Genomic DNA, 227,458 nt, shown 5'->3' with positions numbered 1-227,458 from the left:
AGGATGTCGAGCGCGCCGCGCTGCGCCTGCCGGCGCTGGAGCGGTTCGGGGCGACCTGGCTGGAGGAGCCCTTCCTCGCCAGCGCCTATGAGGCCTATGGCGCGCTCAGCCCCCGCAGCGCGAAGGTAAGGCTCGCCGGCGGCGAGGGGGCGCATAATTTCCACATGGCGCGGCACCTCATCGACTATGGCGGCATCGGCTATGTGCAGATCGATTGCGGGCGCATCGGCGGCATCGGCCCGGCCAAGCGCGTGGCCGACTATGCGGCGCCGCGCGGGGTCACCTATGTGAACCACACCTTCACCTCGCATCTCGCGCTTTCCGCGTCGCTCCAGCCCTATGCGGGGCTGGAGGCGCACCGGATCTGCGAATATCCGGCCGCGCCGCGCGCGCTCTGCGTCGAGATGACGAGCAATCACCTGCGCCCGGACGCGAATGGTGCGATCATGCTGGGCGAGGCGCCCGGCCTCGGCGTCGGGATCGACCTCGCGGCCATCCGGCGTTACCTCGTGGATACGGAGATCAAGGTCGGTGGACAGACCCTCTACGCCACGCCGGCGCCCTGAGCCGGAGACGGCGGAGCCTTCGGAGGGAGCCGGCGAGCCGCGCGCGCCGCGCCGCTCGGGCTATCGCATCAGCGGCGTGCAGGGCGGCATCATCACCGAGCTCGGCCGCGCCATCGTCTCCGGCCGTTTCGCCCCGGGCGAGCTGCTGCCGCGCGAGCCGGCGCTGATCGCCGAGTTCGCCGCCAGCCGCCCCTCGCTGCGCGAGGCGCTCAAGGTGCTCGCCGCCAAGGGGCTGATCGAGATGCGCCAGAAGGTCGGCACGCGGGTGCGCCCGCGCGACCTGTGGAACATGTTCGACAGCGACGTGCTGGCCTGGCATTTCGGCGAGGGCCCGTCCGCCGGTCCGCAGCGCGACGCCATGCTGCGCGACCTGATCGAGCTTCGGCAGGTGATCGAGCCCTCGGCGGCGCGCTTCGCCGCCGGGCGGGCGTCGATGGACGACCTGCGGCGCCTGCGCCAGGGCGTGGAGGCGATGGAGGCGGCGGTGGGCGACCTGTCCGCCTATGCCCGCGCCGATGTCGAGTTCCACATGGCGGTGTTCGCCGCCGCGCACAACGCGCTGCTCGCCTCCTTCGCCCATCTGGTGGCGGACTTCCTTCAGCTCAGCTTCTCCATCCAGCAGGAGGCGCTGAACGAGGCCGACAACCGCATCGAGGACGACGTGCGCCAGCACCGCCTGGTGTTCGACGCCATCAACCGCGGCGATGGCGAGGCGGCGGCGCTCGCCATGCGCGACGTGATCCTGAACGGCAAGAACTCGCTCCTCGCGGCGCTGGAGTGATCCGCGTCGGCCCGCTTCCGTTAGGAGGCGAGCCGGCAGCGGGCTGCGTGCCCCCGGCATGGGCGTGATCGGAGCCGGAGCATTGTCGCCGCCGCTATTGGAGGTGCCGGGAGATCAGGCTGGTCCCTCGGCGCGCCGGGCGACACCCGTCGCGCGGTGAATTTACCGATCATCGCGGTGGCGCGCACCGTTGCCGGCGGCGGCACCAAGCGGGGAGCTGTTCAAGCCCGCCTTGGGGGCAGCGAGCAACGCTGACGTCCGGGGCTGCCGGCGCCATTACAGCAGGGTCGCTTCGAGGTGTCTCTAGGCGAGGCTTCAGCTCGAGCCGGCGCGGCACCTGTTCCCGCTGCCGCCCGCGCGTGGTGGTCGTGACGATGGCGGGGATTGGTTAGGATCGAGATCCTGCGAACGTCTGCGAGACGATCGTTCAGGAATGGCGCGCCCGAAAGGATTCGAACCTCTGACCCCCAGATTCGTAGTCTGGTGCTCTATCCAGCTGAGCTACGGGCGCCCTGCCCATCGCGAGGTATGGGCAAATCCCGCCGCCGGAGAGTGCCGTGCGGCGAGGGCCCGTCAGCTACCCCGTTTCGCCGAGCAATGCAACATCCCTGATACAGCTCCCTGTGCACAGCTCGTCGCGACGCCGACCGGCACGCGCCCGCACGGCCCCGGCCGCACCACCTCCGAGGGTCGAACCCGCAGCGCAGCTAGCGCAGTTCGAAGGGCAGGTTGGCGGTCGCGCCCGCGCCGCGGCCGTCGCGCAGCTCGACGAAAATCCGGTAGTGGCCGGGCGGCAGGGGGGTGATGGTCGCGCCGTCGAGGCCGCCGTCCTGTATCGCCTGCGGAAAGACGGGCGGAACGGCTTCCGCGTCGCCGCCGATGCCCCGCGCCGTGCTCTCGGCCATCACGCGCCAGGTGGCGGTGAGCGGGTCGCCATCCGGGTCTACGGCGTTCAGCCGCACGCTTCCCGGCGCGTCGGCCGGCCAGGAGGCGAAGGGGGCGCTCGGGTCGCCGTCGACGCGCAGCCAGGCGATGCGGGGCGCGTGGTTGCCGCCCGGCGTCTGCCCGCCCCAGGCGTCGGCCATCGCTTCGGAGGCTTCGAGCCATTCCCCGCCGGCGAGCCGCAGGCTGTGCCAGCTCGGCGTCACCTCCTGCTTCTGGCCCCACAGGAACAGGATGGTGCCCGCCTTCTGCTCGCCGAGCGCCTTGAGATAGCGGCGGATCTGGATCGCCTTCTGGGTCGAGCTCGGCTCGAAGGGCGCACCCCAGGGCGTGGTGGCGGCCTGCCACTGGCCGAGCGCGCCGAGCTCGGTGATGACGATCGGCCCCGTCCAGCCCTGGTCACGGGCGCGGGCCGGCGCCGTGTAGAGCGCGTCGCCATAGGAGTTGAGGCCGAGCACGTCGATGCTCGGCGCCTGCGCACGCAGCCGCGCGACCTTGTCGGTGCCGGTCTCGGCGAGCACGGCCATCGTCGGATGGGCGGGGTCGGTGCGCTTCACCATGGCGGCGACCTGCTCGATCGCCGGCCAGACGGCGCCATCCCCGCCCGCCGGCAGGTCGACCTCCACCTCGTTGCCGATGCCCCACATGAGAAGGGCGGGGTGGTCCCGGTACCGCTGGACGGTGGCGCGGAGCTCGTTGAGCTGGCGGGCGACGAAGGCGGGGTCGCCATAGTCCGCGCCCTTGCGCGGCTGGCCGACCCACAGGCCGACGATGACCTTGAGCCCGGCCGCCTCGGCGGCGTCGAGCACCGGGCCGGGATCGCCGCCATAGGTGCGCACCGTCGTGGCGCCGAGCGCGGCGAGTTCGCCGAGCGGCCCGTCGCCCGTCGCCCCGCGCACGGCGAAGGGTTTGCCGTCGACGAGGATCCGCTCGCCCGCCACCGTCACCTCACGCGCCGTTGCGGATTTTGCGGCTTCGGCAGCGCTGGCGGCGGTCATGGGTAGAGTGAGAGGAGCGGCGAGGAAGGCGATGAGCGCGAAGGCCGTGGTGCGGGCGATCCGCGCCCGGCGGGTGCCGTGGCGGCGCCTGGTTCCGCTCATCGTCTCAACCTTTCCGCTCAGCCATGCGAGCGCTGGGCGCGATGGGCCTCGAGGTCCACCGGCCGGTCGGGGATGCGGAGCTGGAAGGTGGCGCCGATGGTGCCGGGCACGAGCTGGATGTCGCCGCCATGCGCCTGCATCAGCTCGGCGGCGATGGCGAGGCCGAGCCCCGTGCCGCCGCGCCGGGCCGAGCCCTGGAACGGCTCGAACAGGTGCGCGCGGGCGCGCTGGGGCACGCCGGGGCCGGTGTCGGCCACCTCGATCACCACGGTGCCACCCTCGCGGCGCCCGGTGATGCGGATCTGGTCGCGCTTGGGGTCGTTGGGCGCGCGGGCGGACAGCGCCTCCATGGCGTTGCGGCAGAGATTGAGCAGGATGCGGAAGAGCTGGTCCGGGTCGGCATCGACCTTGAGCCCGTCCTCGATCGATTCGATCCAGCCGACGCCGTCCTCCTCGTTGGCGCCGAGGCCGAGCGTGTCGCGCACCTCGCCGATCAGCGTGGCGAGGGCGACCATGCGCCGCTGCGGCGTCGGCTCCACCGCCTTGCCGTAGGCCAGCGTGTGCTCGCAATAGGCGATGGCGCGGTCGAGCGCCGCTTCCAGCTTCGGGGTGAAGCGCTGGACCGCGGGGTCGTCGATGTCGGCGAGGCGGTCGGAGATGAGCTGCACCGAGGACAGCAGGTTGCGCAGGTCGTGGTTGATCTTCGACACGGCGAGCCCGAGCGCGGCAAGGTGGGTCTTCTGCTGCAGCGTGTCGGCGATCTGCTGCTGCATGGTGACGAATTCGCGCTCGGCCTGGCCGATCTCGTCCATGCGCTCCATCGGCTCCAGTTCCGGGCCCGGCAGCGAGGGGTTCTCGCGGAACGCCACCATGCGCCGGGTCAGGCGGCGCATCGGCCGCACGAACATCCAGGCGAGGCCGAGATAGACCAGCGCGCCGGTGAGCGCGGTGACGATGAACGAGATCAGCAGCACGTTGCGGGTGAAGCGCAGCATCGCCTTGCGCAGCGGGGTCTCGTCGATGACGATTTCGACGAAGCCACCGCCGCGCGGGGGCGTGCCGACCACGCGGATGGTGCGGCCATTATGCGCGAGCAGCGTGTCGACCGCGTCCGACACCGCCTGCCAGGCCCCGACATCGCGCAGGTCCGCATGATGGTCGACTTCCGGCGGCATGTCGGTGGAGGCGAGCAGGCGCCGCGTGTCGTCGCGCTTCAGCGCCACGGTGATGGCGCCGACGCTGCCCAGAAGCTCGCGCGTGAGCTGGGGCGGGATCATCCCCTCGGGCGCCGCGTCCAGCACCAGCGCGGCGGTGCGCGCCGCCGCCAGCCGGTCGGACAGCCAGTTGAGCCGGAAGGCCGAGACGGCGGGCACGATGATGAGCACCTCGGCCAGCATGACGAAGGCGAGGGTGAAGGCGAGCAGCTTGCCCGAGAGGCCGAGATGGCGCGCAAAACCCTTGCCGCCCGGGTCCGGCGGCGCGTCCGCCCGGGTCTGCGCGAACCCGACCCCCGCCGGCCCTTCCGGGGCCGGCACGGCAGGTTCGTCCTCGATTTTCACGCGCCTGTTCATCGCACCTCGTGATCGTGGCGCCTCGCGATCGTGCCTTGCCGGTCGCCCGGCGCGAGTCGCCGCCGCGCGGGCCGGTTCGGCCATCCGACCCGAGGATTGCGGCAAGGCAAGGACGGTTTCCCCGTGTGGGGCTCCCTCTCGTCGCGGGTCGGGCCCGCCTGATATAGTACGCTCGGACGCGCGCGACAGATATCGCCGAGTTCATATGCGCCTGCCGGCGCGATCCGAAGCGGCGCAGGCAAGCGGACAACCGGGGCCTTTCCGGGTTGCCGCAGCGTCGGGCGCGGTGGCGTGCCGCAGCCGGGCGCGAAGGCGTCCCGACGCGATTGACTTGCGGCGGCCGCGCCCCTATAAGCCGCCGCGAACCTTGGCTGCCCGGCGGTCGGGTCGTTCCCCTATTTGCGCTTCGGCACCGTGGCATGTCCCGCGGCCGGCCGGATACGGGGTAGATCCGAGCCGGAAGCCTGACCACCAAGCGGAGAATACACCGTGAAGCGCACCTACCAGCCGAGCAAGCTCGTGCGCGCCCGCCGGCACGGCTTTCGTGCGCGCATGGCGACCCGCAACGGCCGCAAGATCATCAATGCGCGCCGGAATCATGGCCGCAAGCGTCTGTCGGCCTGACGTCCGTCTTCGGCCCCATATGGCTGGGGCGCGCCGCCCTGCCGCCTGAGGATCGGCGCCCCCATGCACCGGCTCGTCAAGCGCAAGGATTTTCTGGCCGCAGCCGCGGGGCTGCGCGCCAATGCCGGGTCCCTGCTGTTGCAGGCCCGCGACCGCGCGGACGAAACGCCGCCGCGCATCGGCCTCACCGTTACCAAGAAGCAGGGCAACGCCGTGGAGCGTAATCGCATCCGCCGGCGCCTGCGTGCGGCCGTGAGCGATGTCCTGCCGCGTGCCGGGCGGACGGGTTTCGACTATGTGATCGTCGCCCGCCGCACCGCGCTTGCCGCGCCCTTCACCGATCTCATTAACGACATAGAGCGGGGCATCGCCCGCCTTCACTCAGGAAGCCGGCGCCGGCCACGGCCCGCGACGCCAGACATGGCGCCGCCGCCGATCCCGGCGTCGACGGAGAGAACTGCCCATGACCAGTGAAAACCGCAACATGATCATTGCCATCGTCCTGTCGATGGCAGTGCTGATCGCCTGGCAGTTCTTCTCCGGCATCCCGCAGATGGAAGCCCAGCGCCAGCAGCAGGCCCAGCAGACCGCGCAGCAGCAGGCCCAGCAGCCGGCGGCGGACGGGCAGGGCGCCGCGACCGGGCAGGACACGGCCGGTGGCGCGCAGGCGCCCGGCGCCGCGGGCACCACGGCGCCGACCCCGGCCGCCGCGCCGCCCAAGGCCATGACCCGCACCGAGGCGCTGGCCCTCGCCCCGCGCGTTCCCATCGAGACGCCGACCGTGGTCGGCTCGGTCAACCTCAAGGGCGGGCGCATCGACGACCTCTCGCTGAAGGACTATCGCGAGACGGTCGACCCCGACAGCCCGATCATCGTGTTGCTGTCGCCCACGGGAGCGCCCGATCCGTTCTACGCCGAGTTCGGCTGGGTCGCGGGTTCCGGCTCCACCGTGAAGCTGCCCGCCAGCGACACGGTGTGGACCGCTCCCGACGGCGCGAAGCTGACGCCCACCACCCCGCTGACGCTGAGCTGGGACAATGGCGAGGGCCAGGTGTTCCACCGCACCATCTCGATCGACGAGCACTACATGTTCCACGTCGTCGACGCGGTGGAGAACAACGGCACCGCGGCGGTGACGCTGCATCCCTATGCGCTGGTCTCGCGCCACGGCACGCCGCACACGCTCGGCTACTACATCCTGCATGAAGGCCTGATCGGCGTGACCAGCGAGGGCGGGCTGCACGAGGTCAAGTACAAGGACATCGCGGAGAAGAAGAGCGAGACCTTCTCCTCGGTCGGCGGCTGGCTCGGCATCACCGACAAGTACTGGGCCGCGACCGTCATCCCCGGCACCGACGAGAAGGTGCAGGCGCGCTTCTCCGCCGCCCAGACCGGCGCCGACCTGACCTACCAGACCGACTTCCTCGGCGAGCCGGTCACCATCGACCCCGGCCAGAACGTGCAGCGCGACGGGCGCCTGTTCGCCGGCGCCAAGGTGGTGCGCGTCGTCGACGGCTACCAGAAGCAGTACAACATCGACCGCTTCGAGCTACTGATCGACTGGGGCTGGTTCTACTTCATCACCAAGCCCATGTTCACGGTGATCGACTGGATCTACCACGTCGTGGGCAATTTCGGCGTCGCCATCCTCATCGTGACGGTGCTGGTGAAGCTGATCTTCTTCCCGCTCGCCAACAAGAGCTACGCCTCGATGGCGAAGATGAAGGCGGTGCAGCCGGAGATCCAGGGCCTCCGCGAGCGCTACGGCGACGACAAGGTCAAGCTCCAGCAGGCGATGATGGAGATCTACAAGAAGGAGAAGATCAATCCGGTGGCGGGCTGCCTGCCCATCGTCATCCAGATCCCGGTCTTCTTCTCCCTGTACAAGGTGCTGTTCGTCACCATCGAAATGCGCCACGCGCCGTTCTTCGGCTGGATCAAGGACCTGTCCGCGCCCGATCCGACGACGGTGTTCAACCTGTTCGGCCTGATCCCGTGGGATCCCTCGACCGTGCCGGTGATCGGCCACTTCCTGATGCTCGGCGTGTGGCCGATCATCATGGGCTGCACCATGTGGGCGCAGATGAAGCTGAACCCGGCCCCGCCGGACCCGACCCAGAAGGCGATCTTCGACTGGATGCCGCTGATCTTCACCTTCATGCTGGCGCGCTTCGCCTCGGGCCTCGTCATCTACTGGGCGTGGAACAACACGCTCTCGGTGATCCAGCAGTCGATCATCATGCGCCGCAACGGCGTGAAGGTCGAACTGTGGGACAACCTGAAGAGCACCTTCGTCCGCAAGAAGAAGCGGACGGCCGGATAGGCGCGCGCCCGGCGCGCCGCCACGGCACCCATGGACCCGGCGGCGGGGACGGCCTGAGCGGCGGTTCCCGCCGCCTTTCATTCGGGCGGGCGAACCGCCCCGCCCCCGCGCTGTGCCCTGACGCCTTGCGCGGCGGCGCCGGCCAGCCGATAAGCGCAGCATGAGCGAGACCGAGATTTCCGACGACCTGATCGAGGCGGGGCGCAAGCTGTTCGCGCGCGAATGGCAGTTCATCGCCGCCGCGCCCTCGATTCCGACCCTGCCGCCCATGCAGGGGATCGAGATCGCGCTCGCCGGGCGCTCCAATGTCGGCAAGTCGAGCCTCGTGAACGCGCTGACCGGGCGCAAGGCGCTGGCGCGCACCTCGGTGACGCCGGGACGCACGCAGGAGCTGATCTTCTTCCGCCTCGGCCCCGAGCTGACGCTCGTGGACATGCCCGGCTACGGCTTCGCCAAGGCGCCCAAGGACAAGGTCGACGCCTGGACGGCGCTGATCCATGCCTATCTGCGCGGGCGCGCCAACCTCGCCCGCGTCTTCGTGCTGATCGATTCCCGCCACGGGCTGAAGCCGATCGACCGCGAGGTGCTGGACGGGCTCGACAAGGCCGCGGTCTCCTACGCCGTCGTGCTGACCAAGGTGGACCAGCTCAAGCCGGCTGCGCTCGAGGCCCGCATCACCGAGACCGAGGCTGCGCTGGCGCGCCGGCCGGCGGCGTTCCCGACCGTCTTCGCCACCTCCAGCCGCGAGGGCGGCGGCATCGCCGAGCTGCGGGCCGCCGTGGTGCGGCTGATGGCCGAGCGCGGGGTCGGCTGACACCTTCCGGATCGGTCAGCTTCCGAGCCGGCCTTGACCCGTGTCATGGTCCCCACGTCCTTTCTCCCCATAGTGACGCTTCGTCAGTGTAAGGAGGACGTGATGGCGAAGATGAAGGCCGCGATTTTCGTCGACAAGGGACGGATCGTGCTCGACGAGAAGCCGATCCCCGATGTCGGCCCGCTCGATGCGCTGGTGAAGATCACCACCACCACCATCTGCGGCACCGACGTGCACATCCTCAAGGGTGAGTACCCGGTGGAGAAAGGCCTCACCATCGGCCACGAGCCGGTCGGCGTGATCGAGAAGCTCGGTTCCGCCGTGACCGGCTACTGGGAAGGCCAGCGCGTCATCGCCGGCGCCATCACCCCGAGCGGCCATTCCTATGCCTGCCTGTGCGGCTGCGGCTCGCAGGACGGGCCGGGCACCAGGCACGGCTTCAAGGCCATGGGCGGCTGGAAGTTCGGCAACACCATCGACGGTGCGCAGGCCGACTACATTCTTGTGCCCGACGCCCTTGCCAATCTCGCCCCCGTGCCCGACCACCTCACCGACGAGGAGGTGCTGATGTGCCCGGACATCATGTCCACCGGCTTCTCCGGCGCGGAGAGCGGGGCGGTTCGCATCGGCGACCATGTGGCGGTGTTCGCGCTCGGCCCGATCGGCCTGTGCGCGGTGGCCGGGGCGAAGCTGAAGGGTGCGACCCGGATTATCGGTGTCGACACCGTGCCCGAGCGCCTCGCCATCGCCCGCCAGCTCGGCTGCTCGGACGTGGTCGACTTCAAGGCCGGCGACCCGGTCGAGCAGATCATGGCGCTGACTGACGGGCGCGGCGTCGACGTCGCCATCGAGGCGCTGGGCACGCAGAACACGTTCGAATCGGCGCTGAAGGTGCTGCGCCCGGGCGGCACGCTGTCTTCGCTCGGCGTCTACTCGTCGGACCTCACCATCCCGCTCGGCGCCTTCTCGGCCGGGCTCGGCGACAACAGGATCGTCACCACGCTCTGCCCAGGCGGCAAGGAGCGCATGCGCCGGCTGATCGACGTCATCGCCTCCGGCCGGGTCGATCTGAAGCCGCTGGTGACGCACCGCTTCAAGCTCGACGACATCGAGGCGGCCTACGAGCTGTTCTCGCACCAGCGCGACGGGGTGCTGAAGGTGGCGATCACGCCGTGAGGGCGGAAAAGCCGGCCTAGCCCGCGCAGGGGCTCAGACGTCGTTCGCCGAGCTCAGCCGTTCGGCCGGGATGTAGCCGGCCTTCTGGCGCATGCGCAGGCCGGGCCCGCCGCCCGAGCTGGCCTCGCCGGCCTCGAGAAAGTCGATGTCGGCCTCCTCGAAGGCGCGGCGCAGGCGCTCCGCCTCGCCCGGATCGGCATCGCCCGCGCGCTCGCGGCCCTGCTCGAACGCCTCGAGCCAGTCGGCGGTCACATGGGCGCGCGCGGCGAGGTCCTCGAGGCTCCAGTTGAGCACGGCCCGCGCCGCCCGGCATTGCGAGGGCGCGAGGGCGAGATTGGCGGGCAGGGCGGTGTCGTCCATCACGGTCGTTCCTCGGCGGGTCGTCTCTTCGACCGCCTCGTGCCGGCGGCCGGTTCCGGGGCGGTCGCGCCCGCACCGCGCGGGCGTGATCCTCTTCAATTAGGGTGGATGTCCCGCCGCGCCAAGGCAAGCGGCCCCGCCAAGGCGGTACCCGCACCCAGTCCCGTGCCGGAATCCGCCTTCGGGCGGCGCGGGAGGGCCCGGCGTCAGGCGGCGTCGGTCGCCTGCTCTCCGGTGAGGATGGCGTAGATGGTGGCGGCATCGCGCGAGGCGCGCAGCTTCTTCGCCACTTCCGGATCGCGCAGCAGCCGGGCGATGCGCGCCAGCGCCTTGAGATGGTCGGCGCCCGCCGCCTCGGGGGCGAGCAGCAGGAAGATGAGGTCGACCGGCTCGCCGTCGAGCGCCTCGAAATCGATCGGCTTCTCCAGCCGGGCGAACATGCCGAACAGCCGGTCCATCTTGGCCAGCTTGCCGTGGGGAATGGCGATGCCGCTCCCCACGCCGGTGGAGCCGAGCCGCTCGCGCTGGTTCAGCGTCTCGAAGATCTCCCGCTCGTCCCGCTGAAGGATTCCGGCGGCGTGGGCCGCCAGGTCCTGGAGCGCCTGCTTCTTGCTCGCAACCCGCAAGGCCGGAAAGACGGCAGACACCGCCAGAATGTCGTTCAGCGCCATGGGAGAATCCGGATCGTGGCGGATCGCGGCGCGCGCGCGGTCCTGGCCGCGGAGACGCGCCGGTCGGCTGGGTGGCAGGTCAATGCACGTCATCCGCCTTGGCATGGGCCGGCGGATCGACCCAGCCGACGTGACCGTCGGCACGGCGATACACCACATTGATCCGGCCATGGCCGGCATGGCGGAACACCACCGCGCTGGCGCCGGAGAAATCGAGCTCGAGCACCGCGTCGCTGACCGAAAGCTGCGGTAGATCGGCATTCGCCTCGCACACAACGGTCGGGCTCCAACCGCTCAGGTCCAGCTCCTCGGCCTCGTCATGGTCGGGAACGGACAGCACGGTAAGCGGCATGATCTCCGCCGGCAGCGGCGCCTCCTCGCCGTTCACGGCGCGGCGCTTCACGCGGCTCTTGTAGCGGCGCAGGCGCGACTCGATGCGCCCCACTGCCGCGTCGGCGCTGGAATAGGGGTCCTGCGCATCGGCATGGGCCTGCAGGATGGTGCCGCTGTCGAGATGCAGCGCGCAGTCCGAGCGATAGCCCGACCCTTCCCGCGCGACGGTCACGTGGCCCGACCAGCCGCCGTCGAAGTATTTGTCCATGGCTCCGGCGACGCGATCCGAGACCCGCTGTCTCAGCGCCTCACCCACATCAAGATTTTTCCCAGAAACCCGCAGCGGCATCGTGACTAGTTCCTCTGCTGGAGCTGGCGGCGGTGGATATGACCTAACGTAGCCTCCGCAGCCTGCCCGAACCCCCTACTTGCCCGGCCGGTGCTTGAAAGTGGTAGGAGCCGCGAGGGAAAGTGTCAACGAGGACGGTGGATAGCTGCCGCAAAACCTTGTGCGGCAAGGGCTTTCCTCAGCCTGCGGAAAGGGCCGCCTGCTTCTCCCGGCGCCGCTGCACCGAGGAGGGAATGCGCATCGCCTCGCGATACTTGGCGACGGTGCGCCGGGCGATGTCGATGCCGGCCTCGCGCAGCCGCTGCACCAGCGTGTCGTCGGAGAGCACGTCGTCCGGCGATTCCGCGTCGATCATCTGTTTGATGCGGAAGCGTACCGATTCGGCGGAATGCGCCTCCCCCCCATCCGAGGAGGATATCGAGGACGAAAAGAAGTACTTCATCTCGAAGATGCCGCGCGGCGTCGCCATGTACTTGTTGGAGGTGACGCGCGAAACGGTGGATTCGTGCATGCCGATCGCGTCCGCCACCATGCGCAGGTTCAGCGGCCGCAGGTGCTGCACGCCGAGCGTGAGGAACGCGTCCTGCTGGCGCACGATCTCGGTCGCGACCTTGAGGATGGTGCGCGCGCGCTGGTCGAGCGAGCGGGTCAGCCAGGTCGCGGTCTGCATGCAGTCGGTCAGGAACGCCTTCTCGCGGTCGTTGCGCGTCGCCTTCTGCACCCGCGAGTAATAGGCCTGGTTCACCAGCACCCGCGGCAGCGTGTCGGAATTGAGCTCCACCAGCCAGTTGTCCGGCGTCCCGCGCACGAACACGTCCGGCACGATGGGCTGGATCACGCCGGAGCCGAAGGCGAGGCCGGGCTTCGGGTTGAGCCGGCGGATCTCGCCGACCATCTCCGCGAGATCCTCGTCGTCGACGGCGCAGACCCGCTTCAACATGGCGAATTCGCGCCGCGCCAGCAGCTCGAGATGGCCGAGCAGCGCCGCCATGGCGGGGTCGAAGCGGTTGCGCTCGCGCAATTGCAGGGCGAGGCATTCGGATAGCGAGCGGGCGCCGATGCCCGGCGGGTCGAAGGTCTGGATCGTCTCCAGCACCCGGTTCACCGTCTCGACCGGCGCGCCGAGCCGCTCGGCGACGCCCGAAAGGTCGGCCGAGAGATAGCCGGCCTCGTCGATGAGGTCGATGATGTTGAGCCCGATCAGCCGCTCGGCCGGGTCGGTGATGGCGAGCGAGAGCTGGCCCTCGAGATGCTCGGCGAGCGTCGTCTCGGCCGGCACGAAGGCTTCGAGGTTGTAACCCTCGTCGTCGCGCCCGCCGGTGCCGACTCCCGCCCATTCGGAATAGGCCGGGCCTTCGCCCATGGGCGTGGGCGGGCTCGCCGGCTCGCGGCCGTTGTCGTCGGGATAGATGTTGTCCAGCGTGGTGTCGAGCCGGTCCTCGATGGCGCTGCGGCTGGCGCCAAGCCGCTCCTCCAGCCAGTCGGTGACCTGGGAATCGCGCTCCTGCCCCAGCCCGTCGGCACGCCCGTCCGGGTCGTGCGGGTCGTGTGGGTCCTGGGAATCGTGCGCCTCGTTGCCATCGCGGCCCTCATGCCCGTCATGCCCGTCATGGGCCGAATGCGCGTCCGCGCCTTCGCGATTGCCGCCGTCCTCGCCCCCGCCTTCGCCTTCCGCGCTGCGCTCGCCATTGGGCTCGACCTGACGTTCCAGCAGCGGGTTGCGCTCCAGCTCCGCCTCGACATAGGCGACGAGGTCGAGATTGGAGAGCTGCAGCAGCTTGATCGCCTGCATGAGCTGCGGCGTCATCACCAGCGACTGCGTCTGGCGGAACTCGAGGCGCGGGCTCAGCGGCATGAAACGCGTTCTCCGGAGGCGTCGAGCGGGGCGAAGGGCGCGGCTGGCGTCATCAGAGCCGGAACTCCTCGCCGAGATAGAGCCGGCGCACGTCCTCGCTGGCGACGATGTCGTCGGGCGAGCCTTCCATGAGCACGGTTCCGGAATGAATGATGTAGGCGCGGTCGATCAGGCCGAGAGTCTCGCGCACATTGTGGTCGGTGATCAGCACGCCGATGCCGCGCTGGGTGAGGTGACGCACCAGCGTCTGGATGTCGCCCACCGCGATCGGGTCGATGCCGGCGAAGGGCTCGTCCAGCAGCATGAAGCTCGGGCGGGTGGCGAGGGCGCGGGCGATCTCGACGCGTCGCCGCTCGCCGCCGGACAGGGCGATGGAGGGCGACTTGCGCACATGGGTGACGCGGAACTCTTCCAGCAGCGCGTCGAGCTCGCGCTCGCGCCGCTTGCGGTTCGGCTCCACAACCTCGAGCACCGCGCGGATGTTGTCCTCGACCGAGAGGCCGCGGAAGATCGAGGCCTCCTGCGGCAGGTAGCCGACGCCGAGGCGGGCGCGGCGGTACATGGGCAGGTGGGTGACGTCGTGGCCGTCGAGCTCGATGCGCCCGGCATCGGCCTTAACGAGGCCGGTGATCATGTAGAAGATCGTTGTCTTGCCGGCGCCGTTCGGGCCGAGCAGGCCGACCGCCTCGCCGCTGCGCACGTGCAGGCTGGCCTCGCGCACCACCTTGCGCCCGCCATAGCTCTTGGCGAGGACGACGGCGCTGAGCACGCCCCGGCCCGAGACCGGCTGCTCGATATGGGAGGTCAATGTGGCCTGCGGCGGCGGGTCCGGCGGATAGTCGGACGGGGCAAACCCGGGGGAATGCCCGTCACCTTCATATGCGGATTCCATGCCCGTCTCGGCAGGCGTTCCGCGCCGGCCGCCTGAGCCGAATCCACGCGACGCCTTTTCCGCCGACGATACGCTGCCAGCCGGCGACGACCTGCCGCCGCGGACTCCGAGTCCGGACAAAAATCCCACGCGCACCTCCGTGGTGTAACCCACTCACGAAGGTGATAGACGCTCCGCGCCGCGCTGGCAAATGCCAGATGCAAAAAGCGGGCCGAAAGTGGGTTGGCGGGGCTTCGAGGGGCCTTGGCGGCGCCCCTTCAGCGGGCGGGGCGCGCCTTTCGCGGGGGCCTGGGGTGCCCCTGCGGCACCCGAGCGGGCACGGCGACCGGCGCACGCCGGATCAGGGCTTGGCGCCCGGCTTGCCCTGCTGCTTCATGCTGTTGGGCACGAGCAGGCTTTCCACGCGGCCACCCTCGAAGCGCGAGGTGCCGGTGGTGAGGTCGACGGTGAGCTTCTTGCCGCGAATGACGTTCGGCCCCTGGCTCAGCACCACCGGGTTGCCGGTCAGGGTGATGGTGTTGGCGGCGGATTCGAACACGCCCTGGTCACCGGTCGCGGTCTGCTCCTTGGTGGTGACCACGACCGAGCCGTTGATCTCCAGCCGCCGCACCGAGGAGGAGTTGATCGGGTTGCCGGAGGCCATCGCGCTGCTGCTGTCGCCGCCGCTGTCCTTGCCGCCATTGCCCGCCGCGCCGTTGCCGGCCGCGCCATTACCCTTGCCGTCGTAGAAAACGACCAGCTCCTTGCAGCGCATCGTCGTGTCGCCCTGCCGGACCACGACATTGCCGCTGAACACGGCCTGCTTCTGCTGGTCGCGCACTTCGAGGCTGTTGGCGTCGATGCGGATCGGCTCGTCGCGATTGGTGGCGAAGCCCTGCAGCGCGTTGGGCACGTTGTTGCTCACCTGCGCCTCTGCCGGCGCCACGGCGAGCATGCCGAAGGCCGCGAGCAGGGCGAGGCCCGGCACGCACAGGCGGAGGGAACGGGTGAGGCCGGGGCACGGGAACGGGTTCATGAACCCATGTCTACCCGCGCCCGCGCGCGCATTCAATGTCGTCACGGCACCTGCCCCGCATCGGCGCCCCGCAGCCGGGGCGCGGCGCTGCCCTGGTCGCCCGGCGCGCCGCCCTTATCCGTACCCTTGCCATTTTTCGAAGCCTTGCCGTCATCGGGCGGCGGCAGGCGGAAGTTGAGCTGCACATGGCCGGTGAGCAGGGCCCGGGAATCCTTCTGGGTCACTTCCATGCGATCGGCGGTCAGCTTGCCGTCGACATAGGTCAGTTCGACCGGGTGGTCGGAGACCATGCGCCCGTCCTTGACGTCGATCGACGCTTCCTTGAGCGTGCCGGCATAGCCCGCGGAGGTGTCGAAGTGCACGCCGCCGCCGAGCTGGAGCTGCTCGGTCTTGGTGTCGTAGCGCCCGGTGCTGGCGGTGAGCTTCGCCCAGCCCTTGTCGGCGAGCTCGAGCTTGGCCTTGATCGTGTTGAGGTCGATCTGGTCGGGCTGGGTTAGGTCCTGCGTCGCCGATTCCGCCGAGACGTCGTAGCCGCGATTGTCCGAGGTGAAGCCGTGCAGGCGCGGCAGCTCCATCATCACCCGCGTTCCCGACATCGAGACCCGCCCGAGGTCGAAGGGCAGGTCGACGCCAAGCCGGAACGGGTTGAGGTAGTTCGCCGCCAGGATGGCGCCGAGCACGAGAAGCACGCCGGCCGGCAGCGCCCAGCGGAAGAAGCGCACGAATCCGCTATGGCGCCGTGCCGCGCGGAAATGGTTGGCGTCCCGGCGCACTGGGGCATGACGAGCCTTCGGGCCCGTCGCCGCCGCGCCATGGCGCACAGGAGGTTCCACGTGTCGGTTCATGCGTGTCGGCGAATCCCGGGCTCGGCCGACCCCCAGCGCGGCCGGATTGAAGATGGCGGCTTAACACGTTGCGCGCAAGATACCGCTGGCGCCGTACGCGCACTGAACGCACCGTGCGGCCGGCCTTCTCGCGCGACAATGCGGCAGCCGTGAGGGCCGGGTGCGGCCGGGATCGGGAAGCCGATCAGGAATGCGCGAAGATGTCCTCTTCCGGCCAGCCCGCGAGGTCGAGCTTCGCCCGGGTCGGCAGGAACCCGAAGCAGGCCTCGGCCAGCCCGGTGCGGCCCTCGCGCTCCAGCATGGCCGCGAGCTTCGCCTGAAGCGCATGCAGGTGCAGCACGTCCGAGGCGGCGTAAAGGAGCTGCGCGTCGGTCAGTTCCTCGGCCGCCCAGTCCGAGCTCTGCTGCTGCTTCGACAGGTCGATGCCGAGCAGCTCGCGGGTGATCTCCTTCAGCCCGTGCCGGTCGGTATAGGTGCGGGTCAGGCGCGAGGCGATCTTGGTGCACCAGACCGGCGTGACCGTCAGGTCGAAGGTCTTGCCCAGCACCGCGATGTCGAAGCGCGCGAAGTGGAACAGCTTCACGATCGCGGGATCGGTGAGCAGCGCCTCGAGATGCGGCGCGCTGCCCGGGCCGGCGCCGGCCGGGATCTGCACGATGTCGGCGGTGCCGTCGCCCGGCGAGAGCTGGACGACGCACAGCCGGTCGCGGTGCGGGTTGAGACCGAGCGTCTCCGTGTCGATGGCGACGAAGGGCGTGGTCTCGGCGCGGTAGCGGGAGAGATCGACCAGGTCGCCGCGGTGCAGGCGGATGCTCATCGGGAGGCCATTTCTTGAGAACGCGCGGCTCCTTAGCACCCGCCGGGGCGGCGGGGCAACCGGAACCGGGCCTGCGGCGCGGTCTGGCGGGGTCAGGCGAGCAGCGCCGCGGCGGCGAGGCCGGCGAACAACAGCAGTCCCGCGTCGCGGTTCGAGCGGAACACGACGAGGCACAGCGCCGGGTCGTCGATGTCGAGGCGGCGGACCTGCCAGGCGAGGTGTAGCGCGAAGGCGGCAAGGCCGGCATAGGCGAGCGGTCCCGCCCCCGCCGCGACGAGCGCGGCCCCGATCAGCAGCGCCGCCCCGGCATAGAGGACGGCGAGCCACGGCCGGGTGGCGGAGCCCAGCAGCCGGGCCGAGGACTTCACCCCGACCTGCTCGTCATCCTCGCGGTCCTGATGAGCATAGATGGTGTCGTAGCCGACCACCCAGAGGATCGAGCCGGCATAGAGCAGGAAGGCGGCCGGCGGCAGCGCCTCGATCAGGGCGGCGAAGCCCATCAGCGCGCCCCAGGAGAAGGCGAGCCCCAGCACGAGCTGGGGAATCCAGATCACCCGCTTCATCAGGGGATAGACCGCCACCACGCCGAGCGAGGACAGCGCCGTGACGATGGCGAAGGGCGGCAGGCAGAGCAGGACGATGAGGCCGACCAGCGCCTGCAGGCCCAGGAACACGAAGGCGCCCAGCAGCCCGACCTGCCCCGAGGGCAGCGGGCGCAGGCGCGTGCGCTCCACCCGCCCGTCGATGTCGCGGTCGAGGATGTCGTTCCAGGTGCAGCCCGCCCCGCGCATCGCCACCGCGCCGATGGCGAACAGGAGCATCAGGCCAAACGCCTGGACCGGGCGCGGCGTGCCCTCGCCGGCGCTGATGCCGGCCGCGAGCGCGGTCGACCACAGGCAGGGGATCAGCAGCAGCCAGCTTCCGATCGGGCGATCGGCGCGGGCGAGGCGCAGGAATGGGCGCAGGAACGCGGGCGCGCGCCGGTCCACCCAGGTGGTGGTGGCGTCGGCGGGCGCGGAGAGGGGCGCGTTCATCGCCGGGCGTCAGTGCAGGGCGTCGCCGACGAGCGTGTCGAACACGCCGCCCTTTTCCTGGCTGCCGGAGGGCAGGCCACTGGAAAGCCCGAGGCCCGCCGACAGCGAGCCCTGCGGCGGCAGGCCAGGCGCGCCGCCGCCCTCGCTCTCGAGCTTGGCGACCTGACAAACCTTGTCGCGCACGCCGGAAACGCCGGAGGCGTTGGTCTTCAGCTCCTTCAGCGCCTCGTCGGGCACGTGGCACTTGGACTGGTTCTTGGTCAGGTAGGAGATGAATTTCTGCTGCGTCGACACGAAGTTGCGGAACATCGGGCACAGCTCGACCGGCGACGCCTTGCGCTTCGTGGCCTTCTGCAGCTCCTTGCCGCGGGTCTCGACCTCGCCGCGCAGCGTGTCGACCTGCGACTGGCATTCGGCGATGTTGGCGGCCTCGGCGGGGGAAGGGCCGTCGCCCGCACCCGGTGCGCCCATACCCGGCGCACCCATGCCTGGCGCCGCCATTCCCGGGGCGCCCATGCCCGGTGCGCTCATGCCCAGCCCGCCGGGTGCACCCATGCCGCCCATGCCGGTGCCCATCTCGGACTCCATCGGCGCCAGGCCCTGCGCACCGGTGCCGCCCGGCGCGATGCTGGTCGACACGTCGCCCGGAATGGTGGCGCTGGAGGACGGCGCGGCGCTCGACGAGGAGGAACCCGTGTCGCTCTGTCCGCCCGCGGCGCCGATCCACTGCGCTCCAGCCGGCGTGGCGAGGGTAAGACCGGCCAGCAGCACGCCGGCCGCGAGCGCGCTCGCTCCGGCACGCAGATGCGCCGTGCGTCTGGCGATGCGATCCGACTGCGACGATATCATGCTGTTTTCCGCCTCTTCAGCATTCTTGACCGAGGGTGATACAGAGGCATTAAAGATTGGGCAACATCGCGGCGAGTGCGCCGTTACGTCAATCTTTCCTATCGTCATTCCTTCGACACGGCCCCTGCCATGGCTCGCCCCGAGAACGACTCGCCCGACGAGCACTATGATTTCCGCGCCCAGCGCCTCTTCGTCACCGACGATCTCGGCCCGGATGCGGTCATCCGGCTCGATCGTGAACGCTCTCATTATGTCGGGGATGTGATCAGGCTCCCGGTCGGCGGGCATATTCATCTGTTCAACGGCCGCGACGGCGAGTGGCGGGCGGTGCGCGAAGCCGGCGGACGGCGAGAGGCGGTGCTGCGTTGCGAGGCGCGGCTGCGCAGCCAGACCGCGCGGCCCGATCTCGATTATGTGTTCGCCCCGCTCAAGCACGCCCGGCTCGACTACATGGTGCAGAAGGCGGTCGAGATGGGCGCGGGCCGGCTGGTGCCGGTGATGACGCACCACACCCAGCCGAACCGGGTGAACACCGACCGCATGCGCGCCAACGCCATCGAGGCGGCCGAGCAGTGCGGCATCCTGGCCCCGCCGCGGGTGGAGGAGCCCGTGACGCTGACGCGCTGGCTCGCCGATCTGGCGCCCGGACGCACGCTGGTGTTCTGCGACGAGGCCGCGCCCGAGGCCGACCCGCTCGCCGCGCTGCGCGAGGCGGTCGAGGGACCGCTCGCCGTGCTGATCGGCCCGGAGGGTGGGTTCGACGAGGCCGAGCGGCGCCAGATCGCGCGCCGGCCCGGCACCATCGTGCTCTCGCTGGGCCCGCGCATCCTGCGCGCCGACACCGCCGCCGTGGCCGCGCTCGCCCTGGTCGAGGCCGCCCGGCAGGCGAGGGGCTGACCCCGGCGCTTTTTTCCGAGGCCGTCGGAACCCGTCGCGCCGTTGCGCGTTATATGGCGCCGCACCATGCGGAACGGTGTCTCCCGCGCGCTTGGTAAAGTTGAATTCTACGCGCGAGCCCGGTCCAGCCTAAATTTCTTATAATAAAACTATGCCGTGCGCGCGCTAAAACCCGGTCATATTCCGGTCTCACTTCTTCATCATCTAGCACACCACGCAGAGCGCCCTTGATTCTGTGCTGGCTAAACTACACACGCCAGGGGCACGGGGACAGTTGGCGGAGGGGATACCATGGCGGAAGACTACCGAATCGGGATCGAGGAGGAGTATTTCATCGTCGACGGCGAGACCAAGAGCGCCCTCAAGCGCATGCCGCCGGCCTTCCTGGAAAAGGCGCGCGAGGTGCTCGGCCCGCGCGTCATGGGCGAGCTCCCGCAGTCCCAGCTCGAGGTGATGTCGACGCCGCACGGGGAAGCTGCGGCGGCGCGGGCGGAACTGCACGGGCTGCGCCGCACGCTCGGCGAGGTGGCCGGCGAGTTCGATCTCGCCTTCTTCGCCTCTGGCACCCATCCCACCGCCTCCTGGCAGAGCGGCAAGCGCGCCCCGACCCAGCGCAATGACGGGCTGATGCACGACCTGCAGATGCTGGGCGAGCGCAACATGCTGTGCGGGCTCCACGTGCATGTGGAGCTGCCGGACGCGGACCTGCGGATCGACGTGATGCGCCGCATCCTGCCCTACCTGCCGATGTTCGTCGCCCTGTCGACCTCCTCGCCGTTCTGGGAATCGCGGCGCACCGGGCTGATGGGCTACCGCCTCGCCGCCTATGACGAACTGCCGCGCACCGGCCTGCCCGAGCTGTTCGAGAGCGCGCGCGACTACCAGGCCTATGTCGACGCGCTGGTGGCGGCGCGGGCGATCCGCGATTCGAGCTACATCTGGTGGACGATCCGTCCCTCGCGCAAGAATCCGACACTGGAGCTGCGCGCGCCGGACAGCTGCACGAGGGTGGAGGATTCGGTCGCCATCGCCGCGCTCTACCGCGCGCTGGTGCGTCATTTGGTGCGCCATCCCGAGGTCAATGCCGGCATCGACGCGGTCGACCGCGCCATCGCCTCGGAGAACAAGTGGCGCGCCCAGCGCTACGGCATCCACGGCAGCATCGTCGACCGCCATGCGCGCGAGGCGGTGCCGGTGGCGCAGGCGGTCGAATCACTGATCGACATGGTGAGCGAGGACGCGCGCGAGCTCGGCGGGACGGCCGAGCTGGAGCATCTGCGCACCATTCTGGGCGGCGGCACCAGCGCCGACATCCAGATCGCCGTCTACCAGGAGGCGGAGCACCGCACCGGCAACCGCAACGAGGCGTTGCGGGCGGTGAAGACCTGGCTGACGCACGCCTCGGTGCAGTAGCGGCATACGAGCGCGACGGACCCTCACAAAGGGCCGTCGGGCGCCGATGAGGCCCGCACGAGGTCTGCCTTAACGGAAGATGCGGTCGGCATTTACGGCGATTTGCGCGGCGGCGCGGCCTGTGTATGGTCTCGCGCCGCAGCAAGCCGGCCGGAGTTTTCCATGGCGCGAGACCAGATCGATACGCAGCCCGTCGAAAGCCGCGACGATCTCGTCGCGTGGCTGGAAGCGGGGTGCAAGGCGCCGCAGAAATTCCGCATCGGCACCGAGCACGAGAAGATTCCCTTCACGCTGAAGGGGCACGAGCCGGTGCCCTATGAGGGCGAGAACGGCATCCGCGCCTTGCTCGAAGGCATGCACGCGCTGAACGACTGGGAGCCGATCATGGAGGGCGAGACCATCATCGGTCTCGCCGACACGATCGGCGGCGGGGCGATCTCGCTGGAGCCGGGCGGGCAGTTCGAGCTTTCCGGCGCGCCGCTCGCCTCGATCCACGAGACCTGCGCTGAGGTGAACTCGCACCTCGTCCAGGTGCGCGAGGTGGCGACGCCGCTCGGCTTCGGCTTCCTCGGCCTCGGCATGAGCCCGAAATGGACGCTCGCCCGGACCCCGCGCATGCCCAAGGGCCGCTACAACATCATGACCGCCTACATGCCGAAGGTCGGCACGCACGGCCTCGACATGATGTACCGGACCTGCACGGTGCAGGTGAATCTCGACTTCTCCAGCGAAGCCGACATGGTGAAGAAGCTGCGGGTCGGCCTCGCCTTGCAGCCGGTGGCGACCGCGCTGTTCGCCAACTCACCCTTCACCGAAGGGCGGCCGAACGGCTTCCTGTCCTTCCGCTCGGAGATCTGGCGCGACACCGACAATGCACGCGCCGGCATGCTGCCCTTCGCCTTCGAGGAGGGGATGGGCTTCGAGCGCTATGTCGACTACGCGCTCGACGTGCCGATGTATTTCGTCAAGCGCGGCGATCGCTACATCGACGTCGCCGGCTCCTCCTTCCGCGACCTGCTGGCCGGACGCCACCCTGCTTTGCCGGGCGAGCGGGCCACGGTCTCGGACTGGGCGAACCACCTCTCCACCATCTTCCCCGAGGTGCGGCTCAAGCGCTTCCTCGAGATGCGCGGCGCCGATGGCGGGCCGTGGGCGAATCTCTGCGCGCTGCCGGCGCTGTGGACCGGCCTGCTCTATGACGGCGCGAGCCTCGACGCGGCCTGGGAGCTGGTGCGCAGCTGGAGCGCGGCGGAGCGGCAGGCGCTGCGCGACGAGGTCCCCCGCCTCGCCTTCAACGCGGAGATCGCCGGCCGCCCGGTGCTGGAGTTGGCGCGCGACGTGGTCGCCATCGCCCGCGAGGGGCTGAAGCGGCGCGACGTGCGCGACAGCCAGGGCCGCGACGAGACCCGTTTCCTCGGCCCGCTGGAAGAGAGCCTCGAAGCCGGCCGCACGCCCGCCGAGGCGCTGCTCGAGCGCTACGAGACCGACTGGAACCGCTCGGTCGAGCCGATCTTCGACGAGTGCGCCTATTAGGCGATCCCGGGCGGTCGCCGTCGCGCCTCACTCGGCGGCGATAGAGACCTCGGAGATGTTGTCGAGCCCCTGGATGATGTGATTGGCGAGCGCCTCGGCGAGCTGCGAGGATTCGTGCCGATTGCGCAGCAGGCCGATGCGGCACGGCGCCAGAGCGGGAAAGCCCTCCGAGGGGCCGAGCACCCGCATGCCCGGGCGCAGGCCCGATTCCGGCAGCACCGATATGGCGAGCCCCGAGAGCACGGCCGCCGACACCGCGGTGCTGTTCGACGAGGTGTAGAGGATGCGGAACGGCCGGGCATTGGCCTGCAGCATGGAGATCGCCTCCTGCCGCCAGTTGCAGTTCTGCCGGCCGAGAGCCAGCGGCACCGGGTCCTCCAGATGAACCGAATGGCGCATCGAGCCGACCCAGAGGAGCTGCTCGCGGCGGATGATCTCCGGCTCGCGATTGATCATCTCGCAATCGGTGACGATGGCGAGGTCGAGGTCGCCGGTGTCGATGCGGTCGACGAGGTCCGTCGACGGGTCGCACACCACGGTCAGCTCGACATTGGGATGGGTGGCGGAAAAGCGCGCCATGATCTCGGGCAGGTAGCGGTCGGCATAGTCGTCCGGCACGCCGAGGCGTACCCGGCCCGACAGCTCGGCGCTGGCGAGGCTCGCCATCGCCTCCATGTTGAGCTGCACGATGCGCCGGGCGTAGTCGAGCAGCCGGTCGCCCTCGTCGGTGAGGCGCGAGGCGCGCCCGTCGCGCGCGAAGATCGGCCGTCCGACCCGCTCCTCCAACCGCTTCATCTGCATCGAGACCGCGGACTGGGTCTTGTGCACGACCTCGGACGCTTTCGTGAAACTGCCGGTTTCAGCGATAGCTATGAATGTTCTTAATTGATCAATATCGAGCAGCACGGACATGGCCGGCATCCTCCCGCGGTTCGTATCACTGGGAATGATAGGTCAAATCAGAAACATTCGCTAGTGTGATCAATGCCGCTGGGTCATAACGATTGCGCCGCGAACGGGTGGCGCTGATATCGGGTGGCTTCGGTCACCGCCGATATCGATAAACCCACCGTCACCGCTGCGTGGCCGACAGACGGATGGAGGTATCGATGTCGTATATTGGCGAAGTCCGGAGAACGGCGTTCTCCTCGTTTGGTGCCGCGGCCAGCGCCGCGCTCGTCGTTGTCGCCTCGGGGACGGTCCAGTTTCTCAAGGCGTTCGGCCGGCGCCGTCTCATCGCCCAGCTCGGCGAGTTCGACGACCACATGCTGCGCGACATCGGCCTGACCCGCGCCGACCTGCGCGACGCCTCGTCGGGGCCGCTGTGGAAGGACCCCACCTCGGTGCTGGTGGTGCGTGCCGTCGAGCGGCGCGCGGGTCGCCGCCTCATCGCGCGCGAGACGCAGCGCGAGGCCGGCGTCAAAGGGCGTAACGATTACCTGGCCTGCGAGTGATCATGCCAGGCGGTCCCGATCGAATTACCGGCGGTATTGACCCCCTCATGCCGCCAACTTGAAGCCCGCTGGATCCTTCCGGCGGGCTTTTTTTATGCCTCGGCCCCGGGCAGGACGGGCGAATTTGCAACGGCGAAAGACCGTCCTTGCAGCGGCACGGATGCGTGGGCGTGCGATGCGGTCCATATGAGCACCGCCGGCGCGCGGCCGGCGGATCAGGTGGACCCACAGGCATCCGATGGCACAGCATCTCGAACTCGGGCTCGACACCTTCGGCGACGTTACCGCCGACAGCGAAGGACGCGCGCTCCCGCACGCGCAGGTGATCCGCAACCTGGTCGAGGAAGCGGTGCTGGCGGACGAGGCGGGCGTCGATTTCATCGGCGTGGGCGAGCACCATCGCGACGATTTCGCGGTCTCCGCGCCCGAGGTCGTGCTGGCGGGGATGGCCACCCGCACGAGCCGAATCCGGCTCGGCTCGGCGGTCACCGTGCTCTCCTCGGACGACCCGATCCGGGTCTACCAGCGCTTTTCCACCGTCGACGCCCTGTCGAACGGGCGCGCCGAGGTGATCCTGGGGCGGGGTTCCTTCACCGAATCCTTCCCGCTGTTCGGCTTCGACCTGAAGGACTATGAGGCGCTGTTCTCCGAGAAGCTCGACCTGTTCGCCGCGCTGCTGCGCGACAATGCGACCAAGGACGGGGTGAGCTGGCGCGGCAGCCTGCGCCCGCCGCTCGACCATCAGCACGTGTTCCCGCCGGTCGAGAGCGGCACGCTGAAGACCTGGATCGGCGTCGGCGGCTCGCCCGAATCGGTGGTGCGCGCGGCGCGCTACGGGCTGCCGCTGATGCTCGCCATCATCGGCGGCAATCCGGGCCGCTTCGCGCCCTATGTCGACCTTTACCACAAGGCGATCGACCAGCTCGGCGGGACCGTGCAGCCGATCGGCGTGCATTCGCACGGCTATGTGGCGGAGAGCGACGAGGCCGCGCGCGAGGAGTTCTACGACGACTACAAGCGCATGCACGACCGCATCGGCGCCGAGCGCGGCTGGCCGCCCTATGGGCGCGAGGCGTTCGAGCGCGAGATATCGCACGGCTCGCTCTATCTCGGCGCACCCGAGACGGTGGCGGCGAAGATCGCGCGGACCGCGAAGACGCTCGGCCTGTCGCGCTTCGACATGAAGTACAGCGCCGGCCCGCTCGGCCACGACAAGGCCATGCGCTGCATCGAGCTTTACGGGCGCAGGGTCATCCCGCTGGTGCGCGAGATGCTGGCGGAGGGTTGAGGGGCGGAGGGTCGAGGGGCGGAGGGCCAAAGACCCTCCGCCGCGCTCACACGTTCAGCAGCAGATATTCGCGCTCCCAGGGCGAGATGACCTGCATGAAGATGTCGAACTCCGCCTGCTTCACGGCGGTGTAGGTCTTCACGAAAGACGGGCCGAGCACCGTCGCGATCTCCTCGGAGTACTGCATCGCCGCCACCGCATCGAGCAGGCCCCGCGGCAGCTCGAAATCGAGGAACTTGGCGTCGGCCTCCAGCGGCTCGGTCGGGCGCAGCCCCTCGATCATGCCGAGATAGCCGCAGGCGAGCGAGGCGGCCATGACGAGATAGGGGTTGGCGTCGGAGGAGGGCACCCGGTTCTCCACCCGGCGCGCCGCCGGCGGGGAGGGCGGCACGCGCAGGCCCGCCGTGCGGTTGTCATAGCCCCACTGGACGTTGATCGGCGCCATCGAATCGCGGGTGAGCCGGCGGTAGGAATTCACGTAGGGCGCGAAGATCGACATGACCGCCGGCATGTAGCGCTGCAGGCCGGCGATGAAGGAGAAGAATTCCGGCGTCGGGTCGCCCTTGGCGTCGGAGAAGATGTTCTTCCCCGTCTCGGCGTCGACGATCGACTGGTGGATGTGCATCGCCGAGCCGGGTTCCTCCGCGATCGGCTTGGCCATGAAGGTGGCGTAGATCTTGTGCGCCAGCGCCGCCTCGCGGATGGTGCGCTTGAACAGGAACACCTGGTCGGCGAGCATGATCGGGTCGCCGTGCAGCAGGTTGATCTCCATCTGCGCCGCGCCGTCCTCGTGGATCAGCGTGTCGATCTCGAGGCCCTGCGCCTCCGAATAGTCGTACATGTCCTCGAACAGGGCGTCGAACTCGTTCACCGCCTGGATCGAATAGGACTGGCGGCCGATCTCCGGCCGGCCGGAGCGCCCGATCGGCGGCTTCAGCGGATAGTCGGCATCGGAGTTGGGCTCGACCAGATAGAACTCGATCTCCGGCGCCACCACGGCCTTCCAGCCCTTGTGGGTGTAGAGGTCGACCACGCTCTTCAGCACCTGGCGCGGGGAAATCTCCACCGGCCGCCCGTCGCGGTGATAGGCGTCGTGGATGATCTGCGCGGTCGGGTCCTGCGCCCACGGCACCGAGCACAGTGTGGTGAAGTCGGGCTGAATCACGAGGTCGCTGTCCGCCACCACCGAATCGACCAGCCCCTCATAGGGTGGATAGTCGCCCGAGATGGTCTGCAGGAACACGGAGAGCGGCAGGTTCATCACCGGCCCGGAAAGGAATTTGGACGCCGGCATGATCTTGCCGCGACCGACGCCGGCAAGATCCGGCACCATGCACTCGATCTCGGTGATGCCGCGCGCGGCCATCCACGCCTTGGCTTCCTCCAGCGAGGTGACGCCGCGGATGGACTGAACCACGTCCTTTTCGGGACGCTTCTTCTTGGCCATGATAACTACCCTGATGCGCCTGTTGCGCCGCATGGAGGCAATCATGCCGCTGCGCGAGCCGTCAAGCGCTCGCCTCGTGCACATTTCCGGGCATGGTAAAATTGTTTGCATTGTGCCGTTGAGCCGCCGCGCGAACCCGGTTAGCGTCGGGTCAAGAACCGGGCATCCGGCCGCGGGCAACGGGGCACAGCATGAGCACAGGCGTCGCCGAAAAGACGCAGAAGACCATCGGCGGCATTCGCCGCAAGTTCTCCCCCTGGACTGACCCGACGGCGGTTCCGCTCATCCGCTACGAGAACGTCACCAAGCGCTTCGGCGAGTTCACCGCCGTCGACAGCCTGTCGCTCGACATCTACGAACGCGAATTCTTCGCGCTGCTCGGCCCGTCGGGCTGCGGCAAGACCACGCTGATGCGCATGCTGGCCGGCTTCGAGGAGCCGACCGAGGGCCGCATCACCCTCGCCGGCGAGGACCTGGTCGGCACCCCGCCCTACCGGCGGCCGGTCAACATGATGTTCCAGTCCTACGCGCTGTTCCCGCACATGAGCGTGTGGGACAACATCGCCTTCGGCCTGCGCCAGGACCGGGTCGAGAAGGGCGCCGTCGCCGCGCGGGTGGAGGAGATGCTCAAGCTGGTGAAGCTGGAGAGCTTCGCCAAGCGCAAGCCGCACCAGCTTTCCGGCGGCCAGCGCCAGCGCGTCGCCCTCGCCCGCTCGCTCGCCAAGCGCCCCAAGGTGCTGCTGCTCGACGAGCCGCTCGGCGCGCTCGACAAGAAGCTGCGCGAGGAGACCCAGTTCGAGCTCATGGACATCCAGATGGAGCTCGGCATGACCTTCCTGATCGTGACCCACGACCAGGAGGAGGCGATGACCGTGGCCGATCGCATCGCCGTGATGAACCACGGCAAGCTGGTGCAGGTCGCCCCGCCGGCCGAGATCTACGAGCAGCCCAACTGCCGCTACGTGGCCGACTTCGTGGGCGACGTGAACATCCTCGACGCCCGTGTGGAGAGCGTCGACGCGGGCGGGCTGACCTTGCGCGCCGAGGCGGCGCCCGACATGCCGATGCGCATCAGCCAGGGCGGCGAGGCGAAGCCCGGCGACAGCGTCTCGCTCGCGGTCCGGCCGGAGAAGCTGCGCGTCGACCTCGAGCCGCCGGCCGACGCCGGCCTGAACTGCCTGTCCGGCACGATCTGGGACATCGGCTATCTCGGCGACCTGTCGATCTACCATGTGGAGCTGCCCAACGGGGTGCGGGTGAAGGCGGCCAAGCCGAACCTCACCCGCATGGTCGAGCGGCCCATCACCTGGGACGACAAGGTCTATGTCTCCTTCACGCCGGATGCCGGCGTGGTGCTGACGCGCTAGGGAGGCTCGGATGGCGGCAAAGGCGAAGGGGCGCTGGCTGGTCGTCGCCCTTCCCTATCTGTGGCTGCTGGCGCTGTTCCTGGTGCCGTTCCTGATCGTCTTCAAGATCAGCCTGTCCCAGGACGCGATCGCCCAGCCCCCCTATTTCCCGACCTTCGCCCTCTCCGAGGGCTGGGCGGCGATCAAGGAGAGCCTCGGCGAGCTCTCCTTCGAGAATTACGGCTACGTGCTGAGCTGGGACAACGAGTTCATCGAGGCCTATGGCTCGAGCCTCGTGATCGCCGGCATCTCCACCGTGCTGCTGCTGCTCGTCGGCTATCCCATCGCCTACGCCATGGCGCGCTCGTCCAAGGCGCTGCGCCCGACGCTGCTGATGCTGGTGATCCTGCCGTTCTGGACCTCGTTCCTGATCCGCGTCTATGCGTGGATCGGCATCCTGTCGCCGGAAGGACTGCTGAACCAGTTCCTGTTCTTTCTCGGCGTCATCGACCACCCGCTGGAGATCCTGGCGACCGACACCGCGGTCTATATCGGCATCGTCTACTCCTACCTGCCCTTCATGATCCTGCCGCTCTATTCGGCGCTGGAGAAGATGGACGACACGCTGCTCGAGGCGGCGGCCGATCTCGGCTGCACGCCCTTCGCTGCGTTCTGGAAGATCACCTGGCCGCTCTCTTTGCCCGGCGTGTTCGCCGGGTGCCTGCTGTGCTTCATCCCCGCGGTCGGCGAGTTCGTCATCCCCGACCTGCTCGGCGGCTCGGACACGCTGATGATCGGCAAGGTGCTGTGGACCGAGTTCTCGGTGAACCGCTCCTGGACCGTCTCCTCGGCGGTGGCGGTGCTTCTGCTGCTGGTGCTGGTGGTGCCCATCGTGCTCTACCAGAACGTCCAGCAGCGCGAGGTGGAGGGGCGCTGATGGACCGCAAGCTCTCCTGGTTCAACGTCACCTCGCTGGTACTCGGCTTCGCCTTCCTGTACCTGCCGATCGTCCTCCTGGTGATCTACTCCTTCAACGCCTCGCGGCTGGTGACGGTGTGGGCCGGCTTCTCGACCCACTGGTACGGCGAATTGCTGCGCAACGAGCAGCTTCTCGACGCCGCCTGGGTGACGCTGCGCGTGGCCTTCATCACCGCCTGCGTCGCCACCGTGCTCGGCACCATGGCGGCGATCACCCTGACCCGCTACGGTCGCTTCTACGGCCGTACGCTGTTCTCCGGCATGATCTACGCCCCGCTGGTGATGCCGGACGTGATCACCGGCCTGTCGCTGCTGCTGCTGTTCGTTGCGGTGAACTTCGACCGCGGCTTCTGGACCATCACCCTCGCCCACATCACCTTCACCATGTGCTTCGTCTGCGTGGTGGTGCAGTCGCGCCTCGTCACCTTCGACCGCAGCCTGGAGGAGGCGGCGCTCGATCTCGGCTGCCCGCCGCTCAAGACCTTCTTCGTGGTCACGCTGCCGATCATCCTGCCGGCGGTGGTCTCGGGCTGGATGCTGGCCTTCACCCTGTCGCTGGACGACCTGGTCATCGCGAGCTTCACTACCGGCCCCGGTGCGACCACGCTGCCGATGCGGATCTACTCGCAGGTGCGCCTCGGCGTGACGCCGGAGATCAACGCCGTCTGCACCATCCTCATCGGCATCGTGACGGTGGTCGTCATCGGCGCCTCGATCATCACCAAACGTCAGGAAATCGAACGCCAGAAAGCCGAGCGGCTGGCCGCTGCGGGCTGATTGCCGCCACGATTTTGCGCGAAGGAACGACGGCGCCAAAATGCCCCGTTGCAATCACCGAGCCGCGCTGTAAAAAAGACCAGCCTACCGCCTGCTCTTCCGCATAACCGCCGTCAGACCAGACCGTCCCGCGAGCCTGAATCCATGAGCCTGTCCGACGTCTCGCCCGCACAGATCCCGCCGGCCGGACCCGTCTCCGGCGACGGCAAGGCCGCCCCGTCGATGGGGCGCTTCCGCCGCTTCCTGCGCGGCACCGGCTGGGGCCTCGGCGCGGCCGCGCTGCTGATCGGCGCCTATCTCATCGTCGAGCAGCTCGTCGGCAATTTCCACACCGTGATCCCCGGCGAGCTCTACCGCTCCGCCCAGATCAACGCGGACGAGCTTGAGGCGATCCAGAAGAAGTATGGCGTGCGCACGGTGATCAACCTGCGCGGCGCCTCCAAGGCGCCCTGGCACGTCGCCGAGATCGCCGAGAGCGAGCGGCTCGGCATCGAGCACATCGATTACGGCCTCTCGGCCGGCAAGGAGCTGACGCCGAAGCAGGTGGAGCAGCTCATCGCCATCATGCGCGACGCGCCCAAGCCGATCCTGGTGCATTGCAAGGGCGGGGCGGACCGCAGCGGCATCGCCTCCGCGCTCTATGTCGCCGCCATCGCCAAGGGCAGCGAGGAAGCGGCGGAATGGCAGCTTTCGCTGTTCTACGGCCATTTCCCCATCCCCTATTTCCCGGCCTGGGCGATGGACGAGACTTTCGAGCGCATCGAGCCCATGCTCGGCTATACCGGCTCCTGAGGGAGCCGCGCCCGTCGCCGGCGCTCAATTCTCCGGCGCTCAATTCTCCCGCACCCGATCTTCCGCGCCCGTCGCCGACGCGTGCGGGCGCGTGCGGCGGCGCGAGGGTGTAGGCTAGGGCGGTTCGAATCGCCGCCGTCCCGACAACGCTTCCCCGGTCCGCCATGCCGCTGCGCCTTCTCCCTTCCGCCCTGGTCGACCGCATCGCCGCGGGCGAGGTGGTCGAGCGGCCGGCTGCGGCGCTGAAGGAGATCGTGGAGAACGCGATCGACGCCGGCGCGCGGCGGATCGAGATCGTCATCGACGGCGGCGGCCGGCGCCTGCTGCGGGTCACCGACGACGGCGCCGGCATGGATGCGGACGAGCTCGCCCTCGCCGTCGAGCGCCACGCCACCTCCAAGCTCGACGACGAGGACCTGCTCGCCATCGCCACGCTCGGCTTCCGCGGCGAGGCGCTGGCCTCGATCGGCGCGGTGGCGCGGCTCTCCATCGCCAGCCGCCCGGCGGGCAGCGGCGAAGCCTACGAGATCCGCGTCGAGGGCGGGGTGAAGACGCCGGTGCGTCCGGCAGCGCTCGGCCCCGGCACGCGGGTGGAGGTGCGCGACCTGTTCTTCGCCACCCCGGCCCGGCTGAAATTCCTGAAGTCCGAGCGCGCCGAGACCATGGCGGCGGTCGACGCCGTGCGCCGTCTCGCCCTGGCGCGGCCCGACATCGGCTTCACCCTCGTCACCGACGACAAGGCGCCGGCGACATGGCCCGCGCGCGGGTCGGACGCCGCGGGCCGGCGCGCGCGCATCGCCGACGTGCTCGGCCATGAGGTGGCACGCAACGCGCTGGACATCGAGGGACTGCGCGAGGGGGCGCGGCTCACCGGCCTCGCCGGCCTGCCGACCTATTCGAAGGCCAACTCGCTGTCGCAATACCTGTTCGTCAACGGGCGCCCGGTGCGCGACAAGGTGCTGATCGGTGCCATCCGCGCCGCCTATTCGGACCTGCTGCCGTCCGACCGCCATCCGGTCACCGTGCTGTTCCTTGATCTCGACCCGCGCGAGGTCGATGTGAACGTGCATCCGGCCAAGACCGAGCTGCGGTTCCGCGACCCCGGCCTCATCCGCGCGCTGATCGTGCGCACGCTGACCGACGCGCTCACCGCCGGCGTGCCGCGCACCTCTTCCACCGGCGCCGACCGGCTGGCACAGCTCGCCCGCCCGGAAGGCTGGCGGCCGCAGGGCGCGCCCGACGGCCCGCGCGGCAGCTATGACTGGACGCGGTCCTGGGCCGCGCCCGGGGACGGCGCCGTCCCGCCGGGCGGCGTGCGCGAGGCACCGGCGCGGTTCGATTTCGGCTCGATCGCGGGCGAGGGCGCCATGGCGGGTGGCGTGGCGAGCCTCGCGCTCGGCCTCGCTCTGGCGCCGTCGGCGGATGCGCGCGCGGATGCCGCCCCCGCCGCGCCCGACCTCCTGGAGCGCCCGCTCGGCGCGGCGCGGGCGCAGCTCCACGAGACCTACATCATCGCCCAGACGCGCGACGGCGTGGTCGTGGTCGACCAGCACGCCGCCCATGAGCGCATCGTCTATGAGCGGCTCAAGGCGGCGATGGAGCGCGACGGGCTGGCGCGCCAGATGCTGCTGGTGCCGCTGGTGGTCGAGCTCGACCCGGCCGAGGCCGGGCGCCTTGCCGAGCGCGCCGAGGCGCTGGAGCGGTTCGGGCTGGTGATCGAGCCGTTCGGCCCGGGCGCGCTGCTGGTGCGCGAGGTGCCGGCGCTACTGGGCGAGGCGGACATTCCAGCCCTGGTGCGCGAACTCGCCGAGCACGCGGCCGAATGGGACGACGCGCTGCCGCTGGAGCGGCGCCTGCTGCACGTCGCCGCCACCATGGCGTGCCACGGCTCGGTGCGCGCCGGCCGCCGCCTTCGCGTGGAGGAGATGAACGCGCTGCTGCGCGAGATGGAGACCACCCCGAACGCGGGCCAGTGCAACCACGGCCGGCCGACCTTCATCACCCTGGCGCTGGCCGACATCGAGCGCCTGTTCGCGCGGCGCTGAGCTTTCCGCTAGATTGGCCGCGCAGGCAAGATTGACGAGCATGGCGTTCGACACCTCCCAGAGAACCGGCCACCCGGAAAGCTGGTACGCCGCCACGGCGCATCCCATGCCCGCCTTTCCGCCGCTGGCGGGAACCGTGCGGGCGGATGTGTGCGTCATCGGCGGCGGCTATACCGGGCTTTCCGCCGCGCTCCATCTCGCCGAGGCCGGGCTCGACGTGGCGCTGCTCGAGGCGGCGAAGCTCGGCTCGGGCGCCTCGGGCCGCAATGGCGGGCAGATCCATAGCGGCCAGCGCCGCGACCAGGACTGGATCGAGGAGCATATGGGCCTCGACGACGCCCGCGCGCTCTGGCGCATGGCGGAGGAGGCGAAGGCGTTCCTCTACGCGCTGATCGCACGCCACGCCATCGACTGCGACGTGCGCCCGGGGCTGGTCGTCGCCGACCACAAGCCGGCCTATGTCGCCCACAGCCACGCCTATGCGCGGAAGCTGAACGAGGTCTACGGCTACCCTCACGCCGCCCCGCTCTCGCGCGAGCAATTGCGGGCGATGGTCGGCTCGGACGCCTATTATGGCGGCATGATCGACCATGGCGGCGGGCATCTCCACCCGCTCAACCTGGCGCTGGGCCTCGCCCGGGCGGCGCAGGGCGCGGGCGCGCGGCTGTTCGAGCATTCGCGCGCCCTGTCGATCGACGAGGGCGGGGCGAAGGTGCGCGTGTCCACCGCGAGCGGCGTGGTGGAGGCCGACTGGGTGCTGGAATGCGGCGACGGACTGCAGGACGGGCTCGACCGCCGGGTCGACACCCATGTCATGCCGATCGCCAACTACATCGCCGCCACCGAGCCGCTGGGCGCTCGGGCGCGGGAGATCATCGCCAACGACGCGGCCGTCGCCGACAGCCGCTTCGTCGTGAACTATTATCGGCTCAGCTCGGACGGAAGGCTGCTGTTCGGCGGCGGGGAGAGCTACACCCGCGCCCTGAAGGCCGATCCCGGCGCCTTCGTGCGCCCCTACATGCTGAAGATCTTCCCCCAGCTCGCCGATGCACGCATCGACTATGGCTGGGGCGGCATCCTCGGCATCACCATGAGCCGCATGCCCTTCGTGCGCCGGCTCTCGCCGCGCGTCCTCGCCGCCGCCGGCTATTCCGGGCAGGGCGTGATGCTCGCGCCCTATTTCGGGCGGCTGCTGGCGGAGGTGATCCGCGGCCAGCTCGGCGAATTCGACCTGCTCGGCCGGCTGCCCGTGCCGCCCTTCCCCGGCGGCCCGCTCATGCGCTGGCCGCTGCTGGTCGCCGGCATGAGCTACTACGCGCTGCGCGACCGGCTCTAGCCATGTTCCCCGAGGTTCAGCACTGGGCGCAGGACGCACTTGGCTTCGTTCAGACCCATGCGCACTGGACGCCCTATATCGCCTTCCTGCTCGCCTTCGGCGAGTCGCTGGCGGTGGTCTCGCTGTTCGTGCCGGCGACCGTCATCCTCATCGGCATGGGGCCGATCATCGAGGCGGGCGGCATCGCGCTGCTCCCGGTGTGGGCCGGGGCGGCGGCGGGCGCGGCGCTCGGCGACGCGGTGTCCTACTGGGTGGGCTTCCGGCTGAAGGGGCGGGCGCGCTACATCTGGCCGTTCAGCCGCCACCCGCAGATCCTGGTGCGCGGCGAGCGCTTCTTCCACCGCCATGGCAGCTGGAGCGTGTTCATCGGCCGCTTCTTCGGGCCGATCCGGGCGGTGATCCCCCTGGTGGCCGGCATGTTCGCCATGCCGCAGTTCGTGTTCCAGATGGCCAACATCGCCTCGGCGATGCTGTGGGCGTTCCTGCTGCTCGCCCCCGGCGCGGCGGCGGTCAAGTTCTGGACCGGGGGATAGGCGGGGAGCGCTATTCGGCCGCTTCCTTCGGCGGCTTGCCGTGCTTCTTCTCGCGTCGGGCCTTGGCCGGGATGACGAGATCGAACTCGGCGAGTTCTTTTTCGGTGGGCAGGGACGAGTCCGGGTCGCTCTTCGCCGCTTCGATGATCTGAGCATCCGTCATCGCATCGACCTTCGACCAGTCGAAGTCATGCAAAAGCCGCTCAGCCTCCTCGAACTGCCTTCTCGAAGACACGTCGTTCGCTCCTGTGTGCGCGCCGGACCGAGATCAATCGGCGACGGTGCGCTCTCCATACGAAGACGCACAATATAACACGACCCTCGAGTTCGGCCATGGCCTCGGTCCGCGCCTCTCCGGCGACGAGCTTTGGCGACGGCCGTTCGAGGCGCGGCCGGCCATCGAAAACGAACATTCCGAAAAAGAGCGGCAAACCGTGCTTGGCAAGGTTCGCCGCATCCTTGTCGTCATCCCACTCGAAATCGTCCGTCTCGCCCATGATCACCTCAGCAACTGACCAACTGAGTTATAGCGAGCGGGCACTCCGACATGCGCAATTAACTGCAGGCGTGGTACAGCGCTTAGCCCACGCTGGCTCCGCCCTCAGTTCTTCGTCTTGTCGACCAGCTTGTTGGCGCCGATCCACGGCATCATGCCGCGCAGCTTCTCTCCGACCTGCTCGATCTGGTGTGCGTCGTTCATGCGGCGGATGCCCTTGAAGCGGGCGGCGCCGGCGCGGTACTCCTGCATCCAGTCCGAGGTGAACTTGCCGGTCTGGATGTCGTTCAGGACGCGCTTCATCTCCGCCTTGGTCTCGGCGGTGATGATGCGCGGGCCGGAGACGTACTCGCCCCACTCGGCGGTGTTGGAGATCGAGTAGTTCATGTTGGCGATGCCGCCCTCATAGATGAGGTCGACGATCAGCTTCACCTCGTGCAGGCACTCGAAATAGGCCATCTCCGGGGCGTAGCCGGCTTCCACCAGCGTCTCGAAGCCGGCGCGGATCAGCTCGACGAGGCCGCCGCACAGCACCACCTGCTCGCCGAACAGGTCGGTCTCGCACTCTTCCTTGAAGGTGGTCTCGATGATGCCCGAGCGGCCGCCGCCCACGCCCGAGGCGTAGGAGAGGCCGAGGTCGAGCGCATTGCCCGAGGCGTCCTGGTGCACGGCCACGAGGCAGGGCACGCCGCCGCCCTTCAGGTACTCGCCGCGCACGGTGTGGCCGGGGCCCTTGGGGGCGACCATCAGCACGTCGACCGACGCCTTCGGCTCGATCAGGCCGAAATGCACGTTGAGGCCGTGGGCGAAGGCGATCGCCGCGCCGTCGCGGATGTTGGGGGCGATCTCGTCGCGGTAGATGTCGGCCTGCAGCTCGTCCGGGGTGGCCATCATCATCAGGTCGGCCCACTTGGCCGCTTCGGCGACGGTGAGCACCTTGAGCCCGTCGGCCTCGACCTTCTTGGCGGTGGCCGAGCCCGGCTTCAGGCCGATGGAGATCTCCTTGACGCCGGATTCCTTGAGGTTCAGCGCGTGGGCGCGGCCCTGGCTGCCATAGCCGATGATGGCGACCTTCTTGCCCTTGATGAGGTTCAGGTCGGCATCGCGATCGTAGTAAACGCGCATGGGTGTCTCCTGTGTCACGCGTTGATCTTGTCCCGGCCCGGCGCGGTGCGCCCGGTGCCGTAGAGGGAGAGGAACTGGTCGGTGGCGCGCGCGGCGTCGCGCTCGATCTCCTCGGCGCGGAGCGAGAGCGCGTCGCCCAGCAGCAGCCGGATCTGCACGTCGCGCCCGACCAGGCCGAGGAAGGTGCGGAAGGCGATCTCGGTGTCGTCGAACGCCACCAGCCCCGCTTCGCGCCCCGCTTCGAGCACGGGCTTGAGCCGCTCGCCGATCGCGAAGCGCCCGTTGGCGAGCATGATCGCGCCGAGATTGCCACCGCGCGCGCCGGTCTCGCCAATGGCGAAGCGGTTCAGCGCGATCGAGGTCGGGCTGGAGATGACGGCGAGCCAGTTGGCGGCGAAGCGGATCAGGCTGTCGCGCAGCGCCAGCGCGTCGAGCCGCGTGCGGTCGTAATTGCCGGCGCGCACCTTGGAGGCCTGCCAGCGCACGGTGGCGGTCAGCAGCCCGTCCCGGTCGCCGAACCATTTGTAGAGGCTTTCCTTGGAACAGCTCGCCCGGCGCGCGACGGCGGTCATGGTGACGTCGCCGCCCCGCTCGACCATCAGCGCCAGCACGGCGTCGAGCACGGCGCGCTGGCGCGCCGTCAGCGTCTCGCCCGCTGTATCGGGATGGGTCATCAGTGCTGCCGTATCCGTACCGTACGTTACGGTTCTGCTATAGGAACGCCCGTGCCCGCGCAAGCCGGCGTTGGGCGGAATGGGCGGGAGGAGCAGGAAAGCGGCGGCGAGCAGGTCGGCGCCCCGGTCCAGATGACCGTCCGGCACCACCCCCGCCACCGGCTTCACATGGGCTCGGGACCGCGGCCGATCGCGGCGACGCCGGTGCGCGAGACCTCGACCAGGCCCAGCGGCTCCAGCAGCGAGACGAACTGGTCGATCTTGTCCGGCTTGCCGGTGATCTCGAACACGAAGCTCTCCAGCGTCGTGTCGACGGTACGGGCACGGAAGCTGTCGGCGATCAGCAGCGCCTCGCGCCTGAGCTCGCCCTTACCGCGCACCTTGATGAGGGCGAGCTCGCGCTCCAGCGCCCGCCCCTCCACGGTAAGGTCGACCACCCGGTGCACCGGCACCAGCCGGTCGAGCTGGCTCTTGATCTGCTCGATGATCATCGGCGCGCCGGTGGTGACGACCGTGATGCGCGAGCGCCGGGAATCGTGGCTCACCTCGGAGACGGTGAGGCTGTCGATGTTGTAGCCGCGGCCGGAGAACAGGCCGACGATGCGAGCGAGAACGCCCGGCTCGTTGTCGACCAGCAGGGAGAGGGTGTGGCGCTCGGCGGGTTCGCTGACGGGAGGCATGGCAAGCTACTCGAAGGGCTGGAATGGGTCGCGCGGTCTGCCTCTCCCCGGCGGGAAGAGGGACGGGTGAGGGATCTCCGGCGCCGCGCCCGCTCCTGCGCTCGCGGGTGGAGCGGTGGGGGCGTCAGGCGCGGGCGCCGGCCGTCGCCGGCCTCACACCAGCATCTTGCCTTCCTCGCTGATCGCGTCGTCCAGCGCCTCGGGATGATCAGGCAGGATCATCTCGTTATGCGGCTTGCCCGAGGGGATCATCGGCAGGCAGTTCTCCTTCTGGTCGACGATGCAGTCGAACAGCACCGGCCCGTCGGTGTTGAGCATCTCCTGGATCGCGCCGTCGAGCTTGGCCGGGTCGGCGCAGCGTATGCCCTTGCCGCCATAGGCTTCGGCGAGCTTCACGAAGTCGGGCAGCGATTCCGAATAGGAGTGCGAGTAGCGCCCGCCATGCAGCAGGTCCTGCCACTGGCGCACCATGCCCATATACTCGTTGTTCAGCACGAAGATCTTGACCGGCAGGTTGAACTGCAGCGCGGTCGAGAGCTCCTGCAGGCACATCTGGATCGAGGCCTCGCCCGCGATATCGATGACGAGGCTGCCGGGATGCGCCACCTGCACGCCGATCGCTGCCGGCAGGCCGTAGCCCATCGTGCCGAGGCCGCCCGAGGTCATCCAGCGGTTCGGCTCCTCGAAGTGGAAGTGCTGGGCCGCCCACATCTGGTGCTGGCCGACCTCGGTGGTGATGTAGACGTCCTTGTCCTTCACCGCGTTGTAGAGCGCCTTCACCGCCTGCTGCGGCTTGATGATGCGGTCGCCGGGCTGGAAGGAGAGCGAGCGGCGCGCGCGCCAGCCGTCGATCTGGCGCCACCAGCCGGCCAGCGCCTGCCGGTCCGGCTCGGCCTTCATCGAGCGCCACACGGTCAGCATGTCCTCGATCACATGCTTGACGTCGCCGATGATCGGGATGTCGATCTTGATGTTCTTGTTGATCGAGGAGGGGTCGATGTCGATGTGGATCTTGGTCGAGCCTGGCGAGAATGCGTCGACGCGGCCGGTGATGCGGTCGTCGAAGCGCGCCCCGACGCACACCATGACGTCGCAATCGTGCATCGCCATGTTGGCCTCGTAGGTGCCGTGCATGCCGAGCATGCCGAGCCACTGCCGATCCGAGGCCGGATAGGCGCCGAGGCCCATCAGCGTCGAGGTCACGGGATAGCCGGTGAGGCGCGCGAACTCGCGCAGCAGCCGGCTCGCCTCGGGCCCCGAATTGATGACGCCGCCGCCGGTGTAGAAGATCGGCCGCTTGGCGCCTGCCATCAGTTCCACCGCCTGGCGGATCTTCTCCGGGTCGCCCTTCAGACGCGGCTGGTAGGTGCGGTGCTGGATGTTCTCCGGCCCGACATACATGCCCTTGGCGAACTGGACGTCCTTCGGGATGTCGACCACGACCGGCCCCGGACGCCCGCTCTGGGCGACATAGAACGCCTCGTGCATGACGCGGGCGAGATCGTTCACGTCACGGACCAGGTAGTTGTGCTTGGTGCAGGGCCGGGTGATGCCGACCGTGTCGCATTCCTGGAACGCGTCCGAGCCGATGAGATGGGTCGGCACCTGGCCGGTGATGCACACGACCGGGATCGAATCCAGCAGCGCGTCGGTGAGGCCGGTCACCGCATTGGTGGCGCCGGGGCCGGAGGTGACGAGCACGACGCCGACCTTGCCCGAGGAGCGGGCATAGCCCTCGGCCATGTGCACCGCGCCCTGCTCGTGGCGCACGAGGACGTGGCGGACCTGGTTCTGGTGGAACATGGCGTCGTAGATCGGCAGCACCGCGCCGCCGGGATAGCCGAACATGTGTTCGACACCCTGATCGATCAGGGCCTGCATCACCATTTCGGCGCCGGTCATCTCGCGCATCATGGTCGTGTTCCTTATGACGTATCGGTCTCGTGGCGGATCGGAAGGGGTAGTCCAGAAAATCAAAAGGCCCCGTCAGGGGCCATTTTCGCGCGTCACCAATGGGCGGAGCGGCCGTCAGGCAAGCTCCGCGGCGACGCGCCGTCCTACGATAAGGATAACATTGTTGCGCATCCGGGCGCCCTTCCTTCGTAAAGTTGCGCGACCTGTACAGGGGCGAGGGGCGCGCGTCAAGCGTTCGACCAGTAAGCGCGCAGAATGGCGTCCAAACAAGCACTTTTCGTGACATTCGAACGCCGCTATACGCCATGCCATCGGTGGGAGAGCATTCATGACGCATATGCGGCTGGTGGTCGTCGGCGCCGGAGGGCGCATGGGGCGCGCCCTTATCCGCGCTATCGCTGAGGCGTCCGACCTGACGCTCGCCGGGGCTATCGAGCCGCCGGGGAGCGAGCTGATCGGCCGCGACGCGGGCGAGCTCGTCGGGCTGCCGGCGCTCGACGTGCGGGTCGGAACCGACGCGCTCGAGACCTTCGCCGCCGCCGACGGGGTGATCGACTTCACCGTCCCGGCCGCCAGCGTCGCCTTTGCCGCGCTCGCGGCCCAGGCGCGCATCGTCCATGTGATCGGCACGACCGGCTTTTCGCCCGAGGACGAGGAGAAGATCGCCGCTGCCGCCCGGCATGCCGCGATCGTGAAGTCGGGCAATATGAGTCTGGGCGTCAACCTTCTCGCCGCGCTGGTCCGGCGCGTCTCGCGCACGCTCGACGAGGATTACGACATCGAGATCGTCGAGATGCACCACAACCGCAAGATCGACGCGCCCTCGGGCACGGCGCTGCTGCTCGGGCAGGCGGCGGCGGAAGGGCGCGGCATCGACATCGGCACCCAAGGCGTCTTCGCCCGCCATGGCCACACCGGCGCGCGGCGCGCGGGCGACATCGGCTTCGCCACGCTGCGCGGCGGCACGGTGATCGGCGACCATACGGTGGTGTTCGCCGGCACCGGGGAGCGGATCGAGCTCGCCCACAAGGCCGAGAACCGGGAAATCTACACGCGCGGCGCGCTCGCCGCCGCCCGCTGGGCGCGCGGGCGCAAGCCCGGGCTCTACTCGATGGCCGACGTTCTCGGCCTGTCCGATTTCTGACCGATGGAGACCGATCCCATGTCCGAACGCCTTCTCGTCCTCGTCCGCCACGGCCAGAGTGAGTGGAACCTGAAGAACCTGTTCACGGGCTGGCGCGACCCCGACCTGACGCCGCTGGGCGTCGAGGAGGCGCACAAGGCGGGCCGTCGGCTCAAGGAGGAGGGCTACCAGTTCGACGTCGCCTTCACCTCCAAGCTCTCGCGCGCGCAGAAGACGCTGGAGCTGGCGCTGGGCGACCTCGGCCAGAGCGGGCTCGCCACGATCGAGGACCTTGCCCTCAACGAGCGCGACTATGGCGACCTGTCGGGCCTCAACAAGGACGACGCCCGCGCCAAATGGGGCGAGGAGCAGGTGCATGTCTGGCGCCGCTCCTACGACGTGCCCCCGCCCGGCGGCGAGAGCCTGAAGGACACCATCGCCCGCACCCTGCCCTACTACGTCACCGAGATCCTGCCCAAGGTGCTGCAGGGCCAGCGCACGCTGGTGGTGGCGCACGGCAACTCGCTGCGGGCGCTGATCATGGTGCTGGAGAAGCACACGCCCGAGACCATCATGAAGCGCGAGCTCGCCACCGGCGTGCCGGTGATCTACCGGCTGAAGCCGGATTCGACGGTCGAGAGCGTGGTCGACCTCGCCGACTGATGCCGGCGCCCGGTCGATGAGCGCGGGGCTGGTCTATCTGCTGCTGCTGGTCGCGATCGCCGCCGAGGTGGTCGCGACGACGGCGCTGGCGCGCTCGGACGGCTTCGCCCGCCTGGTGCCGACGCTGGTCGCGCTGGTCGGCTACGGCATCGCCTTCTGGTGCCTGTCGATCGTGCTGCGCACCATGCCGACCGGCATCGTCTACGCCATCTGGTCAGGCTTCGGCATCGTGCTGATCGCGCTGGTGGCGTGGCTGTTCCAGGGCCAGAAGCTGGACGTGCCGGCGATGGTCGGCCTCGGCCTCATCATCGCCGGCGTGCTGGTGGTGAACCTGTTCTCGAAATCGGTCACCCACTGAAGGGGGCGGCGGGGCTCAGGACGCGCCCCACTCCTTGCAGAGCTGGCCCGCCTCCCAGCCGAGGATCGCCCGCTTGCGGGTGAGGCCCCAGTGATAGCCGGTGAGGTCGCCGCTCTTGCCGATGACGCGGTGGCACGGCACGACGAAGGACATCGGGTTCTTGCCCACCGCCGCGCCGACCGCGCGGGCCGCCTTCGGCTTCTCGATCCGATCGGCGATGGTCGAATAGGTGGTTGCCTTGCCGAGCGGGATGCGCATCAGCGTCTCCCACACCCGCACCTCGAAATCGGTGCCGATGAACACGATCCGCAGCGGGTCGTCCGGATTCCAGGTGCTGCGGTCGAAGATGCGCGCCGCATAGGGCGCGGTGGCGTAGGGGTCCTCGATATAGGTCGCGTTCGGCCAGCGCCGGCGCATGTCGGCGAGCGCCTTATCCTCCTCGCCCTCGTCGGCGAAGGCGAGGCCGCACAGGCCGCGCGAGGTGGCCATGGCGAGCGCCGAGCCGAACTGCGAGGCGTGGAAGCCGTAGCGGATCACGAGGCCCGCACCGCCGGTCTTCCATTCGCCGGGCGACATGGATTCGTGCACCACGAACAGATCGTGCAGCCGGCCCGGCCCGGAGAAGCCGAGCTCATAGGCGGCGTCGAGCACATTGTCCGATTCGGTCAGCACCCGCCGCGCGGCGTCCAGCGTCACGGCCTGAAGGAAGTCCTTCGGCGTGAGGCCGCACCAGCGGCGGAACAGGTCGGTGAGCGCGCGGGGGCTGACCCCCGCGGCGAGGGCAATCTCCTCCACTTCCGGCTGGTCCCGGAAGCGCAGGTTCACATATTCGACCGCACGCCGCACGATCTCGTAGTCGGCGGCGGCGATCTCCAGCGGATGGGCGGCATCAAGATTGGGCGCGAGCACGGGCAATCTCCTCCTGCTGGAACGAGAGAACCACGGCGTCCTGCGCCGGGCCACCCGATTTCGACGGCGGCGGTCAGAGGGCGGAGCGTACCACACCGCGCTTGGCGGTGCTGAGGGCCGACCCGAGCCCGTCCGCCAGTTCCTCGCGCTGCGCCGTATGCAGGAAGCCGCCGACCTCGACGCCGTCGCCGCGCGAGCGCAGCATCAGCCGCTGGAGGCCGTAATCCTCGATCGATTCCTTGTCGAGCCGGGTCCAGAGCGGGTTCATCCGCGCCTCGGCGGCGCGGCCGGCAGGGTCGACCTTGAGCACGGTGATGAGGCTCGGCGTGACGGTGATCTCCTCGCGCGCCCGGGCGGAGCGGAAGTTCATGCGGAACGCCCACCAGATGGCGAGCACGTCGAGCCCGAACACGCCGAACACCGGCCAGGCGCCCATCAGCAGGAAGGTGGTGCCGCATACGAAGCTGATCGCCGCCACCACCAGCATGACGATGAGGAAGCCGCGCTCGTCGAGCGAGCGGTAGGGTTCGAGCCGCGCCACGTAAAGCGTCGGCTCGCCGTCGCCGGCGTCGATTGGGGGCGGGGCGATCTTGGCAGCGCTCATGGACACACATTATAGGTCGAAAATGGCTGAAAAGGACAGGGATTCGGCGCCGCGCCGCCCGCGCGCCGGCACGGCGGCAAAGGTCGCGCCGGCCGGCAGGACCCGCGTGGGCAAGGGCGGCGCGATCGAGGGTTCCGGCGCGACGAGCGCTGGCGCCAAGTCGTCAGCCGTCAAGCCTTCAGCGGCAAGGAAGACTGGCGCGGCCAAGAGTTCCGGCAAGGCCGGCCGCGCGTCGGCTTCCGCCAAGGCGGCGTTGGAGCAGCAGGCCGCGGCCCGCCCGGCCCGGAAGCGTGCCGTCGCCAATGCCGCGGCGGCGGCGCTCGGCGGCGCCTTCCGCCCCTGGAGCGCGGCCGAGGTCGAGACCGCCTTCTCCCGCTTCGAGGCCGCCGATCCCGAGCCGAAGGGCGAGCTCGACTATGTCGACCCCTTCACCCTGCTGGTCGCGGTGGTGCTCTCCGCGCAGGCGACCGACGCCGGCGTGAACAAGGCGACGCGCGGCCTGTTCAAGGCGGCGCCGACGCCCGAGGCCATGGTGGCGCTGGGAGAGGAAGGGGTGGCGCAGCATATCCGCACCCTCGGCCTCTATCGCGGCAAGGCGAAGAACGTGGTCGAGCTCTCGCGCCGCCTCATCGCCGAGCATGGCGGCACCGTGCCGGCCGACCGCGCGGAGCTGGAGAAGCTGCCCGGCGTCGGGCGCAAGACGGCGAATGTCGTGCTCAACATCGCCTTCCACCAGCCGACCATCGCGGTCGACACCCACCTGTTCCGGGTCGCCAACCGCACCGGCCTCGCGCCCGGCAAGACGCCGCTGGAGGTGGAGATGGGGCTCGAGCGAGCGATTCCGGCGCGGTTCATGCTCCACGCCCATCACTGGCTCATCCTGCACGGGCGCTATGTCTGCAAGGCGCTGAAGCCGGACTGCCCGCGCTGCCTCATTTCGGACCTGTGCCGTTGGCCGGAGAAGACCCCCGCCTAGCGGCGGCGTAGGAGCGCGAGCGCGTGAGCCGCTTGTGCAGCCGCACCATGAAGATGGTGGCGAAGATCGGCGTAATGAGGTTGAGGATCGGCACCGAGACCACCAGGGCGATGATCATGCCGGCGGCGAAGACCGCGAGCCCATGGTGGCGCCGCACCAGCGCCGCCTCGTCCTCGGTGCGGAAGCGCAGCGCCGCGAGCTGAAAATATTCACGCCCCAGGAGGTAGCCGTTGGCGACGTAGAACACGACGATGTTGACGCCGGGCACCAGCAGGAGCAGCAGCGCCACCAGGTTGACCGCGAGGGTGAGCCCGAAGAACCGCAGGCTGAGCACCAGCGCGCGGCCGGCGGGCAGCGCCCGGCCGACCTGTATGTCGTTGAACTCGTTGGCCTCGACCTGCTCGGCCACCTCGTCGACGAACAGGCCGGCGATCAGCGAGGTCACCGGCGGCACCAGGAACACCGCGCCGGCGAAGATCCCGACCGCCGCCAGTATGTCCAGCGTGACGTTCGCCCAGTCCCATTGCAGGGAGACGAAATAGGTCAGGGCGTAATAGCTGCCGATGCCCAGTGCCACGAGAAGTCCGACCGCGAGGATGATCGACCGCCAGAGAAAACGCCGGTACTCGCGCGAGAAGGTCTGGACGAAGGATCTTACGGCATCCTGGAGCATGGACGATTCACCTGTGATGTCCTCAGGTAAACCCTCGCCGCGCCGGTCTCAAGCCTCCTCGGGAGGCGGCCCGGACGGCGGGCGCGGTCCGCCCCGCCGCGGGCGAATTCGGATTCTCCGCTTGCATTGCGTGAATCGCCCCGGGAGTCCTGATTCGTTCCGGTGTGAACAAAGAGTGATTCCGATCAAGGACTTGGCCGGGGGCCGGGGGCCGGGGCCGGGGCCGGGGGCGCGGGCTTGGTGGCTGTGGCGCCGGCCTCAGAAGTGATAGGCGGCGCTGATGAACACGCCGTGCTGCGTTATGTCGTAGACGAAGCCGCCATCCTCGTAGTCGGTGTAGATCGCGCGGTAGCCGATCGCGGTGGAGAGGGAGTCGGTCCACATATAGCCGAGCGAGGCGAAGCCCTGCGCGGTCAGCTTGGAGGAGACGCCGAAGCCGCCGACGTCGCCGAGCGCGTTGAAGAACCACTTGTCATTGATCTTGTACTGCAGGAACAGGCCGACGGTGGGGTCGATCCAGTCCTGCGTGCCGCTGCTGGAGATCGCGAGCGGCACATAGGCGTTGGTGAAATTGAAGTCGCTGTCGAGGTGCTGGTAGCGGAAGCCGACCGTGCCGCTCAGCGTGGCGCCCTCGGGCAGGCCGACCGGCAGGGCGTAGCCGGCGAGTCCCTGCACGATGACCTGGGTGAGGCCGAGCCGCGCCGTGCTGCCGCCGAGGGGGCCGAAGGTCGCCTGCGAGGTGACGTCGGTATAGATGAGGTCGAACAGCAGGGTCCATCTGTCGTTCTGGGCCAGGAACGAGCCCATGAGGGCACCGTCGAGGTCCTCCAGCGCGTCCTTCGCCGATATGTCGACATTGGCGGGCGGCAGGCCGCGCACGCCGACATGGCCGTTGAGCCCGGTCAGCCAGCCATAGAATGTGAGCTGGTAGCGCCAGTCGGAGGAGGGAATCTCGACCGGCCCCGTGGCCACGGGCACCGAGGGCTCGAGGTCCGCCGCTGCGGCCGGCCGCGCGCTCCAGACGAGCGCGCCGCATGTGAGGGCGCCGCTGAGAACGGTGCCGCAGAGAAGACCAGCAACGATGCCGACGATGCGCATGGAAGCCCCCGTATGGCGCGCGCCTTCCCGCGGGCGCACGCATGACGCGAAATGATGGCGCAGGATCGCGCGGCCTGCTTTGCATTTTGCGTCACGCCGTGTCGGTTTACGTAACGCCATGCAGGTTTGCGTTACGCCATGGCGGTTGCGTCCTGCGCCGCGCCGCTAGCGCCCCTCGAGCTGGGCGGCGAGGCGGGCGATGTCGGCATTGTCGGGCTGCAGCGCGGCGAGCCGCCGGGCGAGGCCGCGTGCCCGCTCGACGTCGCGGGTGCGGAGCGCCTGCCCGAGCGCGAGGCTGATGAGGCCGGCATCGTTGGGATGGCGCGCCAGCGCCTCGACCACCACGCGCTGCGCCTGCGCCTGTTCTCCGCGCGATTGCAGCGCGACCGCGTAGACATAGGCGTAGCGCGGCGCGTCGGGCGCCAGCGCGCTCGCCCGGGCGAGTTCGGTGAGCGCCTCGTCGTAGCGCTTCTGCCGCACTAGGGCGAGGCCCAGCGCATGGTGCAGATCGGCCTCCTCATGCAGGGCGAGCCCCTCGCGCAGCACGCGCTCGGCTTCCTCTTCGCGGTGCTGGGCCCGGTACAGGTCGGAAAGGTTCAGCCGGAGCGTCGAGGCCAGCGGATGAAGCGCCAGCCCCTGCTTCAGCTCCTTCTCCGCGCCCGCGAGATCGCCCCGGCGCGAGAGGAAGAGGCCGAGATTGCCATGGCCCTCCGGCCGGTCGGCGGCGAGTTGCTGGGCCTCGACATAGGCGCGGAAGGCGGCTTCCAGCCGCACCCGGTCGGCGGGATCGAGCGCTGCGGGGTCCTGGTCGGCGAGCAGGCTTGCCGCCTCCAGCCGCACGAGGGGAGAGGGATCGTCGAGCAGCCGGCCGGCGCGGCGCCAGCGCTGGTCGAGAGGAAGCCCGGCCTGCGCGCGCAGCGCCGCGACGCGCACCATCGGGTCGGGATCGGAAAGCGCGCGCCGCGCCGCCTCGTCGCTGGCGACGGAGGGGAAGCGCTCGAGTTCGCCGATCGCCGTTGCCCGCACGATGCCCGGCACGGACGGCTCGCCGGCGAGCGCGATCAGCTCCTCGCGCGCCTCGGGCGCTCCGGCACGTGCGTCGTGGAAGGCCGGCCCCCAGCTCTGGAAGCCCTTGCGCTCGGGTCCGTGCCAGCGCTCGATCGCCGCCGCGGCCCAGCTCGGCGGCTTGTCGGTGTGGCAGGCATTGCACGTGTTCGGCGTGCCGAGCGTCATCGAGAGGTCCGGGCGCGGGATGCGGAAGGAATGATCGTGCCGGCGGTCGATCACCATGTAGGTGCGCGCGGGCATGTGGCAGGCGATGCAGTCCGGTGCGTTCGGGCCGGGCGCGTGGCCGGTATGGGCCTGAGTATCGAAGCGCTCGGGCATGTGGCACTGGCCGCAGACCTGCGCCCCGGGCGCGCGCAGTTGCGCCGTATGGGGATCGTGACAGTCGGTGCAGGTCACGCCCTTGGCATACATGCGGCTCTGCTTGAAGGCGTGGTCGTTGAACACCTCGTCGAGATTCTGGCCGTCGGCCTCGAACAGGCCCTCGCCCAGTAGCACCGGCACATGCGTGTCGGTCAGCGGCTGGCCGGGTTGCCAGTTCTCCGAGAAGACGCCGCGCCGGGCATGGCAGCGTGCGCAGGTCTCGACCACGTCGCCGGCAGGACGCGAGACGCCATGGGCAGGGCTTCCGGTCGCGGGGTCGATGGTCCAGTCGGCGGGCGGGCGCACCGCGGCGACGCTCGCGAAGCCCTTGTTCGGCGTCGCCGCGTCGCTTGTGCCCTTTTCCCGCGCCTGCCTGGCCCAGGCGATGTGGCCTTCCGCGGCGCCGTGGCAGCTCTCGCAGCCGACGCTGATTTCCGAGAACGTCGTGTGGAACGTGTCGGTGGCGGCCTCGTAATTCTTGCGCAGCGCCGTCGAGTGGCACTCCGCGCACATGAAGTTCCAGTTCTGCTGCGGTCCGGTCCAATGCAGCGGGTCGCCGGGCGCTGGCGGATCGTCGGCATAGAGGTGGAACCAGCGCTGCCCGCCCTCGGACTTTGGGCGCGTGTCATAGGCGAAGGGCAGCGCCTGCAGCCGCCCGTCGGGCATGGTGACCAGATATTGCTGCAGCGGATAAAGGCCGAAGGTGTGGGTGACGGTGAAGCGGGAGGGCGTGCCGTCCTTGCCTTCGATCTCGACCTCATAGCGCCCCCCGTCGCGGAAGAAGCGCGCGCTCGCTCCTTCCTTGCCCGCCCGCGCATCGTCGAAATCGCCGCGCACGGTCTCTGCCGTGGCGAGGCTCATGGCCTCGGCATGCTGGGAGGAAAGCCAGGCCTTCACTTCCGGGGCGTGGCAGCCCGCGCAGGCCGCCGAGCCGGCAAAGCCAGCCGGCGCACCGGGGGTGAGCGCACCGATGCCGCCCGCCGCCAGCTCGGCGGAATCGGCCACCGCCGGGGCGACGATCCCCGATTCGCGCGCGAGCGGAAGCAGCAGAAGGGCCAGCGCCGTCAATGTGCCGACCAGCATTGCGGCGAGCGGTGCCTTCAGTTCGTCCCTCGGTATCATGCACTCACATTCGAAGCGCGACGCTCCCAACACGCCGCAACGTCAGCAGCTTATCCGCTTCGCGGCGGATTGCGAGATGGCGGGAGGAATGGCGGTATGGGGGTGACGGTATGGAGATGGAGGTTCGGCCACCTCAGCGCGGCGTCTCCTCGGGCGCCGGCTCCCCGGCGGGAAGCGCGCCGATCCGCCGTCCCGCATTGCGCCGCTCGATCTCCAGCGCCATGGCGGCGATGTCGCATTCGCCGTGGCCGTCGCGCGACAGGGCGTCGAACATCGCCCGCGAGAGGGTGGCGACCGGCAGGTCGAGCTCGGCGCGCGTGGCGAGGTCGGCGGCGGCGTTGAGGTCCTTCAGGAAGGTGCGGACATGGCCACCCGGCTCGAAATGGCGCCCGATCATCCGCTCGCCATGCAGGCGCAGCACCTTGCTGTCGGCATAGCCGCCGAACAGCGCCTCGCGTGCGCGCTCCACCGCGACCCCGGTCTGCGAGAACAGCAGCAGCGCCTCGGCGACCGCCGCCAGCGCCGCGCCGGAGATGATCTGGCTGCCGAGCTTGGTGATCTGGCCCGAGCCGGAGGGCCCGACATGGATCGCGCGGCCGAGCCGGTTCAGCACCGGCTGCGCGCGCTCGAAGCCGCGAGGCTCGCCGCCCACCATGATCGCCAGCGTTCCGTCGACGGCGCCGGGAGGGCCGCCCGAAACCGGCGCGTCGAGATAGACGACGCCGTGCCCGGCGAGGCGCCGGGCGTTCTCGCGCGCGGCGTCGGGATGCAGCGAGGTGAGATCGACCACCACCGTGCCGGGGGCGAGCGCCTCGATCAGCGCGGGCGCGAACAGCACTTCCTCGATCGACGCCGCATGTTCGAGGATGATGCAGACGATTCCCGCGCCCTCGACCGCCGCGGCCGGAGTGGGCGCGATCGTGGCGCCGAGGGCTTCGAGCGGGCGGGCCTTCTCCGGCGTCCGGTTCCAGGCGGCGAGCGGCAAGCCGGCGGCGAGCAGGCGCTCGGCCATCGGTCGCCCCATCAGCCCGGTGCCAAGGAACCCGATACGCTCAGCCACGGCTGTCTCCCCTGTCGCTCGCGAGGCATCCATCTTAGGGTGCACCAAAGACATGTCTAGACAGGTTTGGAAAAACCCTCTGGAATCGGGCATCGGACCGTGCCATGGCTAGCTTTGCCCATGGATCGTCGTGGCCGAATCCCCAGGACTGGAGCGATGCGTCGCATGGCCGGGCTGGACGAAGGGCGACCGGCGGGCAGCGGGAAGGCAGGATGGACGGCGCAGTGACCATTTCCCTCGACCAGTTCCCGCAGGATCCGGCGCCGCTCTACGAGCGGGTCGAGCGCTTTATTCTCGGGAAGATCGAATCGGGCGAGTGGGGCGCCAGCCACCGGCTGCCGAGCGAGCCGGAATTCTCGCGCCTGCTCGGCATCTCGCGCATGACCATCAACCGGGCGATGCGCGAGCTGGCGCGCCGCAACGTGATCGATCGCATTCCCGGCGTCGGCACCTTCGTCGCCAGCGCCAAGCCGGCCTCGGCGGTGGTGGAGATCCACAACATCGCCGACCACATCCGCTCGCGTGGCGAGGTGCATTCGAGCCGGGTGATCGAGCTGCGCGCGGTGGTGCCGCCGCGCGAGGTCAGCCTCGGCATGGCGACACCGGAGAAGGCGAAGCTCTACCGCGCCCTCATCGTCCATGCGGCGAACGAGGTGCCGGTGCAGCTCGAGGACCGCTACGTGCTGCCCGCCTTTGCCCCCGACTTCCTGAAGCAGAACTACGAGACCGGCAGCACCACCGCCTATCTGTTCTCGATCACCCCGCCCACCGAGGCCGACCACCTGATCGAGGCGGTGGCCGGGCGGGAGGAATGGTGCGGGCATCTCGATATCGAGCCGGGCGAGCCGTGCCTCGTGGTCAAGCGCCGCACCTGGGTCGGGCCGACCGTCACCAACTACATGACCTTCGTCCATCCCGGCTCGCGCTACAGCCTCTCCGGCCGCACGACGACGCGGGACTGAGGCGGAAGCGCCGGGCGTAGCTCCCGTCTGCTGATCTAGACTTGTATAGATAGGGCGGCGGCGCTTAAGCTCGCTCGCCTCTCGACCGCCCGCCGCAGGAGATTTCAGTGGCCGGATCCAAGCCGCTCGCCGGCATTCGCGTGCTCGATTTTTCCCGCGTCCTCGCCGGCCCGTTCTGCACCGCGCTGCTGGCCGATGTCGGCGCCGAGGTGATCAAGGTCGAGCCGCCGCAAGGCGACGACTACCGCCATATCGGCCCGTTCGTCGGCGGCGAGGGCGGGTTGTTCCTGCTGATGAACCGCAACAAGCGCTCGATGGCACTCGACCTCAAGCAGGAAGAGGCGCGCGAGCTCGCCCACGAGCTGATCGCGAAGAGCGACGTGATCGTGGAGAATTTCCGCCCTGGCGTCGCCGACCGGCTCGGCATCGGCTTCGAGCAGGCGAAGGCGATCAACCCCGGCATCGTCTATCTCTCCATTTCCGGCTTCGGTCAGGAGGGCCCGCTCGCCAAGCGTCCCTCCTACGACATCGTCGCCCAGGCCATGGCCGGCATGATGAGCATGACCGGCGACCCCGAGGGCCCGCCGACCCGGGTGGGCGACGCGCTCGGCGACCTCTCCTCCGGCCTATACGGCGCCTGGGCGGTGGCGGTGGCGCTGGTCGGGCGGCTGCGCAGCGGCGAGGGGCGGCGGATCGACGTCGCCATGTTCGATTCCATCTTCTCGCTGCTGCCCACGCCGATGAGCCTCATGCTCTTCGCCGGCGCCAGCCCCACGCGCACCGGCAACCACCATGCGATCTCGACGCCTTTCGGCAGCTTCGCGGCCCGCGACGGGCAGGTCATCATCGCGGTGGCGAACAATGCGCTGTTCGCGCGCCTCGCCGCCGCCATGGGCCAGCCGGAGCTTGCGTACGATCCCCGCTTCGCCACCGACAGCAGCCGCACCGAACATGCCGAGGTGCTGCGGCCGGCGGTAGAGGCATGGACGCGCGCGCGTTCGGTCGAGGAGGTGGTCGCGATCCTCGACCGGGAAGGCATCCCGGTCTCGCCGATCTGGTCGGTGGAGCAGGCGGCGGCGAGCGCGCATGTCACCTTCCGCAGGCTCTTCGCCGAGGTCGACCATCCGGCCGCCGGCACGGTGCGGGTGATGGAGCAGCCGGTGCAGTTCTACGACGTCCCGCGCGGCCAGGTGACGCCGGCGCCGCTGCTCGGCGAGCATACCGATGCGATCCTCGAGGAGGTGCTCGGCATCCCGGCGGAGCGGCGCGAGGAATTGCGCCGGGCCGGGATCATCTAGCGGCCACGTAGCCGGCTATGATTTCCGCCGCCGCGCCCGCGCCTCGAGGAAATCGGCCATCGCCGTGCGCTGCCCCGGCGTGCCATAGAGCGGGGCGCCGATGCGCCCCTCGCGCCGCGTCGCCTCGCCGACGTCGAGGGCGGGTGACACGCGCAGCGCGGCCTTCATCGCCGCCAGCGCCGGGGCGCTGAATCCTGCGAGCTCGCGGGCCAGCGCGTCGAGACGGGCCTCGAACGCCTCCTCCGAGCAGACCTCGCTCACCAGCCCGGTGGCGAGGGCCCGTTCGGCCAGGATGATCTCGCCGGTGAGGCATATATGCGCCGCGCCGGGCGCCAGACGCTTCAGCCGCGTGATGCCGCCGCCGCCGGGCAGGATGCCGAGCTTGATCTCCGGCAGGCCGAAGCGCGCATTCTCGCTGGCGAGGCGGATATCGGCGGCGAGCGCCAGCTCCAGCCCGCCGCCGAGGCACCAGCCCCGGATGCCAGCGATCACCGGCACCGGCAGCGCCGCCAGCCGGTCGTGGAAGTCGGCGATGCGGTCGGAAAGCGCGACCGAGCCGGCCTCGTCGAGGTCGATCAGCTCCTCGATGTCGGCCCCGGCGACGAAGGCACGCTCGCCGGCGCCGCGCAGCACGATCACCCGGGTCTCCGACGCGGCGGCGGCGCACTCGACCGCACCGGCGAGCTCGGCGCGCAGCGCGTTGTTCAGCGCGTTGAGATGGGCCGGCCGGTCGATCGCGATGCGCGCGATGCCGTCCTCGATCTCGAGCGTGATGCGCCCGCGCGAATCCGCCGCTTCCGCCATCGTCGATCCCCTCCGCACGCCCGGCACATCCTTGCGTGCCATTGCGGCAGCGTCATTGCAGCCGTGCCTAAACTTTGACCGCGGCGGCATCTTCCGCCCCGTCGTCATCTATGTTTACCTGTATATACAGATCAGGCGGAGACGGAAACGGCTCGTGGGCGATGTCCTCTCGGGCGGCTTCCGGAAGCGGCGGAGTCTCGGGTGTACACCATCGACATCGACACCGGCGGCACCTTCACTGACGGCTATGTGGCGGGCCCCGACCGCAAGGTCGGCGTAAAGGTCGACACCACGCCCCACGACCTCACCCTGTGCTTCTGGAACTGCATCGAGAGCGGGGCGAAGGCGATCGGCCTGCCGACCAGCGACCTGCTGGCGCAGACCCGCGTGGTGCGCTTCTCCTCCACCATCGCCACCAATGCGGCGGTGCAGCTCTCCGGCCCCAAGCTCGGGGTGATCGTGACGCGCGGCGCCGAGGAAGCGCTTTACGGCGCGGGCGGCGCCAACCCGCTCTTCGCCTTCCTGCCGGCGCGGCTGGTGGTCGGGCTCGACGAGGAGGTGGACGCCGGCGGCGCAGTGGTCCGCGAGCCCTCGACCGACGAGATCGAGGCCAAGGCACGCGAGATCCTTGAGCAGGGCGCGCGCATGCTCGTCATCTGCCTCGCCAACGCCCATCTCAACCCGGCCAACGAGAAGAAGGTGCGCGCGGTGCTGGAGGCCTCCTATCCGCGCCATTATCTCGGCGCGGTGCCGATGCTGGCCTCGCACCAGATCTCGATGGTGCCGGACGACGCGCTTCGGGCCAACACCACGGTGATCAACGCCTATTTCCACCGTTCGCTGGCGCAGTCGCTTTACAAGGCCGAGGACCTGGTCCGCCGCAACCGCTACCGCCACCCGCTGATGATCGTGACGGCGGATTTCGGCTGCACCCGCGTCGCCAAGACGCGCGCCATCAATTCCTACCAGTCGGGGCCCGCCGCCTGCGTCCGCGGCGCCGGCGTCACCGCCGAGGCGCTCGGCCATGCGAAGGTGCTGGTGATCGACGTCGGCGGCACCACCTCGGACGTCGCCTATATCGAGAACGGCCGGCCGAACGGCGCCAGCCAGCGCCCGATCCGCGATGTCGACGTGCTCCAGCGCATCCCCGACATCATCTCCTACGGCGTCGGCGGCGGCTCGAAGATCCGCGCCGCGGACGGCACGCTGACCGTCGGCCCGGACAGCCAGGGCGCGGTGCCCGGCCCGGCCGGCTTCGGGCTCGGCGGCACCATGGCGACGCCCACCGACGTCTGGCTCGCGCTCGGCCTGATCGAGGCCGACGCTTATCTCGGCGGCCGCAAGAAGCTGAAGGGCGACCTCGCCCGCGCCGCGGTCGAGCGCGAGCTTGCCGGCCCGCTCGGCCTCGAGCCCGAGGCGGCGATGCTGGCCGCCAAGGAGGCGGTGGAGGCGCGGCTCGCCCGCTACATTTCCGAGGGCGGCTTCGTGCCGGAGAATGCCGGCTTCGGCGACGTCACGCTCTATGCGGTGGGCGGCGGGGGCGGGCTCCTCACCGTCGGCGTCGCCGAGAAGCTCGGCGCGGCGCGGGCCTATTTCCCGCTGACCGCGCCGGTGTTCTCCGCCTTCGGGGCGTCGACGCTCGACGTCACCCACCATTACGAGGCGATCCTGCCGGCTGGCGCGGGACCCGACGCCGTCGCCGGCAAGATCGCCGGCATGGAGGCGGAGGCGGCGCGCGACATGCGCGGCGAGGGCTTCCTGCCGGCCGAGGTCGACAGCACGCTCGAGGCGGCCGTGTTCGCCGGCCGCGCCAGCGCGGCGCGCATCGGCCCGCTGCCCGTGGGCGAGGAGGCGATGGCGGCGATCGGCGCGCTCGCCGCGCAGGCGGGCGATGCGGCGGGCGGCATGGGCGGCTATGTCGAGCTGCGCCTCACCGCCACCGGGCGCATTCCCCATCCGGTGCTGGCCGCGCTCGGCGAGCGGGCGGCGGATGCGGACGGCGCGCTCGCCGGCACGCGGGCGATCGTCACCGCCGAAGGCCGGGTCACTGCGCCGGTCTACCGTTTCGACCGGCTGCCGATCGGCGCGCGCATCGCCGGCCCGGCCATCGCCGAGACCGAGCACACCTCGATCCTGGTGCCGGCGGGCCGCACGCTCGAGATCGATCCGCATGGCGGCGGCGTGGTGGAGATCACATCATGAGCGGCAAGGTTGAGATCACCGAATATCTCGCCATCGACCTCGCGCGCGAGCGCTGGCAGTGCCGGCGCTGCGACCACGACCTCGGCCCGGCGCGCGCCAGCTACAAGGAAGGCTGCCTCGTCGCCGACCGCGACCCGCGCGAGGTGCACGAGCCGGTGGTGGAGGGCGAGTACACCTTCGCGCCCGACCCGGAATGGTGCCGGCTGGTCGAGTTCTACTGCCCGAACTGCGCCACGCTGATCGAGGTCGAGTACCTGCCGCCCGGCCATCCGATCACGCACGACATCGAACTCGACATCGACGCTCTCAAAGCCCGGCACGGGGCCTGACGTCCGGCTTCGCCTCCGCGGGGATTCACGCATGACCACCGCAATCGACATCGACATCGGCGGCACCTTCACCGACTGCTACATCGCCCGCGGCGAGGAGAGCGTGTGGTGCAAGGCGCGCACGACTGCCTACGACCTGTCGGTCTGCACGCTTCAGGCGATCGAGGAGGGGGCGGCAAAGCTCGACCTGTCGGTGGAGCAGCTGCTCGCCGAGACCGGCATCGTGCGCTACTCCTCGACCATCGCCATGAACAAGCTGATCCAGCGCAACGGCCCCAAGGTCGCGCTGATCACCACCCACGGCTTCGAGGACACGATCTTAATCGGCCGCTGCAGCCAGTGGGCCGACGGCCTGCCGTTCAAGACCACGCGCAACATCGCGCGCATGAAGCGTCCCGAGCCGCTGGTCGACCGGGAGATGGTGGTCGGCGTCGCCGAGCGCGTCGATTCCACCGGCGAGGTGATCTACCCGCTCGACGAGGCGCGCTTCCTCGAGCAGCTTCGCGGCCTCGTGGACCGCGGCGCACGCAGCTTCGTGGTCTCACTGCTGTGGTCGTTCATGAATCCGGTCCACGAGCAGCGCATCAAGGAGCTGATCCTCGAGGAATATGGCGACGCCTATCTCGGCTCGATGCCGGTGTTCCTCTCCAGCGAGGTGTCGCCGCGGATCTTCGAATATCCGCGCACCATGATGACGCTGCTGAACGGCTACCTGCACCAGGCGATGTATCACGAGCTGATGGGCATCGCCGAGGAGTTCCGCGAGCGCGCCTACCGCAAGCCGCTGATGATGGTGCACAACACCGGCGGCATGGCCTCGGTGCTGAAGACCTCGGCCGTGAACACCTTCAATGGCGGGCCGGTGGCGGGCGTGATGGGCAGCTACCACCTCGCCCCGCTCTACGGCTACAAGAACGTCATTTCCGCCGATATGGGCGGCACCAGCTTCGACATCGGCATGGTGGCGGAGGGCTCGACCCGCTTCTACCAGTTCCAGCCCGTCATCGACACCTGGACCGTCGACGCCACCATCCTCGACGTGCGCTCCATCGGCGCGGGCGGCGGCTCGATCATCCAGGTCAACCCGCTGCTCGGCAACCAGCTCACCGTCGGACCGGAGAGCGCGGGCTCGAATCCCGGCCCCGCCTGCTACGACCAGGGCGGCGACCTGCCGACCGTGACCGACGCCGACCTCGTGCTGGGCTATCTCAACCCCGACACCTTCCATGGCGGACGCCTGACGCTCGACTGCGACCTCGCCCGCAAGGCGGTGGCGGAAAAGGTCGCGGGTCCGCTCGGCGTGCCGGTGGAGGAGGCGGCGCTGCTCGCCAAGCGCGTCATCGACGGCACGATGGGCGGGGAGATCTACAAGGAGACCGTGCTCAAGGGCTTCGACCCGCGCGACTTCATCCTGTTCGCGCTGGGCGGCGCCGGCCCGGTCCACGCCACTGGCTTCGCCGAGGCGGCGCAGCTCGAGACCGTGGTGGTGTTTCCCTATTCCTCGACCTTCTGCGCCTTCGGCTCCTCGACCATGGACATCGTCCATCTCTACGAGAAGTCGCTCCACCTCCACCTGATCGACCTGAACGGGCGCACCTTCGACGATTTCGCCACCTTCAACGCCGTGGTCGACGCGCTGATCGAGCGCGGCCGGCAGGACTTCCGCGGCGAGGGCGTCGACCCCGACAAGGCCGAATGGCAGCTCGAGCTCGACATGAAGTTCGGCGGCCAGCTCAACACCAGCCGCACCATCTCGCCGGTGCTGCATCTCGACGGGGAAGGCGACGTCGCCGCGCTCTACAAGGCGTTCGAGGCCGACTACGCCGCCGCTTACAGCGCCATGGGCCTCACCCCCGAGGCCGGGGTGGAGATCGAGAACTTCGTCATCCGCGCTACCGTGCGCATGCCCAAGCCCGCGGCGAGGACGCGGCCGCTCGGCGATGCCGACCCGTCCGCCGCCCGCACCGGCACCCGCCCGGCCTACTGGCGCGACATCGGCTGGCACGAGACCGACATCTACGACCGCGAGCGCCTTGCGCCCGGCAACAGTTTCGAGGGCCCGGCGCTGATCGAGGCGTCGGACACCACCATCGTCGTCGAGCCGGGCTGGAGCTTCCTACTCGACGAATACGGCAACGGGCTGATCCGCCGCACCGGCGCGGGCGGGCGTTCCCCCGCGCAGCAGGGCTGAAGGAGCGCGCGATGTTCGACATGGAACTGGTGACCTCCGGCCTCAAGCCGACCGCGCCCAGCCCCGAGCAGCTCGCGGCGATGGAGGAGCTCGGCCCCGGCGACTACGAGATCTTCTCCGAGAAGCTCAACATGATCCTGGAGGAGGGCAAGCGGGTGATGACCCTGATGGGCATCTCCTCCATGCTCCATTCCGGCGACACCATGGCCGGCATCTACACCGCCGAGGGCGACCTCGTGACCACCGCCTGCGGCACCTATCTGCACTGCGTCACCGGCCAGATCCCGGTGAAGTTCATCCTGCGCTATTTCGAGCAGGACCCGAGCGTGGGCGTGCGCGAAGGCGACGTCTTCTACTGCAACGAGGCGATCTATGGCGGGATCCACAATCCCGACCAGTTCGCCATCATGCCGATCTTCCACGAGGGCGCGATCGTCTCCTGGGTGGTGGTCGGCGCGCACCAGTCGGAGACCGGCGGCAAGGAGCCGGGCGGCGAGATCACCACGGCGGTGAGCCGCCACGACGAGGGCATGAAGCTGACGCCGATCAAGATCGGCGAGAACTACCGCCTGAAGACCGACATCCTGATGATGATGGAGAACTTCATCTCCCGCGCCCCGCGCATGCAGGTGACGGACGTGAAGGCGCGCGTCGCCGCCTGCGACCGGATCCGGCTGCGGGTGCAGGAGGTCGCCGCCCGGCGCGGCGCGCGGTTCCTCTCCGGCCTGTTCCGCAAGATGATCAAGGAATCCGAGGACGGGGCGCGCAAGCGCATCTCCACCTGGAACGACGGCGTCTACCGCCACGTCGTGTTCATCGACACCACTGGCTCGGAGGCGAGCCTGCTGCGGGTGCCGATCGCGGTCCACAAGAAGGGCGACCGGCTGACCATCGACCTCACCGGAACCTCGCCCGAGCACGAGGGCTCGTTCCAGGCGCTGGCGCCCTCCGTGCGCGCGCACTGCGCGGTCAATCTCTACCAGTTCCCGTTCCACGACTTCCCGATCTCGGCGGGCACGATGGAGCCGGTGGACTTCGTGATCCCGCACGGCACGATCATGGACCCGGACCCGGAGGCGGCGATCTCCTGCTCGCCGATCACCGCCTCGGCGGTGTTCCCGCTGCTCGGTGTCGCCATCTCCAAGATGATGTATGACAGCCCGCAGCGCGACCTCGTCTGCGGCTTCTGCTCGTCCAATTCCTCGGCGCCGATGATCGCCTGCACCAATCAGCACGGCGCCAAGGTGGTCGACTTCATGGGCTTCCCGCTCAACGCCTGGGGCCTGTCGGCGCGCCACGACATGGACGGCATCGACGCCTTCGGCTTCCCGCACGGGCCGTGGGGCAAGGGGCCGGACGTGGAGGACATCGAGCGCGCCTTCCCGCTGCTGCATCTCTACCAGAAGAACATGCCCGATTCCGGCGGCTTCGGGCGCTGGCGCGGCGGCAACGGCGTGACCATCGCCTATGTGGTGCACAAGGTGCCCTATGCGGTGTTCACCGCGACCACCAAGGAATCCAAGTTCCCCACCCATACCGGCCTGTTCGGCGGCTATTCGGAGACCGTGGTGCCGGCGATCCGCGTGGTCGGCACCGACGCCGTCGCGGCGATGAAGGACGGCGCGCTGACGCTCGCCGACGGCGACGCCGACCTCGTGAAGGAGAACCCGTTCGGCGGCACGATCGTGATGGAGCATCAGGCACGCCCGGCGCGGGTGGTCCATCGCGGCGAGATCATCTGCTCCTCGACGCAGGGCGGGGGCGGCTATGGCGACGTGCTGGAGCGCCCCGCCGCCGAGGTCGCCGAGGACGTGCGCACCCGCGCCATCACGCCGGAGACGGCGCGGCGCGTCTACCATGTGGTGCTCGAGCCCGAGACGCTGCTGGTGGACGAGGAGGCGACCGAGGCCGCCCGCGCCGAGGCACGCCGTACCCGCCTCGCTCGGGCCAAGCCCTATGGCGAGTTCATGCGCGAATGGAGCGCCAGGCGCCCGCACCCGCAGGCGCTGAAGTTCTTCGGCTCGTGGCCCGACGCGAAGCCGAACCGCGAGGTGATCCGCATCTGAGGCGCTCGCCCGTGCGGGTGGCGCCCGCCCACGCGCCTCATGCCGTCTTGCGGATGAGCGCCACCGCGATGGCGGCGAACAGCAGCAGCGCGCCCATCGCCGCGAAGGTGTCGGAAAAGCCCATGATGAGCGCCTGCTGCGCCACCAGATTGCCGAGCAGCACCTCCGCCTGATGGTAGGCCCGCGCCGGGTCGGGCACGCCGTGGGTCATGAAATAGTGCTGCATGCGCGCCAGGAAGTCGCGCACCTGCTCGCCGAACGGCGTGACCGACTGGCCGATGATGTTCGAGTGGAACTGCTCGCGCTTGGAGATGATGGTCGCGAGGATCGCCGTGCCGACGGCCCCGCCGAGGCTGCGCATCATGTTGAACAGGCCGGACGCCTGCCCTGACAGCGCCGGCGGCGTGCCGATCATGGTGATGCTGGCGAGCGGCGAGATGACGATCGCCTGTCCGATCGCGCGCACGATGTTGGTGAGCATGAACTGCTGCCCGCCATCGTCGAAGCTCAGATGGCTGTTCATGAAGCAGCTCACCGCGAACACCACCAGTCCGACCCCGACCAGCAGGCGCGCGTCGATCCGCTTCATCAGGAACGGCATGAACGGGATGATGACGAGCTGCGGCAGACCGACCCAGGCCAGCACCGCACCGATCTGCTGCGCATTGTAGCCCTGCACCTCGTCGAGATAGGTCGGCAGCACGTAGACCGAGCCGAACAGGGCGAAGCCGACGATGGTGTTGGCGACCGTGCCGAGCGCGAAGTTGCGGCGCAGGAACAGCCGGAGCTGAACCGCGGGGCGCTCCACCGTCAGCTCGATGGCGATGAAGACGACAAGGCAGAGCGCCGCGACGAGGCTGAGCCGCACGATCAGCGGCGAGCCGAACCAGTCGTCCTTGTTGCCCTCGTCGAGCACCGTCTGAAGGCAGGCGAGCCCGATCGACATGAAGCCGATGCCCCACCAGTCGCCCTCGCGCAGCAGGTGGAGCTGCATCGCCGAGCGCTCCAGCGTCGGGTAGAGCAGGGCGAGCATCACCGAGCCGGGGATCAGGTTCACGAAGAAAATGGTGGGCCAGCCATACTGCTCCGTCAGGTAGCCGCCGATGGTCGGCCCGATCGACGGGCCGAAGGTGGCGGTGAGCGCGAAGATGGCGATGCCGACCGGCTGCTGGCGGCGCGGCAGCCGGGTCAGCACCATGGTGAAGGCGAGCGGGATCAGGCAGCCGGCGAAGAAGCCCTGGAAGCCGCGCATCACGATCATCTGGCTGAGATTGGTCGCGAAGGCGCAGCCCACCGAGAAGGCGAGGAACAGCACCACCGAGCCGAGGATGAAGCGGCGGAAGCCGAACACCCGGCTGAGATAGTCGGTCAGCGGGATCATGATGATCTCGCCGATCAGATAGGCGGTCGAGATCCAGGTGCCGTTATCGACCCCGGTGCCGATGCCGCCCTCGATCTCGGGCAGCGAGGCGTTGGTGATCTGGATGTCGAGCACGGCGATCAGGGCGCCGAGCATGCAGCCGAACACGGCGATCCAGGTGGTGAGGCTGGCCCCCGGCTCGGCCTCGGCCGGCACGAGGGGAGGCGATGCGGTCGTGTCCATGGCATCACCTCACGATCCGGCGGGAGTGGAAACGGCAGGGGCAGGCGTAGTCGGCGCGGCGGGCGAGCGCCGGTCGATATGGATGGTCGGGGTCACCGACATGCCCGGCCGCAGCCGCCCGGCGAGCGGGTCGGTCGGGTCGAGGTCGATCCGCACCGGGATGCGCTGGACGATCTTGGTGAAGTTGCCGGTGGCGTTGTCCGGCGGCAGCAGGGCGAATTCCTGTCCGCTGGCGGGGGCGAGGCTGGCGACGTAGCCGCGCACCGGGCGGTCGGGGAAGGTGTCGACCTCGATCGAGACCGCCTGCCCCGGCTCGACCTGCGACAGCTCCGTCTCCTTGTAGTTGGCGACCACGTAAGTCGCTTGCAGGGGCACCACCGCGAGCAGCGCCGTGCCCGGCTCGACATATTGCCCGACGCGCAGCGTGCGCGCGCCGACCACCCCGTCCACCGGCGCGCGCAGCACCGTGTAGCCGAGGTCGAGCTTGGCCTTGTCGAGCGCCGCCTGATTATGGGCGAGCGTCGCCTTCGCCTGCTCGAGCTGGGCGTCGAGCGTGGCGACCTGCTTCTGCGCGGCGTCGAGCGCGGCCTTGTCGCGGCTCACCTGCGCCTGCGCCTGCGTGATCTGGGCGCTCGCCTGCTGCGCGGTCTCGACCGAGCCGTAGCCGTCCTGCGCCAGCGTGCCGAAGCGCTTGTTGTTCTGCTCGGCGAAGGTCGCCTGCGCCTCGTCGGCGACGATCTGCGCCTTCGCCTCCTCGATCAGCGCCTGCTGCTCGGAAATCTGCGCCTGCCGGTCGTCGATGGTGGCCTTCGCCTCGGCGACGTCGGCCCCGGCCTGGTCGACCGCCGCCTGGTAGTCGCGCGGGTCGATGGTGGCGAGCACGTCGCCCTTCTTCACCGGCTGGTTGTCGGTGACGTTGACCGCGGTGAGATAGCCCGAGACCTGCGGGGCGATGGTGACGATGTCCGCCTGCACATAGGCGTCGTCGGTCGCCACCTCGAAGCGCCAGACCTTCCAGTATTCGGTGCCGGCGACGGCGAGGCCGCCGATCACGACGAGGGCGATCGCCGCCTCGATGGCGCGCCGGCGCCCGAGATGGGGCTTCGGCGGCGGAGGAACGGCCGGTTTCGCCCCGGGAATGGCGGGGCCGGGCGTGAGCGGCGCCGGCACGGGGCGGGCGTCGAGCTTGGCGGGATCCGTGGCCATGTTCATGTGCCCCTCCAGGGCTGGATGGAAGATGGCCGAGAGTGCGCGTGCCGGTGGGTCAGGTCTTTTCGCCCGCCACGCCTCTTTGCCGATTCGCACCGCGCCTCCGTTGTGTCGAGAAGCATTCCCAGCCGGAATGTAAGCTGAAGAAAAAATTATACTTAAGATCACGCCGGAAATGGCGGCTCTAGGTCCGCTGTCGCCTCGGAATACGTGACGGATATACGCAGGTATGATGCGCCATAGCCGAAAATATATTCGGGCAAACCCACGTAGAATGGAGCGGTCCGCGCCGTTCCTGTCCTCTGTTCCGAGCAATCGGCAGCCATCCGCGCCCGGTCGGGGCGCTGTCCGGCCAGAGGAGGATCCCATGGGGATCGTGAAAACCATCCGCCCCTATCACCAGCCGGCCGGCGGCTGGGGCGCGTTGAAGGCCATGGGGGAGGCGCTGGTGGAGCAGCACGTCGCCGTCTCCGGCATGGCGACGCTCGCGCATATGAACCAGCCCGGCGGCTTCGACTGCCCCGGCTGCGCCTGGCCCGACCCTCAGCACACCTCGCCGTTCGAATATTGCGAGAACGGCGCCAAGGCGGTGGCGTGGGAGGCGACGGCGAAGCGCTGCACGCCCGAATTCCTCGCCGCGCACACGGTGACGGACCTCGAGGAATGGAACGACTTCGAGCTCGAGATGGTCGGCCGCCTCACCCACCCGATGCGCTATGACGAGCGCAGCGACACCTATGTGCCGGTGAGCTGGGAGGAGGCCTTCGCCACCATCGCCCGCCACCTCAACGCGCTGCCCGACCCGAACATGGCCGAGTTCTACACCTCCGGCCGCACCTCGAACGAGGCCGCCTTCCTCTACCAGCTCTTCGCCCGCGAATACGGCACCAACAATTTCCCCGACTGCTCCAACATGTGCCACGAGGCGACCAGCGTCGGGCTGCCGCAGTCGATCGGCGTCGGCAAGGGCACGGTGCTGCTGGAGGATTTCGACAAGGCCGACGCGATCTTCATCTTCGGCCAGAACCCCGGCACCAACTCGCCGCGCATGATGACGAGCCTGCGCGACGCGGCCCGGCGCGGCGCAACGATCATGTCGTTCAATCCCTTCCGCGAGCGGGCGCTGGAGCGCTTCCAGGCGCCGCAGAACCCGGTGGAGATGGCGACCCTCACCTCGACGCCGATCTCCTCGCGCCTGTTCCAGGTCAGGGTCGGCGGCGACGTCGCGGTGATCAAGGGCATGATGAAGTGGCTGGTCGAGGCCGACCGCCTCGCCTTGCGCGAGGACGGCGCGCGGGTGCTGGACTGGGACTTCATCCGGGGCCACACGGCCGGCATCGAGGCGCTGGTCGCCGATCTCGACGCCACGCGCTGGGACGACATCGAGCGCAGGTCCGGCCTGTCGCGCGACGACATCGAATGCGCCGCCCGGGCCTATGCAAGCTCGGAGCGCGCCATCCTCGCCTTCGGCATGGGCCTCACCCAGCACCGGCACGGCGCGCAGAACGTCCAGCAACTGGCGAACCTAGCCCTGCTGCGCGGCAATATCGGTCGCGAGGGCGCCGGCATCTGCCCGGTGCGCGGTCATTCCAACGTGCAGGGTGATCGCACGGTTGGCATCACCGAGGTGCCGAGCCCGGCGCTGCTCGACGCCCTCGCCGCCCGCTTCGGCTTCGAGCCGCCGCGCGCGCACGGCCACAACGTCGTCACCGCGCTCGATGCCATGCTGCGCGGCGAGGCGCGGGTGTTCATCGGCATGGGCGGCAATTTCGCCGCCGCCATTCCCGACTGGGGCGCGACGCAGGCGGCGCTGCGCCGGCTGGACCTCACCGTCCAGGTCTCGACCAAGCTCAACCGCAGCCATCTCGTCCACGGCCGCGAGGCGCTGATCCTGCCGTGTCTCGGACGCACCGAGCTCGACCGGCAGGCGGGCGGCGCGCAGGCGGTCACGGTCGAGGATTCGATGTCCATGGTGCACGCCTCGAAGGGCATGAACCCGCCCGCCTCCGAGCATCTGATGAGCGAGCCGGCCATCGTCGCCGGCATAGCCCGCGCCACGCTCGGCGCGCGCTCGAAGGTCGGCTGGGAGCGGCTGGTCTGCGACTACGCGCTGATCCGCGACGACATCGAGGCGGTGTTCCCGATCTTCGAGGGCTACAATGCGCGCATCGCCCGGCCCGGCGGCTTCCACCTTGCCTCGCCGGCGCGCGAGCGCATATGGGCGACGCCGTCCGGCAAGGCCAACCTCCTCGTCTGCGAGGGCCTGTGCGAGGACCCGGCGATGACGGATCCCGAGGCGCTGTGGCTGACCAGCGTGCGCAGCCACGACCAGTACAACACCACACTCTACTCGCTCTCGGACCGCTATCGCGGCGTCTACGGCCAGCGCGACGTGCTGTTCCTCAACCCGGCGGAGATGGAGCGGCGCGGCCTCGCCGCCGACGACCGGGTCGACATCGTCACCGTCGCCGAGGACGGCGCCGAGCGCCGGGTGCGCGCCTTCCGCGTCGTGCCCCACGCCTTCCCGGACGGCGCCTGCGCCGCCTACTACCCGGAGATGAACCCGCTGGTCCCGCTGGCGGCGCACGACCCCCAGAGCTTCACGCCTTCCTACAAGGCGGTGCCGGTGCGGCTGGAGAAGCGCACCTCGGCCGGGGGAGGGCGCTGACCATGGACGCCGTCGACATCGCCCGCGCGCAGTTCGCCTTCACCGCCGCCTTCCACATATTGTGGCCGACCTTCACCATCGGCATCGCCTGGTTCGTCACCCTGCTCAGCCTGCTGTGGTGGCGGACGGGGAAAACGGTCTATCGCGACCTGATGCGCTTCTGGATGCGCATCTTCGCGCTCGGCTTCGGCATGGGCGTCATCACCGGCATTGTGATGAGTTACGAGATCGGCACCAACTGGGCCGGCTATTCGCGCGCCGTCGCCAACGTGCTCGGCCCCATGTTCATGTACGAGACGCTCACCGCCTTCTTCCTGGAGGCGGGCTTCGTCGGCATCATGCTGTTCGGCGAGGGCCGCGTGAGCCGGGGCGCGCACTTCTTCGCCTGCCTGATGGTGGCGAGCGGGGCGCTGTTCAGCGCCACCTGGATCATCGCCGCCAACAGCTGGATGCAGACCCCCGCCGGCGCGGTGGCCGATGCGAACGGCATCTTCCACGTCGTCGACTGGTGGCAGGCGGTGGTCTCGCCCTCCTTCCCCTATCGCCTGGCGCACATGGTCTGCGCGAGCTTCCTCACCGGCGCCTTCATCGTCGCCGGGGTCTCGGCCTGGCATCTGTGGCGCGGCCGGCACCTCGAGGCGTCCCGCGCGGCGTTCTCGCTGGCGATGTGGCTCGCCCTCGTCACCGCGCCGGCGCAGATCTTCCTCGGCGACCTGCAGGGGCGCAACACGCTGAAGGAGCAGCCGGTCAAGCTCGCCGCCATGGAGGGGCTGTGGGACACCACGCGCGGCCCGGCCATGACGCTCATCGCCTGGCCCGACCAGGAGGACCAGCGCAACTTCTACGCGCTCGACATCCCCCGCCTCGCCAGCCTCTACCTCACCCATAGCTGGGACGGCGAGGTGCAGGGTCTCAAGAGCGTGCCGCCCTCCGACCAGCCGGACGTGCCGATCGTCTTCTTCGCCTTCCGCATCATGGTCGGCATCGGCGTGCTGCTGCTGGCAACCGCCGCCGCCGGGCTGGCGCTGCGCCTGCGCGGACGGCTGTTCGAGGCGCGCTGGTTCCAGCTTCTGACCATGGCCACCACGCCGCTCGGCTTCGTCGCCGTGGTCGCCGGCTGGACCGTGACCGAGGCCGGGCGCCAGCCCTGGATCGTCTACGGGCACCTGCGCACGGCGCAGGCGATCTCGCCGGTGAGCGCCGGCGCGGTGACGGCGAGCTTCATCGGCTTCTTCGTCATCTACAACCTGCTGCTGCTCGCCTTCTTCTGGTTCGCCGCCCGCGTGGCGCTGAAGGGCCCGGACGCCGCCGCGCCCCCGACCCGCGAGCGCCCCGGCCTCGAGCGGCTCAACACCACAACCCTGGTCGACGGCGCCGCCGCGACGTCCGGTCCCATCGGAGGCTGATGCCATGATCGAGCTCATGCAGTCGGACGGCGTTCCGCTGATCTTCGGCGCCCTGGTAGCGTTCTGCGTCACCGTCTACGTGCTCGCCGACGGGCTGGACCTCGGCGTCGGCATCATCTTCCTCGTCGCGCCCCGCGAGGAGCAGCGCGACCTGATGATGGCGAGCATCGAGCCGGTGTGGGACGCCAACGAGACCTGGCTGGTGATGGGCGGCACGCTGCTCGTCGCCGCCTTCCCGGCCGGCTACTACGTGCTGCTGCCGGCCTTCTACCTGCCGGTCATGCTCATGCTGTTCGCCCTCATCTTCCGGGGCGTCGCCTTCGGCTTCCGCCTGCAGGCGACCCGCTTTCGCGACCTGTGGGACATCGCCTTCTCGGCCGGCTCGATCGTGGCGACGCTGTGCCAGGGGCTCATCCTCGGCGGGCTGATCGGCGGGGTGCCGGTGGAGCACGGCATGTTCGCGGGCGGCCCGTTCAGCTTCTTCAGCCTGCTCGGGCTGCTGTGCGGCGTCGGGCTGATCGGCGGCTACGCGCTGATGGGGGCCGGCTGGCTGATCTGGAAGACGGACGGATCGACCCAGGTCTTCGCCCGCGAGATCGGCCATTCGGCGCTGATCCTCACCGCCGTCATGATGGGGCTGGTGAGCCTGTGGAGCGCGTGGAGCGTGCCGGAGGTTGCCGCGCGCTGGTTCGCCTGGCCGAACCTCGCCCTGCTCGCCCCGGTGCCGCTGGTGACGCTCGCGGTGGTCGTCTTCACCTGGCGCGGGCTGTGGGAGGGCGCGGAACCGCGCACCTTCCTCTCGGCGCTGGCGCTGTTCGCGCTCGGCCTCGTCGGACTGGTGGTGAGCCTGTGGCCCTATGTGGTGCCGCGCGAGGTGACGGTGTGGGACGGGGCGTCGGACCCGCAGACGCTGGCCTTCATCGCCGTCGGGCTCATGATCGTGCTGCCGATCGTCCTCGCCTATCAGGCCCACGCCTACTGGGTGTTCCGCGGCAAGACCGCGCTGCACGAGGGCGCCTATGGCGGGCCGGGGTCGAAGGGCTGATCCGGCGGGTGCCTTCCCGGGTTCAGGCCGGCGAGTTGCCGCCGTGGAACCGGCCGAACAGGCGTGCGGAGACTACACCCATCAGCAGAACCCCGGCGCCGACGGCGGCGACGTCGCGCGTGGCGTGGAGATCGAAGCTGCCGACGCGGGCGATCAGCACATAGGCGACGACGAAGTTGGCGAACCCCCACACCACGTTCACCGTCGAGGACGACAGCCCCTCGCCGGAAGGACGGGCGAACGGGCTCTGGAACGCGCGTCCGCTCATCCCGCTGACGAAGTGCGGGACGGCGTTGGCGAGGAACGCGCCGCCGGCGAAATAGGACAGCTCGTGGAGCCAGTTCACCCTCAGGCGCTCCTCTCCAGCAGCGCGATGATCTCCTGCGTCGTGCCGGTCTCGCCGATGCGGGGGAAGACGTGCGCGATGCTGTAGGCGTGGGGATCGGCCTGCAGGTCGGTCATGGCGTCGGTCGCCAGCGTGACGTTGAAGCCGAGCTCATAGGCCTGCCGCGCCGTGGTCTCGACGCCGATGCTGGTGGCGATGCCGGCGACCACGACCTGCGTGACGCCGGCCGCCTTCAGCCAGGCGTCGAGATCGGTGTTGGTGAACGCGCCCAGCGTGTGCTTCGTCACCAGATGGTCCTGCGGCTGGCGGCCGAGTTCGGGAATGAGCTCGGCCCAGTCGGCCGCATAGTCCCGTCGCGGCCGTTGCTGCTCGGTGCGGCCCGGCGCGCCGCCGGCGACGTTGACCAGCACGACCGGCAGGCCCCGGCCGCGAAACGCATCCGCCAGTTTGCGCACCTGCTTCACCACGTCGCCCGCCGGATGCGCGGTCGGAAGCGAGACGATGCCTTTCTGCAGGTCGACGACGATGAGCGCCGACCTCGGGTCGAGGGTGGTCACGGTCACGGGTATTGTCCTTCTGATGTTGGGATGGCGGCTCCGGAACGGCCTCAGCCGTCGGGACCGTCCGTCCCGGCCTCGCTCAGGCGCCTCACCAAGGCGGCCGCCGCGATGAGCGTGCGCTGTTCGTCGGGATCGAGGGCGGCCATCGCCGACAGCAGCCATTTCTGCTTGGCGGCGCTGCGCTTGCGCTTGGCCTCGACGCCGGCGGCGGTGAGGGCGAACAGGACCTGCCGGCCGTCGGTCGGGTGCGGGCGGCGTTCGACCAGCCCCTCGCGCTCCATTTCGGCGAGCGTGGCGCCCATCGACTGCGGCTTCACCGACTCGGCGCGGGCGAGGTCCGCCGTTGTGGTCGGGCCGATCTCCTCCAGCCGGGCCAGCGCCACGGTCTGCGACCAGGTCAGCCCGTCGGGATTGGATTCGGCGCGCAACCGCCGCAGGAGCTGGCCGATCGCCAGCGAAAGCTCGGTCACGGCCGCTTCCAGCGGCATCGACGCATCGGCGGGAATGCTCATGCTCCGAACATAGGTGTCAACAGGAAAACTTGCAAGTTGTCCTGTCGATCTGGCGTCGGGACCGTGCCCGCCCGCTGCGGGAGGCCGGGCGGCCCGCCCCTATTTCCGCTCGGAATCGATGGACCGCGTGTCGCCGGTGGCGACAATGGTGCGGGTGGCCTCGACCGAGGCGTAGGTCCAGAAGATCCGCATCCGCTCCGTTTCCGAGGTGTTGATGAAGCGGTGCGGCAGGTTCGCCGGCACCCAGGTGGTGTCGCCCGCGCCCATGCGGTGCGCGATGCCGTCGATCTCGACGATCGCCTCGCCTTCCAGCACCATCACGCTCTCCTCGCAATTGTGGGTGTGGAGCGCGATTGCCGCGCCGGGCGCGAACTCGGTGATGCCGTTGAGCAGGCTGGTCGAGCCCGAGGCGCGCGTCACCAGCGGAATGGTGCGCGCCCCGTTGCCGCGATCATGCGGCGTGATCTCGCCCGGCCGCAGGATCGCGGCCTTCGCGCGCGGTTGCTCCGTCATGCGCTCGCTCCTCGGTTTGGGGGACATCGTGAGGGATCGCCTCATCAGGCCCGCGCGGGGCCGATCCACACCGTCTTCACATTGGTGAACTCGCGGATGCCGTGATAGCCGAGCTCGCGCCCGTAGCCCGAGCGCTTGATGCCGCCGAACGACAGGCGCGGGTCCGAGGCGACCATGCCGTTGACGAACACCGCGCCAGCCTCGATGCGCCGCGTCAGCCGGCGCGCCAGATCGAGGTCGCGCGTCCACAGCGCGGCGCCGAGCCCGTATTCGCTCTGGTTGGCGAGGCGGATCGCCTCCTCGGCATCGCCGGCGCGGATGATCGCCGCCACCGGCCCGAAGGTCTCCTCGGTGAAGGCGGCGGCGGCCGGCGTCACGTTGTCGAGCACGGTCGGCGGGTAGTAGAAGCCCGGCCCGTTGGCGAGCGCGCCGCCGCATCGCAGCGTGGCGCCGGCCGTGATCGAGCGCTCGACCTGGTCGTGCAGCGTGTCGCGCAGATTGGCCCGCGCCATCGGGCCGATCCTGGTGTCCATCTCCATCGGATCGCCGACCTTGAGCCCGGCCACGCCGGCGACGAAGGCGTCGGCGAAACGCTCCGCCACGCTCTGTTCGACGATGAAGCGCTTGGCGTTGACGCAGCTCTGGCCGACATTGACGTAGCGCGCCTTCACCGCCATGGCCGCCGCCTGCTCGATGTCGGCGTCGGCGAGCACGATGAAGGGGTCCGAGCCACCGAGCTCGAGCACCTGCTTCTTCAGCGCCTTGCCGGCCTGGGAGGCGACGATGGCGCCGACCTCGGTGGAGCCGGTCAGCGTCACCGCCGCGATCCGCTCGTCGGCGATCAGCGCGGCGACGTCGCGCGCGTCGATCAGCAGGGTGCGCACCAGCCCGGCCGGGGCCTGCGCCTCGCGCAGCACCTCCTCGCAGGCGAGGGCGCAGGCCGGCACGTTGTTGGCGTGCTTCAGAACCGAGCCGTTGCCGGCCGCGAGCGCGGGCGCGGCGAAGCGGAAGAACTGCCAGAACGGGTAGTTCCACGGCATGATGGCGAGCACCACGCCGAGCGGGTCATAGGCGATGAGGCTTTCCGAGGCGCTCGAGGCGACCGGCTCGTCGGCCAGGAACTCAGGCGCCTTCTCAGCGTAGAAATCGCAGTTCCAGGCGCACTTCTCGATCTCGGCGATCGATTCGGCGAGCGGCTTGCCCATCTCCTGCGTGATCAGCCGGGCGTAGCGGTCGGCGTTGCCGCGCAGCACCTGCGCCATGCGGGTGAGCAGGCGGACGCGCTCGGTGATCGGCACCTCGCGCCAGCGCGCCTGTGCCGCCACCGCGGCCGACAGCGCGGCGTCCACCTCGCCCGCCGTGTTGAATTCGTAGCGCGCGATCTCCGCGCCCGTGGCCGGATTGATCGATCGGATCATGATGTCACCTTCGCTTGTGGAACCGCGGCGCGAGGGAGCGTCACGCGTTCAGTAGGTCCTTCCACGCCGCCATCCAGGAGAGAGTAGCGTCCGTCGCGGCGGTTGGGATGTATTCGAAGCCGATCGCCCGCCCGTACCCCGCCGCGAGCAGCGCCCGCAGCACGGGCTCGAAGGCGAGGTTGCCGGTGCCCGGCTCGTGGCGGCCGGGATGGTCGGCGATGTGCACATGGCCGATGCGCGGCGCCTGCGCCCCGATGAAGGCGAGGAGGTCGGTGCCGTTCGCGGCGGCGTGGAAGGTGTCGGCGAGCAGGAGGATCTCGTCCGGCGCGATCTCGTCGGCCATGGCCACCGCCTGCTCGAGCCGCGACATGAAATAGCCGGGAACCGCCGCCTCGCTGATCGCCTCGACCAGGATGCGGACCGGCCGCCCGCGGCACTGCTCGACGGCATGGCGCAGATTGGCCCGGTAGGTGTCGGCGGCGCGCGCGGCATCGCCCTCGGCGACGCCGGCCATGGGATGGACCAGCGGGCAGCCGATCGCCTCGGCATAGTCGAGGCTGCGCGCCAGCGCGTCGCGGAAGTCGGCCTCGCGGCCGGGCAAGGCCGCGAGCCCCTTCTCGCCGCGGGCGCCGTCGCCGGTCGCCGCCGCCATCTGGGCGAAGGCCATGCCCTGCTCCTCGAGCCGCGCCCGCATCTCGCGCGCCGGGATCGCCATCGGGTTGGGATGCTCGACCGCCGAGAACCCCGCCCGCCGCGCCGCGTTCACGCGCTCGATCAGCGGGAATTCGCCGTAGAGATAGCCGATATGGGCCGAAAGGCGGGATGAAGACACGAAGCTGTACCTCTGCACGGCGGTATAGGGGTGGCGAGCGGGAAGGATGCCACGGCAGCCTCAGCCTCAGCCTCCGACTCAGCCGACGCTGATCCTGTACCGGAAGCGGCGGGCCTCGCCACGCGAGATGCGCCATTCGATCGGCTGGCCCGACGCGTTCTTGGCGATGCGCTCGATCGCCACCACGAGGTCGCCGTCCTTCAGGCCGAGCAGGGCGGCATCCTCGGGCGTGGCGTCGAGGATGGTGATCTCCTCCTCGATGAAGCAGACGAGCTGGCCGCACAGCCTCTCATAGGCCGGGTAGAGCAGCGGACCGATCTCCTCCGGCGAATGCTCGATCATCGGCCGGAAGCGCGCGGGCGGCAGGTAGATGTCCTCCAGCAGCCGCGCCGCGCCCTCCCAGTGGCGGTGGCGCACCATCCGGATCACGTCCTCGCCCTCCGCCATCCCGAGATGATGGGCGATGGTGGCGGGCGCCGGCACGATCTCGCGCGAGATGATGTGGCTCGCGGGCATGATCTCGCGGCCTTCCGGGTCGCGGTACAGCAGGAACCGGACCATCATGTTGTCGAAGTTCGGCCGGCGGATGAAGGTGCCGGAGCCGTGCCGCCGCTCGATCAGCCCGTCATCCACCAGCTCGTCGATTGCCTTGCGCACCGTGCCCGGCGCCACGCCGTAGAGGCGCGCAAGGTCGAGCTCGGCCGGCAGCGCGTCGCCCGGCCGCCAGTCGCCGCTGGTGATGCGCCCGGCGATGGTCTGGTACAGCCGCCGGTACAGCGGCAGGTGCGCGTCGCCCTCGAGCGGGGCGGGGGGATTGGAGCCGGTGCTTCGATTCGTCATGTCGCGTCCCCTCGATGCCCGTTGCCGCACGGGATTCCTAGAGAATCCTCTGGGTCCGCTCGGCGACCCAGGACAGCAAGGAGTTGATGACGATGTAGATGATCGCGACCAGCGTGTAGACCGGCAGCGAGTAGCTGCCCCCGAGAAACTCCACCGCCGTGCGGGCGTCGCGCAGAAGCTCGGTGTAGCCGATGATGAAGCCGAACGAGGTCTCCTTCACCACCACCACGAGCTGGCTGATGAGGGCGGGCAGCATGCGCCGGATCGACTGCGGCAGCAGGATGATGCGGAACACCTCGGCCTCGCTCAGCCCGATCGCGAGCCCCGCTTCGATCTGGCCGCGCGGGAGCGAGAGGATGCCGGCGCGGAAGATCTCGGCGATCACCGCCGTGTTGTAGAGCACGAGGCCGATCACCAGCGACCAGAAGGTGGGCACGTCGACGCCGATGGCCGGGCCGCCGAGGAAGATGAAGAAGATCAGCAGCAGCAGCGGCAGGCCGCGGAACAGCTCGACATAGCCGCGCAGCACGCCGACCAGCCAGTTCGAGCCCGACAGCAGGCCGGCGGCGAGCAGCGCGCCGAAGATCAGCGACAGCACCATGGACAGCAGCGCGACCTCGATGGTGGCGAGCAGTCCGCCGGCGAGCAGCGTCACGAGGTTCGGGTTGAGCAGTGCGGTCCACAGTTCCGGCGCCAGCAGGCCGGCCTGCGACAGGGAGTAGGCGATCCAGCCGAGCCCGACCGCCACCAGCAGCGCCGCCAGCCAGGTCAGCCGGCGGGAGAGCCGCCGCGCCTTCGGTCCGGGAACGTCGTAGAGGACGGAGCTCATCGGGAAAACGCCACCTTGCGTTCGATGTGGGTGGTCAGGAGGCCGAGCGGGATCGTGATCGCCAGATAGACGAGGCCGGTCGCGATCAGCACCGACAGCACCGCGGTGCTTTCGCGGTTGGCCAGCAGCTCCATGGTGCCGAGCGATTCGGTGACCCCGAACGCGGAGGCGACCGCGGTGTTCTTCACCAGCGCGATCATCACGTTCACCATCGGCGGGATGCTGCTGCGCAGCGCCTGCGGCAGGATGACGAAGCGCAGGCACTCGTGGAACGGCAGGCCGATCGAGCGGGCCGCCTCGGCCTGCCCGACCGGCACCGCATTGATGCCCGAGCGCACCGCCTCGCAGAAGAAGGAGGCATAGTAGGCGACGAGGGCAATGACCGCGAAGCCGAAATAGGAGAAGCGCACGCCGAGCTGCGGCAGCACGAAGGCGGAGAAGAAGAACACCACCGTGAGCGGGATGTTGCGCACGATCCCCACATAGACCGTGCCGACCATGCGGAAGCCTTCCACCGGCGACACCCGCATGACGGCGAGCAGGACGCCGAGCGGCAGGGCCACGGCGGTCGACGCCGCGGCCAGCGCGAGGGTGACCAGGACGCCGTCCCGGAACACCCCGATATTGTCGAGAAAGACATTCATGTCCGCGCGCTGCCCTGAGGGGATCTGCCGCCCGCCGTCCCGCGGCCGGTCACGGGCAGGGGTCCAGTTCCGGCAGCTTGCCCTCGCCGCCGAGATAGGGCTTCAGCTTGGCGTCGTAGAGCTTGGCGTAGGTGCCGTCCTTGTCGGCCTCGGTCAGCGACTTCTCGGCGAAGCGGCACAGGTCCGGTTCGGACTTCGGCATGCCGATGCCCCAGGGCTCGCGGGTGAAGGGCTTGCCGACCAGCTCGAGGTTCGAGGGGTCACGGCTGACGAGGCCGGCGAGGATGAAGTTGGTCGTGGCCACCGCGTCGACCGAGCCGTTCTTCAGCGCCTCGACGCATTTGGAGATCACGTCGAACGGCACCACGGTCGCGTCCTTGTAGTCGCGCACCAGCACCGCCTGGCCCTCGCTGCCGTTGATGACGCAGGCCTTGCGGCCGGCGAGGTCGGCCGGTCCCGTGATCTTGAGCGGGTTGCCCTTCTTCACCATCAGGTCCTGGCCGCCGACGATGTAGGGCCCGGCGAAGTTGATGACCTTCTTGCGCTTGTCGTTCATGGCGTAGGTGGCGACGATGTAGTCGACCTTGCCCTGCTCGAGGAACGGCTCGCGGTTGGCGGAGGAGGTCTCGACCCAGGTGATGCGCTCGGGCGGCACGCCGAGCTTGCCGGCGATGAGTTTGGCGATCTCGACGTCGAAGCCGACCGGCTTGCCGGACAGGTCGCGCAGCCCGAACAGCGGCTGGTCGAACTTCACCCCGACGCGCAGGGTCGGCGCCTTGGACAGGCGCTCCATGGTCGAGCCGGCCGGAAAGTTCGGCGCGTCCTGCGCGACCGCCGCCGTGGCGCCGGCGCATACGGCGCAGAGCAGCGCCATCGAAGCAAAGAGTTTCATCGTTTCCGTCCCTGTTGTTGTGGTGGAGAGCCGTCGCTCGCGACGGGGGTCAGTGCTGGAGAACCTTGGCGAGGAAGTCCCGCGCCCGCTCGCTCTTCGGCGCGGCGAAGAAGGCTTCGGGCTCGGCCTGCTCGACGATGCGTCCGCCATCCATGAACACGACCCGGTCGGCCGCCGAGCGGGCGAAGCCCATCTCATGGGTCACGACCACCATGGTCATGCCGCCCTCGGCGAGGGCGCGCATGACGTCGAGCACGTCGCTGACCATTTCCGGGTCGAGCGCCGAGGTCGGCTCGTCGAACAGCATCACCTCGGGGTCCATGGCGAGCGCGCGGGCGATCGCCACCCGCTGCTGCTGCCCGCCCGAGAGCTGGGCCGGCATCTTGTACGCATGCTCGTGCACGCCGACGCGCTCGAGCAGCTCGAGGGCGCGCTGGCGGGCGGCCTTCGCGCTCAGGCCGCGCACGCGCATCGGGCCGAGCGTGACGTTCTCGAGCACGGTGCGGTGGGCGAACAGGTTGAACGACTGAAACACCATGCCGACGCTGGCGCGAAGCTGCGCGAGCTCGCGCCCCTCGGCCGGCAGGGGCTGGCCATTGACCAGGATGCGGCCGCTGTCGACCGTCTCCAGCCGGTTGATGGTCCGGCACAGCGTCGACTTGCCCGAGCCCGACGGGCCGATGATGACCACCACCTCGCCCTTGGCGACGCTCAGTTCCACGTCGTCGAGCGCGCGGTGCGGGCCGTAGTGCTTGGTCACCTTGTCGATGACGATCGCCGGCGTGTCGGCCTCTTGGGCCCTCGCTTCGCTCATCGCCACGTCCGTCTCCTCCTGGCGCTTGCAAGACCTTGATGTCCTGCTTATAGCTCTAGTCTTATATAACTCTATTGGAGTCAATCAAGGTGGTTTGTCGAGAATGAGTCGGGATGCAGCATCGGCTTTCCAGGGCGGCTTCCGGCTTGCGGCAGACATGCCGGCCACGGTCGACACCCATGTCCATGTGTTCGAGCGCAGCCTCCCGCTCGCCGCGCGGCGGCGCTACCAGCCCGATTACGACGCGACCGCGGCGGACCTGCTCGGCGTGATGCGGCCGGCCGGCATCGCCCGCGCGATCCTTGTCCAACCGAGCTTCCTCGGCACGGATAACAGCTACGTGATCGAGCAGGTGCTGCGCTCGCGCGGCGCCTTCGCCGGTGTGGCGGTGATCGATCCCGGCATGGGCGCGGAGGACCTCGCCACGCTGCGCAGGGCCGGCATCGTCGGCATCCGGCTAAACTGCATCGGCGGGCCGGCGCCCGATTTCAGCCGCGGCGTCCACCGCGAGATGGCCGAGCGCCTCGCCGCCGCCGGCCTGGTGATCGAGATCCAGGCGGAGGGGGCGCAGTGGCGATCCATCGCCCCGTGCCTGCCGCAGCTTCCCGGGCCGGTGCTGGTGGACCATTTCGGCCGCACGCCCGCCGGCGACGCGAGCGGGGGCTTTGAGGCGCTGCTCGCCGCGGCGGCGGAGACGGAGAACCTCTGGTTCAAGTTCTCCGGTCCCTACCGCTTCGCCGACGGCGCCGCCGCCGGATGCGCCAGCGCGCTTCTCGCCGCCGTCGGCCCCGGCCGCGTGGTCTGGGGCAGCGACTGGCCATGGACCCAGTTCGAGGGCTGCTACCGCTACACCGACACGCTCGACTGGCTCGCCCGCTGGGTGCCGGACGCCGGCGCGCGCCGCGCGATCCTCACGACCAACCCTGCCCGCCTCTTCGGCCTCACCGCTTTCGCCGAACAATGACAAAGGCCCATCCGATGACATCGAACAGCACCGACGCGATCCCGGTCGCACTCCTTCCCGGGGACGGCATCGGTCCCGAGATCAGCGCCGCCGTCACCGAGATCGTCGACGCGGCCGGCGCCGGCATCGAATGGATTCCGTGCGCGGCGGGCGAGCGCGTGTTTCGCGGCGGCGACCCGACCGGCCTGCCGGCGGCGACGATCGACACCATCCGCCGCTGCGGGGTCGCGCTCAAGGCGCCGCTGGCGACGCCGCTGGGCGGCGGCGAGCGCAGCGCCAATGTCCGGCTGCGCGAGACCTTCGAGACCTTCGCCGCCATCCGTCCCGCCGCGGTGCTGCCCGGCCTCGAGGGGCATGCCCGCTTCCCGGGCGTCGACCTCGTCCTGATCCGCGAGAACCTCGAGGACCTCTATCTCGGCCTCGAATACGGGCTCGACCGGGGCGTCTCGGTGGCGCTGAAGGCGAACTCGCAAACCAATACGCGGAGGATCTGCCAGGCCGCGTTCGCGGTCGCGCAGGCGCTGGGCCGGCGCCGCGTCACCGGCATCTCGAAGTCGAACATCCTCAAGGTGACCGATGGCGGCTTCGACCGCATCTTCGACGAGGAGGCGGCGCGCTGGAAGGGCATCGAGGCCGATCGGATCCTGGTCGACGCGGCCGCCTGCCGCCTCGTGACCCGGCCGGAGAGCTTCGACGTCATCGTCACCAGCAATCTCTACGGCGACATCCTGAGCGACCTCACCGCCGGCCTCGTCGGCGGGCTCGGGGTCTGCGCCTCGATCAATCTCGGCCGCGAGGTCGCGCTGTTCGAGGCGGTGCACGGCACCGCGCCGGACATCGCCGGTCGCAACCTCGCCAATCCCACCGCGCTGCTGCGCGCGGCGGTGCTGCTGCTCGACCATGTCGGCCGGTTCGCCGCCGCGCGGCGGATCGAGCGGGCGCTGGCGCTGGTGCTGCGCGAGGGCAGCGCGCTCACCTCGGACCTCGCCGCCAACGGCGCCGGCGTGTCGACGAGCGACTTCACCCGCACCGTGATCGCCGCCATGTCGCGCGTGAGCGCGGAAGGCGGGACGCCGCAATGGCGCGCGCCCTCCTTCGACGCGATCGAGGGGCGGAGCTGGCCCTCGGGCGAACTGCGCGACTTCCTGCGCGGCGCCCTGCCGACGGCGATGAAGCAGGCTGCGGGACAAGCCGCGCGGGCCGGCTGATAGCCGGCGCGACGCGCCCCGGTTCTGGAGAGGGCGGGCCTGGCTCGTCCGCCCTCAGGCGACCAGCAATTCGATACCCTGCTCGCGGATGCCCTGGCACACGGTTTCGGCCAGCCCGGAATCGGAGATGATGGTGGTGAAGGCGCGCAGCGGCAGCGAGTGATAGGCGGCGAGCTTTCCGTACTTGCTCGAATCCGTCACCAGCACGCTGCGCACGGCGCATTCAACCGCCGATGTCTTCACCGCGATCTTGTCCTCGGACGGCGTGGAAATGCCGCGCATGCCCCATGACGAGGTCGAGATGAAGGCGATGTCGAAGTTGAACTGCTTCACCATGTCGGCGGCGCGGTTGCCGATGCAGGACTGGTTCTCGCGGTCCACGCGCCCGCCGGTGTGGCAGAGCTGGCAGTGCGCGGCCGCGGCCAGCGTGCTGCAGATGGTGAAGTCGTTGGTGACGACGGTGATGTCGGGCAGGTTGAGCAGCCGCTTGGCGATCTCGAGCGTGGTGGTGCCGGCGTCGAGATAGATCACGTCGTTGCTCTTCACCATGGAGGCGGCGAGCCGGCCGATCGCCACCTTCTCGGCGCGGTGCATCTGCCCCTTTATGGTGTGCGAAGGCTCGGAGAGGATGCGCTCGGGAAGCTGCACCCCGCCGGTGACGGACATCACCCGCCCGGCCCGCTCGAGCTGTTCGATGTCGCGGCGGACCGTCATCTGCGACACGCCGAGCACCTCGCTCAGCGCGGCGATGCTGAGCACGCCCATCTCGTCCAGCCGGTCGATGATGAAGTGCTGCCGTTCCGCCGGGATCATCGGCTGCCCGTCGCGGCTGGCCTTCAACCGCGCCGACGCCGAAGCACTCGCCAGTTTTGCCATGTGCCTCGCCGTTCTTCAGTTGTCCCGGGTGCCCGGGAGCTCGGAACCGACATAATTCATTATAACAGCACTGTCATCCAGCTTGCCGAAGCCCTGCTCGCTCGCCTTGGCGAACAGCTCGTAGGCCTTCCGCGCGAGCGGCAGCGGGAAGGAAAGACTGTCGCCGGTCGCGTTCACCAGGCCGAGATCCTTGACGAAGATATCGACCGCCGAACGCGGCGTGTAGTCCCCGTCGAGCACGTGCTGCATCCGGTCGGCGAACATCCAGGAATTGCCGGCGGAATGGGTGACGACATCGTACATCAGCTCGAGCGGAATGCCGGCCCGCGCGGCGAGCGCCATCGCCTCGGCGGCGACGGCGATGTGCACGCCGGCGAGGAGCTGGTGCACGGTCTTGACCATCGCCCCGTCGCCGATCTGCGTGCCGGTGCGGTACACCTTCTCGGCCATGGCATCGAGCAGCGGCGCGACGGCGTCGAAGGTCTCCGGCGCGCCCGCCGCCATCACCGTGAGCTGCCCCTTGCCGGCCTTGATCGAGCCGCCGGACACCGGCGCGTCCAGCATGGGCAGGCCCATCCCGGCGAGCCGCGCGCCGAGCCGGCGTGAGTCGGCCGGCGCGATGGTGGCGGAGATTACCACCGGCACGCCGGGGCGAAGCTTCGGCGCGATGCCGTCCTCGCCGAACAGCGCCTCCTCGCACTGCGTCGCCGAGACCACGAGCAGGATCACCGCGTCGAGCCGGCCGGCGAAGGCCGCCGGCGAGGTCGAGGCATCCGCCGCGCCCTCGGCGACCAGCCTGGCGCATACCTCCGGCCGGATGTCCGAGCCGTAGGTCTCGAGGCCCGCGGCGATGCAGGAGATCGCCACGCCGTAACCCATCGATCCCAATCCGATGACGCCGACGGAGTTCATTTTCGGGGTCATCGCGGCCGTATTCTCCGTTACGATTTGATCGGATTCTGTGATTTTATGTTTACATGGCTCCGGTCTATGTTACAAGGGCGCATCGTCTTCGCGGCGTGGAAAGCGGCGCGGCGCGCCACCTGAAATCCTTTCCGGGATAGGCACGCCAGGGATCAACGCGAGAGCCCCGGCGGCTCCTCCAACAGACGAGCGGGCAGAACGTGACGACCACCGAAAATGTGACCTGGGTCCGGGCCGCCTCGCTGGCCGAGCTCGACGAGGGAGCGATCCTGGGCGTCGCCATCGGCGACAAGTCGATCGCCCTCTACCGGCTCGAGGACGAGGGCGGCGTGTTCGCGACCGACAATATCTGCACCCATGCCCTCGCTTACCTGTCCGACGGCTGGCTCGACGGCGAGACCATCGAGTGCCCGCTGCATGGCGGCGCGTTCAACGTGAAGACCGGCAAGGGGGTCTGCGCGCCGGTCACCAAGGATCTGCAGACCTACGAGGTGCGGCTCGAGGACGGCGAGATCTACGTGGCGATGCCGCGCTGACCGCCGGTTCGGGACGGGCTCATGGGCACTGACATCAAGACCGGCATCCACACCGTCACCATAGCCGGCGGGCCGCTGGCCTTTCCCTGCGGCGAGGACGACACCATCCTCAGCGGCGGGCTGCGTGCGGGCATCGGCCTGCCGCATGAATGCCTCTCGGGCGGCTGCGGCAAGTGCTATTTCGACCTCGCCGCCGGCGCCGTCGAGGACATCTGGCCGGAGGCCAAGGGCCTGTCGCCGAGGGCCCGCGAGCGCGGGCGCCGGCTGGCCTGCCAGTCGCGCCCGCTCGGCGACTGCACCATCAAGCTGCGGCCCGATCCGGCGCTGGCGCCGCCGATCCGGCCGGCGCGGCGGCCGGCTCGGCTCGTCTCCCGCCGCATGCTGGCCCCGGGTATGGCCGAGTTCGCCTTCGCCGCCGAGGGCGCCGCCCGCTTCCTGCCCGGCCAGTTCGCGCTGCTGCAACTGCCCGGCGTCGCGGGGCGGCGCGCCTATTCCATGTCCAATCTCGCCAATGAGGACGGCCGCTGGGAGTTCGTGGTGCGCCGCGTGCCGGGCGGCGCGGGCACCGGGCGCCTGTTCGAGATGGAAGAGGGCGCGGCGCTCGAGCTCGACGGCCCTTATGGCAACGCCTATCTGCGCACCGATACCGGGCGCGACATCATCTGCATCGCCGGCGGCTCCGGCCTGTCGCCGATCATCTCCATCGCGCGCGCGGCGGTGGCCGACGACGAACTGCTGGAGCACCGCAGGATCACGGTGTTCTATGGCGGGCGCGGCCCGGACGACCTGTGCACGACGACCTTCTGGCAGGAGAACCACCGCCTGCACACCCATGCCGAATGCCATGTGGCGATCTCCGATCCGACCGCCGCGGGCGCGGCCGACTGGACCGGGCATCGCGGCTTCATCCACGAGATCGTGCAGAAGGTGCTGGCGAGCGCCGACATGCCGAACTTCGACTATTATCTGTGCGGCCCGGCGCCGATGGTGGAGGCGCTGGTCGAACTGCTGGAGACCGGCGCCTCGGTGCCGCGCGGCCAGATCCACTACGACAGCTTCTTCTGACAGCACGCGCCCCCCCCTGGGCGGAGCGCTCAGAGATAGATGACGATGTAGCTGTCCTCGACATGGACCGGGAAGCTCTCGGCCACATAGGGGCCCTTCGCCAGGCTCTCCCCCGGCTCGATCTTCACGTCGTAGTTCTTGATCCGGGTGTCCTTGGGATCGCACCAGGACTGCCCGGTCCTGATCTCGAACTCCCAGCCGTGCCACGGGCAGCGCAGGAACTCGCCCTGGCGGGTATAGGAGAAGCGGCCGGGCTCGTCGGATTCGAGCAGCCCCACCCGAGCGCCGCACAGCAGCTTCGCCCCCTCGTGCGGGCAGCGGTTGAGCAGCGCGGCGTACTCGTCGTCGACGTTCAGCAGCAGGATCTCGCGGCCCTTCACCCGGACCACCTTCTGCTCGCCGCGCGGAATCTCGCCGACCTTCGCCACCACGAAACGCGCCATCGTCACTGCAGCCCGAACGCGGTGCGCGCATTGTCGCGGAAGAACATCTGCTGCTCGGCCGGGGTCATGGCGAACTTCACCGCATATTTCGGGTCGTCGAAATCCCAGTGCGGGTAGTCGGTCGCGAACAGGATGCGGTCCCAGCCGACCCAGTCGAAGACCTCGCGCAGATGCTCCGGCTTTTCGGGCTCGTCGATCGGCTGGCTGGAGAACCAGAAATTGCTGCGCAGATAGCTGGAGGGCGGCTTGCGCACCTGAGGTATCTCGCCGCCCATGCGCTCCCAGCAATGGTCGAGCCGCCAGGAGAGGGCGGGCACCCAACCGATGCCGCCGGCCTCGACCGTGATCACCCGCAGCCGCGGGAAGCGCTCGATCACGCCTTCGAGGATCAGGCTGGTGAGCACGGCCTCGGCCGCCGGGACGTGCGATTCCCGCTGCTCGAAGAAGAAGGAGGGGTGGCCCGCCGGCGTGACCGGAAAGCCGTTCTCGCCGCCAACATGCAGCGTGACGCTGATGCCGAGCGCCTCGGCGGCCTCGTAGATCGGCCAGTAGCGCGGGCGCCCCAGCGGCTCCTCGCTGCGGGGGCTGATCATGATCTGCCGGAACAGGGGCGACCTGCCGAGCCGCTCGATCTCGCGGATCGCGGCGCTGGTGTCCTCCTGCGGCACGATGATGGAGCCCTTCAGCCGGGGCTCCGGCTCGGCCCAGGCCAGCGCCTGCCAGTCGTTGATCGCCGAGCACATGGCGGCCGCGAAGCCGGGATGGCGCAGCTTGTTGCCGACCGGATCGAGCACCTGCAACACGCCGCACTCGATGTTGTAAGGATCGAGATGCTGCTCGCGCATGAAGTTGAGGTCCGAGCCCGGCAGGCCTCCGCCGGGCGGCCACGAATCGCGCCGCGACAGCGCCCGGACCGCGCGCGGATAGGAATTGGCGTTGGCGAACGGCTTGCGCTGGAACTCGCGGTAATGGTCGAAATGCCCGTGCCAGTCCGGCGCGAGATAGCTGCGGATCTCGGTGCCGCTCTTCGGCACCGGGTGGATGTCGGCATCGAACAGTCCGAGCTTCTGCGCGGAAGCGACGGCGACCTCGCGTTCGGCGGTATCGCTCATTGCAGCGTCTCCATTAGCCGGCTATAGGTCTCGAGCGGATTGTCGAGCCGGATCTTCCGGTGCAGCGCGGCGGGCAAGCCGGGGGGCATCGCGTCGCCTCCGTCGAAATGCCAGTGCGGATAGTCGGTGGAGAACAGCAGCATGTGGTCGCCGCCGATATGGTCGAGCATGCGCCGCACCTGCTCCTCGCCCTTCGGCGCGTTCAGCGGCTGGATCGTCATGCGCAGGCTGCGCCGCAGGATCTCGGCCGGCGCCTCCTTGATCCACGGCACCTCGATGCGGACGCCGCGCCACGTCTTGTTCAGGCGCCAGAGGAAGCTGGTCAGCCAGGCGACGCCGGATTCCACCAGCACCACCTTCAGCTCGGGGAACTTGGTCAGCACCCCCTCGGTCATCAGGCTCAGCACCTGGGTCTGGAAGCCGCCGGTCTGCGCCGCGTAGTCCTCGACATAGGTGGAGGGCCAGCCGATCCCGGTCGGCGGGTTGCGGTACCCGGTCCCGGCATGGATCGCGATCGGCAGGCCGGCACGTGCCGCCGCGCGGTAGATTGGCCAGTAGTGCCGGCGCCCGAGCGGCGCCTCGGTCATCGCCAGCAGTAGCACCTGCACGAAGCGCCGGTCCCGCGCCCGGTGCTCGATCTCCTCGGCCGCGAGCTCCGGGCTCTCGAACGGCACCAGCATCGAGGCGCGCAGGCGCGGGTCGCGGTCGAGCCAGGTCGCGGCGATCCAGTCATTGGCCGCGTGGCAGAGCGCGAACGCCATGTCGTCCGCATAAACCACCGGCCCGCCCCATAGCGGGTTGAGGATGCCGATCGAGGCGCCGAACGCGTCGAGCGCCTGTTCCAGCACCTGGGAAGGGTCGCCGCCCGGCTTGCCGGTGGGCGGGCGCCAGTCGGGCCGGCAGGAAAACGGATTGCGGTAGGCGTTGTAAGTCAGTTCGACGTCATCGATCCCCCGGAACGAGAGATGATCGCGCCAATGCTCCTCCAGATAGGGCATCAGCGCCTTGGTGCCGGGAATCGAGGGGTGAATGTCGCAGTCGATCGAATGTATGCCAGCGTCCATCGACTTCTAACCCTTGCACTCCTCCGCGGATGGACCGCGAACGGCATCCGGCATTCTTGTTCCCGCGCTCGTGTCAGCAGCGTCAGGACTGCCGGCCGGCCGAGGATTATTGATCGGCTACTATAGACCGCTCTATCTCGGGCGCAAGAATGGATGTACGGTTTTTGTGCGGATCTGTTAGGAAACGGAATATGGGCGCGCTCGCTCTCCGTTCCGGGAGGTCGCTATTCACATAAAATAACAAATTCGAGGACACGCCGCCTATGCATATCCGTTCCATCGAGGCCTTTCCCCTGTCGGCCCGCCTGCCCGAGAATGCCCGCGTCACTCTCGGCATCGGCACCACGGTGAAGCGCGACACGGTGCTGGTGAAGGTCACCACCGACGACGGGCTCACCGGCTATGGGGAGGCCCATCACGGGCGCGCGCCGGGCGCCATCGCCAACCTCGTCAACAGCACGCTGCGCGAGCTCGTCACCGGCCATGACGTGAACGACGTCGTCGGCATCTGGCAGCGCATCTATCTGCTGCAGCTCGCCAGCCATGGCATGGGCGCGGCCGCCGCGATCGCCATGAGCGGCATCGACATGGCGCTGTGGGACATACGCGGCAAGGCGGTCGGCCTGCCGCTCCATGCCCTGCTCGGCGGCGCACGGCGTCCGGCCAAGGCCTATGCGGGCGGCATCGCGCTCGGCTACCAACCGCCGGAGAGCCTCGCCGACGAGGCGCAGGCGCTGGTGGCGCGGGGCTATCGGGCGATGAAGCTGCGCATCGGCGACACGCCGGCGAACGACATGGCGCGGGTGACGGCGGTGCGCGAGCGCGTCGGGCCGGAGGTCGACATCCTCACCGACGCCAATGCCAACGCCACGGTCGAGCATGTGAGGGCGATCATGCCGTGCCTCGACGCCAACCGCGTCGGCTGGCTGGAGGAACCCTTCGCCCCGCACGACTACCGCCGTTACCGGACCGCGGCGGGCTTCGGCTCGACCCCGCTCGCGGCCGGCGAGAACCACTACACCCGCTTCGAGTTCGTGCGGCTGATCGAGGACGGGGCGGTGACCTATCTCCAGCCCGACCTCTCCAAGGCCGGCGGAATCACCGAGGCGCTGCGCATCGCCGGGCTCGCCTCGGCGTGGAAGCTGTCGATCAACCCGCACTGCTCGGCCACCAGCCTCAACATGGCGGCGACGCTGCATTTCCTCGGCGCGATCGACAATCCGGGCTATTTCGAAGCCGAGGTCGCGGAGTTCAACCCGTTCCGCGACACGCTCTGCAGCAGCCCCTACGTCTTCGCGGACGGCATGGCCCGCGCGCCCGAAGGGCCGGGTCTCGGGGTGGAGGTCGACGAGAGCTGCATCGCCCGCTTCCCGCTCATCGACGGGCCCGGCTACGTGAAGTAGCACGCAAGGGCGGGCATCCTCACGATGCCCGCCCTTCCCGTTTCCCCCATGCGCTCCGGTGAGCTCCTCGCGGCCAAAGGGCGTCATTCGCCCTTCACGCCGCCCTCCGACAGGCCGACCACCAGCCGGCGCTGCACCAGCAGGTAGAACAGCACGACCGGGATGGTGACGAGCACCGCTCCCGCGAGCAGCATGCCCCAGGAATAGATGTTGTCCTGCCCGATCCAGGTCGCGAGGCCGAGCGACAGCACCTTCTTGGTTTCCGACGAGGTGAAGACCAGCGCGAACAGGAACTCGTTCCAGGCGTGGTTGAAGCTGAACACGCCGACCGAGACGAGGCCCGGCAGGGCGAGCGGCAGCGTCACCTTCCGCATTGCCTGGAAGCGCGAGCAGCCGTCGATCATCGCGCTCTCTTCCAGGCTCGCCGGGATGGCGTTGAAGTAGGAGCGCATGAACCACATGGTCAGCGGCAGGGTGAAGGCGGTGTTGGCGATGATCAGCGAGATCAGCGTGTCCGCCATGCCGAGATCCACCACGAACAGGTAGAGCGGGATCACCAGCAGCACTTCCGGCAGCATGTAGCACAGCAGCGTCAGCATCGAGACCGTACGCATGCCGGCGAACTTGAACCGGCTGAGGCTGTAGGCGCCGAGCCCGCCGACGATGAGCGAGAGCAGCGTCGCCCCGCCGGCGACGACGAGGCTGTTGACGAAGTAGATCGGGAAGTTGGTCTGGATGAACAGGTCCCGGTAGTTCGTCAGCGTCCAGTCGTGCGGCAGGAAGGCGGGCGGGAACTGGTAGAGCTCGGTCGAGGTCTTGAACGAGCAGATCACCATCCAGAACAGCGGGAAGCCGATCACGCTGACCGCGGTGAAGGCCAGCAGATAGACCATCACGCGCGAGGTCACATAGTGCAGGTCCGCCGCCTGCCGGTTGTAGCGGCCGAGGCCGCCCGGCTGCGAGCCGGCGAGGGAAAGCTCCGTCGTGCTCATTGGCGGGCCTCCGCGCGCTTCATCAGGTGGAGATAGACGGCGAGCAGCACGCCGAGGATGGCGAAGGTGATGATCGCCGTCGCCGCCGCGCGCCCAAGCGCGAAGTCGACGAAGCCCTGCTGGTAGACGAGGACCGGCAGCGTGGTGGTGGCGTCGATCGGCCCGCCGCCCGTCATCAGGTAGATGATGTCGAACTTGTGGAAGGTCCAGATCGTCCGCAGCAGGGCGGTGAGCAGGAACACCGGCATGATGTGCGGCAGGGTGATGCGCCAGAACTTCTGCAGCGCGCTCGCCCCGTCGATATCGGCGGCCTCGTACTGCTCCTGCGGGATCGCCTGCAGGATCCCCATCAGCGCGATGACGACGAAGGGGAAGAACTTCCAGACCCCGACCAGGATCACCGAGAACATCGCCATCGAGGTGCTGTTGAGCCACAGCAGCGGCTGGCTGATGAGACCGACCGCCATCAGCAGGTAGTTCAGCACGCCGATGATGTCGTTGAACATGTAGTGCCAGGTCAGCACGGCGACGACGGTGGGGATCAGGTAGGGCGTCAGGATCACGGCCCGGGCGATGCCGCGCATCCTGAAGTCGATGTTCAGCAGCAGCGCGATGCCGAGGCCGAGCGCCATCTCGATGGCGACGCTGCCGAACACCCAGACGAAGGTGTTGCCCAGCGCGTTGAGGAAGGCGGGGTCGGCCAGCACGCGCTCGAAATTGCGCAGGCCGACGAAGGGTCCGCTCAGTTCGCCGAGGCTGATGTGCTGCATGCTCATGGCGAACACCGTGACCATCGGCACGGCGACCAGCAGGATCAGGATGGCGATGCTGGGGGACAGGGCGAGATAGGCGAGCAGCCGGTCGCCGGGCAGGTCGGTGTTGGGTTCAGCCATTGACCACCAGCCGTGCTTCGTGACGCCGGGACTGTTCCACGGCCTTTCCTTCGCCGTCGAAATAACGGATGTCGGACAGGCGCATGGCGAACTTCGCCGTGGTGCCGACCTCCGGCAGGGTGCCGATGGTGGCCGGCAGGCGGGCGATGGCCTTGCTCGAGGGCAGGCTTGCGCCGACCATGCCGTAGAGGATCCGGTCGCCGCCGAGATATTCGATGCGCTGCACCGTGAACTCGGTGCGGTAGAGCGCCTCGCTCGGGTCGAACGCGGATTCCGGCAGGAACATCTCCGGCCGGAATCCGATGGTGCGCCCCTCGTCGGAGATCAGGTTCATCGGCGGCGAGCCGATGAAGCTGGCGACGAAGGTGTCGGCAGGGTTCAGGTAGATTTCCTCGGGCGTGCCCAGCTGGCGCACCACCCCGCCCTGCATGACGCAGATGCGGTCGCCGAGGCCCATCGCCTCGACCTGGTCGTGCGTCACGTAGATCGAGGTCACGCCGATGCGCTCCTGGAACTGGCGCAGCTCCTCGCGCGCCGAATGGCGCAGCTTGGCGTCGAGATTGGAGAGCGGCTCGTCGAGCAGGAACACCGAAGGGTCGCGCACCAGCGAGCGCGCGAGGGCGGTGCGCTGGCGTTCGCCGCCCGACATCTGGCGCGGCTTGCGCTCGAGCAGGTGTTCGATGCCGACCAGCGAGGTCGCCCATTTCACCTTCTTGTCGATGTCGCCGGAAAAGCCCCGCACCCGCAGCGGGAAGGCGACGTTCTCGTAGATGGTGAGGTGGGGGTAGAGCGCGTAGTTCTGGAACACCATGGCGATGTTCCGGTCCTTGGGATGAAGCCGCGTGGCGACCTTGCCGCCGATGACGATGTCGCCATAGGTGGGCAGCTCCAGCCCCGCGATCATCCGCAGCAGCGTGGTCTTTCCGCAGCCGGACGGGCCGAGCAGGATGAGGAACTTGCCGTCCTGCGCCGTCAGGCTGACGTTGCTGATGGCGGAATAGGCTCCGAACTTCTTTGTGATCTGTTTTACTTCAACAAGCGCCATGAGCGTCGTGCCTCCAGAGATCTTCCGAGAGGGGCGGGACGGCTCGCATCCCGACCGAGGCCCGAACGGGACCGCCCGGTTGGCGGACGGTCCCGGGGCGCCGGGGCGGTGCCCCGGATGCCGGCATCGAGGTCAGTTGCTCTTCAGATCGTCCACGATCTGCTGCATCTGCTTGGCGCCCCAGGCCGCGGCCGCGGCGGGGTCCTCGCCCTGCAGCACCACGCGCTGGACCACCACGGCGGGAATGTCGCGCGCGATGATCGGCCCGATATAGGGGTTGCGCACGCCCGACAGCGTTACCTTGCCGTCCTTGAACGTCGCCCCGGCCTCGATGTCGAAGTCGAGCGCGTTGGTGGTGTTGAACGCCTGCTCGGCGAACTCGGTGCGGTTGTCGAGCTGCACCGAGCCGTCCTTGATCAGCTCGGCCTGCACGCTCTTCAGCGGCGGGATGAGATGGGGGAAGGCGGTCATCGAGAAGTCCTTCAGCCGTTCGCCGGTGATGATGAACTTCAGGAACTTCTGCGCGGCCTCCGGGCTCTTGGAGCCGGCGGCCGGCGTGGTCAGCGCAAAGCTGTCCGGGCTGACGTAATGGACGGCGAGACCGGCGGGCCCGACCGGCATCGGCGCCGCCTCGGTCTTGGCGAACAGGTCGGGCGTGTTCGCGGCCGCGTTGGCCGGCAGCCGCGAGGCATAGATGTCGAGCGCCACGGTGCCGGTCATGTAGGAGTTGATCATGTCGTTATAGGAGTACGACGCGATGCCGGGCGGGGCGTAGGCCTTCATGTCCTTCATAAACTGGAGCGCCTTGACGGTGCCCGGGTTGTTGAAGGTGACGTTCAGGTCCTTGTCGAAATAGGTGCCGCCGGCGGACCACATGAGCGAGCTGAAGAAGATGCTGGTCATGCGGTTCTTGCCGGCCGGGAAGACGAAGCCGTAGACCCCGTTGCCGGTGAGCGCCTTGGCCGCCGCCTTCAGCTCGTCCCAGTTCTTCGGGACGGCGATGCCCTTCGCGTCGAGCAGGTCCTTGCGGTAGAACAGGACGCTGAAATTGCCCATCGTGTAAGGCACGCTGTAGGCCGCGCCGTCGACCGTGGCGATCGAGCCGGCGACGAAGTCGTCGCGCCCGATCTGGTCGACGAAATCGTCCAGCTTCATGATGTAGCCGCGCTTGGCGAACTCGGGCACTTCCTCCGGAAGGATCTTGAAGACTTCCGGCATGGTCTTGGCCGAGATCGTCGCCATCACCTTCTGCAGGCGCGCGTCGGTTCCCACGGCCTCCATCTGGATCTCGATGCCAGGATTTTCCTTTTCGAATTCGGCGATCGCCTTGTTGTAGAATTCGATGCTCGGCGGATCGGTCTCGTTGTGCAGGAAACGCACCACCTGCTGCTGGGCCATCGCCGGCAGACTGCAGAACAGCGTGCACAGGGTTATTGTCGCCGCGCGAGTGGGCACACGGGCCCATGTCGAACTAGGCATCACTCACATCCTCCCCAGGTATTATGATGACGCGGATTGTCCCGGAGGCCTTCGGCTCTTTGCCGGGAATCGTTTTGACGGAGATCGCGTCACCGAAGTCGGAGCCCGGAAGGGGGAGGGTTCTGCAGCACCGAGGGTGCAGTCCTGTCCCGAAACGCGGCTTCGCTTCCTTCGACAGCGATATCCCTCTTGTAACACAATCGGCCAAAGTGTAATCATATTTTCACAGAAAATGTCAAAAGTCTCACAGAGTTCATACAGCAGGATGGTGGGAAAGCGCGCGCCGGCGCGTGCTCGACGCTATTCCCCGCGAGCGTGGACGGAGGCCGTGCGGCGGGGTCGACGACAATGCATGTGATGATCATCGGCGCGGCCGGAATGCTGGGCCGCAAGCTCGCGTCCCGGCTCGTCGCGAGGGGCGAGGTCGCCGGCCGTCCGATCGACCTGCTGACGCTGGCGGACGTGATCGAGCCGTCCCAGCGCGGGCCCGGCATCCGCACCCTGACCGCCGACGTCTCCTCGCCCGGCGATGCGGGCGAGCTTGTCGCCGGGCGGCCGGACGTGATCTTCCACCTCGCCGCGATCGTCTCGGGCGAGGCCGAGGCGGATTTCGAGAAGGGCTACCGGATCAATCTGGACGGTACGCGCCATCTGCTGGAGGCGATCCGCAGCGCCGGCGCGCAACAGCGCTATTGCCCGCGGCTGGTGTTCTCCTCCTCGCTCGCCGTGTTCGGGGCGCCGTTCCCGGAGGAGATACCCGACGAGTTCTTCGCCACGCCCTCCACCAGCTACGGCACCCAGAAGGCCATCGGCGAGCTGCTGCTGGCCGATTACAGCCGGCGCGGCTTCATCGACGGCATCGCCATTCGCCTGCCGACGATCTGCATCCGTCCGGGCAAGCCGAACAAGGCCGCTTCCGGCTTCTTTTCGAGTATCCTGCGCGAGCCGCTGGTCGGCGAGGAGGCGGTGCTGCCGGTTCCCGAATCGGTGCGGCACTGGTTCGCCTCGCCCCGCGCGGCGGTGGGCTTCCTCGAGCACGCGGCCGGGATCGACCTTTTCGGCCTCGGCGCGCGGCGCAGCCTCACCATGCCCGGCGTGTCGGCGACGGTGGGCGAGGAGATCGAGGCGCTGCGCCGCTTCGGCGGCGAGAGGGCGGTGCGCCTGATACGGCGCCAGCCGGACGAGACCATCGCGCGGATCGTGCTCGGCTGGCCGCAGCGCTTCGACCCGAAGGCCGCTCTCGCGCTCGGCTTCCGGGCGGAACCGGATTTCGACGCGATCGTGCGCGTCCACATCGAAGACGAACTCGCGGCCGCGACGGGCCCGGCCTGACGGGAGACGACCATGCTGCTCGGCTGCATAGCGGACGATTTCACCGGCGCCAGCGACCTCGCCAACACGCTGGCCAAGGGCGGGATGCGCACGACCCAGTTCGTCGGCATCCCGGAAGGGGACGGGCGGCTCGACTGCGAGGCCGGCGTGGTGGCGCTCAAGTCGCGCTCCATCGCCCCGGCGGAGGCGGTGCGCCAGTCGCTCGACGCGCTGGAATGGCTGCGCGGGCAGGGCTGCACGCAGATCCTGTTCAAATACTGCTCGACCTTCGATTCGACGCCGCAAGGCAATATAGGCCCGGTGGCCGAGTCGCTGCTCGACGCCCTCGACGCGCCGGTCGCGGTCGTCTGCCCGGCCTTCCCGCTCGCCGGGCGCATGATCTTCGCCGGCCACCTGTTCGTCGGCGGGCGCCTGCTGAACGAATCCGGCATGCAGAACCACCCGCTGACGCCGATGACCGATGCGGACCTGTGCCGCTGGCTGCGGCACCAGACGCGGGGCGAGGTGGGGCTGGTGCCGTTCGACGTGGTGCGGCGCGGCAGCGAGCCGATCCGCGCCGCGCTCGACGCACAGGCCGCCGCCGGCAACCGCCTCGTCGTCGTCGACGCGCTGGGCGACGAGGACCTGATGGCGATCGGCGCCGCGATCGCCGGGCACCGGCTCGTCACCGGCGGCTCGGGCATCGCGCTGGGGCTGCCGGAGAATTTCCGCCGGCAGGGCCTCCTCGCCGCCGCCGCCCCGCAGCAGGCCCGCGCCACCGGGCCGGGCGTCGCGCTCTCGGGCTCCTGCTCGGTGGCGACGCGCGAGCAGGTGGCCGTTCATTTGCATGCCCATCCCGGGCTGCGCGTCGAGGCCGAGGCGCTCATCTCCAGCCGGATCACGGTTGCCGATGCACTGGCCTTCGTGAGCGAGCATCTGGACCAGAGTCCCTTGATCTATTCGACCGCCGATCCCGACAAGGTCGCCGCCGCGCAGTCCCGCTACGGGCGCGAGGCGGTCGCGCAGTCCTTCGAGGTCTTCTTCGCCGATCTCGCTCGGAGCCTGCCCGCGCTCGGCGTCGCGCGCCTGGCGGTCGGCGGCGGGGAGACGGCGGGCGCGGTGGTGACGGCGCTCGGCATCTCGCAGCTGCGCGTCGGCGGTGAGATCGACCCCGGAGTCCCGGCGCTGGTCGCCAACGGCCGAACGCCGCTGCATCTGGCGCTCAAGAGCGGCAACTTCGGTGGACGGGATTTCTACGATCGTGCCTTGCGCGCTTTGGAGGCGGTATGACGGACGAACACGAGCTGAGGGCGGCCATCGTCAAATGGGGCGCATCCCTCTTCCAGCGCGGCCTGACCTCGGGTTCGACCGGCAACATCTCGGTGCGGCTCGACGACGGCTTCCTGACGACGCCGACCAATTCCTGCCTCGGCTTCCTCCAGGCCGAGCGGCTGTCCAAGGTCGACGAGACCGGCCATCCGGTCTCCGGCGACAAGCCGACCAAGGAGCTGCCGCTGCATCTGGGCTTCTACCGCAGCCGGCCGAAGGCGCGCGCCGTGGTGCACCTGCACTCGACCTACGCCACCGCGCTGTCCTGCCTCGCCGATGTCGACCCGCGCGACGCGATCCCGCCGATCACGCCCTATGTGGTGATGCGCGTCGGCAAGGTCCCGGTGCTGCCCTATGTGAAGCCCGGCGCCCCGCTCGGCCCGCAATTCGAGATCAAGGCCCGCGACCACGCCGCGATGCTGATCGCCAATCACGGGCCGGTGGTGTCGGGCAAGTCGCTGGAGGACGCGGTCTTCGCGGCGGAGGAACTCGAGGAGACGGCGAAGCTCGTGCTGCTCACCCGGCACCTCAAGGTGCGGCGGCTGGACGAGGGCGACGTCGACGACCTCACCGTTTCCTTCGCGCTCAGATAGGCCCCGTGCGCCCGCCGGCGCACGGGTTTTCCATTTTCTGGGCGCGGATCGGGATCATCGATTGACGGTGCCGCACAGGTCTGTATACAGGTTGGCATCCAAGGAGCGACGATGAGCGAAGAAGCGTTCAGTGCCTCGGAGGCAACCCGCCGCAGCGACCTCGTCTACGAGCGGCTGACCCAATCCCTGATTGCTCTGGAAATCCCGCCGGGAACGGCGCTTTCCGAGAATAAGCTGGCCAAGGAGATGGGCGTCAGCCGCACGCCGGTGCGCGCCGCGCTCCGCCAATTGGAGCTCGAGGGCCTGCTGGAGCAGCCGAGCGGCAGTTCCTACGTCGTGCGCGGGCTGACGCCGCGCGACGTCAACGAGATCTGCGACCTGCTCGAGGTGCTGGACTGCTACATCGTCACCCGCGCGATCCAGCATTGCCCGCCGGAGACGTTCGACGCGCTGATCGGCTACACGGCCGAGATGAAGGCGGCGGCGCAGGCGCAGGACATCGAGCGCTGGGGCCTCGCCGACCGCGAGTTCCACAAGCTGATCGAGGCCGGCGCGGACAACGAGCTCATCACCTCGCTGGCGGTGAAGACGCGCCGCCGGATCCATCGCTTCTGGGCGACCTCGGTGCGGCCGGAGCGGCTTCAGGAATGCTCCGCCGAGCACGAGCGGATCGCCCGGGCCATGCGCGACGGCGACGTCGAGAGCGTCGTGTCGATGGTCAAGGAGCACATCGCACATATGCGGCTGAGTCTGACCGACCTGCTGATGCGCGCCGCAGCCTTCCTGCCGCGCGGCACGTCGGGCGGACCGACAGGTAGAAGGGCCAGGTGAACGATGCGAACCCAAAGCGCAGCCCAGGTGCTGGACAGGCCCGCCGCGGCCGGCCCGTCCGCCGGGGCGGCGGCCGCCAGCGGTGGTGCCGCCTATATCCGCTCGATGGTCGCCCACGAGCTGGAGCGCGCCGTCGGACCGGCGCATGTCAGCGATGACCCGAAGGTCCTGCAGGCGCAGGCGGCCGACTGGTCCTGGTTCTCGCAATATCTGAAGTACCGCAACCTTCCCCTGCCCAGCGCCGACCTCGCCGTCTCGCCGGCGTCGACGGCCGAGGTTGCCGAGGTCGTGCGCATCGCCGATCATTTCCGGGTGCCGGTGATCGTGCGCGGCGGCGGCTCGGGCACGCAGGGCGGCACGCTCGCGCCCTATGGCGGCATTGCGCTCGACCTCAGCCGCATGAACCGCATCCTCGACATCGACGAGCAGAGCCTGATCCTGTCCGTCGAGGCCGGCATGAACGGCTGGGAGCTGGAGCAGAAGCTCAACGAGCGCGGCCTCACCCTGCCGCACTATCCCGGCTCCATGCATCACGGCGCCACCGCGGGCGGCTATGTGGCGGCGCGCGGCTCGGGCGTGGTCTCGACCAAGTACGGCAAGGCGGAAGACCTCGTGCTGCAGGTGAAGGCGGTGATGCCACCCGGCCGCATCGTCGAGACCCTGCCGGTACGCAACCACGCCGCCGGGCCGGACCTGCTGCAGGTGCTGGTCGGCTCCGAGGGCACGCTCGGCGCCATCACCGAGCTCAAGTTCCAGCTCGAGCACCTGCCCGAGCGCCGCGACTTCGTGACCTTCCGCTTCGACACCGCCGTCGCCGGCATCGAGGCGGCGCGCCAGATCATGACCAAGCGGTGGAAGCCCGCGGTCATCCGTCTCTACGATCCCGCCGATGCGGGCAAGCTCGGCAAGGTCATCGGCCGCGACATCTCCGGCTCGGTGATGGTCATCTGCTGCGAGGGCAACGCGCCCCTCGTCGAGGTCGAGGTCGACGCGGTGGCCGCGATCTGCACCGCGGCCGGCGGCGAGGATCTGGGCCCCGAGCTCGCCTCGGTCTGGTGGGAGAACAAGTACCAGCCCTTCGCTTCCGGCCACGCCCCGGCGCCGCCGCAGATCTTCGGCACCACCGACAGCGTGACGACCTTCGACAAGCTGCCGGAGCTCTACCTCGCCAAGAAGCGCGCGATCGAGGAAGGCTTCGCCCATCTCGGCGCCCGCTACACCGCGCATTTCTCGCACTGGTACCCCTGGGGCGGGATGATCTACGACCGCTTCTACGTCGACGAGGCGCCGGACGACCCGGACGAGGCGGTGGCGCTGCACGACCGGCTGTGGGACGCGGCGATCGCCGTCTCGCTCAAATATGGCGGAGTCATCAACGAGCATCACGGCATCGGCCTCAAGCTCGGGCGCTTCATGCGCGACCAGTATGGCGAGGCCTGGCACCTGATCACCTCGCTCAAGGACGCGTGGGACCCCAACAACATCATGAATCCGGGCAAGCTCGGCTTCGGACCGCCGCGGTGGTCGGGCCTGCGCTGAACCGGCTGCGAATGCGGGAGGAAGATATGCCGGCCAGTCCATCCAGGCTGCCCGTGGTGGCGATCACGCTCGGCGATCCGGCCGGCGTCGGCCCTGAAGTGGCGCTGAAGGGCGCGATCGAGGCGGGCGTGCGCGCCGAGTGCCGGCCGATCCTGGTCGGCGCCGCGAGCGTCGTCGAGCGCACGCTCTCGACCTGGGACCCGGCGAAGCGCCCGGACGTCGTCGCGATCAAGGACGCGTCGGAGATCGACGGCATCAACTCCAACGCCGTCGTGGTGCTCGACACCCACAATATCGACGATGCGGAGTGGGAGATCGGCAAGCTCTCCAGGGCCGGCGGCACCGCCGCGGCCGAGGACACCGAGACCGCGGTCCGCATCGCGCTGGAGGGCAAGGTCGACGCCATCGTCTCCGGCCCGGTCAACAAGCAGGGCCTGCAGCTCGCCGGGCGCGACTATCCCGGCCAGACCGAATTCATCCAGGCCCTGTCCAAAGGCCCGAAGCCGCTCAAGATCCTCGTCGGCGGCAAGCTGCGCGTGGCGCAGATGACGAGCCACATGTCGCTGGCGGCGGCGGTCGGTAAGGTGACGAAGGAGAACGTGCTCGACATCGCGACCCGCTTCTCCGACGCGCTGAAGAACGCCTGGGGCATCGAGAAGCCGCGGATCGCGGTCTCGGCGCTGAACCCGCATGCCGGCGACAACGGGCTGCTCGGCAAGGAGGAGATCGACGAGATCGAGCCCGCCATCCGCGAGGCGGTCAGCCGCGGCTACGACATCGTCGGCCCCGTGCCGGCGGACGTCTCGTTCATGCAGGGCGAGGAGGGGCGCTATGACGGCGTGGTCTCGCTCTATCACGACCAGGGGACGATCCCGCTGAAGCGGCTGAAATTCGCCTCGGTCGCCTATGGCCTGCCGGTCATCCGCACCACGCCCGGCCACGGCACCGCCTACGACATCGCCGGCAAGGGCACGGCCGACGCGACCGCCATGATCGGCGCGCTTCAGCTTGCCGCGCGGCTCGCCCGGCAGCGGCTCGAAAAGGGCGCCTGAAGGGGCGCCTGAGCCAGGGTGAGCCTGCGCCCGGGGCGGCATTGCCGCTCCCGCGCGTCGCGTCTGGCTTCGAGTGTTCCACGCGAAAAATCCGCCGGATCGGGATCCGGCGGAGGGCTTGAAGCGAGGCCCGCAGGTCGGGCGCGCGGGGGGGCGTCCCCGGCCTACAGCTCGACGACGACGTAGTCGTCCTCGACCTTCACCGGCACCGTCTCGGCCACATAGGGCCCTTCCATCAGGTGGCGGCCGTCCTCCACGCTGACCGGGAAGTTGCGGGCGCGGATCTTCTCCGGGTCGCAATAGGACTTGCCGGTGCGGATATCGAACTCCCAGCCGTGCCAGGGGCAGCGCACGATCTCGCCTTCGCGGACGAAGCTGTATTCGCCCGGCATCTTGGACTGGATCAGCCCGGTCAGCGCGCCGCGGCACAGGCTGCCGCCGAGATGCGGGCAGCGGTCGAACAGGCCGAAATACTCGCCCTTGATGTTGAAGATGGCGATCGGCCGGCCCTTCACGTGAACGAGCGTGCGGCTGCCCTCGGGAATGTCCTTGGTGGACCCGACAACATACTTCTTCATCGCCGTCACGCCGCTCCCTGCGCCATGGTGGGGCCGGCATGCGCCCGCGCTGGCCTGGCTCCGTACTTCGCCCGGCCGTGATAGAGGGCGAGCCCGCTGTCGACGTCGAACAGGTGCAGGTGGTCGAGCGACAGGTCGAGCGAGACCTTGTCGCCGGGCTCGAAATCGAACCGGTCGGCGACCTGCGCGACCAGCGCCCTGCCGTCGGCGTCGAGATGCAGGATGGCGTCCGATCCCGTCGGCTCCATCAGCGTGACGACGGCGGGCAAGCGCCCCTCGACATGGCCGTCATGGACCGTGATGTCCTTGGGCCGGATGCCGACCAGCGCGGCGCTCACGTCGGTCGGCCCGAGCCATTCGCTTCCCCCGCGCGGCAGGCTGGCCGACCAGCCTTCGATGTGCACGGCGGTGTGCGCCTCGCCGTGCAGCAGCGTGGCGGGGATGATGTTCATGGTCGGCGAGCCGATGAAGGTCGCGACGAACAGGTTGGCCGGCTGCTGGAACACCACCGAGGGTGCCGCGAACTGCTGCAGCACGCCCTTGTTCATGATCGCGATGCGGTCCGACAGGGTGAGCGCCTCGAGCTGGTCGTGGGTCACGTAGATCATGGTGTGGCCGACCCGCTGGTGAAGCTGCTTCAGCTCCGCCCGGGTCTGGTCGCGCAGCTTGGCGTCGAGATTGCTGAGCGGCTCGTCGAGCAGGATGATGTCCGGGTTGCGCGCGAAGGCCCGCGCCACGGCGACGCGCTGGCGCTGGCCGCCGGAGAGTTGCCGCGGGTAGCGGTCGAGCAGGTTCTCGATGTCGACGAGGCGCGCCACCTCGCGCACCCGCTTCTCCTGGTCGGCGCGCGCCATACCGGCGATCTTCAGCCCGTAGCCGATGTTCTGGCGCACGGTCATGTGCGGGAAGATCGCGTAGTTCTGGAACACCATGGAGAGGCCGCGCGACTGGGGCGGCACCGCGGTAACGTCGCGCCCGTCGACGAAGATCCGCCCCCGGTCCGGGCTCTCCAGCCCTGCGATCATCCGCAGCGTGGTGCTCTTGCCGCAGCCGCTCGGGCCGACCAGGCTGATGAATTCGCCGTTGGCGACGTCGAGGTTCAGCCCGTCCACCGCGAGGTGCGTCTCGCGGCCCGAGGTGAACTCCTTGTAGATTCCGCTCAGTACGATGTTCGCCATGTTCCTCCCGGCCTCCCGGTTTCTCTGTTGTCTTGCCGCGCCGGCCACGGGCGCGGATGGGAGCTGTCGTCAGCCCTTCAGTCCGCCGGAGGTGAAGCCGGCCACCAGGTATTTCTGCAGGAACGAGATCAGCAGGAAGGCGGGGACGGCCATGGTGATGCCGGCCGCCATGATCATGTTCCACACCACGTAGTCGCGCGTGACGAACTGCGTCATGCCGATCGGCAGCGTCTTGGACGCTTCCGAGGTGATCAGCACGAAGGCGAATTCGTATTCCTCCCAGGACAGCGCGAAGGCGAAGATGGCGACCGCGATCAGGCCGGAGCGCGCGAGCGGCAGCTCGACCTCGAGGAAGGTGCGGAACCGCCCGGCCCCCAGCAGCGCCGCGTTCTCGCGGAAGGCCGAGGGGATGGTCTGGAAGTACTGCCACATCAGCCAGATGCCGAACGGCAGCGACAGGGTGACATGGGTCAGCATCAGCCCGAACAGCGTGTTGCCGAGCCGGATGCTGTAGAAGATGTTGAACAGCGGGATCGACAGCGCCAGCGACGGGAACATGTAGCAGAACAGCACGCCCCGGCTCATCGCTGCCTTGCCGGGGAACTTGAAGCGGGCGAGCCCGTAGCCCGCCAGCACCGCGCAGGTCGTCGAGACGATGGTGGAGGCGATCGCCACCGTGGCGCTGTTGAAGAAGTACTGCCGGAACGAGGCCTGGCCGATGAGCTCGCGGAAGGCTTCCGACGAGATCGAGCCGGGCAGCAGATGCGCACTCAGCAGCTCAGGCGCCGTCTCCAGCGAGCCCTTCAGCATCCAGTACATCGGGAAAACGAAGAACAGGCACACCGCGGCGAGGGCGAGATAGTTCAATCCCGTCGACAGGAACCGTGTCGCAGCCATCTCACTCCACCTCGATCTCTTTTTCCGGCTTCACGATGCTCGTGTAGATGCTGGCGAAGATGAACAGCATCGCGAACATGACGACACAGAGCGCGGCGCCGAGCCCCTGCTGGTTCTGCAGGAAGGTCACCTTGTAGGCGTAGATCGGAAGATTGGTGGTCTCGCTGCCGGGGCCGCCCTTGGTCAGCAGGTAGGGCACCTCGAACTTGTTGAACATCCAGATGCAGCGCAGCATCACGATCAGCAGCAGCGTGCTGCGCAGCGAGGGCAGGGTGACGTCGCGAAAGCGCTGGAACGCGTTAGCGCCTTCGACCTTGGCGCATTCGTAGAGCGAGACCTCGATCGTCTGCAGGCGGGCGAGGATCACGATGACAACGAAGGGCGTCCACTTCCAGGTCGACGCGACCAGCGTCGCCGGCAGCGCCCATGCATGCGAGCCGAGGAAGGGTATCGGCTCGTCGATGAGGCCGAGCGAGACCAGTATGTGGTCGAACACGCCGTAGATGTCGCTCATCATCAGCGCGAAGACGAGCGCCATGGCGGCGGTCGGCACCATGTAGGGCAGCAGCACGATGCCGCGCGCGAGGCCACGCCCGCGCAGGTTCTGGTGCAGCAGCAGCGCCACCGGCACGCCGACGGCGAGTTGCACCACCACCGACAGCACTGCGAACCACACGCCGAAGCCCGCCGCCGACCAGAACTCGGCGCTCTGCAGCAAAGTCTCGTAATTGCCGAGGCCGACCCAGTCCCAGGTGAAGGAGAAGGCGTCCTTCTCGTAGAGGCTGAGCCAGATCGCGTAGAGCATCGGCCCGATCTGGACCAGGCCGATGATCAGCAGGGCCGGAAGGAGCCACGGCGCGACGATAGCGGTGCCGATGATGCTCCGGAGAGCCTTGCCCCGGCCGCCGGCCTGATCTCTCAGGCCGGGAGTGTTCTGGCCGGGGTAGGACTCGCGTGCGCTGTGAAGAGCCATGCCGTTACGTCTTCAGCTTGTCCATCGCGGTCTGCATCGACTTGGCGATGGCGCCAAGGGTCTGCTCGGCCGACGTGCCGTCGAGGATCGGGCTGCCGATCAGGCTCGCATAGACGCCGGCGCGGAACACGCTGCTGGCGGCCGGATTGAGGTCCGGGCCCTTGGTCGCGACCGGCCCGGTGACGGCGCTGTAGCCGCTCGGATAGGCCGCATCGATGGTCGCCAGCAGGTCCGGATGGGCCTTGAAGAACTCGTGCTCGCGCCACTTGCCGAGGAACAGCGCCTTGTTGGTCGGCACCAGATGGCCCGGCACGGTCCAGAGCCATTCGAGATAGAGCGGGCTCTCCACCATGCTGCGCACCAGCGCCTTGGCGGCGGCGGGATCGCGCCCCTGCTTCTTGAAGATGCACAGGCCGCCATTGGAGAGCTTCACCGCCGGCTTCTTGTTCGCCGGCACCGGCGCCACGCCCGTCACCTTCTCGATGTCGGGGAAGTCGGAATGCAGGTAGTTCAGCGTGCGCGCGCCCGGGTACTCGATCATGGCGACGTTGCCGGCCGCGAACGCCTGGTTCACCTGCGCATAGGCGTAGTTGGCGGAGACCGGCGAGAAGGCGGTGCGCTTCTTGAACCACTCGATGGTCTGGGTCAGCTCGTCCTTGTGCTGGTCGACCACGACCTGCCACTTGCCGTCGATCCAGTCGAAGAACAGGCCGCCATTGGACCACGCCTGGTTGAGCGCGACATTGGTGGTGTAGCCCGAGCTCGGATTGGTCACCAGCAGGTCGCCATAGCGCCGCTGCGACTTGTCGGTCAGAGTCTCGGCCGCCTTCAGGTAGTCGTCCCAGCCCTTGGGCGCCTGCAGGCTCGCCTTGTCGAACCAGTCCTTCCGATAGAACATCATCGGGATGCCGATGTCGGAGGGGACGAAATAGTCCTCGCCTTTGTAGCGCAGCCGCGCGCCTTCCGGCACGCCGATCGCCTCGACGATGTCGGTCACCGGCTCGAGCATGCCGTTATAGGCGAGGGCGGTCAGCTCGACGTCGTCGAACTTGCCGACATCCGGCGCCTGCCCGGTGTTGAGCAGGATCGACAGGCGCGACAGCGCCTCGTCGGGGTTGAGATATTCGGGCACCACGGCGCTCACCGACTTGTTCTTGTCGGTGAACTCCTTGAACATCTTGGCCCAGACCGCCTGCGTGTCCTTGCCGTCCTCGCCGGTGAGGAAGGTGAGTTCCTGCGTGCCCTGCGCCAGCGCCGGGGCCTTGCCCATCAGGAACAGGCCGCCCGCCGCGCCGGCGGCCTTCATGGCGGTTCGTCGTGAAATTCCCTTGCCGTCGGACGTCATCGGTTTCCTCCTGGTTGTTCTTGATCGGCGGGGCCGGGCGAGCTTCTTTCGGCTCCTTCCCGACACCCCGGAACGGCCCGGCAACGCGAGGCGCCGGGCTTCACGCGGGGCCGCGTTCGGCGTGCCCCGGTTCGGCGCCAGGGGTCACTGCACCCCCGTAGGGCGGGGTCACTGCACCCCGTAGAGCGCCTTGGCGTTGGTCAGCAGGAACTGCTGGCGCAGCTCGAGCGGGATATCGATCGGGAAGGCGACCGCCGGATCGTCGAAATCCCAGTGCGGATAGTCGGAGGCGAACAGCAGCCGGTCCCAGCCGATCCAGTCGATGACGTCGACCAGATGCCTGCGCGGCTCGGGCTCCTCGATCGGCTGGGTAGTGATCCACACCTGCTGGCGGATGTATTCGGAGGGCGGGCGCTTGACGTGGGGCACCTCGCTGCGCAGCCGCTCCCAGTGCTTGTCGAGGCGCCAGGTGAAGGCGGGCAGCCACGCGCAGCCGGCCTCGATCAGCACCAGCTTGAAGTTCGGGTAGCGCTCGAACACGCCCTCGAAGATCATGCTGGCGAGCAGCGCCTGGCACGAGGGCGAATGGCCGAACATCTCCTCGATGTAGTAGGAGGGCCAGCCCGAGCCGGTGACCGGCGCGCCCCCATAGCCGAAGGCGTGCACGCCGACCGGCAGGTTGGCGGCGGCAGCGGCCTCGAAGATCGGCCAGTAGTTGCGCTTGCCGAGCGGCTCGGCGGTGCGGCTCAGCAGCAGCACCTGCACGAAGTCGTCCTCGGCCGCGCAGCGCTCGATCTCCCGCGCCGCGGCCGGCCCGTCCTCGTAGGGGACCACGATCGACGCCTTCAGCCGCGGGTCGCGCCGGGTGAAGTCGTTCTTCTGCCACTCGTTCGCGGCGGTCGCGAGCGCGGCGCTGAGGTCGGAGTTGAGCAGGCCGTAGCCGCAGAAGGTGAGCGGGTTGAGCACGCCCAGTTCGACATTGTTGGCGTCGAGATGCTGGGTCTGCAGCAGGCGCAGGTCGCTTCCCGCGAGCCCGCCGCCTTCCGGCCACGCGTCGCGGCGCTTGGCGTCGGGCTGGCCCTTCGGGTAGGCGGCGCCGCGCTGGTAGCCGTGGCGCACCTTGGCGCCGTAGGTCTGGAGATGGGTCTGCCAGCGCTTCTCGAGATAGGGGTAGAGATCGCGATAGCCGTTCACCGTGGGATGGATATCGCAATCGGCAACCGCCAGACGGTTTCCGACGCCCTTGCCCTTGGTGGCGTCAATCTTGCCGACAACGTTCATTGTGCACGCTCCGTCAATCGTGAGTAGGTTGCACGCGGATTGTCGTACTGGATCTTGCGCAGCAGCGAGGGACTCAGCCCCGGCGGCACCACCTCGTCCCGGTCGAACTGCCAGTGCGGGTAGTCGCTGGAAAAGAGGAGCATGTCCTCCGATTCCATGTGCGTCATGAAGCGGTTGAGAAGCTCGGGATCGGGCGGCGCGTCGACGGGCTGGAGCGTGAGCCGGATATGCTCGCGGGCGATCTCGGAGGGCGAGCGGTCGACCCAGGGCACCTCCATGCGCAGGCCCTGCCAGTACTTGTTCAGGCGCCACAGCGCCGAGGGCATCCAGGTGAAGCCCGATTCGATGAAGACCACCTTCAGCTCGGGGAACTTCACGAAGGTGCCTTCGCAGATCAGGCTGGCGAGCTGCGAGTGGAAGCCCTGCGACTGCGCCACGTAGTCCTCGACGTAGTAGGACGGCCAGCCCGAGGGCGTGACGGGGTTGCGGTAGGTGCTGCCCGCATGGATGCCGACCGGCAGCCCGTGGCGCGCGGCGGCCTCGAAGATCGGCCAGTAGTAGCGGTTGCCAAGCGGCATGTCGGCGAACACCGGCAGCAGCACCTGCACGAAACGCTTGTCGCCGGCCCAGCGGTCGATCTCCTCGGCGGCGAGCTGCGGCGACTGCAACGGCACGATGATGGAGCTGCGCAGCCGCGGGTCGCGGTCGAGCCATTCGGCGGCGATCCAGGCGTTGAGCCCGTGCGAGAAGGCGGCCGCCATGTCGGCGCTGAACACCGGCCACACGCCGTAGACGCAGTTGCAGATCGCCGCGCTCAGGCCCCAGCGGTCAAGCGCGTGGGCCTGCAGCAGCGTCAGGTCGGCGCCCGGCCGCGCATGGTCCGAGCGCCAGTCCGGGCGGCTGGCGAGCGGCGTCGACTGGGGGTAGCTCGCGCTGTCGAGATCGGTGATGCCGCGCTGGACCACGACCTCGGCCCAGTGGCCGGGCAGGTACGGCAGCAAAGCCTCCGACGAAGGTACGATGGGATGAATATCGCAGTCGATCGGGCCATCCAGAGTCATCTCGCTCCCCAATTCGTGCCATTCGGCACGTTTTTCAGGATTTTCTTATTTGGTTACATCCAGTTGCGGCATGCACGACATCTTGTGGGTTCGGGTTTTGACGTGTCCACGGTGATGCGACATTGATGAGTTGCTTCGGCCCTCGGGCCAAGAAGCGCGTCCGGGCGTCCCCGCGGCACCTGCATTGCTGGCGGCGCCGGCACCATCCCGCAGCGTCGTTTCTAGCATGGCCCTCCCGAATGTAAACATTTTCTCACAGGATTTTTCAAAACCGCACAAAATGCGCTAACCATCCCTTGCAGGCGAGTTGACACCAAGAACGCGCGACATGCAAGGATACAAACCGGTATACCGTTCGGTGCTCGGGTTATACTCGAAGGGAAACGGCGGGAGGAAATCATGAAAGCGCGAGCGGCCCGGCTGCCTTGCCGGCTATGCATCGCTCCTGCCGGCCGCCGGGCTTCGTCTGCGCGGGGTGCGTCGCGAGGGGGGTGGTGATGATGTGGAAACGGATCGGCGTCGTCGGTGACGACCTGACCGGCGCGGCCGCGGTGTCGGGGGCGTTCGCCCAGCGCGGATTCCGCTGCGTCCTCGAGACCGCTGACGCGACCGCGCGTGCCCCGGATCACAGTGCCGGCCAGGGCGCCCCGGCCGATCTGCTCGCGCTTATGACGGAGAGCCGCCATATGCCCGCTTCCGAGGCGCGCCGCGTGGTGGCGTCGGCGACCCGCCATCTCGTCGCGGCGGGCTGCACGCTGTTCTACAAGAAGATCGATTCCCTACTGCGCGGCCAGGTTGGGCTCGAACTGCAGGCAATGCTCGACGCGATGCCGGGCCGCACGATCATGGTGGTGCCGGCGACGCCGAGCAACGGCCGGATCACGCGCGACGGCGTGCAGACGCGGCTCGCGGACGCCGATTCCGGCGGCGTCGACGCCGGCGCCTTCATCCGCGCCCGGCCGGAATCGGCGCATATCCCCACCCTGCTACGCGCGGCGATGGACGCGCAGATCGCCACCGTCGCGCTCGACAAACTCGCCGATTCCGCCGCACTCGTGCGCACGCTCGAGGATGCGCAGGGGCGCGTGATCGTGTGCGACGCCGAGCGCGCCGAGCATCTGCACGTCCTCGCGCGTGCGGGCCTCCGTGTGGGCATCACCATCTTCGCCGGCACTTCCGACTTCGCCGCCGCGGTGGCCGAGGTTCTCGCCGCGCAGCGCGTGGATGAGGGGCAGGTGCTGGTGGTGGCGGGCTCCGCGAGCGCCACCTCGCACGCCCAGCTCGCCACGCTCGAAGAGGCCGGCCTCTGCCGCGTGGCGTGGCTCGGCGAGGCAGCGCTGCGGGCGGGCGACCATGAAGGGCTGGTGCGCGACGCGCTCGAGGCCGCGCAGGGGCGCCCGGCCATCGTCGTCGCCAGCGCCGCGCCTGTGGAGGGAGGCGATCCCGCCGATGCTGCCGCCGCCGTCGCCGGCCTGCTCGCCGCCGCCGCCGCCGACATCATCGCCAGCCGACCGGTTCGCGGGATCATCGCCACCGGGGGCGACACCACCATCGCCCTGCTGCACCGCCTCTGCGTCGACAGGATCGAGCCGCAGACGCTGCTGGAGCCGGGCATCGCGCTCTGCGCCGTCCGCGGCACCCCGCTCGACGGCATGACCCTCGTCACCAAGCCCGGCGCCCATGGCGATGCCGGCTGCCTGGTGCGCCTCGTGACCGCGCTCGCCGCCCGGTCCCGCAACAATGCCGGCAGCGCCTCCCGCCCCTGCGCGGGCCCGGTCGCGTCGCCCGCCTAGGAGAGGAAACGGAATGACGACCAAGATTGCGCTGGTTGGATGCGGCCTGGTGGGGCGGTCATGGGCGATCGTCTTCGCCCGCGCCGGGCTCGACGTCGCCATGTACGACCCGACGCCCGCCTCGCTCGATACGGCGCTGGATTTCGTGCGCGGCGCGCTGCCCCCGCTGGCCGAGCTTGGCCTGCTGAACGGCCACGAGCCCGCCGAGGTGATGGCGCGCCTCAGGCCCGCCGGCTCGCTGGCCGAGGCGCTGGACGGCGCGGCCTATGTGCAGGAGAGCGGGCCGGAGCGGCTGCCGGTGAAGGTCGAGCTCTACCGGGAGCTCGGCCGGCTGGCAGGGCCGGACACCGTGCTCGCCAGCTCGACCTCGGGGCTGCCCGCCTCCTCCTTCTCCGAGGGTATGGAGGGGCGCCAGCGCTGCCTCGTCGCCCACCCGATCAACCCGCCGCACCTCGTGCCGCTGGTCGAGATCGTCCCGGCGCCCTGGACCGACCCCGACGTCGTTGCCCGCACCGAGGCGGTGATGGCGCAGGCCGGGCAGGTGACGATCCGGCTGAACCGCGAGATCGCCGGCTTCGTCGTCAACCGCATCCAGAGCGCGGTCCTCGGCGAAGCGTTCCGGCTGGTGGAGGACGGCATCGTCTCGGCCGCCGACGTCGACCTCGCCATGGCCGAAGGGCTGGGCATGCGCTGGTTCTTCATGGGCCCGTTCGAGACCATCGACCTGAACGCGCAGGGTGGCATCTACGATTATTGCGAGAAGCTGGGGCCGATGTATCACGACCTCGCCCGCGAGCAGGCCGATCCGCGCAAATGGCATGCCGGGCTCGTGTCCGAGGTCGAGCGCCAGCGCCGCGCCGCGACGCCGATGGAAGGGCTCGACGAGCGCAAGGCGTGGCGCGACCGCTATCTCGCCCGGCTGGCGCAGGCCAAGCGGGCCCTGTCCGAGACCTGAAGGGCTGCCGCCGGCTCGGGCGCGGAACGGCGGCGCGCCGCCCGCGCCCGCGCTGCCGGCATGGCGGTCCGCACGCGAGTGCTCGTCCGCACGGACGACCTTCGGGGCGAGCGCGGCGCCGTCGTTCTGTCGGCCTCGCGCAGGAACCGGCCGGCCAACTGGTCTGAGAGGACGGCTATCTCGCGCCTCTCCATGCCGGGGGACGGCCGCGAAGCTGCGGCGACGGCCGGCGCGACGCTCGTCGTCCGCCGCTGTGCCCATTTCAGCGGATCCAACACCAAAGCTATCGCCGCCGCATTATCGAGTTTCGTCTGCCGAGGGGCCCGCTGCCTCTGCCCGAGCGGGCACGGGCTGCCCTTAACTCCCAACGGCTTGCGCGATGGCAGAGCCCGCTCACGGGCAACGCGCTACCCAAGCGCTAGCGTCCCCCGGCCATCGCCTCGCCATCGGCGCGGCCGCCGCCTCTCCACATGACCTCCGCTCCGGCCGGTTGACAGGGTGCGCCCGCTGGCGCTTATAATTGGTCCGACCATCGGATGAGCTTATGACCGATCTTCCAATCAATCAGCTCGAAGGCTTCCAGCCCATCTCCCGCCGCCAGGTATCGGGGGAGGTGGCGCGGCAGATCCAGCACCTCATCGCCACGCGGCGCATGAAGGCCGGCGACCGGCTGCCGACCGAGCGCGAACTCGCCGCCGCGCTCGGCGTCGGGCGCGGCGCGGTGCGCGAGGGCGTGAAGCTGCTCGCCGGGCTGGGCATCGTCGAGGTGCGGCAGGGCTCGGGCACCTATGTGCGGGAATCGCAGCGCATCGTGCTGCTCGACCCCTCGCTCGTCGGGTCGAGCGAAGGGCTGCGCCTGCTCAAGCAGGCGACCGCCGTGCGCCGCCTGATCGACTGCGCCGCGGTCGAGCTCGCCGCCACCGCCGCCCGTCCCGAGGACCTCGCCGAGATCGGCGCCTATCTGGAGCGGGCCGAGAGCGAGCCGCTGCGCACCAAACTCGCCCACGCCATCGACCTCACCTTCGAGGCGATGATCGGCCGCGCGGGCGGCAACCCCTATCTCGAGGCTGTGCAGGCGGAGGCCCACCGCTACTTCCGCGCCGCCTGGGAACAGCAGGGCTTCATGCCCCGCCCCGCGGCCGACCGCAGCGCCCAGCACTGGGCGATCCTGCACGCGCTGGAGCGGCGCGATCCGCAGGAGGCGCGAGCGCGGATGGAAGAGCATTTCGATCTGCAGGCGCTCGACAGGGACGAGACCGCCTGAGCCGGCCGGCGCACCGCGCCGGGACTGACAAAAAGAAAATCATCAGATGTTTTTTGGAGGAAACAGCAATGTTCTGGAGACACGCGCTCGCGGCCCACGCGCTCGCGGCGACGGCGGCCGCGCTCGCCTTCACCACCGCGATCCCCGCTGCCGAGGCCCGCACCGTCACCGTCGCCACCGTCTACGGTGCGCGCGACGTGAGCACGCAGGCGATGGAAAAATGGGGTGAGCTGCTCGCCAAGAAGACCGATGGCCGGCTAACCATCAACATCATTCCCGGCGGCACGCTGGGCGGCGACCGCGAGCTGCTCCAGCAGCTCTCCTCGGGCGAGATCGACGTCGACCTCTCCTCGCCGGTGGTGATGCAGTACGTGGCGCCGCAATATCAGTGCCTTGAGGCCGAATACATCTACGAGAACGAGAACCAGGGCTTCAAGGTCTGGCGCGGCGAGATCGGCAAGGAAGCCTCCGCCGCCATGCAGAAGCAGTACGGCATCGAGATCGCCGCCGTCGGTCGCCGCGGCGGGCGCGTGGTCACCGCGAACAAGAAGATCGTCGAGCCGCAGGACATGACGGGGCTCAAGTTCCGTGTCACCAACGACCTGCGCGCGCAGGTGTTCGCCGCCTATGGCGCCCAGCCCGCGCCGCTGCCGCTCTCCGAGCTCTACGGGGCGCTGCGCCAGGGCGTGTTCGACGGCGAGGAGAACCCGCTCTCGACCATCTACAGCCTGCGCTTCCACGAGGTGCAGCCCTTCATCAGCCTCACCTACCACGTGTGGACCTACAATCTGGTGCTGGTGAACAGCGCCTTCTATGACGGCCTCGGCGACGACCGGAAGGCGTTCGACGAGACCCTCTCGCAGGCGCTCGACTGGCTCTACGACGCGGTGGCGAAGGACGATGCGCGCATCATCGCCGAGATCAAGAAGAGCGGGAAGACCGAGATCGTCGAGCCCGACGTCGCCGCCTTCCGCGCCAAGGCGCGCCCGGTGCTGAAGGCGTATGCGGACAAGAACTGCAAGCCGGGCCTGATCGATCAGGTCGATCAGATCTCGAGCGCGAACTGATCATCATGCGCCGCCTCGCAAACGGTATCGGCACGGCCTGGTTGGCCGTGTCGGTGGGCCTCATCGTCGTCACCATCGTGACGGTGCTCTGTCAGGTTGCCTTCCGCTACGTGCTCGCCTTCCCGCTGGCCTGGACCGAGGAGGTCTCGCGGCTGGCGCTGGTCTGCGCGGTCTATGCGGGCCTGCCGCCGGCCTATCTGCGGGGCGAGCACATCGTCGTCGACTTCTTCGTCGGGCTGCTGCCGAAGGTGATCTTCGTTCCCTACGTGATCCTGATGAAGCTCATCTGCGCCGTGGTGATCGCCTATCTCGCCCTCGGCGCGGGGCTGCAGGCCGAGGCGACCCGCCACATGACGCTCATCGCCATACCGAGCGTCTCGATCGCAGTGGTCTACGCCCTTCAGGCGGCCTCGCTCGCTTCCTTCGCCGTCATCATCCTCCTCACTCTCGGCGCTCCGGAGACCTACGTCTCGCACGAGCAGGAAATGGACGTCTGATGCTGCCCGTTATCCTGACGCTGGCGCTCATCGGCCTGATCATGTCCGGCCTGATGATCGCCGTCGCCGCCGGCCTCGCCTCGATCGTCGGCGGGCTGGCCCTGTTCGGCGATCCGCTGGGCGCGCGCGTGCCGATGATGATCAGCCGCTTCTCCATCGACCGGATCGACAACTTCCTGCTGCTGGCGATCCCGTTCTTCATCCTCGCGGGGCGGCTCATGAACACCGGCGGCGTCACCGTCCGCCTGTTCGACTTCGTCGCCGCGCTGGTGCAGCCGCTGCGCGGCGGGCTCGGTCATGCCAACGTGCTGGCGAGCTTCGTCTTCGCCGGCATGTCGGGATCGGCGACCGCCGACGTGGTCGGCCTCGGCGCGGTCGAGATGAAGGCGATGCGGGCGAAGAACTACCCCGACGCCTTCAGCGCCGGCGTCACCGCCGCCTCCTCGCTGCTCGGGCCCGTCATCCCGCCCTCGATCGTGCTGATCGCCTATGCGGTGCAGGCCGAGCAGTCGGTGGCGACGCTGTTCCTCGCCGCCATCGTGCCGGGCATCCTGCTGGCGCTCGCCTTCATGTCGTGGGTCGCCTACCAGGCCCATGTGCAGAAGATGCCCGAGGGGAGCTGGCCGTCCGCCTCCGAGGTGGGCCGCAAGGCGGTCCACGCCCTGCTGCCGATGCTCACGCCGGGGATCATCCTCACCGGCATCTATGGTGGCGTGTTCACGCCGACCGAGGCCGCCGCGGTGGCGGTGCTCTATGCCCTCCTGCTCACCACGCTGGTCTATCGCGAGCTCACCTGGCGCGATCTCCTCGAGCAGCTCAAGGGCACGGCGCTCGATACCGCGACGCTGATGTTCATCATCGCCATGACCTCGGCCTTCGGCGTCATCATGCTGCGGCTCGGGCTGCCGCAGGCGCTGGTCGGCCTCGTCGTCGGCATCTCCTCCAACCCGACGATCGTCATGTTCCTGCTGCTGATCGTCTGGCTGCTGGTCGGCTGCTTCATGGCGCAGACGCCGGCCATCATCATCCTCACCCCGATCCTCATGCCGATCGCCTCGCAGATCGGGCTCGACATGGTCCATTTCGGGGTGGTGATGGCGCTCGCCCTCACCGTCGGCCTGCTGACGCCGCCGGTGGGCATGGTGCTCTACGCGCTGAAGAAGGTGGCCGACGTCCCGCTCGGCACGCTGTTCCGGGTCAGCGTCCCCTATGTCGTCATCGCCGTCGCCGTGCTGTGCCTGCTGATCCTCGTTCCCGGGCTCGTGACGGCGCTGCCGTACGCGTTCGGTCTGCACTGAAGCTGGAGTTCCCACAATGAAGATTAAGCGCGCGCGCCCCCGCCGGGTCGGCCAGTTTCTCTTTGTCGAGATAATGACCGACAACGACATCGTCGGCTTCGGCGAGAGCGGGGCCTGGGGACATCTGGAAGCCTCCGAGGCGGCGCTCGCCAAGTATTGCGACTATCTGGTCGGCGAGGACCCGCGGCGCATCGAGCGCCACTGGCAGATCATGCACCGCTTTGCGCATTTCAACGGCACGGCGGTCGGCGGCGCCATCTCGGCGGTGGACATCGCGCTCTGGGACATCAAGGCCCAGTCCTACGGCGTGCCGCTCTACGAACTGTTCGGCGGCTCGGTGCGCGACAAGCTGCGCCTCTATGCCCACGTCTATTCCAAGACCGTCGACGAAGTGGTGAGCTTCGCCACCGACAAGGCGCGCGAGGGCTACACCGCGATCGGCCATTTCAACCCGTTCCTCGACGAGCCCGAGGACCAGCCCTACTTCCTCGGCCATGCCGGCCTTGTGCGCATGGGCATCAACACTGTGGCGCGGGTGCGCGAGGCGGTCGGGCCGGATGTCGACCTGCTGCTGGAGCTGCATCGCCGCCTCACCCCCGCGGAGGCGATCAGCTTCGCGCAGGCGGCGGCGGAGTATCATCCCGGCTGGCTCGAAGACCCGATCCGCCCGGAAAACATCGACGCCATGGCGGAAGTCGCCAGCAAGTCGCCGGTGCCGATCGCCACCGGCGAGCGCTATCACAGCATCTACCAGTTCAAGATGGCGATCGAGCGCCGCGCGCTCTCCTTCGCCCGCGTCTCGGTCGGCATCTGCGGCGGCCTGACCGCGGCGCTCAAGATCGCCGCCATCGCCGAGGCGAACGACGTGCAGGTCGCCCCGCACAACCCGATCTCGCCGATCGGCGTCGCCGCCTGCGCTGCGCTTGGCTTCTCGCGCTCCTGCGTCGCGATCCAGGAATACCCCACCGGCTATGACGGCTACGTGCTGGAGAGCACGCCGCAGCTGCTGGGCCGCAACGTGGTCGACGGCGACCTTACGGTGGAGAAGGGCTTCCTGCTGCGCTCCGAGGCGCCGGGGCTGGGCGTGCGTCTGCGCGATGACGCCGAGGTCCTGCGCCCGCCGATCAGCCGCAAGGTGTCGATGCGCCGGCACCTCGACGGCGGCGTGGTCGACCAGTAGAGCGGCGATCCGCATCCGGGCCGCGGCGCCCGCGGCCCGCGCCATGATCCTGCGGGTCCCGCTTCCTCCACGGTAAGGGGTGGTGGCGGAAGGCCTGGCCGTGGGTTAATCATGGGTCAGGCTCCCGGGTTGTCCATGAGCGCGGTACGCTTCGAGCGAGCGTACCGGGAGGATCGAGATGCGCACGGAGGTTGCCAGAAGAGCGCGCGTGGCCGATCCGGAATTCGGACCGTGGCTGGCGCAGGCCTCGATCCTCGTGGTCGACGACGAGCCGGGCATGCGCAACTTCCTGTCGCGCACGCTCGGCCCGCGCTGCAAGCGGCTGGAAGAGGCGGCGAATGCCGATGAGGCGTCGCGGCTGCTCGACGAGCAGCATTTCGACATCGTCATCCTCGACAACATCATGCCCGGCAAGAACGGGGTCGACTGGCTGACCGAGCAGCTCGCGCTCGGCTTCTTCGCCGACGCCATCCTGATGACGGCCTATGCCGACCTCGAGACCGCGATCCAGGCCCTGCGCGCCGGGGCGGTCGACTTCCTGCTGAAGCCCTTCCGCTCCAACCAGCTTCTCAACGCGGTGGCGCGCTGCCTCGACCGGGTGCGGCTGCAGCGCGAGAACCTCGTGCTGCGTCACGAGCTCCGCTCCTCCTCCAACCACATCCTGCTGCGCGACAAGCTGGTCGGCGACTCGGACGCGATCCGGCAGGTGCGCGAGACCATCTCGCGCGTCGCCCGGCTGCCGACGCCGGTGCTGTTCACCGGCCAGTCGGGGACCGGCAAGGAGGTGGCCTCGCGCTCGCTGCACCTGCTGTCGGACCGCGCCGACAAGCCGTTCGTGCCGGTCAATTGCAGCGCCATCCCGCCGGAGATCATCGAGAGCGAGCTGTTCGGCCACCTCAAGGGCGCCTTCACCGGCGCCGACCGGGCCCGCGAGGGCCTGTTCATGCACGCGCAGGGCGGGACCCTGTTCCTCGACGAGATCGGCGAGCTGCCGCTGTCCCTGCAGAGCAAGCTGCTGCGCGTGCTGGAGGATCTTCGCGTGCGCCCGGTCGGCTCGGAGCGGGAGATCCCGGTCGACCTGCGCTTCGTCTTCGCCACCAACGCCGATCTGCGCGAGAGCGTGAGGAAGGGCCTGTTCCGCTCCGACCTGTTCTTCCGCATCAACGTGATGCAGATCCACCTGCCCCCGCTGAAGGACCGTGGCAACGACGTGCTCGACCTCGCCGCGCTGTACATGCGCAAGCTCTCACAGCAGCTCGGCATGTCCCCGGTGCCGATCGACGACGCGGTGCGCGCCAGCCTGCTGCGCTACGACTGGCCGGGCAATATCCGCGAGCTGCGCAACCTGATCGAACGGACCCTGATCCTCGGCCAGTTCCCGGACGAGTTCAGGGAAGACGCGCATGTCGATGCCAGCGAGGCGAGCGACAGCCTCGCCGAGGTGGAGCGCCGGCATATCCTGTCCGTGCTGCGCGAGGTGCACGACAACCGCGAGGAAGCGGCCCGGCGCCTCGGCATTTCGCGCAAGACCATCGACCGCAAATGCGCGTCCTGGAATATCTGAGGGCGGCGAGGGGAGCCGGCGCGCCGCGGCAAGGGCGCTCGATCCGCTTCCGGCTGCTGGCGATCGCGCTGTTCCCGACGCTGGTGATCCTGCCGCTGTTCCTCGGCATCACCATCATCCGCTGGAACGACAAGTTCAATTCGCTGCTGGCCACCAAGGTCAACAGCGACCTGACGATCGCGCACCAGTACTTCTCGCGGCTGGTCGACAATACGGGCGAGCATCTTCAGGCGCTGCGCGCCTCGGCGCGCTTCCGCGACGCCATCGACGCGGGCGAGGGTGCCGACCTCTCGGCGCTGCTGGAGAAGAACCGCGTCGCGCTCAAGCTGGACTTCCTGATGATCGTCGACGCCGATGGGCATGTCGTCGCCGCGGCGCCCCCGCTCTCGGGCGTTCCCGCGGCGACGCACTGGCCGGTGGTGCGCGCGGCCTTGTCCGGCGCGCCGGCGACGGCGATCGACGTCTTCTCCGGGCGCCAGTTGAGCGCCATCTCGCCCGCGCTTGCCCGCAAGGCCGAGCTCGAGCTCATTCCCACCCCCGCCGCCGCGCCGACCACCCGCACCGTCGAGACGCCCGGCATGGTCGTCCACGCCGCCTGCCCGGTCACGCTCGCCTCCGGCGGGCACGGCGCGCTGGTCGGCGGCATCCTGCTCAACCGCAACCTCGCCTTCATCGACGCGATCAACGACCTCGTCTATCGCAAGGCCAGCCTGCCGGAGGGCAGCGAGGGCACCGCGACGCTGTTTCTGGAGGATGTGCGGATCAGCACCAATGTCCGCCTGTTCCAGGACACGCGTGCGCTGGGGACGCGGGTATCGGGCGCGGTCCGCTCGGCGGTGCTCGACCAGGGGCGCACCTGGCTCGACAGCGCCTTCGTCGTCAACGACTGGTACATGTCCGCCTATGAGCCGATCGTCGATTCCTTCGGCAAGAGGGTGGGCATGCTCTATGTCGGCTTCTTGCTCGCGCCCTTCACCCAGGCGAAATACAACACACTCATCACCATCATCGTCGCCTTCCTCGCTGTCGCGGCCATCAGCGTGCCGGTTTTCCTGCGCTGGGCGCGCGGCATCTTCGAGCCGCTGGAGCGCATGACCGGCACCATCGCCCGGGTCGAGAGCGGCGACCTCGGCGCGCGCACCGGGCCGACCGCCACGGGCGACGAGATCGGCCGGGTCGCCGACCATCTCGACGGGCTTCTCGACCAGCTTCAGCAGCGCGACCGCGAGCTGCGGAGCTGGAACGAGGAGCTGAACCGGCGCGTCGCCGAGCGCACGCGCGAGCTCGAAGGTGCCAACCGCCAGCTCGAGGCGACCACGCGCCAGCTCATCGTCGCCGAGAAGCTGGCGGCGATCGGCGAGATCACGGCCGGCGTGGCGCACGAGATCAACAACCCGATCGCCGTGATGCAGGGAAATCTCGAAGTCGTCCGCAGCATCATGGGCGAGCGGGCGGCCGAGGCGCAGACCGAGTTCCGCCTGCTCGACGAGCAGATCCACCGGATCACCCAGATCGTCACCCGCCTGCTCCAGTTCGCCAAGCCGGAGGAATATGCCGGCTATGTGGAGCTCCATACGCCCGGCGACGTGATTTCCGACTGCCTGCCGCTGGTCGAGCACCTGCTCGGCAAGTCCCATATCGAGGTGCGCCGGGACGACCGGGCGACCCGCTTCGTGTCGATGAACAAGACCGAGCTGCAGCAGGTGCTGGTCAACCTCATCGTCAACGCCATCCACGCCATGCCCGAGGGCGGGGCGCTGACGCTCGCGAGCCGCGACGAGGATGTGCGCGGCCGCTCGGGCGTCGTCATCGAGGTGAGCGATACCGGGATCGGCATGTCGGAGGACGTGCTGCGCAAGATCTTCGATCCCTTCTTCACCACCAAGCGCGACTCCGGCACCGGGCTCGGCCTGTCCATCTCGCAGACGCTGATCTCGCGCCAGGACGGCACGCTGACCGCGAGCAGCGTGCCCGGCCGCGGCACCACCTTCCTGGTCTGGCTGCCCGAGGCCTCCTGACCCTCTCGCGCGGGCGTCCTCAGGCCCGCCCAAGGCCGATCCCCTTCCGCACAGACATTTTGTCCGGGAAGGCGCGACTTGACCTGGACATTTTGTCCGGCCCGCCTCGGCTCGCCTCACTTAACTGGCTGATTTTGAACGGTTTGTTCGAGTGGCACGCCACTTGATTACCGCCCGGACCGTCGCGCGCGAAGGACGGCGCCCCGGCGCTTCGGGAAGGGGCCGGTTCTTCCTCGCGACATCTTTGCTGCCGCGTTCAACGAAAGATCAACCGGGAGGAATATCGGACATGAGACAGCAAACGACCCTTGCGTGCAGGACGCCTCGCGCCGTCCACGACGGGCTCTTCTTCAGCGGTCGGGAGGCGATGTGATGGTTTCGACCTATGCCGAAGCGCCCACCGGCGCCAGATTGCTCGACCGCGACCGCACTATTGCCGGTCCGAATTTCAATCGCTGGTTCGTGCCGCCCGCGGCGCTGTGCATCCATCTGTGCATCGGCATGGCCTACGGCTTCTCGGTGTTCTGGCTGCCGATGACCAAGCTGGTGGCCAATCCGGACGCCTCCTGCGCGCAGCAGGGCTTCGTCGCGGCGCTCTTCACCACGAGCTGCAACTGGACCGTGCCGAGCGTCACGCCGATCTTCGAAATCTTCATCGCCGTGCTCGGCATTTCCGCCGCCATCTGGGGCGGCTGGCTGGAGCATGCCGGGCCGCGCAAGGCCGGCTTCATCGCCGCCCTGTGCTGGGGCGGCGGGCTGGTGCTGGCGGGTGTCGCCGTCATGGTCCACCAGCTCTGGCTGCTTTACGTCATCGCCGTCATCTGCGGCGTCGGCCAGGGGCTGGGCTACATCACGCCGGTCTCCACCCTGATCAAGTGGTTCCCCGACCGGCGAGGGCTGGCGACCGGCCTCGCGATCATGGGTTATGGCGGCGGCGCGATGATCGGCGCCCCGCTCGCGGTGTGGCTGATGGCCCGCTTCGCGACCGACGGCATGCAGAATGCCGCCATGGCGCTCATCATCCTCGGCGTCGTCTACTTCGTCGTCATGTCGGTCGGCGCCTTCGGGTTCCGGGTCGCGCCCACGGGCTGGAAGCCCACCGGCTGGACGCCGCCCCTCGACGACGGCAAGGCGATGATCACCACCGGCCACGTCCATCTCAATCGCGTGCTGAAGACCCCGCAGTTCTGGCTGATCTGGATGGTGCTGTTCCTGAACGTGACGGCCGGCATCAGCGTCATCTCGATGGCGAGCCCGATGCTGCAGGACATGTTCGGCACGCATCTGCTCTCCGGTGACGGCGCCGGCATGGACCCGGCGGCGCAGAAGGCGGCCATCGTCGCCGCCGCGGCCGGCCTCGTCGGCCTCATCAGTCTGTTCAACAGCCTGGGTCGCATCTTCTGGGCCTCGCTGTCGGACAGGATCGGCCGCAAGAACACCTATTACTGCTTCTTCGTGCTCGGCATCGTGCTCTACGTCCTGCTGCCGACATGGGGCCAATTGGTGATCCCCGGCCTGTTCGTGCTGTCGATCTGCGTGATCCTGTCGATGTATGGCGGCGGCTTCGCCACCGTGCCGGCCTATCTCGCCGACATTTTCGGCACCCAGATGGTGGGGGCGATCCATGGCCGCCTGATCACCGCCTGGTCGGCGGCCGGCGTGATCGGGCCGTCGCTGATCGCCTATATGCGCCAGTACCAGCTCGACCATGGCGTCGCGCAGGCGCTGGTCTACAACCGCACGCTTTACATCATGGCCGGGCTGCTGTTCGTCGGCCTGATCTGCAACTTCCTCGTCCGTCCCATCGCGGACCATCACCTGATGTCGGACGAGGAGCTGGCGAGCGAGCGGGCCCTGCAGCGCGAGACGCTCTCCAAGGCCGACGCGGCGGGCGCCGCGCGTGGCTCGTTCGGCATCGGCGGCGCGCTCGCCTGGCTGGGCGTCGGTGTGCCGTTCCTGATCGGCGTCTGGATCGCGATCGCCAAGGGCGCCGCGCTGTTCTAGGCGGTACGACCGGAAGCGACGGCCCGGCAACGACGCCCGGGCCGTCGCATAGAATTGCAGGGATCGCCGGCGGCTAGCGGCCTTCCAGCTTGCGCTCGGTCTCGGCGGTGCTCGCCTCGCCGGCGATCGCCCTGGCCACGGAATCGGCGACCAGCGGCGCCAGCTTGAAGCCGTGCCCCGAGCAGGCGCTCACCGCCCAGCCCTGCGTCCCGATCGCGCGCACCAGGAAGTTCTCGTCGTCGGTGACGGTGTAGTAGCAGGCCTTCTGCTCCAGCACGCCGTAGCGATCGATGTCGCGGTAGCATTTCCGGAGGCCATGCCACAGGCTTTCGACGTCGGCCTCGGTGGCGAGCCGGTCCTCGTCGGCGTCGCCGATGCGCGAGAAGCGATGGTCGCCGATCTTCAGCCGCGTGCCGTTGCGCGGCGGCAGCGTGTAGAGGCCCGCCTCGTCGTCCTTGACCACGATGACCGGCGCCGAGGCCCACAGCCCCGCAAGGTCCGGCGGAGGCGCGAGGAAAAGCACCGCCTGGCGGGAGGGAACGGCCCGTCCCCTGAAGCTTGGCACCAGCCGGTCGATCCAGGCTCCCGCGGCGACCACCACCATGTCGGCCGTGTGGACCTTGCCGCCCGCCGTCACCTCTCCCCGCTCCGGGTCGACCTCGGTGACCGGGGACATGGCGTGGAACCGGACGCCGCGCGCCGCGAGGTGGACGACGAGGTCAGTGAGGATCCGGTTCGGGTAGAGCAGCCCCGACCCGCCTACATAGACCGCGCGCAGCACGCCCTCGGGCTCGATCATCGGGACGAGACGCTCGAGCTGGTCGAGCGGGATGTCGTGATAGTCGACGCCGACCTCGTCGAGCGAGGCGGCCGTGGTCTCGTACCAGTCGTCATCCGTGCGCAGGACGTAGATGCCGCCCGTGCTCTCATAGTGGCGCACGCCGAGATCGCTCCACATCGCATCCCACAGGCGGAAGGATTCCGGCATTAGCCGCGCATAGCCCTGCAGGCGGCCATAGGCGTGGCGGTTGATGCGGTGCTCGTCGAAGGACGAGCTCTTCGGATTGGGGATCGAGCCCTGCTCGAACAGGTCGACCTCGATGCCGCGCCGCGCCAGCGACCAGGCGATCGAAAGCCCGGCGATGCCGGCGCCGACGACGATCACGCGGCGCACGCCGCTCTTCGCCGGCACCGCAGCGTCGGCGTTCGAATGAGTCGCTTGCATGGTCTCAGACCTTGTCTTTGTCAGGCGGTCGGTCGGCCTGCGGGTAGTGGGACCGAAGGAAGTCTTGGGTGAACTTGCCGGAGAGGAGGTCGCGCGCGAGGTCGCTCCCGGCGCGTTCGGCCGGCGGCCCGTAGCCGCCCGCGCCGGCGGTCTCGACGACCAGAGCCTGGTCGGGGCGGACCTCGGTGGCGCCCGGCTTGGTGGGCAGCGCGCGTTCCGTACCGTCCGCCTCGCGCATGCGAAAGCCGCCGGTGCCGCCGGGTTCGCCGCCGAACACGCCCCAGGGTGGGTTGATGAAGCGCTCGCCCTGTCCGGTGAAGGTCGTGACGTGGTCGACCGGGCGGATGACGCGGCGCAGACCGAGCCCTCCGCGCCGCCTCCCGGCGCCACCGGAATCGGCGACGAAGCCGTAGCTCTCCACGAGCAGCGGGTACTCGCTCTCGATCGCCTCGACCGGCAGGTTCGAGGTGTTGATCAGGTGCACCTGCACCCCGTCCGTGCCGTCCTTGACGGCACGCCCTCCGAAGCCGCCGCCCACGGTCTCGAGATAGACATAGCCGCCGCCCGTACGCGGGTCGGTGCCCGAGAAGATGACGGCGGTGTTGGCGCCGTTCGCGGCGCCGACCGCCTCGGTGGGGAGTGCCGGGGCGAGAGCGCCGATGACGACGTCGATGATGCGCTGGCAGGTATTGGCCCGGCCGGCGACCGCCGCCGGAAAGGCCGCGTTGAGCAGCGAACCTTCCGGCGCGACGATCTCGATCGCGTCGAGCATGCCCTGGTTGCTCGGCACGTCGGGATCGAGCATCGCCCGCAGCGCGTAGACCACCGAGGACTGGGTGGCGCGGAACGGAACGTTGATGTTGCCGCGCACGGCCGGCGCGCTGCCGGTGAAGTCGCAGCGTATGCGCCCCTCGGTCGCGGGATCGCCCACGGTGATGGCGAGGCGGATGGGGATGTCGAGCGCCCCCCAGCCGTCGTCGTCCATCACGTCCTCGAACGTGTAGCGGCCCGCCGGGATGCGGGCGATGGCGCGCTTGCTGCGCTCGTAGGTCCGCTCGATCAGCGCGTCGAAGGCGAGGGTGAGCTGCGGCGCGCCATAGGTCGCGACGAGGTCGAGCATGCGCCGCTCGCCGAGCCGGCAGGCGGCGATCTGGGCGACATAGTCGCCGCGCCGCTCGTCGGGCACGCGCGCATTGAGCAGGAACAGGTCGAGCATGTCGGTATTGAGCTCGCCCCGCGAGAACAGGCGGACGGGAGGGATCCGCAGACCCTCCTGATAGATCTCGGTCCCGCCCGACATGCTGCCCGGCGACATGCCGCCGATGTCGGCGTGATGGGCGATGTTGCAGGCGAAGCAGATGAGCCTCCCGTCGGCGAAGACCGGCATGGAGAGGTTCACGTCCGGCAGGTGCGAGCCGCCGGCGGCATAGGGGTCGTTGGCCGCGAAGATGTCGCCGGGCGCGATGTCCTCGATCCGGTACTTGGCGAGCAGCGCGTTGGTCAGCCCGAGCATGGAGCTGAGATGTATGGGCTGCGAGCGCTCGCACAGCGCGATCATCCGCCCGCGGGGATCGATGAGCGCGGTGGAATGGTCGTTGCGCTCCTTGATGTTGGTCGAATAGGCGCTGCGCATCAGCGCGATATAGGTCTCGTCGGTGACCGACCTCAGCGCGTTGAGGACGAGCTCGAGCGTGATCGGATCGAGCATGGGGCCGGGCGCTGTCATGCCTGCACCGTGATCAGGAGGTTGAAGCCGTCGTCGACCAGCGCCTGGTCGCCAGGAAACAGCACCGTCGTCGTATCGAGCTGCTCGATGATCGCCGGGCCGGCGACGACGTCGCCGGGCACGAGATGGGCGCGGTCGTGGAGGAGCGCCTCGGCGGGCGCGTCGGCCGCGTACCAGACCGGGCGGAGACGCGCCGGCTCGCGGTCGCGCCCCTGCTCGCGGGCGCGCGCGATCCGGCTGCGCGGACGCCGCCCGACCGCCGCCAGCCGCACGCTGACCACCTCCACCGGCGCCTGCGGGTTCATGAAGCCGTAGGCGAGGGCATGGGCCTCGTGGAAGCGCTCGGCCAGCTCGTCGCGGCCGACCGTGGCCGGGTCGTCCGCGACGGCGACGCCGAGCTCGAAATTCTGCCCGACATAGCGCATGTCGAGGCGCATCTCGGTCGCCTGGTCCTCCGGCGCCACCTGCTCCGCGGCGAACCAGTCGCGGGCGAGTTCGCGCAGCTCGGCCGCCGCCTGGCCGAGGCGGGCGAGGTCGCCCCTGGCCAGCGCGACCGGCGCGGTGCGCACGAAGTCCTCCCGCCGGTCAGCGACGATCAGCCCCTGGGCGCAGAGCAGGCCCGGCTCCGGCGGAACGACGATGTGCGATATGCCGAGCTGGCGGGCGACTGCGCTCGCATGCAGCGGTCCGGCGCCGCCAAAGGCGAACAGGCTGAACTCCGCCGGATTGTGGCCGCGCTCGATCGATACCGATCGTATGCCGCGGGCCATGTTGGCGACCGCCACGTCGATGATGCCGAGCGCGGTGCGCTCGATCGGCAGGCCGAGCTCGTCGGCCAGCCGACCGACGACACGTTCCGCCGCTGCGCGGTCGAGCGGCATCGCTCCGCCCAGAAGACCCCGGTCGGACAGGCGGCCGAGCACCATGTTGGCGTCGCTCACCGTGGGCTGGTCGCCGCCGCGGCCGTAGCAGGCCGGGCCGGGATAGGCCCCTGCGCTGCGCGGCCCGACCTTGAGCAGGCCGTCGGCATCGATCCAGGCGATGGACCCGCCGCCCGCGCCGACGGCGTTGATGTCGACGCTGGCGAGGCGGGCGGGATAACCCTCGATCCACCGCTCGTGGATCATCGCCGCACGGGCACCGCGGATCAGCGCGATGTCGGAACTGGTGCCGCCGATGTCGAGCGTGATGAGGTCGCGCCGGGCGAGGTGCGAGGCGATGTCGATCGTCCCCGCCACCCCGGCCGCCGGACCCGACAGCGCGGTGCGGATGGGGAACATGCGCGCCCGCCCGCCGGAGATGAGGCCGCCGCTCGACTGGTTGATGCCGAGCCGGACGCCGGGCGAGAGGCGCTCCGCCTCGCGTTCGAGACGGGCGAGGTAGGAGGTCATCACGGGCTGGAGATAGGCGTTGAGCACCGTGGTGGAGAGCCGCTCATACTCGCGGAATTCGGGCTGCACCTCGCTCGACAGCGAGAGGTGCAGATCCGGCATCGCGGCGCGCAACGCGTCGGCGATGCGGCGCTCGTGGTCCGGCTCGGCGAAGGAGAACAGCAGGCAGATGGCGCAGGAATCCGCTCCCGCGGCCTGCACGGCCGCGACCAGCCGGGCGATTTCGCCGTCATCGAGCGGCGTGATGATCCGCCCGCCGACCGTGATCCGCTCGCGCGCCTCGAAGCGCAGATGGCGCGGCACCAGCGGCTCGGGGTGGTCGGTCTGGAAGTCGTAGATCTTCGGGCGCGTCTGGCGGCCGATCTCGAGCAGGTCGCGGAAGCCCTCGGTGACGATCAGGGCGACCGTGCCGCCCCGCTTCTCGATCAGCGCGTTGGTGGCGACCGTGGTGCCGTGGGACAGCGATGCGATGGTGCGCGGATCGATGTCGGCGAGCGCACACAGCTCGGAGAGGCCGGAAAGGATGGCCTCCGCCGGATCGTGCGGCGTCGAGGGGCGCTTGTGGCGCACGAAACGTCCGCTGTTTTCCTCGCGGGCGACGAGGTCGGTGAAGGTGCCGCCGACATCCACGCCGACGGACCAGGACAAGGCCGTGCTCATGCCGCCACTCTCCCGACCAGGCGGTCGTAGCTCGCCCGGTCGACCGGGCCCTCTGTGGCAATGACGGCGACGCGGCTCGACGGCTCGAGCCCGATCGCCTGCCGCACTCCCTCGTCGGCGCAGGCGGCCGCGAGGCCGGCAAGCCCGGCGACGCCGCTGTCGCCGACCTCGATCGGCGCGTCGCCATAGGCGCCGGTCGCGAGCAGGCGCATCATCGTCACCGCGTCCGCGTCGCCGACGGTCATGAAGGCATCGGTGCCGCGATCGAGCACCGGCCAGGCGAGGGCGGACACCTCGCCGACCGACAGGCCGCTCATCACCGTGTCGAGATCACCGCCGATCGCGACCGGGCGGCCGGCGCGGGCCGAAGCGTAGAGGCAGTCGGCCTTGTCCGGCTCGACCACGACGAAGCGGAAGGGCGCGCCGCCGGGTGGGCGCTGGCGCAGCAGGCCGCACACTGCCGCGGCGAGGCCGCCGCAGCCGCCCTGGACGAAGTAGTGGGTCGGTTCCTCGCCCGGCGCGAAGGCGTCGTACATCTCGCGCACCATGGTGCCGTAGCCGGCCATGACCCGGACCGGCTGCGGGTCGTAGGAAGACGCCGTGTCGGGCACCAGCCGCCAGCCCTTCGCACTCGCCTCGGCGAGCGCCATGTGCACCGAGTCGTCATAGGTGCCGTCGACCCGCACCACCTCCGCGTCCATGTCGCGGATCAGCCGTTCGCGGCCCTCGCTCACATGCCGGTGCAGGAAGACGACGCAGCGGGCTCCGACCTCGCGTGCGCCCCAGGCGACGGAGAGGCCGTGATTGCCGTCCGACGCGGTCGTGAAGACGGGCATCGACGCGGCTTCGCGGGCCGCCAGCCGGACCGCATAGGCGCCGCCGAGCGCCTTGAAGCTGCCGATGCCGAAACGGCCGCCTTCATATTTGCAGAGGATCGAGCGCAGGCCGAGGTGACGGGCTATGCCGTCCAGCACCACCAGAGGGGTGGGCGCATAGCCCGGCCATGCGCTGATCTCGGCGCGGGCTTGCTCGGCCAGCGCCCAGCTCACGAACCGTTCGAGGTGCTCGGGATAGCCGCTCGCGCGCCGGGGATTGGGGAAGAACGACAATTCGGTGGGCGCGGGTAGCATGGAGCATCCTTGATGGGCTCCATTGCTTAGCACCGTGATTTCCTGATGGGAATAAATTTCTTACAAGAAATTTTGTTTCTAATATCCTATAGCCGCACCGTCGCGCCGCGGATCCGAGGCGCCGATCAGTACGCCGCGCGCCCGGTCGAGCCGGATAGCCTGGCCGCCGCCATGCGGGCGCGCCGGGTAGGACAGCCGATGCCCCTTGGCGGCGAGCGCCCGCGCGACCTCGTCGGGAATGCCCCGCTCGAGCTTGAGCAGGCCCTCATGGGCGAACACGCGGGGCAGATCGAGCGCGGCCTGAAGGTCGAGCCCGTAGTCGAACACATTGCCCAGCAGCAGGCTCTGGCCGGTGGGCTGGAAATGCCCGCCCGTCACGCCGAACGCCATCATCGGCACGCCGCCTTCGGTGAGCAACCCGGGAATGATGGTGTGCATGGGCCGCTTGCGCGGGCCGATGCAGTTCGGATGGCCGCGCTCGACCCGGAAACCCGCGCCGCGATTGTGGAACACGACGCCCGAGCGTTCCGCGTAGAGGCCCCCGCCGAAATCGTCGAACAGCGAGTTGATGAAGCTGCACCAGTTGCCGTCGCGGTCGGTGACGGCGAGGTAGGCGGTGTCGCGGTGCAGCGGCAGTTCCGCCTCGAAGGGCGGGGACGGCAGTACCGAGGCGTCGTCCATCATCGCCGCCAGCGCATCGAGATGCGCGTCGCTTGTAAGCTCTGCGACCGGGACGGGCTGCGCGGGATCGTCGCCTATCAGGGCGTCGCGGTCCCGGAAGGCGAGCTTGGCCGCCTCGGCGACGCGATGGAGGCGAAGCGGGTCCAGCGGGCCGCCTTCCGCCACGCCCCGGCGCTCGAGGATTCCGAGCATGGTCAGGGCGGTGAGGCCGACGCCGGGCGGCGGGCATTCCCAGGCCCGGTAGCCGTTCCAGGCGAGCGAGATCGGCGCGACGAACGCCGCCGCGTACCGGCCGTCATGGAAGTCCTCCGGCGTGTGCAGGCCCCCTCGGGCGCGTAGCGTCGCCACCATGTCGTCGGCGATCGCTCCCTCGTAGAAGGCGGCCGCGCCTCCTTTCGCGATCGCCCGCAGGCTCGCCGCCAGCGCCGGATTGCGGACGACATCGCCGGTGGCGGGAGCGATGCCGCCGGGGAGCAGCGCGTGCGCTCCATTGCGCGCCAGCTTCTCCGCCATCTCGGTCCAGTCGCTGGCCACCCGGGCGTGGACGGGAGACCCGTCCTCGGCCATGCGGATCGCTGGGGCGAGCACCTCGTCGAAGCCCATCGTGCCGTGAGTCTCGAGCAGCTTTTCCCAGGCGGAAACCGCGCCGGGCACGGTCACGGCATGGGCGGATTCCTCGTCGAGGCGGTCGATGCCGTGCGCCTCGAAATAGTCGATCGTCGCGGCACCGGGTGCGCGGCCCGCCCCGTTCAGGGCGACAACCTCGCCGCCCGCCGGTGCGTAGAGGCAGAAGCAGTCTCCGCCGATGCCTGTCGACTGCGGCTCGATGACCGCGAGCACGGCGGCCGCAGCGACGGCCGCGTCGGCCGCGTTGCCTCCCGCCTTCAGGGTCTCGATCGCGACCAGGCTCGCCGCGGGCATGGAGGTGGCCGCCATGGCGGATGTCGCCATGACCTCGCTTCGACCGGGGCGGTGGAAGTCACGCAACGCAGTTGTTTCCTATGCGACAAAAACTGGCCATTTCGCTAAAATAGTAGATGATCCCCGTCAATCTGAAAGGCGCGTATTGGCATTGGACGCCGACCGACTACATCAACGCGGGCGGGATCGAACAGCGCGCCTGCGGGGAGGGGAAGCATGTCGCAATCAAAAAGACCGTCATCCGACAACGCCATCGGCGCCCGGCTGCGCGAGTGGCGCAGCGAAAAGGGGATGACGCTCGCGGCCGTCAGCGCCCGCACCGGCGTCGCCAGCTCGACCCTGTCCAAGATCGAGAACGAGCTCGTATCGGTCTCCTACTACACGCTGAAGCGGATCTGCGACGGCCTCGACATCCCGATCGAGGAGATCATCAACCCGGATCACAAGACCTTCGCGCCGGGCCGCCGGGCCGTCACGCGCGCCAATGAAGGCACCGTGTTCCGCTGCAGCCAGTATATCTACGAGACCCACTCGACCGAGCTTTCCCGCAAGGAGATGATCCCCCTCATCATGACGGTGCTCGCGCGCACGCCGGATGATTTCGAGGATTGGAACCGGCATGACGGTGAGGAATTCATCCTCGTTCTCGACGGCGAGATCGATTTCTACAGCGAGTTCTATGCTCCGGTGAAGCTGAAGCGCGGCGACAGCGTCTATTTCGACAGCAGCATGGGTCATATGTGCTGCTCGTCGAGCGAGGAGCCGGCGAAGATGGTGTCGGTGTGCTACGACCCCCGCGCCCATCAGCAGCAGGACGTCAGCGAGTTCTTCTCTTCCGGCCGCCTCACGGTGGTCCGGGCGGAGTGATGCCGCTTTTTCCAGCATCGCGAATAATTTTCGCTCAAAAGAAATATTTGCGCGAATTGGAAACACAGCCTACGCTGGCCGCGCTATCGGTCAGCGGAGGACTTTCATGCGTGCAATTCGTGGTGCCGTCCTGGGAATGGCGGTCTCGGCGTCGATGTTCGCTTCGGCGGCGTGGGCCGCTCCGGTCAAATGGGACCTGTCGACGGAGTACGCCCCCGCTTCGCTGCCGGGCCGGGTCAACGCCTATTTCGCCGACAAGGTGAAGGAGCTCTCCAAGGGCGAGTTCGACATCACCATCCATTATGGCGGCGCGCTGGGCTTCAAGGCCGCGGACCACTACACGGCGGTGGAGGACGGCGCGCTGATGATCGCCAGCACGCCCTTCAACCGTATGAACGGCATCTATCCGATCTTCGAGCTTCAGTCGCTGCCCTTCCTGCAGACCACGCTCGACGAGGCGGAGAATCTCGATAGCGCGCTGCGGCCGCTCTACAACCACGCCATGCAGGCCAATGGGCAGTTCCTGCTGTTCACCATGCCGTGGACGCCGCAGGGCTTCTGGGCCAAGAAGCCGATCGTTTCCAAGGCCGATCTCGAAGGTTTCCGGGTGCGCGTGGTCGATCTCGCGGCGGTGCAGACGATGAAGAAGGCTGGCGCCGACGCCATCCAGCTCTCCTGGGCCGACACGCTTCCCGCGATCTCGACCGGCGCCATCAACGGCGTGCTGACCTCCGACGATGGCGGGCTCTCGGCCAAGTTCCCGGAAGCGGGGCTGACGGCCTTCACCCCGGTCGGCTTCACCGTCGGCGTCGAGATGGTCCACGTGAACCAGAAGGCGTTCGACGACCTGCCGCCGGAGATGCAGACCGTGCTGCTGGTGGCGGCCGGCGAGGCGGAGAAATACGGCTGGGCGCTGTCGCGCAAGACCGTCGCTGACAACCTCCAGAAGATGAAGGAGCTGGGCGTGACGGTCGGCGAGATCACGCCGGAGTTCAAGGCGTACCTCAAGGAATCGGCGGCTCCCGCCATCGACGCCTGGAAGAAGCGCTTCGGGCCGCAGGCGGACATGGTGTTCGACTTCGCCACCGCGGCCATGAAGGCGAACTGACCGCGCCGCGCACGGAACCTGACCCGATGTGGCTGATCGACGTCCTGCGCCGGCTCGCCCGCGCTCTCTCGATCGCCGGTGGCGTGGCGGCGGCGATCGGCATCGTGCTGATTGCCGCCGTCATCCTGCTGGAGATCGTGCTGCGCACCTTCTTCGCGACCTCGACCTTCATGAGCGACGAACTGGTCGGCTACCTCGTGGCGGCGACCGGCTTCCTGCCGCTCGGCTACACCTTCGCCGAGGGCGGCATCCTGCGCGTCAACCTGCTGCTGGGGCGGATCGACCGGACACCCCGCCTGCGGGTGCTCGTCGAGCTCGTCTGCGTGGCGGCCACGCTCGCGGTGCTCGGCCTGCTGATCTGGCACTTCTGGGGCAATGTCTCCCGCCAGTACAGCCGCGGTTACACCAGCGGCACCATGTCGGGCATCCCGCAATGGATCCCGACCGGCACCATGCTGGCCGGTCTGGCAATCTTCTGGTTCCAGGTGTTCGCCTACGGCCTCGGCGTGGCGAGCGGGCGCGAGCCCGTCCTCGCCGAGGAGCAGGACGAGACGGCGGTGGGGTGAGGCCGTTGGCCCGCCGCCGCCAATCCAAGAGAATCCCATGGACATCTATGCCAGCGCGCTGACGGTCTTCCTGCTGCTGTTCTTCCTGCTCGGGGCGGGCCTGTGGCTGTTTGCGAGCTTCCTGCTGCTCAGCGTGGTGGGGCTCGTCGTGACCGTGGGCATGGATCTCGGCCGCGTCGGCGCCATCATGTCCCAGGTCATGTGGCGCAGCGCGTCGGCCTGGGAGCTCTCGGCCATTCCCCTGTTCATCCTGATGGGGGACATCATCTTCCATACCGATATGGCGAGCCGGCTGTTCCGGGGCCTGTCGCCCTGGGTCGACCGCATTCCCGGCCGGCTGATCCACGCCAATATCGGCGGCTGCACCCTGTTCGCGGCCATCTGCGGCTCGAGCGTCGCCACCACGGCGACGATCGCCAAGATCACGGTCGGCGAGCTGCGCCAGCGCGGCTACGACCAGAACCTCGCGCTCGGCTCGCTCGCCGGGGCGGGCACCTTCGGCCTGATGATCCCGCCGTCGATCAACATGATCATCTACGGCGTGCTGGCCGAGGTCTCGATCGCCAAGATGTTCGCCGCCGGCGTCATTCCCGGCGCGATCCTCGCGCTCTCCTACAGCGGCTACATCATGCTGCGCTGCCTTTTGAACCCGTCGCTCGCGCCGGGAGCGCAGCGGGTGGACTGGAGGGACCGGTTTGCCGCGCTGCGCGACCTCGGCCCCATCGTGCTGCTGATCGTCGTGGTCCTTGGCAGCATCTATACGGGCGTCGCCACGCCGTCGGAATCGGCGGTGATGGGCCTCCTCGCCACCGTGGTGATGACGCTCGCAAGCCGGCAGCTCACGCTGCGCATCTTCGCGACCGCACTGATGAACACGGTCAAGACCTCGTCCATGCTGCTCTCGCTGATGGCCGCGGCGAGCTTCATGTCGGCGGCGATGGGCTACATGCATGTGCCGCAGGACGTCTCGACCGCCATTTCGAGCCTGCACCTGCACCCGTTCGCGCTGATCCTGGTGCTCGGCCTCGTCTATGTCGCGCTCGGCTGCGCGCTGGACGGCGTGTCGATGATGGTGATGAGCGTGCCGATCGTGCTGCCTCTGGTGGTCGCAGCCGGCTACGACCCGATCTGGTTCGGGGTGTTCCTGGTGGTGATGGCCGAGCTCGGCCAGCTCACCCCGCCCATCGGCTTCAACCTGTTCGTGCTGCAGGGGATGACGGGCATCGGGCTGTCGCGGCTCTCCGCCGCGGCCTTCCCCTTCTTCGTCATCACCTGCCTGGTCGGCGCCCTGCTGGCGGTCTTTCCCGGCTTGGTGCTGTGGCTGCCGGGACGGCTGTTCTAGCCGGGCGGGAACGCCGCCCGGCTAGACGAATCCTTGCTGACGCAAGCGCGGAGGTCTCGCCTCCGTGCGCTAGCTCGCCGAGCGTGCCCGCTTCGCCTTCTCGTGCTCCTCGTCGATCGACTGCTCGACGCCGCTCTCGACCATGGTGCGCGTGGCGTCCACCGTGGCGTAGGTCCAGAAGATGCGCATCGGCCCATCGCTCTCGTTGAGGAAGCGGTGGGGCACGTTGGCCGGGATCCAGGTCGTGTCCCCGGTCTTGAGCGGGATGCGCTCGCCGTCGATCTCGGCGATCGCCTCGCCCTCGAGGATCATCACGCTCTCCTCGCAATTGTGGAAGTGCAGGCCGATCTTCGCGCCCGGATCGAAGGCGGTGATGCCGTTGATCAGGCTGGTCGAGCCGCAGGTGCGGGTCACCAGCGGGATGGTCCGGGCGCCATTGCCGCGGTCGTTCACCGGAAGCTGGTCGGGCCGCAGGATGGCGGCGCTCTTGTCGGACATGGAAGTCTCCTTCACGTCGCGGGGTTCAGTTCGCCGGGCTCACTTGGCCGGGCCGATCCAGACGGTCTTGATGTTGGTGAACTCGCGGATGCCGTAGCTGCCGAGCTCGCGCCCGTAGCCCGACCGCTTGATGCCGCCGAAGGGCAGGCGCGCGTCCGAGGCCACCATGCCGTTGATGAACACCGCGCCGGCGTCGATCTCGCGCGCCATGCGGCGGGCAAGGTCGAGGTCGGCGGTCCACACCGCCGCGCCGAGGCCGAACTCGGTGTCGTTGGCGAGCGCGATCGCCTCCTCGGTCGAGCTGAAGCGGATGACCGAAGCGACCGGGCCGAAGAGCTCCTCCTTGAAGGAGGTGTGGTCGGGCGTCACCCGGTCGAGCAGCGTCGGCGCGTAGTAGCAGCCGGGACCCTCGATCGGCTTGCCGCCGAGCACCAGCACCGCCCCATCGGCGATGGAGCGCGTCACCTGGTCGTGGAGACCGTCGCGCAGATTGGCGCGCGCCATCGGGCCGATCTGGGTGGCCTCGTCCATCGGATCGCCGATCTTCAGCGCACGGATGCCCGCGATGAAGGCCTCGTTGAACGCGTCCGCGACGTCCTCATGGACGATGAAGCGCTTGGCGTTGACGCAGGACTGGCCGACATTGACGAAGCGCGCCTTGACCGCGGTGGCGGCCGCCGTCGCGATGTCGGCGTCGGGCAGCACGATGAACGGGTCGGACCCTCCCAGCTCGAGCACCTGCTTCTTGAGCGCCTTGCCCGCCTGCGAGGCGACGATGGCGCCGACCTCGGTGGAGCCGGTCAGCGTCACCGCCGCGATCCGGTCGTCGGCGATGATGCCCGCGACCTCCGAGGCTTCGACCAGCAGCGTGCGCATCAGCCCGTCGGGGCAGCCCGCCTCGCGCATCATCGCCTCGATCGCGAGCGCGCTGCGCGGCACGTTGTTGGCGTGCTTCAGGATCGCCCCGTTGCCGGCGGCGAGGGCCGGGGCGGCGAAGCGCACGAACTGCCAGAACGGGTAGTTCCACGGCATGATGGCGAGCACCACGCCGAGCGGGTCGAACACCACGCCCGATTCCGTCGCGTTGGACTCGATCGTCTCGTCGGCGAGGAAGCCCTGCGCGTGGGAGGCGTAGAAATCGCAGGTGACGGCGCACTTCTCGATCTCGCCGCGCGACTCGGTGATCGGCTTGCCGATCTCCTCGGTGATGAGGCGGGCGTAGGCCTCCTTGTTCGCGCGCAGCACCTTGGCCATCTCGGTGAGCAGCAGGACCCGCTTCTCGATCGGCACCCGGCGCCAGGAGCGCTGCGCACGATCGGCCGCCGCGAGGATCGCATCGACCTCGCCCGCGCTGTGCGCCTCGAAGCTGTCAATAACGTCGCCGGTCGCCGGATTGATCGACTTGATCATCGGTGGTCTCCAGAAGATTCCGTAAGGTCGCCACTCAGTGGCTGGGGACGGTGGAGCCGACCCGGTCGGCTACCGCCTGCGCGAAGGCCTGCGTTCCGAGCTGCCCGCCGAGGTCGCGGGTCCGGGTCGAGGGATCTTTCAGCGCCATGTCCAGCGCGGTCAGGATCGAGCGGCCCGCCGCCGAGAGCTCGGGGCGCTGGCGGTGCAGGCCGAGCCATTCGAGCAGCATCCCGGCCGAGCCGATCAGCGAGGACGGGTTGGCGATGCCCTGCCCGGCGATGTCCGGGGCCGAGCCGTGCTGCGCCTGCGCCATCGCGATGGTCTCGCCGGCATTGACCGAGGCGGCGAGGCCGAGGCTGCCCGACAATTCGGAGGCGAGGTCGGACAGGATGTCGCCGAACATGTTGGTGGTGACGATCACGTCGAAGGCCTCGGGCCGGCGCACGAGATGGGCGCAGGCCGCGTCGATGATCAGTTCGTCATAGGCGACGTCGGGATAGCGCGCGGCGACTTCGCGGCAGCAGCCGAGGAACAGGCCGTCCGTGATCTTGAGGACGTTCTGCTTGTGCACGGCGGTGACGTGCTTGCGGCGCGCGCGGGCGCCCTCGAACGCCGCCTCGGCGATCCGCAGCGAGGCCTGCCGCGTGATGCGCCGCATCGACAGGGTCACGTCGGCCGTGACCTGGAGCTCGCCCGGGCCGGCATACATGCAGCGGTCGGCGTAGAAGCCTTCCGTGTTCTCGCGATAGATCACCATGTCGAAGCTGGCGCCCGTCGCCGAGGGCAGCTCGGGCCGGGTGACGGCGGGGCGGATGTTGGCGAACAGGTCGAGCCGCTTGCGCAGCTCGCCGGAGGGGTTCAGCCCGCCCTTGTCGCGCGGGGGATAGTCGAGATGGGAGACCGGCCCGAGGATCAGCCCGTCCGCCGCCCGCGCCGCCTCGAAGGCGCTGTCGGGCAGGGTCGAGCCGTGCGCCTTCAGCGCCGCGAAGCCGATGTCGATTTCCTCGAAGTCGAAGCCGATCCGGTGCTGCCGGTCCGCGGCCTCCATGACCAGACGGGTGGCGGCGGTGATTTCGGGGCCGATCCCGTCGCCGGGAAGAAGGGCGATCTTCATGCCATCAGTTCCTTTGGCCTGTCCCGGAGACAGAAGCCGCATGCTGCGCGAGAGGGGGAGAATGGGGAGCCGCCCCGAAGAGCGTCGTGGGGTTGTCGACGAGGATCCGGTGGCGGGCCTCCGCGTCGAGCCCGGCATCGGCCATGAGCTGGGGCACCGAGAGCGCGTAGACCTTGCGGAAGGGCTCGATGTCGTCGGGCCCCCGCGCCTTGCGCGCCGCGCCGCCGCCGGTGTGGGGCCAGTCCGAGCCCCAGATCAGCCGGTCCGGCACCATCGCCTCGAACCGGCGGATGAGATCAAGCGCGCGCGTCTCCGGCGCCTCCGAGGACTGGCCGATGCGGTAGTCGGCGGAAAGCTTGATCCAGATCGGCGCGGAACCGGCGAGCGCGGCGAGCTGCTCCATGCTGCGCGCATCGTCTTCCGCGCCGGCCCCGGCGAAATGGTCCAGCACCACCGGGATGCCGGCTTTCTCGAGGGTCGAGGCGCGGGCGAGGATGGTCGCGAGCGGCGCGTAGAGCTGCAGGAACAGGCCGGTGCCACGCAGGCGTCCGGCCATGCCGAAGAACGCCTCGTCCGCATCGAGCGCGCTTCCCGCCATCAGGTTGACGCGGAAGCCGCGGATCCCGGCGCCGGCGAACTCGGCGAGCCGGTTGTCGTCGAGCGTCGCGACGTCGGCGACCGCCACGCCCCGGGCCGAGGGCCCGAGCCGCCGCAGCGCGTCGATGAGGCAGGCATTGTCGGCGCCGTAGACGCTCGGCTGGACCAGCACGGCATGGGCGACGCCCCACTGCCGGTGGCGCTCCTGCAACGTCTCCAGCGAGGCGGTGCCCGGCGTGTAGCTGCGCACCGCCGCATAGGGGAAGCGGTCGGGCTCGAAGACGTGGACATGGGTGTCCCACGTCCCGGGAGGGAGGGACAGGGCGGTCATAGCAGCAGATCCGGCAGGAAGGTGATGAGGCCCGGCAGCAGGATCAGGATCACGATCACGCCGAGCGTCAGCCAGACATAGGGGACCGACACCCTGACCAGTTCGCGGAAGCTGAGCCCGGTGACGCGTGTCAGGGCGTAGAGCACCATGCCCACGGGCGGCGTCAGCAGCCCCAGCGTCAGGGTCAGCGTCATCAGGATGCCGAACTGGATCGGGTCGATGCCGTAGCTCTTGATGATCGGCATCAGGATCGGCGTCAGGATCAGGATCGCCGGGGTTTGCGCCATGAAGCAGCCGACGACCATCCACAGGACGACCATCAGGAACAGCAGCACGGTCGCGTTGCTGGTCAGGCTGGCGAAGAACTCGGCCAGCGCGCCGGGAATGCCGGCCCGGATCATCACCACCCCGAAGGCCGAGGTGAAGATGATGATGACCATGATGACCGCGGTGTCGATCAACGTGCCCATCAGCTCGCGCGCCAGCCGCGTGGGGCCGTAGGCGCGGTAGACGAACAGGCCGAGGCACAGGGCATAGAGCGCGGCGACGGCGGCGGCTTCGGTCGGGGTGAAGATGCCGGTGTAGATGCCGCCCATGATGATGAACGGCGTCAGGATCGGCAGGATCGCGACGCGGAACGCCGGCCAGATCTCGGCCATCGTGGCGCGGGTGCCGATGGGCATCCCGTCCTTGCGGGCGCGCCAGGCGACGTAGCCCATATAGGCCACCGCCATCATCAGCGCCGGCACGATCGCGGCGAAGAACATGCGCTCGACCGAGACTTCCGCCTGCACCGAATAGGCGACGAGCGCGATCGAGGGCGGCAGGATCGGGCCGATCAGGGACGAGGCGGCCGTGACGCCGGCGCTGAACTCGCGCTGGTAGCCCTGGCTCAGCATGGCCTTCATCTCGATCTGGCCGAGGCCGACCGCATCGGCCGTCGCCGAGCCGGACATGCCGGCGAAGATCACGCTCGCCATCACGTTGGCATGGCCGAGGCCGCCGCGGATCGGACGGACCAGCAGCGCCACGAACGCGAACATGCGCTCGGTGATGCCGCCGAAGTTCATCAGCCGCCCGGCGAGGATGAAGAAGGGAATGGCGAGCAGCAGGAAGCTGTCCATGCTGCTGAGCGCGAGGCGCGCGATCATCGCGCTGGCGCGGATGTCGAACAGCCCGCCGAAGACGAGGCCGGCGCCGATGAAGGAGGACAGGCCGGCGGCGAAGCCGACCGGGTAGCCGATCATCAGCAGGACGAGGAAGAGGACGACGACGAGGGTGAACAGGATCACAGGTCGATCTCCTGTTCGCCGTCCTGGAGGCTGACGGTCTGGCCCGTGACGAGGTTCTTGAGGTCGATGAGCACGTAGACGGCCAGCAGCGTGATCATCGCCAGCTCCCACAGGTAGTAATAGCTGATGCGGAACCAGCCGATCGTGATCAGCGTGATCGACCAGTTGCGCTCGGCCATGTGGACCGCGCCGCTCGCCCACAGCGCGAGGAAGAACAGGATCGACAGGGCGAAGGCGATCGAGAAGACGCGCTTCATCGCCGGGCTGAACTGCGCGAACAGGAAGTCGACCATGACGTGCTCGCGCTGGCGGTAGGCGAGCGTGATGCCGCTCAGCACCGACAGGGCGAACAGGGCGCGCGCGGCTTCCTCGGTCCAGGGAACCGGGATCTGCAGGAAATAGCGGAACAGCACCTGCGCCAGCGTCAGCACGAACATGCCGGCGAACATGGCGAAGGCGACCACCTGGACCAGGCGATCCACGGCGTTGAGAAGTTTCATGGGTGTCTCCCTGGGGCGACGCGCGCCTCCCCGGCGCGCGTCCCCGACATCACTTGGCGGCAGCGATGTCGTCGAGAATGCCGGGACGGCAGTTCTTGGCCGCGAAGTCCTGCACGATCGGCTCGGCGATCTTCTTGAAGGCGGGGACGTCGGATTTCACGACCTCGACGCCCGCCTTCTTGATCTCGTCGAGCAGCTCGCCTTCCTGCTTCTTCACGAGCGCGTTCAGCCAGGTCATCGTCTCGGCCGCGGTCTCGTTGAAGATCTTGCGCTGCTCGTCGCTCAGCCCGTCCAGGAATTCGGTGTTGGTGGTGACGATGTAGTAGCTCTGGACGTGGTCGGTCAGGTCGACCGTCTTCTGCACTTCGTAGAACTTCTGGGCGAAGATCGCGGAGATCGGGTTCTCCTGCGAGTCGAACACGCCCTGGCGCAGCGCGCCGTAGAGCTCGGAATAGGGCAGCGGGCCGGGCAGCGCGCCGAACGCGGCGAACACCTTGCTGCGCAGCGGGTTGGTCACGCGGATCTTCAGGCCCTGCAGGTCCGAGGGCTCGCGGATCGGCTTGTTCGCCGTCACCACGCGCGCGCCGCGATAGCCGACACCGCTGATGGTGATGTCGTAGTTCTTGGTCATGTAGTCCGACAGCTCCTTGCCGAGCTTGCCGGTCCACACGCGGTAGCCATGGTCGGCGTCGTCATAGACGAACTCCGCCTCCATGCACTGGTAGGGCTTGGCCATCGAATGGACGAGGGTCGGCCCCGAGATGCTGACCTGGATCTCGTCGTTGGACAGCTGCTGGAGCACCTCGACGCCCGAGCCGAGCGCGCCGCCGTCGACGATGGTCATCTGCAGCTCGCCGTTCGACCGGTCGGCCAGCAGCTTCTTCCAGTGCTGCATCGCCTGGACGCTGAAATCCGAGCTGTTGTTCTCGGTGCCCAGCGTGAAATTGACGGTTGCGGCGTGCGCCGGCAGTGCCAGCAGGCAAGTCACGGCAATCGGCGCAAGGAACTTGGACGTGAGCAAAGTCATCCTGTCTCCTCCCAGGAGTAAGATTAGAATTCTTGATGATGTTCGCCCGTTTTCTAGACAAACGACCAAGTTCGTGGCAATCGCAGAACAGGCCCGTTTCACCTGGGAGAACGCATGGGAGCGCTGCGCACCGAGTCGGTGGAGAGGGCCCTGTCCATCCTGTCGGCGTTCGGAATCCGCAGGCCGAAGATGTCGCTCGCCGAGCTGGCCGCCGAGACCGGCCTGCACAAGAGCACGATCCTCCGCCTCACCCGCTCGATGGCGATCTACGGCTTCATCGACCGCGACGCCGAAGGCCGCTTCTCGATCGGCGCAAGTGTCTGGCATCTCGGCCTTATCTTCCGCCAGGAGTTCGATTCCGCCGAGCTGATCCGCCCCGTCCTGCGCCGCCTCGTCGACGCCACGGGCGAGACCGCCTCCTACTTCGTGCGGGCGGGAAACGACCGGGTCTGCCTGTTCCGCGAGAACAGCCCGAGCCTCGAGAAATACGGGGTGGAGGAGGGCGTGCGCCTGCGGCTGGGAACCGGGGCATCGGGTCTCGTGCTGCGCCGGAACACCGGCGAGGAGCTGCCGGACCTGTCCGTCTTCAACGCGCACGGCACGGTCAGCCTGGACGCGACGCGCAACCCCAACATCGCCTCGATCTCGACGCCGGTCTTCTCGACGTCGGGCCATTTCCGGGGCGCGCTGACAATCTCCGGGCTCAACGCGCGCTTCACCGAGGAAATCCGCACCCGGGCGGTTCCCATACTGGAGAATTACGCGAGAGAACTTGGCGCCAAGATCGACTGATGCGGCTCTGGCCGGCGAGGCCGCGCCCCGATCCTAGAACATGGCCGAGACGGATCTGGCGGCGGCGTCGACCTGCCGGTGCAGATCGCGCAGCCGCGCCATCTCGTCCGAGTCGCGCGGAATGAGGCAGCCGATGGAGCCGACCACGGCGCCCCACGGGTCGCGGATCGCGAGCGCCAGCGCGCTCACCCCGGGCCGGTATTCGCCGTCCTCGACCGCAAATCCGTGCCGGCGCACCAGCCGCAGGCTCTCGATCAGCTCGCCGAGGGAATCGATGGTCCGCTCGGTGAAGACCGGCAGCCCGTGCTCGGCCACCACGCGGGCGATCTCCGCCTCCGGCAGCCAGGCGAGGATCGCCTTGCCGAGCGCGGTCGCATGGCAGGCGCGCCGGATGTCGTCGCGATAGCCGTCGAAGGACAGCCCGCCGGGCGCCTCCACCTCTACCGAGAGCTCGAGATGGGTACGCGTGAGGCTCGCCATGGCCGCGCTCGCTTGGCTGTCGCGCGCGAGGTCCTTGAGCACGCCGCGCACGCCGCGCCGGATGTCGAAGGCGGCGCTCTCGCGATGGGCGAGCTCGGCGAGCTTAGGGCCGAGATAGTAGAATTTCGGGTGCGCGTTGCGCCGCACGAAGTCGCGCTTCACCAGCGAGTTGAGCAGGTGGTAGCAGGTCGGCACCTTCAGGCCGACCGCTGCCGCCACATCCTGCAGCCGGCGCGGCTCGCGTGCGGAGGCGATGTATTCGAGGATGGAGAGCGCCCGGTCCACCGACTGGATGGTGACGCTCGCATCGTCCTTCTCGCGGGGTGCGCCGGGGGCCGTGGCCGGCCCGTGGGCGGGCACGCTGTCCTGGACGACCACCTGCGCCATCTCGCTCGTCACGTCGGACGGCTCGATGCGCGGCTCCCGGGCGGCATGAGAGGAAGGCCGGCTCGGCATGGGCACGATCTCTCCAGCTCGCGACGGTGGCACGTGCCACGTCTACCCGTGCCACGTCCGCCGTGTCACATTCGCCGTGTCACGTCTCTAGTTTCCCCCAGCCGCCGGTGCAACGCCGGTGCGCCCGTTGACGACGAGGGCGACAAGGCAGAGCAGCCCGCCCGCCGCGCACACCGCGAGCCACCCGCCATGGGCCCAGGCGAGACCGCCGATCACGGTGCCCAGCGCGCCGCCGGCGAAGCGGGTCACCATATAGACCGTGTTGAGCCGGCTCGCCGCGTCGCGGTCGAGGACCAGTATGTTCGCCATGCTGGAGACGTGGCTCATCTGCATGCCGAGATCGAGGATGACCACCGCAGGGACCATCCAGAACAGGGATTCGTGCGCGGCAGCGAACAGCGGGAAGGCCGCCGCCATCAGCGCGCCGCTCAGCACCAGCACCGTCCGCAGCGAGAAGCGCTTGGTGATCCGCGCCGCCGACATGGCGCCGATCACGCCGATGGCCCCGACGAGGGCGAAGGAGCCCGCCATCTTCGACGAATAGTGGCCCGGCATGGCGGCGAGGTGGAAGGTGAGGGTGGACCAGAACAGGCTGAAGGCGCCGAACTGGAGCGCCGCGGCCAGCGACAGCGAGCGCAGCCGCGCGTAGCGGTGCAGCAGCTTCGGCAGGCTCGAGAGCAGGCTCAGATAGGAGCCGCCATGGGCCGGCTTGAGGGCGGGCAGCGCCCGGCGCAGCACCACCATGAGGGCGAGCATCACCAGCGCCGCCAGCGCGAAGACCAGCCGCCAGCCGATCAGCGCGCCGAGCCATCCGCCCACGAAGCGCGACAGCACGATGCCGAGCAGCAGCCCGCCCATGACGTGCCCTACCGCCTGCGGCGCGGAGGAGGGCGGCACGATCTGGCTGACGATGGGCGGCAGGATCTGCGGCACGATGCTGGTCAGGCCGATCGAGAACCCGGCGGCGAGCAGAAGCGGGAAATTACGCGCCTGGCTGAACAGCAGCAGCATGGCGGCCGAGAGCACCAGCATGACCGAGATCAGCTTGCGCCGGTCCACCTGGTCGCCCAGCGGCAGGATTAAGAGCAGGCCGAGCGCATAGCCCGTCTGCGTCAGGCTGGAGATCCACGAAGCGGCGTCGTCGGTGACCGCGAAGGTCCCGGCAAGGTCGTTGAGCAGGGGCTGGTTGTAATAGTTGTTGGCGACGACGATGCCGGCCGTCGCCGCCATCAGCCAGATGGTGCGTGCGGGAACGGCGGACGGCTGGTCATCCATGACGGGGGTCCGGGTGTGGGGGCGGCGCATCGTGTAGCGGCGCCCGGTGGCGGCGTTCGGGCAGGTGCCGACGGTGCGAAGGGATGGGCTATCAGAGCACGCCGGCGGAATGGAAGACGTTTCGGATGTCGTCGACGATATCCTGAAAGCGGGGCTCGCGGCGTATGCCGAGGGTCCGCGGCTGGGCGAAGTCGATCTCGTATCGCCGGATGACCTTGCCGGGGCGCGGCCCCATGACGATGACCTGGTCGGCCAGCGCGACGGCTTCCTCGATGTCGTGGGTGATGAACATCACGGTCTTGGCGTCCTCGGCCCAGATCCGGTTGAGGTCGAGCTGCATCTTCTCGCGCGTCAGCGCGTCGAGCGCGCCGAACGGCTCGTCCATCAGCAGCACCGAAGGCTCCGTCAGCAGCGCCCGGCAGATCGAGGCGCGCTGGCGCATCCCGCCGGACAGCTCGCTGGGATAGTGGTCGCGAAAGTCGATGAGCCCGACATTCTCCAGCAGCCTGAGACCTCGGGCCCTGGCCGCGCCCATGTCCTGCTTCTTGACCCTGGCCGGGAGCAGGATGTTGTCGAGGATGGTCATCCACGGCAGGAGCACGTCGCTCTGGAAGACGATGCCGACGTCGTGATAGGGCCCGGCAAGCGGGCGCCCGTCCACCCGCACCTCGCCGCGCGTTGGCCTGGCGAGGCCGGAGACGAGGGAAAGAAGGGTGCTCTTGCCGCAGCCGCTCGGCCCCAGCACCGAGCAGAAGGTGCCGGCGGCGATGTCGAGCGAGACGCCGTCGAGCGCGGTGACGCTCTGTCCCCGTCGCGAGAACTCCATGCCGACGTCGCGGATGGAGATCGCCGTGCCGCGGGGTGTGGTGCTGGCTTCCCTCGCGTGTGTCATTGGCCGGGCTCCCCGTTCTGCAGGGCGCGCAGCGGCGCGGGCAGGATGAGCCGCTCGACCAGCACGACGAGATAGTAGATCACCGCGCCGAGCACCGAGAGCATGAGCAGGCAGGCGAAGAGCAGCGGGATCTGCAGGTTGTTGTTGGCGACGAGCTGCAGGTAGCCGAGCCCCTGCTCCGCGGCGATGAACTCGCCCACGATCGCGCCCACCACGGCGAAGGCGGACGAGATCTTGATGCCGGCGAAGATGAAGGGCGAGGCCATGGGAATGCGCACCCGCCAGAAGGTCTCGAGCGGCGAGCTGCCGAGCGCGCGCATCAGCCGGATCATGTCCGGCGGGGTGCGCTGGAGCCCCACCACCGTGTTCACCACCACCGGGAAGAAGGCGATGGAGAAGGCGATGAGCACCTTGGGCAACAGGCCGAAGCCGAACCACACCACGAAGATCGGCGCGAGCGCCACCTTGGGCACCGACTGGCTCGCCACCAGTAGCGGATAGAAGGTCTTCTCGGCGGCCGGCGAGCAGGCGATGAGCACCGCGAGCGGGATGCCGACGACGATGCCGAGGCCGAAGCCTAGCATCGATTCCACGAAGGTCGCCCAGCTCTGCTTCAGCAGCAGCGGCCAGTTGGCGACCACCGCCTCGGCGATCGCGAGTGGGGACGGCAGGATGTAGTCCGGAATCGCGAACACGTCCGTGCTCGCCTGCCACAGCGCGACCAGCACCAGCAGGGCGGCGAGGGGCGGCAGGACGGTGCCGAGCGTGGCCGCCTTCATGGGGCGGCCGGCCGGCGGCGCACCGCCACGAATTCGATCTCGACGTCGTCGTCCTGGTTCAGGCCGGAGACCTCGAGGATGGTGCGGGTAGGCAGGTTCGGCCCGAAGGCGCGCTCATAGAAGCCGTTCACTGCCGGACGCAGGCCGGCCATGTCGGTGACATAGGCGCGCGAAGCGATGACGGAGGCGAGGTCGCTGCCGTGCTGCTCGAGGGTCAGGGCGAGGTGAGTGTGGATGAGTTCGAGGCGGCGCTCCAGCGTGGCGGCGGGCGCGCCGGTCTCGAACTCCAGCCCGCGCAGGCCGGAAAGGAAGATCAGGCCGTTCCACTCCACCGCCCGGGCCCAGGGCCCGGTCGCCGGCGGGATGCCGGCGACCTCGAAGGATCTCAGTATGTCGGTCATTTTTCGGAGACGAACGCGTTGGTGTAGTAGTCGGACGGCGCCTTCTTCTCGTCGATGACGCCGGCCGCCGCGAGGATGTCGAGGGTGTTCTGCCAGCCCTCGTCGCTGCCCACGAACAGCGCCTTCGGGCTGCCCCGGGAGAGGAAGCTATCGAGCGCGTCCACCTGGCCGCGCGTGGGGCCGTCCGGAAGCTGGGCGGGATAGGCGGCGGAGGCAATCTTGGCGGCCTCCTCGGGATGCTCCCGGGTGAACTCGAAGCCCTTGCGCGCGGCGGCGACGAACTTCTTCACCTCGTCGGGATGCTTCTCGATCATCTCGTTCGTGGTGATGAGCGTGTAGCCGATGATCGGGAAGCCGAAATCGCCGACCGCGAGGCTCTGGAGCTTCTCGGGTGTCTGGGAGGCGAGCACCGGCAGCTCGTTGGTGATGAAGATGTCGGCGAGGATGTCGACCTTGCCGGAGAGCAGCAGGCCGAAGCGCGCGCCCGGATTGACGCTCACCACATCCACCTTGCTCGCGTCGATGCCGTTCTTCTTTGCGAAGGCGTCCCAGATGTTGTGGAAGGTCGAGGAGGCGGCGATCTCCACCTTCTTGCCTTCAAGGTCCTTCGGCGTCGCCAGTGTCACGCCCGGCCGGGCCACGAAGCCCATGGAATCCACCTTGGACACGGTGGCGACGGCCTTGATCGGCACGCCCTTGTTCACCGCCTGGATGAGCTGGACCGAGGGAACATAGGCGAAGGCGTCCTTGCCGGTCGCCACCGACTGGATGGCGAGCGTGGCGCCGCTGCCTTCCTTCACGTCGAGGTCGAGGCCCTCATCCTTGAAGAACCCCTTCTCGGCCGCGACGATGAAGGGCGCGAACTCGCCCTTCATCTTCCAGTTGAGCCGAAGCGAGAGGGCAGGGTCGGCGGAGGCGTTCTGAACCATGGCAAGCGTCGAAGCGGCGATCATCGCGGCCCCGCAAAGGGCGGCGAACTGGCGGCGGGTTGAGCGGGGAGGAGCGAACTGCATCATGCCTCCTTATTTAATATTGTAAAATAGCGGGTCGCGGGGAAGATCGTTGGCGAAAAGCCTATATCTGCGCGATTTCATGTCAAAATGAATTGTCGTTGTGAACAATATTTGAGCGCAGTGCCTAATAATGCGAGCGGATTAATTTAATTATATGAAATCATGATGCGTTCGACGGCGGTTCTATCTCATGGAGAGACCGCGCCGCGGCGCGCACGGGAGGCGATGGCGTGCCCCGCCGCCGACGTCGCGGTGACCATTGGAGAGAGCGATGCGCCCGAAACGAGGGATGAAATTGGGTTGGATGGCGTCGGGCGGGTCGGCAACGGCGAAGCGGCGTCGACGGCCATCGGCCGCCGGGAGCCTTGGTGACGTCGCCTCAAGCCATGCTCGCATCGGCGTGCCTGCCGGATAACGGCATATGGACCCGCCAAATGAAACGGGCGCCGCGAGGGCGCCCGTTCCACATTATCCAGCCCGATGTCAGGCGCAGAGCCGGGTCAGCTCGCGGATATCCGCCACGTCGTCGAGACGGCGGACCATCTCGACGATCGCCTCGGTCTTGGCGCCGTCCCAGCGCGCGAACTCCGCGCAACCGCGGAACTTGTCGGCGCATTCGTCATAGCTCATCGGATTCGCCGGGCTTCCCTTGCCGAAATCCGCGCGGCCCGAGAGGGTGCGCCCGTCCTTCATGTGGATGTCGATGATGGTCGTCATCTTGTCGTAGCCGGCCGCTTCCGCCTCCGGATGGACGTGGAAGTTGACCCGCTCGATCATCGCCTTCACGTCCGGGCGCTCGACCGTCTCGTCGGTGAACTCGGGCAGGCTGCCGCGTCCGTCGAGCAGCAGGATCGCCATGCAGAATTCCATGGAGAACTTGGCCTGCAGCTCGTTCTTCGGACGATGATGGATCAGAGCGTTCGGCATGTTCTGGTTGGTGCCGACATCGACGCGTTCGACATCCTCCGCCTTGATGGCGTGCTCGTGGATGAGGCGCAGCATCTCGGTCATGCCCGGATGGGTGAGCGAGCCCGAGGGATGCGGCTTGATGGAGACGCCGGGGAAGGCGAACGTCCAGGGCCGCCCGAGCTTGCCGACGATGGCGTCGGGATCGTAGCCGCCGCCCGCCGCCTGGAAGAAGCCGCGCGGCGCCTCCAGGATCTTGTCGGTGGTGGTCCACCCCAGCTCGGCGAAGTCCGCCGCCACCACGCCGCTTTCGGACGAGCGCCCGGCGTGGAACGGCTTCATCATGGTGCCGAAATTCTCGCGAAGGCCGGCCGACTGGCTGCCCGCGCAGCCCAGCGCCCGCACGACCTGCTCGGCGGAGAGCCCCTTCAGCTTGGAGGCGGCCGCCGCGGCCGCATAGGTGCCGCAGGTCGCGGTCGCGTGGAACCCGTGCTGGTAATGGCGCGGGTTGATCGCCTCGGCGATCTTGCACTCCACCTCCACGCCGAGATGGTAGGCGAGCATCATCTCCGCGCCCGAGCGGCCGCCCGCTTCCGCCATGGCGAGCGCGGCCGGCAGCGCCGGGGCTGTGGGGTGCGTGAGCAGCCCGTAGACGCGGTCCTTGGCGACTGCGAGCTGGGTGTCGTCATAGTCGTCGGCGTGGATGCCGACGCCGTTGGCGAAGGCGGCGAAGCGCGGCGGCACCTTCAGCGAGGTGCCGATCACCGTGGCGGGACCCTGCTGGATGCCGAGGCCGGCGAGATAGGCCTGGATGTATTCGCCGCTCTTCGCCACCGATCCCGACAGGGCGAGCCCGATGCCGTCGAGGATCGACTTCTTGCCGAGCTCGATCACCTCCTCGGGCACGTCGGCATAGTCGGTGTCGATGACGAATTCGGCCACCTGATGGGTGAGGCCCTCGATGATCGGCCGCCCCTGAGCCGGGTTCGTCTGATGCTGTGTCATGTGGCGTTTCCCGCTGTTGTCTGGTTCAGGCAATGGCGCTCAGGCGGCCGGCGAGTGCACGCGGCTCGCGGGCAGGGCGCCGATGATGGCGTCGGTCAGCTCGCGGGTGCCGGCGGTGCCGCCGAGGTCGCGCGTGAGGCTGTCGCGGCGGGCGAGCACGTCCTCGATGGCGGTCTCGATGGCCCGCGCGGCCGCCTCCTCGCCGAGATGGCGCAGCATCATCGCGCCTGACCAGACCTGGCCGATGGGGTTGGCGATGCCCTTGCCGGCGATGTCCGGCGCCGAGCCGTGCACCGGCTCGAACATGGAGGGGTAGTCCTTCTCGGGGTTGATGTTGGCGCCCGGCGCGATGCCGATCGAGCCGACCACGGCCGGGCCGAGATCCGACAGGATGTCGCCGAAGAGGTTCGAGGCCACCACGACGTCGAACCAGTCCGGGTTGCGCACGAAATGCGCGGTCAGGATGTCGATGTGGAACTGGTCGGTGGTGAAGCCCGGATAGTCCTTGGCGACGGCCGCGAAGCGCTCGTCCCAATAGGGCATGGTGTGGCTGATGCCGTTCGACTTGGTGGCCGAGGTGACGTGCTTCTTCCGCCCGGCGGCGAGATCGAACGCGTAGCGCATCACCCGGTCGCAGCCGCGCCGGGTGAAGACGGACTGCTGCATCACCAGCTCGTCCGGCTGCCCCTCATAGAGCCGCCCGCCGATTGAGGAATATTCGCCCTCGTTGTTCTCGCGCACGACGTAGAAGTCGATGTCGCCCGGCTCGCGGCCCTTGAGCGGGCTTTCCACGCCCTTCATCAGCTTCACGGGGCGCAGGTTCACATATTGATGGAAGCCACGGCGGATGGGGATCAGCAGGCCCCACAGCGACACATGGTCCGGCACGCCCGGAAAGCCGACCGCGCCGAGGAAGATCGCGTCCTTGTCGCGGATCCGGTCGAGCCCGTCGGCGGGCATCATGGAGCCGGTCTTGGCGAAACGCTCGCAGCTCCAGTCGTAGTGGGTCCAGTCCAGCTCGAAGCCGCCGGCGCGGGCCGCCGCCTCCAGTACGCGCTGGGCCTCGGGCACCACCTCGTTGCCGATCCCGTCGCCGGGGATGACCGCTATCGAATATGTCGTCATGGAAACTCCTGCATCTCTGCCCGCGGCAACGGCCGGCCTTACGGTCCGCACGTTGTTCGCCTCGCGCCAAAGTGTCAACAATTTTCGATAACGTGAGATTGGGATCGGCAGGGGCGGCGATCGCGATCTATTAGGTAATTGATTGATTATACGTAATTTATTGGCGAACAATCGGTGACGTGCGGCGGTGCAGGTCGGGCGGAATCGGGTGTGTCGGGAATCAGTAATTGACCTGCATAAGAGAATAATGCGGCATAAATGTTGACAATTTGCGATCCGGGGCGCCAGACTTCGACATGTCCCGTCGCGACGACATCCCTCCCACCCGCATCCCGCGCACTGCCTCCTTCGTGCCGCCGATCCAGCGCGAGATCGAGCGCATGATCGGGGCCGGCGAGCTGGTCGGCGGGACCCGCATCAACGAGAGCGCGCTGGCCCTGCGGCTCGGCATCAGCCGCGGCCCGGTGCGCGAGGCCTGTCGCGCGCTGGAGCAGATCGGGCTGCTGCGCAGCGAGCTCAACCGGGGCTTCTTCGTGCGCGAGATCGGCACCAAGGAAGCGCTCGACCTGTACGACATCCGCGCGGGGCTGTTCGGCACCGCCGGGCGCCTTGCCGCCGCGATCATCACCACCGCCCAGTTGCGGGAGATGAAGGACCTGATCCGCCGGATGGACGAGGCGATCGAGGCATCGGACCTCGCGACCTTCTACACGCTCAACAATGAGATCCACCGCCAGGTGGTGGTCGCCTCGGACAACGCCAAGCTGATCGAGATGTACCCGCTGCTGGAGGCCGAACTTCACCTGTTCCGGCGCCGCGGCCTCGTGCTGCCGGGCTCGATGCGCGTCTCCAACGACGAGCACAAGGCGATCGTCGAGGCGCTGAGCAACGGCGATTCCACCACCGCCGCGCGCCTGCTGGAACGGCACATCCTCGCCGGCAAGGCGCGCTTCCTGCGCACGCTCGGCTGCAGCGCCGCCATAGACGCGCGGCCGGCTCCCGCGCTGAAGCGCGTGCCGGCCGATTCATGACAGATCCCGGTTCAACACAGGTAATTCGATGATGCGCGACACTCTTCCCGTACTGGCTCTGGTTCCCGGCGACTGCACCGGGATCGGGCCCGAGCAGACGGCGCGGCTGCTCCACGAAGGCGAAATGGACAAGGTCGCGCGGCTCGTCGTCGTCGGCGATGCGCGCGTGCTCGACATGGGCGCCAGGCAGGCCGGCGTGCCCCTGACCTACCGGCGCTACGATTCGCCGGCGGCGGTCGACTGGAGCCGGGCGGAAGTGCCGCTGGTCGATCTCGGCAATATCGACCCTTCCGCCTTCGAGCTCGGCGTCGCCTCGCCCGATTCCGGCCGGCTGACCGGCGACACGCTGGCGCGCGCCATCGACTTCGCCAAGGCCGGCGAGGTGGACGGGGTGTCCTTCGCGCCGCTGAACAAGCAGGCGATGTTCAAGGGCGGCTGGCGCTTTCCCGACGAGCACAAGATGTTCGCCCACCTTCTCGCCCATGAGGGCCCGTTCAGCGAGATGAACGTGCTCGAGAACCAGTGGATGACGCGGGTCACCTCGCACGTCTCCCTGCGGACCGCGCTCGATCAGGTGACGTTCGAATCCATCTGCCGCGCGCTCAAGCTCGCCGACGACACCATGCGCAAGGCCGGCATCGAGCGTCCGCGCATCGCCGTCGCCGCGCTCAATCCGCACGCGGGCGAGGGCGGGCTGTTCGGCACCGAGGAGATCGAGATCATTCGTCCCGCGGTCGAGGCGATGGCCGCCCAGGGCATCGACTGCAGTGGGCCCTTCCCCGCCGACACGGTCTATCTGAAGGCGTTCTCGGGTGCCTATGACGGCGTGATGGCGATGTATCACGACCAGGGGCAGATCGCGACGAAGCTCAAGGGCTTCAACAAGGGCGTGACGATCACCGCCGGTCTCGAGGTGGTGTTCACGACCCCCGCCCACGGCACGGCGTTCGACATCGTCGGCAAGGGCGTCGCCGATATCGGCGCTTTCAAGTCGGCGATCCGGCTGGCGGCACGCGTGGCCACGCGCCAGATGGAATCGCGCGCGGCGGCCTGACGGCAAGCGCGCGACAGCAGCGACGTGCCGGGACTGCCGGCACGTCCAGCGATGACGGAAATCGCGGGCGGATCAGTCGTTGCGGGAGGCGCCGCCGCTTCCCGCGGCGATCAGGCGCCGCTTGGCCAGCGCCACATGACGCCAATGCGTCATCTGCGCCCGGTCGCCGTCGCCCGAGGCCAGCGCCTCGAGCATGGCGCGGTGCTCGCGGTTCGACACCGCGAGGCCGCCGCCCTGCACCAGCGCGCGGGCGCGGAACAGATGGAGCTTGTTGACGAAGCGATGATATTCCGCCGCCAGCGTGCGATTGCCGCAGGAGGTGACGATCAGATTATGGAAGGCCAGGTTGAGCGGATAATATTCGTCGAAGCTGCCCTGGTCGGCGACCATGTCCATCCGGTCGACGAGGCGGGTCAGCTCGACCAGCAGCTCGTCCGTCATCCGTTCCGCCAGCAAACGCCCCGCCTGCCCGAACAGGGCGGCGCGCACGTCGTAGATCTCGATGGCGTCCTCGACCGTCAGCCGACGGACGAAGACGCCCCTATTGCGGACGACTTCGACCAGGCCCTTCGCCTCGAGGCTTCGCGTCGCCTCGCGGATCGGGCCGCGGCTGGTGCCGAAGCGGTTCGAGAGATGGATCTCGTTGATCCGCGCTCCGGGCTCCAGCTCGCCCGTCAGGATGAGCCGCTCGAGCTCCTTTTCGAGCGCGCTGGTGAGGGAAACGCTCTTCACCACGGAGAGGTCGTTCAGCGGGCCGGTGTCAGTGTTCATGGTCATCGGTCGATTGTAGACAATCCCGTGGTGAATAGCTTCTAGTTTCTACGCGACGCTGCGTGAGTGGCGCTTTTCCGCTTCGTTTTGTCCTTCAATGAGGCCGATCACGGCATTCGTCACGTCCTCGGTGGTCGCGCTTCCGCCGAGATCGGGCGTCAACGCCGTTCCGAGTTCCGTCACCCGCTCGATGGCACGCATCAGCCGGTTCGCGGCCGTGCCCTCGCCGAGATGTTCCAGCATCAGCGCGGCGCTCCAGAACGCGCCGATCGGATTGGCGATTCCCTTGCCGATGAGGTCGAAGCCCGACCCGTGGATCGGCTCGAACATGGACGGGGCCGAGCGGTCCGGCGTCAGATTCGCGGTGGCGCCGATGCCGAGGCTGCCGCTGAGCGCGGAAGCGAGGTCGGACAGCACGTCGGCGTGGAGATTGGTCGCCAGCACCGTGTCGACCGTGCCCGGCCGCAGCACCAGCCGCATCGTCATCGCGTCGACGAGCATCCAGTCGACGTCGAGATCCGGGAAGTCCTTGATCACCGAGCGGCACACCTCGTCCCACAGCACCATGCCGTGGCGCTGGGCATTGGACTTGGTGACGATGGTGAGCTTGCGGCGCGGACGCGACATGGCGAGCTCGCAGGCGAAGCGCGCGATCCGCTTGACGCCGGTGCGCGTGAACACCGACACGTCGAGCCCGACCTCGATCGGCAGCCCGCGATGGGCCCGTCCGCCGGCGCCGGCATATTCGCCCTCGCTGTTCTCGCGCACGATCACCCAGTCGATCTCGCGGCCGAGCTCGGGGCGGAGGGGGCCGGTGATGTTCGGCAGCAGCCGCGAGGGGCGGACATTCGCGTACTGGTCGAGCCCCTGGCAGATCGCGAGGCGCAGCTCCCACAGCGTGATGTGGTCGGGAATCTGGGGATCGCCGACCGCGCCGAAATAGATCGCGTCGAAGGCGCGCAGCGTGTCGACGCCGTCCTCCGGCATCATGCGGCCGACGCGGCGATAGCGGTCGGATCCCCAGTCGAAGGTCTCGAAGCTGAACGCGAAGCCCCCGTCATTCGCGGCCAGCGTGTCGAGCACGCGCCGGCCGGCGTGGATGACGTCGGAGCCGATGCCGTCTCCGGGGATGAGGGCGATCTTATGCTGCCGCATGGCTGTGTCTCTCCATAGCTGCGAGGATTCCGTCGACCATGTCGGCCTGTGTGCCGGATCCACGAATGTCGGGTGTGCGCGTTGCGGGGTCCGCCAGCGCGGCTTCGATGCCGGTCTTCATCAGCGCGGCGGCGCGGCCGGCCGCGGGAAGGCCGTGCCGGCGGCCGAGCCACTCGATCAGCATCCGGGTGGATTCGATCATGGCGTAGGGGTTGGCGATTCCCTTGCCGGCGATGTCCGGGGCCGAGCCGTGGGTGGCCTGCGCCATCGCGATGTCGCCGCGCCCGATGCACAGGCCCGGTGCCATGCCGAGGCCGCCGACGAGCCCGGCCGCCTCGTCGGTGAGGATGTCGCCGAACATGTTGGTGGTGACGACGGTGTCGAAGCGCTGCGGCTCGCGCACCAGCTTCATCGCGAAGGTGTCGACGATGACCTCGTCGATGGTCACGTCCGGGAACGCTTCGCCGGCCTTGTGGCACTCCTCGACGAACATGCCGCAGCCGAGCTTGAACACCGTGTCCTTGTGCACGACGGTCAGCCGCTTGCGGCGCGCGCGGGCGATCTCGAGCGCCGCCTGGGCCACCTTGCGGCTGCCCTCGCGGGTGATCACGCGCACCGAGATGGTCATGTCGTGCGTCGGCCGGAACTCGCCCGAGCCGGCGACCACGTTGCGGTCCGGCTGGAAGCCCTCATTGTTCTCGCGCACGATCACCAGGTCGATGTCGTCGTAAAGACAGCCCAGCCCCGGATAGGAGCGCGTCGGGCGGACATTGGCGAACAGGTCGAAGCTCTTGCGCAGGATCGGGTGCGGGTTGATGGCCTCCGGCACCTTGGGATAGGCCTGATGGCCGATGGGCCCGAGGATGAAGCCGTCGAGCTCGCCCAGCCGCTCCAGCGTGCCCGCCGGCATCGTATGGCCGAGCTCGTCGAGGGCCTTGCGCCCGATCGGGATCGGATGCCAGTCGATGGAAAGGCCGCTTGCGCGGGCCGCCGCCTCGGCGATGCGGTGCGACGCCGGGACGATCTCGTGCCCGATATCGTCCCCGTTCAGCAGGCCGATGCGCAGGGTGGATGCGCTCATCGCCGTCTCCTATTCGGCCGCATCGCGCCGGCCGGCCGGCACCGAGGCGCGGGCAAGCGCGCCGACATCGGCAAGCTCGGGCAGGCGCCAGCACATCTCCATCAGCGACTGAGTCGTCTCCGCTCCGACGACCAGCCCCGCCTGATGGGCGAACTTGGCTTCGAGCTGCTGGTTGCTGAGCGGACGCTCGCGGCTGCCGATGGCGCGCTCGATCACGCGCTCGATCCGCCGCCCGTCCTCGAACTCGACCTCGATCACCACCGACGCCTCGTGGATCGAGGTGTCCGATGTCGCGCTCACCTTGCGGCGCAGGGCGACCAGCTCCGGCGCGTTCGCCGCCTCGTCGGTGAAGGCGGTGGGCGATCCGTCTCCGCGCAGCAGGCCGCAGGCGGCCGCGTGATAGATGCTGAACTTGGTCTCGAGCCCGGTCTGCGGCTCGCGCTTGCCGGTGAGCTCGAGCACCAGCGGGTGGGCGCGCAGGCGCACCGCGGCGATCCGCTCGACCTCGCTCCCGAGCTCCTCGCGCAGCTGCTGGCAGCCGTCGATGGTCGGGTGGATGACGACGCCGCAGGCGAAGGGCTTGTAGGAGTTGAGCGCCGCCTCCCAGACCTCGCCGAGCCCGCCGAGGATCTCGTTGTAGTCGTGCCGGGTCGAGAGCACGTTGGCGAAGCCGCGCGGCGCCTCGATCGCCTGCAGGGAGCTGTCGAAGCCGGCCTGGGCCAGATAGGCGGCCATGGCGCCGTTCTTCGCGGCATTGCCCGGATGGAAGCTCTTGCACATGGTGCCGAACATTTCGCGCAGGCCCGAGGCCTGGGTGGCGGCAATGCCGAGCGCCCAGGTCATCCGCTGCTCGTCGAGCCCGAGCATGCGCCCGAGCGCCGCCGCCGCGCCGAACACGCCGGCCGTGCCGGTGATGTGCCAGCCCCGGTCATAGTGCTCCGGGTAGACGCTGTTGCCGATGCGGCACTCGACCTCGACGCCGATGAGCAGCGCGGTCAGGAAGTCCTGCCCGGAGACCGGCTGATACTCGGCCGCGGCCAGAAGCGCCGAGGCGACCGGCCCGGCCGGATGGATGATGGTCTTCAGATGCGTGTCGTCATAGTCGAGGACATGCGAGCTGATGCCGTTGACGAGCGCCGTGTTGAGGACGTCGAGCCTTTCGCCGCGCCCGAGCACCGTGGCCTGGGAGCGGCCGGCGAAGGGCATGATGCCGGCGAGCGCGCAATCGACGGTCTCGTGGCGCGCGCCGCCGACGGCGCAGCCCATCCAGTTGAAGAGCGTCCGCACGCCTTCCTCGCGCACGGATTGGGGTATCCCGTCGGCCGGGAAATTCACGACCCAGGCGGCGAGCTTCCTTGTGATATCTGTCTCGGACATTTCTCTCTCCCTTAGACGAGGCCGCGCGCGATACCGCCGTCGACATTGATGGCCTGGCCGGTGACGTAGCTGGCGAGCGGGCTGGCGAGCCAGGCGACCATCACCGCGACTTCGGCCGGCTCGGCGAATCTCTTCAGGGGAATCTCGTGCGAGAATTCCTCGAAGATCGCGCCCACCGGCACGCCGCGCTCGCTCGCCATCCGGTCGGCCCGGTTGATCCAAAGCGGGGTCTTAGTGCGGCCCGGGCCGACACTGTTGATGCGGATGCCCTGTTCGCCCAGCTCCAGCGCGAGCGTCTTCACGAGGCCGAGCAGGCCGGCCTTGTGCACATTGGTCATGACCTGGTGCGCGTAGGGCATCTTGGCGGCCGCCGCCCCGAGCGTCACCACGGCGGGATCGCGTCCCTGCGCCAGCAGCGGCGCGCCGGCGCGGATGACGCGCACGGTGGACAGGACGTTGAACGTATAGCTGGCGAGCCAGTCCTCGTCGGACAGGTCGCCGAAATCGGCCCGGACGCTGCCGCCGACGGCGCTGACGAGAATGTCGAGCGCGCCCCAGCGCGTGCGCGCCTCGTCCGCCAGCTTCGCGGCGGATCCGGCATCCTTCACCACATCCGCCACGACGAGATGCGGCGCGCGGCCGGTCGCTTCGCCCAGCCGCGCCGCCGCGGCTTCGAGATTGTCGCGGCTGCGCGAGGCGATGACGACGTCGGCGCCCTCGCTCAGCAGGATGCGGGCGGTCGCCTCGCCTATGCCGTAGCTGCCGCCGACGATGACGGCGCGCCGGCCGTCAAATCCCAGATCCATAATGCCCTCTCAAGACGAAGCGGTAGACGCGGAAGACGAGGAGAATCGTCGAGGCGATCATCGCGATGCGGACGATGTGGAACGCCGTCACCAGCTCGGCGTCGGCGTGCATGGCCTTGGCCGTCAGCACCATCTCGGTGACGGCGGCGGGGGCCAGGGCCAGGAAGCTCGTCGTCAGCGGCAGGCCGGTGGCGAAGGACAGCACCTCGGCGCCCAGCGCCGCCGCGCCGATCAGCAGGAGCGCGACCAGCAATCCGCCCGCGGCGACGCGCGGCAGGCGCACGAACAGGTCGCGCCGGAACCGCATGGCGAGCCACACGCCGATCATGATCTGGGCGACGATCACCATCACGCCGGGCACCGCCACGTGCAGAAGGCCGGACGCCCCCAGCGCCGCGCTCGGCAGCAGCGAGCCGAGAAGCCACGGATTGGGAATCGCGGTCGGCCGCAGCAGGTGCGCGCCGAGATAGGCCACCAGCAGCGCCAGCAGCAGCGAAGGGATCTCGTGCGACATCACCGTCTCCACCGTCGTCGCCGTCCCCGGTTCGCCATAGGCGAAGACGAGGAAAGGCACGACGCTGACCACGGTGGTGACGCGCAGCGCGTGGACCACGGACACCGTGTTGGTGTCGCCGCCGCGCGCCGCCGCGACCACCGCCATGTCGGCCATGCCGCCGGCCGCAGTGGCGAAGAAGGCGGTGGTGGGATCGATGCGCGCGAGCGGGCGCATCAGCAGCGCACCGAGAAAGGTCGCCAGGATGATGTAGAGCGTCGACGCGATCATCGCCGGCAGCAACCCCAGCGACACCAGCAGCAGGTGCGGCGTGAAGCGCATGCCGATGGCGAGGCCGACGATGACCTGGCCGATTTCGCGCAGGTGCGGCCCCGCCTGCAACGGTACGCCCGCGATCATCAGCGCCCCGCAAGCAAAGAGCGGCCCCAGCATCCAGGGCAGCGGCATGTGGGCGAGGGAGGCGAGATAGCCGGCGATGGCGGCGACCGAATAGGTCGCGACGATGCACAGCCACCAGCGAACGGACTGGAGCCCCGACCGCGCCACCGTATCCGGGTTCCTCGGGATGTCGGCCATCACGCGAGAGCCCCGTCGCCCCGTCGCGCCTTCCCCGCGCCGACCGCATCCGTCGTCGGACGGGGGAGGGATCGGGACGAAAGGCAGGACATGGCGACCTCCAGGGCAGCGGCCGCACGTTACGGTAGGGCCGGCGAAACCGAGCCCGGATAGAGCCAGAGTTATTGACAACTGTCAACAAAATGGGGCGATATGGACCTGCCAATGGGGATATTGGCCTATTTCGGGCGTCTTCCCTGCCGTGTGCGAAGCCATATTGGCACGCCCGACCGTGGCAAAGAGTGCCGCTTCTGCCTCGCCCAACAATTCTGTCGGCAAATCTGTTGACAGTTGACGGATCGAGGAACAGTCTGGCTCAGCCTAGTCCACACGGCCGGGGACGAACACCCGGTTGCAATCCAGATGGAACGGCGGGAGGAAAACATGACCGATTTTACACGCAGAGAAGCATTCCGACTCGTGGCCGGAAGCGTCGGCGTCGCCAGCGGCCTGGTCGCGATGCCTTCGATCCTGCGCGCTGCGGATTACCCCACGCGTCCGATCAACGTGATCGTGCCCTTCGCCACCGGCGGCTACAATGACCGCCTCTCGCGCGCCTTTGCTCCCTATCTGGAAAAGGAGCTCGGCCAGCCGCTGGTCATCGTCAACAAGCCGGGCGCCGGCACCCAGCTCGGCAACTCCTACGCGCTCAACCAGCCGGCGGACGGCTACAGCATCCTGTGCACCTCGGCGGCGCCCTATATCCCGCTGACCGTGCTCCTGCAGAACGCGCCCTACAAGGTCGAGGACTTCTCGATGCTGAACCTGCCGTCGCGCGACTACACGCTCGCGGCGACGTCGGCGGACAGCCCGATCAAGACCTTTGCGGAAGTCATCGAAAAGCTGCAGGCCGATCCCGGCAGCCTCAGCATCGGCGTCCAGCCCGCCTCGGCGGACTACGCCAACATGGTTCTCGCCTTCCAGGCCGCCAAGATCGACCCGTCCAAGCTTCGCATCGTGACCTATGACGGCGGCGGGCCGGCCCGCAACGCGACCGCCGGCGCCCAGGTCGATGTCGGCTTCGTCGGCGGCGAGGGCTTCCTCCCGCTGGTCTCCAAGATCCGGCCGCTGGCGATCTTCGCCGAGGAGACGGTGGACTGGTATCCCGACGCGCCCCTCATCGGCGCGAGCGGCCTCAAGGTCGACTTCGTCGAGGGCTCGCAGCGCGGATGGGTGGTCACCACCAAGCTCAAGAACGAGCAGCCGGAGATCTTCAAGTTCCTCAGCGGCGCGCTCGAGCGGGCCAGCAAGAACCCGAAGGCGATCGAGGCCCTCAAGCTGCAGCAGCTCGCGACCACCTGGTACGGCCCGGAGGCCTCCGAGAAGGCCTATCTCGCCAATGCCGACAAGATGGCCAAGTACATCGACCTCATGAAGTAGCCGGCATCCGCGACGAGGCCGGCGCCTGGTGCGCCGGCCTCTTCTGCTCATCCCTCATGGAATGGAGATGGTGATGCGTATCGGACGGCATACCTACGTCATCGAGTACGGACACCTCGCCCTCATCACGCTGATCGCCGGACTGGTCTTCTGGTATCTGCTCGATGCGCGCAGCGTCTCGCTGAGTGTCAACAATCTTCTGCTGGTGGAGCCGGTCTCGCTCTTCACGCTGGCTCTCTACGCATTCATCGTGCCCCAGTGCTTCCACAAGGTCGACGAGGCCGAAGCGGCCGCGATCGCTTCCGACCAGGACCCGCTGTCGCCCACCGCCGCGCCGGACTATTCCGACCTGATCAAGATGGGCGCGCTGAGCGTCGCGCTCGGGTTGATGGTCTTCCTGCTCGAGACGATCGGCTTCGACATCGCGGTCTTCCTGTTCTCCGCCGCGGCGATGGTGGTGTGCGGCGAACGCCGCCCCCTGCGCGTGCTGGTGTTCTCGCTCGCGGTCACGGCTGTGGCGATCTACGGCTTCCGCGCCATGATCCCCTACCCGATGCCCACCACTCTTCTGTGAGCCACGACCATGATCGACGTTTCCGCCTTTCATGATGCGCTCGGCATCATGTTCGCATCGGCCGGGTCCTGGGGCTGGATCGTTCCCGGCCTCATCATCGGGCTGATCTTCAGCGCGATCCCGGGCATCTCGATCACCATGGCGATGGCGATCGTGCTGCCCATGTCGCTCTACATGGACTTCTTCCCGGCCATCGTCTTCCTGACCTCGGTCTACACCGGAGCCGGATTCGGCGGGTCGGTGCCCGCCATCTTGATGAACATACCCGGCACGCCATCCTCGTTCGCGACCACGTTCGACGGTTTCGCCATGTCGCAGAAGGGGCTGCACAACGAGGCGCTGGGGCATGCGCTCTTCGCCTCCACCATCTGCGGCATCTTCGGCTACGTGCTGCTGCTCCTGCTCATCGAGCCGCTGGCCGACATCGTGCTGCGCATCGGCCCGCTGGAGATGTTCGCAGTGGCGATCTGGGGCATGCTGCTGCTCGGCTCGCTGGGCTCGACCTATATCAGCCGCGGCCTGCTCGCCGCCGCCTTCGGCGTGCTGCTCGGCACGGTCGGCATGAACACCGCGGGCTTCACCCGCGGCACGCTGGGCATCCCCGTCCTGCTCGACGGCATCTCGCCCATCCCGGCGATGATCGGCCTGCTGGCCGCCGGCCAACTGCTCGGCCTTGCGGGGCGCGACTACATCATCGACGCCGACGGAGCGCGCGAGGTCAGCATCCGCCGCATTCTCGCCGGCTGCTGGGGCACGCTGAAATATCCCGGCGTGCTGCTGCGCGGCTCCATCATCGGCGTCGTCATCGGCGCGGTGCCGGGCGTCGGTTCCTCGATCGGCAACCTGATCGCCTATGCCGAGACCAAGCGCACCGCCAAGGACAGCGCGACCTTCGGCACCGGCAATCCCAAGGGGGTGATCGCCGCGGAATCCGCCGTCGCGAGCGGCGAGGGCGGGTCGATGGCGACCATGCTGGCCCTCGGCATTCCCGGCGGCGGCGCCACGGCGATCCTCATCGCCGCGTTCATGATGCACAACATCGTGCCCGGTCCCGGCCTCATCCAGTCGCAGAAGCCGATGGTCTACGCGATCATCCTCAACAACATGGTCCAGGCGACCGTGCTGCTGGCCGTGGGCGTCGCCTTCATCTACGTCGCCGCCAATGTCGTGAAGGTGCGCACGCGCTACGTGCTGCCGTCGGTGCTGGTGGTCGCGACGCTGGGCACCTATGCCGTCACGGGCGAGATCGCGGGGCCGATCACCCTGTTCATCTTCGCGCTGCTCGGCTTCGCGCTCAGCCGCTACGAGTACCCGATCCCGGCCGTCGTGGTGGGCATCCTGCTCGGGCGCATGCTGGAGACCGAGTTCCTCCGCTCCTATCAGATCAGTGGCGGCGATCCTCTCTACCTGTTCCAGCGCCCGGGGGCGGTGGCGATCGTCGGGGTGATGGTGGCATCGCTGGGCATGACCGCCTGGAGCAAGCGCAAGCAGCGCCGGGCCGAAGCCGCCGAGGAGGCCGCGCTGCTGCGCCAGCTCGAGCAGGACAAGGTGCCCGCACCGCCGCGCGCCAGCGCCCTCAAGGGCTGAGGCAACTGCCGGCAGTTCCACCTGTCGCGGCAGTCACTGGAGAGGGGACGGGTGCGCAGCCCGTCCCCCTTTTTTTGAGGCGGGTCCGGGAGCGTCCGACCCCAATACGAAAAAGCCCTCTCCCGTACGAGACGGGAGAGGGCCGAAAGCGAGAGCGGCTTTTGCCGCCTTCAGGCTGGGGCGGTGATGGGCACGCTGCCGAAGGAGGCGCGCTCCGCCGCGTCGAGCTGATCGATCAGCCCCATCTCCCAGGCAAGATAGCGGCGCGATGCCTCGGCATTGCCGTCATGCCTGTCATGGACGAACCAGATCCGGTCCAGCGCCTGCGCCCGGCTCATCGGGCGCGGCGTCTCGTCGATCGTCCAGCCGGCGGCCGCGCATTCGTCGAGATCGGCGCCCAGCCAATGCGCCGCGATTCCCCGCCCGGAAAGCTCCAGCGCGGCCGCCGCGACGGTGGCGGCATCGCCATAGAGCACGGCATGGCCGGTGCCGGGCGGCAGCGCGGCGGGCAAGTCGGCGGGCAAGTCGGCGCGCAAGTCGGCGCGCATCGTCCAGCGCGCTCCGCTCAGCCGCCGCTTTTCCCAGGCCTGCGAACTGCGTAGGTCGAGCAGGTGGGCGCCACGCTCGACGTACTGCGCCGCATCCCCGGGCGAACAGGGCTCGAGCGGGGGCGGGATCCGTGGCGGAACCCGCGCGAAGAGGGGGCCCGGCCGGGCCGGCTCGTCGTCCAGCGCCAGGATGTGGACCTCGAAGCCCAGCGCCTGCAGGAACAGGGCGGCGAGCGCGCCGCGCAACCCGGCATCGTCCATCAGGATCAGCCGCGCGTGGCGGACGCCGACATACTGGTCCGTTGCCTGCACGAGCTGGCCCGTGAGCACCGGAACCGCGCCCGGGACCGGCCGTCCGGCGCGTTCCGGGGCGCTGCGCAGATCAAACAGGAAGGTGCTGCGCCGCTCATCAGCGAGAAGGGTCTCGGCCTCGGCGATCGTGATGCGCGGCAGGCCGGCATCGGCAATCAGCCGCGCCGCGCGCGCCCTCGCCGCGCCGCGCGCCTTCTCGCTCAGGGAAGGCAGCGGATCCGGCTCTGCGCCCCGGTCGAGCGGGCGGCCGGACAGGGCCCAGCCCTGCGTGCCGTTCTCGAGCGCGTAGACCGGGTTCGCGACGTTCAGCGCCATGAGGCCGAGCGCCCCCACGATCCCGCGGGTCCGGCCGGCGCAGGTGAGGACGATGGGGGTGGCGTCATCCGGCAGCAGCACGCCCAGCCGATGCGCCAGTTCGCCGTTGGGAACGCAGCGCGCCCCGGCGATCCTCATCTTGGCGTATTCCGCCGGCGGGCGGGAATCGAAGAACAGGTGCGGGCGCGCCTCGCGCTGCCAGCGATCGAGCGTGTCGGCGTCGATCATGCGCGGATGGTGGCTGTGCTCGAGCAACTCGCCGAGCGTCTTGCTGGGCACATTGACGCCCGCGAACACGCCAAGACCAGCGGCCTTCCACGCGGGCAGGCCGCCGGCCACGATCGCCACGTCGCGATAGCCGCAAGCGGCGAGCCGCTCGCCCGCCCGCTCAGCCAGGCCGTCGCCGTCGTCGATCAGAAGTATCGGACAATCAAGGCGTGGAACGAGCGAAGTTGCCGACACTTCCAGTTGGCTGAACGGGCAGGGCACCGCGAACAGCGGATGGCCGTCGCCAAAGGCTGCAGCTTCTCGAACATCGAGGAACGCAATCTCCGCGCCGGCATGGAGGCGGCTCTTGGCCACCTCCGCCGTGACGGACGCCACCGTCATCCGACGTTCTCGCCGCGGAAGAAGCGATAGAACGCCGCGTAGATGAGGTCGGGCCTGTGCTCGGCCGGATAATGGCCGGTGGGCACCGAGAAGCCGACGAGATCGTCGGCCCAGTCCGACCAGGCCTCGACCGGCTTGAAGTGCCGCCCGCAATGGCTGTTGTCGCCCCAGATCACCAGCGTCGGGCAGGTGATGCGACGCTTGCCGAAATCGGCCGTGTCCATTTCCAGGTCGACGGTGACGGTCGCCCGATAGTCCTCGCACACGGCGTGGATCTGTTCGGGTGTGGCACAGCGGACATATTCCTCCATCGCCTCGGGCGTGAAGATTTCCAGGCCGACGCCCTTCTTGTTGAGCTTGTAGCGCATGTAATAGTCGAGGTCGGCGCCCAGCAGCTTCTCGGGAAACGGCGCCTTCTGCGCCATGAAGAACCAGTGATAGCTTTCGCGCGCCCAGCCGAGCGTGATGTTGTTCAGCACATGGTGCGTGGGAACGATGTCGAGCGCCGCGTAGCGGATGATGCGTTCGGGCTGGTCGAGAGCCATCCGGAAGCCGACCCGGGCGCCGCGGTCATGGCCGGCGACGGCGAAGCGCGTGTGGCCCAGCGCGTCCATGACGTCGAAGGCGTCCTCACCGATGGCGCGGAACGAGTAGCCGGAATGATCCTCGCCGCCATAGGGCTTCGAGCTGTCGCCATAGCCACGCATGTCGATAGCGACCACGGTGAAATCCCGCGCCAGTGACGGGGCGACCTTGTGCCAGCTCACCAGCGTCAGCGGGTTGCCGTGGATCAGCAGCAGGGGAGGGCCTTCGCCGGCAATGGCCACGTTGATCTCGGCGCCGCGCGTCTTGATCCGCTGGCGGGTGAACCCTTCCATCAACCGGGTGGACGGGACGAGCTCGGGCACGGCCTCCAGAGTCGACATGGGCTTTTTCCTCCCTACCAATGCAGTAAAACCTCTCTATCCCCTTTTTGCCAACTGTCAACAATTTGTTCGAATCGATTGCGTGTGGTTTGAAGCCCGCGGGAAGGTCGCCGAAGCCGCCGCGAACCGGGCTTACGAGATCGCGACCCGCGAGCGCCGAGCCCGTTCCCGGATCGAAAATTCTTCCTCCACCGCCGCACTCGCCGGCATCCGTAGGTCCGATCTCACCGCGCCATCCCCAGGCGGGACGCAAGGCTCCAGATCGGCTCGATGAGCAGGTTGGAAAGCACCACCCGCACCAGATGGAAGCCGAGCACCAGTGCCACCGGAGCGTCGAGCGCCCGGGCGGTCAGCGACATTTCCGGCATGCCGCCCGGCGCCATGCCGAGGATGACGGCCGCCGTCGGCAAACCGGAAAGCCAGGCGAGGACGACCGCGAGCGTGGCCAGGGTCGCGGCGAGTGCCAGCGTCGATATGACGGAGGCGACGAGGAGATGCCACGAACGTAGCAGGAATTCGCGGGTGAGCCGTATGCCGAGCGCGGTCCCGAGCACCGCCTGGGCGGCGTCGATCATCGGCACCGGCACGCCCGAGGGCAGCGCGTCGAACGAGCAGAGGGTCACGGCCATGAAGCATGGCATGATCATCCACGGATTGGTGAGGTGCAGGCGATTGCCGATCCGTGCGCAGAAGAAGCCGGCCACCAGCATGCCTGCAAGCGCGAGAGCATGGACGGGTGGGGCGGCCGAGTTCATCGGAAAGTCGCCGTGGTGGGAGATGCCCGACAAGGCGAGGAGCGGCGGAATGGTAAGCACCACCACGACGAGCCGGATCGACTGGGTGAAGGTGACGGTGGCGACGTCGGCGCCGATGCGCTCCGCCTGAATCGCCATCACGATGACGCCGCCAGGCACGGCGCAGTAATAGCCGGTCTTGGTGTCGGTGCCGGCCAGCCTGGCGAAGAGCCGGCTAAAGACCACTCCGACGCAGATCGTCGAGACCCCGGCCAGAACCACGATGGGCAGGGCCGAGGCGACGGCCGAGAGGATGGTGGAGGTGAAGCTCTGCCCGAGACCGAGCCCCAAGACGATGAGCGCGAGAGGGCGCGCGCCGGGCCAGAGGAAGCCGGGCGTGATCCATACCTGCACGGCGCAGGAGATCATGGCGCCGATCATCCAGGGCAGCGGCAGATGAACGAGACTGGCGAGATACCCCCCGAGAGCGCCAACCGCGAGCGTGAGTGCGCCACGCGCGCCGTTCGCAATCAGCTGCTTGCGTCGGTCATCGCCGGGAGAAGCGGCGATATCCTCGCCAAGAGAATGGGTCACGCACATCTCCCGCGCGCGGGCACCGCAGCGCCCGCGCCGCCTGAAAATCGTCTAGCCGTGGATCAGCCGAGTTCGGCGAGCGTGTCGTCGAGCAATGCCTTCACGCGTCCGACGAGATCGTGAATCTCGGCTTCCGTGATGATCAGCGCCGGGGAGAAGGCCAGGCGGTTGCCTACATGTCGCAGGATCAGGTCGTGCTTGAGGGCGTTGGCCTCCAGCTTCGCCGGAAGGCCGACGCTTGCGGGGAACATCTCGCGCGTCTTCTTGTCAGCGACCACCTCGATGCCGGCGATCAGGCCGCAACCGGCGACATCGCCCACCAGCGGATGATCGTTCAATGCGGCAAGGCCGCCGAGGAAGATCGGCTCCATGGCCTTCACATGGCCGATCATGTCCGTCTCGTCGTAGATCTTAAGCGTCTCCAGCGCGACCGCTGCGGCGACCGGGTGGCCCGCATAGGTGTAGCCGTGCACGAAGCGGCCGTTCCGATCGCTCTGGATCTTCATCCCCTCGAAGATGCGCTCGTTGATCAGAACCGCCGAGATCGGCTGCATGGCAGCGGAAAGAGCCTTGGCGCAGGTGATGATGTCGGGCGTGATGGAGAAGGTCTGCGAGCCCCACATATTGCCCGTGCGGCCGAAGCCGCAGATCACCTCGTCGGCGACGAACAGGATGTCGTACTTGCGAAGGACGGCCTGCACCTTCTCGAAATAGCCCTTCGGCGGAAGCACCGCGCCGGCGCCGCCGACCACCGGATCGGCCCAGAAGGCGGCGATCGTCTCGGGGCCTTCCTCGAGGATCAGCCGTTCCAGATTGTCGGCGAGGCGCTGGGAGAACTCTTCCTCGCTCTCTCCGTCGACATGGTGGCGGTAATAATAGGGCATGTCCGTGTGGAGGAAGCCGGGGAACGGCAGTCCGAAGCCGGCATGGAATTCCGGCTTGCCGGTGAGGCAGACGTCGATCGTGGTCGAGCCGTGATAGGAGCCCTTGCGCGAGATGATCTTGCGCTTCTCCGGCTTGTCGAGGGCGTTCCAGAAGTACCAGACCAGCTTGACGGCCGTGTCGTTGGCTTCCGAGCCGGAACACTGCAGCAGGACCTTCGACATCGGGCAGGGCGCCAGCGCCAGCAGCCGCTCGGAGAGCTCGATCGCGGCCCCGTTCGAGGCGCCGCGGAAGATCTGGTAGTAGCCGAGGTTCTTCATCGCGTCGTAAGCAACGCGGGCGAGGCGCTCATTGCCGAAGCCGAGCGAGGCGCACCACAGGCCGGCGGCGGCGTCGAAGAATTCGCGCCCTTCCTCGTCATAGACGAACAGCCCACGGCCCCGGGTGAAGATTTCCGGGCCCTTCTCCAGATGAACGCGCAGATTGGTGTGAGGGTGCACGACCGCGCCGATGTCGCGGGCATAGGGACTGTTGGCCTCGAAGTGCTTCATCGTGGTTCCCGAGGTGTGAGAGCAGCGCAACCGGCGAGGTGAAAGTTTCACGGCAAACGTTCATTCCATACAATAGAATGAAAATTCATTGAATAGAATGAAGGCTTCGGCTAACGTCGTCAAGCCGAAGCCGAGCGTCGGGGTCTGAAGTGGGAGAGCGCGCAATGGAAATCTGGAACAACTACATCAATGGCGCCTATGTCCCGCCGCGATCCGGTGCCTATCTCGACTGCGACAATCCCTTCACCGGCGAGGTCTGGGGCCGGGTGCCACGCTCCTCGCCCGAGGATGTGGAGGCTGCGGTGGCGGCCGCCTCGCGTGCCTTCCGGGAAGGGCCCTGGAGCACGATGACCCAGCCCGCGCGGGCGGCGCTGATGCGGCGGCTCGGGGACGTTGTCGCCGCGCATGTCGATGAGCTCGCCGCCATCGAGGTGCGGGACAACGGCAAGACCTATCGCGAGATGAAGGCGCAGGTCGGGCGCATCCCCGAGTGGTACTACTTCTATGCCGGCCTTGCCGACAAGATCACGGGCGAGGTGCTGCCGACCGATCGCCCGGAACATCTGAGCTATACTCGCCGCGAGCCATTGGGCGTGATCGGCATGATCACGCCCTGGAATTCGCCGCTGAATCTGCTGGCCTGGAAGCTGGCGCCGGCCCTGGCGACAGGCAATACGGCGGTAATCAAGCCCTCGGAGTTCACCTCCGCCTCGGCATTGCGCTTCGCCGCGCTGGTGGGAGAGGCAGGATTCCCCGAGGGAGTCGTCAATGTCGTCACGGGTCTTGGCGGCGAGGCCGGCAAGGCGCTCGTCGACCATCCGGACGTCGTGAAGCTGGCCTTCACGGGCGGGGTCGATGGAGGGCTCGCCGTCTATGCGGGCGCGGCCAAGCGGCTCAAGCCGGTCATCCTCGAATTGGGCGGCAAGTCACCCAACATCGTGTTCGAGGATGCCAATCTCGACAATGCCGCGCAGGGCGCGGTGGCGGGCATCTTCGCGTCGGGTGGGCAGAGCTGCATCGCCGGCTCGCGACTGCTGGTGCAGCGCTCGATCTATGACACCTTCGTCCCGCGGGTGGTCGATCTCGCGGGCCGGATACGGCTCGGCGACCCGATGGACCCGGCGACCCACATCGGGCCGGTTGCCAACAGGCCGCAGTTCGACCGCATTCTGCAGCGCATCGAGATGGGAAGGGGCGAAGGTGCGGTGGTCGCCTGTGGCGGCGGGCCCGCCACGCGCCCCGGCCTTGGAAAGGGGCTGTTCATCGAGCCGACGATCTTCACAGGCGTCGTAAACGGCATGCGCATTGCGCAGGAGGAGATCTTCGGGCCGGCGCTTTGCGTCATACCCTTCGAGGATGAAGCCGATGCGCTGCGGATCGCCAACGACATCCGCTTCGGCCTCGGTGCAGGCCTCTGGACGCAGGACGTCAACCGGGTCCACCGCGTGGCGGCGAAGCTTCAGGCCGGCACGGTCTGGGTGAATACCTACCGCGCGAGCTCCAACATCACGCCCTTCGGCGGATACAAGATGTCCGGGCTCGGGCGCGAGGGAGGCGCGGACATGATACATGAATACCTCCAGACCAAGAGCGTGCTGGTGAACCTGTCGGGCAAGTATGTGTCCCCCTTCGATCTCTAGGTGCTGGAGCGGCCGATGCCGGCGGTGATCGTCAATCAGCTCGGGCCGGAGATCGGCGCGCGTCTGGCCGACCATCCCTCGCGGCCCGTCATCGTCGAGCATGATGGCTCCAGCCGTCCCTGGGAGGTGGATTCGGCGGCGGATATCCTGCTCACCCGCGCCTTTCCGGCGTGGCGAAGCGCCCCGGCATCGCCGCCCGAAGGCTGGCCGCATCGTCTGCGATGGGTGCAGACCATGTCCGCCGGCATGGATGCCTATCCGGCCTGGATGTGGTCGGGCACGATCGTGAGTTCCGGGCGCGGCATTGCCGCCGTCCCGATCGCCGAATATGTGCTGGCCGCCCTGCTGGTCCGCGAGAAGCGTATCGAGGAGGTCACGGTACGCGGGCCCGACGCCTGGCGCGAAGTTACCCTCGGCCGGCTGGAAGGGGCGACGCTGGGCCTGGTCGGCTACGGCGCCATAGGCCAGGCGATCGCGCGGAGGGCCGCCGCCTTCGACATGCGGATCCTGGCGACGCGACGCGGCGTCTGGTCAGGCCGGGAGTCGGGTGTCGAACCGTGCGCCCTGCCGGCCATGGTTGCGCAGGCCGATCATCTCGTGGTCGCCGTGCCATCGACGGCGGAAACGCGCCATATCGTCTCCAGCGAGCTGCTGGCCATGGCGAAGCCCGGCCTGCACCTCGTCAATGTCGGGCGCGGCGATCTCGTCGATCAGGATGCCTTGCTTGATGCACTGGATTCCGGCCGCCTCGGCTTCGCGACCCTGGACGTGACGGATCCCGAGCCGCTCCCGGCGGGGCACCGTCTCTACACGCACCCCTCGGTGCGCATCACCCCGCACATCTCCTGGTCGGATCCCGCCTTCCTGCGCCGTTTCTCCGACAAGATAGCGTCCAATCTGGACCGCTACCTCGCCGGCGCCCCGCTAGCCGACGTGATCGAGCCGGGGCACGCGTACTGACAGGTCGTCGTAGAAGGAGCCAGCCAGCGCGCGTGTGAGCTCGCGGGCCGCCTCGAGCACCAGCGGCCTCATGTCCTCAATGACCTCGGGCGTGAAGCGCGTCCGCGGACCCGACAATGTCACGGCCCCGACGAGACCCTGCGCGGCTCCGAAGACCGGTGCGGCGATGCCGGCGATGTCGGGCCCGCGCTGGCCGAGCGAGACGATGGGAAGACGCGCAAGCTGCGCATCGGACGCCGGGCGGGTTCCGTCCACGTCCGAAAACTCGGAGAGGACGTGACCGGGCGCGCCCTTGTCCAGCCCCACGGCCTCGCCTTCAGGCACATGCTCGCGCAGCACCTGCGAGGAATCCTCGCGGAACAGGCACACCCGCATATTGCCCTCGCGCTTGAAGAACGAGCCGCTTTCGCCCGTGCGCAGTACCAGGGCGCGCAATACGGGCCGCACGACAGGTTCGAGCCGGAGGCTGCGCTGGTAGAGATGCCCAAGCCGGAAGGTCTGCGGGCCGACCATGTAGCTCTTGTCCGGCTGCATGACGACGAGGCCGGCCTGCTGCAGGGAGATGAGCAGGCGCATCGCCGTGCTCTTCACATAGCCGCTGCGCTGGCTGATCTCGCCGAGCGAGAGCTTCGGCGTGTCCGCCGTGAACAGCGACAATATGTGGAGAGCCTTGTCGACGGCTTCGACTCCCTTGGTCTTGAGTGCCGTTTCTGCCACGTGCATTTCCTCCTTGCTGCCCAAGAACGCGGCGACCGGCGCTCAGCCCCCGAACCGCGTGCCGCCGTTTTCCCCATCGGCACCCGAATTTGCGCAAATATCATGCAGGCTTAATTCGTGCCCACAAACGCACTTGACACTCTCTCGGCAGATTTTCATTCTATCTAGCGACATACCATTCTATCTATTGGAATGAAAGGGGGTGCCGTATGGCCGTGTTGCTGTGGGATGCCCTTGCCGTAAGCGACTGCCTTCGCTTCGCCGCCTGAACCGCGGCCGACTTCCCATCCGTTCATCCGAAGGACATGCCGTCATGCTCCACTCCCCGAAGAATAACGGTTCCTCCGCCATGAAAACCCTGAGGGCCGCGCGGGCGTTCAATCGCCGCACCTTCCTGAAGGGCGCTCTCGGTGCCGGCACCGCGGCAATCGGCGCCCCTTACATCGTGCGCAACGCGTTCGCCTCATCGGGTGAACTCAGCCTGCTGACGTGGAGCGACGAAGTCCCCAACCCGGTAATTCCTGAGTTCACCAAGAAGACCGGCATCAAGGTTCGCACCACCCCATTCTCGCAGAATGAGGAGCAGATCAATAAGCTGCAGGCGACCGACGGCGAGGGCTTCGACCTGTGCATGCCGTCCTTCAGCCGGGCGCCCGAATTCCGCGAACTGGAAGTGATCGCTCCGTTCGACACCAACAAGCTGAAGCTCGACGCCATCATCCCGACCATGCTGGCGGGGTCGACCAGCCTGTGGACCTGGGACGGCAAGCTCTATCACGTGCCGCATTGCTGGGGCACGGAGGCCATTTCCTGGCGCACCGACCTGACCGACCTGAAGTACGACAGCCTCAGCTTCGGAACGCTTTGGGCGCCCGAGTACAAGGGCAAGCTCCAGGGCCGCCCGCACTCGCTGCTGCTCGGCATCGGCCTGTGGTGGGACGCCAGCGGCAAGCTACCCACCGACCGGATGCGCGACAGCTACAAGGACGAGGAGACGGCTCGCAAGATCTACGACCCGATCACCAAGTTCGCGGTGGAGAACAAGGCCCAGATCAAGCAGTTCTGGGACAGCGCCGACAATACCAAGTCCGGTTTTCTCGAAAATGGCTGCGTGATCGGCCAGACCTGGGACGGGCCGATCCTTTCGCTCAAGAAGCAGGGCAAGCCCGTGAGCTTCATGGCCCCGCAGGAGGGCGCGATCACCTGGATCGACGGCTGGGCCATGACCAAGGGCGCGACGAACATCGATCAGGCCTACGAGTTCCTCAACTTCGTCCACACGCCGGAAGTGGCCGCCATGGTGGCCGACGGCTCGGGCTACAATCCGGTGGTGAAGGGAGCGGACGCCTTCCTCTCCGAGGCGTCCAAGAAGAACTTCGCCGAGGCCTATCCCGGCGACGCGCTGGACAAGCTCTGGCTGCGGCCCCCGGACACGTCCTGGTACACGCAGCTTCGCAACGAATACGCCGAAAAGTTCAAGGCGGCCTGAGCACGCAGCGCGCCATGGAGGGCGGGCAGCCGGCTGGCCGACCCGCCTTCCTGCAAGGCCGCGCGTCTCGCTTTCGCTATCCCGGCCCGCCCGTGGCCGATCGCTATCTCTGTGCGTGGAAAAACCGTATGGCCGCAGCCGTGGAGCTTGAAGGCGTCAATGTGACGTTTGGCGAGTTCGTCGCCGTCCGGGACGCCAACCTCACCATCGAGCCGGGCGAGTTCTTCTCGTTTCTCGGCCCCTCCGGCTGTGGCAAGACCACGCTCCTGCGCACCATTTCCGGTTTCATCGAGCCGACCCGCGGCAGCGTGCGCATCGGCGGGGAGGACATGAAGGGCTTCGGACCGAACAAGCGGCCGACCGCCCTCATCTTCCAGAACCTCGCCTTGTTCCCGATGATGAGCGTGGCCGAGAACATCGGCTATGGCCTGCGCGTTCGCGGTGTGCCCCGCCACGAGCGCGACGAGAAGGTGAAGAACCTGCTCATCCAGGTCGCGCTGACCGAGCACGGCCACAAGAAGGTCTCCGAGCTCTCGGGCGGGCAGAAGCAGCGCGTCGCCATCGCCCGCGCGCTTGCGGTCGAGCCCTCGGTGCTGTTGCTCGACGAGCCGCTCTCGGCGCTCGATCTCAAGCTGCGCCAGCACATGAGGGCGGAGTTGCGCGCCATCCAGAAGCGCGTGGGCATCACCTTCATCTACATAACCCACGACCAGGGCGAGGCGCTGACCATGTCGGACCGCATCGCCGTGATGAATGCCGGGGTGATCGAGCAGGTCGGCGACGGACGTGCCGTCTATGCCGAGCCGCGCACCCCCTTCGTTGCCTCCTTCGTCGGCGAGAACAACCGGATACGCGGTCGGGTGGCATCGGTGGAGGATGGATTTGCGACGCTGGAGACGCCGCTCGGCACGCTCAAGGGCCGGAACCCCGTCGGCCTGACTCCGGGCGCCGAGGCGCTGCTGTTCGTGCGCCCGGAGTCGCTGGAGCTGAGGGCGAACGGCTCGACGGTCGGCTTCGAGGGCGAAACCCTCGATGTCGCCTATGAAGGCAGCGTCACCCATGTGACCCTGCGGGTACGTACCGGCCAGAAGATCACCGCCACCATCGGCGGCGGCGCCGGTGCACCTTCCAGCAATGAGAACCTCCGCGTGGGCTTCGAGCCGAAGGACGGGCTGTTGCTCGCCCTGCCGGCAAACCACTGAGGGGGCGGCCATGAGGAGCATCTACGTCATTCTCCTGCTGCCGCTGGTCGTGGTGATCGCCTTCTGGCTGATCGCACGCGTCGAAGGCACGGGGACGTCCACGAGCCGGCCCGGCTTTTTCCAGCGCAACGGATGGCCGATCGCGCTCTACCTCATCATCGCGGTCGGCTTCTGGGCGCTGTTCATCATCGTCCTGCCGATGATCTACATGGTGGACCTGTCGTTCCGGCCGAAGCTTCCGCTGTCGCAGATGGGTGGGCCGAAGGACGTCTACACGCTGCAGAACTACCGCTACTTCCTCTTTGGATCCCTGACGTCGACGGCTCACTGGAACTGGATCCACATCAACGCCTTCTTCACGACCATCTTCGCCAGCATCCTGATAACGCTGTTGAATTTCGCCATCTGCTACCCGCTCGCCTATCACATGGCGCAGTCCGCCACCGCGGAGAGGCTGAGGGTCCTGCTGCTGCTGCTCATCGTTCCCTACTGGGTGAACGACATCCTGCGCGCCTTCGCGTTCCGCGTGCTCCTATCTTCAGGAGGCATCGTCAACCAGGCGCTGATGGGCCTCGGATTGACGAGCGAGCCGTTCGACTTCCTCGCGGCCGATGTCGGCCTCTATATGGGGTTGAGCTACGCCTATCTGCTGCTGATGATCTTCCCGCTCTACAACGCGATCGAAAGCCTCGACAGGAATCAGATCGAGGCGGCGCGCGATCTCGGGGCGCCGTGGTGGCACATCCACGCCTTCATCGTCATGCCGCACGCCAAGCCCGGCATCGCCTCGGGATGCACGCTCGTGTTCATGCTGTGCACCGGCGCGGTCGCCACGCCCATGGTGCTCGGCGGACCGCGAACCATGTGGTTCACGCCGATCGTCTATGACCGCTTCTACCAGCTCTTCAACTGGCCGCAGGGCGCCGCCTACGCCTTCCTCCTGCTCGTCGCCTGCATCGTCTTCGTGCTGACGGTCCTGCGGATCACGGGCCTGAAGCTCGGGGAGATCACCCGGTGACGGCTGGTCCCTTCCAACGCGTCATGTTCGCGCTCTACATCGCGATCTTCTTCGTCTACCTGCTGGGTCCGCTGGTCGTCATGGTGGTCTCCGCCTTCAACACGCCGGAATACCCGCAGGTCTGGCCGATCGAAGGTTTCACGACCGGATGGTTCGGCAAGCTGTTCGCCGACCGGGACATGATGGAGGGCTTCCGCACCAGCCTGTTGATCGGCTTTCTGGTGGTCTGCATCTCGGTGCCGATCGGGCTGGCCGGCGCCATCGTCATGACCCAGATCGCGCCGCTCGCGCGCTCCTTCTACTATCTGGTCGTGGTCTCGCCGGTGCTGACCCCGGGCATCATCATCGGCATCTCGACCGTGGTGTTCTGGCGCGAGCTGACGACTGTCACCAGCACCAAGTTCTTCTATGACGGCGTCATCCTCACGGTCCTGGGCCATGCGAGCTTCATCTCGGCCTATTGCATGCTGATCATCCTGGCCCGGCTGCAGCGTTTCGACCGCTCGCAGGAGGAGGCCGCGCTCGACCTCGGCGCCTCCTATCCGCAGGTGTTCCGCCACATCCTGCTGCCGTTCCTGAAGCCCGCCCTGTTTTCCGCGGCCGTGCTGGCGTTTCTGTCGTCGTTCGAGAACTACAATACGACGACCTTCGCCATTCTCTCGGACAAGACGCTGACCACGGTCCTGGCCGGCCGGGTGCGGCAGGGCTCCACACCGACCATTTCGGCACTGGCGACCATCATCGTCGCAGTCACCCTGTGCGCCGCGCTCGCCTATGAGCTGATCAAGCGACGCGAGGACCAGAGGGGCCGGGCACGGCGCGCCGAGGCGGCGAGGGCCGAGGAGGCCGAACTGGCCCCCATCCCGGCCGAATGAAGGTTCGTCAGACCAGCAAGGAACGAGGCCATGTCTCCTCCCGTCGACAGCGTACCCAGCGATGAGCGACTTCCCGAACGCGCCGATGTGGTGATCGTGGGCGGCGGCATCATCGGCGTCAGCGCGGCCTATTACCTTGCGCGCAAGGGCCATTCGGTCGTGGTCGTGGAGAAGGGACGCATCGCCGGCGAGCAGTCCAGCCGGAACTGGGGCTGGGTCCGCCAGCAGGGGCGCGCCCTGCCGGAAATGCCGCTCGCCATGGCGAGCACGGATCTGTGGGGCAAACTCGACGGCGAACTGGGCGAGGAGACGGGATTTCGCCGCACCGGCATGATGGTCGTGACGCGCGATCCGGCGGAGGTCGCCAATTGGGAGGACATGCTCGAGCAGAAGCGCGCCTTCCAGACGCAGGGGCGCATCCTGAACGCGGCCGAGCTCCGCACTATGCTGCCGGGCACCACCGACCAGTGGGTCGCGGGCCTGTACTCTCCGATCGACGGCGTCGCCGAACCGTCCAAGGCCGCTCCCGCCATCGCCCGGGGCGCCCGGAGGCTCGGGGCGGTCATCGTCCAGAATTGCGCGGTGCGCGGATGGGAGACCTCGGCGGGCGCCGTCTCCGCGGTGGTCACAGAGCGGGGCACCATCAGGACCGACGCCGTGCTTTGCGCCGGAGGCGCCTGGACCTCGATGCTCCTGCGGCATCAGGGGATCAGCCTGCCGCAGGCCGGCGTCTTCGCTTCAGTGTTGCGTACGCAGGCGGCTCCGCAGGTGAGCGAGGGAACGGGCGGCGTCGGCAGCCCGGGCTTCTCCTTCCGTCGGCGCCTAGACGGGGGCTATTCGGTGGCCATGCGCGGCACCGGCCGGGTCGACATCACACCGCAGGGCATCCGCTACGCCGCCGACTTCCTGCCGCTGCTCATCAAGCGGGGGCGCGGGCTCAGCATCAGGGTCGGGCGTTCCTTTTTCGAGGGGCCGGAATCGCTCAGGAAGTGGCGCACGGACGGCATTTCGCCGTTCGAGGTCACGCGCGTGCTCGACCCCGTGCCGGACAAGAAACTCATCGCGAAGACCATGGGGCAGTTCCAGGCCGCCTTTCCCGCCATGAAGGGCGTGGGGATCGCGGAGACCTGGGGCGGGCTCATCGATTCCATGCCGGATGCCGTGCCGGTCATCTCGGCGATCGACAAGGCGCCGGGCTGCTATGTCGCGACCGGATTCAGCGGGCACGGCTTCGGGCTTGGACCCGCCGGTGGACGACTGGCCGCCGATCTCGTGACGGGCGACGTGCCGATCGTCGACCCGACGCCGTTTCGCCATGGGCGCTTCTTCGACGGCACCCGGCACCCGGCCACGGTGTGGGTGTGACCAAGCTATTGGGCGTGATGTCAGCTAGCGCAGAGCATCACTTGGCTTTGACGTTGGCCACGTAGCTCGTCACGACGTCCACGACGACGAGGCGGCGCTTCGCAAGCCATTCCGGTTCCGAGAAGTCGTGCTGGAACATGCTGCTCAGCGTGTAGCGGTTCGACACGTGGATGAAGCACAGGCCGAGGATCGACACGTAAAGGTTCTCGGCGTCGATGTTCTTTCGGAACACGTTTGCCTTCTGGCCCGATTTCAGAATGGTTCGTAGTGAATCCAGCAATGGGCGCGTCATATGGGGAATGGTTGCCGATTGCTGCACCATGCGGCCCATCATGAGGTTCTCGTTCATGATCAGTCGCACGAAATACGAGTCGGTGCTGAGGAAGTCGAAGGTGAGCTCGACCAACGCTTTCAGCGCCTGCCGCGGATTGGCATCGGCGACATCGAGTGTCTTCTCACGGTCGCGGATGATCTTGTACGATGCCTCGAGGGCCGCGAGGTAGAGATCGTCCTTGTTGCTGAAATAGTGGTAGATCATGCTGACGTTGACGTCGGCCGCGGCGGAAATGCGGTCGATGCGGCCACCGCTGAAGCCGTGATCGGCGAACTCGGCCATTGCCACTTCAAGGATGCGCTGGCGGGTAACGGCGGCATTGCGTTTAGCCGGCGAACGTCTACGCGGGCGCGTCTCCGCCGAAACGGTGTCGGGTGGCTCCGTGGACGACGAATCTTCCTGGCGATCTTCGGCAGAGTTTGGCGTGGCGGTCGTCATCCGTTCTCCGGTTGGAATGGCGCATCGGAAAAGCACTGCGCGGCCAGAGTGAGCAGGTCCATATCCTTGCCGCGTCGCGCCATGATCGACAATCCCACGGGCGCGCCGTCTACGACCCCGATCGGAATGGTGACCTGCGGCAGTCCTCCGAGACCGGCGGGACACAGCAATTCCATGGCCTGGCGTCGATAATCGTTCTCCACCTGGGCCGTCGAGCTGTCGCGCGGCGGTGCGGCGCCCGGCGTGGTGGGCAGGCAGACGAGGTCCTGCTCGCCGATCTTGGCCGACAGCTCGGACGCGATCGCGTCGGCGCGCTGGCGGGCGGAGGCGGCCTCGTTGGAATCCACGAGGGCGGCGGCAGCCAGACGCTGGCCGACACCATCGCCGAAGGTCGGGTGGACGCGCTCGATCCACGGCCCGAGAGACTGCCAGATTTCACTCGCCTGCACGGTGCGGAAGACGTCGAGCCAGGTGCCCAGCCCCTCGGGGCTCAGCGGTTGTGAGACGTGGTCGGGAAAGAGGTTCGAGAGGCGCTGAACGCCGGCATCGAGCACCGCACGAACGCGGGCGTCGCAGTGGTCGAAGGCGTCCGTCGCGATGACCAGGCGGTTGAAACCGGAGGTGGCCGTTTCGCCGAGAAGCACGTCGCCGACGCGCTTCAGCAATGCCGGGTCGCGCGCGAACCAGCCGACCGTGTCGAAGCGTGGAGCAAAGCGACAGATGCCCGTGAGCGAAATGCGTCCGTGGGTCGGCCTTATCCCGAACAGGCCGCAATAGGCCGCCGGGACACGCACCGAGCCGCCGCAATCGGTGCCGAGCGCGAAGTCCACGATCTTTCCCGCCACGGCAACCGCCGAACCGCTGGAGGATCCGCCAGGCAGGCGATCGCGGGCGGCCGGGTTGACCGGCATCCCATAATGGAAGTTCTCGCCGGAAAGCGAATAGCAGAGTTCGTCGCTGAGCGTGCGACCGACCAGATCCGCGCCGGCGTCGAGCAGCCGGATGACAGCCGCCGCCGTGGCGTCGGCCGGCTCATGGGAGGCAAGCCAGGCGGGGTGGCCGAAGCCCGTCCGGCTGCCCGCCACATCGAACACGTCCTTGATCGCGAAGGAAAGCCCCGAGAGCGGACCGGCATCCGCTCCCGGCGCGCCGACATGGTTGTCGTGGCAGAAGGCCCCGAAACGTTCGGCCGGTGGATGATCACAGATATTGGCAGGCGGCATTGGAAGGCACTCGTTTCAGTTCGGGAGATGCAGCGTCGCTGCCGGACGGGTCATGGTGCGTCGTCCGCGCTTGTAGGCGAACAGCACCGGGGCAAGTTCGGCGACGGCCGCTTCCCGGGTCTGGCAGTCGAGCACGACGAAGTCCGCCGACTTGCCCGGGGCAAGGCCATAGTCGCGGGCATTGATGAGGCGCGCGGAACGCTCGGTGATCATGTTGAAACACTCGCGAATGTCTTCGGTCGCGCCGATATGGCAGATGTTTGCGTTGAGGTTCGCCATGCGGATCAGGGAACAGTCACCGAAAGGCGTGAACGGGTTCAACACGTTGTTGGTCGAGAGCGAGCAATTCACGCCGTGGTGGACGAGCTTGTGGGCGTGGGTGACGCCACGCGGCTGGTTGCACTCGCAATCGCGTCCCATGAGGAAGAGATCGGTCGAGGGCAGGACGGTGAGCGCGACGCCGGCGTCGCGCATGCGTTGCGCCGCGGCGTCGAAGCGCGTGGCGCTTGCGGCGGAAAGCTTCGTGACGTGGCCGATGGCCGTGCGCCCGCCCCAGCGATAGCGGTCCGCCATGGCACAGACATAGTCGAGATCGAGGTTCTCGGCCGTCGGGCCGAAGTCGAGATGCATGTCGATGTCGGCGTCGAACTCGCGCGCCATCTCGAAGACCCGGTCGATCTGGCCGTGCGGGTCCGAATCCGTGTAGGGCGCGGCGCCGACGACCCGCGCGCCCTTCTTCAGAGCCTCGACCATCAGCTCGTCCGTACCGGGATTGTTGAGCAGGCCCTCCTGCGGGAACACGCAGATCTCGATGTCGATCGCCCAGCGATATTCCTCGATCAGCGGCAGCACACCTTCAAGGCCGCGCAGGCCGATGCCGGGATCGACCTCGAGCTGGGTTCGCATATGGGTCGTGCCCTGCATCAGGCACTTCTCCAGCGTGCGCTTGCCGCGCTGGTAGACGTCTTCCGGGGTGAAGCCCGCCTTGGCCTTGGCGACCTCGCCAATGGCTTCGGCGAGATCGCCTTTTTGCGACTGGCAACGGTCCAGAATGCAGGACTTGTCGAGATGGATGTGGGTTTCGACAAAACCCGGCGCGACGAGACGACCGCCGACATCCAGTTCCTCTCCCTCGGCGCTGAGGTTCGGCTCGATCGCCGCGATGCGGCCCGCTGAAATTCCGATATCGGTCAGATGCTCCGGGGCATCGGGAAGACGGGCGTTCCGTATGATCAGATCCATCGACAATGCTCCCTCGCGCCGGCTCAAGCCGCCGCCTGTTGCCAAATCGTCTCGGCGGCCCGCTGGGCCTGCCGGCAGATGCTTTCCTCATCGACGCCTACCGCGCGTCCGTCGCGCACACGGGCAATGCCGTCGATGAATACATGCCGGACGTGGCTTCCCTGGCCGCAATGAACCAGATTTCCCAACGGGTCCAGCAGAGGTACGAAGCTCGGTCGATCAATGTCGACGAGCACGATATCGGCCTTCTTGCCCGGAACCAGCGATCCGATGTCCTGATCGAGCCGGAGGGCGCGGGCGCCGTTCAGCGTCGCCATCGCGAAGACGTCCTCGGGCTGCCAGTCGGGGGCCACGCCGCCGGCCTGCAGCCGGCCGATGCACAGCGCCCAGCGCATGGCCTCGATCATGTCGCCAAGCAGATTGTCGGTCGCAAGGGCGAGATTGGCACCGGCTTCCCTGAGGCGCCGGGTCGGGGCCATCATGCCGCCGCCGGCATTGCCCTTGGGCACGTGCGCGACCGTGATGCCGGCTGCGCCGGCCCGGGCAATATCGGTATCGTTCATCATGATGCAGTGGGCGGCGATCAGACGGTCGTCGAGAAGGCCGACATCGTCGAGCAGCTCCGTCGGCGTCATGCCATCGCGGCGGGCGATCAATTCGACCTCGAGCCGGCTCTGGGAGAGGTGGGTCGAGACCACGAGGCCGGTGGCCTCGCGCGCGGCGCGGATCTCGGTGAGAAAATCGCGCGAGCAGGTGTCCGGTGCGTGCGGGCCAAGGGCGACCGAGACCCGGCCGTCATGACTGCCATGGAAACGTTCGGCCAGCGCCAGTGCGGCCTCGAGCGATCGCCGGCCTATGTTCGGATCGTATTCCCACCGTCCCTGCTGCACGCGAGTGAAGTCCACATCGTGCAGCCGGTCGCTCGCGCTCACCCGCAGGCCGAGTTCGGCCATGGCGGGAAGCGTCTCTTCGACATGGACATACATGTCGTTGATGAGGGTCGTGCCGAACTTCAAGGACTCCAGCGCGCCGAGGCGGGCGAGCGCCACGGCATCCTCGGCAGCGATGGCGTGGCCTTGGGGCACGCCGGGCGTATAGGCCGGCGCGAAGCCCATGTCTTCGGCCACGCCGCGCATCAGCGAGAGCACGGAATGGGTGTGGACGTTGATCAGCCCTGGGATGGCCAGCAGCCCTCGCCCGTCGACGATCTCACGCGCCAGTGGAGGCGGGCCGCTGGCGGTGTCGACCAGAGCGAGGCGATCGCCCCGCACGGCGATCCGTCCGCCATGGATCGGCGCGGCGCCCGGCTCGCCCGTGATGACGAGCACATTCTCGATGAGAAGGTCGAAGGGCGCGGCGGGGGCGGAGTCCATTCAGATCTCCAGCGGCATGCCGGGAACAGCCAGCGCAGCGATGCGCGCCTCCTCCATCGCGGCGACAATGGCGGGCTCGAATTCGCGTGGGCCCTGGGCGAAATGTGCCGAGACCCAGCCGAAGAGGTAATCGTCGCGACCGATCAGGGGCGCGACGATTTGCGAGCGGGTGCCGAAGATCTGTACCAGCGCTTGAGGAGGGGCGAGAGAGGCGTCTGCGAAGACATCGCCCTGAACGAGTGTCCGACGGTTTTTCTCGATCCACCGTACGGTTCGAGCCCGGCGATGATCGACGGCGCTGTTGCCCATCATGGTTACGGCCGAGGGGGCAAGCACCTCGGCGCAAGGCACGTTCACGCTGAGGCCAAGCGCGGGGTAATCCATGCGCACCGTACACCGCATGGCGCCCGTGAGCGCCATCAGCTGCGTCAGCAGGGGCGCGAGGGCGGCCTTCAGGCCGGCGGCATCGGTCGTCGTGCTCATGAGGGGAGGCTCCCGGCGAGTTCGATGCGTCCCTGCGCGAGGCCGACGCAGAAATGGCTGACGAAGGGTTCGATGGCGGAAAGGGTCGCCTTGCGCGAGGCGTTGGCAGTAAAGATCTCGCGGGCCCGCTCGTTCAGCCGCGCCCTTAGCGCCGGGTAGTCGATCGCGAGCAGGCGCCCGTCCTGCACCACGGTACGCCCCCCCACCATGACGCGCGTGATGCTGCGACCTTCTTCGGCAAAAACCAGCTGATGGATCGCGTCGTTGAGCGGGGTGAAGTTCACCGAGCCGAGATCGAGGAAGACGAGATCGGCGGCCAGACCGGGGCGGATGTCGCCGGTCACTTCCTGCAGGCCGAGCGCCCGCGCGCTGCCGCAGGTCGCCATCTCGAAAATGTCGCGCGGGGTCAGCCAATCCTCGGGATCGAATGAGGCGGTGCGCGGCAGGTAGCAGGCGAGGCGCATCACTTCGAACAGGTTCTGGTGATCCGAACAGCTGCACGCATCGCTGCCGAGGCCGACCCGAATCCCGGCGCTCACCATGGCCGGGACATCGGCGACGCCGCTGCCCAGCCGGAAATTGCTCGACGGGTTATGCGCGACCGAACAGCCGCGCTTCGCCAGGATCTCCAGATCGGCCGCATCGAGCCAGATGCCGTGGGCGGCGGTCACATCGGGGGCCAGAATGCCGAGCCGGTCGAGATGAGCCGTGAGGCTCATGCCATAACGCGCCTGGCCGGCAAGGGCCTGGATCTTCGATTCCGCCAGATGCGTGTGCATCGGTGCGCCGTAGTGATCGGCAAGAGCGCGGCATCCGGTCCAGAAATCGTCGGAGCAGTGCAGCGGAATGGTGGGTGCAAGACCGGGGCGTACGCGCGTGCGGTCATGGGGCCATTCGGCGAGAATGCGCTGGCAGGCCTCGAGCGCACTATCGTGTCCGCCGAGGCGGATGGCGTCGACCTGAGCCTGCGCCTCAGCCGGCAAGGCCTCGCGCAGGCCGGGGATCGCCTGCCAGAAGGTCCGGTCCGCAAGCATCGGCGCGACGACGGCTCGCATGCCCGCGTCGAGATAGCCCGATGCCGTGGCGAACATGCCTTCGGGCGAAGGGCTGGGCAGTTCCAGCACCAGGTCGTAGCAGGCCGTGCAGCCCTTCAGCAGCATCTCCGCTGCCGAGGCCTGTGCCAGCAGGTAGCGATCCGCGAGGTTCTGCCCACCGCCGGTCCAGGGCCCGTTGTGCAGGTGAAGCTCAAGTGTCCAGGAGCGCGATATGCCCTTGGCGATGGCGAGATGGCTGTGCGTATGGGCATTCACGAGGCCCGGCATAACCAGCCGATCCGATGCATCGAGACGTTCGGCATCCTCCGGCATGGAGGCTCCCGGCGGCAGAACGGCAGCGATGCGGCCGTCCGCGACAAGGAGGTCGGCGGGGCGAATCTCGCCTTGCGAAGGAAAGGCGACGAGCCCGCCACGGATTGCCAATGGGCGCGCCGTCATGCTTCCGGTCTCCTGCCGGGAAGGACGACACAGTCCGCCATCCGGAAGCCGAGCCTTACAGGTGCGCCCGGCTCGGGAAGCTGCCGGCCGACGTTCTTTTCGAGCGACTGGACGAGCGTTCCGTCCGCAAGGCGCGACCAGATGCGCAGATCCGCCCCCGTCAGGTCATGCCGCTCGACCACTGCGTCGAGCGCGGTGTCCGGGCTGTCGGCGGCATCGAGAAGGGCCAACCGTTCCGGGCGGATGCAGAGCGTGGCCGGTCCGTCGCCGAGGTCGCCCGACATGACCGGGATATCGCCCAGCGCCGTCTTAACGACGCCAGCCTCGCCGCCGCGTCGGGACAGCATTCCGCCGATCCAGTTGGCATGACCGATGAAGTCGGCGGCGAACAGCGTACGGGGTGCCTGGTAGAGCGCGTGCGGCGTATCGATCTGCTCGATCCGCCCCTTGTTCATCAGCACGATGCGGTCGGCGAGACCCATGGCCTCTTCCTGATCATGGGTGACGATGATCGAGGTGCAGCCGAACGTGCCCAGAATGGTGCGGATCTCGCGGCGCAGCTGGAGGCGCAGCTTGGCATCGAGGTTCGACAACGGTTCGTCCAGCAGCATGATATCCGGACGCGTGACGAGCGCACGGGCGAGGGCGACGCGCTGCTGCTGGCCGCCGCTGAGGGCGCTCGGGCGCCGGCTCTCCATGCCGGGAAGCTGGACCTGGTCCAGCGCCTCCGCGACGCGTCGGCCGATTTCCGCCCGCTTCACGCCGCGGTTCTTCATGCCGAAGGCGATGTTCTGCGCAACGCTCATGTGCGGGAAGAGGGCGTAGTCCTGGAAGACGAGGCCGACGTTCCGCTCATAGGGCTGGCGCAACTCCATGTCGTCGCCGCCGATGAAGATTCGTCCCTCATCGGGCCATTCGAATCCTGCGATCATCCGCAGCGTCGTGGTCTTGCCGCAGCCGCTGGGACCGAGCAGGGCAAGGATCTCGCCGCGCTGGACCTCGAAGGAAACGTCGTCGACCGCTGCCGCCGAGCCGAAGCGCTTCGTGATGTTCTGCAGTTCGAGGACAGTCATGCTCAACGCCCGTAAACTCCGCGCCCGACGATCGCGTCGAGCCCCGCAAGACGATCGAGCAGCACGATCAGAAGGACGGTCGCGACGACGAAGATGACCGACAGCGCTGCGATCGTCAGATCAAGATTGGCGCGCATCTGGGCGAGGATCGCCACAGGAAGCGTGTAAGTGAAGGCATCGGTGAGGAACAGGCTGACGCCCACATCGTCGAAGGAGGTGACGAAACCGAACGTCGCGCCGGCGAGGATGCCCGTGCGTGCCAGCGGCAGCGTCACCTGCACGAGAGCCTTCCACGGCTGCGCCCCGAGGCTCAGCGCCGCCTCGTAGTAGCTCGCCCGGATGCCGACCAGAGAGGCGGCGGTGGTTCGCATGACATAGGGAAACGTGATCAGCACGTGCCCCATGATGAGCCGCGTCATGCCGTCGACGATGCCCAGCCGCGCGGCAAAGACGAGCATGCCGAAGCCGAGCACGACGTTTGGCACCACCAGCGGCGACAGCAGCGCCGCTTGCAGCGCGGCCCGGCCCCGGAAGGTCGCCCGGCTCAACGCGATCGCCGCGAGCGTGCCCGCGAGCGTCGCGATCAGCGTCGCGACGGTGGCGACGATCAGGCTCGTTGCGAGGCCTGCGTGATAGTAGTCGTCGGCCAGGAAGCGCTCGTACCAGCGCAGCGAAAACTGGGTCGGAGGGAACGGCCCCATGAAGCCGCGCGCGTCGAAGGAGAGGACGAGCGCGACCAGCACGGGGATCACCGAAAAGGCGATGAACAGCGTGATCAGCGAGAGATAGGCCGCCTCGAACAGCGCATCGGCGATCCGCTTGCTCACTTGCCCGCCTCCTGCCAGGTACTGCGCACCAGGTGCAGCAGCCCGTAGAACAGCCCCACCGAGATCACCATCATGGCGATGGAAAGGGCGGCGCCGCCGGGGAAGTTCGCGACCTCCGAGAACCGGGCGTAGATGAGGTTCGACACGAACAGGATGAAGCCCCGCCCCACCAGCATCGGAACCACCAGATTGCTGATGCAGAACGCGTAGGCAATGATTCCGGCGGAGAGGATCCCCGGCAGGCACATCATCACCGTTACGAGGAAAAACGTCTTCCAGCGCGGCGCGCCGAGGGACATCGCCGCTTCCTCGAGACGCGGATTGATGTTCTGCAGCGTGCCGATGAGCGTGAGGGCGACGAGCGGCAGCGTCGTATTCATGAGCCCGAGCACAACCATCAACTCCGCTCCGTCCGGGCTGTTCGACTTGATGCCGAGCAGCCGGCTGAAGCCCGACAGCGGCCCGAGCGGACCAAAGGTCATCGAGATCGCGTAGACGCGAACGATGAGGCTGAGGAACAACGTCCCCACCAGTCCTCCGATCAGAAGGCGCCTCACCGGCGGGCTTGCCCGGCGAACGATGAAATGCGCCATCGGAAAGCCCAGCACCAGTGCAAGGCCGGAACTGATGAGGCCGACCCGAAACGTGTCCAGGAAGTAGCGCACATATTCCGGCGCCGCGATCTCGGCATAGTTCGCGAGCGTGAGCGCACCGGCATCGTCGCCACCGATGCGCCCGCCGACATAGGGCTTCAGGCTCTCGTGAAGGAGGGCAAGCAGCGGCCCGAGCAGCAGCGGCGCCATGATGACAAGCGCCGGCCAGAGCATGGCCGCCGTCAGTCCCGGACGTCTCTTTGCGCCGCTGCCCATTCTGGTGCCGCCGCTCAGCCGCGCCGGACCAGCGGAACGATCTCGCGCTCCCAGCGCGCGTTCCACTCGTTCATCACCGAGCTGAGATAAGCGAAGTCGGCAAAATAGGCATATTTCGCCAGCTCGTCGGGCTTGTAGTACCAGTCGACCAGCATGGGGTTGGTCTTGGCCGAGGGCTGGGTCGGGCCCGAGCCGAGGTTCATGTTGTAAAGCTCGTTCATCTTCGGTTCGGCGAAGAAGTTGGCGAACTCGAAGGCGGCCTTTTCCGGAGACCCCTTCAGCACACAGAAGCCCTCATTGTAGAGGAAGCCCTTGTTGTCCGGCATGCGGTTCTTCAGCTTGACCGGGAAGTTCTTCGCCGTCGCGAACCATCCGCCGTTGTTCCAGAAGCCGACGGAATACTGCCCCGTCGCCATGGCGTTGATGTACTCGGAATTGCTCGTGCAGATTTCACCGATCTGCCCCTTGGAGGCCAGTTCCTTGACGAATTCCCAGCCGGGTTCGGCGTTCTTCTCGTCGCCGCCGCGCTGGATGGCACAGCTCACGATGAACAGCCCGGTGAGGTTGATCGGATAGGGCACGCAGAGCTTGCCCTTGAATTCGGGACGCAGCAGATCCTCGACGGAGTCGAAGCCGCCCGGAAGCAGGTCTTCGCGGTAGCCCCAGAAGGCGCCGGCCGTCGAAAGCGGCACGGTCATCTTCTGACCCTTGTCGTTCTTCTGGATAAACTGGTCCGGGATGGTGGCGAGATTGGTGACGATGCTCTCGTCGATCGGCACCAGCCAGTCTTCCTTGATCAGGGTGCGGAAGACCGGGTCCCAGACGGAGAGGACATTATACTGCGTGTTCGGCCACACGGCTTTGATCTTGGCGATCACCGCCGCCGAACCGCCCGAATGCAGCTCCCAGGCGATCTGCGTGTCATTGGTCTTGTTGAAGTCGGCCGCGATCTGCTTGGAGACCTCGATCCATTGCGCGCCCCATTGCACGACGAGCAGACGCTCGGCCGCACTGGCGGGTCGGATGAGGCCGCCAGCAAAGGGGCCGGCTGCGGCAAGGCCCGCGCCGGCCAGTGCGGCGCGATTGAAGGCACGGCGTGTGATCGACATGGCGGGTCTCCGGGAAAGGGAAGCAGCGGAACAGAACCGACGAACCAATCAAGTATTTACTTAGTTTGAGAAGATTGAAGGCGGGGGTAAAGCCGTTTCATTGGCCAGTGCACGCCAGCCTAATTCGCTGAAAAAACGAGAGAAAATATGCGGCGGGTGCGGATTGGGCGTGCGCGCGACGTGAATGCCCAGAAATTCACCGGGCGCATTCGGCCCCTCGTCAGGGAGCCAGATCCTCGCCGCGCAGGGTGCGCAGGACCGCCTCCCCGGTGAGGCGGTTGTGCTCGGCGAGCCGCTCGGCGAGATCGAGACGCGCACGGGCACGAAACGCGACCATGATCGCCTCGTGCTCGTCGAAGGACTGGGCGACCCGGACGGGATTCTCGTTGACCACGAAACGCAGCCGCAGGACCCGCTTCTGCAGATTGTCGTAGGTCTGGACCAGTACCGGGTTGTGCGTGGCGGTAGCGAGCGCCCGGTGAAACTCCTGGTTCAGCTCGGTATAGGACGTCGGATCGGGATGAGTGGCGAGTTCCCTGTGGACCTGCTCGATGCGGTCATGATCCTGCGGCGTCGCGCGCAGGGCCGCGAGCAGGCCGATCTGGTTCTCGATGGCGCCCTTCAGCTCGAACACATGGGCCACGTCGATCGGATCGATCGGGGCGACAATCGAGCCGCGATTGGGGCGAAGCTCGATGAAGCCTTCTGCCGCAAGGACCTTGAGCGCCTCGCGCAGCGGCGTCCGCGAAACGCCGAAGCGCAGGCATAGCTGGGCCTCCGGGATGCGGCTGCCGTCGCTCAACTCCCCGTTCAGAAGGACCGTCCTCAACTTGTTGACGGTCTGCTCGTGCAGCGAGACGGCTTCCGGTTCCTCGTCCTGACGAGCCAGCGACATGATGTTCACTCCGCGGGTACGGCCATCTCGGAAGCGCGCGGAGTGGCGAACATCGAACCGAAGCGGACCAGAGGATCGGTCGCGACGTCGAGCGCTCTGAGGCACCCCCACAGGGTGGTGCTGACGGAATCATAGACCGGAATTCCGATTCGCCGCTCCAAGTCGGCGCCGACCACGGCCCCGCGCATGTTGGTGCACACGATGGCGATCGCGTCCGGTTTGGCGGCTGCAACGTCCTCGCACATGGCCGCAATCCGCGCTTCGGAAATCTCGGCGAAGGAAAAATTGTCGGACAGGCCGCAATGGATGCCGGCAACAACCGACACGCCGATGGACGCGTAATTCGCGGCGATGCGCTCGCCGACATCGGGAGTGTAGGGGGTGACGAGCGCAAGCCGCTTCACGCTCCGCTCCCGGATCAGCCCGTTGAGGCCGAGAATGGCGCTGGTCGCCCGAATGCCGGTCCGTGCATGGAGGGCTTCGCAGAGGCGCTCATCCGTGTCGAATCCCAGCCAGCTCGCCGAGGTGCCATTCCAGGCGAGCACATCGACGCGGGCGTCGGCAAGCAACTCGGCTGCCGCGAGAATTGGCTCCTGGCGGAACTGCTCCGATGCGCCTTCGTCAAGGGCGATGCGGGTGACCCGGAAGCGACCGAAATGCGCCGTCACCTCGGGAAACATCGGCTCCAGCAGGAGCGAGGTGTAGGGCTCCAGCACCGTATTGGACGACGGCGTCAGCATGCCGATCAGACGTCTTGGGAAGGGGCGATCATTTTGCATTCAAAAATACCCGACCTGATGACAGGCGCCGTGCTTTGCGAGCACGTCCAACGCGACGGGACCGTTCCGCTCCATATAGCTCTTGCCCTGTGGAACGGTTTTCGTCAATGCGGAAGAAATCTCACATCTGTGCGGTTTTGCTCAGATATGTAGCAAGTCATGGCGCGTGGCTCGGCAGCGGCGGGCATCTCATGAGGATGCGCTGCCTACTATTTGATATTTAAGTGAACACTTGATTGGAGCACACTTGGCTTCGAAAAATGAATGCAAAAATCCCTTCCAGGAGCACCTGCCATGCGATTTCCGGTTCTGCTGACCACCGCGTTGACGGCGCTGTTCGTCGCCGCGTCGCCTGCCATTCTGCCGGCGGCTGCGGCCGATGGCGGCAAGGAGTTCCGCTATGCCTACCGCGTCGATCCGGCGTCGCTGGATCCCCATGCGCTGGCTGAGACCTTCACGCTCTCCTGGCTTGGTCAGATCTACGAGCCTCTCGTCGGGCGCGGCAAGAATCTGGAACTTGTGCCCGCGCTCGCCACAAGCTGGGAGCAGCCGGAGCCCACGGTGTGGCGCTTTCACCTGCGCGAGGGCGTGAAGTTCGCCGACGGAACGCCGTTCACCGCCGATGACGTCATCTTCTCGCTGCAGCGGGTCAAGAAGGACGGCTCCGACATGGCCTATACCGTGGCCTCGGTGACCGACATGAAGAAGGTCGACGATCACACGGTCGATCTCATCATGGCCAAGCCCAATCCGATCCTGCCGGTGCAGATCACCTCGACCTACATCATGAGCAAGGACTGGGCGGAGAAGCACGAGGCGACCGCTCCCTCCAGCGTGAAGGCCAAGGTCGAGAACTTCGCCACCACCAACGCCAACGGCACCGGTCCGTTCATGATCGAGAGCCGGCAGGCCGGCGTGAAGACCGTTCTCGTACCGAACCCGAACTGGTGGGGCGAGAAGGAGAGCAACGTCTCGAAGGTCGTCTTCACCCCCATCCAGTCGGATGCCACCCGCGTCGCGGCGCTTCTCTCGGGCGAGGTGGACATGGTCTACCCGGTGCCGCAGCAGGACGTGGCGCGCATTGAAAGCAACGAGGCGACCCAGGTGCTCAAGGGTTCCGAGCTGCGCACCATGATGCTCGCCATGGACCAGCACCGCGACGAGCTGCTCAATTCGGACGTCAAGGGCAAGAACCCGCTGAAGGACAAGCGCGTTCGCCAGGCGATCTATCAGGCGATCGACATGAACGCTATCAAGGACCGCATCATGGGCGGCACCTCGCACATCGCGGGCACCATGATCGCGCCGGGCATCAACGGCTACGATCCCAAGCTCGACACCCGCGCCGCGCCCTATGATCCCGAAGCGTCCAAGAAGCTGCTGGCCGAGGCCGGCTACCCCGACGGCTTCTCCTTCACCATGGACTGCTCGAACGACCGCTACGTGAATGACGAGCGCATCTGCCAGGCGATCGTCGGCATGCTCGCCCGTGTCGGGCTGAAGGTCACGCTGAACGCCCAGACCCGCACCAAGTTCTTTGAGAAGGTGCTGGCGCGCGACACGTCCTTCGCCATGATCGGCTGGCAGCCGCTGAGCTACGACGCGCACTCGACCCTGCAGGACACGATGAACACGCCGGAAGGCAAGGTCGGCACCTACAATATCGGCAACTATTCCAACCCGAAGGTCGACGCACTGACCCAGAAGATCGAGGTCGAGGTCGACCCGGCAAAGCGCAACGCCATGATTTTCGAGGCGATGACGCTCGACAAGGAGGATTACGGCCACATCCCCGTGCATCAGGCGGGCATTGCCTGGGGCGTGCGCAAGGGCGTTCACGTGGTGCTGCGTTCCGACGACAGTCTTGAACTGAAGTGGGTCACCCTCGACTGAGGGTAGGCTGGAGGCCGCGACATGAGTTTCGTTCTTGGACGGCTTGGGCAGACGGTGCTCGTCCTGCTGGTCGCGGCCTTCGTCAGCTTCTCCCTGTTCCGTTATGTCGGCGACCCCGTGAACAACATGGTCGGGCAGACGGCGAGCCTTGCCGATCGCGAGGCGATGCGGGCAGCGCTCGGACTGGATGACCCCTTCGTCATCCAGTTCTTCCGTTTCGTGGGCCATGCGCTGCAGGGGGACTTCGGCATCTCCTACCGCTATGGCCAGCCGGTCTCGGCGCTGATCGCGGAGCGCTTTCCCGCCACCCTCGAACTGGCGCTCATCTCGATGCTGATCGCGACCGGTCTCGGTGTGCCGCTCGGGGTCTGGACCGCGCTGCATCGCGGGCACTGGCTGTCACAGCTGCTGCTCGCAGCGTCGCTGATCGGTGTTGCGCTGCCGACCTTTCTCATCGGCATTGCGCTCATCCTGACCTTCTCGGTGTGGCTGGGATGGCTACCTTCCTTCGGGCGGGGGCAGGTCGTGTCACTCGGCTGGTGGAGCACGGGCCTCCTGAGCTGGAGCGGCATCCGGGCGCTGGTTCTGCCAAGCGTCACGCTCGGCGTTTTCCAGCTGGCGCTGATCATGCGGCTGGCGCGCGCGGAAATGCTGGAAGTCATGCGCGCCGATTTCATCCGTTTTGCCCGTGCGCGGGGGCTTCGACCGCGTGCGATCGAATATCGTCACGCATTGCGCAACACGCTGGTTCCCGTCGTGACGATGATCGGCCTGCAGTTCGGCAACGTCTTCGCCTTCTCCATCATCGTCGAGACGGTGTTTCAGTGGCCGGGACTTGGGCTGCTTGTCATCCAGGCCATCCAGTTTGCGGACGTGCCGCTGCTGGCGGCCTATCTGGTGCTCATCGCGCTCTGTTTCGCGCTCATCAACCTCGCGGTGGATCTGCTCTACGTCGCGATCGACCCCCGGGTTAAGGCCGCCGGCCTGGTCGGGAGGGCGGCATGAGCCTAACCGGCGTGCGCCACACAGCCGCCGAATGGTGGCAGAGCGACCTTGCCTACCGGTTCCGTCGCTCGCCGATCGCGATACTCGCGGCGTTGGTGGGGCTGGCGTTGCTCGCCGCCGCGATGGGCGCCGATGTCCTCGCGCCCTATGATGCCTTCGATCCCGCTGCGGCCAACGCCGCCGACGCCCGCCTGCCGCCGGGCACCGAGGGACTGTTCGGCGACTATTATCTTCTGGGAACCGATCCCCAGGGCCGGGACATGCTTTCCGCCATGCTCTTCGGCCTCAGGACCTCGTTGCTCGTCGGCCTTGCGAGCGTCATGGCCGCGGGCGTCGCGGGCGTGCTTCTCGGGCTGGTGGCCGGCTATTTCGGTGGCATTCTCGATGCGATCATCATGCGCGCCGCCGATGTGCAGCTCAGCTTTCCGGCCATTCTGATCGCGCTGCTGATCGATGGCGTGACGCGCACCGTTCTGCCCGCGGAACTGCATCAGGAACTCGCGGTCCCGATCCTCGTCGCCGCGATCGCGGCGTCCTTCTGGGTCCAGTATGCGCGAACCGTACGTGGCCTCGTGCTGGTGGAGCGTGGACGCGAATACGTGCTGGCGGCGCGCGTGACGGGCGTGAGCACGGCGCGGATCTTGCTCTCGCACATCCTGCCGAACACGATGGGGCCGGTGCTCGTCATCGCGACCATCAATCTGGCACTGGCCATCCTGACGGAATCGACGCTGTCCTTCCTCGGCGTGGGGCTGCCGCCGACCCAGCCGTCATTGGGATCGCTGGTGCGCATCGGCAATGAATTCGTGTTCTCCGGCGACTGGTGGATCAGCGCGCTGCCGGGCCTGCTGCTGGTGCTGCTGTCGCTGTCGGTCAACATCTTCGGCGACTGGCTGCGCGACGCGCTGAACCCGAAGCTGGCCACATGAGCGCGCTCCTCAAGGTCGAAAGCCTGCGGGTCGAGATTGCCGCGCGCACACGCGTCCTGACCGCGATCGACGAGGTCTCGTTCGAGATTTCCGAGGGGGAGATCCTCGGCGTGGTCGGCGAATCCGGTGCCGGCAAATCCGTCACCGGCACGGCGGTGCTCGGATTGCTGGAGAAGCCCGCCTATCAGGCCGGCGGGCGCATCCTGTTTGGCGGGCGGCGTATCGACACGTTGGGCGAAGACGCCTTGCGCGGCCTGCGGGGCAAGGAGATCGCGGCGGTCTTTCAGGATCCGCTGACCAGCCTCGATCCTCTGATGACCATCGGTGATCAGCTCGTCGAAACCATCCAGACGCACCTGCCGCTGAAGGCGGGCGAGGCTCTGGAGCGTGCCGGACAGCTTCTCGCGGAAGTCGGCATCCCGGCTCCGCGCGAGCGGCTGCGGAGTTATCCGCACGAGCTGTCCGGCGGCATGCGCCAGCGCGTGGTGCTCGCGCTCGCCTTCTGCTGCGAGCCGAGGCTGATCATCGCCGATGAGCCGACCACGGCGCTTGATGTTTCCATTCAGGCGCAGATCCTCGACCTGCTGCGCCGTATGTGCCGCGAGCGCGGCACGGCGGTGATGCTGGTGACGCACGACATGGGCGTCATCGCCGAGGCGACCGACCGCGTCGCGGTCATGTATGCGGGGCGCATCGTGGAAATCGGCCCGACGGCGACGCTTCTTGCGGGAGCATCCCACCCCTATACGCGCGGGCTCATGGCCTCGATCCCCGACATGCGCCGGCGCGAGGTGGAGCTGACGCAGATACCCGGCTCGATGCCTCGACCCGATGCCCCGGTCTCCGGCTGCGCCTTCCATCCGCGCTGCTCCATCGCCGAAGCGCGCTGCTCGGTGGAGCGCCCGGACGACGTGGTCATCGGACCGTCGCGTGTCGCCTGCTGGTTCGCGGGGGACACGTCGCGGAGCGTGGCTGGATGAGCATGCAGGACACAATTCTGTCGGTGGACCGGCTGACGGTCCGCTTCGATGCCTCGCCGCCCCTGCTGCAACGCCTGTTGACGGGTGCAGGGCGCCGCACGGTCCATGCGGTCGAGGAGGTCGATTTCGAGATCGGACGCGGTTCGACCTTCGCGCTGGTCGGCGAATCCGGCTGCGGCAAGTCGACCATCGCGCGCACCATCGCCGGCATCCAGCCTCCGACGGCCGGTTCGGTGTCGTTCATGGGCGTCGACATCTCCGGCTTTCGCACCCGTGATGCGGCACTGCCGTATCGGCGCAATCTGCAGATGATCTTTCAGGACCCCTATGCCAGCCTCAATCCGCGCTGGAGGGTAGGGCGCATCGTTGCCGAGCCGATCCTCACCCACAAGCTGATGGCGCCCGGCGCCGCGTTGACGGAGCGTATCGCCGAGCTTCTGTCGGTCGTGGGGCTGTCGCCGGCGGATGCGCGGAAATTTCCCCACCAGTTCTCCGGGGGGCAGCGCCAGCGCATTTCCATCGCCCGCGCGCTGGCATCGAACCCCGCCTTCATCGTCTGTGACGAGCCGACCTCCGCGCTCGACGTTTCGGTGCAGGCACAGATCCTCAACCTGATGAAGAAGCTGCAGAGGGAGCTCGGCCTCACCTTTCTGCTGATCTCGCACAATCTCGCCGTGGTCGCGCACATGGCCGACCGGATGGGCGTGATGTATCTCGGCCGTCTTGTCGAACAGGGCGACGCCGGCCAGATCCTCGAGCAGCCGCTTCACCCCTATACGCGGCTGCTTCTCGACACGGTGCCGGATCCACGCGCGCCGAACCGTTCCCGTGCCCGCCTTTCGGGCGAGGTGCCGAGCCCGCTGGCGCCGCCGTCCGGCTGCGCTTTCCACCCTCGCTGTCCGCTGGCCAATGAGCGGTGCTCGCGCGAGCCCCCGCAGCCGATCCGCGTCGGCGCGGCGTGGGTGTCCTGTCACGCCGTCGAGGAAGGACGTCTGCCGTCCCCGACGCGGGAGAACGATCAACGGCCAGCACGAACCGGAGACGCCGCGTGAAGACGACCATCGTCAACTGCCATGCCCTGATGGGCGAGAATGCGACGCCTGCGCCGGAGCCCGTCGACATCGAGATCGATGGCCGGGTCATCGCCGAGATACGCCCGCATGGCGCGCGCGAGCCCGCGGGCACGGTGATCGACGGGCGCGATCTGCTCGTCGCCGCGGGGCTCATCAATGGCCATCATCACAGCCATGAGGGCTTCTACAAAGGGCGGAAGGACAATCTCCCGCTCGAGCTCTGGATGAACTATGTCCGCCCGCTGAAGCCGATCGAGCTCACGCCCCGCGACATCTATCTGCGCACCATGATCGGTGCGATCGAGGCGGTGCGCAGCGGCACGACGACCATATGCGACGACACCAACCAGAGCCCGCGTATCCGCCCGGACCATGTGGAGCAGGTCTTCCAGGCATATGAGGACATCGGCATCCGGGCCAATGTCGGCATCACCCTGTTCGATCGACCCTTTTTCCGCGCCGTCCCCTTCGTCGACGAGGAATTTCCCAAGGAGCTGCTGGCCGAGCTCGACGGCACCCGCATGTATAGCGGTGCCGAACTGCTCGACTTCGTGAGGGGGCTGGCGCGCGAGCGGCATCCTTCGACGAACCGCGTCGCCTACATGGCCGCGCCGTCGGCGCCGCAGCGCTGCACCGAGGCCTTCCTGCTCGACGTGCGCCGAATGGCCGACGAGTTCGACCTGCCGCTGATGATCCACGTGCAGGAAACGCGCATGCAGGTGGTCACCGGCCAGTTGTTCTACGGTTCGACCATGATCGAATATCTCGATCGCATCGGCTTCATGAAGCCGAAGACGGCGTTCATTCACGGCATCTGGCTGAATCCGCGCGAGATCGAGATCCTCGCCCGGACCGGCGTCTCCATTCAGCACAACCCCCCTTCCAATCTGAAGGTCGGCTCCGGCCTCGCGCCGGTGCGGGCGCTGCTCAAGGCCGGCGTGAATGTGAGCATGGGCACGGATGGCTGCGGCTCGATCGAAGGCACCGACATGCAGAACGCGCTTTATCTCACCGCGCTCCTGCAGAAGCTGCGCGGCGATCACACCGAGTGGGTTGGCGCCGAGGAGGCGTTCTACGCCGCGACGATGGGCGGCGCCCGTGCGCTTGGCCGCGAAAAGGAGCTGGGCGCGGTGGAGGCCGGGCGTATCGCCGACATCGTCGGCTACCGGCTCGACCGCATCCCCTTCGCCCCTTTGAACAACGCGCTGAACCAGCTCGTCTATTCGGCGAGCCGCGCCGAGGTCGACCTCGTGATGGTCGACGGCGAGGTGATCGAGCAGGACGGCAAGCTGACGCGCATCGACGAGGCGGCGATCATCGAGGAGATCCGCGAAGCCCATCGACGCATCGAGCCGCAGCTATCCGCGTCGGAAGCGGATGTGGAGCGCATTTCTCCCCATTACGAGCGCATTTACCGCCGCTGCCAGTGCATGGACATCGCGGCCGACACCTATCCCGCGCGCTTCAGTCACTGAACATTGGCACTTGAGAGATTTGCGATGACACGTCCTGCCGATTTCCACGCCCGCGCCCTCGATGTGCTTCACGATGCCAATGAGGCGGCGTGGCACGAGACCGATCCCGAGGAGGGGGTGCGCCACTTCACAAATGCCACGCGCGGCCTGCTGGGGGATCCCGACGCGGTGAACCTGCCTGGCGCCCTGAAGCCGGGCGAAACCCAGTTCATCGTCTCGGCCTGCTTCTTCATTGCCCCGAGCCGCGACCACATGATCGTCTTCGCCGATAATTTCGGGCTTGGCCGCGCGCGCATCTCGGTGACGGACAGCCGGCCGGGTCATGCGGTGCAGACCAAACAGGCGGCCGTGGTGCGCAATACCGATGAGGACAAGATCTTTCGCCAGATCATCAAGTCCGGGCGCGTGGGGTGCTCGATCTATGTGCCGGTAATGTGGAATGGCGACGTGATCGGCATGTTCAACACGGCCTCTCAGGCCCGCTACATCTACGACGAGACCGATATGCGCGTGCAGAAACTCTTCGCCGCCTGTGCCGCGGCTGTCTGGATGGGGCGCGGCGGCCCGCAGCGTGTCGCCGAGGTGGCTGAAAGCCTCGGGCCATGGGCCGCCTGATAGCGCGGAGGTCGGGCAGGGGTGAGTCGCCTGTGACGACGACCACGCTGGGCCCGGCAAGGAACGCTCGTCTGCCGGGCTGAAGCGACGCCCTCGAGGTGCTCAGGCAAAGGCGCTGATGGCGCGCGTCAGATAGGTTCCATGGCCTTTCCGGCCGATCAGATCGCCATCGCGCACCATCGTCTTGCCGCGTACCAGCGTCGTCACCGGCCAGCCGGTGATCTCGATCCCTTCATAGGGGGTGTAGTCGCAGCCATCGGCGAGCATCGCATGGGTCAGCTTCTGCCGCCGCTCGGGATCCCAGATGGCGATGTCCGCATCCGCGCCCACCGCGATCGTGCCCTTGCGTGGATAGAGGCCGTAGGTCTTTGCGTGGTTGGTGGCGGTGAGCGCGACGAAGCGATTGATGTCGATCCGCCCCTTCATCACCCCCTCCGAGAACAGGATGGGCAGCCGCGCGCCGACACCCGGTATCCCGTTGGGTACCCAGCGGAAGCTGGTGCGGCCCTTGGGCGCGAGCTTGCCCTGAGGGTCGTCGTAGCGGAACGGACAGTGATCGGAAGAGAATACCGAGAAGATCTCCTGCTCGATCCCTTCCCAGCATGCCTTCTGGCTCGCCGCGTCGCGGGGCGGGGGCGAGCAGACATATTTGGCGCCCTCCATGTTGAGGCCGTCGAGGTCGTTCTCGGTCAGGACGAGATATTGCGGGCAGGTCTCGCCGAAGATCTTCAGGCCGCGCCGGCGGGCGCGGCGGATCTCGTCCATTGCCTCGCGGTTGGAGACGTGAACCACCATCAGCGGTACGTCGGAGAGCTCGGCGAGCGAGATGGCCCGATAGGTCGCCTCGCGCTCGGCGATGACGGGGCGCGAGGTGGCATGAAAGCGCGGAGCCGTGTGTCCGCCCGCCTCAAGCTGGTCGGTCAGGTAGCGGATGATGTCGTAATTCTCGGCGTGGACCATGACCAGCGCGCGAGTCTCGCGCGCCACGGCCATGACCTCCAGCATCTGCCGGTCCGTGAGCGCCAGCCCGTCATAGGTCATGAACACCTTGAAGGAGGTGTAGCCGTCGCGCACCAGCGCGGGCAGCTCCTGGCCGAGGACGGCGGGCGTCGGGTCGCAGATGATGAGGTGGAACGAGACGTCCGTGTAGCATTCGCCGTCCGCCTTGGCGTGATAGGCGTTCACCGCCTCGCGGAGCGGTAGGTCGCGCTCCTGCATGCAGAAGGGTAGGACGGTGGTGTTGCCACCGATCACCGCCGAGCGGGTGGCGCTCTCGAAATCGTCGGCCATCACGATCCCCTCGCCGGAAGGCTGGGAGATGTGGACATGGCTGTCGATGCCGCCCGGCAGCACCCATTTGCCGCTGGCGTCGATGATCTCGGCGGCCGTGCCGAGATCGGCGCCGAGCGCGGCGATGCGCCCGTCCGTGATGCCGACATCGCAGAAGAAGGTGTCGGATGCGGTCGAGACGCGTCCACCCCGGATGATGGTGTCGAACATGGCTCAGCTCGCCTCCTGCCGTGCCGGCGGCACCGACAGGCCCGCCGCCTCGCTCCGGTGTTCGATCCAGGCCGCCAGCGCCGGGGTGAGCCCGACCGCCGGCTTTGGGCCCGGGCGCGCGAAGCGTCCGGCCCGGGTCGGGCGCGTGCGTAGCCGTGCGAGCAGCGTAGCCTGCCCGATCGCCGCGTCCAGAGGGTCGACCAGCGGCACCGGCACGCGGTCGGCGATCCGCGCGGCCAGGCCCGTCAGCGGCGCGCCGGCCAGCAGGACGACATCGGCCTTGTCTTCCTCCACCGTGCGGCAGGCGAGCGCGACGAGATCGTCCTCGAGTTCGTCTTGCACATCGTGGACGGAGCGGAAGGTGGCGCGCGGGACGCGGACGCCGGCGCAGCGCGGCTGAAGGCCGGCCAGCGCGACGGCGTCCTCGTACCAGGCGGTCAGGGCGTGGGAGAAGGTGATGATCGAAAAGCGCGGTCCGAGCATGCAGGCGGTGAACATGGCCGCCTCCGCCATGGCGGTGATCGGCAGGTCGAACAGTTCGCGCGCGGGGATCAGGCCGGGATCGCCAAAGGCGGCGATGACCACCGCGTCCACGCCCTGCTGGTGCCGGGCGATCAACTCGAGCGTGGTGGTGCCGGCGACCTGCGCCTCGGCGCGGCTGGCGATATAGGGCACGCCTTCTTCCGCCGTGATGGGAACGAGCTCGACGTCGGGGGCGAGGTTCGCGTGCGCGCTCGCCACCATGCGCTCGGTCATGGCGACCGACGTGTTGGGATTGATCAGGAGAATACGCATCGCTCAGCCCTCGCGCGCCCGCTTCCACAGTGCCGCGATGGCGGCGGCGGCGTCGCGGCGGATCGCTTCCGCGTCGACGCGGGTCGGCTGGCCGCCCTCCACCATGACCTCGCCGCCGACCGCCACCAGCTCGACATCGCGGCCCTGGGCGACATGGACGAGATTGCCGAGCGGGTTGGTCGCCGGCGTCAGATGCGGCTGGCGGAAATCGAAGGCGACGAAGTCCGCCTGCTTGCCGATCTCGATGCTGCCGATCTCTTCCTCCAGCCCCATGGCACGCGCGCCGGCCATGGTCGCCATCTCGAACACGGTGTCGGGTTGCCAGTCCGGCGTCACCGCGCCGAGCTGGATGCGCCCGACCGCGAGCGCCCAGCGCATCACCTCGACCATGTCGGCGTGCATGTTGTCGGTGCCGAGGGCGAGCTTCGCCCCCGCCGCGCGCAGCTTGTCGGTCGGCGCGATGGTGGCGCCGGTGGCGTTGCCCTTGGCGATGTGTGCGACATGAATGCCGGCCTTGCCGATGCGGGCGATGTCGCTGTCGCTGACGTGAATGCAGTGCGCCGCCGTCAGCCGCTCGTTCAGAAGGCCGATCTCGTCGAGTAGTTCGGGCGGGCTCTTGTCGTCGCGCTCGCGAATGCGCGCGAGCTCGACCTTGCTCTGGGACAGATGGGTGGTGACGCGAAGCCCGGTCTCTTCCGCCGCCCGGGCGATGCGGCGCAGGAACGGCGTCGAGCAGGTGTCGGGGGCATGCGCGGCGAGCTGGACGCCGATGCGTCCCCCGCTCTTGCCCTCGAAGCGCTCGGCAAGGTCGATGGCGTCTTGGAGCGTGCGCTCGCCGATGGCGTCGACATAGTCCCAGCGCCCCACGGATACGCCGGAGAAGTCGACATCGTGGATGCGCCCGCAGGACCACACACGCAGGCCGATTTCGGCCATGGCGGGTGTCACGATGTCCGCGTGCACGAAGGTGTCGTTGATCAGCGTCGAGCCGAAGAGCAGTGCCTCCAGCGCCCCGAGCCGCGAGATCGCATAGGCCTCCTCGGGCGTCACCATGTGGCCCTGGGGGATGCCGGGCGTGTAGGCCGGCGCGAAGCCGAGATCCTCGGCGACGCCCCGCACCATGGAGAGATTGGCGTGGGTGTGAACGTTGACGAGGCCCGGCGTGATCACGCGGCCTGGCAGATGCACCGTGCGCCGCGCCCGGAGCGGAGCGCCGATAGCGCCGGCGGGCTCGATGCGGGCGAAGCGGCCGTTCGAGACCGCGATGACGGCGTCGTCGATGACGTGGCCGGCCGGCGCCCCCGTCAGCACGGTGGCGCCGGTGATGACCAGGTCGTAGAGCTGGTCGGAAGACGGGTTGGACATGGGTCTACCGGTTGAGAACGTGGGTGAGGAAACGGCGCGTCTTCTCCTCGCGGGGCGCCGTGAAAACGTCTTCGGGCGGGCCTTCCTCGACGATGTGCCCGTCGGCCATGAAGATGACCTTGTCTGCCGCCCGCCGGGCGAAGCCCATTTCGTGGGTGACGACGATCATCGTCATGCCTTCGCGCGCGAGATCGCCCATGACGTCGAGCACCTCGTGCACCAGTTCGGGGTCGAGCGCGGAGGTCGGCTCGTCGAACAGGATGAGGCGCGGCTCCATAGCCAGCGCACGCGCGATCGCCACGCGCTGCTGCTGCCCGCCCGAAAGCTGGGAGGGGCGCTTGTCCATATGCTCGGCGAGGCTGACGCGGGCCAGTTGCTCGGCCGCGCGTTCCTCGGCCTGCACACGGGAAAGTCCGAGCACCTTGCGCGGACCGATGGCGACGTTCTGCAGGGCCGTCAGGTGCGGGAACAGGTTGAAGCGCTGGAAGACGAATCCGAACTTGCTGCGCTGGAGGGCGAGCCGGTGCTCCGGCAAGGGGGCCCACTTGGCTGCTTCGCCGACATAGGCGCCGCCGACGGGCTCGCCCGCGAGCTCGATGGCACCGGCGGTTGGCGTTTCCAGATAGTTCAGGCAGCGCAGAACCGTGGTTTTGCCGGACCCCGAGGGGCCGATCAGCACCAGTGTCTGCCCGGACATGACGTCGAAGGAGATACCCTTGAGGATCTCGCGTTCGCCGAAGCTCTTTCGGAGACCCTGCACCGACAGAAGCGGCTTTTCGCGCGTCCGGGGCTCGGTGGCGGGATGCGTGTCAGTTGTCATCGTGATCACCAGGCCGGCAGGCGCCGTTCGATCACCCGCGAGATCCACGAAACCACGGATATGATGGCGTAGTAATAGATGGCGAGGAGGGCGAAGATCTCGAGCGGCGCGAAATGCGAGGCGACGATCGCCTGGCCCGAGCGTGTCAGCTCGTAGACCGATATGACCGAGAGCAGCGAGGTGTTCTTCAGGAGGGTGATGATGTCGTTCGTCAGCGCCGGGAGCATCGGCCGGATCGACTGCGGCAGCAGGATGTAGAGCAGGATCTTGCCCTGGGTCATGCCGATCGATTTTGCCGCCTCCGTCTGCCCCTTCTCGACCGAGCCGACCGAGCCGCGCACGATCTCGGCAATATAGGCGGCGCTGTTGAGCGAGAGCGCGATCACACCCGCCCAGAATTCGCCGAGCCGGAAGCCCATCAGCGGCAGCCCGAAGAAGACGATGAAAATCTGGATCAGCAGCGGCGTGCCGCGAATGAAGTCGACATAGCCGCGCACCAGCCAGCGCATCCAGGCCCATCCGCCCAGCGAGACGAGGCCGAGGGCGATGCCGCCCGTGAGGCCAAGCAGCGCGGCGACCGACGCGATCTTGAGCGTCATCACCGTGCCGACGGCGAGAAGAGGAATGGCCATCTCGACGATGGCCCAGTCTATCGTCATTGCCTCGTATCCGCGATCGAGGGGCCGGAGGGACCCGGCCGAAACGGCGGGGCGGGCGCTTCACCCGCCCCGCACAGGCGTTCAGGAGAAGTCGGGGATCTTGTCGGAAAGCTTCATCCTGGTGCCGAACCATTTTTCCTGAAGCTTGTAGATCTCGCCATTCGCCTTGAGTGCCTCGATGCGCTCGTTCAGGAAGTCGATCAGCTGCGTGTCTTCCTTGCGGGTACCGATGCCGGCCCAGTTGCGCGGGCCGATGTCGCGCACGATCGCGTATTTGCCCGGGGCATCCTTCACCACCTGGGTCAGGGTGGCGAGCGAGTTGATGACGCCGTCGACCGATCCCTGCGACAAAGCGAGATAGGCCGCGGGATGATCGTCGTAGGTCTTCACCTCGGCGAAGCCCTTGCCGGTATCGGCCTTGAGCTTCTCTTCGAGCTTGGTCTTCATCGTGTCGCCGGCCGAGCCGAGCTTCACGCCGAGAATCTTGCCGGCCATGCCGTCGAGATTCTTGATGGTGTCGGCGTCGGAGGCGCGGATCAGCATCTCCTGCGTCGCCTCGGTGTAGGGAATGGAATAGCCGACCTTGGCGACGCGCTCCTTGGTGTAGGTGAGCGAAGTCATGATGACGTCGAAGTTGCCGGCATAGAGCGCGGGAATGACGCCGGCCCAGGCGGTGTCGACGAATTCCACCTTCACGCCGAGCGGCTTGAAGATCTGTTCGGCGAGATCGAGATCGTAGCCTACGATCTTGCCGGAGTCGTCGCGGAAGGTGAACGGCCGGTAGGAGGCCTCGACCCCCACCCGCACGACGCCTGCCTTCTTGATGGCGTCGAGGGTAAGCGGCTCGGCGCTCGCCGGGTTCGCAACAGCGGCGAGACCGACCGGCAAGGCCGTCGCAATGGCGAGGAACAGACCCGAAATCTGGAGGAAGCGGCGTCGGGAAGCGCCAGCTGCGGAAAGGCGGAATGACATGAAAATCTCTCTATGTCTCAAGGCTTTCGGTGGCGGGCTGGGCGAGCATCAGATTGAATGCCATCTGATTTATCTAAGTTTATACAATAACTTAAATTGAAATCGCCAGTCAGAACCCGCCAAATGATTGTGCAGCGATGCCTGCTCTCGAGGCACGTTTCCCGGCTCTAGCCTGATGATGGCGAGGTCTCCCGATGTCCGTGGCGGGAGATTTTGAGTGTGGTTTCGCCGCGTTGGCCGCGCATGCCCGGTTCGGGCGGGCGAAGGCCGGCCGTGAGAAGGGCCGCGAACCCTGCCAACTATTTCAGCATGCCGGAGGTCGGTGGGGGGCCGTGGCGCGTCAGGCAGTCATGTCGTCCGCGGCGGCGACCTGCGAACCGCCGGCCTCCATCAGGACCACGCAGACCGTTTCTCCGGTGCGCAGAAGGTGGCGCTTCCAGACACGACGCGCGGCCTCGGCGTCGCGAGCGTGCAGCGCGGCCATGAAGGCCTCGTGCTCGTTCACCGATTCTTCCCAGCGCAGCGGGTCGATGATCGCCATGTAGCGCCCGCGCCGTGCCCGCAGCATCAGGTTGGAATGGGTGGCGATGAGGATAGGATTGCCGGAGAGCCTGACGATCGTGTCGTGAATGGTGCTGTTGAGCTCGAAATAGGGATCCTTTTCCTGCAGCCGGTAGTGCACCAGCATGCGCGCGTGCATGTCGTCGAGCCGGTCGAGGTCGGCAGCCTCGATACGTGTCGCGGCGATCTCGGCGGCGAGACTTTCGAGCCCGGCGATGACCTCGAACAGATTCGAGGCTTCCTCGGGCGTGAAGGACATGATCCGAGCGCCCTTGTTCTGGGACAATTCGACCAGGCCTTCGACCTCGAGCAGCTTCAGAGCTTCGCGCAGCGGCGTGCGGGAGACTGCGAGCATCTCACACAGGGCGCGCTCCACGATCCGGCCTCCCGGCGGCAAGTCTCCGCGAATGATCCGGTCGCGCAGATCGTTCGCCACCTGATGCGCGAACGGCACGCGCCGCGACATGGGGGGCTTGTTCGCCGATGGCCGGGTTCTCCGGGTATCTTCGCTGCGCCCTGCCGGCAATTCTCGATCACCACGTTGCATGAAGTGCTTTAAGGGCCATTCATGTCTCCAATCGACAATCGTTTACCCGCTCCGCGCCGGCCGACAAGCCTTGTTCGGGTGCGGTCGGTGGATATCGGGGGGCGCGCTCGGCCACAGGCCGCACCTCGAACCTTCAAATCAGTCTCGGCCGGGGGATTGCGAGAATTCAAGGGATCGTCTGGTTCGACGTCATGGCCCCGACGACGAAGGCGAGATTGGCGGCGCCGATGAGGGCAGCGGCGTGGGCATCGGCGAGGGCTTCGCGCGCATCGAGCAGACCGGAATCGGCGGCGGTCGCGGCGGTCACGGTGCCGACGCCATTCCTGTAGGCGGCCAGCGCCGCGTCATAGGTCGTGGAGGCAGCCTTGGTGAGAGCCGTCGCGGCGCGATACGATTCGAGGGCCGTGCGCAGCTGGTTGTTGGCCGCGACGATCTCCGTCACCGCCAGCGTCTGCGTGCGATGGAAGGTGTTCTCCGCCGCCGCGGCCCGGGACTGCGCCTGCTTGAGCTGCGCGGCGCGCAGGCCGGCGTCGTAGAGCGGCATGGTGGCGCCGATCAGCACGCCCGAACCGGTCGCCTGCTGATTGATGGTGGGAAGGCCGTTGGCGTTGAAGCTTCCTTCTCCGGAGGCCACGGCGCCGGCGACGAAGACCTTCGGCATGAACTCGGCCTCCGCCGCCGTGATGCCGGACTTGCTGGCCTCGAGCGCCGAATAGCTCGCGACGACATCCGGCCGCTGGGCGAGCGCCAGCTTGATCATGGCGTCGAGCGGCACCTTCGATGCGTCGGGAAGCCGGCGCCCGGCATCGTCGGCGACATGGATGCGCAGCGTGGCGTTGATGCCCATGGCGGCGAGCAGGTTCTGGTAGGCGTCGCGCTCCTGACCCTCGGCCTGGACCCGGCGAAGCTCTGACTGGGCAACCTGCTGGCGTGCCTGGGCGACTTCCACCGTCGTGGCGAGCCCCTTGTCCAGCCGATCCTCAGCGGCCGCGCGGATGGCGATGGAGTTGCGCTTGGTCTGCCGCGTGATCCGGGCGCGGGCGAGGGACGCGCCATACGCGTAATAGGCCTGCGTGACCTGGAAGATCAGCTTCTGGTGCTCGCCGTTGAAGAGCACGTTGGCCGCGACGGCGCCGTGCTTGGCGGCGTCGGCGACCGCGGCCCGCTCGCCGAAATCGAAGATCAGCCATTGCAGGGCGATGGAGGGCGAGACGCCTTCTGCCGTGGTGTCGAAATAGCGCTGGCCGCCGAGCGGCACCGGCAGCGGCGTCGAGACGTCCTGCCTTCCGCCGATGACGTTGGCGGTGATGAGCGGAAGATACGTCGCTTCCACCATGCCTACGGCCAGCGCGGCCTCCCGCGCGCGCTGCCAGGCGATGCGGGTGGTGGGATTGTTGCGCTGGGCGATGTCGATCAGCTCGGGCAGCCGGTAGGTACGATCGAGATCGATATCGGGCGTATTCGGCAGCTCGGCGAGCGTCGGATTGACGGGCACGGCGAAGTCCCGCGGGGTGCCGGGAGGGTCCGCCGGCGCGGGCTGGGCGGTGCTCCACATATCCTTCTCATGGCCGTTGGGCGTCCACGGCGTGTCGGCCGAGGGCGAGGCCATGTTGGCCGCGTTCGGCGCGCAGCCGGCCAGCATGAGGGCCATCATCATGGCCGCCATCACGGCCGCATTGACCGCGGCGAGCCGGCCGCGGCTGGAGGGGCGGAGGCGTGACGGGAAGCTGCTCATCGCCTCATCCCGTCACGAGCGTTGCGAGGCGGTCGACCCGCCGATGGATGGCGTCCGGCGCGCCTTCCCTCGTCGTTTCGCCTGCCGGAGGACCGGCCGGAGCTTTGCGGATGGCGTCTGCGAGCTGATCGAGGCGCGGCGCCAGTGCGGTGAGGTCGTCTCCACTGAGAAAGGCGGCGCGTCCGAGCGCCTCCAGCTCCCGGTTTGCCACTCGCAGCTCGGCCTCGGCCTTCTCCGTGGGGCGTACCTGTCGAGGCTCGAGGGGGATGAGCTCGATCATGTCGGCGCACCGGGCAAGCTCGTGTTCCACCGCCGCGAGCTGCGCGACGGCGCCGTCGCGGTCCCGCGGCGTCATGCGCGCCAGCCGGGCAAGGCTTGTCAGGGCGCCCGCAAGACGGCTGCGCGCCGCGCTCTCGATCGAGACCGCCCAGACCTGCGTGAAGATGAGATAGACGACGAGATTGCCCAGCAGGATGCCGAAGATGCGGTCGCGCGCGGTGCCGAGGTCGAGCGTCGGGCCGAAGCCCTGCACGACAGTGAGCAGGAAGGCGAGGGCGATCTGCACGCCGCCATAGGAGATGCGCTCATTGCCGCTCGAGACCCAGCCGCCGACGAGAGTGCCGGCGAGGACGAGCGCCATGAGGCCGCCGATGGACTGGAGATGCGGCATGACGAACAGGATCGAGCCGACGCCCATCGCCGCGCCGATCAGGCATCCGGTGATGCGCAGCCCCAGCTTGTGCACCGTCTCGCCGGTGGTGCCCAGCGCAGCCACGTAGCAGGTGATCATCGCGGTGTGGATGCCCTGCCAGTCGATGCCCGTATAGACGACGTAGCAGATGACCGCCGCCGCCGTCGTCTTCAGGGCGAAGCGCTGATAGTCCGGGTTGGTGAAGGCGTCGGGAAAGAAGAACGGCGCCTTGGGGGCCGGCAGCATCTTGCCCTCGTCTTCGCCGGCGATGACGGCAAGGGCCCGCCAGGCCTGCCGCTCCGCCTCGCTCGCCGTCGCTTCCGGCGCGAGGGGCGGGGGCGGCGCCTCGCCGGCGTCGAGAGCGGCGAGCGCGAGGTCGATCTGGCGCGCCAGCGCCTCGCGCGTTGCCGCTTCGTCCGGAAATCCGTCGCTCTGCGAAAATTCGGCGGCGGCGATCATGAGGCGATAGGAGGCGCGCACGTCGCGGGCGATCTGGCTGGCCGCCGTGCCCGGCACCAGATTGAGCAGGCGCACGAAGCCCGCCTGCTTGTCGAAATCCTCATTGCCTTCGCCGAGGAGCTCGGCGAGCTCGTGGCGGGCCTGCGCGCCGCCCTCGCCGATCGCGGCACGGCACGCTTCGAGGCGCTGGCGCAGCTTCCCGCGCAGGAGGCGCACCGGCGACATGCCGAGGAAGAGGTTGAATACGACCATCAGCGCCATCGGCATGACGGCCATGTACCAGGCATAGCGAAGGGCGAGCGTCACCGCGTCGCCGAACGGCGCGTTGCTCAGCAGGGACAGCACGAAGGCGATGACGAGCGCGATGACGCCGCCGATCTCTCCGAGCTGGCTGGCCGCGCCGATGAACAGGAAGATGAACGATATGAGGGCGATCAGCCCGAGCCTGAGCGCGGGCGATTCGATCGCCACATGCGTGAGCAGCACCACGAAGGCGACGACCAGCGAGACCAGGACGATGAGGCCGATTGCCGTGCCGATATTCGTCACCGCATCCGGCTTCATCAGGAAGATGATGAGATAGCAGCTGATCGCGGCTTCCGGCAGCTGGTACATCATGGCGACCATGGTCACGAGCGCGCACAGCAGCGCGACGCGCCATGTCAGGGCCCAGCGGCCGGGAAAGGGCGCGAGATCGGCCAGCGCCTGGCGGAAGAGGCCCCGCGCGGGGCGTTCAGCAGCGGTCGCCATGATGAACGATCGCAACGGCGGACGCGCCCATCCGCATCAGGTTTTCGGGAGGATCGGCCAGTCTGATGCGCACCGGGAAGCGCTGGACGATCCGCACCCAGTTCAGCGACTTCGGGACATAGGGCAGGTTGCGCGGGATGTTGAGGATGTCCTCAGACACCACGCCCCAGCCGATACCCTCGACGGTCCCGGTGATGTTGACGGAACGGTCGGCCAGCGTGAAGACGCGGGCGCAGTCGCCGACCGTTATCTGTCCCAGTTCGGTCTCGCGGAAGAAGGCCGAGGCGTACCAGTTGTCGGTGTCGATCAGGGTGAAGACCGACTGGCCGGGCGCGACGATCTCGCCGGTGGAAACCGACAGTCCGACCACCCGCCCGTCATTGGGCGCGCGGATCTCGGTATTGGCGAGGTTGCGCTCGGCAATCGCAAGCGCGGCGCGGCGTGCTTCGACGAGGGCGTCGGCGGCATCGAGCGTGGTGACGAGGCTGTCCGCCGCCTCCGCCTGCTTCCCCGCCTGGTTGAGGCTCAGCCGGGCATCGTCGCGGGCGGTCCGGGCATCGTCGACCTGCTGGGCCGTGACGTAGCCCTTGGGAAGGAGCGGCGTCAGCCGGCCGAGCGTCTGCTCTGCGAGGGCCAGGTTGGTGCGGGCGCGGTTGACCTGTTCCGCTGCGATGGCGGCGTTGGACTGCTCGGCGGCGATGGTGCGGCGCTGCGTGTCGCGGGCGGCTTCCGCAATCTTCAGATCCGCCTTCGCCTGGTCGACTGCGAGTCTGTAGGGCTCGGGATCGATGGCGAAGAGCAGCGAGCCGCGCGCCACCTTCTGGTTCTCGGACACCGCGATGGCGACGATCTTGCCCGGCACGGTGGAGGCGATGTTGACGATGTTGGCGGTCAACACCGCGTCCTCGGACAGCGGATTGAGCTCGGCCTGGCGGAAGTAGAACCACCCGGCGGCGATCGCGCCGACGATGATCAGCGCGCCGATGGTCGAGCCCAGCAGGCTCCTGCGATGCGAATAGGCCGACGGTGCCATCGCCTAGCGCCCGTAGACCAGCAGAGCGAGGCTGAACCCGATCGCGGCGGCAAGGCAGGTATAGACAATCAGCCGCCAGGGCAGGACGTCATCTATGCCCAGCCGAATGAAAACCGCGCGCAGTACCAGCGCCCCGATGACGCCAGCCGCCGCGCAGAAGAGCCAGAACGGGAAATAGGCGCCGAACAGGGGAACGGAGGGGCTCGCATAGGGCGAGCAGCCTCCGAGGCCGACCAACGCGGGTGCCAGAAGGCCGGACATGCGAAAAGCCTGTATCCCACGCATGTTACCCCCGCCCGCGTAGCACTTCCTGCACAGTTAACAGCCGTGATCGGCCGATCCAACCCTTGCACCGTCGCCGGCCACCACCAATGCGCAAGGCGTGACGGAAAGGGCGCAGATGCACGCCCGGTGGATCGTCTCGATCATGGAGGCCACTATCGACTTTCGCAGGGACACGTTCTCGCATCATGAGCATGAGCCTGCAGCAGCTCGATTTTCCAAGCAAAAAGGGGCGTCGTGAGAATGCCTTTGTCCGCCGCATCGGGTGAAGGCGAGTGCCGCCAATTCAGGACGGCAGCGCGGCCTTGAGCATCCCGGTCGCGTCGGTCTGCGCTCCCGCCAGCTTCTTGAGCGGAAGTACCCTCGGCTGGGTGACCCCGTCGAGGGCGGTGAGGTCGAAGGAGACGAAATTCAGGCTTTCATAATCGCGGATGAAGAACAGCCTCCGGTCGAGATCGGCGAGGCTGGTCCAGCTTGTGAACTCGGTAGCGTATTTGGTGGATGTATCGGCCCCGAGGCCCGCGACCTCCATATGTCCGCCGCCTTCCGGCGTCGGATAGTCGATGGTGACGCCGCGCGGACGGTCGAAGTTGTTCATGATGTGGCTCAGGGCACGGATGGCGAGGTCGGGTGTCGCCGCCTTCTCGGCGAAATGAGCGTAGTAGGCGGCGCGCACGAAGCGGCCGACGGAGGTGTTGGACGCTGGCAGGCCGGCCGTCGCTATCCCTGAATCGGGCTGGATCACCTTCAGCGCGCCGAAGCTTCCGCTCGAGCGGTCGACGTTGCTCAGGAAGGTGTAGTTCGCCAGGTTGGTCAGGTGCCAGCCGAAGTCCGGGCCGTTGGTCATCACCCCTACGGGGTTGTCGTGGATCGACATCACGCCGCGATTGAACTCGATGACCGCGCAGGCGCCGGTGGCATCGTGGACCACGTAATGAAAAGGTGATTCGACGCCGCCAAGGATGGCGAGCGGAGCGAGCAGAACGGGCTGCTCGGCAAGTGCCGCCTTGACCTCCTCGACCGTCTCGAACTGCCCAAGGACCCAGCTACCGAGATCGGAGGCGGAGAGTACGCTCTGCGTCACGGCCACCGAGCGGTGCCCGCCCCCGGCGGTCGGGTAGGAGAGAAGGCTGAAGGTGAGGCCCCGCTCATTGATCCCTTCAAGTATCTTGAGATCGTCGATGCCGATGGGGGACTGCGCCGTTGGCACACGGCAGGGCATCGTAACGCCGAGCACTGCGTAGCGGGTGCTGAAGTCGAAGCTCGGATGGCCTTCGATCCGCGAGGATACGGAAAAGCCCGCCGGCAGGTAGACGATCTGGTACGGCAGATCGATCGTGAGCTCGAGCGTCCGGCCGAAATAGGCTTTGCCGGCGGCGTCGCTGTAGATCAGTGATGTGCACATGTGGGCCTCGTCCTCGAACACCGGCCGGCGCGATCGACGCGTCTCGAGGCCTTCCCGCTCGACGTTGGACTGCGACGGTTCCGGTCCTAGGTATCGGGGAGGAGCAGGTGTGTCTATCGTCCTTGTGGTAATATCGAGCGGGGGCGATCTGGTCGGCGCTAAGCCCGTCGGCGGGCGATGGTTCGGTCGCGGGCAACCGGTCACCGAACCGGGCGCGCATCAGGAGCTCGAGCATTGCCGCAAAGAAGTCGTGCGCAGCTGATCCGCCTGTTGGCCGTAGCGGCAGATGAAGCCGATCTGGCCGCGTTCTCCCGGCGAGGGGGCCTTGCACGCCCGCTAGAACTGCGCTTCCCGCTCGCGAAACGAGGGGATCGCCCGCAGGGCGAAGCGAAGCAGTTCGTCCCGCTCGCGCAGACCAAGCCGCGCTCCCTCGAGCACAGCCGACGCGAGCATGGTGCGAATGCCCTCATTCAGCGGCGCGCGCGCCGAGGCCCGGATGCAGGCGTCCTCGAGGACTTGCTGGAGCAACGCCACGGTTTCCGGATCGTAGCTCTGCGCGAACAACACCGACGCAACTCCCGTCTCGACATGACGACGCCCATGTAGACGAGCTGGGCCGTTCCGCAAGAGTCGATCTTTCTGACTCCAAACGAAAAATCCGCTTTGCGGGCCAGGGCTGAGTGAAATCCCCCGGCGGCCACCGCTGATCTGCGCCGCCTTGGTCGACGATGATGCTCCACCCGGCCCCCGCGGCAAGGGCCGGATGCCACCGGGACCGAGATGAGAGCGGTTGTGAAGGCCGCTATTGGGCCTCGAAGACGACCACGTCCTCCTTGATCGTGGCAACGACGTCGATCGTGTCGAGCGTCTCCGGATCAACGGCGGTAGGATTTTTGGACAGTATCGCGAAATCGGCGAGCTTGCCGGGCTCGATCGAACCCTTCGGGGCCTCCTCGAAATGTTGATATGCCGGCCAGATCGTCATCGCCTTCAGCGCCGTCATCACATCCACGCGTTGCGCCGGCCCGATAATGTCGCCCGAGCGCGAGCGTCGCGTCACGGTAGCGTCGAGCACCCTCATGCTGTTGGGGAAGGATACCGGCGCGTCGTGATGGGTGCTGAACTTCATCCCTCGTTTCACCACCCAGCCGGTCGGCGCGATGTTGTCCACGAGTTCGGGACCGACAGTGTGCTCCCGGTGCCAGTCGCCCCAATAGAAGGTGTGCATCGGGAAGAGCGACATGAACACATCCAGCCGCTTGTAGGAATTGACCTGATCCTCGCGCAGGAACTGACCGTGAATCAGCGCCGGACGGCGGTCGGCAGGCCCGTATTTCTTCGTCGGCGCATCGATGCCGGCGATCAGCATGTCCGACGCCCCCTCGCCATTGGCGTGGGTGTTGATCTGTATGCCGTTGGCGAAGGCCCAGTCGATCGCGTCGACGATCTGCTCCATCGTCGCGGCGGCATAGCCCGCGTAGCCGGGAGGATAGTCGCCGACGGGATCGTAATAGGGCCGATCCCTCAGTGCGGTGAAACCTTGCGGTGAACCGTCGATCGTCAACTTGGCACCGGCCACCCGGAACCGGTTCTTGTAGTCGCGGGAGATGTGGGCGGCGATATAGTCTCGATCAACCAGGACGTCGGGATAGGTCAGGACGTCGATCTTGAACCCGCCCTCATCGGCCACCTTGCGCAGCATGTCCTCGGTTGCCGGGACCGAACGGCCTTCCTCAGCGGTGGTGTACCCGTACTTGGCCCAGAGTTCCGCACGGGCTCGGGCGAAAGTCTCGAAGCCTTCCGCACCGACCGGCGCGATCAGCTTGGTGAGCGCGGCGTAGAAGGCGTTCTCTTCCAGAACGCCAGTCGGCTGGCCATCGGCGCCGCGGAGGATCTTGCCGCCGGCGGGATCCTGGCTGTCGGCAGTGATGCCGGCCACTTCCAGCGCCTTGGAGTTTCCCGCGCCCATATGTCCGGACTGATGGATCACGAAAACTGGCACGTCGGCGGAGACGGCGTCGAGATCCTCGCGGGTTGGGTGCCGCTCCTCGGCGAGCTGTGCGGGATCGTAGCCAATGCCGACGATCAGGTTCGCCTGTCTGACGGCATTGGCGTTGTCCTTGGCCCAGGCCTTCAGCGTCTCCTTGAGACCTGCCATATCTCCCACCTCGCCGTCCGGCGGCGACAGCAGGTTTGCCGAGAGTGCTTGCAGCCCACCGATCAGCATGTGGCCATGGGCGTCGAAAAATCCCGGCAGCATCGACCGGCCCGACAGATCGAACGCTTTTGTCTCGGTCCCGCGGAAAGCCTCGATTTCGGCAACTGTCCCGACCGCCAGGATTTTTCCGTCCTTGACCGCAACGGTCTCGGCGGTCGGCGCGGCGTCGTTCATGGTCAGGATGGCGCCGCCAGAGTAGATCGTATCGGCGACTTCTTGTGCGAAGGCGGCCTCCGGAGCGAGCAGCGTACCCACGATCGCGGCATGCGCCAGGCCCCGCAACAAACTTGTCCGCCTGGTTCGACGCGGCGCCCTTCGCCGCGCCGAATATGCGCGCGGCTAACCCGCCATGGACGAGACTTCCCATGCCGGGAACGGGTCCGGCAGGTGCATAAGTGGTTCGGGATCGAAGACAGTGGGTCGGAGGGGCCCGACGAGGCAGTCGTCGAGCGCGGCGCAGATCGCCTCTTCGTCCATGTTCACGCCGATGAAGACGAGCTCCTGTCGCCGGTCGCCATAGCCGGGCGTCCAATGCTGCCGCAGCCAGCTACGCCAGTCGGGCTGCGTCGGCCAGCGCTCATGCGGGATCGCAGCCCACCACTGGCCGATCGAGCCGGTGCGGCAGATGGCGCCGGCAAGCGACATCTGCCCAACCCGGCGCGGACGCGTCGCCAGCCAGAACAGCCCCTTGGCGCGAACGAGGCCGGGCCAGGTCCTGGCGAGGAAGGCGTTGAACTTCTCCGGATGGAACGGACGGCGCGCGCGATAAACGAAGCTGGAGACGCCGTATTCCTCGGTCTCGGGCACGTGGTCGCGGAAGCCGTTCAGTTCCTTGAACCAGGTCGGGTGCTCATGCGCCTGCTCGAAGTCGAAACGCCCGGTGCCGAGGATGTCCTTGAGTGGCACGTTGGCATGGTCGGTCTCGATGACGAGGGCGTCCGGGTTGAGAGCCTTGATGACGGCGCGCACCTCGTTCCGGCGCGTTGGGGCGATATCCGACACCTTGTTCAGCACGACGACGTCGGCGAACTCGATCTGGTCGGTGAGAAGATCGACCAGGGTGCGCTCGTCGTCCTCGCCAGCGGTCTCGCCGCGGTCGCGCAGGAAGTCGCGGCTGCCGAAATCCCTAAGGAGGTTCGCCGCGTCCACCACCGTCACCATGGTGTCGAGCCGGGCGATGTCGGAGAGCGAGAAACCTTCCTCGTCGCGGAACTCGAAGGTGGCGGCCACCGGAAGCGGCTCGGCGATGCCGGTCGATTCGATCAGCAGATAGTCGAAGCGCCCGTCATCGGCGAGCCGGCGCACCTCGGCGAGCAGGTCGTCGCGCAAGGTGCAGCAGATGCAGCCATTGGTCATCTCCACCAGCTTCTCCTCGGTATGGGAGAGGTTGGCGCCGCCCGAGCGCACGAGCTCGGCGTCGATGTTCACCTCCGACATGTCGTTGACGATGACGGCGACGCGCATCCCCTCGCGGTTGGCCAGCACATGGTTGAGCAGGGTGGTCTTGCCGGCGCCGAGGAAGCCGGAGAGTACTGTCACCGGAAGGCGTGAATCGGACATATATGCACGCTCCACTTGCATATTGATACAATATATCATTTGCATGGAGATGGATGTCGATCAAGCCCCGCGGGAACGTCGCAGACGAAAAGATGGACCGCGAGCCGATCCAGATATTGACGCCCCCTCGCACCCGATGACTAAATGTGGGCATCGTGGCTCCTCCAATCGCGATGAGAAAGCTAAGGGGGAAGCCGATGCGACAGCCGTCTTGCGCAGATCACCGATGCGATGGAGCTCGCAGCCGGATCTGATCGGCCCACAATTCACGCCACTGGCGGCTCCGAGATTCCTCTGCTGTGGCTGCTGGCGATCGCCGGGGATGGGCGGTTTGCGGTGAGGTCTCGCATCTGGCTCAGCCACAAATCCCGGTTGCAGGCCTCCTGGCGCGGTGCAGCCGAGGCAAACGACAAGAGAAAAGACAACAACGAAAAGCTGATTGCCTTTTCGTACGCACTGGCCTTTCTGGCGAGCTTTGCGAGCGTCAGGCTGAAACCAGAATGAAACGCTTTCGGTCGCGGACCATCACCGGCCCCGGCCGTCTGCAACATCATCTATGTCGGTATTGCGTTGTCGGCAGCGTTTCTGCTCTACGCGCTCTATCGCTCGTTCAGGGGCAGGGCTTGCCTGCAGTAACGCGCGACCGGTCGGTGGTCGCTGATCTCGATGGCTCTTGATGCCACTTCGGAACACGAAAGGAGGCCTGCACATGACCCTCTCAGGCAAACGCATACTCATCATCGGCGGCACGTCCGGCATCGGCTTCGGCGCGGCCGAGGCGGTGCTTGAGGCCGGTGCTTCGGTCCTGGTCGCGTCGCGCTCGGCCGAGAAGGTGGAAGCGGCCGCGGCCCGTCTGGGCGAGCGAGCGTTTGGCCAGATACTCGACACGACAGACGAAGCCGGGATCGAGGCCTTCTTCGCCGCTCAGGCCCCCTTCGACCATGTCGTGGTCTCGGCCGCCAGAACGAAGGTCGCTGCAGTCCGTGAGCTGCCGCTAGCGGATGCCTACGATTCCATGAACTCGAAATTCTGGGGCGCCTATCGCGTCGCTCGCGCGGCGAAGATCGTGGATGGTGGCTCGCTGACCCTTGTCTCCGGCTTCCTGTCGATCCGGCCGAAGAAGGGTGCCGCGATCCAGAGCGCGATCAACGCCGCGCTGGAAGGGCTGACACGCGGTCTGGCGCTCGAACTCGCCCCGGTGCGGGTCAACTGCGTCTCGCCCGGCCTCGTCATGACAGAGATGTATGGCGGGCTCGCCGGCGATGCGCGCCAGAGCATGTTCGAGGGCGCGGCACAGCGGCTGCCCGTCGGGTTGGTCGGCACGCCTACCCATATCGCGGTGCAGATCATGGCCTTCATTGCCAACCCCTACCTCACCGGCAGCACCGTCTATGTCGACGGAGGCGGGGCTATTGCCTGAGCCGGGCTCACGGAATGGAAGTGACGTGAGAACCTGATCCTCCTCCGGATTCAGGTGGAGTGCGTCGCTTGAGGAGACGCGCGATGCGCCCCTCACGGTCCACGGAAGAGCAGATCATCGGGACCGAACACGCTTCTTTCATTCGGCGCTCAGGTGGACGCCGTCGGCCGCAAGACCAAGCTATTCGCTGCGGCGAACGTGCTCACGTCTGCCGATTTGGAGGCGGTCTCGATCATAGTCGAAGCACTGGCAAGCCGCCGCGCTACGCGTTGACGACAGGCGGGAATTGAACCCCAGCGAACTCCCGCGACACCGCGATTTCAACCTGGGTGCCCGCGACGGACTTATAACCCTGCGGTGACCGCGGGCCTCGAACGCCTAATTGTGGTCTGTGATTTCAACCGCCCGAGATCCCAGCAAACCCTGTAGCGACGCCGGTTTGTAAGGGATGGAAAACTGGAGTGGGCGAGCCACTGGGAGCCGGGACAGGCTTCCATCCCGACCACGGTCCGCGCTGCGCGCTCGAAGAACTGCAGCAGCGTCTCCCACCGGAACGTAGCGCGCTGGATCGGTGCCCCGGTGCCGTCCATCCCGACGACGTGGAAGGTGTTCTTGCCGATGTCGATCCCGAAGACGGCCGCGTCACGGGGCTTGTTGCGCTGGGTCATGCTGGTCTCCTCTTCGCACGATGCCTCGATAGAATGAGGCGGGGAGACGGGGCGGACCATCCCATTAATGGTGACGCCCGATGCAAGGCGCAAAGCCGTGGCTCATGCCTGTGCCGCGCACGGGGTGAGCCAGCGTCGGGCGTGCCAGGCGCTGGGCGTCGATCGCACCAGCGTGCGCTGCCGGAGCGTGCGTCCCGATGATGACAGCCTGCGGGAAGCCATGCGGGCCGTGGCCGGAGAGCGCCGCCGCTTCGGCTATAGGCGCATCCACATCATGCTAGGGCGCCAGGGTGTCGTCATGAACCAGAAGAAGCTCTGGCGGCTGTATCGGGAAGAGAAGCTTCAGGTCCGCCGCCGCGGAGGACGCAAGCGAGCGCTTGGCGCCCGGCGTCCCATCCTGGTCCCGGATCGGGTCAACGTCCGTTGGAGCCTCGACTTCGTGTCGGATGCCTTCACGGACGGTCGGCGTTTCCGGGTGCTGGCTGTCGTCGACGACTTCAGCCGGGCGTGCCTGGCGCTGGTGGTCGACACTTCGCTCTCGGGCCTTCGGGTGACACGCGAACTCGATGCGCTGCTCGCCATCCGGGGCAGGCCTGCGACCATCGTTTCCGACAATGGCACCGAGCTGACCTCGATGGCCGTTCTCAAATGGTGCCAGCAGAGCGGCGTCGAATGGCACCACATCGCTCCCGGCAAGCCGATGCAGAACGGCTTCGTCGAAAGCTTCAACGGTCGGTTCAGGGACGGGCGCCTGAACGAGACCCTCTTCTCGAGCCTGGGTCAAGCCCGTGCCGCTATCGCCTCGTGGAAGGAGGACTACAACCTGAACCGCCCTCATTCAGCTCTCGGCAATCGATCCCACGCCGAGTTTGCTGCAACAATCGCACTGGAAACCCACGCCGCCTGAGGCCAAAAATCAACCTTCGGACTCTCTCCTAAGCCGGAGGAGAAAAGGGGCTCAGGTTACCTGGCTATGTCGAACCAATTTATCGATGGTTCGACTTGATATCCGTCAGCGATCGAATTTGTTGTATATCTAAGCAAATTGCCAAATATTGAGACTTTATCTGAGTAACTGATTTCGATATTAAGTATTACCAATTCAGAGAAGTGCATTCCTGTTGGCGCAAGCATGCTGATCCCCGCCTGAGACATGGTCTCAGGTGTCGCGGCGGCGTGCCCACGAAGAAAGAGGTGTTGTTCATGCGTGCGAGGCTTACCCTGTCCCTGCTGATCCTGTCAGCATCGCTTGCGTCGGCGCATGCGCAGTCGACCCTGCGCATCGGTGTGCAGGAGGATCCGGACTTCCTCGATCCTCACCGGGCGCGTTCATTCGCAAGTCGGATCGTCTTTCCGTCCCTGTGCGACAGCCTGCTCAAGGTCAGCGCCAAACTGGCGATCGAGCCGTCTCTCGCCGCCAGCTGGTCCTGGAGCCCGGACGGCAAGACGCTGACGATGAAGCTACGGGACGGGGTGACCTTCCACGATGGTGAGCCCTTCAACGCCGCAGCGGTGAAGTTCAACATCGAACGGGCGCAGACCCTGCCGGACTCGCTGCGCAAGAACGAGATCAGCTCGATCCAGAGCGTCGAGGCCGTCGACCCGCTCACCGTGGTGTTCAAGCTGAAGCAGCCGGACGCGGGCCTCCTCGCCCAGCTTGCCGACCGCGCGGGCATGATGCTGGCGCCCAAGGCGGCGAGTGGCGACGTCACCAGCCATCCCGTCTGCTCGGGGCCGTATAAATTCGTCAGCCGGGTGTTCCAGGACAACATCACGCTCGAGAAGTTCGACAAGTATTGGAACAAGGACAAGTATCACTTCGATCGCGTCATCTTCCGGGTAATCCCCGACGCGACGGTGCGGCTGGCCAATCTGCGCTCCGGCGATCTCGATCTCGTTGAGCGGGTCGCGCCCAGCGACCTTGAGGCTGCGGGCAGCGACAAGAGCATCAAGATCGAATCCGTTCCCGGTCTTGCCTTCACCTACATGGATATCAACATCGGCGGCACCGCGCAGGCAGACACCCCGATCGGGCGCGATCCGCGCGTGCGCCACGCTCTCGACCTGTCCATCGACCGGAACGCCATCAACAAGGTGGTGTTCGAGGGCCACTATGTTCCTGCCGACCAGCCCTTTGCCCCGGCCAGCCCCTACCATATCGACCGGCCGATCCCGGCCCGCGACGTGGCGAAGGCCAAGCAGCTTCTCGCCGAGGCAGGCGTGAAGACACCGTTCCCGGTCAAGATGAACATCGCCAATACGCCGATTGCCCAACAGGTCGGACAGATGGTGCAGGCGATGGCCAGCGAGGCCGGGTTCGACGTGCAGCTCAACGCCACCGAATATGCGACGCTGATCTCCTACAATCGCAGCGGCGAGTTCCAGACTACGATCAAGGGCTTCTCGGGTCGCCTCGATCCCGACGCCTATGTTCGTCAGTTCATCGCCTGCAAGGGCACGCAGAACGATACCAAGTACTGCGACAAGTCGGTGGACGCGCTGATCGCGAAGGCGCGGGCGATCAATGACGAAGCTGAGCGCAAGAAGATGTACACCGAAATTCTCAAGGACTTTCAGAGTACGAGCTCGGTTCTCTATCTCTACTTTGAGCCGCGCATCTACGGCCTGTCGAGCAAGCTCTCCGGCTTCTCGCCGTCGCCGGAAGGGGTGATCGACCTCGAAGGAGTCGAGGCGAGCGCTGACTGATCCCGCTGACATCCCGCGGGGTGGTCATGGCCGCCCCGCTCCCCGCCGGGAGTGGTTCATTCCCGGCACGACCGGTGCGCCTTGAGCTGCCTGTGCAGCGGAGCTCTGCCTTCGATGAATATGCCCGTATTAAAGAAGATCAATCCCAATCCGTTCACGACCCGCCCGGAGATCGAGGGTACCTTTGGCGTCGTGGCGTCCACCCATTGGATCGCGACCGCGGTGGGCATGTCCATTCTGGAGAAGGGTGGGAACGCCTTCGACGCCGGATGCGCCATCGCCTTTACCCTGCAGGTGGTCGAGCCGCACCTGAACGGACCGGGTGGTGACGTGCCGATCATGATCTATGACGCGCGCCGCGAGCGCGCCGAGGTCATCTGTGGGCAGGGGCCTGCCCCCGCCGGCCTGACGATCGCACATCTGCGCGGCCTCGGTCTCGACCTCGTACCCGGCGCGGGCATGCTCGCTCCCTGTATTCCCGGCACCTTCGACGCCTGGATGATCATGCTGCTGAACTGGGGAACGATGCGGCTCGCCGACGTGCTGGCACCGGCCATTTCCTATGCGCGCAACGGCCATCCACTGGTGGAGCGGGCCAGCGCCACCATTGCCACGGTGGCGGATCTGTTCCGCGATCACTGGCACAGTTCCGCGGCGGTCTACCTCCCCGGCGGCGACGTGCCGCGCCCGGGCTCTATCTTCACCAACACCGCCATGGCCGCCACTTATGAGCGGATCGTGCGCGAGGCGGAGGCGGCGAGCTGGCAGCGTGATACCCAGATCGAGGCGGCGCGGCGCGTCTGGTCGCAGGGGTTCGTAGCCGAAGCCGTCGACCGGTTTTGCCGCTCCGAAGAGGTCATGGATGTGACCGGGCAGCGCAACAGAGCGGTGCTGACAGGCGCCGACATGGCCGGCTGGCAGGCGACGGTCGAGGAGCCAATCGGCTTCGACTATGGCAACTACCGGGTGCTGAAGCCGGGACCGTGGACACAGGGGCTCGTCGCCTTGCAGCAACTCGCCCTGCTGAAGGACATTCCGCTCGACGCCTTCGATCCAACGGGGCCGGACTTCATTCACCTGGTGGTCGAGGCCTCTAAGCTCGCCTTTGCCGACCGCGAGACCTTCTACGGCGATCCAAACTTCACCGATGTGCCGATCGAGGTTCTGCTATCGCCCGCCTACAATGACGCGCGACGTGCGCTGATCGGCGAGACTGCTTCGCTGGAGTTGCGCCCTGGAAGCATCTCAGGCTTCGGCGGCAAGATCGACGCGCGCGTCTCCGGGGACAGGCGCGTGTCCGTGGGAAGCCTCGGTACTGGCGAGCCGACCGTTGGTCAGATCGGTGACCCCGACGGCGACACCGTGCATTTCGACGTCGTCGACCGGCATGGCAACATGGTGGCCGCCACAGCCTCCGGCGGCTGGCTGCAGAGCTCGCCTGTGATTCCGGAGCTCGGCTTCCCGCTCGGCACCCGCGCGCAGATGTTCTGGCTCGACGAGAGCCACCCCGCCGCGCTGGTGCCCGGTAAACGGCCGCGATCGACGCTCTCGCCCACTCTCGCTCTGCGCGATGGCCGGCCTTATCTTGCCTGGGGCAGCCCGGGTGGCGATCAGCAGGATCAGTGGACCGTGCAGTTCTTCCTGCGCCACGCGGCAGCGGGGATGAACCTTCAGGAGAGCATCGACGCGCCCGCTTGGCACAGTGAACACTTCCCGTCATCCTTCTGGCCACGCATGTCCCGCCCTGGCGCGTTGATCGTGGAAGGACGTCTGCCAACCTCTACTGTCGAGGAGCTCAAGCGCCGCGGCCACGCGGTCGAGGTCGGTGAGGACTGGTCGGAGGGACGTCTGGTTGCTGCTTCCATCGATGGCCAGAGACGGCGTGCCGCGGCCAATCCGCGTGGCATGCAGGGTTACGCGGCGGGTCGGTAGGCGGAGGAGGAATCGATATGGAGACGCTGGAAGGCGCGTCCGGATTGGATGCCTCTGATCTTGCCGATCTCTTACGGGCACTCATCGCCGATATGGGCGATGTCCCTGATCAGCCGCTGCCGACGGAACGCGACCTGGCGAGTCGGTTTGGCGTGGGGCGGCGTGCCGTTCGCAGCGCGCTTGCCGAGCTCGAATTCGAGGGCCGGGTCTGGCGCCGGCAGGGCAAGGGCACGTTCACCGCGCCCGCCCGCCTCTCCGCCACCCCGTCGCTGGACCGACTGGTCAGCCGGACCAACTTTTTTGAGGTGATCGAGGTCCGCTACAAGCTGGAGCCGATCCTTGTCCAGCTCGCGGCCGAGCGCGCCAGCGGCGATCAGATCGCCATGCTTAGGCGCATTGCCGAGCGTAACGCGACACGCACTCTCGACCTTCCCGCCGCAACCATCGAGAGTTGGGACAGCGCCTTCCATCGCCATATCGCGGAAGCGGCCGGGAACCGGCTCTTCATCGATCTCTATGACGTCATCGACAAGATCCGCCTTGATCCATCCTGGCAGATCTATCGGTCCAAGGCGCGGACGCTGAGGGGGCTGGCGCTTTCGGCAAGGCAACACCTCGAGATTGTCGATGCCATCGCTGGCCGGGATCCTCAGCGTGGGGCGGCCATCATGCGCGAGCACATATCGTCCATCCAGAACGTGCTGGCGCAGGCCGTCAGCGAAGAATAGTGGCGCGGCCACGTACGGGACGCTCGCCGTAGCCAATCGATAAGCGGCAAGGGACGACAAGAAGGCAGGACATGCTAGTTCTACGCATCCTGATGAACCGGACGCTGACCGCCATACCGACATTGGTCCTCGTCTCCATAATCGTCTTCTCGCTGCAGCAATTGCTGCCGGGCGATCCCGTGTTGACGCTGGCAGGCGAAGAGCGGGACCCGGTGGTACTCGACATGCTGCGGGAAAAGTACCACCTGAACGATCCGGTGATCGTCCAGTACGGCTACTGGATCGGCGATGTGGTTCAAGGTGATCTCGGCATCTCGCTGCGGACCGACGCGCCGGTCACAGCGCTCATCATCCAGAAGCTTCCGGTCACGCTCGAGCTTTCTGCTATGTCAATGTTGATTGCGCTGGTGGTGGGCGTCCCGCTGGGCATTCTCGCAGCGGTCCGGCGCGGCACGATCTGGGAGGGGCTGGCGAATATTCTCGCCCTGTCCGGCATCTCCATTCCCAACTTTTGGCTCGGCATCCTCCTCATCTTCGTAGTTGCCGTGCATTGGCGGCTCCTCCCGGCCTCTGGCTATGTGCCGTTCGCGCAGGACCCCGTCCAGGCATTCAAGACGCTCATCATGCCGTCGCTCGTACTTGCTTCGCCAACGGCCGCGTATCTCATGCGCCATACGCGTTCGGCGATGCTGGAGGCGCTGAACGCGGACTATGTGCGTACCGCCCACGCGAAGGGGGTGCCGTCGGCCGTCGTTATCTGGAAGCATGCCCTGCGCAATGCGCTTGCGCCCATCGTGACGCTGGTGGCGCTTCTCTTTGGCGAGCACATCGCCGGTGCCGTCCTGACCGAGCAGGTGTTCAGCATTCCCGGCTTCGGCAAGCTCATGGTCGATGCCGTGTTCACCCGCGACTATGCCGTGGTCCAGGGCGTCGTGCTGTGCGTCGCGGTCGGCTTCATCCTGTTCAACATGCTGGCCGACATTCTCTACCTTGTGGTCAATCCGCGGCTGAGGAAATGAGTACGCTTCCCAACTCCGCTCTCTCCGCGCCGGCGGAGCCGTCGCAACCTTCGACCCGAGAGGTGGAAGGCGCGCTTCCCCGGAGTCAAGCGCTGCGCATCTGGCACAAGTTCCGCGGCAATCCGCTCGCGTTGGCCGGCGGGATCCTTGTCGCCTTTTTCATAAGCGTGGCCGTTCTCGCACCAGTCCTCGCGCCATTCGATCCCCTGAAAACCGATTTCATGGCGGTACGCCAGCCGCCGTCGCTCACCTGGTGGTTCGGCACGGACGAACTTGGCCGGGACATCTTCAGCCGGATGCTGTTCGGCGCGCGGGCTTCGCTCGCTGCCGGTGTCCTGTCGGTGGTCATCGGTCTGTTGATCGGCGTGCCGCTCGGTCTGGTCGCCGGCTATTTCGGCCGTTGGGTTGATACGGCGATCTCGCGCGTTATCGACGCTCTCCTGTCCATTCCGTTCCTCGTACTGGCCATCGCAATGGCAGCGTGCCTCGGGCCGAGCTTGGTCAACGCAATGATCGCCATTGGCGTATCGGCGGCCCCACGTTTCGCGCGTGTTGCGCGAGGGCAGGCGATGTCGGTCGCGGCCGAGGAATATGTGCAGAGCGCTCGGGCGCTGGGGGCGTCGGACCTGCGGATCATCGTGCGGCACATTTTGCCCAACGTGGCTGCTCCCCTGATCGTACAAGCAACCATCACGGTCGCTACCGCGATCATTGCTGAAGCGAGCCTGTCCTTTCTGGGTCTTGGCCTGCAACCACCCGCCGCCTCCTGGGGCTCCATGCTGAGCACCGGGAAAGGCTTCATGATGCAGGCGCCGTGGATGTCGATCTTTCCGGGCGCTGCCATCTTCCTCGTGGTGCTGGGCTTCAACCTGCTTGGAGACGGCGCCCGCGACGCTTTCGATCCACGCCAGCAGCAGTGACGACGGTTCAGATGGACGCGAACAATATTGCAGAAGTCAAAGGCCTCACGGTGCACTTCAATGGTGCCGATCGGCTGGTGACGGCAGTCGACGACCTTTCCTTTGCCGTGGAAAGGGGACGTACGCTAGCGATCGTTGGCGAATCCGGCTCTGGCAAGTCGGTCACGTCGCTCGCGCTCATGCGCCTGGTAGAGTTCGGCGGCGGGCAGATCACTGGCGGGAGCATGATGCTGAGACGCCGGGATGGCGCCATTCTCGATCTGACCAGAGCAGACGACAAAACGCTGCGGCGCGTTCGCGGCGCCGACGTCGCTATGATCTTCCAGGAGGCCATGACTTCGCTCAACCCCAGCTTCCCCGCCGGGGCACAAATCGCCGAGGCCCTGCGCTACCATCAGGATCTCGACGCTTCCGCCGCGCGGGCCGAGGCCCTTCGGATGCTCGAGCGCGTGCGCATTCCCGAAGCCCGCGGCGTGCTCGACCGCTACCCCCATCAGCTTTCGGGCGGCATGCGCCAGAGGGTCATGATCGCGATGGCTTTGTCCTGCCGGCCACATCTGTTGATCGCCGACGAACCCACCACAGCGCTCGACGTGACCGTGCAGGCACAGATCCTGCAATTGATCCGAAATCTCCAAGACGAGATGAAGATGGGTGTGATCTTCATCACGCACGACATGGGTGTGGTCGCGGAGGTCGCGGACGAGGTGTTGGTCATGCGTGCCGGCAGGAAGGTCGAGCAGGGTCCGGTCGGTCGGGTCTTCTCGGCGCCCGGCCAGGCCTATACGCGCCAGTTGCTCGCCGCGGTGCCGCGGCTCGGTGCGATGGAGGGCAAGGAAGCCCCGGAACCCTTCCCGCTTCCGGACGCACGGTCGTCGGACCTCTCCTCCACCCCTCCCGAGGCGTCTCGCGAGCCGCAGGCCATCGCTCTCCTGACGCCGCCGACGCCCATCCTGAATGTCCGCGATCTCACTACCCGGTTCGTCACTCGGCGCACGCTGTTCGGCCGTGCGCTGAAGCAGGTACATGCGGTAGAAAAGGTCAGCTTCGAACTTTATCCGGGAGAAACGTTGGCGCTGGTTGGTGAGTCCGGGTCCGGCAAGACCACGACCGGGCGCACGCTGCTGCGGCTCGTCGAAAACCAGAGCGGCAGCATCGAGTTTGACGGCCAGAACATTGGACTGCTGAGCCGACACGAGATGCAGCGCATACGGCGCGACATCCAGATCGTGTTCCAGGATCCCTTTGCATCGCTCAATCCACGCATGACGGTCGGTGCTTCAGTGATGGAACCGCTGCTCATCCACGGTGTGGCACATGGCGCGGAGGCACGCCGGCGCGTGCGGGAGCTGATGGAGCGCTGCGGACTGTCTCCGGCTATGGCGGGGCGCTATCCGCACGAGTTCTCCGGCGGACAGCGTCAGCGCATCTGCATCGCGCGGGCGCTGGCGCTCAATCCCCGGGTGCTGATCGCGGACGAATCCGTTTCCGCGCTGGACGTTTCAATCCAGGCGCAGATCGTCAATCTGCTATTGGAACTGCAGCGTGAATCCGGCATCGCGATGCTGTTCATCTCTCACGACATGGCGGTCGTCGAGCGGGTAAGCCATCGTGTGGCCGTGATGTATCTGGGGCAGATCGTCGAAATTGGCTCCCGCCGGCAGATCTTCGAGAACCCGCAGCACCCTTACACAAGGAAGCTCTTGCAGGCTGTGCCTGTCGCCGATCCGGCACAGGCACGCCGCGCCCACCGGCTGGATACCGAGAACATTCCCAGCCCGGTCCGAGCCATCGATGACGAACCAGTTGTTCGGCCGCTTGCCTCTGTGGCTCCAGGCCATCTCGTTGCGCGCCACAGCGTCGGGGCTTTTTGACGCAAAATCGAAGGCGAGACCTACCAATTTACCTCGCCTCTCAGTCAGCCCATCGCCACTCGGCCTTGCCGAGCCTGCAAAAAAGGGCGCTGCCCCGTGCACAGGCCGTTTCATCATGACTCGGATCCAATTCGTAGCCTTCTAGGGCGCAGCCGGGAAGGCAGGACGAAGACGCGGTCTTCCAGGGAAGGCATGGGCGGACCCGCACGAGCAGGATGTGACGCACAAGGGCGCTCTTCGCAGGAGGCAGAGCAACTCCGAGCGATTGAGTTCCGCCGCCGATGGCGGGGGATAGGGAAGGTCCGGCCGATCAGCTCGTCTGGGGCGAGGCCTCATATCAAACCTATATTCCTGAGCTCGAGAGATGCGCCCCGTATGCCGCTTTTGGGCGTTTTTCGATCGACTAGAGAAATGATTGGTGGCTAAGACCATCAGCAGGTTTGGAAGCCCAGGTCGTTCAAAAGCTATCGACGCAAGACTGATGTCGTAACAATTCACTTTGCCGATTCACGTGCGGGTTCCGAACCGTGCCGCCCCATCGGCATCGTGCAAAATCCGTTGACGCTGCACCGCAACAAATGCATTGATATTTGTGGCAATGGATTTCTGCCGGGCCTTTTGGGGCCGAACCGCCGTCGTGGCTGATGATTCCTACCTGTAGCCGTCAGGCAACGAGGAGGAATCGTGCGCGCAACATTCGCTAATCTGTTTGAGACACTGAACATCGTCGCGGTCTTGCGCACGCGGCGGGATCATGCGCTGTCGGTGTTGCGCTGGGCGCTGATCCTCGTGCCGATGTCGGTAGCGGTGGGGAGCTTGTGCGCCGCCTTTCTGTGGTGTCTTGATGTCGCAACGCGCACGCGTTTTGCCTATTCATGGCTGCTCTTCCTGCTGCCGCTGGGTGGCTTCGTGATCGGGCTGCTCTATCACTGGATGGGCAAGAGCGTTGAGGGTGGCAACAATCTGATTGTGGAGCAGATCCATGAGCCCGGCGGTGGCGTTCCGCTGCGCATGGCGCCGCTCATCTTCATAGGCACGGTTGCCACGCATCTGTTTGGTGGGTCAGCGGGACGTGAAGGCACCGCTGTGCAGCTCGGCGGCAGCTTGGCTAGCGCGTTCGCCAGGTTAGCCAGGCTCGATGCGTCGGGCGTGCGAGTGCTGCTTATGGCCGGCATCGCCGCCGGGTTCGGCTCGGTGTTCGGGACGCCGCTAGCTGGCGCAGTCTTCGCGCTCGAGGTGCTGGCAATCGGCCGGGTGGAATATGCTGCGCTGGTACCCTGCCTCGTCGCGGCCGTTGTAGGCGACTGGACCTGTCATCTCTGGGGCATCCATCACAGCCTCTATCACATCCACTATATCGGTACGGCCGGAGAAGCGTGGTCGATCGAGCCGCTGCTACTCGGCAAGGCAGCGATAGCAGGTGTGGCCTTCGGCCTCGCCGGGTTGGCTTTTGCTGAGGCTAATCACGGTCTAGGTAGCCTGTTCAAGCGCTCGATCCCTTATGGTCCACTTCGACCCGTGATCGGTGGACTACTCGTGATTGCACTGGTCTATCTGCTGGGCACTCGTGATTATTTGGGCCTTGGCGTCTGGTCGCCCGATCCGTCCGTGCCAACCATTTCCAGCTTCTTCGGCTCGACAGTCGACGACTGGAGCTGGCTACTCAAGTTCCTCTTTACCGTCGTCACCCTGAGCTCCGGGTTCAAGGGCGGCGAGGTGACACCATTGTTTTTCATCGGCGCCGCGCTCGGCAATGCGTTGGGCGGCGCGCTTGGCGCGCCGTTGGACCTGTTCGCCGGATTGGGGTTCGTCGCCGTCTTTGCCGGCGCCACCAATACACCGCTGGCCTGCACGATAATGGGCGTGGAACTATTTGGCGCAACACACATCGTGCCGATCGCCGTCGCTTGCTTCATCGCCTATCTCTGCTCGGGCCATAGCGGCATCTATCTCTCGCAGCGCATCGCCGTTCCCAAGACCAACGATGGCCTGCTGCCTCCTGATGCAACCCTGCGCGATGCCCGCGCAGCGCGTCCGCAACGCTCGATCGCAGACCTTTTCGGGATCGATCGCCTCCACGTCAGCGAAAGCGAAACCATGGCTCAACATCAAATCAATGCCAGCGAGATCGGCATGATCCGCATCTATATGAAGCCCGGCGACAAGGCCACCAAGGGCAGCATCAAGACACTCTGGTCTTCTAGGCCGCTCTACCGCGCGCTCGTTGCTCAAGCAAAGAGCGAGGGCATCATGAATGCGGTGGCGCACCACACGCATTACGGTTTTTCGAACCACGGGTCGGTGATGGAAGCGGGTGTGGAGATCAGTAATCCGCATATGACGATGTGCGTCGAGCTGATTGATCATCGCGAGACGCTTGAGCGCTTCTGTGCCGCACATGGAGACCTGCTGGCGAACAAGGTGATCGTTTACAAGCACCTGGAGCACTGGAATATCGGCCCGAAAGGCATTTCCCATGAAGATGCCTCGCCCGTCGAACTAGCAACTGAGGCCGGTTGAGCATGTTCCGGATGCGATCATGCTGACTTATGGATGGATTGCGGCCGGAGGCCTGATCGGCACGCTTGCGCGATACTGGCTCAACCTCCAGTTTACTGCCCGCTTCGGTGAGGCTTTGCCGTGGGAGACTATCTTCATCAATATTACGGGCTCGTTCGTGATCGGGCTGATCGCTGCCAGCACAGAGGTTAGCAGCCGGTTCGCGCTATCGCCCGACGCTCGCGCGTTCCTGCTGGTCGGGGTCTGCGGCGGCTACACTACCTTCTCTTCGTTCAGCCTTCAGACGCTCGTACTCATTCAAAATGGTGAGATTGGTCGCGCCATGTTCAACATCTTGCTCTCTGTGAGTGCGGGCATGATCGCCGTCTGGGCCGGTGTTTCGACACCAGCTCTCCTATCCCGCCTGACTGCGGTTTAGATCATGAAGATCACGGCTCTCCTCACCGCTGCCGCCACAGTTCATCTCTGCCTCGATGCCGCGGTAACGGCCGCGCGGGCGGCCGAGGGCGCGGCGGTTGATGCGCTCTACATCATGGTTGATCCGAACAAGCTGGTCGCGCCGAGCGAGGAGATCCAGTTCCAGCGGCTACGGGAAGTTCGCGAAGGTGCGGTCGAGGAACGCGCCGAAGCGGTCCATGCGGCGTTTCTCGCGTGGAGCGACGCAGAGCACGATACGACGCCGGTCGTGCAGTGGCGCTCTGTCACGGGTGCGGAAGAAACCAGCGTCCTGCGCGAAACCGCAGATACCAATCTGCTCGTGGTTGTTCACAACCACAATTTGGATGCGTACGACGCGCTCCATGCTGCCTTGTGGCACACAGGCAAGCCCGTGCTGCTGGTCCCGGCCGCATGGGAGCCCAAGTCGGCGACCTTCTCTCATGTCGTGGTGGCGCTAAGCGATCATGAGATCGCTGCCGACGCCATTGCCAGCGCGATGCCATGGCTCCGCGCGGCCGATCATGTCACGGCTCTCAGAGTCGGTCATCCCAATGACCGCGCGATGCAACTGTGCAGCCGGCTTCAGGACGCTGGCATCGACGCCGACCGACGCATCGTGGAACCCGACTCCGACAATATAGGCACGCAAATTGTCGAGGAGGCGCATGAGCTCGGAGCCGACCTCTTGGTGGCAGGAGCCTATCATCACGGCTCACTGGTCGAATGGCTGATGGGCGGCACCACCCGGCATATGTTGGCTGCGGCTAAGCTGCCATTATGGCTAGAGCATAAAGCTCTATAGCCGAAAAGGGGATAATAGCTCTTCGCATTTGGCGTAGATTTAGTTGGGTCTACAAATATCGCGTAGCTCAAATCGATGCTCTTTGGTTGTATGAGAAAATCGCGTCGCCAATTCGGCGCCAGAGGCCGGAAATTACCCCGGGGCGCGCGGCTATGTGCTGTCCCCTGGAACGTGGTCCTCACTGAAGTGGGCGCTCGAAGCCTTGGAGGATGGCGTCATGGCGCAGAAGAAGCGCAAGCCTGAAGAGATTGTCGAGAAGCGTCGGCAGGTCGACGTTTTGGTGTCTTAGGAACGGCCTGAAGCCGAAGCTCGGAATGGGAGAGGTTGGCAGTGGCCTGCCCCGCTTGAGTGGTCCAGGTTGACTCTAATGCATTGTGGGCCTGTTGGTCGCATTTGATGTTGGCGGCACGGTGACGGCCGGTGCCGGGGGCTTGTAGCCGAGTGCGGAGTGCGGTCGCTCGGTGTTGTAGTGCTGGCGCCAGCCCTCGATGACGATCCTCGCCTCGGCCAGGCTGTAGAAGATCTCGCCGTCGAGCAGTTCATCCCGGAGCTTGGAGTTGAAGCTCTCGCAATAGCCGTTCTCCCACGGCGAGGCTGGCTCGATGAAGACCGTCCTGGCCCCGACGGCCGTGATCCAGTCCCGCACCGCCTTGGCGATGAACTCCGGGCCATTGTCGGAACGGATATGGCTGGGCACGCCCCGCAGCACGAACAGGTCCGTCAGCACGTCGATGACCGCGGTCGAGTTGAGCTTGCGGTCAATGCGGATGGCCAGGCACTCCCGCGTGAACTCGTCGATCACGTTCAGCATGCGAAACTTCCGCCCGTTGTGGGTGCGATCCTCGACGAAGTCATAGGACCACACGCGCAGAAGCGCGTACTTTCGATAATCGTTTATGTCGCCGACATATTGATGCTTCACGCAGCGCCGCCCCGAATCCAGACGAGGCGAGCATGTTAGAGTACTCCAATTTGGGGTACCCTAAATTAGGGTTCTATTGGAGCGCTGGTCTCAGAACTGGCGCTCCTTTGGCTTCCCTCTATCGCGAGCACTATCAGGCGATCATCGCCCGGCTCATTCGAGCGCGGAAGGATGCCGGCGTCTCGCAGACGGAACTCGCCGAGCGCCTTGGCCAGCGCCAGACCTTCGTATCCAAATACGAGCTGGACGAGCGCCGCCTCGACGTGGCGGAGTTCATCGAGATCAGTCGAGCCATCGGTGCGGACCTGTTCGAGCTGCTGCGGAATTGAATTCCCGCGCACCCCAGCGAACTCCCGAAACACCGCGATTTCAGCCTGGGTGCCCGCGACGGACTTGTAACCCTGCGGTGACCGCGGGCCTCGAACGCCTAATTGTGACTTGAGATTTCAACCGCTCGGAATTCCCGCAAATCCTGTAAGAACGCCAGTTTGCGAGGGATGGGAAACTGGAGCGGGCGATGCGCCCTAGTGGAAAATGCGTGGAGCGGGTGACGCGCTCTGATACTTGAGTATTTTCAGCTATTTCTGGGAGATGTCAACGCATTTCGCGCGACGTTATCCGGCATGTTGGCCAAGTTGTTGGACGTCCTCGTCGTATCAAACATGCGGCCTCTTCTGTTCAGTCTTACTCACGTGCCCGCTGCGCTGCCGGCATCAGAAACGCGCTGAGATCGGTGAGTACGATGGCAAGGTCGATTGGTTCCGCTTCGATGCCGCGCAGGAATGACTGCCATTGGTTCTTTTTGGCGGGGTCGGCCGCGAAAGCGGGCGTCAAAGCATCAGGCACATCTGTCGGTACTTCGGTGTTTCGTCGCGCGAAGGTTGCGCGGATTGCCTGTGCCATGGTTTCAATATCGAACGTGTATGCCTTTGACAGCTGCCAGAGATCGTAGAAATCCTTCATGCGGCTGTTGGCGCGGCCCAGCATGACCATGGCCTGGAATTTTTCCGCGATGACGGTCTCCGGCCGATAGGCGCGCAGAACAGGGGCCGGGAGATCGAGAAGAACGGGAAGCGTCAGTTCCTGCAAGCCGGGTTCGATCGCGTCGCCGAAGCCGATATCGGTAACCAGGCGGATGCGCGCACCCGCGATCTCGGCATCCGCCTTCAGGCGAAGGCCGCCATATTCCAGTTCCTCGCGGATCTGGTCCACGCGGAACGACGTGATGTCGATGACGAGACCGTCATCCAGCTGCGTCGCGGCAACTTCGCGGAACAGCGCAAGCATGGCGTCCGGATCGGGGTCGCCAAAGCCGAGGAAGTCAACATCCTGGGTCGGGCGGAACGGGTTCTCGAACCATGCAGTCACCAGCATGGCGCCTTTCAGCGCAAAGCGCTCCCGGTGGGGCGATAGGCTCAGCCGGTACAAAAGCCGCTCAAGCGCATAGCGTGTCAACAGAAGCTGAAGCGACTGGCCGCGCTCGCGGGCCAGATTGGTTAAGCGAGCCCGCACCGATGCCGCGATGTTTTTCTTCGCCTCAGGCATTGGCGGTCATGGCCTCCAGATAAGGCTCGACCGTTTTCCAGATGCCGGCCTCGGTGGCATAGCGGGCGATTTCGGCCGGTTTGGCTTTGCGCGTGCGTAGCGCCTCGCGCATGCCTTCAAGCGCGACAGAAAGGCCGGGACTGTGCCGATAGCGTGCGCCAGTGCCTTGTGCGTAGCGGAACAGATCGACGATGGTTTTGGCAGGCGAGAATATCTGCACCGGCACCTGGTGGATCAGGTGGCGCTCCACCCCGGGCCGAAGCTGCTCGTCGCTGAAATGGACAAACTGGAACCGGTTGCTTGCAAGCTTCGGCTGTCGATCCTTCCGGCCGATGGCAACGAAGACGCGTGATGGAATCTGATCGGTGAGGTCGTGGAACGCGAGGGCAGAGGTTAGGCAGATGACCGATCGAGGCGCGATTTTGGCTATCTCCGCAAAGGCCCGGTTGGCATCGAACCCGGTATCGGGCAGTTCGTAAAGGCCGCGCGCAACTTGCACAATCGCTCCCGCCTCTTTCAGGCGCGACAGCGTTGTGGCCGCAATGCCCGCATTGCTGAATTCCGAGGTGCGGATCATGCCGCGCTGTTGAAGCAGCGCGAGCGCACGCTCAGCTTGTGTAGAGGGCTTCTTCTGCATGGCACCACTATGTTATAAAATGCAGGCAATTTCAACAATATTGCATGCGATTCATAACATGGCGCTTCCCGCCTAGGGAACTCATCGGCGGAAAGCATGCCGGGTTGGTGGCATCGAGGGGCATCAAGCGGCAGAATAGGTAACCCGCGGGCGTCACGGCAACTCCGGCTTGTGGAATAAGCGCCCGAAACCGGTTCTTTTAGGCCGCCACACCCCAAAAACGGGCAGCTAATTCCCGCTCTTCGGGGCCGGTGAGGGCCAGATAGGATGGCGGTGGTGGAGAGGCGGATATGACCGATTCCGTTGAAAAACTCGGCCTGTGAGGCGCGCCGGCACGAAGGCGGGTTTCGCCGGTGGACGCCTTCTCCGGTCATGCCGGGCTGATCTGCGGTCCGCCCGGGAGGAGCTTGGCGAGCTTCCT

General features: G+C 67.6%; 206 protein-coding genes, 1 tRNA gene, 3 pseudogenes and 1 riboswitch (1 of these 211 cut by a window edge). Of the genes and pseudogenes, 90 read left to right on the top strand and 120 right to left on the bottom strand.

Translation table 11 applies throughout. The features are described 5' to 3' along the window. Positions 1–566, top strand: the final stretch of a protein-coding gene (locus NVS83_RS06895) for a mandelate racemase/muconate lactonizing enzyme family protein (protein ID WP_258739116.1). 610 nt of this gene lie to the left of the window's left edge; 566 of the gene's 1,176 nt are visible here — the last part of the coding sequence; its start codon lies off the left edge, out of view; the stop codon is at positions 564–566. After that, entirely contained in the window at positions 532–1,347 is an 816-nt protein-coding gene (locus tag NVS83_RS06890) for a FadR/GntR family transcriptional regulator (RefSeq protein WP_258738673.1), read from the top strand. The genes NVS83_RS06895 and NVS83_RS06890 overlap by 35 nt, the downstream gene beginning before the upstream one ends. Positions 1,348–1,781: 434 nt before the next feature. Here the strand turns inward: NVS83_RS06890 and NVS83_RS06885 are convergent. The 3 genes from NVS83_RS06885 to NVS83_RS06875 form a co-directional block, all read right to left on the bottom strand. Then, positions 1,782–1,858 (bottom strand) — tRNA-Arg (locus NVS83_RS06885). 196 nt (positions 1,859–2,054) lie between these two features. Further along, positions 2,055–3,389, bottom strand: a complete 1,335-nt coding sequence (locus tag NVS83_RS06880; RefSeq protein WP_258738672.1) for a glycoside hydrolase family 2 TIM barrel-domain containing protein — start codon at positions 3,387–3,389, stop codon at positions 2,055–2,057. Between the two features lie 17 nt (positions 3,390–3,406). Next, a complete protein-coding gene (locus NVS83_RS06875) occupies positions 3,407–4,960 on the bottom strand; it encodes an ATP-binding protein (protein ID WP_374115022.1) in 1,554 nt (517 codons plus the stop codon). A gap of 489 nt (positions 4,961–5,449) precedes the next feature. Here NVS83_RS06875 and rpmH point away from each other — a divergent pair, with 489 nt between their 5' ends. The 5 genes from rpmH to NVS83_RS06850 all read left to right on the top strand — a co-directional run bounded on the left by rpmH (position 5,450) and on the right by NVS83_RS06850 (position 9,897). Further along, entirely contained in the window at positions 5,450–5,584 is a 135-nt protein-coding gene (gene rpmH, locus NVS83_RS06870; RefSeq protein WP_258731760.1) for a 50S ribosomal protein L34, read from the top strand. A 63-nt stretch (positions 5,585–5,647) separates the two neighbouring features. Then, entirely contained in the window at positions 5,648–6,058 is a 411-nt protein-coding gene (gene rnpA / locus NVS83_RS06865) for a ribonuclease P protein component (RefSeq protein ID WP_258738671.1), read from the top strand. After that, positions 6,048–7,907, top strand: coding sequence for a membrane protein insertase YidC (gene yidC, locus NVS83_RS06860; RefSeq protein WP_258738670.1), 1,860 nt, complete (start codon positions 6,048–6,050; stop codon positions 7,905–7,907). Before rnpA ends, yidC begins: the two co-directional genes overlap by 11 nt. Positions 7,908–8,067: 160 nt before the next feature. Beyond that, positions 8,068–8,721 (top strand): ribosome biogenesis GTP-binding protein YihA/YsxC, encoded by a 654-nt coding sequence (gene yihA / locus NVS83_RS06855; RefSeq protein ID WP_258738669.1) that lies wholly within the window; start codon positions 8,068–8,070, stop codon positions 8,719–8,721. 102 nt (positions 8,722–8,823) lie between these two features. Further along, complete coding sequence (locus NVS83_RS06850; RefSeq protein WP_258738668.1) at positions 8,824–9,897, top strand: NAD(P)-dependent alcohol dehydrogenase; 1,074 nt, start codon at positions 8,824–8,826, stop codon at positions 9,895–9,897. A 33-nt stretch (positions 9,898–9,930) separates the two neighbouring features. Here NVS83_RS06850 and NVS83_RS06845 read toward each other — a convergent pair whose 3' ends face one another. From NVS83_RS06845 to NVS83_RS06800, 10 genes are all read right to left on the bottom strand, one after another. Next, entirely contained in the window at positions 9,931–10,257 is a 327-nt protein-coding gene (locus tag NVS83_RS06845; protein WP_258731755.1) for a helix-turn-helix domain-containing protein, read from the bottom strand. Positions 10,258–10,463: 206 nt separating this feature from the next. Next, positions 10,464–10,928, bottom strand: coding sequence for a PTS IIA-like nitrogen regulatory protein PtsN (gene ptsN, locus NVS83_RS06840; protein WP_258731754.1), 465 nt, complete (start codon positions 10,926–10,928; stop codon positions 10,464–10,466). Between the two features lie 79 nt (positions 10,929–11,007). Then, positions 11,008–11,610 (bottom strand): ribosome hibernation-promoting factor, HPF/YfiA family, encoded by a 603-nt coding sequence (hpf, locus tag NVS83_RS06835; RefSeq protein WP_258738667.1) that lies wholly within the window; start codon positions 11,608–11,610, stop codon positions 11,008–11,010. Positions 11,611–11,788: 178 nt separating this feature from the next. Beyond that, positions 11,789–13,465, bottom strand: a complete 1,677-nt coding sequence (rpoN, locus tag NVS83_RS06830) for an RNA polymerase factor sigma-54 (RefSeq protein WP_258738666.1) — start codon at positions 13,463–13,465, stop codon at positions 11,789–11,791. 52 nt (positions 13,466–13,517) lie between these two features. Next, positions 13,518–14,357, bottom strand: a complete 840-nt coding sequence (gene lptB, locus NVS83_RS06825) for an LPS export ABC transporter ATP-binding protein (protein WP_258731751.1) — start codon at positions 14,355–14,357, stop codon at positions 13,518–13,520. Positions 14,358–14,697: 340 nt separating this feature from the next. Then, a complete protein-coding gene (locus NVS83_RS06820) occupies positions 14,698–15,372 on the bottom strand; it encodes an LptA/OstA family protein (protein ID WP_258738665.1) in 675 nt (224 codons plus the stop codon). Between the two features lie 41 nt (positions 15,373–15,413). Beyond that, positions 15,414–16,205: an LPS export ABC transporter periplasmic protein LptC gene (lptC, locus tag NVS83_RS06815; RefSeq protein WP_258738664.1), complete on the bottom strand. Its 792-nt coding sequence runs from the start codon at positions 16,203–16,205 to the stop codon at positions 15,414–15,416. A gap of 196 nt (positions 16,206–16,401) precedes the next feature. Then, entirely contained in the window at positions 16,402–17,034 is a 633-nt protein-coding gene (locus tag NVS83_RS06810) for a ribonuclease D (RefSeq protein ID WP_258738663.1), read from the bottom strand. Between the two features lie 92 nt (positions 17,035–17,126). After that, the gene (ubiA, locus tag NVS83_RS06805; RefSeq protein ID WP_258738661.1) at positions 17,127–18,068 is read right to left on the bottom strand and encodes a 4-hydroxybenzoate octaprenyltransferase; all 942 of its coding nucleotides are present in this window, start codon (positions 18,066–18,068) and stop codon (positions 17,127–17,129) included. 9 nt (positions 18,069–18,077) lie between these two features. Beyond that, positions 18,078–18,917 (bottom strand): hypothetical protein, encoded by an 840-nt coding sequence (locus NVS83_RS06800; protein ID WP_258738660.1) that lies wholly within the window; start codon positions 18,915–18,917, stop codon positions 18,078–18,080. 129 nt (positions 18,918–19,046) lie between these two features. On the opposite strand from NVS83_RS06800, the gene NVS83_RS06795 reads away from it, so the two are divergent. The 3 genes from NVS83_RS06795 (at position 19,047) to NVS83_RS06785 (ending at position 22,760) form a co-directional block, all read left to right on the top strand. Then, on the top strand, positions 19,047–19,814 hold the full coding sequence (locus tag NVS83_RS06795; protein ID WP_258738659.1) for a 16S rRNA (uracil(1498)-N(3))-methyltransferase: 768 nt from the start codon (positions 19,047–19,049) through the stop codon (positions 19,812–19,814). Positions 19,815–20,105: 291 nt separating this feature from the next. Then, the gene (locus NVS83_RS06790; RefSeq protein WP_258738658.1) at positions 20,106–21,227 is read left to right on the top strand and encodes a carboxylate-amine ligase; all 1,122 of its coding nucleotides are present in this window, start codon (positions 20,106–20,108) and stop codon (positions 21,225–21,227) included. A 162-nt stretch (positions 21,228–21,389) separates the two neighbouring features. Then, a complete protein-coding gene (locus NVS83_RS06785; RefSeq protein WP_258738657.1) occupies positions 21,390–22,760 on the top strand; it encodes a glutamate--cysteine ligase in 1,371 nt (456 codons plus the stop codon). A 27-nt stretch (positions 22,761–22,787) separates the two neighbouring features. Here the strand turns inward: NVS83_RS06785 and NVS83_RS06780 are convergent, their stop codons facing one another. Further along, the gene (locus tag NVS83_RS06780) at positions 22,788–23,672 is read right to left on the bottom strand and encodes a LysR substrate-binding domain-containing protein (RefSeq protein WP_258731742.1); all 885 of its coding nucleotides are present in this window, start codon (positions 23,670–23,672) and stop codon (positions 22,788–22,790) included. A gap of 197 nt (positions 23,673–23,869) precedes the next feature. Here NVS83_RS06780 and NVS83_RS06775 point away from each other — a divergent pair, with 197 nt between their 5' ends. Continuing rightward, positions 23,870–24,214: a DUF1127 domain-containing protein gene (locus NVS83_RS06775; protein WP_258738656.1), complete on the top strand. Its 345-nt coding sequence runs from the start codon at positions 23,870–23,872 to the stop codon at positions 24,212–24,214. Between the two features lie 238 nt (positions 24,215–24,452). Further along, positions 24,453–25,502, top strand: a complete 1,050-nt coding sequence (locus NVS83_RS06770) for an LLM class flavin-dependent oxidoreductase (RefSeq protein ID WP_258738655.1) — start codon at positions 24,453–24,455, stop codon at positions 25,500–25,502. 46 nt (positions 25,503–25,548) lie between these two features. Here the strand turns inward: NVS83_RS06770 and NVS83_RS06765 are convergent, their stop codons facing one another. Then, complete coding sequence (locus tag NVS83_RS06765) at positions 25,549–26,949, bottom strand: glutamine synthetase family protein (RefSeq protein ID WP_258738654.1); 1,401 nt, start codon at positions 26,947–26,949, stop codon at positions 25,549–25,551. A gap of 191 nt (positions 26,950–27,140) precedes the next feature. Here NVS83_RS06765 and NVS83_RS06760 point away from each other — a divergent pair, with 191 nt between their 5' ends. The 7 genes from NVS83_RS06760 to NVS83_RS06730 all read left to right on the top strand — a co-directional run bounded on the left by NVS83_RS06760 (position 27,141) and on the right by NVS83_RS06730 (position 34,756). After that, on the top strand, positions 27,141–28,316 hold the full coding sequence (locus NVS83_RS06760; RefSeq protein WP_258738653.1) for an ABC transporter ATP-binding protein: 1,176 nt from the start codon (positions 27,141–27,143) through the stop codon (positions 28,314–28,316). Positions 28,317–28,326: 10 nt separating this feature from the next. Further along, complete coding sequence (locus tag NVS83_RS06755; RefSeq protein ID WP_258738652.1) at positions 28,327–29,232, top strand: ABC transporter permease subunit; 906 nt, start codon at positions 28,327–28,329, stop codon at positions 29,230–29,232. Further along, positions 29,232–30,050 (top strand): ABC transporter permease, encoded by an 819-nt coding sequence (locus tag NVS83_RS06750; protein WP_258738651.1) that lies wholly within the window; start codon positions 29,232–29,234, stop codon positions 30,048–30,050. The genes NVS83_RS06755 and NVS83_RS06750 overlap by 1 nt, the downstream gene beginning before the upstream one ends. Before the next feature lie 144 nt (positions 30,051–30,194). Further along, positions 30,195–30,842 (top strand): dual specificity protein phosphatase family protein, encoded by a 648-nt coding sequence (locus NVS83_RS06745; RefSeq protein WP_258738650.1) that lies wholly within the window; start codon positions 30,195–30,197, stop codon positions 30,840–30,842. A gap of 164 nt (positions 30,843–31,006) precedes the next feature. Beyond that, positions 31,007–32,887, top strand: coding sequence for a DNA mismatch repair endonuclease MutL (gene mutL, locus NVS83_RS06740; RefSeq protein WP_258738649.1), 1,881 nt, complete (start codon positions 31,007–31,009; stop codon positions 32,885–32,887). A 40-nt stretch (positions 32,888–32,927) separates the two neighbouring features. After that, positions 32,928–34,223 carry an NAD(P)/FAD-dependent oxidoreductase gene (locus NVS83_RS06735; protein WP_258738648.1) on the top strand — a complete coding sequence of 432 codons (1,296 nt, stop codon included), beginning with the start codon at positions 32,928–32,930 and terminating at the stop codon, positions 34,221–34,223. 2 nt (positions 34,224–34,225) lie between these two features. Then, the gene (locus NVS83_RS06730; RefSeq protein WP_258738647.1) at positions 34,226–34,756 is read left to right on the top strand and encodes a DedA family protein; all 531 of its coding nucleotides are present in this window, start codon (positions 34,226–34,228) and stop codon (positions 34,754–34,756) included. Positions 34,757–34,766: 10 nt separating this feature from the next. On the opposite strand, the gene NVS83_RS06725 is transcribed toward NVS83_RS06730, so the two are convergent. From NVS83_RS06725 to NVS83_RS06700, 6 genes are all read right to left on the bottom strand, one after another. Beyond that, positions 34,767–34,952, bottom strand: a complete 186-nt coding sequence (locus NVS83_RS06725; protein WP_258738645.1) for a hypothetical protein — start codon at positions 34,950–34,952, stop codon at positions 34,767–34,769. 7 nt (positions 34,953–34,959) lie between these two features. Beyond that, entirely contained in the window at positions 34,960–35,253 is a 294-nt protein-coding gene (locus tag NVS83_RS06720) for a BrnT family toxin (RefSeq protein ID WP_258738644.1), read from the bottom strand. Between the two features lie 104 nt (positions 35,254–35,357). Then, the gene (ilvC, locus tag NVS83_RS06715; protein WP_258731727.1) at positions 35,358–36,377 is read right to left on the bottom strand and encodes a ketol-acid reductoisomerase; all 1,020 of its coding nucleotides are present in this window, start codon (positions 36,375–36,377) and stop codon (positions 35,358–35,360) included. A gap of 14 nt (positions 36,378–36,391) precedes the next feature. After that, positions 36,392–37,051: a TetR/AcrR family transcriptional regulator C-terminal domain-containing protein gene (locus tag NVS83_RS06710; RefSeq protein ID WP_258731726.1), complete on the bottom strand. Its 660-nt coding sequence runs from the start codon at positions 37,049–37,051 to the stop codon at positions 36,392–36,394. A gap of 164 nt (positions 37,052–37,215) precedes the next feature. Continuing rightward, complete coding sequence (gene ilvN / locus NVS83_RS06705; protein WP_258731725.1) at positions 37,216–37,731, bottom strand: acetolactate synthase small subunit; 516 nt, start codon at positions 37,729–37,731, stop codon at positions 37,216–37,218. Between the two features lie 153 nt (positions 37,732–37,884). Further along, positions 37,885–39,645 carry an acetolactate synthase 3 large subunit gene (locus tag NVS83_RS06700; protein ID WP_258738643.1) on the bottom strand — a complete coding sequence of 587 codons (1,761 nt, stop codon included), beginning with the start codon at positions 39,643–39,645 and terminating at the stop codon, positions 37,885–37,887. 328 nt (positions 39,646–39,973) lie between these two features. Here NVS83_RS06700 and dapB point away from each other — a divergent pair, with 328 nt between their 5' ends. From dapB to NVS83_RS06685, 3 genes are read left to right on the top strand one after another with little or no spacing between them, the layout of a single operon-like run. Beyond that, entirely contained in the window at positions 39,974–40,789 is an 816-nt protein-coding gene (gene dapB / locus NVS83_RS06695; RefSeq protein ID WP_258738642.1) for a 4-hydroxy-tetrahydrodipicolinate reductase, read from the top strand. An 18-nt stretch (positions 40,790–40,807) separates the two neighbouring features. Continuing rightward, a complete protein-coding gene (locus tag NVS83_RS06690) occupies positions 40,808–41,431 on the top strand; it encodes a 2,3-bisphosphoglycerate-dependent phosphoglycerate mutase (protein WP_258738641.1) in 624 nt (207 codons plus the stop codon). Between the two features lie 16 nt (positions 41,432–41,447). Then, positions 41,448–41,789: an SMR family transporter gene (locus tag NVS83_RS06685; RefSeq protein ID WP_258738640.1), complete on the top strand. Its 342-nt coding sequence runs from the start codon at positions 41,448–41,450 to the stop codon at positions 41,787–41,789. 15 nt (positions 41,790–41,804) lie between these two features. Here NVS83_RS06685 and NVS83_RS06680 read toward each other — a convergent pair whose 3' ends face one another. The 3 genes from NVS83_RS06680 to NVS83_RS06670 all read right to left on the bottom strand — a co-directional run bounded on the left by NVS83_RS06680 (position 41,805) and on the right by NVS83_RS06670 (position 43,548). Next, positions 41,805–42,698: a bifunctional helix-turn-helix domain-containing protein/methylated-DNA--[protein]-cysteine S-methyltransferase gene (locus NVS83_RS06680; protein ID WP_258738639.1), complete on the bottom strand. Its 894-nt coding sequence runs from the start codon at positions 42,696–42,698 to the stop codon at positions 41,805–41,807. Positions 42,699–42,771: 73 nt separating this feature from the next. Beyond that, positions 42,772–43,302, bottom strand: a complete 531-nt coding sequence (locus tag NVS83_RS06675; RefSeq protein ID WP_258738638.1) for a DUF2244 domain-containing protein — start codon at positions 43,300–43,302, stop codon at positions 42,772–42,774. Between the two features lie 9 nt (positions 43,303–43,311). Continuing rightward, positions 43,312–43,548 (bottom strand): hypothetical protein, encoded by a 237-nt coding sequence (locus NVS83_RS06670; RefSeq protein ID WP_258738637.1) that lies wholly within the window; start codon positions 43,546–43,548, stop codon positions 43,312–43,314. 7 nt (positions 43,549–43,555) lie between these two features. Here NVS83_RS06670 and nth point away from each other — a divergent pair, with 7 nt between their 5' ends. Beyond that, a complete protein-coding gene (gene nth / locus NVS83_RS06665) occupies positions 43,556–44,278 on the top strand; it encodes an endonuclease III (protein WP_258738636.1) in 723 nt (240 codons plus the stop codon). Here the strand turns inward: nth and NVS83_RS06660 are convergent. From NVS83_RS06660 to NVS83_RS06645, 4 genes are all read right to left on the bottom strand, one after another. Beyond that, positions 44,235–44,951, bottom strand: coding sequence for a sulfate transporter family protein (locus tag NVS83_RS06660; RefSeq protein ID WP_258731716.1), 717 nt, complete (start codon positions 44,949–44,951; stop codon positions 44,235–44,237). The two genes, nth and NVS83_RS06660, sit on opposite strands and share 44 nt — an antisense overlap. A 258-nt stretch (positions 44,952–45,209) precedes the next feature. Further along, a complete protein-coding gene (locus NVS83_RS06655) occupies positions 45,210–46,049 on the bottom strand; it encodes a hypothetical protein (RefSeq protein ID WP_258738635.1) in 840 nt (279 codons plus the stop codon). A gap of 165 nt (positions 46,050–46,214) precedes the next feature. Further along, entirely contained in the window at positions 46,215–48,599 is a 2,385-nt protein-coding gene (locus NVS83_RS06650) for a cytochrome c3 family protein (protein WP_258738634.1), read from the bottom strand. A 133-nt stretch (positions 48,600–48,732) separates the two neighbouring features. Beyond that, a complete protein-coding gene (locus NVS83_RS06645) occupies positions 48,733–49,659 on the bottom strand; it encodes an NAD(P)-dependent oxidoreductase (protein ID WP_258738633.1) in 927 nt (308 codons plus the stop codon). A 212-nt stretch (positions 49,660–49,871) separates the two neighbouring features. Between NVS83_RS06645 and hutC the strand changes: the two genes are divergently transcribed. Next, positions 49,872–50,621: a histidine utilization transcriptional repressor HutC gene (gene hutC, locus NVS83_RS06640; RefSeq protein ID WP_258738632.1), complete on the top strand. Its 750-nt coding sequence runs from the start codon at positions 49,872–49,874 to the stop codon at positions 50,619–50,621. 107 nt (positions 50,622–50,728) lie between these two features. After that, entirely contained in the window at positions 50,729–51,919 is a 1,191-nt protein-coding gene (locus NVS83_RS06635; RefSeq protein WP_258738631.1) for a CaiB/BaiF CoA transferase family protein, read from the top strand. A 15-nt stretch (positions 51,920–51,934) separates the two neighbouring features. On the opposite strand, the gene NVS83_RS06630 is transcribed toward NVS83_RS06635, so the two are convergent. Continuing rightward, on the bottom strand, positions 51,935–52,765 hold the full coding sequence (locus NVS83_RS06630) for an enoyl-CoA hydratase/isomerase family protein (RefSeq protein ID WP_258738630.1): 831 nt from the start codon (positions 52,763–52,765) through the stop codon (positions 51,935–51,937). 159 nt (positions 52,766–52,924) lie between these two features. Here NVS83_RS06630 and NVS83_RS06625 point away from each other — a divergent pair, with 159 nt between their 5' ends. Genes NVS83_RS06625 through NVS83_RS06610 form a run of 4 tightly spaced genes read left to right on the top strand, consistent with a single transcriptional unit; the run spans position 52,925 to position 59,511 of the window. Continuing rightward, the gene (locus NVS83_RS06625) at positions 52,925–54,925 is read left to right on the top strand and encodes a hydantoinase/oxoprolinase family protein (protein WP_258738629.1); all 2,001 of its coding nucleotides are present in this window, start codon (positions 52,925–52,927) and stop codon (positions 54,923–54,925) included. Then, positions 54,922–55,254, top strand: coding sequence for an acetone carboxylase subunit gamma (locus tag NVS83_RS06620; protein WP_258738628.1), 333 nt, complete (start codon positions 54,922–54,924; stop codon positions 55,252–55,254). The genes NVS83_RS06625 and NVS83_RS06620 overlap by 4 nt, the downstream gene beginning before the upstream one ends. 31 nt (positions 55,255–55,285) lie before the next feature. After that, entirely contained in the window at positions 55,286–57,445 is a 2,160-nt protein-coding gene (locus NVS83_RS06615; protein WP_258738627.1) for a hydantoinase/oxoprolinase family protein, read from the top strand. 11 nt (positions 57,446–57,456) lie between these two features. Next, the gene (locus NVS83_RS06610; RefSeq protein ID WP_258738626.1) at positions 57,457–59,511 is read left to right on the top strand and encodes a hydantoinase B/oxoprolinase family protein; all 2,055 of its coding nucleotides are present in this window, start codon (positions 57,457–57,459) and stop codon (positions 59,509–59,511) included. A 37-nt stretch (positions 59,512–59,548) separates the two neighbouring features. On the opposite strand, the gene NVS83_RS06605 is transcribed toward NVS83_RS06610, so the two are convergent. Both NVS83_RS06605 and NVS83_RS06600 read right to left on the bottom strand, forming a co-directional pair. After that, on the bottom strand, positions 59,549–61,114 hold the full coding sequence (locus tag NVS83_RS06605; protein ID WP_258738625.1) for a DHA2 family efflux MFS transporter permease subunit: 1,566 nt from the start codon (positions 61,112–61,114) through the stop codon (positions 59,549–59,551). A gap of 9 nt (positions 61,115–61,123) precedes the next feature. After that, on the bottom strand, positions 61,124–62,326 hold the full coding sequence (locus tag NVS83_RS06600) for an HlyD family secretion protein (protein ID WP_258738624.1): 1,203 nt from the start codon (positions 62,324–62,326) through the stop codon (positions 61,124–61,126). A gap of 364 nt (positions 62,327–62,690) precedes the next feature. Here NVS83_RS06600 and NVS83_RS06595 point away from each other — a divergent pair, with 364 nt between their 5' ends. Genes NVS83_RS06595 through cydB form a run of 3 tightly spaced genes read left to right on the top strand, consistent with a single transcriptional unit; the run spans position 62,691 to position 67,442 of the window. Then, positions 62,691–64,991, top strand: coding sequence for an FdhF/YdeP family oxidoreductase (locus NVS83_RS06595; protein ID WP_258738623.1), 2,301 nt, complete (start codon positions 62,691–62,693; stop codon positions 64,989–64,991). A gap of 2 nt (positions 64,992–64,993) precedes the next feature. Further along, positions 64,994–66,397, top strand: coding sequence for a cytochrome ubiquinol oxidase subunit I (locus NVS83_RS06590; protein ID WP_258738622.1), 1,404 nt, complete (start codon positions 64,994–64,996; stop codon positions 66,395–66,397). A gap of 4 nt (positions 66,398–66,401) precedes the next feature. Then, on the top strand, positions 66,402–67,442 hold the full coding sequence (gene cydB, locus NVS83_RS06585) for a cytochrome d ubiquinol oxidase subunit II (RefSeq protein WP_258738621.1): 1,041 nt from the start codon (positions 66,402–66,404) through the stop codon (positions 67,440–67,442). Positions 67,443–67,464: 22 nt separating this feature from the next. Here cydB and NVS83_RS06580 read toward each other — a convergent pair whose 3' ends face one another. The 11 genes from NVS83_RS06580 to NVS83_RS06530 form a co-directional block, all read right to left on the bottom strand. Then, the gene (locus NVS83_RS06580; protein WP_258738620.1) at positions 67,465–67,788 is read right to left on the bottom strand and encodes a hypothetical protein; all 324 of its coding nucleotides are present in this window, start codon (positions 67,786–67,788) and stop codon (positions 67,465–67,467) included. Between the two features lie 2 nt (positions 67,789–67,790). Continuing rightward, positions 67,791–68,351 carry an isochorismatase family protein gene (locus NVS83_RS06575; RefSeq protein WP_258738619.1) on the bottom strand — a complete coding sequence of 187 codons (561 nt, stop codon included), beginning with the start codon at positions 68,349–68,351 and terminating at the stop codon, positions 67,791–67,793. A 44-nt stretch (positions 68,352–68,395) separates the two neighbouring features. Beyond that, positions 68,396–68,860 carry a MarR family winged helix-turn-helix transcriptional regulator gene (locus tag NVS83_RS06570; protein WP_258738618.1) on the bottom strand — a complete coding sequence of 155 codons (465 nt, stop codon included), beginning with the start codon at positions 68,858–68,860 and terminating at the stop codon, positions 68,396–68,398. A gap of 99 nt (positions 68,861–68,959) precedes the next feature. Continuing rightward, positions 68,960–69,373 (bottom strand): cupin domain-containing protein, encoded by a 414-nt coding sequence (locus tag NVS83_RS06565; protein ID WP_258738617.1) that lies wholly within the window; start codon positions 69,371–69,373, stop codon positions 68,960–68,962. A gap of 44 nt (positions 69,374–69,417) precedes the next feature. Next, entirely contained in the window at positions 69,418–70,791 is a 1,374-nt protein-coding gene (locus tag NVS83_RS06560) for an NAD-dependent succinate-semialdehyde dehydrogenase (RefSeq protein WP_258738616.1), read from the bottom strand. A gap of 40 nt (positions 70,792–70,831) precedes the next feature. After that, positions 70,832–71,623 (bottom strand): hydroxypyruvate isomerase family protein, encoded by a 792-nt coding sequence (locus NVS83_RS06555; RefSeq protein WP_258738615.1) that lies wholly within the window; start codon positions 71,621–71,623, stop codon positions 70,832–70,834. A 78-nt stretch (positions 71,624–71,701) separates the two neighbouring features. Beyond that, positions 71,702–72,463: a GntR family transcriptional regulator gene (locus NVS83_RS06550; protein WP_258738614.1), complete on the bottom strand. Its 762-nt coding sequence runs from the start codon at positions 72,461–72,463 to the stop codon at positions 71,702–71,704. Between the two features lie 37 nt (positions 72,464–72,500). After that, a complete protein-coding gene (locus tag NVS83_RS06545; RefSeq protein ID WP_258738613.1) occupies positions 72,501–73,292 on the bottom strand; it encodes an amino acid ABC transporter permease in 792 nt (263 codons plus the stop codon). Next, positions 73,289–73,936: an amino acid ABC transporter permease gene (locus NVS83_RS06540; protein WP_258738612.1), complete on the bottom strand. Its 648-nt coding sequence runs from the start codon at positions 73,934–73,936 to the stop codon at positions 73,289–73,291. The genes NVS83_RS06545 and NVS83_RS06540 overlap by 4 nt, the downstream gene beginning before the upstream one ends. Before the next feature lie 49 nt (positions 73,937–73,985). After that, on the bottom strand, positions 73,986–74,828 hold the full coding sequence (locus tag NVS83_RS06535) for a glutamate ABC transporter substrate-binding protein (RefSeq protein ID WP_258738611.1): 843 nt from the start codon (positions 74,826–74,828) through the stop codon (positions 73,986–73,988). A gap of 49 nt (positions 74,829–74,877) precedes the next feature. Next, a complete protein-coding gene (locus NVS83_RS06530; protein WP_258738610.1) occupies positions 74,878–75,642 on the bottom strand; it encodes an amino acid ABC transporter ATP-binding protein in 765 nt (254 codons plus the stop codon). A 157-nt stretch (positions 75,643–75,799) separates the two neighbouring features. Here NVS83_RS06530 and NVS83_RS06525 point away from each other — a divergent pair, with 157 nt between their 5' ends. Both NVS83_RS06525 and NVS83_RS06520 read left to right on the top strand, forming a co-directional pair. Then, positions 75,800–76,606 carry an amidohydrolase family protein gene (locus NVS83_RS06525; RefSeq protein ID WP_258738609.1) on the top strand — a complete coding sequence of 269 codons (807 nt, stop codon included), beginning with the start codon at positions 75,800–75,802 and terminating at the stop codon, positions 76,604–76,606. Positions 76,607–76,620: 14 nt separating this feature from the next. Beyond that, entirely contained in the window at positions 76,621–77,814 is a 1,194-nt protein-coding gene (locus tag NVS83_RS06520; protein ID WP_258738608.1) for an isocitrate/isopropylmalate family dehydrogenase, read from the top strand. 54 nt (positions 77,815–77,868) lie between these two features. Here NVS83_RS06520 and NVS83_RS06515 read toward each other — a convergent pair whose 3' ends face one another. Both NVS83_RS06515 and ltnD read right to left on the bottom strand, forming a co-directional pair. Next, on the bottom strand, positions 77,869–78,627 hold the full coding sequence (locus NVS83_RS06515) for a DeoR/GlpR family DNA-binding transcription regulator (RefSeq protein ID WP_309486182.1): 759 nt from the start codon (positions 78,625–78,627) through the stop codon (positions 77,869–77,871). 78 nt (positions 78,628–78,705) lie between these two features. Continuing rightward, a complete protein-coding gene (ltnD, locus tag NVS83_RS06510; protein ID WP_258738607.1) occupies positions 78,706–79,614 on the bottom strand; it encodes an L-threonate dehydrogenase in 909 nt (302 codons plus the stop codon). Between the two features lie 200 nt (positions 79,615–79,814). Here ltnD and NVS83_RS06505 point away from each other — a divergent pair, with 200 nt between their 5' ends. Both NVS83_RS06505 and NVS83_RS06500 read left to right on the top strand, forming a co-directional pair. Beyond that, the gene (locus NVS83_RS06505) at positions 79,815–80,150 is read left to right on the top strand and encodes a non-heme iron oxygenase ferredoxin subunit (protein ID WP_258738606.1); all 336 of its coding nucleotides are present in this window, start codon (positions 79,815–79,817) and stop codon (positions 80,148–80,150) included. 21 nt (positions 80,151–80,171) lie between these two features. Next, on the top strand, positions 80,172–81,215 hold the full coding sequence (locus NVS83_RS06500) for a 2Fe-2S iron-sulfur cluster-binding protein (RefSeq protein ID WP_258738605.1): 1,044 nt from the start codon (positions 80,172–80,174) through the stop codon (positions 81,213–81,215). Between the two features lie 29 nt (positions 81,216–81,244). Here NVS83_RS06500 and NVS83_RS06495 read toward each other — a convergent pair whose 3' ends face one another. From NVS83_RS06495 to NVS83_RS06485, 3 genes are read right to left on the bottom strand one after another with little or no spacing between them, the layout of a single operon-like run. Next, the gene (locus NVS83_RS06495) at positions 81,245–81,658 is read right to left on the bottom strand and encodes a Rieske (2Fe-2S) protein (protein WP_258731672.1); all 414 of its coding nucleotides are present in this window, start codon (positions 81,656–81,658) and stop codon (positions 81,245–81,247) included. A 2-nt stretch (positions 81,659–81,660) separates the two neighbouring features. Continuing rightward, positions 81,661–82,770: an amidohydrolase family protein gene (locus tag NVS83_RS06490; protein WP_258738604.1), complete on the bottom strand. Its 1,110-nt coding sequence runs from the start codon at positions 82,768–82,770 to the stop codon at positions 81,661–81,663. Beyond that, positions 82,767–83,834: an amidohydrolase family protein gene (locus NVS83_RS06485; protein ID WP_258738603.1), complete on the bottom strand. Its 1,068-nt coding sequence runs from the start codon at positions 83,832–83,834 to the stop codon at positions 82,767–82,769. Before NVS83_RS06485 ends, NVS83_RS06490 begins: the two co-directional genes overlap by 4 nt. Positions 83,835–84,097: 263 nt before the next feature. Here NVS83_RS06485 and NVS83_RS06480 point away from each other — a divergent pair, with 263 nt between their 5' ends. Next, the gene (locus tag NVS83_RS06480; protein ID WP_258738602.1) at positions 84,098–85,237 is read left to right on the top strand and encodes a mandelate racemase/muconate lactonizing enzyme family protein; all 1,140 of its coding nucleotides are present in this window, start codon (positions 84,098–84,100) and stop codon (positions 85,235–85,237) included. Between the two features lie 83 nt (positions 85,238–85,320). On the opposite strand, the gene NVS83_RS06475 is transcribed toward NVS83_RS06480, so the two are convergent. The 4 genes from NVS83_RS06475 to NVS83_RS06460 form a co-directional block, all read right to left on the bottom strand. After that, complete coding sequence (locus NVS83_RS06475) at positions 85,321–86,229, bottom strand: carbohydrate ABC transporter permease (RefSeq protein ID WP_258738601.1); 909 nt, start codon at positions 86,227–86,229, stop codon at positions 85,321–85,323. Beyond that, a complete protein-coding gene (locus NVS83_RS06470; protein WP_258731666.1) occupies positions 86,226–87,122 on the bottom strand; it encodes a carbohydrate ABC transporter permease in 897 nt (298 codons plus the stop codon). Before NVS83_RS06470 ends, NVS83_RS06475 begins: the two co-directional genes overlap by 4 nt. Beyond that, positions 87,115–88,167 (bottom strand): ABC transporter ATP-binding protein, encoded by a 1,053-nt coding sequence (locus NVS83_RS06465; protein ID WP_258731665.1) that lies wholly within the window; start codon positions 88,165–88,167, stop codon positions 87,115–87,117. The genes NVS83_RS06470 and NVS83_RS06465 overlap by 8 nt, the downstream gene beginning before the upstream one ends. 132 nt (positions 88,168–88,299) lie before the next feature. Continuing rightward, positions 88,300–89,646, bottom strand: coding sequence for an ABC transporter substrate-binding protein (locus NVS83_RS06460; RefSeq protein ID WP_258738600.1), 1,347 nt, complete (start codon positions 89,644–89,646; stop codon positions 88,300–88,302). 348 nt (positions 89,647–89,994) lie between these two features. Between NVS83_RS06460 and denD the strand changes: the two genes are divergently transcribed. The 6 genes from denD (at position 89,995) to pdxA (ending at position 96,301) form a co-directional block, all read left to right on the top strand. Next, complete coding sequence (gene denD, locus NVS83_RS06455; protein WP_258738599.1) at positions 89,995–90,978, top strand: D-erythronate dehydrogenase; 984 nt, start codon at positions 89,995–89,997, stop codon at positions 90,976–90,978. Positions 90,979–90,990: 12 nt separating this feature from the next. Beyond that, positions 90,991–92,247, top strand: coding sequence for a 3-oxo-tetronate kinase (gene otnK, locus NVS83_RS06450; RefSeq protein WP_258738598.1), 1,257 nt, complete (start codon positions 90,991–90,993; stop codon positions 92,245–92,247). After that, on the top strand, positions 92,244–92,879 hold the full coding sequence (otnC, locus tag NVS83_RS06445; RefSeq protein ID WP_258731661.1) for a 3-oxo-tetronate 4-phosphate decarboxylase: 636 nt from the start codon (positions 92,244–92,246) through the stop codon (positions 92,877–92,879). Before otnK ends, otnC begins: the two co-directional genes overlap by 4 nt. 111 nt (positions 92,880–92,990) lie before the next feature. Further along, positions 92,991–93,710 carry a GntR family transcriptional regulator gene (locus tag NVS83_RS06440; protein ID WP_258731660.1) on the top strand — a complete coding sequence of 240 codons (720 nt, stop codon included), beginning with the start codon at positions 92,991–92,993 and terminating at the stop codon, positions 93,708–93,710. Between the two features lie 3 nt (positions 93,711–93,713). After that, entirely contained in the window at positions 93,714–95,249 is a 1,536-nt protein-coding gene (locus NVS83_RS06435) for an FAD-binding oxidoreductase (protein ID WP_258738597.1), read from the top strand. Positions 95,250–95,275: 26 nt separating this feature from the next. Next, positions 95,276–96,301, top strand: coding sequence for a 4-hydroxythreonine-4-phosphate dehydrogenase PdxA (gene pdxA, locus NVS83_RS06430; protein WP_258738596.1), 1,026 nt, complete (start codon positions 95,276–95,278; stop codon positions 96,299–96,301). Between the two features lie 164 nt (positions 96,302–96,465). Here pdxA and NVS83_RS06425 read toward each other — a convergent pair whose 3' ends face one another. The 7 genes from NVS83_RS06425 to NVS83_RS06395 all read right to left on the bottom strand — a co-directional run bounded on the left by NVS83_RS06425 (position 96,466) and on the right by NVS83_RS06395 (position 103,614). Continuing rightward, positions 96,466–96,879 carry a Rieske (2Fe-2S) protein gene (locus NVS83_RS06425; protein ID WP_258738595.1) on the bottom strand — a complete coding sequence of 138 codons (414 nt, stop codon included), beginning with the start codon at positions 96,877–96,879 and terminating at the stop codon, positions 96,466–96,468. A 5-nt stretch (positions 96,880–96,884) separates the two neighbouring features. Beyond that, positions 96,885–98,057 (bottom strand): ABC transporter ATP-binding protein, encoded by a 1,173-nt coding sequence (locus NVS83_RS06420; RefSeq protein WP_258731656.1) that lies wholly within the window; start codon positions 98,055–98,057, stop codon positions 96,885–96,887. A gap of 69 nt (positions 98,058–98,126) precedes the next feature. Further along, positions 98,127–98,954, bottom strand: a complete 828-nt coding sequence (locus NVS83_RS06415; RefSeq protein ID WP_258738594.1) for a carbohydrate ABC transporter permease — start codon at positions 98,952–98,954, stop codon at positions 98,127–98,129. Position 98,955: 1 nt separating this feature from the next. Beyond that, positions 98,956–99,927 carry a carbohydrate ABC transporter permease gene (locus tag NVS83_RS06410; protein ID WP_258731654.1) on the bottom strand — a complete coding sequence of 324 codons (972 nt, stop codon included), beginning with the start codon at positions 99,925–99,927 and terminating at the stop codon, positions 98,956–98,958. A gap of 4 nt (positions 99,928–99,931) precedes the next feature. After that, complete coding sequence (locus tag NVS83_RS06405) at positions 99,932–101,272, bottom strand: ABC transporter substrate-binding protein (protein WP_258738593.1); 1,341 nt, start codon at positions 101,270–101,272, stop codon at positions 99,932–99,934. 168 nt (positions 101,273–101,440) lie between these two features. Continuing rightward, on the bottom strand, positions 101,441–102,553 hold the full coding sequence (locus NVS83_RS06400; RefSeq protein ID WP_258738592.1) for an amidohydrolase family protein: 1,113 nt from the start codon (positions 102,551–102,553) through the stop codon (positions 101,441–101,443). Next, complete coding sequence (locus NVS83_RS06395) at positions 102,550–103,614, bottom strand: amidohydrolase family protein (protein ID WP_258731651.1); 1,065 nt, start codon at positions 103,612–103,614, stop codon at positions 102,550–102,552. The genes NVS83_RS06400 and NVS83_RS06395 overlap by 4 nt, the downstream gene beginning before the upstream one ends. 497 nt (positions 103,615–104,111) lie before the next feature. Between NVS83_RS06395 and NVS83_RS06390 the strand changes: the two genes are divergently transcribed. The 10 genes from NVS83_RS06390 (at position 104,112) to NVS83_RS06345 (ending at position 117,254) form a co-directional block, all read left to right on the top strand. Continuing rightward, positions 104,112–105,407, top strand: a complete 1,296-nt coding sequence (locus NVS83_RS06390; RefSeq protein WP_258738591.1) for a four-carbon acid sugar kinase family protein — start codon at positions 104,112–104,114, stop codon at positions 105,405–105,407. Positions 105,408–105,420: 13 nt separating this feature from the next. After that, positions 105,421–106,362, top strand: a complete 942-nt coding sequence (locus NVS83_RS06385; protein ID WP_258738590.1) for a 3-hydroxyacyl-CoA dehydrogenase — start codon at positions 105,421–105,423, stop codon at positions 106,360–106,362. Positions 106,363–106,906: 544 nt separating this feature from the next. Then, complete coding sequence (locus tag NVS83_RS06380) at positions 106,907–107,626, top strand: FadR/GntR family transcriptional regulator (RefSeq protein WP_258738589.1); 720 nt, start codon at positions 106,907–106,909, stop codon at positions 107,624–107,626. A 68-nt stretch (positions 107,627–107,694) separates the two neighbouring features. Continuing rightward, positions 107,695–108,693, top strand: a complete 999-nt coding sequence (locus tag NVS83_RS06375) for a TRAP transporter substrate-binding protein (RefSeq protein ID WP_258738588.1) — start codon at positions 107,695–107,697, stop codon at positions 108,691–108,693. 5 nt (positions 108,694–108,698) lie between these two features. Beyond that, positions 108,699–109,190, top strand: coding sequence for a TRAP transporter small permease (locus tag NVS83_RS06370; protein ID WP_258738587.1), 492 nt, complete (start codon positions 108,699–108,701; stop codon positions 109,188–109,190). Further along, on the top strand, positions 109,190–110,488 hold the full coding sequence (locus NVS83_RS06365; protein WP_258738586.1) for a TRAP transporter large permease: 1,299 nt from the start codon (positions 109,190–109,192) through the stop codon (positions 110,486–110,488). Before NVS83_RS06370 ends, NVS83_RS06365 begins: the two co-directional genes overlap by 1 nt. A 16-nt stretch (positions 110,489–110,504) precedes the next feature. After that, on the top strand, positions 110,505–111,668 hold the full coding sequence (locus tag NVS83_RS06360) for a mandelate racemase/muconate lactonizing enzyme family protein (RefSeq protein ID WP_258738585.1): 1,164 nt from the start codon (positions 110,505–110,507) through the stop codon (positions 111,666–111,668). Positions 111,669–111,846: 178 nt separating this feature from the next. Next, positions 111,847–113,232 (top strand): sigma-54-dependent transcriptional regulator, encoded by a 1,386-nt coding sequence (locus tag NVS83_RS06355; protein WP_374114530.1) that lies wholly within the window; start codon positions 111,847–111,849, stop codon positions 113,230–113,232. After that, complete coding sequence (locus NVS83_RS06350; RefSeq protein WP_258738584.1) at positions 113,211–115,250, top strand: sensor histidine kinase; 2,040 nt, start codon at positions 113,211–113,213, stop codon at positions 115,248–115,250. Before NVS83_RS06355 ends, NVS83_RS06350 begins: the two co-directional genes overlap by 22 nt. Positions 115,251–115,622: 372 nt before the next feature. Beyond that, entirely contained in the window at positions 115,623–117,254 is a 1,632-nt protein-coding gene (locus NVS83_RS06345) for an L-lactate MFS transporter (protein ID WP_258738583.1), read from the top strand. 73 nt (positions 117,255–117,327) lie between these two features. Here NVS83_RS06345 and NVS83_RS06340 read toward each other — a convergent pair whose 3' ends face one another. The 5 genes from NVS83_RS06340 to NVS83_RS06320 all read right to left on the bottom strand — a co-directional run bounded on the left by NVS83_RS06340 (position 117,328) and on the right by NVS83_RS06320 (position 125,054). Next, positions 117,328–118,479, bottom strand: coding sequence for an NAD(P)/FAD-dependent oxidoreductase (locus tag NVS83_RS06340; protein ID WP_258738582.1), 1,152 nt, complete (start codon positions 118,477–118,479; stop codon positions 117,328–117,330). A 4-nt stretch (positions 118,480–118,483) separates the two neighbouring features. Continuing rightward, the gene (locus tag NVS83_RS06335) at positions 118,484–120,205 is read right to left on the bottom strand and encodes a hydantoinase B/oxoprolinase family protein (protein WP_258738581.1); all 1,722 of its coding nucleotides are present in this window, start codon (positions 120,203–120,205) and stop codon (positions 118,484–118,486) included. Continuing rightward, complete coding sequence (locus NVS83_RS06330) at positions 120,202–122,256, bottom strand: hydantoinase/oxoprolinase family protein (RefSeq protein ID WP_258738580.1); 2,055 nt, start codon at positions 122,254–122,256, stop codon at positions 120,202–120,204. The genes NVS83_RS06335 and NVS83_RS06330 overlap by 4 nt, the downstream gene beginning before the upstream one ends. After that, on the bottom strand, positions 122,253–123,386 hold the full coding sequence (locus NVS83_RS06325; protein ID WP_258738579.1) for a diaminopropionate ammonia-lyase: 1,134 nt from the start codon (positions 123,384–123,386) through the stop codon (positions 122,253–122,255). The genes NVS83_RS06330 and NVS83_RS06325 overlap by 4 nt, the downstream gene beginning before the upstream one ends. Positions 123,387–123,464: 78 nt before the next feature. Further along, entirely contained in the window at positions 123,465–125,054 is a 1,590-nt protein-coding gene (locus tag NVS83_RS06320) for a gamma-glutamyltransferase family protein (RefSeq protein ID WP_258738578.1), read from the bottom strand. Between the two features lie 150 nt (positions 125,055–125,204). On the opposite strand from NVS83_RS06320, the gene NVS83_RS06315 reads away from it, so the two are divergent. From NVS83_RS06315 to NVS83_RS06300, 4 genes are all read left to right on the top strand, one after another. Then, on the top strand, positions 125,205–125,855 hold the full coding sequence (locus NVS83_RS06315) for a helix-turn-helix domain-containing protein (RefSeq protein WP_258738576.1): 651 nt from the start codon (positions 125,205–125,207) through the stop codon (positions 125,853–125,855). Positions 125,856–125,961: 106 nt separating this feature from the next. Further along, positions 125,962–126,963, top strand: coding sequence for a TRAP transporter substrate-binding protein (locus NVS83_RS06310; RefSeq protein WP_258731631.1), 1,002 nt, complete (start codon positions 125,962–125,964; stop codon positions 126,961–126,963). Between the two features lie 26 nt (positions 126,964–126,989). Further along, complete coding sequence (locus NVS83_RS06305) at positions 126,990–127,529, top strand: TRAP transporter small permease subunit (protein ID WP_258738575.1); 540 nt, start codon at positions 126,990–126,992, stop codon at positions 127,527–127,529. Positions 127,530–127,566: 37 nt separating this feature from the next. Then, the gene (locus NVS83_RS06300) at positions 127,567–128,871 is read left to right on the top strand and encodes a TRAP transporter large permease (RefSeq protein ID WP_258738574.1); all 1,305 of its coding nucleotides are present in this window, start codon (positions 127,567–127,569) and stop codon (positions 128,869–128,871) included. A 69-nt stretch (positions 128,872–128,940) separates the two neighbouring features. Here NVS83_RS06300 and NVS83_RS06295 read toward each other — a convergent pair whose 3' ends face one another. The 7 genes from NVS83_RS06295 to NVS83_RS06265 are packed head-to-tail and all read right to left on the bottom strand — an operon-like array spanning position 128,941 to position 135,640. After that, positions 128,941–129,369 (bottom strand): cupin domain-containing protein, encoded by a 429-nt coding sequence (locus tag NVS83_RS06295; RefSeq protein WP_258738573.1) that lies wholly within the window; start codon positions 129,367–129,369, stop codon positions 128,941–128,943. Between the two features lie 39 nt (positions 129,370–129,408). Beyond that, positions 129,409–130,779: an NAD-dependent succinate-semialdehyde dehydrogenase gene (locus tag NVS83_RS06290; RefSeq protein WP_258738572.1), complete on the bottom strand. Its 1,371-nt coding sequence runs from the start codon at positions 130,777–130,779 to the stop codon at positions 129,409–129,411. A 34-nt stretch (positions 130,780–130,813) separates the two neighbouring features. Then, positions 130,814–131,893, bottom strand: a complete 1,080-nt coding sequence (locus NVS83_RS06285; RefSeq protein WP_258738571.1) for an isocitrate/isopropylmalate dehydrogenase family protein — start codon at positions 131,891–131,893, stop codon at positions 130,814–130,816. A 4-nt stretch (positions 131,894–131,897) separates the two neighbouring features. After that, positions 131,898–132,821, bottom strand: a complete 924-nt coding sequence (locus NVS83_RS06280; RefSeq protein ID WP_258738570.1) for an amidohydrolase family protein — start codon at positions 132,819–132,821, stop codon at positions 131,898–131,900. Further along, the gene (locus tag NVS83_RS06275; protein ID WP_258738569.1) at positions 132,818–134,113 is read right to left on the bottom strand and encodes a TRAP transporter large permease; all 1,296 of its coding nucleotides are present in this window, start codon (positions 134,111–134,113) and stop codon (positions 132,818–132,820) included. The genes NVS83_RS06280 and NVS83_RS06275 overlap by 4 nt, the downstream gene beginning before the upstream one ends. After that, positions 134,110–134,613, bottom strand: a complete 504-nt coding sequence (locus NVS83_RS06270) for a TRAP transporter small permease (RefSeq protein WP_258738568.1) — start codon at positions 134,611–134,613, stop codon at positions 134,110–134,112. The genes NVS83_RS06275 and NVS83_RS06270 overlap by 4 nt, the downstream gene beginning before the upstream one ends. Before the next feature lie 49 nt (positions 134,614–134,662). Beyond that, a complete protein-coding gene (locus NVS83_RS06265) occupies positions 134,663–135,640 on the bottom strand; it encodes a TRAP transporter substrate-binding protein (protein ID WP_258738567.1) in 978 nt (325 codons plus the stop codon). Positions 135,641–135,754: 114 nt separating this feature from the next. Between NVS83_RS06265 and NVS83_RS06260 the strand changes: the two genes are divergently transcribed. Continuing rightward, positions 135,755–136,432, top strand: coding sequence for an IclR family transcriptional regulator (locus NVS83_RS06260; protein WP_258738566.1), 678 nt, complete (start codon positions 135,755–135,757; stop codon positions 136,430–136,432). A gap of 33 nt (positions 136,433–136,465) precedes the next feature. On the opposite strand, the gene NVS83_RS06255 is transcribed toward NVS83_RS06260, so the two are convergent. From NVS83_RS06255 to NVS83_RS06220, 8 genes are all read right to left on the bottom strand, one after another. Further along, a complete protein-coding gene (locus NVS83_RS06255; protein WP_258738565.1) occupies positions 136,466–137,368 on the bottom strand; it encodes an IclR family transcriptional regulator in 903 nt (300 codons plus the stop codon). 87 nt (positions 137,369–137,455) lie between these two features. Next, positions 137,456–138,643 (bottom strand): MFS transporter, encoded by a 1,188-nt coding sequence (locus NVS83_RS06250; RefSeq protein ID WP_258738564.1) that lies wholly within the window; start codon positions 138,641–138,643, stop codon positions 137,456–137,458. Positions 138,644–138,734: 91 nt separating this feature from the next. After that, positions 138,735–139,535, bottom strand: coding sequence for an ABC transporter ATP-binding protein (locus NVS83_RS06245; protein WP_258738563.1), 801 nt, complete (start codon positions 139,533–139,535; stop codon positions 138,735–138,737). Continuing rightward, the gene (locus NVS83_RS06240; protein ID WP_258731615.1) at positions 139,532–140,314 is read right to left on the bottom strand and encodes an ABC transporter permease; all 783 of its coding nucleotides are present in this window, start codon (positions 140,312–140,314) and stop codon (positions 139,532–139,534) included. Before NVS83_RS06240 ends, NVS83_RS06245 begins: the two co-directional genes overlap by 4 nt. Then, positions 140,311–140,715 carry a RidA family protein gene (locus NVS83_RS06235; RefSeq protein WP_258738562.1) on the bottom strand — a complete coding sequence of 135 codons (405 nt, stop codon included), beginning with the start codon at positions 140,713–140,715 and terminating at the stop codon, positions 140,311–140,313. Before NVS83_RS06235 ends, NVS83_RS06240 begins: the two co-directional genes overlap by 4 nt. Further along, positions 140,712–141,728: an ABC transporter substrate-binding protein gene (locus NVS83_RS06230; RefSeq protein ID WP_258738561.1), complete on the bottom strand. Its 1,017-nt coding sequence runs from the start codon at positions 141,726–141,728 to the stop codon at positions 140,712–140,714. The genes NVS83_RS06235 and NVS83_RS06230 overlap by 4 nt, the downstream gene beginning before the upstream one ends. A gap of 483 nt (positions 141,729–142,211) precedes the next feature. Beyond that, the gene (locus NVS83_RS06225; protein WP_258738560.1) at positions 142,212–143,639 is read right to left on the bottom strand and encodes an MmgE/PrpD family protein; all 1,428 of its coding nucleotides are present in this window, start codon (positions 143,637–143,639) and stop codon (positions 142,212–142,214) included. Between the two features lie 39 nt (positions 143,640–143,678). Then, on the bottom strand, positions 143,679–144,764 hold the full coding sequence (locus NVS83_RS06220; protein WP_258738559.1) for a tartrate dehydrogenase: 1,086 nt from the start codon (positions 144,762–144,764) through the stop codon (positions 143,679–143,681). 296 nt (positions 144,765–145,060) lie between these two features. On the opposite strand from NVS83_RS06220, the gene NVS83_RS06215 reads away from it, so the two are divergent. Beyond that, complete coding sequence (locus NVS83_RS06215) at positions 145,061–145,795, top strand: FCD domain-containing protein (RefSeq protein WP_258738558.1); 735 nt, start codon at positions 145,061–145,063, stop codon at positions 145,793–145,795. Positions 145,796–145,823: 28 nt separating this feature from the next. Further along, positions 145,824–146,849: a PdxA family dehydrogenase gene (locus NVS83_RS06210; protein WP_258738557.1), complete on the top strand. Its 1,026-nt coding sequence runs from the start codon at positions 145,824–145,826 to the stop codon at positions 146,847–146,849. 72 nt (positions 146,850–146,921) lie between these two features. Here the strand turns inward: NVS83_RS06210 and NVS83_RS06205 are convergent, their stop codons facing one another. The 6 genes from NVS83_RS06205 to NVS83_RS06180 are packed head-to-tail and all read right to left on the bottom strand — an operon-like array spanning position 146,922 to position 153,129. Beyond that, positions 146,922–147,620: an FCD domain-containing protein gene (locus tag NVS83_RS06205; RefSeq protein WP_258731607.1), complete on the bottom strand. Its 699-nt coding sequence runs from the start codon at positions 147,618–147,620 to the stop codon at positions 146,922–146,924. Positions 147,621–147,668: 48 nt separating this feature from the next. Then, positions 147,669–148,775 carry a tartrate dehydrogenase gene (locus NVS83_RS06200; protein ID WP_258738556.1) on the bottom strand — a complete coding sequence of 369 codons (1,107 nt, stop codon included), beginning with the start codon at positions 148,773–148,775 and terminating at the stop codon, positions 147,669–147,671. After that, positions 148,762–149,856, bottom strand: a complete 1,095-nt coding sequence (locus NVS83_RS06195; RefSeq protein WP_258738555.1) for an isocitrate/isopropylmalate dehydrogenase family protein — start codon at positions 149,854–149,856, stop codon at positions 148,762–148,764. The genes NVS83_RS06200 and NVS83_RS06195 overlap by 14 nt, the downstream gene beginning before the upstream one ends. A 9-nt stretch (positions 149,857–149,865) precedes the next feature. After that, a complete protein-coding gene (locus NVS83_RS06190) occupies positions 149,866–151,233 on the bottom strand; it encodes an MmgE/PrpD family protein (RefSeq protein WP_258738554.1) in 1,368 nt (455 codons plus the stop codon). A gap of 11 nt (positions 151,234–151,244) precedes the next feature. Continuing rightward, on the bottom strand, positions 151,245–152,039 hold the full coding sequence (locus tag NVS83_RS06185) for an SDR family oxidoreductase (protein WP_258738553.1): 795 nt from the start codon (positions 152,037–152,039) through the stop codon (positions 151,245–151,247). Continuing rightward, the gene (locus NVS83_RS06180) at positions 152,023–153,129 is read right to left on the bottom strand and encodes an AbrB family transcriptional regulator (RefSeq protein WP_258739114.1); all 1,107 of its coding nucleotides are present in this window, start codon (positions 153,127–153,129) and stop codon (positions 152,023–152,025) included. The genes NVS83_RS06185 and NVS83_RS06180 overlap by 17 nt, the downstream gene beginning before the upstream one ends. Positions 153,130–153,588: 459 nt before the next feature. Here NVS83_RS06180 and NVS83_RS06175 point away from each other — a divergent pair, with 459 nt between their 5' ends. From NVS83_RS06175 to NVS83_RS06165, 3 genes are all read left to right on the top strand, one after another. Beyond that, positions 153,589–154,548 carry a tripartite tricarboxylate transporter substrate binding protein gene (locus NVS83_RS06175; protein ID WP_258738552.1) on the top strand — a complete coding sequence of 320 codons (960 nt, stop codon included), beginning with the start codon at positions 153,589–153,591 and terminating at the stop codon, positions 154,546–154,548. 73 nt (positions 154,549–154,621) lie between these two features. Further along, complete coding sequence (locus NVS83_RS06170; protein ID WP_258738551.1) at positions 154,622–155,122, top strand: tripartite tricarboxylate transporter TctB family protein; 501 nt, start codon at positions 154,622–154,624, stop codon at positions 155,120–155,122. A gap of 9 nt (positions 155,123–155,131) precedes the next feature. Continuing rightward, positions 155,132–156,709, top strand: coding sequence for a tripartite tricarboxylate transporter permease (locus NVS83_RS06165; protein ID WP_258738550.1), 1,578 nt, complete (start codon positions 155,132–155,134; stop codon positions 156,707–156,709). A 170-nt stretch (positions 156,710–156,879) separates the two neighbouring features. Here the strand turns inward: NVS83_RS06165 and NVS83_RS06160 are convergent, their stop codons facing one another. The 4 genes from NVS83_RS06160 to NVS83_RS06145 form a co-directional block, all read right to left on the bottom strand. Beyond that, positions 156,880–158,493 (bottom strand): rhodanese-like domain-containing protein, encoded by a 1,614-nt coding sequence (locus tag NVS83_RS06160; RefSeq protein ID WP_258738549.1) that lies wholly within the window; start codon positions 158,491–158,493, stop codon positions 156,880–156,882. After that, positions 158,490–159,419 (bottom strand): alpha/beta fold hydrolase, encoded by a 930-nt coding sequence (locus tag NVS83_RS06155; protein WP_258738548.1) that lies wholly within the window; start codon positions 159,417–159,419, stop codon positions 158,490–158,492. The genes NVS83_RS06160 and NVS83_RS06155 overlap by 4 nt, the downstream gene beginning before the upstream one ends. A 224-nt stretch (positions 159,420–159,643) precedes the next feature. Next, complete coding sequence (locus NVS83_RS06150) at positions 159,644–160,753, bottom strand: AbrB family transcriptional regulator (RefSeq protein ID WP_258738547.1); 1,110 nt, start codon at positions 160,751–160,753, stop codon at positions 159,644–159,646. A 56-nt stretch (positions 160,754–160,809) separates the two neighbouring features. Next, a complete protein-coding gene (locus NVS83_RS06145; protein ID WP_258738546.1) occupies positions 160,810–162,180 on the bottom strand; it encodes an aminotransferase in 1,371 nt (456 codons plus the stop codon). Positions 162,181–162,344: 164 nt separating this feature from the next. On the opposite strand from NVS83_RS06145, the gene NVS83_RS06140 reads away from it, so the two are divergent. Continuing rightward, complete coding sequence (locus tag NVS83_RS06140) at positions 162,345–163,820, top strand: aldehyde dehydrogenase (protein ID WP_258738545.1); 1,476 nt, start codon at positions 162,345–162,347, stop codon at positions 163,818–163,820. Between the two features lie 15 nt (positions 163,821–163,835). Beyond that, entirely contained in the window at positions 163,836–164,780 is a 945-nt protein-coding gene (locus NVS83_RS06135; protein ID WP_258738544.1) for an NAD(P)-dependent oxidoreductase, read from the top strand. Here the strand turns inward: NVS83_RS06135 and NVS83_RS06130 are convergent. Then, complete coding sequence (locus tag NVS83_RS06130) at positions 164,745–165,521, bottom strand: IclR family transcriptional regulator (RefSeq protein ID WP_258738543.1); 777 nt, start codon at positions 165,519–165,521, stop codon at positions 164,745–164,747. The genes NVS83_RS06135 and NVS83_RS06130 overlap by 36 nt on opposite strands. 325 nt (positions 165,522–165,846) lie before the next feature. Here NVS83_RS06130 and NVS83_RS06125 point away from each other — a divergent pair, with 325 nt between their 5' ends. From NVS83_RS06125 to NVS83_RS06105, 5 genes are all read left to right on the top strand, one after another. Continuing rightward, positions 165,847–166,986: an extracellular solute-binding protein gene (locus NVS83_RS06125; RefSeq protein ID WP_258738542.1), complete on the top strand. Its 1,140-nt coding sequence runs from the start codon at positions 165,847–165,849 to the stop codon at positions 166,984–166,986. A gap of 128 nt (positions 166,987–167,114) precedes the next feature. Beyond that, positions 167,115–168,188: an ABC transporter ATP-binding protein gene (locus tag NVS83_RS06120; protein ID WP_258738541.1), complete on the top strand. Its 1,074-nt coding sequence runs from the start codon at positions 167,115–167,117 to the stop codon at positions 168,186–168,188. Positions 168,189–168,198: 10 nt separating this feature from the next. Beyond that, a complete protein-coding gene (locus NVS83_RS06115) occupies positions 168,199–169,206 on the top strand; it encodes an ABC transporter permease (protein WP_258738540.1) in 1,008 nt (335 codons plus the stop codon). Continuing rightward, the gene (locus NVS83_RS06110) at positions 169,203–170,081 is read left to right on the top strand and encodes an ABC transporter permease (protein WP_258738539.1); all 879 of its coding nucleotides are present in this window, start codon (positions 169,203–169,205) and stop codon (positions 170,079–170,081) included. The genes NVS83_RS06115 and NVS83_RS06110 overlap by 4 nt, the downstream gene beginning before the upstream one ends. A 30-nt stretch (positions 170,082–170,111) precedes the next feature. Continuing rightward, positions 170,112–171,446, top strand: coding sequence for an NAD(P)/FAD-dependent oxidoreductase (locus NVS83_RS06105; RefSeq protein WP_258738538.1), 1,335 nt, complete (start codon positions 170,112–170,114; stop codon positions 171,444–171,446). A 37-nt stretch (positions 171,447–171,483) separates the two neighbouring features. Here the strand turns inward: NVS83_RS06105 and NVS83_RS06100 are convergent, their stop codons facing one another. The 12 genes from NVS83_RS06100 to NVS83_RS06045 form a co-directional block, all read right to left on the bottom strand. Further along, positions 171,484–172,218, bottom strand: coding sequence for a TetR/AcrR family transcriptional regulator (locus NVS83_RS06100; protein WP_258738537.1), 735 nt, complete (start codon positions 172,216–172,218; stop codon positions 171,484–171,486). Then, positions 172,215–173,441 (bottom strand): amidase, encoded by a 1,227-nt coding sequence (locus tag NVS83_RS06095; protein ID WP_258738536.1) that lies wholly within the window; start codon positions 173,439–173,441, stop codon positions 172,215–172,217. The genes NVS83_RS06100 and NVS83_RS06095 overlap by 4 nt, the downstream gene beginning before the upstream one ends. Positions 173,442–173,456: 15 nt before the next feature. Further along, entirely contained in the window at positions 173,457–174,683 is a 1,227-nt protein-coding gene (locus NVS83_RS06090) for an amidohydrolase family protein (protein WP_258738535.1), read from the bottom strand. A 23-nt stretch (positions 174,684–174,706) separates the two neighbouring features. Beyond that, positions 174,707–176,056, bottom strand: coding sequence for an amidohydrolase family protein (locus tag NVS83_RS06085; protein ID WP_258738534.1), 1,350 nt, complete (start codon positions 176,054–176,056; stop codon positions 174,707–174,709). After that, on the bottom strand, positions 176,057–176,539 hold the full coding sequence (locus NVS83_RS06080; RefSeq protein ID WP_258738533.1) for a GAF domain-containing protein: 483 nt from the start codon (positions 176,537–176,539) through the stop codon (positions 176,057–176,059). Then, positions 176,536–178,032: an amidohydrolase family protein gene (locus NVS83_RS06075; RefSeq protein WP_258738532.1), complete on the bottom strand. Its 1,497-nt coding sequence runs from the start codon at positions 178,030–178,032 to the stop codon at positions 176,536–176,538. The genes NVS83_RS06080 and NVS83_RS06075 overlap by 4 nt, the downstream gene beginning before the upstream one ends. After that, a complete protein-coding gene (locus NVS83_RS06070) occupies positions 178,029–179,105 on the bottom strand; it encodes an ABC transporter ATP-binding protein (RefSeq protein ID WP_258739113.1) in 1,077 nt (358 codons plus the stop codon). Before NVS83_RS06070 ends, NVS83_RS06075 begins: the two co-directional genes overlap by 4 nt. Positions 179,106–179,107: 2 nt before the next feature. Next, a complete protein-coding gene (locus NVS83_RS06065; RefSeq protein WP_258731580.1) occupies positions 179,108–179,932 on the bottom strand; it encodes an ABC transporter permease in 825 nt (274 codons plus the stop codon). Beyond that, positions 179,929–180,735, bottom strand: a complete 807-nt coding sequence (locus tag NVS83_RS06060) for an ABC transporter permease (protein WP_258738531.1) — start codon at positions 180,733–180,735, stop codon at positions 179,929–179,931. Before NVS83_RS06060 ends, NVS83_RS06065 begins: the two co-directional genes overlap by 4 nt. A gap of 80 nt (positions 180,736–180,815) precedes the next feature. Next, the gene (locus tag NVS83_RS06055) at positions 180,816–181,910 is read right to left on the bottom strand and encodes an extracellular solute-binding protein (RefSeq protein ID WP_258738530.1); all 1,095 of its coding nucleotides are present in this window, start codon (positions 181,908–181,910) and stop codon (positions 180,816–180,818) included. Positions 181,911–182,130: 220 nt separating this feature from the next. Then, the gene (locus NVS83_RS06050; protein WP_258738529.1) at positions 182,131–182,805 is read right to left on the bottom strand and encodes a GntR family transcriptional regulator; all 675 of its coding nucleotides are present in this window, start codon (positions 182,803–182,805) and stop codon (positions 182,131–182,133) included. Positions 182,806–182,810: 5 nt separating this feature from the next. Beyond that, positions 182,811–183,584 (bottom strand): maleate cis-trans isomerase family protein, encoded by a 774-nt coding sequence (locus NVS83_RS06045; protein WP_258738528.1) that lies wholly within the window; start codon positions 183,582–183,584, stop codon positions 182,811–182,813. 294 nt (positions 183,585–183,878) lie between these two features. On the opposite strand from NVS83_RS06045, the gene NVS83_RS06040 reads away from it, so the two are divergent. Genes NVS83_RS06040 through NVS83_RS06010 form a run of 7 tightly spaced genes read left to right on the top strand, consistent with a single transcriptional unit; the run spans position 183,879 to position 191,554 of the window. Continuing rightward, complete coding sequence (locus tag NVS83_RS06040; RefSeq protein WP_258738527.1) at positions 183,879–185,477, top strand: ABC transporter substrate-binding protein; 1,599 nt, start codon at positions 183,879–183,881, stop codon at positions 185,475–185,477. 21 nt (positions 185,478–185,498) lie between these two features. Then, positions 185,499–186,482 carry an ABC transporter permease gene (locus NVS83_RS06035; RefSeq protein WP_258738526.1) on the top strand — a complete coding sequence of 328 codons (984 nt, stop codon included), beginning with the start codon at positions 185,499–185,501 and terminating at the stop codon, positions 186,480–186,482. Further along, a complete protein-coding gene (locus NVS83_RS06030) occupies positions 186,479–187,411 on the top strand; it encodes an ABC transporter permease (protein ID WP_258738525.1) in 933 nt (310 codons plus the stop codon). Before NVS83_RS06035 ends, NVS83_RS06030 begins: the two co-directional genes overlap by 4 nt. Then, positions 187,408–188,391, top strand: a complete 984-nt coding sequence (locus tag NVS83_RS06025; RefSeq protein ID WP_258739112.1) for an ABC transporter ATP-binding protein — start codon at positions 187,408–187,410, stop codon at positions 188,389–188,391. The genes NVS83_RS06030 and NVS83_RS06025 overlap by 4 nt, the downstream gene beginning before the upstream one ends. Then, the gene (locus NVS83_RS06020; protein ID WP_258738524.1) at positions 188,388–189,443 is read left to right on the top strand and encodes an ABC transporter ATP-binding protein; all 1,056 of its coding nucleotides are present in this window, start codon (positions 188,388–188,390) and stop codon (positions 189,441–189,443) included. The genes NVS83_RS06025 and NVS83_RS06020 overlap by 4 nt, the downstream gene beginning before the upstream one ends. After that, a complete protein-coding gene (locus NVS83_RS06015) occupies positions 189,440–190,939 on the top strand; it encodes an amidohydrolase family protein (RefSeq protein ID WP_258738523.1) in 1,500 nt (499 codons plus the stop codon). Before NVS83_RS06020 ends, NVS83_RS06015 begins: the two co-directional genes overlap by 4 nt. Before the next feature lie 24 nt (positions 190,940–190,963). Then, positions 190,964–191,554 (top strand): GAF domain-containing protein, encoded by a 591-nt coding sequence (locus NVS83_RS06010; protein WP_258738522.1) that lies wholly within the window; start codon positions 190,964–190,966, stop codon positions 191,552–191,554. Between the two features lie 102 nt (positions 191,555–191,656). Here NVS83_RS06010 and hydA read toward each other — a convergent pair whose 3' ends face one another. From hydA to zigA, 15 genes are all read right to left on the bottom strand, one after another. Next, a complete protein-coding gene (hydA, locus tag NVS83_RS06005) occupies positions 191,657–193,054 on the bottom strand; it encodes a dihydropyrimidinase (protein WP_258738521.1) in 1,398 nt (465 codons plus the stop codon). Between the two features lie 3 nt (positions 193,055–193,057). After that, a complete protein-coding gene (locus NVS83_RS06000) occupies positions 193,058–193,849 on the bottom strand; it encodes an aspartate/glutamate racemase family protein (RefSeq protein WP_258738520.1) in 792 nt (263 codons plus the stop codon). A gap of 3 nt (positions 193,850–193,852) precedes the next feature. Continuing rightward, positions 193,853–195,214, bottom strand: coding sequence for an amidohydrolase family protein (locus tag NVS83_RS05995; protein WP_258738519.1), 1,362 nt, complete (start codon positions 195,212–195,214; stop codon positions 193,853–193,855). Between the two features lie 4 nt (positions 195,215–195,218). Further along, positions 195,219–196,034, bottom strand: a complete 816-nt coding sequence (locus tag NVS83_RS05990; RefSeq protein WP_258739111.1) for an amino acid ABC transporter ATP-binding protein — start codon at positions 196,032–196,034, stop codon at positions 195,219–195,221. A 5-nt stretch (positions 196,035–196,039) separates the two neighbouring features. Next, on the bottom strand, positions 196,040–196,693 hold the full coding sequence (locus NVS83_RS05985) for an amino acid ABC transporter permease (protein ID WP_258731564.1): 654 nt from the start codon (positions 196,691–196,693) through the stop codon (positions 196,040–196,042). 81 nt (positions 196,694–196,774) lie between these two features. Then, positions 196,775–197,665, bottom strand: a complete 891-nt coding sequence (locus NVS83_RS05980; protein ID WP_258738518.1) for a transporter substrate-binding domain-containing protein — start codon at positions 197,663–197,665, stop codon at positions 196,775–196,777. 340 nt (positions 197,666–198,005) lie between these two features. Next, the gene (locus tag NVS83_RS05975; protein WP_258738516.1) at positions 198,006–198,692 is read right to left on the bottom strand and encodes a GntR family transcriptional regulator; all 687 of its coding nucleotides are present in this window, start codon (positions 198,690–198,692) and stop codon (positions 198,006–198,008) included. 247 nt (positions 198,693–198,939) lie between these two features. Continuing rightward, on the bottom strand, positions 198,940–200,508 hold the full coding sequence (locus tag NVS83_RS05970; protein WP_258738515.1) for a TolC family protein: 1,569 nt from the start codon (positions 200,506–200,508) through the stop codon (positions 198,940–198,942). 4 nt (positions 200,509–200,512) lie between these two features. Next, on the bottom strand, positions 200,513–202,408 hold the full coding sequence (locus NVS83_RS05965; protein WP_258738514.1) for an FUSC family protein: 1,896 nt from the start codon (positions 202,406–202,408) through the stop codon (positions 200,513–200,515). Next, positions 202,392–203,441, bottom strand: a complete 1,050-nt coding sequence (gene mdtN / locus NVS83_RS05960) for a multidrug transporter subunit MdtN (RefSeq protein WP_258738513.1) — start codon at positions 203,439–203,441, stop codon at positions 202,392–202,394. Before mdtN ends, NVS83_RS05965 begins: the two co-directional genes overlap by 17 nt. A 3-nt stretch (positions 203,442–203,444) precedes the next feature. Further along, positions 203,445–203,702 (bottom strand): YtcA family lipoprotein, encoded by a 258-nt coding sequence (locus NVS83_RS05955; protein ID WP_258738512.1) that lies wholly within the window; start codon positions 203,700–203,702, stop codon positions 203,445–203,447. Positions 203,703–204,009: 307 nt separating this feature from the next. After that, positions 204,010–205,128, bottom strand: a complete 1,119-nt coding sequence (locus tag NVS83_RS05950; RefSeq protein WP_258738511.1) for a linear amide C-N hydrolase — start codon at positions 205,126–205,128, stop codon at positions 204,010–204,012. Between the two features lie 336 nt (positions 205,129–205,464). Next, complete coding sequence (locus NVS83_RS05945) at positions 205,465–205,695, bottom strand: hypothetical protein (protein ID WP_258738510.1); 231 nt, start codon at positions 205,693–205,695, stop codon at positions 205,465–205,467. Between the two features lie 235 nt (positions 205,696–205,930). Further along, positions 205,931–207,628, bottom strand: a complete 1,698-nt coding sequence (locus tag NVS83_RS05940; protein WP_258738509.1) for an amidohydrolase — start codon at positions 207,626–207,628, stop codon at positions 205,931–205,933. A 57-nt stretch (positions 207,629–207,685) separates the two neighbouring features. Further along, positions 207,686–208,906, bottom strand: coding sequence for a zinc metallochaperone GTPase ZigA (zigA, locus tag NVS83_RS05935; protein ID WP_258738508.1), 1,221 nt, complete (start codon positions 208,904–208,906; stop codon positions 207,686–207,688). 231 nt (positions 208,907–209,137) lie between these two features. Here zigA and NVS83_RS05930 point away from each other — a divergent pair, with 231 nt between their 5' ends. Then, the gene (locus tag NVS83_RS05930; protein WP_258738507.1) at positions 209,138–209,410 is read left to right on the top strand and encodes a hypothetical protein; all 273 of its coding nucleotides are present in this window, start codon (positions 209,138–209,140) and stop codon (positions 209,408–209,410) included. Between the two features lie 205 nt (positions 209,411–209,615). Further along, positions 209,616–210,326, top strand: a complete 711-nt coding sequence (locus NVS83_RS05925) for an SDR family oxidoreductase (RefSeq protein ID WP_258738506.1) — start codon at positions 209,616–209,618, stop codon at positions 210,324–210,326. 464 nt (positions 210,327–210,790) lie between these two features. On the opposite strand, the pseudogene NVS83_RS23590 reads toward NVS83_RS05925, so the two are convergent. Further along, positions 210,791–210,994, bottom strand: a pseudogene (locus tag NVS83_RS23590) (IS110 family transposase); the annotation flags it as partial. A gap of 67 nt (positions 210,995–211,061) precedes the next feature. Between NVS83_RS23590 and NVS83_RS05915 the strand changes: the two are divergent. The 10 genes and pseudogenes from NVS83_RS05915 to NVS83_RS05870 form a co-directional block, all read left to right on the top strand. Then, a pseudogene (locus NVS83_RS05915) lies at positions 211,062–211,901 on the top strand (IS3 family transposase); the annotation flags it as partial. Between the two features lie 296 nt (positions 211,902–212,197). After that, complete coding sequence (locus NVS83_RS05910) at positions 212,198–213,700, top strand: ABC transporter substrate-binding protein (protein WP_258738503.1); 1,503 nt, start codon at positions 212,198–212,200, stop codon at positions 213,698–213,700. Positions 213,701–213,820: 120 nt separating this feature from the next. Continuing rightward, on the top strand, positions 213,821–215,632 hold the full coding sequence (locus NVS83_RS05905) for a gamma-glutamyltransferase family protein (protein ID WP_374115032.1): 1,812 nt from the start codon (positions 213,821–213,823) through the stop codon (positions 215,630–215,632). 17 nt (positions 215,633–215,649) lie between these two features. Next, positions 215,650–216,360 (top strand): FadR/GntR family transcriptional regulator, encoded by a 711-nt coding sequence (locus NVS83_RS05900; protein ID WP_258738501.1) that lies wholly within the window; start codon positions 215,650–215,652, stop codon positions 216,358–216,360. A gap of 71 nt (positions 216,361–216,431) precedes the next feature. Continuing rightward, positions 216,432–217,379, top strand: coding sequence for an ABC transporter permease (locus NVS83_RS05895; RefSeq protein WP_258738500.1), 948 nt, complete (start codon positions 216,432–216,434; stop codon positions 217,377–217,379). Next, positions 217,376–218,299, top strand: a complete 924-nt coding sequence (locus NVS83_RS05890) for an ABC transporter permease (protein WP_258738498.1) — start codon at positions 217,376–217,378, stop codon at positions 218,297–218,299. Before NVS83_RS05895 ends, NVS83_RS05890 begins: the two co-directional genes overlap by 4 nt. Positions 218,300–218,310: 11 nt before the next feature. Next, complete coding sequence (locus NVS83_RS05885; RefSeq protein ID WP_258738497.1) at positions 218,311–220,173, top strand: dipeptide ABC transporter ATP-binding protein; 1,863 nt, start codon at positions 218,311–218,313, stop codon at positions 220,171–220,173. A 585-nt stretch (positions 220,174–220,758) separates the two neighbouring features. Continuing rightward, positions 220,759–220,834: riboswitch (Fluoride riboswitch) on the top strand. A gap of 23 nt (positions 220,835–220,857) precedes the next feature. After that, positions 220,858–222,693 (top strand): DUF190 domain-containing protein, encoded by a 1,836-nt coding sequence (locus NVS83_RS05880; RefSeq protein WP_258738496.1) that lies wholly within the window; start codon positions 220,858–220,860, stop codon positions 222,691–222,693. Between the two features lie 19 nt (positions 222,694–222,712). Next, the gene (gene crcB, locus NVS83_RS05875) at positions 222,713–223,111 is read left to right on the top strand and encodes a fluoride efflux transporter CrcB (RefSeq protein WP_258738495.1); all 399 of its coding nucleotides are present in this window, start codon (positions 222,713–222,715) and stop codon (positions 223,109–223,111) included. A 3-nt stretch (positions 223,112–223,114) separates the two neighbouring features. After that, entirely contained in the window at positions 223,115–223,933 is an 819-nt protein-coding gene (locus NVS83_RS05870) for a universal stress protein (RefSeq protein WP_258738494.1), read from the top strand. 364 nt (positions 223,934–224,297) lie between these two features. Here the strand turns inward: NVS83_RS05870 and NVS83_RS05865 are convergent. Further along, positions 224,298–224,798, bottom strand: a pseudogene (locus NVS83_RS05865) (IS3 family transposase); the annotation flags it as partial. Positions 224,799–224,962: 164 nt separating this feature from the next. Between NVS83_RS05865 and NVS83_RS05860 the strand changes: the two are divergent. Further along, the gene (locus NVS83_RS05860; protein ID WP_258738493.1) at positions 224,963–225,184 is read left to right on the top strand and encodes a helix-turn-helix domain-containing protein; all 222 of its coding nucleotides are present in this window, start codon (positions 224,963–224,965) and stop codon (positions 225,182–225,184) included. A 355-nt stretch (positions 225,185–225,539) separates the two neighbouring features. On the opposite strand, the gene NVS83_RS05855 is transcribed toward NVS83_RS05860, so the two are convergent. Both NVS83_RS05855 and NVS83_RS05850 read right to left on the bottom strand, forming a co-directional pair. Further along, positions 225,540–226,400, bottom strand: a complete 861-nt coding sequence (locus tag NVS83_RS05855; protein ID WP_258738492.1) for a nucleotidyl transferase AbiEii/AbiGii toxin family protein — start codon at positions 226,398–226,400, stop codon at positions 225,540–225,542. Next, positions 226,393–227,037 (bottom strand): type IV toxin-antitoxin system AbiEi family antitoxin domain-containing protein, encoded by a 645-nt coding sequence (locus NVS83_RS05850; RefSeq protein WP_258738491.1) that lies wholly within the window; start codon positions 227,035–227,037, stop codon positions 226,393–226,395. The genes NVS83_RS05855 and NVS83_RS05850 overlap by 8 nt, the downstream gene beginning before the upstream one ends. Between the last annotated feature and the right edge of the window lie 421 nt (positions 227,038–227,458).

Origin of the sequence: Ancylobacter mangrovi (assembly GCF_024752335.1) — a bacterium.
In the GTDB taxonomy this organism is placed as follows: Bacteria; Pseudomonadota; Alphaproteobacteria; order Rhizobiales; family Xanthobacteraceae; genus Ancylobacter; species Ancylobacter mangrovi.
The sequence above is the reverse complement of the archived record's forward strand: the minus strand, read 5'-3'. Positions and strand labels throughout refer to the sequence as shown.

Excerpts from the sequence above, each read along its gene's own strand:
- NVS83_RS06095 (WP_258738536.1), bottom strand. The coding sequence starts at position 173,441 with ATGCCGCCTGCCAATATCTGTGATCATCCACCGGCCGAACGTTTCGGG.
- NVS83_RS05925 (WP_258738506.1), top strand. The coding sequence starts at position 209,616 with ATGACCCTCTCAGGCAAACGCATACTCATCATCGGCGGCACGTCCGGC.
- NVS83_RS06150 (WP_258738547.1), bottom strand. The coding sequence starts at position 160,753 with ATGTGCGTGACCCATTCTCTTGGCGAGGATATCGCCGCTTCTCCCGGC.
- NVS83_RS06345 (WP_258738583.1), top strand. The coding sequence starts at position 115,623 with ATGGTTTCGACCTATGCCGAAGCGCCCACCGGCGCCAGATTGCTCGAC.
- NVS83_RS06330 (WP_258738580.1), bottom strand. The coding sequence starts at position 122,256 with ATGAGCACGGCCTTGTCCTGGTCCGTCGGCGTGGATGTCGGCGGCACC.
- NVS83_RS06170 (WP_258738551.1), top strand. The coding sequence starts at position 154,622 with ATGCGTATCGGACGGCATACCTACGTCATCGAGTACGGACACCTCGCC.
- NVS83_RS05965 (WP_258738514.1), bottom strand. The coding sequence starts at position 202,408 with ATGGCGACCGCTGCTGAACGCCCCGCGCGGGGCCTCTTCCGCCAGGCG.
- NVS83_RS05975 (WP_258738516.1), bottom strand. The coding sequence starts at position 198,692 with ATGTCGCGGCGCGTGCCGTTCGCGCATCAGGTGGCGAACGATCTGCGC.
- NVS83_RS06190 (WP_258738554.1), bottom strand. The coding sequence starts at position 151,233 with ATGTCCGAGACAGATATCACAAGGAAGCTCGCCGCCTGGGTCGTGAAT.
- NVS83_RS06850 (WP_258738668.1), top strand. The coding sequence starts at position 8,824 with ATGGCGAAGATGAAGGCCGCGATTTTCGTCGACAAGGGACGGATCGTG.
- NVS83_RS06365 (WP_258738586.1), top strand. The coding sequence starts at position 109,190 with ATGCTGCCCGTTATCCTGACGCTGGCGCTCATCGGCCTGATCATGTCC.
- NVS83_RS06845 (WP_258731755.1), bottom strand. The coding sequence starts at position 10,257 with ATGGACGACACCGCCCTGCCCGCCAATCTCGCCCTCGCGCCCTCGCAA.
- NVS83_RS06565 (WP_258738617.1), bottom strand. The coding sequence starts at position 69,373 with ATGACGGAGCAACCGCGCGCGAAGGCCGCGATCCTGCGGCCGGGCGAG.
- NVS83_RS06230 (WP_258738561.1), bottom strand. The coding sequence starts at position 141,728 with ATGCAGTTCGCTCCTCCCCGCTCAACCCGCCGCCAGTTCGCCGCCCTT.
- NVS83_RS06700 (WP_258738643.1), bottom strand. The coding sequence starts at position 39,645 with ATGATGCGCGAGATGACCGGCGCCGAAATGGTGATGCAGGCCCTGATC.
- mutL (WP_258738649.1), top strand. The coding sequence starts at position 31,007 with ATGCCGCTGCGCCTTCTCCCTTCCGCCCTGGTCGACCGCATCGCCGCG.
- NVS83_RS06315 (WP_258738576.1), top strand. The coding sequence starts at position 125,205 with ATGTCGCAATCAAAAAGACCGTCATCCGACAACGCCATCGGCGCCCGG.
- ubiA (WP_258738661.1), bottom strand. The coding sequence starts at position 18,068 with ATGAACGCGCCCCTCTCCGCGCCCGCCGACGCCACCACCACCTGGGTG.
- otnC (WP_258731661.1), top strand. The coding sequence starts at position 92,244 with ATGACGGACGAACACGAGCTGAGGGCGGCCATCGTCAAATGGGGCGCA.
- NVS83_RS06045 (WP_258738528.1), bottom strand. The coding sequence starts at position 183,584 with ATGCAAAATGATCGCCCCTTCCCAAGACGTCTGATCGGCATGCTGACG.
- NVS83_RS05985 (WP_258731564.1), bottom strand. The coding sequence starts at position 196,693 with ATGACGATAGACTGGGCCATCGTCGAGATGGCCATTCCTCTTCTCGCC.
- NVS83_RS06245 (WP_258738563.1), bottom strand. The coding sequence starts at position 139,535 with ATGACACACGCGAGGGAAGCCAGCACCACACCCCGCGGCACGGCGATC.
- NVS83_RS06105 (WP_258738538.1), top strand. The coding sequence starts at position 170,112 with ATGTCTCCTCCCGTCGACAGCGTACCCAGCGATGAGCGACTTCCCGAA.
- NVS83_RS06750 (WP_258738651.1), top strand. The coding sequence starts at position 29,232 with ATGGACCGCAAGCTCTCCTGGTTCAACGTCACCTCGCTGGTACTCGGC.
- NVS83_RS06795 (WP_258738659.1), top strand. The coding sequence starts at position 19,047 with ATGGCTCGCCCCGAGAACGACTCGCCCGACGAGCACTATGATTTCCGC.
- NVS83_RS06010 (WP_258738522.1), top strand. The coding sequence starts at position 190,964 with ATGACACGTCCTGCCGATTTCCACGCCCGCGCCCTCGATGTGCTTCAC.
- NVS83_RS06745 (WP_258738650.1), top strand. The coding sequence starts at position 30,195 with ATGAGCCTGTCCGACGTCTCGCCCGCACAGATCCCGCCGGCCGGACCC.
- NVS83_RS06465 (WP_258731665.1), bottom strand. The coding sequence starts at position 88,167 with ATGGCGCTTGTTGAAGTAAAACAGATCACAAAGAAGTTCGGAGCCTAT.
- lptB (WP_258731751.1), bottom strand. The coding sequence starts at position 14,357 with ATGGAATCCGCATATGAAGGTGACGGGCATTCCCCCGGGTTTGCCCCG.
- mdtN (WP_258738513.1), bottom strand. The coding sequence starts at position 203,441 with ATGGCACCGTCGGCCTATTCGCATCGCAGGAGCCTGCTGGGCTCGACC.
- NVS83_RS05895 (WP_258738500.1), top strand. The coding sequence starts at position 216,432 with ATGCTAGTTCTACGCATCCTGATGAACCGGACGCTGACCGCCATACCG.
- NVS83_RS06035 (WP_258738526.1), top strand. The coding sequence starts at position 185,499 with ATGAGTTTCGTTCTTGGACGGCTTGGGCAGACGGTGCTCGTCCTGCTG.
- NVS83_RS06305 (WP_258738575.1), top strand. The coding sequence starts at position 126,990 with ATGTGGCTGATCGACGTCCTGCGCCGGCTCGCCCGCGCTCTCTCGATC.
- NVS83_RS06820 (WP_258738665.1), bottom strand. The coding sequence starts at position 15,372 with ATGAACCCGTTCCCGTGCCCCGGCCTCACCCGTTCCCTCCGCCTGTGC.
- NVS83_RS05885 (WP_258738497.1), top strand. The coding sequence starts at position 218,311 with ATGGACGCGAACAATATTGCAGAAGTCAAAGGCCTCACGGTGCACTTC.
- NVS83_RS06615 (WP_258738627.1), top strand. The coding sequence starts at position 55,286 with ATGACCACCGCAATCGACATCGACATCGGCGGCACCTTCACCGACTGC.
- NVS83_RS06380 (WP_258738589.1), top strand. The coding sequence starts at position 106,907 with ATGACCGATCTTCCAATCAATCAGCTCGAAGGCTTCCAGCCCATCTCC.
- NVS83_RS06270 (WP_258738568.1), bottom strand. The coding sequence starts at position 134,613 with ATGAAACTTCTCAACGCCGTGGATCGCCTGGTCCAGGTGGTCGCCTTC.
- denD (WP_258738599.1), top strand. The coding sequence starts at position 89,995 with ATGCATGTGATGATCATCGGCGCGGCCGGAATGCTGGGCCGCAAGCTC.
- NVS83_RS06040 (WP_258738527.1), top strand. The coding sequence starts at position 183,879 with ATGCGATTTCCGGTTCTGCTGACCACCGCGTTGACGGCGCTGTTCGTC.
- NVS83_RS06210 (WP_258738557.1), top strand. The coding sequence starts at position 145,824 with ATGATGCGCGACACTCTTCCCGTACTGGCTCTGGTTCCCGGCGACTGC.
- NVS83_RS06770 (WP_258738655.1), top strand. The coding sequence starts at position 24,453 with ATGGCACAGCATCTCGAACTCGGGCTCGACACCTTCGGCGACGTTACC.
- NVS83_RS05955 (WP_258738512.1), bottom strand. The coding sequence starts at position 203,702 with ATGTCCGGCCTTCTGGCACCCGCGTTGGTCGGCCTCGGAGGCTGCTCG.
- NVS83_RS06135 (WP_258738544.1), top strand. The coding sequence starts at position 163,836 with ATGCCGGCGGTGATCGTCAATCAGCTCGGGCCGGAGATCGGCGCGCGT.
- NVS83_RS06880 (WP_258738672.1), bottom strand. The coding sequence starts at position 3,389 with ATGAGCGGAACCAGGCGCCGCCACGGCACCCGCCGGGCGCGGATCGCC.
- NVS83_RS06180 (WP_258739114.1), bottom strand. The coding sequence starts at position 153,129 with ATGGCCGACATCCCGAGGAACCCGGATACGGTGGCGCGGTCGGGGCTC.
- NVS83_RS06205 (WP_258731607.1), bottom strand. The coding sequence starts at position 147,620 with ATGAACACTGACACCGGCCCGCTGAACGACCTCTCCGTGGTGAAGAGC.
- yihA (WP_258738669.1), top strand. The coding sequence starts at position 8,068 with ATGAGCGAGACCGAGATTTCCGACGACCTGATCGAGGCGGGGCGCAAG.
- NVS83_RS06355 (WP_374114530.1), top strand. The coding sequence starts at position 111,847 with ATGCGCACGGAGGTTGCCAGAAGAGCGCGCGTGGCCGATCCGGAATTC.
- NVS83_RS06605 (WP_258738625.1), bottom strand. The coding sequence starts at position 61,114 with ATGGACACGACCGCATCGCCTCCCCTCGTGCCGGCCGAGGCCGAGCCG.
- NVS83_RS05970 (WP_258738515.1), bottom strand. The coding sequence starts at position 200,508 with ATGAGCAGCTTCCCGTCACGCCTCCGCCCCTCCAGCCGCGGCCGGCTC.
- NVS83_RS05980 (WP_258738518.1), bottom strand. The coding sequence starts at position 197,665 with ATGTCATTCCGCCTTTCCGCAGCTGGCGCTTCCCGACGCCGCTTCCTC.
- NVS83_RS06080 (WP_258738533.1), bottom strand. The coding sequence starts at position 176,539 with ATGAGCACGACGACCGATGCCGCCGGCCTGAAGGCCGCCCTCGCGCCC.
- NVS83_RS06540 (WP_258738612.1), bottom strand. The coding sequence starts at position 73,936 with ATGAATGTCTTTCTCGACAATATCGGGGTGTTCCGGGACGGCGTCCTG.
- NVS83_RS06760 (WP_258738653.1), top strand. The coding sequence starts at position 27,141 with ATGAGCACAGGCGTCGCCGAAAAGACGCAGAAGACCATCGGCGGCATT.
- NVS83_RS06155 (WP_258738548.1), bottom strand. The coding sequence starts at position 159,419 with ATGTCGACTCTGGAGGCCGTGCCCGAGCTCGTCCCGTCCACCCGGTTG.
- ilvN (WP_258731725.1), bottom strand. The coding sequence starts at position 37,731 with ATGCCTCCCGTCAGCGAACCCGCCGAGCGCCACACCCTCTCCCTGCTG.
- NVS83_RS06020 (WP_258738524.1), top strand. The coding sequence starts at position 188,388 with ATGAGCATGCAGGACACAATTCTGTCGGTGGACCGGCTGACGGTCCGC.
- NVS83_RS06475 (WP_258738601.1), bottom strand. The coding sequence starts at position 86,229 with ATGAGCACGACGGAGCTTTCCCTCGCCGGCTCGCAGCCGGGCGGCCTC.
- NVS83_RS06550 (WP_258738614.1), bottom strand. The coding sequence starts at position 72,463 with ATGACGAATCGAAGCACCGGCTCCAATCCCCCCGCCCCGCTCGAGGGC.
- rpoN (WP_258738666.1), bottom strand. The coding sequence starts at position 13,465 with ATGCCGCTGAGCCCGCGCCTCGAGTTCCGCCAGACGCAGTCGCTGGTG.
- NVS83_RS06600 (WP_258738624.1), bottom strand. The coding sequence starts at position 62,326 with ATGAACATGGCCACGGATCCCGCCAAGCTCGACGCCCGCCCCGTGCCG.
- hydA (WP_258738521.1), bottom strand. The coding sequence starts at position 193,054 with ATGTTCGACACCATCATCCGGGGTGGACGCGTCTCGACCGCATCCGAC.
- NVS83_RS06340 (WP_258738582.1), bottom strand. The coding sequence starts at position 118,479 with ATGCAAGCGACTCATTCGAACGCCGACGCTGCGGTGCCGGCGAAGAGC.
- pdxA (WP_258738596.1), top strand. The coding sequence starts at position 95,276 with ATGCCGGCCAGTCCATCCAGGCTGCCCGTGGTGGCGATCACGCTCGGC.
- NVS83_RS06295 (WP_258738573.1), bottom strand. The coding sequence starts at position 129,369 with ATGTCCGACAAGAGCGCCGCCATCCTGCGGCCCGACCAGCTTCCGGTG.
- NVS83_RS06360 (WP_258738585.1), top strand. The coding sequence starts at position 110,505 with ATGAAGATTAAGCGCGCGCGCCCCCGCCGGGTCGGCCAGTTTCTCTTT.
- NVS83_RS06090 (WP_258738535.1), bottom strand. The coding sequence starts at position 174,683 with ATGGATCTGATCATACGGAACGCCCGTCTTCCCGATGCCCCGGAGCAT.
- NVS83_RS06265 (WP_258738567.1), bottom strand. The coding sequence starts at position 135,640 with ATGACTTTGCTCACGTCCAAGTTCCTTGCGCCGATTGCCGTGACTTGC.
- NVS83_RS06590 (WP_258738622.1), top strand. The coding sequence starts at position 64,994 with ATGGACGCCGTCGACATCGCCCGCGCGCAGTTCGCCTTCACCGCCGCC.
- NVS83_RS06720 (WP_258738644.1), bottom strand. The coding sequence starts at position 35,253 with ATGGGCGAGACGGACGATTTCGAGTGGGATGACGACAAGGATGCGGCG.
- NVS83_RS06115 (WP_258738540.1), top strand. The coding sequence starts at position 168,199 with ATGAGGAGCATCTACGTCATTCTCCTGCTGCCGCTGGTCGTGGTGATC.
- NVS83_RS05905 (WP_374115032.1), top strand. The coding sequence starts at position 213,821 with ATGCCCGTATTAAAGAAGATCAATCCCAATCCGTTCACGACCCGCCCG.
- cydB (WP_258738621.1), top strand. The coding sequence starts at position 66,402 with ATGATCGAGCTCATGCAGTCGGACGGCGTTCCGCTGATCTTCGGCGCC.
- NVS83_RS06000 (WP_258738520.1), bottom strand. The coding sequence starts at position 193,849 with ATGCGTATTCTCCTGATCAATCCCAACACGTCGGTCGCCATGACCGAG.
- NVS83_RS06390 (WP_258738591.1), top strand. The coding sequence starts at position 104,112 with ATGATGTGGAAACGGATCGGCGTCGTCGGTGACGACCTGACCGGCGCG.
- NVS83_RS06255 (WP_258738565.1), bottom strand. The coding sequence starts at position 137,368 with ATGCCGAGCCGGCCTTCCTCTCATGCCGCCCGGGAGCCGCGCATCGAG.
- dapB (WP_258738642.1), top strand. The coding sequence starts at position 39,974 with ATGACGCATATGCGGCTGGTGGTCGTCGGCGCCGGAGGGCGCATGGGG.
- NVS83_RS06260 (WP_258738566.1), top strand. The coding sequence starts at position 135,755 with ATGGGAGCGCTGCGCACCGAGTCGGTGGAGAGGGCCCTGTCCATCCTG.
- NVS83_RS06800 (WP_258738660.1), bottom strand. The coding sequence starts at position 18,917 with ATGATATCGTCGCAGTCGGATCGCATCGCCAGACGCACGGCGCATCTG.
- NVS83_RS06100 (WP_258738537.1), bottom strand. The coding sequence starts at position 172,218 with ATGACGACCGCCACGCCAAACTCTGCCGAAGATCGCCAGGAAGATTCG.
- NVS83_RS06215 (WP_258738558.1), top strand. The coding sequence starts at position 145,061 with ATGTCCCGTCGCGACGACATCCCTCCCACCCGCATCCCGCGCACTGCC.
- NVS83_RS06410 (WP_258731654.1), bottom strand. The coding sequence starts at position 99,927 with ATGGCTCTTCACAGCGCACGCGAGTCCTACCCCGGCCAGAACACTCCC.
- NVS83_RS06690 (WP_258738641.1), top strand. The coding sequence starts at position 40,808 with ATGTCCGAACGCCTTCTCGTCCTCGTCCGCCACGGCCAGAGTGAGTGG.
- NVS83_RS06280 (WP_258738570.1), bottom strand. The coding sequence starts at position 132,821 with ATGACCGCCCTGTCCCTCCCTCCCGGGACGTGGGACACCCATGTCCAC.
- NVS83_RS06400 (WP_258738592.1), bottom strand. The coding sequence starts at position 102,553 with ATGAACGTTGTCGGCAAGATTGACGCCACCAAGGGCAAGGGCGTCGGA.
- NVS83_RS06240 (WP_258731615.1), bottom strand. The coding sequence starts at position 140,314 with ATGAAGGCGGCCACGCTCGGCACCGTCCTGCCGCCCCTCGCCGCCCTG.
- NVS83_RS06420 (WP_258731656.1), bottom strand. The coding sequence starts at position 98,057 with ATGGCGAACATCGTACTGAGCGGAATCTACAAGGAGTTCACCTCGGGC.
- zigA (WP_258738508.1), bottom strand. The coding sequence starts at position 208,906 with ATGTCCGATTCACGCCTTCCGGTGACAGTACTCTCCGGCTTCCTCGGC.
- NVS83_RS06620 (WP_258738628.1), top strand. The coding sequence starts at position 54,922 with ATGAGCGGCAAGGTTGAGATCACCGAATATCTCGCCATCGACCTCGCG.
- NVS83_RS06780 (WP_258731742.1), bottom strand. The coding sequence starts at position 23,672 with ATGTCCGTGCTGCTCGATATTGATCAATTAAGAACATTCATAGCTATC.
- NVS83_RS06025 (WP_258739112.1), top strand. The coding sequence starts at position 187,408 with ATGAGCGCGCTCCTCAAGGTCGAAAGCCTGCGGGTCGAGATTGCCGCG.
- NVS83_RS06055 (WP_258738530.1), bottom strand. The coding sequence starts at position 181,910 with ATGTCGATCACACGCCGTGCCTTCAATCGCGCCGCACTGGCCGGCGCG.
- NVS83_RS06440 (WP_258731660.1), top strand. The coding sequence starts at position 92,991 with ATGAGCGAAGAAGCGTTCAGTGCCTCGGAGGCAACCCGCCGCAGCGAC.
- NVS83_RS06050 (WP_258738529.1), bottom strand. The coding sequence starts at position 182,805 with ATGTCGCTGGCTCGTCAGGACGAGGAACCGGAAGCCGTCTCGCTGCAC.
- NVS83_RS05910 (WP_258738503.1), top strand. The coding sequence starts at position 212,198 with ATGCGTGCGAGGCTTACCCTGTCCCTGCTGATCCTGTCAGCATCGCTT.
- ilvC (WP_258731727.1), bottom strand. The coding sequence starts at position 36,377 with ATGCGCGTTTACTACGATCGCGATGCCGACCTGAACCTCATCAAGGGC.
- otnK (WP_258738598.1), top strand. The coding sequence starts at position 90,991 with ATGCTGCTCGGCTGCATAGCGGACGATTTCACCGGCGCCAGCGACCTC.
- NVS83_RS06470 (WP_258731666.1), bottom strand. The coding sequence starts at position 87,122 with ATGGCTGAACCCAACACCGACCTGCCCGGCGACCGGCTGCTCGCCTAT.
- yidC (WP_258738670.1), top strand. The coding sequence starts at position 6,048 with ATGACCAGTGAAAACCGCAACATGATCATTGCCATCGTCCTGTCGATG.
- NVS83_RS06570 (WP_258738618.1), bottom strand. The coding sequence starts at position 68,860 with ATGAGCATTCCCGCCGATGCGTCGATGCCGCTGGAAGCGGCCGTGACC.
- NVS83_RS06765 (WP_258738654.1), bottom strand. The coding sequence starts at position 26,949 with ATGGCCAAGAAGAAGCGTCCCGAAAAGGACGTGGTTCAGTCCATCCGC.
- NVS83_RS05890 (WP_258738498.1), top strand. The coding sequence starts at position 217,376 with ATGAGTACGCTTCCCAACTCCGCTCTCTCCGCGCCGGCGGAGCCGTCG.
- NVS83_RS06285 (WP_258738571.1), bottom strand. The coding sequence starts at position 131,893 with ATGAAGATCGCCCTTCTTCCCGGCGACGGGATCGGCCCCGAAATCACC.
- NVS83_RS06375 (WP_258738588.1), top strand. The coding sequence starts at position 107,695 with ATGTTCTGGAGACACGCGCTCGCGGCCCACGCGCTCGCGGCGACGGCG.
- NVS83_RS06335 (WP_258738581.1), bottom strand. The coding sequence starts at position 120,205 with ATGACAGCGCCCGGCCCCATGCTCGATCCGATCACGCTCGAGCTCGTC.
- NVS83_RS06395 (WP_258731651.1), bottom strand. The coding sequence starts at position 103,614 with ATGACTCTGGATGGCCCGATCGACTGCGATATTCATCCCATCGTACCT.
- NVS83_RS06655 (WP_258738635.1), bottom strand. The coding sequence starts at position 46,049 with ATGCGCATCGTCGGCATCGTTGCTGGTCTTCTCTGCGGCACCGTTCTC.
- NVS83_RS06500 (WP_258738605.1), top strand. The coding sequence starts at position 80,172 with ATGGGCACTGACATCAAGACCGGCATCCACACCGTCACCATAGCCGGC.
- NVS83_RS05930 (WP_258738507.1), top strand. The coding sequence starts at position 209,138 with ATGGAGCTCGCAGCCGGATCTGATCGGCCCACAATTCACGCCACTGGC.
- NVS83_RS06060 (WP_258738531.1), bottom strand. The coding sequence starts at position 180,735 with ATGGCGCCGCTGCTGCTCGGGCCGCTGCTTGCCCTCCTTCACGAGAGC.
- NVS83_RS06630 (WP_258738630.1), bottom strand. The coding sequence starts at position 52,765 with ATGGCACGCAAGGATGTGCCGGGCGTGCGGAGGGGATCGACGATGGCG.
- NVS83_RS06225 (WP_258738560.1), bottom strand. The coding sequence starts at position 143,639 with ATGACACAGCATCAGACGAACCCGGCTCAGGGGCGGCCGATCATCGAG.
- NVS83_RS06075 (WP_258738532.1), bottom strand. The coding sequence starts at position 178,032 with ATGACGGCGCGCCCATTGGCAATCCGTGGCGGGCTCGTCGCCTTTCCT.
- NVS83_RS06785 (WP_258738657.1), top strand. The coding sequence starts at position 21,390 with ATGGCGCGAGACCAGATCGATACGCAGCCCGTCGAAAGCCGCGACGAT.
- NVS83_RS06290 (WP_258738572.1), bottom strand. The coding sequence starts at position 130,779 with ATGATCAAGTCGATCAATCCGGCGACCGGCGACGTTATTGACAGCTTC.
- ltnD (WP_258738607.1), bottom strand. The coding sequence starts at position 79,614 with ATGACCCCGAAAATGAACTCCGTCGGCGTCATCGGATTGGGATCGATG.
- NVS83_RS06195 (WP_258738555.1), bottom strand. The coding sequence starts at position 149,856 with ATGAGCGCATCCACCCTGCGCATCGGCCTGCTGAACGGGGACGATATC.
- NVS83_RS06125 (WP_258738542.1), top strand. The coding sequence starts at position 165,847 with ATGAAAACCCTGAGGGCCGCGCGGGCGTTCAATCGCCGCACCTTCCTG.
- NVS83_RS05870 (WP_258738494.1), top strand. The coding sequence starts at position 223,115 with ATGAAGATCACGGCTCTCCTCACCGCTGCCGCCACAGTTCATCTCTGC.
- NVS83_RS06370 (WP_258738587.1), top strand. The coding sequence starts at position 108,699 with ATGCGCCGCCTCGCAAACGGTATCGGCACGGCCTGGTTGGCCGTGTCG.
- NVS83_RS06755 (WP_258738652.1), top strand. The coding sequence starts at position 28,327 with ATGGCGGCAAAGGCGAAGGGGCGCTGGCTGGTCGTCGCCCTTCCCTAT.
- NVS83_RS06350 (WP_258738584.1), top strand. The coding sequence starts at position 113,211 with ATGCGCGTCCTGGAATATCTGAGGGCGGCGAGGGGAGCCGGCGCGCCG.
- NVS83_RS06325 (WP_258738579.1), bottom strand. The coding sequence starts at position 123,386 with ATGCTACCCGCGCCCACCGAATTGTCGTTCTTCCCCAATCCCCGGCGC.
- NVS83_RS05855 (WP_258738492.1), bottom strand. The coding sequence starts at position 226,400 with ATGCCTGAGGCGAAGAAAAACATCGCGGCATCGGTGCGGGCTCGCTTA.
- NVS83_RS06530 (WP_258738610.1), bottom strand. The coding sequence starts at position 75,642 with ATGAGCGAAGCGAGGGCCCAAGAGGCCGACACGCCGGCGATCGTCATC.
- NVS83_RS06145 (WP_258738546.1), bottom strand. The coding sequence starts at position 162,180 with ATGAAGCACTTCGAGGCCAACAGTCCCTATGCCCGCGACATCGGCGCG.
- NVS83_RS06300 (WP_258738574.1), top strand. The coding sequence starts at position 127,567 with ATGGACATCTATGCCAGCGCGCTGACGGTCTTCCTGCTGCTGTTCTTC.
- NVS83_RS06405 (WP_258738593.1), bottom strand. The coding sequence starts at position 101,272 with ATGACGTCCGACGGCAAGGGAATTTCACGACGAACCGCCATGAAGGCC.
- NVS83_RS06730 (WP_258738647.1), top strand. The coding sequence starts at position 34,226 with ATGTTCCCCGAGGTTCAGCACTGGGCGCAGGACGCACTTGGCTTCGTT.
- NVS83_RS06425 (WP_258738595.1), bottom strand. The coding sequence starts at position 96,879 with ATGAAGAAGTATGTTGTCGGGTCCACCAAGGACATTCCCGAGGGCAGC.
- NVS83_RS05990 (WP_258739111.1), bottom strand. The coding sequence starts at position 196,034 with ATGACAACTGACACGCATCCCGCCACCGAGCCCCGGACGCGCGAAAAG.
- NVS83_RS06165 (WP_258738550.1), top strand. The coding sequence starts at position 155,132 with ATGATCGACGTTTCCGCCTTTCATGATGCGCTCGGCATCATGTTCGCA.
- NVS83_RS06480 (WP_258738602.1), top strand. The coding sequence starts at position 84,098 with ATGCATATCCGTTCCATCGAGGCCTTTCCCCTGTCGGCCCGCCTGCCC.
- NVS83_RS06185 (WP_258738553.1), bottom strand. The coding sequence starts at position 152,039 with ATGGATCTGGGATTTGACGGCCGGCGCGCCGTCATCGTCGGCGGCAGC.
- NVS83_RS06120 (WP_258738541.1), top strand. The coding sequence starts at position 167,115 with ATGGCCGCAGCCGTGGAGCTTGAAGGCGTCAATGTGACGTTTGGCGAG.
- NVS83_RS06545 (WP_258738613.1), bottom strand. The coding sequence starts at position 73,292 with ATGAGCTCCGTCCTCTACGACGTTCCCGGACCGAAGGCGCGGCGGCTC.
- NVS83_RS06310 (WP_258731631.1), top strand. The coding sequence starts at position 125,962 with ATGCGTGCAATTCGTGGTGCCGTCCTGGGAATGGCGGTCTCGGCGTCG.
- NVS83_RS06385 (WP_258738590.1), top strand. The coding sequence starts at position 105,421 with ATGACGACCAAGATTGCGCTGGTTGGATGCGGCCTGGTGGGGCGGTCA.
- NVS83_RS06560 (WP_258738616.1), bottom strand. The coding sequence starts at position 70,791 with ATGATCCGATCGATCAATCCGGCCACGGGCGCGGAGATCGCGCGCTAC.
- NVS83_RS06160 (WP_258738549.1), bottom strand. The coding sequence starts at position 158,493 with ATGACGGTGGCGTCCGTCACGGCGGAGGTGGCCAAGAGCCGCCTCCAT.
- NVS83_RS06030 (WP_258738525.1), top strand. The coding sequence starts at position 186,479 with ATGAGCCTAACCGGCGTGCGCCACACAGCCGCCGAATGGTGGCAGAGC.
- rnpA (WP_258738671.1), top strand. The coding sequence starts at position 5,648 with ATGCACCGGCTCGTCAAGCGCAAGGATTTTCTGGCCGCAGCCGCGGGG.
- NVS83_RS06235 (WP_258738562.1), bottom strand. The coding sequence starts at position 140,715 with ATGACCGACATACTGAGATCCTTCGAGGTCGCCGGCATCCCGCCGGCG.
- NVS83_RS06485 (WP_258738603.1), bottom strand. The coding sequence starts at position 83,834 with ATGGACGCTGGCATACATTCGATCGACTGCGACATTCACCCCTCGATT.
- NVS83_RS06810 (WP_258738663.1), bottom strand. The coding sequence starts at position 17,034 with ATGAGCATCCGCCTGCACCGCGGCGACCTGGTCGATCTCTCCCGCTAC.
- NVS83_RS06250 (WP_258738564.1), bottom strand. The coding sequence starts at position 138,643 with ATGGATGACCAGCCGTCCGCCGTTCCCGCACGCACCATCTGGCTGATG.
- NVS83_RS06710 (WP_258731726.1), bottom strand. The coding sequence starts at position 37,051 with ATGACCCATCCCGATACAGCGGGCGAGACGCTGACGGCGCGCCAGCGC.
- NVS83_RS06525 (WP_258738609.1), top strand. The coding sequence starts at position 75,800 with ATGCCGGCCACGGTCGACACCCATGTCCATGTGTTCGAGCGCAGCCTC.
- NVS83_RS06220 (WP_258738559.1), bottom strand. The coding sequence starts at position 144,764 with ATGACGACATATTCGATAGCGGTCATCCCCGGCGACGGGATCGGCAAC.
- NVS83_RS06595 (WP_258738623.1), top strand. The coding sequence starts at position 62,691 with ATGGGGATCGTGAAAACCATCCGCCCCTATCACCAGCCGGCCGGCGGC.
- NVS83_RS05950 (WP_258738511.1), bottom strand. The coding sequence starts at position 205,128 with ATGTGCACATCACTGATCTACAGCGACGCCGCCGGCAAAGCCTATTTC.
- NVS83_RS06660 (WP_258731716.1), bottom strand. The coding sequence starts at position 44,951 with ATGCTCCAGGATGCCGTAAGATCCTTCGTCCAGACCTTCTCGCGCGAG.
- NVS83_RS06515 (WP_309486182.1), bottom strand. The coding sequence starts at position 78,627 with ATGATCCCGGCGGAACGGCAGCACTTCATCATCGACCGGCTGGACGAG.
- NVS83_RS06675 (WP_258738638.1), bottom strand. The coding sequence starts at position 43,302 with ATGAGCGCTGCCAAGATCGCCCCGCCCCCAATCGACGCCGGCGACGGC.
- NVS83_RS06685 (WP_258738640.1), top strand. The coding sequence starts at position 41,448 with ATGAGCGCGGGGCTGGTCTATCTGCTGCTGCTGGTCGCGATCGCCGCC.
- NVS83_RS05995 (WP_258738519.1), bottom strand. The coding sequence starts at position 195,214 with ATGTCCAACCCGTCTTCCGACCAGCTCTACGACCTGGTCATCACCGGC.
- NVS83_RS06140 (WP_258738545.1), top strand. The coding sequence starts at position 162,345 with ATGGAAATCTGGAACAACTACATCAATGGCGCCTATGTCCCGCCGCGA.
- ptsN (WP_258731754.1), bottom strand. The coding sequence starts at position 10,928 with ATGGCGCTGAACGACATTCTGGCGGTGTCTGCCGTCTTTCCGGCCTTG.
- NVS83_RS06415 (WP_258738594.1), bottom strand. The coding sequence starts at position 98,954 with ATGGCTGCGACACGGTTCCTGTCGACGGGATTGAACTATCTCGCCCTC.
- NVS83_RS06200 (WP_258738556.1), bottom strand. The coding sequence starts at position 148,775 with ATGCGGCAGCATAAGATCGCCCTCATCCCCGGAGACGGCATCGGCTCC.
- NVS83_RS06085 (WP_258738534.1), bottom strand. The coding sequence starts at position 176,056 with ATGGACTCCGCCCCCGCCGCGCCCTTCGACCTTCTCATCGAGAATGTG.
- hutC (WP_258738632.1), top strand. The coding sequence starts at position 49,872 with ATGGACGGCGCAGTGACCATTTCCCTCGACCAGTTCCCGCAGGATCCG.
- NVS83_RS05850 (WP_258738491.1), bottom strand. The coding sequence starts at position 227,037 with ATGCAGAAGAAGCCCTCTACACAAGCTGAGCGTGCGCTCGCGCTGCTT.
- NVS83_RS06490 (WP_258738604.1), bottom strand. The coding sequence starts at position 82,770 with ATGAGCGATACCGCCGAACGCGAGGTCGCCGTCGCTTCCGCGCAGAAG.
- NVS83_RS06650 (WP_258738634.1), bottom strand. The coding sequence starts at position 48,599 with ATGATACCGAGGGACGAACTGAAGGCACCGCTCGCCGCAATGCTGGTC.
- NVS83_RS06875 (WP_374115022.1), bottom strand. The coding sequence starts at position 4,960 with ATGAACAGGCGCGTGAAAATCGAGGACGAACCTGCCGTGCCGGCCCCG.
- NVS83_RS06435 (WP_258738597.1), top strand. The coding sequence starts at position 93,714 with ATGCGAACCCAAAGCGCAGCCCAGGTGCTGGACAGGCCCGCCGCGGCC.
- NVS83_RS06735 (WP_258738648.1), top strand. The coding sequence starts at position 32,928 with ATGGCGTTCGACACCTCCCAGAGAACCGGCCACCCGGAAAGCTGGTAC.
- NVS83_RS06790 (WP_258738658.1), top strand. The coding sequence starts at position 20,106 with ATGGCGGAAGACTACCGAATCGGGATCGAGGAGGAGTATTTCATCGTC.
- hpf (WP_258738667.1), bottom strand. The coding sequence starts at position 11,610 with ATGCCGCTGCGGGTTTCTGGGAAAAATCTTGATGTGGGTGAGGCGCTG.
- NVS83_RS05900 (WP_258738501.1), top strand. The coding sequence starts at position 215,650 with ATGGAGACGCTGGAAGGCGCGTCCGGATTGGATGCCTCTGATCTTGCC.
- NVS83_RS06610 (WP_258738626.1), top strand. The coding sequence starts at position 57,457 with ATGTTCGACATGGAACTGGTGACCTCCGGCCTCAAGCCGACCGCGCCC.
- NVS83_RS06070 (WP_258739113.1), bottom strand. The coding sequence starts at position 179,105 with ATGACTGTCCTCGAACTGCAGAACATCACGAAGCGCTTCGGCTCGGCG.
- NVS83_RS06535 (WP_258738611.1), bottom strand. The coding sequence starts at position 74,828 with ATGAAACTCTTTGCTTCGATGGCGCTGCTCTGCGCCGTATGCGCCGGC.
- NVS83_RS06775 (WP_258738656.1), top strand. The coding sequence starts at position 23,870 with ATGTCGTATATTGGCGAAGTCCGGAGAACGGCGTTCTCCTCGTTTGGT.
- NVS83_RS06495 (WP_258731672.1), bottom strand. The coding sequence starts at position 81,658 with ATGGCGCGTTTCGTGGTGGCGAAGGTCGGCGAGATTCCGCGCGGCGAG.
- NVS83_RS06460 (WP_258738600.1), bottom strand. The coding sequence starts at position 89,646 with ATGCCTAGTTCGACATGGGCCCGTGTGCCCACTCGCGCGGCGACAATA.
- NVS83_RS06520 (WP_258738608.1), top strand. The coding sequence starts at position 76,621 with ATGACATCGAACAGCACCGACGCGATCCCGGTCGCACTCCTTCCCGGG.
- crcB (WP_258738495.1), top strand. The coding sequence starts at position 222,713 with ATGCTGACTTATGGATGGATTGCGGCCGGAGGCCTGATCGGCACGCTT.